This window comes from Methylobacterium sp. Leaf465 (assembly GCF_001424705.1).
In the GTDB taxonomy this organism is placed as follows: Bacteria; Pseudomonadota; Alphaproteobacteria; order Rhizobiales; family Beijerinckiaceae; genus Methylobacterium.
In genome coordinates, this window is record NZ_LMRA01000007.1 from 1 (window position 1) to 222786 (window position 222786).

The window sequence follows — 222786 nt, forward strand, 5'->3', positions numbered from 1 at the left end:
CAGACCGTCCAGGATCGCCGTCGCCTCCGACGCGGTCACCGCGGTCGCTTGCGCCCGCTCCGGCGCGATCTTGTCTTGCGAGGTCTTCTCTTGCGAGGTCTTCTCTTGCGAGGTTTCTTGCCGTGACACCGAACCAACCTCACGCCCGGAGGGAAAACATGCGCGCAATCACTTGGCGCCAATGAAGAATTTCGATCGGAAGCGGAACCGCCCCCTACTCGACGTCGAGGGGCGCGACGCCCGCCGCCTTGCCGTCGGTACCCAGGGTGATCTTCTGGATGCGTGCCTCGGCCTTCTGCAGCAGCCCTTCGCAGTGGCGCTTCAGCGCCTCGCCGCGCTCGTAGATCGCCACCGATTCGTCGAGGGGGACATCCCCCTTCTCCAGGCGTCGCACGATGTCCTCGAGTTGCTCCAACGCCTTCTCGAAGGGCAGGTCGAGGCCCGGCTCGTCCGTACCGGACGTCGACGCAACAGCGGGTCGCGTGACACTCATTCTAAACTACCCCATGATTCTGACGGTCTAAGCCGCGGGCCCGGAAGCCGACAACCCGATCCGGCCGGTGGATCGTCGTTTCGTTGTCCGGGGCGGCGTTTGCGCCACACCTCGCCCCCCGGTTTCTGCGCGACGACAGGCGGGACGCCCGAAGCCGGATCGCTTTCTCTTCGAAGTGCTTACGCGACGACTTGGAGGTCGGAGCTGAAGTCCAGCCGAAACGGCTCACCCTCGAAGGCCTCCGCGCCGCGACCGATCTCCGCGATCGCCGCGATCATGCGGCCATCGCGGTTCAGCATGCGGTCGGCGAGGGCCACGAACAGGGCGTTGGGCGTCGCCGACGGGGCGGCCGCCCGGAGCGCCTGGGCGATCTCGGCCTCGTCGCGGTCCGGGGCCAGGGCGCAGGCGACGATGTAGGCCGCCGCCGTCGAGCGGCTGATGCCCGCATAGCAGTGGATCAGCAGGGGCTGGGCCCGGTCCCAGGTTCGCGCGAAGTCGAGGATCTGCGCGATGTGGGGCTCCCCCGGCGTGACGTGTCCGTCCATCGGCGCGACGATGTCGCTGACCTCCACGACGCAGTGGCGTCCCTCCGGGATCCCCACCGGACGGGCGATCGCGGTGCCGACCTTCATCAGGGTCATCAGGTGGGTCGCACCGGACCCGTCGAGGGTCTCGGGCAGCCGGGACAGGGGGCAGACCTGGAGATGCGGCATCAGGCGGACTCCGGGCGCGCGAGACCATGGAAACGGGCGAGAAAGCGTGCCTGCGCCACCGCGGTGGGCCAGGGGACCAGCAGCGCCTCGGCCTCGGGACCGAGGGGACCGCAGGCGCCGAAGATCGCATCGGCCTCCGCCCCGGAAAATCCGGCCAGACGCGTCGCCTCGTGATAGGCGGCGATGCCGTCGGCCCGCTTGACCAGGGCGGACAGGGCCGCGCCCGGTTCGGGAAGCCCGAAGCGCTGGCGGATGGCGGTGAGGAGCCGGCGCTCCACCGCCTTGTAGGAATCGCCGATCGCCGCCTTGAAGGGCGAGATGATGTCGCCGATGACGTATTCGGGGGCATCGTGCAGCAGCAGTTCGAGGCCGTGGCCGACGCCGAGGCCCGGCGCCTCTCCGCGGCCGATGGCCTCCACCAGCAGGGCGTGCTGGGCCACGGAGAAGACGTGCGGCCCGGCCGTCTGCCCGTTCCAGCGGGCGACGCGGGCGAGCCCATGGGCGATGTCGGCGATCTCGATGTCGCGGGGGGCCGGGTCGAGGAGGTCGAGGCGCCGGCCCGACAGCATCCGCTGCCAGGCGCGGCCGGGATCGCCGCTCATGCCGAGCCCCCGGCGGGCCGAGGCCCGAGGGCGGCGCAGGGCCCGTGCCGGTGGCAGCCGAGGAGGTGATCGTTGGCGAGGCCGACCGCCTGCATGAAGGCGTGGACGATGGTCGGCCCGCAGAACGCGAACCCCTCCGCCTTCAGGGCCTTGGACAGCTTTCGCGAGATGTCGGTTTCGGTGGCGATGCCCGCCCGATCCCGCGCCGTCCCCTGGATCGGCGCGCCGTCGACGAAGTCCCAGAGAAAGGCCGAGAAGCCTCGCCCACGCGCCTCGATGGCGAGGTAGGCCCGGGCACCCGCGATCGTGCCGACGATCTTGGCCCGGTTCCGGATGATGCCGGTATCCTGCATGAGACGGGCGACGTCCGTGTCCGTGAACCGCGCGATCGCCTCCGGGTCGAAGCCCGCGAAGGCGCGGCGGAAGCCCTCGCGCCGGCGCAGGATGGTGATCCAGGACAGGCCGGCCTGGAAGCCGTCGAGGATCAGCTTCTCGTAGAGGGCACGGCCGTCCCGCTCCGGCACGCCCCATTCGGTGTCGTGATAGGCGACGTAGACGGGGTCGAGGCCGGCCCACCAGCAGCGGGCGCAGCCGTCGGGATGGTGGATCAGGCCGGAGGCGTCGGTGAGCATCGCCGAGGGTTTAGCCGGGCGGGGCGGCGGCGTCGATGTTGGGGCTGCGTCAGCCGGCCAGCGCGGTCTCGGGAAAAGCGAAGGTCGCGAAGGACGGCTTCTCGACCCCGACCGGAACCGTACCCGCCCGCAGGGGCTCACCGGCCGCCAGGGCGTCGGCGAGGCGGTCGAGGCGCACGGTGCCGAGGGCCCGGCCGCCCGCGACGCTGCCGACGGTGCCGAGCGCACGCTGCCCGGCGGTGATCTCGGCCCCGGTCTGCAGCACCTCGTCCGAGACCGCGACCAGGGGGACGATCCGGGTCCGGGCCGTGCCGCGATGTTGCATGCGCGAGACCACCTCCTGCCCGACATAGCAGCCCTTGCGGAAGTCGACGCCGCCGAGCTGGTCCATCAGAGCCTCGTGCGGGAAGGCGTCGGACCAGGGAAAGTCGCGCCCGCCCTCCGGGATGCCGAGGGCGATGCGGTAAGCGTGGTAATCGGCCTCGGTCGCATCCGCCGAGAAGGCGCCGAGCGCGAAGATCAGGCGCTCGCCCAGCGCCCCGAGGCGGCCGTCGCACCGGCGGGTCACCGCGGCGGCGGTCTCGGCCCCGTCCCAGGCGGCGGCCACGCCGAAGGTGGGATCGAGAGCGATCGTCACCCGGGCGCGCAGGCGGTAGAGCCCGAGGCGCTTGGCGAGGTCGGGCGCGCGCTCGGCGGCGGCGTCGAGCTGGAAGCCCTCCGGCGTGCGACCGACGAGGAAGTCGAACAGGATCTTGCCCTGCGGCGTCAGGAGCGCACCGAGGCGGGCCTCGCCGGGCTCGAGAGTCTCGACGTTGCAGGTCACCACGCCCTGCAGGAAGCTCGTCGCGTCCTCGCCCGAGACGGTGACGACGGTGCGGTCCGGCAGCAGGGCGATCGGCATGGCGGCTCCTTGGCACAAGCGGCGGCGGCATTGCGCCCCGTCCGGGCCTGACATAAGCCGCCCGCGACCCCGTCTCAATGTGCGTCCGGAACGCGGACGGCCCCAGGAGATTCGGAATGGACCAGCCCTTCGACCTCCTCCTCACCGGCGGCACCGTGGTGAACCAGGACGGCGCGCACCGCGCCGACCTCGGCATCCGCGCCGGACGCATCGCGGCGATCGGCGACCTCGCGGCGGCGCAAGCCGCCGAGCGGCGCGACTGCACCGGCCTGCACCTGCTGCCCGGCGTCATCGACAGCCAGGTGCATTTCCGCGAGCCGGGACTCGATCACAAGGAAGACCTCGAATCGGGCTCGCGCGCCGCCGTCATGGGCGGCGTGACCACGGTGTTCGAGATGCCGAACACCAACCCGCTCACCACCAGCGCCGAGGCCCTGGCCGACAAGGTCGCCCGGGCGCACCATCGGATGCATTGCGACTTCGCGTTCTGGGTCGGCGGCACCCACGAGAACGCGCATCGGGTTCCCGAACTCGAGCGCCTGCCGGGCGCCGCCGGCATCAAGGTGTTCGTCGGCTCCTCCACGGGCTCGCTGCTGGTCGAGGATGATGCGGGCGTCACCGAGATCCTGAAGCGGACCCGCCGGCGCGCGGCCTTCCACGCTGAGGACGAGCCGATGCTGCGGGCGCAGAAGGACCGGCGCGTGCCGGGCGATCCGTCCTCGCACCCGGTCTGGCGCTCGCCGGAGGCCGCCCTGACAGCGACCCGGCGCCTCGTGCGCATCGCCCGGGCCACGGGTGCCCGCATCCACATCCTGCACATCTCGACGAAGGAGGAGATGGCGTACCTGGCTGACGCCAAGGACGTGGCGACCTGCGAGGTCACGCCCCACCACCTCACCCTCGACGGCGACGAGGCCTATGCCCGCCTCGGCACCCTGGTGCAGATGAACCCCCCGGTGCGCGGGGCCGACCACCGCGACGGCCTCTGGCACGGCCTGTCCCAGGGCGTCGCCGACATCCTCGGCTCAGACCACGCGCCGCACCTCCTCGAGGAGAAGGCCAAGCCCTACCCGGATTCGCCCTCGGGCATGACCGGCGTGCAGACCCTGGTGCCGATCATGCTCGACCACGTCGCCGCCGGCCGGCTGTCGCTCGCCCGCTTCGTCGACCTCACCAGCGCCGGCCCCAAGCGCCTGTTCGGCATCGCCCGGAAAGGGCGGCTCGCGGTCGGCTACGACGCCGACGTGACGGTGGTGGACCTCAAGCGCCGCGAGACCATTCGCAACGCCTGGATCGCCTCGAAATGCGGCTGGACGCCCTATGACGGCGTCACCGTGACGGGCTGGCCGGTGGGCACCCTGGTGCGCGGCCACGGCGTGATGTGGGAGGGGGCCCTGACCGCGCCGTCCCGCGGCGAGGCGGTGCTGTTCGAAGAGGCCCTGCCTCGGGCCTGAGTCCGGCGCAGCAAAAAGGGCAGGCGCCCGGCGCCTGCCCTTCGGTCGTCCGCGCCGGTGAAGCACCGCGGCGCCCGGCTTCGTTAATGCTGCGGACTGGTGGTGAAGGCGCCGCCGCGGATGCGGTCCGGGAAGCCCTCGGCGTAGCGGGCCGTGGCCTCCTCGCCATAGGTCGTGACGAGTTCCTGGAAGGCCGCGAACAGGGCGGCCTGGGCCATGCAGTCGCCGTCGAGCCCGTCGAGACAGCCCTCGGCGAACGCTTCCGAGACGTAGCTCAAGGCGACGCGCTTGTCGTCGAGATCCGCCTCGAAGGGCGCGGAGACCGTATCCATGTGCATGGGCCACATCATCGTTTGCGCCGGTGAACGACCCGGCGAGTAACCACGAGGATAGGGCGATCGGAGGAGTTCGCAAAGCCAGGAATTGCGAAGCGGTTAACGCGGGCACTCAAATTCTTCGTTTCCGCCCGCGGCCCGCACCCTGTGGCCAACCGGCATCACTACCCGCCGAACCGGCTCGCCAGGGCGTGCGACAGGCGCTCGCCCTCGGCCACGTAGCGGGCGGCCGCCTCGTTGGCCGCGGGGGTGCAGACCCGGTAGGTCAGGCTGTAGCCGCGATAGCCGCGATTGTAGGCGCCGGCGAGCCGGTCGCGCCGGCTCGGGGTCACGCCCTCGGCCTCCATCAAGGCCTTCATCCGGGCCGGCCACTCGGCGGCATCGGGCGCGGTGCAGAGGTCGCGCAGGAAGGCGAGGGAGCCGATGACCTCCGAGAGACGGAGCAGGTCCCGGTCGTAGGGCGCGGGCGGCGGTTCGGGCGCGGGCGGCGGCTCCTTCTCCTTCTCGGACGGCTTCGGCGCAGGCCGGGACGAGCCGCCGCGGGATTGCTGGGCGAACCCGGCCTCCGGCCCGGCCATCAGCACGGCGAGGCCGCACAGGATCACGATCCCCGCACCACGAACCGTCACGCCGCGGGCTCCGCGCGTGGGGCGGCCCGGACGAAGGCCTCGCGAACGGTCGCGGCGAGGCCGGGGGTCGTCGCCAGGGTCTCGAGTTCGGCGAGGGTGGCCCAGCGCACGCCCAGGGCTTCCGAGCCGGCCGCCGGCTCGCCGCCGGTCCAGAGGGCCGCGTGGGGATGGACGACGTAGTGGTGGCGCACGCGGCCCTCGGGGTCGCGCAGGATGATCTCTGTGGGGCTGAGCACGCCCACGACCTCGGCCGACAGCCCGACCTCCTCCTGCAATTCGCGCAGGGCCGCCTCGGCGAGAGGCTCGCCCGCCTCGACGAGGCCGCCGGGAAGGGTCCAGACGCCGCGCATCGGCTCGTTGGCCCGGGCGGCGAGGAGCACACGGTCGTCGCGCAGGACCGCGATCGAGGTGCCGACGAAGGGCCGCGTCGGGAACAGGCGCGACGCGGCCGCCTCCGGATCGGTCCCGCTCACGGCGTCACCACGGCGATGCGCCCGTCGGAGAGGCCGACGAGGAGGCGGGTGGCGGGGCCACGGCCGAGGCTAGCCAGCCCGAAGGCGGCGAGGCCGGGCAGGGGGGCACGCGACCGCTCGCGGACGCCCTCCTTCAGGGAGAGGATCGCCACGGCGCTCCGGTCCGCAATCGGCAGGGCCAGCTCGGGCGCGCCCTCGCGCTCCGGCTCGACCAGGGCCGCGAGGTCGACCTCGCCCTCGCCCGGGGAGACGTTGGTGTAGCCCGGCGCCTCCCGGGCCAGGCGGAGGGCGCCGGCCTCCAGGGCCCAGAGCTGCAGCTGGCCGGCGCCGTCGGGGGCCGCCACGGCCGCGATCTGGGGCCGGCCGGTGCCGGAGAAATCCGCGATGGCGGCCGGCTTCAGGGGCTGGCCTCCTGGGCCGGTGGCCTGCTCCGGACTGCGGGCCAGCAGGGTCCAAGCCGCTCCGGGCGTCGCCGCGGCACCGGGCTCGGCCTTGGCGAACAGGGCGAGGGCGGCCCCGCCGGCGGGCGCGACCGTGACCGCGAGGACGATGGGCTTGCCGTCCAGCCGGGCGATCCGCGGCCGGCGCAGGGCGAAGGCCGCGTCGGGGGCGGCCGAGAGAGGGGTGGTCACGACCGGCACGGGCTTCGGGTCGCCGCCCATCGCCACGGGCTGACGCTCGCGGATCACGAGGGTGCCGGCCTGCTCGGGGCCGCCGGCCAGGGCCGGCCGGGGATCCGCCAGATGGGCGCTCAAGGCGCCGGAGACCGCGCGCCGGGAGCCGGGCAGGGCGCCGCGCGGGGTCTCGGTGGCCGCCAGCCCCTCCACCGCCTCGGCGCCTAGCAGGGTGGTGGTCACCTGCCCGTCGACGAGGCTGAGGGCCGCGCCGCCGGCATCGCCCCAGACCACGGCGATCGGCGCCTCGGGCTCGACGACCGCCGGATTGGCGCTGCGGGAGCGGGCGAGGGGCAGCAGGCCGGAGGTCGCCACCGCGATCGCGACCTCGCTGCCGGGCCCCCGCAGGGCACGGGCTCGGAACGGCAGGTCGAGGATCGCCACCGACGGCTCCGCGCCGGCGGGGGATGCGGCAATCAGGAGCCCGACGAGAAGCGCGCGGCGCGCCCCCCGTTCAGACATGCTGGCCGCCGTTGATGTGCAGTTCGGCACCGTTCACGTAGGAGGAGGCTTCGGTGCACAGGAAGTAGATCGCCTTGGCGACCTCGTCGGGCGTGCCGAGGCGGCGCTGCGGGATGCCGGCGACGATCTTGTCGGTGCCCGGCGACAGGATCGCGGTGTCGATCTCTCCGGGCGAGATGGCGTTCACGCGGACGCCGAGGGGGCCGAAGTCGCTCGCCATCTCACGGGTCAGGCCGGCCAGGGCCGCCTTGGAGGTACCGTAGGCAGCGCCCGCGAAGGGATGTACGCGGGAGCCCGCGATGGACGTGACGTTGACGATGGAGCCCTTGGCCCGGGTCAGCTCCTCGCAGAGGCCGCGGGCCAGGAGGAGGGGGGCGAAGAGGTTGACCTGAAACACCCGCTGCCAGTCGCCGAACTCGGTGGCGATGGCACCCAGGCGCTCGCCCTGCGGGCCCTTCGGCGAGATGCCGGCATTGTTGACCAGCGCGTGCAGGAGGCCGCCCTCGGCGGCCAGGCGCCCGGCCACCTCCTCGATGCCCCGCACCGTATCCTGGGGGTCGGACAGATCGACCTGGAGGTGATCCTCCGGGCCCATCTCCCAGGGACAGTTCTCCGGGAAGGGATGGCGCGAGCAGGTGATCACCCGCCAGCCGGCGGCCGAGAACCGTTTGACGGTGGCGTGGCCGATCCCACGGCTCGCCCCCGTGAGCAGCATGATGCGCCGGCGTTCGTTGGATGAGGCCAAGACCGTTCCTTCAGGATCGGGAGGCGTCCGGCCGGCGGAACCGCCGTGCCGCCGAGAAACCCCCACGCCACCCCCAGGTCTAAGGGGCGCGGGGGCTAAAATCCAGGGTCATCCCGCGACGCACCAAGGGGCCGGCGCGCCGACGGCCGAGGGCCGTCGATCTCGTACAGGAATCCGGCCGAGGGCCGTCGATCCGCCTCAGGGATAGAGACGCGCCCCGCGCCAGGCCCCGCCATCGGAAGCCTCGCCGTCGCGGGTGAAGCGAACGCGATCATGCAGGCGGAAGGGGCCGTTCTGCCAGAACTCGATCGAGACCGGCGCGATGCGAAAGCCCGTCCAGTTCTCCGGACGCGGCACCGGGCCCTCGCCGTAGCGCTCGGCCAGGGCCTCGACCGCGCGCTCGAGGGTCGCCCGGTCGGCCAGGGGGCGCGACTGGCGGCTCGCATGGGCCCCGAGGCGGCTGTTGCGGGCGCGGCTGGCGAAGTAGGCATCCGCCTCCTCGGCCGTGACCCGGGTCACGGGGCCGCGGGCGCGGACCTGACGGCCCAGGCTCTTCCAATGCAGCACCAGGGCGGCCTGCGGGTTCTCGCGCAGCTCGTCGCCCTTGGCGGAATCGACGTTGGTGTAGAACACGAATCCGCGCGCATCGACGCCCTTCAGCAGGACCACGCGCACGTCCGGCAGGCCGTCGGCACCGGCCGTGGCCAGCGCCATGGCGTTGGGATCATTGGGCTCCGAGGCTTCGGCCTCGGCCATCCAGGCCGCGAACAGGGCCCAGGGATCGGTGGCGCGGGTGAAGTCGCCCTCTGGCCCCGAGGCGTTTTCGGCCGCGCTGCGGGAAGCGGGATCATCGATCCTTAACCGTTCCAAGGCGTAATCCTGTGGTGAGATCCGGGTCGGGGGCACCGACGTGGGACACGAACGTTTCGGCCCAACACGTCGTTTGAGATCAGGTGTAATGCGTCGGCGCGACTGTAAAGCCCAAGCCGTCCCGGAAATTCGTGTCCGCCGCCGGTCGCGGACCGTGCCGCAACGGACCACGCGGGCCATCGGCCTCAGCGTGCTGCTTGGCTTGAGCGGTTGCGGCCTGCCGATCATCACCTTCCAGGCGGAGGAGACGGCGGCCGGCGCCGTGGCCGTGGCGGCCAAGCGCGGCGACAAAACGAGCGCGGCGCTGCCGGACGAGCCGACGATCACGGGCAGCATCGACAAGCACCCGCTGGGCTTCGGCAACGACCTCGGCGCCGAGGATTGGCGCCGCGCCAACGCGGCGCTCGCCGTCGCCCTCGATCCGCAGGGCAACGGCCGTCCGGTGAAGTGGGACAACCCGGAAACGACCCTGCGCGGCTCGGTGAATCCCACCGGTCTGCCCTACGTCGCCAACGACCTCGTCTGCCGCGACTTCCTGGCCTCCGTCATCTCGCCGGCGGGCAGCCGCTTCGTGCGCGGGACCGGCTGCAAGCCCTCCGGCGGCGATTGGACCCTGACCAAGGTGCGGGCGGCGAAGGCGTCGTCCTGAGGGCGGTCTCGGCGCGCCATGGCGGGTCCGTTCGGATCACAGTGCGAACAGAAGCGTTGACGCCGCGCCAATCGCAGCGAATTCTCGCGCGAGACCGTTGCAGAGAAGCAACAGGCCGTCCACATGACAGACGAATCCGAAGGCGCCGGGCCCATGCCCGGCCCCAGGCGGCACCGAGAATCCTGAAGACCGATGCGAAATCCCTACGACGTGCTGGGTGTCTCCAAGGGCGCCAGCGAAGCCGACATCAAGAAGGCCTACCGCAAGCTGGCGAAGGCCTACCATCCCGACCGCAACCAGGACGACGCCAAGGCCAAGGACCGCTTCGCGGAGGCCAACAGCGCGTACGAGATCCTGGGTGATGCGGGCAAGCGCGCGCAGTTCGACCGCGGCGAGATCGACGGGGACGGCAAGCCGCGCGCCACGGGCTTCGAGGGCTTCGGCGGATTCGGAGGCGGGCGCGGCGGCGGCGGGGGCGGCTTCGACTTCGAGAGCGCCGCGCGGGGCCGCGCCCCCGGCGGCGGGGGCGGCGGGGGCGGCATCGGCGAGGACATCTTCTCTCACCTCTTCGGAGACGCCTTCCGGTCCGCCGGCGCCGGCCCCGGCGGACCGCAGCGCGGCCCCGTGAAGGGCGAGGACGTGGCGGCCGAGCTCAGCGTCAGCCTGGAGCAGGTGGCCAGCGAAGAGAAGCTGCGCCTCTCCCTGCCGGGCGGGCGCGACGTGGACGTGGTGGTGCCGAAAGGCGTGGTCGACGGCCAGACCATCCGCCTGCGCGGCCTCGGCAATCCGGGCGGCCTGCGGGGCGCGCCGGGAGATGCGCTGCTGACGATCCGCATCCTGCCCCATCCCCGCTTCACCGTGGACGGTGCGGACCTGCGCGGCAGCGTGGAGGTGCCCCTGGAGGACGCGATCCTGGGCGGCCCGATCCGGGTGCCGACGCTCACCGGCGCCGTCGAGATGAAGATCCCGCCGATGACCGGCTCGGGCCGGACCTTCCGCCTCCGGGGCAAGGGCCTGCCGAAGAAGGACGGGACCCGGGGCGACCTCCTGGCGGTCACGGCCGTGATGCTGCCCAGCGGCGAGGATGCGGCGCTCACCGAGTTCGCCCGGGCCCGGCGCGCGGCCAAGGCCGACTGAAGGAGCGTCGCCTCGCGCGGTTCGTCGACCAGGGGCCCGAGCCTCCTGGCCGTTCCGCGACGGCCTCCCGGCGCTGTCAGGCCCCGGACTTCCGTCCCAGGCGCGCCTCCGCTAAGGATGCCCGGCGCGAACACGCCGAACCGTCGCCCGACGGGCCCGTCGGCACGCGCCACGGCTCTCGCTCAGGTGACACATGGCGGACACGCACCCGGTTCACGATCACGTCGGCGGCCTTCTCGCCGGCAAGCGCGGCCTGGTGCTCGGTGTCGCCAACAACCGCTCGATCGCCTGGGGCATCGCCAAGAGCGCGGCCGCCCACGGCGCCAAGCTCGCCTTCACCTACCAGGGTGACGCCCTCAAGAAGCGCGTCGAGCCCCTGGCGCGGGAACTCGACGCCCATGTGGTCGGGCATTGCGACGTCACCGATCCGGCCTCGATCGACGCGGTCTTCGCCGCCACCGCCGAGGTATTTCCCGAGGGGATCGACTTCGTCGTCCACTGCATCGCCTTCTCGGACAAGGACGAGCTGACGGGCCGCTACGTCGAGACCTCGGAGGCGAACTTCACGAAGTCGCTCCTGATCTCGTGCTACTCGTTCACGGCAGTGGCCCAGCGCGCCGAGAAGCTGATGCCGAACGGCGGCTCGCTCCTCACGCTGACCTATTACGGCGCCGAGAAGTGGATGCCGCACTACAACGTCATGGGCGTCGCCAAGGCCGCCCTCGAGGCCTCCGTGCGCTACCTCGCCGCCGATCTCGGCCCCTCCAAGATCCGCGTCAACGCGATCTCGGCGGGCCCGATCAAGACGCTGGCCGCCTCCGGCATCGGCGACTTCCGCTACATCCTGAAGTGGAACGAGTACAACGCTCCCCTGCGGCGCACCGTGACCATTGAGGAGGTCGGCGAGACCGCCACCTACCTCGTCTCGGACATGAGCAAGGGGATGACCGGCGAGATCCTCCACGTGGATGCCGGCTACCACGTCGTCGGCATGAAGAACCCGGAAGCCCCGGACCTCAGCCTCGACAAGGACTGACGGCTGGCGGTCTCCCGCCTTCAGTCCTCCTCGGCGAAGGCGCCGAAGAGCTTGAGGCCTTCGATCCAGGTCGCACCCTCGCGCTTGATCACCCGGTGGGCGTGCGCCCCGCCCTCCGCCAGAATGGCGTCGGCCAGCCGCTCGGAATGGGTCACCAGCCAGACCTGCGTGCGCCCGGACGCCTTGACGATCATGCGGGCGAGGGGGGCCAGCAGATCCGGATGGAGGCTGGTCTCGGGCTCGTTGAGGGCCATGAAGGGCGGCAACCGATAGGCGAGCAGGGCGCCAGCCAGAGCCAGGAACCGCAGCGTCCCGTCGGAGAGTTCGGCCGCCTCGAAGACCCGCTTCGGATAATTGGGAAACACCATCCCGCACCACAACTTTTGATTGCGTCCGGGACCCGGGTCAATCCGGCACGGTCATCCCGGCGATGTCGCCCTGCGCCTTCGGAAACCGCGGGTCCATCGCCTCCAGGGTGTCGGCGATGGTGCGGGCGATGAGGAGGTTGCGGTACCATTTCCGGTTGGCCGGAACCACGTGCCAGGGCGCTTGCGGCGTGGAGCACGCGGTCAGCGCGTCCGCGAAGGCCGCCTGGTAGGCGTCCCAGGACCGGCGCTCCACGAGGTCGGCCGGATCGAACTTCCAGTGTTTGTCCGGATTCGCGAGGCGGGCCTCCAGGCGCTCCTTCTGCTCGTCCTTCGAGATGTGGAGGAAGAACTTGAGCACGGTGGTGCCGGCGGCGGCGAGCATCCGCTCGAAATCGTTGATCTGGTCGTAGCGGGCCCGCCAGACCGGCTCCGGCACGAGGTCCTTCACCCGCACCACGAGGACGTCCTCGTAATGGCTCCGGTTGAACACGTTGATCATGCCGCGCGCCGGCGCCTTGGCGTGGTAGCGCCAGAGGAAATCGTGGTCGCCCTCCTCGGCGCTCGGCACCTTGAACGACCACACCCGGCAGCCCTGGGGGTTCACGCCCTCGAACACCGCCCGGATGGTGCCGTCCTTGCCGCCCGTGTCGATGGCCTGGAACACCACGAGGAGGCTGCGCTTGTGCTCGGCGTAGAGCCGCTCCTGCAGGGCGGCGATGCGGGCGCGCTCGGCCACGAGCGCCGCCTTGGCCTCCTCCTTGTCGAGGCCGCCATCGGCATTCGCGTCGATCGCGTCGAGGTCACAGCGGGTCCCCGGCCGGACGGTGACGATGCCGGGGGCGGCGGGGGCGAGGCGGGGATCGATGGTTTCGCCGGCCGCGCTCGCCCGGCTCTCGGCCTCGCGGGCCCAGTGCGCCGATGAGGGCGGCCGGTGCCCGGACCGGCGGGCTTCACCCGTCTGCTCCGCCCTGCCGCGCGCGGCGTCCTTGCGGTGCGAAACGTCACGCTGCGACGCGGCAGCTCCGGTTTCTGCCGGACTCTGGCCCCGCCGATGCTTGCCGTGATGCTTCGACATGATGAGACTCGCTTGCTTGGGTGACGGCGGACCGGGGCGACTGCCGATGGGCAGGGCCAGGATATGCAGGGCCAGGATGTGAGTGCGAAAACGATAGCCCGGCTCGGCCGTTCCGCCGAGCGGCAGGCGTGAGGCCGTGAAGCCGATCTACTTCATCCGCCACGGCCAGACCGATTGGAACGCGGAGGGACGCCTGCAGGGCCAGCGGGACATCGACCTGAACGCCGAAGGCCTGCGTCAGGCCGGCGCCGTGGCCGACCGTCTCGCCGCCGCGGCCGACGGTGCCGACCTCGCCGCCATGGACTTCGTCGCCAGCCCGCTCACCCGGACCCGCCGGACCATGGAAACGCTGCGGGCGGCCCTCGCCCTCGACCCAGAGGGCTATCGCCGGGATCCGCGCCTGGCCGAGATCAGCTTCGGCGCCTGGGAGGGCTCGACCTGGGCCGAGATCCGGCGCTGGGATCCGGCCGGTGCCCTGGCCCGCGACCGCGACCGCTGGGGCTATCGTCCGCCCGGCGGCACCGGCGAGAGCTATGCCATGCTGGTGGAGCGGGTCACGCCCGCCATCGTCGAACTGACGCGGCCCACCGTGATCGTCGCCCATGGCGGCGTCGCCCGGGCGATCCTGGTGATCCGGGGCCATCTCGGCATCCGCGACGCGCCCCGCATCGGCATCCGCCAGGGCAGCGTCCTCATCCTCGACCGGGCCGGCTGGCGCTGGGCCTGACCGGCCGCGGCCTGCGCGTTCAACCCCGGTTCAAGCCGACCGCCCAAACGTGCTAGACGCGCCGTGATTTCGGCGCGATCCGGGCGCCTACCCGGCCAAAAGGACGGCTCCCGATCGGGCGCCGGCAGCGGAGCAGCGGATGACCAGTCTCGCCGAGACGACTCGGCCCCGGGCGGCAGCGCGCGGGCCTCAGGACACGCGTCCGTCGACGGACGCGGCCGGTCCGCGGGCGGTCCTGCGCGGCGCGGTCCGCCCCGACCTCATCCGCGACGAGACCCTGGGCGAGATCTTTCGCGCGAGCGCCGCGGCACGCCCGGATCATCCGGCTCTCGTCGACGGCGCCCGGACCGGTCCCGACGGCGCCCATCCGGCCTTCTCCTATGCGGAGGTCGAGGCGCGGGCCGGTACGATCGCCCGCGGCCTCGCCCACCGGGGCATCGGCCCGGGCGACGTGGTGGGCCTCTGGATGGCGCGGGGCCCCGACCTGCTCATCGCCCAGATCGGCATCACCCTGTCGGGCGCGGCCTGGCTGCCCTTCGACGCCGAGGCTCCGGCCGACCGCGTCGCGGTCTGCCTGGAGGATGCCCAGGCCAAGGCACTCCTGGTCTCGCCCGCCCTGGAGCTGCAGGCCCCCGCCGGGACGCCGAGCCTCACGGTCGCGGGCCTCGCGTCCGCGACGCCGGAGCGCGCTGCGCTCCCCGACCTGCGCGCGGCGGGCCTGACGCCGGAACACCCGGCCTACCTCATCTACACCTCGGGCTCGACCGGCGTGCCGAAGGGCATCGTCATCAGCCACGCCAACATCTGCCATTTCCTGCGCTCGGGGAACGTCCTCTACGGGATGCGGCCGGACGACGTGGTGTTCCAGGGCGCCTCCGTGGCCTTCGATCTCTCGATGGAGGAGATCTGGGTGCCCTACCTCGTGGGCGCGACGCTGTTCGTGGCTTCGCCGGCCATGATGGGCGACGTCGAGAGCCTGCCGGACATCATCGCCCGGGCCGGCGTCACCGTCCTCGACACGGTGCCCACGCTGCTGGCGATGATCTCCCGGGACCTGCCCACGGTGCGCCTCGTGCTGCTCGGCGGCGAGGCCCTGCCCGAGCCCCTGGTCGCCCGCTGGGCGAGCGGCGCGCGCCAGCTCTTCAACACCTACGGTCCGACCGAGGCCACGGTGGTGGCCACCGCCGCCGAGATGCAGTCCGGCGTGCCCGTGACCATCGGCGGCCCGATCCCGAATTATTCGGTGTATGTCGCGGGCGAGGCGCTCGAGCTTCTCGCGCGGGGGCAGCCCGGCGAACTCCTGATCGGCGGTCCGGGCGTCGCCAAGGGCTACCTGAAGCGCCCCGAGCTGACGGCGGAAAAATTCATCGCCAACCCCTACGCCTCGGATGGGACCGACCCGGTCCTGTACCGCTCCGGCGACGCGGTCTCACTGGATGCCGCCGGCAACATCCTGTTCCACGGCCGCATCGACGATCAGGTGAAGATCCGCGGCTTCCGGGTGGAGCTCGGCGAGATCGAGTCGCGCATCCAGGTCCTGCCCGGCATCAACCAGGCGGCGGTGGTACTGCGCCAGGACGACGGGGTCGACCGCCTCGTCGCCTTCCTGGTGCCAGACCGCGGCACCGAGCTCGACCGGGTCGCCCTGCGTCACACGCTCGCCGAGCAGATGCCGCCCTACATGGTGCCGGGGCATTTCGAGACCGTGGAGGTGCTGCCCCGCCTGACCTCGGGCAAGGTCGACCGCAAGGCCCTGCGCATCGCCACCCTCACGGTGGCCGACACGTCGGGCGAGCAGGAGCCGCCGCGCAACGAGACCGAAGCCGCGCTGCTCGCCGCCGCCAACCGCATCTTCGGCAACCAGGCGATCCCCTTCGAGGGCGACTTCTTCGCCGATCTCGGCGGCCACTCGCTGCTGGCCGCCCGCTTCGTCGGCGCGGTGCGCGAGGTGCCGGCGCTGGCCGCCATCACCCTGCAGGACGTCTACGGCCAGCGCACCCTGCGGGCCATGGCCGACACCCTCATCGCCCGCACCGGCGGGGCCGGCACCGAGATGGCGATCCGCGATCTCAGCTTCCCGGCGCCCTCCCTGAAGCGGCGCTTCCTGTGCGGCCTCGCGCAGGCGGCGGCCCTGCCCTTCGTCATCGCGCTGGCCACGGCGCAGTGGCTCGGCATCTTCGTGACCTACCTGCTGCTCACCGGCGGCGGGCTCGGCTTCTTCGGCGAACTCGCCGTGCTGCTCCTGGTCTATATCGGCATCAACGCCGTCACGGCCGCCATCGCGGTGGCGGCCAAGTGGCTGATCCTCGGGCGCACCAAACCGGGGCGCTACCCGCTCTGGGGCGTGTACTATTACCGCTGGTGGCTGGCGCAGCGCCTGACGCCGCTGGTCCACGTCAAGTGGCTCCAGGGCTCGCCCGCCATCGTGTTCTACCTGCGGCTGCTGGGCGCCGACATCGGCCGGGACGCGCTGATCTCCGACGCGGAGATCGGGGCGCCGGACCTGCTCAGCGTCGGCCCTGGCGCCTCGCTGGGCGGCCGCCTCGTCATCGCCAACGCGGAGGTGGTGGGCGACGCGCTGATCATCGGTCGCGTGGCGATCGGCGCCGACGTGGCCATCGGCGCCTCCTGCGTCATCGGGCCCGACACGGTCATCGGCGACCATGCCGAGATCGGCGACCTCACCACCATCCCCACCGGCACGCGGGTGTGGAGCGCCGAGATCTGGGACGGCTCACCCGGGCGCAAGGTCGGCGACGCCGACCCGGAGGCGCTGCCCGCTCCCGCCACGGCCTCGCCCGGGCGGCGCTTCGCCTTCGCGGCCCTCTACACCTTCCTGCTGGCGGCGATCCCCGCCATCGGCCTGCTGCCGATCTTCCCGGCCTTCTACATCTTCGACCAGCTCAGCGATTCCCTCGGGGACATCACCGACATCGACTACCACTGGTACCTGCCGCTGCTGACCTGGCCCACCGCCATGCTGATGACGGCGGGCACGGTGCTGCTGATCGCCGCGATCCGCTGGCTGGTGCTGCCCCGCGTCTCCTCGGGCACCCACTCGATCTACAGCGGTTTCTACCTGCGCAAATGGGCCGTGGCGCTCGCCGCGGAGGTGACGCTGGAGACGCTCTCCTCCCTGTTCGCCACCGTCTACATGCGGGCCTGGTACCGCCTGATGGGCGCCCGGATGGGGCAGGGGGCCGAGATCTCCACCAACCTCGCCGGGCGCTACGACCTCGCCGATATCGGCGCGCGCAACTTCATCGCCGACGAGGTGGTGTTCGGCGAGGAGGAGATCCGGCGCGGCTGGATGTCGATGCACGAGGTCCATACCGGCCCGCGCGTCTTCGTCGGCAACGACGCCGTGGTGCCGCCGGGCGCGGTGATCCCGGAGGATGTGCTCATCGGCATCAAGTCGAAGCCGCCGGCGAACGAACTGATGAGCCCGGGCGACACCTGGTTCGGCTCGCCGCCGATCAAGCTGCCCTCGCGCCAGCGGGTCGATCTCGGCTCGAACACCCAGACCTACGAGCCCGGCATCGGGCCCAAGCTCCGGCGCGGCATCTTCGAGGCGTTCTCGACCTCGTTCTCGCCGATGCTGTTCATCACCCTCGCGATCTCGGCGATCGATTTCTACTTTTACCCGGCGATCCTGGCCCAGGACTGGACCGGCCTCGCGGTCAGCTTCGTGGCGGTCTCCGTCGCCATCGCCTTCATCCAGTCCTTCACGGTGATCGCGGTGAAGTGGCTGCTGATGGGCGTCTACAAGCCCGGCATGCAGCCGATGTGGTCGTGGTGGGCCATGCGCACCGAGGCCGTCGCAGTGCTCTACTGGGGCCTGGCCGGCAAGGTGCTGCTGGAGCACCTCGTCGGCACCCCGTTCCTGCCCTGGATGCTGCGGCTCCTCGGCGTGAAGGTCGGCCAGGGCGTGTGCATGCTCACCACCGACATCACCGAGTTCGACTGCGTCACCATCGGCGACTACGCCACCATCAACCGCACCTCCGCCCTGCAGACGCACCTCTACGAGGACCGCATCATGAAGGTCGGCCGGGTCGAGGTCGGCCGGGGCGTGTCGGTGGGCGCCTTCTCGACGGTGCTCTACGACACCAAGGTCGGCGACTACGCCCGCCTGCGGCCGCTCACCATCGTGATGAAGGGCGAATCGATTCCGGCCCATTCGGAATGGGAGGGGGCGCCCGCCGTACCGGTGGTGCACGCCAAGGCGTGAGGGGCGGCCCAGGATCGGCGGCGACCTGCTGATCTGGTCCGTATGACCAGATCGTCGAAATCACCCGGGTTGTCGCATCCGCAAGGGGTCTGGCCGCTGCAGGACGCCGCGGCGCGCTTCAGCGGACTCGTGCGCCGCGTCCGCAGCGAGGGCCCTCAGCACGTGACGGTGCGCGGGCGCGACGAGGTGGTGGTGATCTCCGCCGACGACTTCCGGCGACTCCAGGGCGCTCGCGAAGACCTGACGCGCGATCTGTACGAACCGGCCGGTGGCCGATGGTGCCGGGCGGAAGGACATCGTCGGCGGAGGGATTGAGGGGCGCCCGCCGTGCCGGTCGGGCACGCACAGGCGTAAGACACAGACAGTGACGACAAAAAACGGCGGCGCTCCATCATGGAGCGCCGCCGCATGTCATTGAGCCCGGCGACCGTTATGGATCCGCCGCGAGCCCGTTACGGCCACCGCTTTCCAAGGCACTGCGCGACCTTCGCCGTTCCGTTTCCGACGCGATCGACACCGGCTCGGAGTTGGTCTTCCGTGACACCGAACCGCTTCGTCCAGTAGCGCACCTCCCAAGCCTCGGTCAGGCTGATCTTGCTGGGATCTTCCGGACCACGGCGTTCCAAATCATCATTCATAGCGCTTCCTCAAGTTGCGCAACGAATGATATCCATCCGAAAGTAAACTTCGAGTAGCCCTGCGATCACGCCGCCTCGGGCTTCGGGCCGAGGCGCTTGTCGAGGTAGGTGTCGACGGTCTGGGTCAGCTCGTCGACCTTGCCGTCGAAGAAGTGGTTGGCGCCCTCCACCATCTGGTGCTCGATGATGACGCCCTTCTGGGTCTTCACCTTCTCGATCACCGGCATGACCTCGCGGGCCGGGGCGACCCGGTCCTCGGAACCGTGCACGAACAGGCCCGAGGACGGGCAGGGGGCCAGGAAGGTGAAGTCGTAGCGGTTGGCCATCGCGGCGATCGAGATGAAGCCCTCGATCTCGGGGCGGCGCATCAGCAGCTGCATGCCGATCCACGAGCCGAACGAGACGCCGGCAATCCAGCAGGCGCGGGCCTCCGGGTTCACCGACTGCACCCAGTCGAGGGCGGAGGCCGCGTCGGAAAGCTCGCCCGTGCCGTGATCGAACGCGCCCTGGCTGCGGCCGACGCCGCGGAAGTTGAAGCGCAGCGCCGCGAAGCCGCGATTGGCGAAGGTGTAGAAAAGATTGTACACGATTTGATTGTTCATCGTGCCCCCGAATTGCGGGTGCGGGTGCAGCACGATCGCGATCGGGGCGCCCTTCTTCTTGGGCGCCTGGTAGCGCCCCTCGAGACGGCCGGCGGGACCGGTGAAGATGACTTCGGGCATGGAAACCAACACTCCTGAGCGGATGCCCGGGCGGGCATCGCACGGTGGATCGCCGACGCGAGGGAAACACGCGCGCGTCCGACGCCTGGGCAAAGCCGTGAGGCGTGCCTTGACTCGCCCGGCCACGAACCTAAAAGCACTCTTAGAATAATTCTAGCGAACTAGAATCGTTCTAAACAAGCGCCGGTCGAGCCAGCTTCGGATCGGCGCGTTCCCCGCACGATGGGCGATCGGAACACGGATCGTGTCCGCGCCTTAGCATGATCGTGGGGGGCCAAAGCAAGGATTTGTCGTTTTCGACCTTGACGCCGCCAGTGGTTTTTCCCGGATGACTTCGCCCCGCGCCTACCTCGACCACAACGCGACCTCACCGGTTCGGCCGGAGGTGGCGGCTGCCGTGGCGCGGGCGCTCACCCTGCCCGGCAACCCCTCGTCGATCCACGCGGAGGGCCGGGCGGCCCGGGCCGCCCTGGAGACCGCCCGCGAGGCGGTGGCCCGGCGGGTCGGCGCCGGCCCGGGCCGCGTGGTGTTCACGAGCGGCGGCACCGAGGCCGCCAACGCGGTCCTGTCCGGCGCCCTGGCGCGGACGGGACAGTCCGCACCCACGCGCCTCGTCCTCGGCGCCACCGAGCACCCCTGCGTCTCGGCCGGCCACCGCTTCCCGGCGGAGGCGGTTGACCGCGTGCCCGTGGATGGCGCGGGCCTGATCGACCTCGGCGCGCTGGAGACCCTGCTGCGCCGGCATGCCGCGGCGGACGTGCTGATCTCGGTCCATGCCGCTAACAACGAGACCGGCGTGATCCAGCCGCTGGCGGCGATCGTGGCCCTGGCCCGGGCGCATGGCCGCGCCCTGGTGCATACGGATGCGGTCCAGGCGATCGGCAAGATCCCCCTGGACATGTCGGCCCTCGGCCTCGACGCCCTCAGCCTCTCGGGCCACAAGTTCGGCGCCCCGAAGGGCATCGGCGCCCTGGTGCTCGCTGAGGGCGTGACCCTCGGTGCGGGCTTCCTGCGCGGGGGCGGCCAGGAGGCGCGCCTGCGCGGCGGCACCGAGAACCTGCCCGGCATCGTCGGGCTGGGGGTCGCCGCGGACCTCGCCGATCCCGCCTCCGCGGACCGCCTCGCGGATCTGCGCGACGGCATCGAGGCGGGGCTGCGCGCCTGCGCACCCGACCTCGTCGTGTTCGGCGCCGGCGCCCCGCGCCTGCCCAACACCCTGTGCTTCGCCGTTCCGGGGCTCAATGCCCCGACGGCGCTGATGACGCTGGATCTCGCCGGCGTCGCGATCTCGTCCGGCTCGGCCTGCGCCTCCGGAAAGGTCGCCCGCTCGCCCGTTCTCGCGGCCATGGGCGTCACCCCCGCGCTCGCCGCAGGGGCCCTGCGCGTGAGCCTCGGGTGGAACAGCACCGAAAGCGACGCAGCGCGGTGTCGCGCCGCCTGCGAACGCCTGGTGGAGACCCTATATCGACGGCAGGGGCACGCGGCGTGAGTGCCGCCTTCCCAAGCCATCCGACCCACACCCGGCCCTTGACGCCGGGCATGTCAGGAGACGTGTAATGCCTGCAGTGCAGGAAACCATCGACCGGGTCCGCTCGATCGACCTCGACCAGTACAAGTACGGGTTCGAGACCACGATCGAGATGGAGAAGTCCGCCAAGGGCATCTCCGAGGACGTGATCCGCTTCATCTCGGCCAAGAAGGACGAGCCCGCGTGGATGCTGGACTGGCGCCTCGACGCCTACAAGCGCTGGCAGACCATGCAGGAGCCCGATTGGGCCCGGGTGTCCTATGACAAGGTGGACTACAAGGACATCTACTACTACGCGGCGCCCAAGCGCCCGGCGGCGATGTCGCTCGACGAGATCGACCCGGAGATCCTGAAGACCTACGAGAAGCTGGGCATCCCGCTGCGCGAAGTCGAGGTGCTGGAGGGCATCGCCCCCGAGCGCCGGGTCGCGGTCGACGCCGTGTTCGATTCGGTCTCGGTGGCCACCACCTTCAAGGCCGAGCTGTCCAAGGCCGGTGTGATCTTCATGCCGATCTCGGAGGCGATCCGCGAGTACCCGGACCTGGTGCGCAAGTATCTCGGCTCGGTCGTGCCCGTGACCGACAACTTCTTCGCGACCCTGAACTCGGCGGTCTTCTCCGACGGCTCGTTCGTCTACATCCCGCCGGGCGTGCGCTGCCCGATGGAGCTGTCGACCTATTTCCGCATCAACGAGCGCGATACCGGCCAGTTCGAGCGCACGCTGATCATCGCCGACAAGGGCTCCTACGTCTCGTACCTGGAGGGCTGCACCGCCCCGAAGCGCGACGACAACCAGCTCCACGCCGCCGTGGTCGAGCTCGTCGCCCTCGATGATGCCGAGATCAAGTACTCGACCGTCCAGAACTGGTACCCGGGCGACAACGAGGGCAAGGGTGGCATCTACAACTTCGTCACCAAGCGCGGCGATTGCCGCGGCGCCAACTCGAAGATCTCCTGGACGCAGGTCGAGACCGGCTCGGCGATCACTTGGAAGTACCCGTCCTGCATCCTCCGCGGCGACAATTCCCGCGGCGAGTTCTACTCGATCGCGGTGTCGAACGGCATGCAGCAGGTCGATTCCGGCACCAAGATGATCCATCTGGGCAAGAACACCACCAGCCGGATCATCTCGAAGGGCATCTCGGCCGGGCGTTCGCAGAACACCTATCGGGGCCTCGTCTCGGCGCACCGCAAGGCGACGGGCGCGCGCAACTTCACCAACTGCGACTCGCTCCTGATCGGCGACCAGTGCGGCGCACACACCGTGCCATACATCGAGTCGAAGAATTCCTCCGCGCAGTTCGAGCACGAGGCCACCACCTCGAAGATCTCGGAAGACCAGATGTTCTACTGCCAGCAGCGCGGCCTCTCTAACGAGGAGGCGACCGCGCTCATCGTCAACGGCTTCGTCCGCGACGTGCTGCAGCAGTTGCCGATGGAGTTCGCCGTCGAGGCCCAGAAGCTGATCTCGATCAGCCTCGAAGGCTCGGTGGGCTGAGGACAAGGGACGCCGCGAGCCGTCGCGACGCGGCGCCGGCGCTCTGGTTCCCCATGGGGGGACCGGAACGCCCGGCGCCCTGCCGTCCGGGCCGGCAGCCGCACATCAGAGCTTTCCGACGCCAGGGACCGTTTCGGTTCCGCGCCGGGTATTCAACCTAGAACGGACTATGCTGCAATGATCGAAATCAAGAACCTCGTGGTCGCCATCGAGGACAAGCAGATCCTCAACGGCCTCAACCTCACCGTGAACGACGGCGAGGTCGCCGCCATCATGGGCCCGAACGGCTCGGGCAAGTCGACCCTGTCCTACGTCATCGCGGGCAAGGAAGATTATGAAGTCCTCGACGGCGAGATCCTGCTCGACGGCGTCAACATCCTCGAGATGAGCCCCGACGAGCGCGCCGCCTCGGGCGTGTTCCTGGCCTTTCAGTACCCGCTGGAGATCCCGGGCGTCGGCACCATGACCTTCCTCAAGGCGACCCTGAACGCCCAGCGCCGGGCGCGGGGCGAGGGCGAGCTCTCGACCCCCGACTTCATCCGCCGGGTGAACGGGGCGGCCGAGAAGCTCGAGATCAACAAGGACATGCTCAAGCGCGCCCTCAACGTCGGGTTCTCCGGCGGCGAGAAGAAGCGCATGGAGATCCTGCAGATGGCGCTCCTGGAGCCGAAGTTCTGCGTCCTCGACGAGACCGATTCCGGGCTGGACATCGATGCGCTCCGCATCGTCTCCGAGGGCGTCAACGCGCTGCGCGCCCAGGGTCGCTCGTTCCTCGTCATCACCCACTACCAGCGCCTGCTCGACTACATCGTGCCGGACGTGGTCCATGTCATGTCGCAGGGCCAGATCGTGAAGTCGGGCGACAAGGACCTCGCCAAGGCCCTCGAAGCCTCCGGCTACGCCGAGTACCGCACGGGCGAGGCCGCCTGACCATGGCCGACATCACCCCCCTCCGCACCGCGGCCGAGACCGGGCTGTCCAAGCTCTTCGAAGCCACCAGGATGAAGTACCCGACGGGCGTCTCGATCGCCCGCGAGGAGGCGTTCCGCTACTTCGAGGCGGTGGGCCTGCCGACCCGCCGGGTCGAGGCCTTCAAGTACACCGACCTGCGCTCGGCCTTTCGCGATGCCGCGCACCCGGCGGAGATGCCGGCGGCCGAGGTCGCTGCGCGCGCCGTCGCCGATGCGAAGGGCTTCGCCGGGATCGAGGCGGTGCGCCTCACCTTCGTCAACGGCCACATGATCGCGGATCTGTCCGACCTCGGCCGCATCCCGGCCGGCATCACGGTCACGCCGCTGACCCAGGCGCTCACCGACGGGCACGCCCTCCTCGAGAAGCTGGCGCCGGTGCGCCAGGCGTCCGAGAATCCGATCTATCAGCTCAACACGGCCTTCCTGGCCGATGGCGTGCTGATCGCCGTGGAGCCCGGCGCCAAGGTCGAGACCCCGCTGCACCTGCGCTTCATCGCCACCGGATCGGAGACGTTCTCGACCGCCACCCGCGCGCTCGTGGTGCTGGGGGAGGGCGCGGAGGCGCTGGTCCTGGAGAGCCATGAGGGGCCGGACGGCGTCGCCTACCAGCCCAACGACGCCCTCGACGTGACGGTGGCCGACAACGCCACCTTCCGGCACGCCCGCCTGAACGCGGAAGGCCGCGAGGCCGTGGCCCTGTCGACCTTGTCGGTCAAGCTCGGCGCCGCGTCGGCGGTCGAGACCGTCAACGTGGTCGTCGGCGGCGTACTCTCGCGTCACCAGGTCTACCTGAACTTCGCCGGAGCCAACGGCCGCGCGGTGGTGAACGGGGCGGCCATGCTCAACGGCCGGCAGCTCGCCGACACCACCTTCCTGGCCGATCATGCCGCCACCGGCGGCGTGAGCCGCGAGCTGTTCAAGACCGTGGTGGATGATGCGGCCACGGGCGTGTTCCAAGGCAAGATCATCGTCCAGCAGGCGGCTCAGCAGACCGACGGCAAGATGATGTCGGCCTGCCTCATCCTGTCCGACGAGGGGCAGATGATGAACAAGCCCGAGCTGGAGATCTTCGCCGACGACGTCGCCTGCGGCCACGGCGCCACCTGCGGCGCCCTCGACGAGGACCTGCTGTTCTACCTGATGCAGCGCGGGCTTCCGAAGGCCCAGGCCGAGAGCCTGCTGGTCCAGGCCTTCCTGGGCGCAGCCATCGAGTCGGTCAGCCACGACGGCGCCCGCGAGGCGCTGATCGGCACCATCGAGGCGTGGCTCGCGGCGCGGGGCTGATCGCACCCCGCCGACGGCCCTCTCCCGCGACGGGGGAGGGCCGCGCGCGTCCGACACCACACAGGTCCACCCATGAACGCACCCGTCCCGAACATTCCCTACGACGTCGAAGCGATCCGGGCCCAGTTCCCGATACTCGGCGAGAAGGTCTATGGCCGGCCGCTGGTCTATCTCGACAATGCGGCCTCCGCGCACAAGCCGCGCGCGGTCATCGACGCGATGGTGGCCTGCATGGAGACGGGGTACGCCAACGTCCATCGCGGGCTGCACTTCATGGCGAACGCCGCCACGGAGGGCTTCGAGGGCGCGCGCGAGACCACCCGGCAGTTCCTGAACGCCGACTCCACCGACGAGATCATCTTCACCCGCAACGCCACCGAGGCCTACAACCTCGTGGCCTCCTCGATGGGTCTGCTCGGCCAGATCGGGGAGGGCGACGAGATCATCCTGTCGATCATGGAGCACCACTCCAACATCGTGCCCTGGCACTTCCTGCGCGAACGGCGTGGCGCGGTGATCAAGTGGGCCCCGGTGGACGACGCGGGCAACTTCCTCGTCGAGGCGTACGAAAAACTCTTCACGCCGCGCACCCGGATGGTGGCGATCACCCACATGTCGAACGTCCTCGGCACGGTGACGCCGGCGGCCGAGATCGTGCGCATCGCCCATGCGCACGGCGTTCCCGTACTCCTCGACGGGGCCCAGAGCGCGGTGCACACGCCGATCGACGTGAAGGCGCTGGATTGCGACTTCTTCGTCTTCACCGGCCACAAGGTCTACGGTCCCACCGGCATCGGCGTGCTCTACGGCAAGAAGGAATGGCTGGAGCGGCTTCCCCCCTACCAGGGCGGCGGCGAGATGATCCGGACGGTGAGCCAGGACAGCATCACCTACAACGATCCGCCCCACCGCTTCGAAGCGGGCACGCCCGCCATCATCGAGGCGGTCGGCCTCGGGGCCGCGCTGGAGTTCATGATGGGCGTCGGGCGCGATCGGATCGCCGCCCACGAGGCGTCCCTGCTCGCCTACGCGCAGGAGCGCCTGGGCGCCATGAATTCCCTGCGGATGATCGGCACGGCGAAGGGCAAGGGCGGCGTCATCGCCTTCGAGATGAAGGGCGCGCACGCCCACGACATCGCCACCGTGATCGACCGCTACGGCGTCGCGATCCGGGCGGGGACGCATTGCGCGATGCCGCTGCTCACCCGCTTCGGCGCCACCTCCAGCTGCCGCGCCTCCTTCGGCCTGTATAACACCACGCAGGAGGTGGACGCCCTGGCCGAGGCGCTGGCCAAGGCCGAGATGATGTTCGCCTGAACGATTTTCGAGCGGGGCCCGGCCACTCCGCGCCATCGCGAGACCAGGACAGAGACCCATGAGCGATTCAGCCATCACCGGGGGGGCCAACACCCCCACCATCGCGAGCGACTCGGCGATCCCGCCCGAGGAGCTCGACCGCCTGACCGACGACATCGTGGTCGCCCTGAAGAGCGTCTACGATCCGGAGATCCCGGCCGACATCTACGAGCTCGGACTGATCTACAAGGTCGACATCGCCGACGACCGAAAGGTCGCCATCGACATGACCCTGACCGCGCCGGGCTGCCCCGTGGCCGGCGAGATGCCGGGCTGGGTCGAGACCGCCGTGGCCGCCGTGCCGGGGGTCCAGTCCTGCAGCGTCACGATGGTGTTCGATCCGCCGTGGGATCAGAGCCGGATGTCCGACGAGGCCCGCGTCGCGCTGGACATGTGGTAGCGGACCGTCAGGCGATGGGGGCCTCGCGCAGTCCGACGAAGGTCATGCCGTCGTAGATGTCGGCCAACGACAGGGTCGCACCGATGGCGGGCAGATCGACCTCCGCGTCCATGGTCTCGAAAGCCTGCGTATCCCAGGTTTCTCCATCGCGCCGATAGAGCGTGGCGCTGGGCCAGCGTGTTTCCCCGAGCTGGATGTAGGCGATCGTCGGATGTCGCTTGTATTCTTCCAGCTTCCGGAAGCGATCGAGGGTGCTCGTCGAGGGCGACAACACCTCCACGACGAGGCGCGGCGTCCGACTCTCGTAGCTGTCCAGGATCAGGGCTCCGCATTCCACGGTGACGTCCGGACGGCGCAGGGGCGCGATCCCGGTGCGCGCAGCTGGCCATGAAGAGCGGCGATGATGTTGACGGTGCCCCGGTCCTGCCGGGCGCTGGCCCCCGTCATCATCTTCACAAGGGGGTACCGGCACGCCCTCGACGAGTTCGTGGAGACGATCCTGGCGCTGCTGCCAGGCGACAAACGCCTCGACGCTCATCGCGCGCCGCGCCCTTCGTGCCATGAAAGCCTCCATCGGCCGTCGCCGAGGATAACGCGGTTCAGGTCGGCTTCCGCCGGCCATGGACCGCAGGCTCCGCAATCCTTATCTTAACCGGGTTCAAGCACCCTCACCCGCCCGGGCCTTGAACCCGGCCGTCGGAGAGACATCATGGCATCGAAGTTCAAGGTCCTGTCGCTGACCGACGCGGCGGCAGCCCGCATCAAGGCGATCATCGCCGATGCGGACCAGCCCATCGCGGGCGTCCGGGTCGGCGTGAAGAACGGCGGCTGCGCCGGCATGTCCTACACCATGGAATATGCCGAGGGGCAGAAGCCCGGCGAGGACAAGGTCGAGGATCGCGGCGTCACCGTCTTCGTCGATCCGAAGGCGCTGCTGTTCCTGCTCGGCACGCAGATGGACTTTCAGACCAGCAAGCTCTCGTCCCAGTTCGTGTTCAACAACCCGAACCAGACCTCGGCCTGCGGCTGCGGCGAGTCCGTGGCGATCACCCCGGTGAACCCCGAGGCGGTCCACGCCGGCGCCTGAGGCGCCGGGCCGGACGCAGGATCAGGCGACGCTCGACAGGTCCGCGACGCGCGACAGGTCCATGTCGGCGTCGTCGACCGTCCGGTTGCGGCCGTCGCGCTTGGCCCTGAACATGCACTGGTCGGCCCGCTCGAGCAGCGACACCGCGGTGTCGCCCGGGCGGTGCATCGCCACGCCGAGGGAGATCGTGATCTTGCCGAGCGACTCCCCGGTGGACCGCTTCACCAGTTCGCGCGCCATCACGCTGGTCCGCACCGTCTCGGCGAGGGCGTAGGCCGCCGCCCGGTTCGTGGCAGGCAGCAGCATGGCGAATTCCTCGCCGCCGAAGCGGGCGAGGACCGCGCGGGCCTTCACGGGCTCGCGCATCACCATGGCCACGAGGCGCAGCACCTGGTCGCCCGTGATGTGGCCGTAGACGTCGTTGAAGCGCTTGAACGAATCGACGTCGATGACGATCAGGCAGGCCGGGGCGGCCGGGGAGGCCCCCTGGACCAGCCGGCACAGGCTGTCCTCGAAGTGCTTGCGGTTCGACAGGCCGGTGAGCGGATCGGTGAGGCTCTCCAGGCGCGTCGCCTCCAGGGTCTCGCGCAGGGTCTCGATCTCGCGCCGGCTCTCGCGCATCCGCGCCTCAAGGGTGCGGTTGTTGGCCGTGACCTCCCGCGTCGTCGCCACGAGGGCGGCCACCACCTTGTGCACTCCGGCCGCCGTCGGGACCGTCCCGTCGAGGTCTCGCGCCAGGGTCCGCAACGACGCGTCGTACTGCGCCGTGGAGCCGAGGGAGAGGTCCAGCACCTCCATCACGCCCGCGATCTCCGACAGGACGCTGCTGCTCGCCCGCTCGGTGGCGGTCGAGAGGCGCGAGGGATCGAGATAGCTTTCGTAGAGGCCGTCGATGTCCGCGTGGCTCAGGCGCCCCGATGCGGCCGTGAGGCGCTTCACCGCGTCGTTCATCTGCGGCTGCGTGCCCGAGACGTAGGCGTACCAGACGGCGTAGGCGCGCGGTTCCGCCGACGGACCGTAATCGCGGATCAGCGCATTGGCACGCTCGGCCAGCGCAAAGCTCCGTTCGCGGTCGCCCTGACTGCCGCCCATCGTTCGTCCAACCGTCCCATCCACCCGGCCCGATCCCGGAGCGGAGCGTTTCCGCAGGATCGCATCATGCGGACGCGATGGTGGAGATGCGGTTAAGGTTCGACAGGATGAACGACTGGCGGTGTCACGTTACTTCGAAGATTTGACCACGGCCGGACGTAGCAGAAAGGCCGGCACATGCGAGCCGAGACCGACGGGTGTCTCGCCCTCGTCTTCGTCGCTGCGCCGCCGCGGCGAACGACGCTCGTCGCGGGACCGCTCGGCCGTGCGCTCGGGACGGGGCGCCCGCTGCGGGGCCGGGGCCGCGGGGGCGGCAAGGTCCTGCGCGACCTCCGCCTCCGGGGCCGCACGCTCGGACGAACCCCGGCGGGACGACCGCCCGCCCCGTCCGTCCCGGCGTCCCTCCCGCTTGGGGGCGCGCTCCTCGACGGACGCCTCGGGCCGATCGCCGGCCTCGGGCCTGGCATCGGATCGGGCGCTCTCGGCCCTCGGCTCCGAGCGGCCGGCCGATGCGGCGCGCCCCTCGGGATTCCGGCCCTCGGGATTCCGGGCCTCGGACTTGCGCCCTTCGGATCGGCGAGCCTCGCCGCCGCGGACCTGCCGGCCGGTCTTGCCGCGGTAGCGCGTGCGGGTCGCCTCGCCCTCCGCGGAAGGGGCGGATTCAGGCACCGAGGCGAGGTCGCCCTCGGCCCAGGGGATCGGCTGGCCGATCAGCGCCTCGATGGCGTGGAGCGAGCGCTCGTCGGACCGGCTCACCAGGGTGAAGGCGTGCCCGGCGCGACCGGCGCGGCCGGTGCGGCCGATCCGGTGCACGTAGTCTTCCGGGTGATGCGGCACGTCGAAGTTGAAGACGTGGCTCACGGCCGGGATGTCGAGGCCGCGGGCCGCCACGTCGCTCGCCACCAGGAGCGGGACCTCGCCCGAGCGGAAGGCGTCGAGGGCGATGGTGCGGGCGCGCTGGTCCATGTCGCCGTGCAGGGCGGCCACGTTGAAGCCGTGGCTGGCAAGCGACTTCTGCAGCAGCGCCACGTCGCGCTTGCGGTTGCAGAAGATGATGCCGTTGTTCAGCTCGGCCTCGCCCCGGATGAGGCGCCGCAGGAGGTCGCGCTTCTCGTGCCCCTCGGAACTCGTGGCCACGAGCTTCTGCACGATGGTCGAGGCGGTGGAGGCGGGCCGGGCCACCTCGATCCGCTGCGGGGTGTGCAGGAACATGTCCGCCAGCCGCTCGATCTCCGGCGGCATGGTGGCGGAGAAGAACAGGGTCTGGCGCGTGAAGGGCACCATCTTCACGATGCGCTCGATGTCGGGAATGAACCCCATGTCGAGCATGCGGTCGGCCTCGTCGATGACGAGGAGCTCCACGCCGGTGAGCAGCAGCTTGCCGCGCTCGAAATGGTCGAGGAGCCGGCCCGGCGTCGCGATCAGCACATCGGTGCCGCGCATCAGCTTGGCGTCCTGCTCCGCGAAGGAGACGCCGCCGATGATGAGGGCGACGTTGAGCTTGTGGTTGATGCCGTAGCGGTCGAAATTCTCCACCACCTGGGCGGCGAGCTCGCGGGTCGGCTCCAGGATCAGGGTGCGCGGCATGCGCGCCCGGGCACGGCCGTTCTCCAGCAGGGTCAGCATCGGCAGCGTGAAGGCCGCCGTCTTGCCGGTGCCGGTCTGGGCGATGCCGAGGACGTCGCGGCGCGCGAGCACGTGGGGGATGGCCTGGGCCTGGATCGGCGTGGGCTCGGAATAACCGGCCGCCGTGACGGCCTGGAGGACTTTGTCGCTCAATCCGAGGTCGGCAAAAGACATATTCTATGAGAACCGTTGCGCGCGGGAATGGACCAACCGGCGCGGAGGACATCGACACGGCGACGGCTGGCATCAGGGGCGGCTTCGACACTCGACCCGCCGCGCACACGCGTTGCGGGGACACTTAGGGCCTTGCACGGCCTTGTCAATCGAGGGGAGCCCAAGCAGGACGGCTTATCCGCAGGCCCGTGGTCCGGCGTCCCCCGTGGCCGAGCTCTTGCTCGGGCCCTTGCTCAGGCCTGCACCATCCCCACCCTGGACGAGGTCCGGACCCCCTTGCGCATCCTCCTCATCAACCCGAACACCACCGCGTCGGTCACCGACCTCGTGGCCGGCCATGTCCGGGCGATCGCCGGGGCCGGCGTCACCCTGGTGCCCGCCACCGGGCGATTCGGGGCCCGCTACATCGCCAGCCGCGCGGCGGCGGCGATCGCCGGGCACGCCGCCCTCGACGCCTTCGCCGCACACGGGGCCGGCTGCGATGCGGTCTACCTCGCCTGCTTCGGTGATCCTGGCCTCGCCGCCCTGCGCGAGGTCTCCCCGGTGCCCGTGGTCGGGATGGCGGAGGCCGCCTGCCGGGCCGCGCAGGCGGGCGGGCGGCGCTTCGCCATCGTCACGGGCGGCGTCCTGTGGGGACCGATGCTGACGGAGTTCGTGGCCGGCCTGGGCCTCGGCGAGCGCCTCACCGGCGTGCGCACCGTCGCGCCTACGGGGGGCGAGATCGCCGCCGACCCGGAGGCGGCCCTCGGCCTCCTGGCGGCGGCCTGCACCGCCTGCGTCCGGGAGGACGGCGCCGAGGCCGTGATCCTCGGCGGTGCGGCCCTGGCCGGCCTCGCCGCACGGATCCAACCCGCCGTCCCGGCGCCGGTGCTCTGCTCGGTGGAGGCCGGGACCCGCGCCGTCCTGGCCGCCGCGGCCGGGGCAAGGGCCGGGCGACAGGCCGAGGCTCCGCCCCTCGCGAGCCTCGGCCTGTCGCCGGCGCTCACGGCCCTGTTGGCGGGCGACTGACGGCCTCTCCGCCACGCGGCGATGATTCCTTGCAGGGCAGGGCGCAGGGAAAGCCCCTGCGTCGGTTCTGCAGGCCCATGTCGCTTGCGGCGCAAGGCATCCACGCCGTGCGTCGGCTCGGCGGTTCGGGCGGGACAACGCCTCCCGGATCTTCGTGCACGAGAGCGACGGGCTAGGCTTGCGCACCGGTGTCCGCGCAGGGCTCGCCCCCACGGCGGCGCGCCCCCTCGCCCGAGAGGGGAGGATCTGACAGGCGAGAATCCAATAGGCAGGGATCCGACAGGCAGGGATCCGACAGGCAAGAAAACGCCGAGACGGACCAGCGCTCGGCAGAATTCTGCCGGCCCCGCACATCTCAACAAAGTGTTCAGCCGCGCCTTGATTTCAACACGGCTTGCACAAACCGAAGATCACCTGTTTCTCGTGGATGTGCGTGATGGCACCCCCACGCAAAGGTCAGGATGACCGATCGCTAACCTTTACCCTTCTTTGACATCTGGGGGCCTAATAGGTGGCCTTGTTGCAGGAAAGCGACAGACCTCGCGTCGGCCAGGGACTACAAGCGCGCCGGCTCTCGCCAACCAGGACCAGGTAAACCAATGAAAAGACTGCTTCTCGCCTCCACCGTGCTCGCCGGCCTGACTGCCGTCGCTTCGGCCGCCGACCTTCCGCGCCGCGCGGCTCCCCCGGTGTTCGTGCCGGTGCCGGTGTTCACCTGGACCGGCTTCTACGCCGGTTTCAACGCCGGTTACGGCTTCGACGCCGACCGTCATCGGCGTGAACGGCGCCAGCACCCTGGTCCTGCCGGGCACCACCGCTGCCATCGCCTTCGGCAACGGCCGCAGCAACGACGGCTTCGTCGGCGGTGGCCAGATCGGCTACAACTACCAGTTCACCCCGGGTTCGGGCGTGGTCGTCGGTATCGAGGCCGATGCTCAGTACGTCGACTTCGGTCGTGAGCGGAACCGCTTCTCGGCCACCGGCCCGCTGGCCGCCCAGCAGGTCTTCAACCCGGCCGGCGTCTCGGGCCTCGACTACTTCGGTACCGTCCGCGGTCGCCTCGGCTACGCCTTCGACCGCACCCTCGTGTACGGCACCGGCGGCTTCGCCTACGGTTCGGGCGGCGGTCGTGACTTCGGTCTGACCAACTCCAGCCGTGACGACTTCCAGACCGGCTGGGCTGCCGGCGGCGGTATCGAGTACGCGCTCCCCACCGACTCGTTCCTGAACTTCTTCAAGTCCTCGGCCGTGACTGTACGTGAACCTCGACCAGGGCAACCGCAACAACGGCGCCTTCGCGGTCAACAACGTCGGCACCGTCATCACCACCACCAGCCCGGGCGTCGTGCTCGTCAGCGGCGGCCGCCAGGTGCGCGACACCGAGTTCGCCGTCGTCCGCGCCGGCCTGAACTACAAGTTCGGCTCCTACTAGGATCGACGGGACTTTTCGGTTCGGCCTGAGCGTCCCCAGCCCCGATCATCTGGCCGCTTTCGTCGTCACGCGCCTCGAGGAGAGATCCTCGGGGCGCTTTCGTTTGGCTGCATCGCGAGCCTTGGCACGTGGACGAAGTGCCGGACGTGTCGACTCCCTGCCGACGGATCACCGTGACCGCGGCGCGGCCCAGCGCGTCGTCCGGAAGCTGAGCGCCGAGCCGCCGCTGCTCGCGCCTGACCGGATCGGCCCGGATGGTGCCAGCCCCCATCCGCCCGCCATCGTCGCCACCAAGCGAGCCGGTCTCTTGGCCGGTGCCCCACCGCCTGTGGGATCGCGCACCTGCAGCCGGGGATCGAAAACGAACAGGTCCGGGTCGCGGCGACCAAGCGCCGCTTCGGCGGCTTTCCGCCCTTCCGCACGGCCAGGCGGACCATCGCGGGCTTCGAGCCCGGGTGCGGCTGCGCAAGAGTTCCGGGTGTGCGAGAGTTCCGGGTGTGCGAGAGATCCGGCTGTGCAAGAGCTTCGGCTGGGCAAAAGCTTCGGTCTCGTCGGCGCCCCGTCGCGCGCCGGACCCGCCGTTCGCCGTCTGCGATCTCCCCCATGAAGTGCGACACGCCCCTTCGCGGTCCTGACGCCCCTTCGTGGTCCTGGAGAACGGCGCAGACCCGCCGTCCTCGCGGACGGAGTCCCGCGCCTAGGGGCTCGATGTCGCGAGGGCGGGCAGGTCCGCCCCGGCCTCGATCTCGGCCGCCGAGGGCAGGCGCCCGAGGCCGAGCAGATGCAGGAAGGCGGTGAAGGCCTTGTTGCGGCCGATGCTGCAGGCGGCGGTCACCCGGTCGCCCGTGACGTAGTAGGCAATGAAATCGAGGGCGGCGGGGTCGCCCTGCAGGACGATCCGGTCGAAACCCTTGGCATAGCCGCCGTAATCGAGCCGCTTGTCGCCCTGGTTGCTCCAGAAGAACGGCACGCCCGTGAACGCGCCACCCCGGCCGAGGATGGCATGGGCCACATGCGTGCCGTGTTGCTGCGCGAGGCGCCAATGCTCGATCCGAGCGGTCTCGCCGCTCGCCGTCTCCGGGAACGCGGCGATGTCGCCCGCGATCCAGGCGCCCTCCGCGAGCCTGAGGTCGCCGCCGACCGTGAGGCCGCCATCCTCGTCGGGGGTGACGCCCCCGATCAGGCCGGTCTCCGGCCTGGCGCCCGCGCCGACGAGGACGATGTCGGCCGGAAGGCGTCGTCCGTCCTCCGTCTCGACCGCTTCGACGCGGTCGGTGCCGGTGATCCTGGCGACGGAGCCGGTCTCGAAGGTGACGCCGTTGCCGGCATGGTACCGCTTCAGCGCCGCGCCCACCGCCTCGCCGAAGCGCTTGGCGAAGGGGATGTCCTCGCGCGCCAGCACGGTGACGGACAGCCCGCGCTTGGTGAGAAACGCGGCGGCCTCCAGGCCGATGAACCCGGCGCCCACGACGACGACGGATTTGGCCTCGCCCGCCGCCTCGCTCACCCGGACCGCGTCGTCGAGGCTGCGCAGGGTGAAGACCCCGCCGAGGTCCTTGCCGGGGAAGTCCGGCATCACCGCCCGGCTCCCGGTAGCGACCAGGATCGCGTCGGCCTCAAAGGTCCGGCCATCCGCCAGGGTGACGGCGCGCCGGGCGGGATCGACCCCGGTGACGTCCCCGGTGACACGCTCGACCCTATTGGCCTGCGCGAAGTCGGGCTCGATCAGCACCTTCTCCGGCGGGGTCGGCTTGGCCAGGAACTGCTTCGAGAGCTTGGTCCGGTCGTAGGGCGGGTGGGCCTCGCGGCCGACCAGGGTGATGTGGCCGTCATAGCCTTCGCGGCGCAGGGTCTTCACGCAGGCGACGGCCGCCGCGCCCGCGCCCACGATGAGCACGCGCGCCACGGGCGTGTGCGCCGTCTGCATCGGCGCCGGCTCCGGCGTCAGGGTCGCGACGGCGTCGGACCCCTCGATGCGGACGGGGTAGCGCGTCAGGGACTCGAGGGCCGGCGGCTCCTCCAGGCTCCCGTCGGCCAGCGCGAAGGCGGCCTTGTGCCAGGGGCAGTAGAGGCGTCCGCCGCAGATCTCGCCCTTGGCGAGCGGCGCCCCGAGATGCGGGCACTTGGCCTGGAACGCCCGCACGCCGGAGGCGTCGCGCACGAACAGCACCTTCTCGTCCCCGGCCGCGCCCTCCGTCATGCCTCCCATCGGGATCGCGTCGAGGGCGAGGCGGATCTCGGTTCCGGGCATGGCTGGCGTCTCTCCTGGCAGGCGTCGTCGCGCCCGGCCGGACAAGTCGCCGAACCCGTTCCGGTTGCAGCGTGCGACATCGCGGGCTTGGGCTTCGTCGGCCGGCGCGTCGCCCGTCACGCCGCGCGGGGCCGGACGGGGCGTGGACCCCGCGAAGAGATCGCGGCCAGGGGATCGCGGCCAGGGGATCGCGGCCATCGGGGCTAACGCGATCCGGCCGATCTGTCCGGGTCTCCGACCGGCGCGTCCCGCCGAGCGGCGCTTCCGGACGCCGCTCGGCGGGGCCTCAGATCGGCTTGAGAAACTTGCACTTCCCCCCTTGGGCCCAGGGACCCTGCACCCGTGCCTCGGCGCAGAACGCGTCGACCGCGCGGGTCACACCGGGGAAGCGGCCTCCCAGGCTGTCGTAATCGTCGGCGATGAGGAGGCCGCCCGGGCGCAGGACCGGCCACCAGGCCCGGAGATCCGCCGCCACGGAGGCCTCCTCGTGACCCGCGTCGAGATGGATGACATCCGCGGTCACGCCGCGCAGGCGCAACAGTTCGGCGGCGTTCACCGAGTCCAGCGGAAGGGGCAGGACCCGGTCCGCGAGCCCCTCGCGCAGCACGTTGGCCAGGAAGGTGCGGTACAGGCTCGGGTAGCCGTGCTCGGTGGCGAGTTCGGCGAACAGGTCCGCGTCGGCCCAATGGTCGACGGCACCGAGCCAGGTATCGACCGCGATGACGGTCCCGTCGACGCCGTGCGCCGCCAGGGATCGGGCCAGGTGCAGGGTGCTGGCGCCCTTCCAGGCGCCGATCTCCACGACCACCTCGGGGCGGAACGCCCTGACGGCGTCGTCGAGATAGGGGTGGACGCTGCGCCAGCCCTGGAGGTCCAGGGGACGCAGGGTGGCCGGCGGGTTCGCGAAGGGATCGCGGCCGTGCCAGAGGGCCTCGAGGAGGGCGCGGCGGGTCGTCGGGGGACGGCTCATGGTGTCGGCTCGCGCTGCGGGTCGCGCCCGCCCGGGGATCGGGTGCGTCTGGGGACGTCAGTCATGGGCGGCGCGGTGCGCATGCGCGTAGAGCTCCTCGCAGCGCGTCAGCCAGCGATCGCGGGTGAACAGGCGCAGGACCCGCGCGTGCGGGACCGTGCGCGGAATCGCGAGGGCCTCGCCGATCGCCCGGGCGAGGGCCGGCCCGTCGTCCGGCGGCGCGAGATGTCCGGCCTCGCCGACCACCTCCGCGGCCGCCCCCCTGGCAAGGCCCGCCACCGGCACGCCGCAGGCCATCGCCTCGATGGCCACGAGGCCGAAGGGCTCGTCCCAGCAGGGCGTGAACAGGAAGACGGAGGCGCGGCCGATCTCGTCCGCCAGGGCCTCGCCGGAGAGATGGCCGCCGTAGCGGATCGCCCCGCCGAGCTGCGGGGCGATCCGTGCCTCCCAGTAGGCCCGGTCCTCGATCGGGCCGAAGAGGGTGAGGGGAAGCCCGGCCTGCCGGGCTGCCGCGACGGCGCAATGCGTGCCCTTGATGGGCGCGATGCGCCCGGACCAGACGGCGCCGCCGTCGCCCCGGTCCCGAAAGGGCCAGGCCGCGGGATCGACGCCGTTGTGGAGCACGGACACCTCCGGCGGCGCGCCCTCGGGCCACCAGGTTCCGCGCTGGGCCTCCGAGGTCACGGTGATCCGGTGCCCGGGCACGAGGCTGTCCGCCACGAACCAGCGCAGGGCGTCGTAGGGCGGGACGTGCAGCGACGTGACGGTGGGCACCTCCGCGAGACGCCGGCGCTTCAGGGGCAGGCGGCTCAGGGAATTGTTGTGCAGCACGTCGAAGCCCCCGGCCGCGATCCGGTCGCAGGCGGCGGCGTATCCGCCATCCACGTGGGCCTTGAGCCCGGCATCGCCCCGATGTTCCAGGCCCGGGAAGCTACGCTCGTGGTGGACCGGGATCACCGGATCGACGGGGAAGCGCGGGTCGCTGTCCCCGGCGGCGAAGAGGACGACCTCGTGTCCCCGCGCCGTCAACCCATCGGCCAGCGCCCAGCACTGGGCCTCCATGCCGCCCGCGAAGGGCCGCGCCACCGGATGGCGCAGATGGGCGAGGAGCGCGATCCTCACGCCGTCGCCGCCGCGGCGGCCGCCTGGGCCTCGAGGTGGCGGATGACGGAGGCCGAATTGCTGTAGGGCTGGTGGCTCTGCTGGCCGGTGAGCGCGAAGTCGCCGGCCTCCGGGCGACGCAGGATGCGGATCGGCCGGTCGGGGGTGTCGTCGATCAGCCCCATCACCTTGAAGGCGTAGAGCCAGTGGCCCATCGTGCGGTAGCCCCACTTGGCCTCGAACAGCTCGGCGTTGCGCACCACGCTGTCGAGGTGGTGGACCGGCGGCATGTGATGGGGATGGTACTGGTGATAGGCCAGCCCGCCCTTCATCCAGGCGATGGGGATGCCGGCCTGGTCGAGGACCTTGCCGAAATCCGTGTCCTCGCCGCCATAGCCGGTGTAGCGCTCGTCGAAGCCGCCCGTGGCCAGGAAGGTGGCGCGCCGGATGGCGAAGTTCAGGGACCAGAAGCAGCGGTAATCCGGGCAGATCTCGAGACCGGAGGCCGGGGGACCGCGGCGGTCGGAATGGCGCTCGGCGACCTTCGCGAAGTCCTCGCAGGTCCAGTCCCCCGCGGTGGCGCGCTCGGGCAGGTGGAGGACCTCGCCCATCAGCAGGCCGTCGAGTGCGTCGAGGCCGCGCGCGTAGTCGGCCACGAGGTCGGGGGCCGGGATGCAGTCGACGTCGAGGAAGACGACGGCGTCGCCGCCGGCCGCCGCCACCCCGCGGTTCCGCGCCGCCGCCAGCGGCAAGTCGGTGCCCGGCACCCGGATCTGGCGGACCGGGAAGGCGACCTCGGGCAGGTCGTAGGGCGCGTCCTGCATCACCGCCACGATGAACTCGGCGGGGACCTGCGTCTGGCGCTCCAGGCCGAGGAGAACGTTGCGCAGGTGCGCCGGCCGTCCCTTGGCCAGGGTCACGACGGAAACGGTGGACATGGGGCGGTCTGGCTCCGGGGGGTTCGAGCGTGGGGGAAGCGGGCGGTCAGCCGGCGGCGGCGACCGTGCGGGCGGCGGGCGTGAGGGGGACGGGCTCCGCCGCGCCGTGCCAGAGTTCGTCGGTCAGGCCCTCGAGCCAGCCCGCGGCGCGGGCGGCGGCGTCCGGCGCGTAGAGGCTGCGCAGGGGGGCGGTGTCGAGGGCGCGGGCCCGGGCGAGGAGGTCGCGCCAGCCCTGGAGATCGCCGGGCCAGACGGGGGCCTGGACGGCGGCGCCGAGGCGGACCAGGGCCTCGGCCTTGCGGGTCTGCTCGCCGAAATAGCGCCATTCGGGCATCACGATCAGGCGTCCGCCCACGCGGGCGACCTCGTGGACGGTGTTGTCGCCGGCGGAGGCCACCACGATGTCGGCGGCGGCGAGGTAGTCGGTCACCGAGGGCACCCAGCCGAGTTCGCGCAGGTTGGAAAAATCGGTCTCGTGGCCCTCGCGATGGGTCGGCCCCAGGGTCAGCCACAGGGCCTCGGGGGCGGCCCGGGCGGCCACCGTCAGGGGCGCGTAGGGCGTGCCGCTGCCCCCGCCCCCGGTCACCGCGACGACGATCTCGCGGTCCGGGTCGAGGCCGAGCCGCTCACGGGCCTCGGCCCGATCCGGCACCCGGTCGACGCTGGTGCAGAGGCCGCCGCTGTAGAAGGTCTTGGCCCGCAGGGCGGCCGGGTAGTCGTCCTGCTCCAGGCGGGCGTCGAAGGGGGCCAGCATGCCGACGCAGGCCTCGTAGGCGCCCACATGGCCGATGTCGGCGCGGTCGCCATGCATCCGGATCTGCACCGCCGGCACGCTGGCGATGCGCGCCAGCAGCGCGATCTCCGCCGAGACGTCGACCACGAACAGGCCGACGTCGCGCTCGTCGAGATGGTCGAGGATGCGCCGCATGGTCCGGCGCATCGGGGTGAGGCCCAGCGGCACGCAGTGCATGACCTGGGGCGTCGGCTCCGCGTAGAGGCGCGGCGTCGGCACCTCGGCGCCGATCATGTCGGGCAGCGGCACGATCTCGATGTCGCGGGAGAACCCGTCGAAGAGCTGCGGGCCCGCGGTGAGCACGGAGACGGGCCGGTCCCGGGCGAACGCGGCGGCCACCGCCATCGTGCGGTTGGCGTGGCCCCGTCCCTGGTGATGGACGAAGAACGCAATGGGTTTCGTCATGGCTGTCGGGTTCGCGATCCGTCAGGAGAACAGGGCGTCGGGCTTCAGGGCGGCGGCGATCTCGGGAACCCCCGGCCGGCGCAGGACCCGGATCGCGGGGGCGTCGTCGGCCCAGTCGATCAGCCCGGCGTCCCGGAACTGGCCGAGCCAGTAGGTCATGCACCAGCGCCCGTGCGTGTTCCGGAAGCGGGCGGCGTTGGCCAGGATGGCGTCGAAGTGCTGCAGCGGCGGCACGTGGACGGGATGATGCTGGTGGTAGGCCCGGGCGCCCCCGACCCAGTAGGTCGGCAGCCCGGAGGCGGCCAGGCGCGCGGCGAAGTCCGTCTCCTCGCCGCCATAGCCGCGATAGGCCTCGTCCATGCCGCCGACGGCGCGCCAGGACCGGGCCGGGAGCGCGAAGGACAGCCCCCAGAGCTGGCCGGGATCGGCCTCCCGGCGCAAGGCGTCCGGCGGGATCGCGGGGCGGGCCGGATGGGCCCGGCCGAGCCGGGCGAGGGCCGCTTCGTCGGCGGCCGCCTCCGGGCTCAGCCCCGTGGGCAGGTACAGGACCTCGCCGAGGAACAGGCCGTCGGTTTCCCGGGCCGCATGCCGGTAGGCCTCCACGACGGTGGGGGAGGGGATGCAGTCCACGTCGAGGAAGATCAGGAGATCGCCCGTGGCGGCCTCGGCCGCGCGGTTGCGGGCGGCGGCGAGGGGCATCGGTTCCCCCGCCACGTGGCGGTGGCGCACGGGACAGCCCGGATCCGGCAGGTCGGGCGCGCGGTCCGGTTGCATCCAGGCGATCACCAGTTCGCGCGGGCGCACGGACTGGCGCGCCAGCCCGGCCATGAGGTTGCGCAGGCGGTCGGCCCGGCCGCGCACCAGGGTGAGGACGCTGGCGCCAGGATCTGCGGAGGGTCCGGCGGAGGACCCGGCGGACGGATCAGCCGGCATCGGCCAGCATCCGGCGGAAATGGCCGACGCCCTCGATGATGCCGCGGGCGTGCGAGGCCCGGGCCACGTAGGAGTGCTGCAGGGCGGCGTTGCTGGCGAGATCGTCGGAGTAGTTGGCCACGATGATCGCCTGCGCCTGGGCGCGCAGCATCTCGACGTCGTTGCCCGAATCGCCGGCCACGAACACGGCCCGCTCCGGCAGGCCGTAGAGGGCCCGGACATGGCCCACCGCCGTGCCCTTCGAGGCTGCCTCCGGCAGGACGTCGAGGTAGAGGCCGTGGCTGTGGATCACGTTCGCGGCGAGTCCCGCCCGCACGAGGGCCGCGCGGACCCTCTGGGCGGTCGCCGCATCCCCGAAATAGCTGAGCTTGTGCCCGCGCTGCTCCAGGGGCCCCTGGGGCACCAGACCGTCGAGATCGGAGAGCGCCGCGTGCACACCCGCCCGGTCCCAGCCCGCCGACACGGTGGCGCGCCAGGCGGCATCGGCCGTGTAGGTCACGCCGTTGGGGTCGAGGTGGTAGATTTCCGATCCCACCGAGGTGATCATCACCTGCGGGCGCGGGCTGGCCTGCTGCTCCAGGATCGCCATGGCGCTGTGGAACGAGCGGCCGGTGGCGACTCCGAAGGCCAGACCCGCCTGCCGGCTGCGCCAGCGCCGGAAGATGCCGAGGGCCGCCTCGCAGCCCACCAGCGTGTTGTCGATGTCGCAGACGAGGAGTTGCCGCGCATCCGCCAGCGGCGGGGTCGGGACGCACAGCGCCCGCAGCAGGTCGTGGTAGCGCGCGGCGTGCCGGTCCCAGTCATAGGCGGCGGCCGCGCGGGCGCCCCCCGCCACGCAGCGGGCATAGAGGGTGGGATCGTCCAGGATGCGCAGGCACGCCGCCGCGATGGCGTCGGGGGTGCGCGGATCGACGAGGAGCCCGTTGCCGCAGGTCTCCACGATGTCGTTGGGGCCGCCGCTGTCGGTGGCCACCAGCGGCAGGCCCGCGGCCGAGGCCTCCAGGAGGGTCAGGCCGAAGGGCTCGTTGAGGGCGGGATTGACGAAGAGGCCGCCCCGCGTGCGGGCATAGGCGTAGAGCGCCGGCACATCCTCCGGTCCGTGGGTCTTGGGGTAGGCCACCCGCCCGTAGAGGTCGTAGCGGTCGATCAGCACCAGGATCTCCCGCATGGTGCCGGCCATGTCGCCGTCGAGGGCGTCGATGTCCTCGCGGGTCCCGGCCATCAGGACGAGGTTGGCCCGCGCCTGCAGGGCGGGGCTCTCGCCGTAGGCCCGCACCAGGGCGCCGAGGTTCTTGCGCGCCACCGGGCGGGCGAGGGCCAGCAGCGCCGGCTTGCCCGGCTCGTGCAGGAAGCGGTCGATGGTGGCGTCCACGCGCGGCAGGGGTTCGGCCGCCGCGAACCGGGCCAGGTCGCTGCCCGGCGGCAGGACGCGGATGCGTCCCGGATCGTAGGCCGCATACCCGGCATACTGCACCTCCGCCTCGTCGCGGGACGAGGCGACGACGAGACGCGCGCGCGCGAGTGCGCCCTCCTCGGCGGCGATGCGGCGCGCGAGATCAGGGCAGGCTTCGGCGCCGTGGCCGAGCATCGCGGCCTTGACCCGCCCGAGGGAATGGGCCGTGAACACGAAGGGGATGCCGAGGGCATCCTCGATGAGCGTCGCCACCGAGGCGGCATCGGCGTAGTGGGCGTGGATGAGGTCGGGCGGCTGAGGCTGCGCCGCGATCCAGTCCATGAGGTTGCGCGCGAAGCTGTCGACCTCCGCGTGCATCGCCTCCTTGGCGCGGTAATCCGGTGACGCGCTCGGGAGCCGCACGAGCGTGACCTTGTCGGAGATGCGCTCTTCGGGCACGGCGTAATCCGGGCCGAGCGCGCCGTGAAACAGGCGCGTCGCGATCACGATCCGCGCGATCCCGGCATCCTGGGACGAGGCAGCCACCAGATCGAGCAGGTAGCGGATGTGGCCACCCGTATCGGCGGTGAGCCCGAACACGACCCCGCCGCCGCGCAGGCAGCCTTGCAGGGCGACATGCAAGACGAACATCAGGCCGCTTGCAACTCAAGCGTCTTCCGACAAACAGAATTCAGGCAAAGAAACGTTACCGGGGAGGTACATACCGTGATTCGTGTCGCCCAAATCGCCCCCAACATATTCCCCGTTCCCCCTGAGCACCACGGCGGTACGGAGAGGGTCATACATGACCTCAGCACGGCACTGGTTAACCTAGGTGTGGAGGTAACGCTCTTCGCGCCTTCGGACAGTGCGACAGACTTGCCGCGCATCGGCGACCAGCCGAGCCTCGCGGCCCTGGAGCGGCGCCACGGGCGGGTCGCGCCGGGGGTCCCGGCAGCCCTGGACGCCCTGCAGCTGGAAGCGCTGCGCTGCCGGCTGGACCAGTTCGACATCGTGCATGGCCACGGGGAGTTCGCCCATGCGGCGCTCCTCGGCGCGCGCCGGCGCCACAGCCTCACGACGGTGCACTGGCGGGTGGACGAACTCGACCGGGCGCTGTTCTTCGCGGGCTTCCCCGACCTGCCGGTGGCGGCGATCTCGGCGGCGCAGGCGGCCGGCATCCCGCCGGCGAACCGGGCCGGGATCGTGCATCACGGCCTCGCGCGGGACCGCTACGCCCTGAGCCCGCAGCCCGGCCCGCACGTCGCCTTCGTGGGCCGGATGACCGACCAGAAGCGGCCGGACACCGCGATCCGGGTCGCGCGCGCCGCCGGCCTGCCGATCCGCCTCGGCGGCACGATCGATGTCGGCAATCCCGATTATTTCGAGCACCGGGTGCGCCCGCTCCTGGGGGCGGACGCCGTCTATCTCGGCCCCGTGGACGATGCCCGCAAGGCCGACCTCCTGGGAAGCGCGCGGGCGCTCCTCTTCCCCATCGACTGGCCGGAGCCCTTCGGCCTGGTGATGATCGAGGCGATGGCCTGCGGCACGCCCGTGGTGGCCTGGAACCGCGGCTCCGTGCCGGAGATCGTCGAGGAGGGCGTGACCGGCTTCATCGTCGCCTCCGAGGCCGACGCGGTGGCGGCCCTGGCACGGATCGATCAGCTCGACCGGGCCCTGATCCGCCGGCGCTTCGAGGCGCGCTTCACCGCCGCGCGCATGGCGGCCGACTACCTCGCCCTCTACCAGCGCCTGCTGGCCGCCTGATGCGCGTCGCCCTCCTCGCCTGGGACTACCCGCCGGCCCCGAGCGGCCTCTCGACGGCGGCCCGCGAGATCGCCGAGAGCCTCGCCGAGGGCGGCGCCGACGTCACGGTCTTCAGCCTCGACCGGACGGGGCGCGAGCGCCGCGGCGGCGTCACGGTGGCGGGCTTCGCCCTGCCGCCCGGCGGCGGGCTCGCGCGCCTGCGCCGCTGGGGGACGGCGGGGCACCTCGCCGCGCCGCTCGCCTTCCGGCGCGCCGTCCTGGCGGCCCATGCCCGCCAGCCCTTCGACGTTGCGGAAGCCACGAACTGGTACGCCCCCGGCGCCCTGCTGGCCGGGCGCCGGGATCTCCCGCTGGTCACGCGCAGCTCGACGCCCGCGGCCTTCACCCGGGACACCCCCGAAACCCTGCGCGACCGCCTCGACGGGTGGGCCGCCGACGCCCTGGAGCGCGCCCAGGCCCGGGGCAGCGCCGGGCTCATCGCCAACACCGCCGCGCACGGGGCGGTGATCGCCCGGGCCTACGGCCTGTCCGGCCGGCAGCCGGAGGCGGTGATCGGCCTCAGCCTTCCGCCGGAGATCACGGCGGCGGCCCGCGGCGCCGCCTACCCGGACGCGGCCGGGCCGGTGCGCCTGCTCTTCGTGGGCCGGGCGGAGGCGCGCAAGGGCTTCGACGCGCTCCTCGGCGCGGTCGCGATCCTGGCCGACGCGGCGGAGCGGGGCGCCGGTCCCGCCTTCCGCCTGGACCTGATCGGCGTGCCCCCGGAGGACCTGCCGGGGGACCTGCCCGAGGCGGCCCGCGCCCGCATCCACGCCCGCGGCCGGGTGCCGGCCGAGGCCCTGGCGCAGGCCTACGGGTCGTCCCACGCGGTGCTCGCCCCCTCGCGCTACGAGAGCTTCGGGCTCGTCTACCAGGAGGCCCTCGCCTATGGCCGGCCGGTGGTGGCCTGCGCCGAGGACGCCAGCGCCCGCGCCTTCGTGGGGGCGCCGGATGCGGGGCCCCTGGCGCGGGAGGCCACCGGCGCGGCCCTGGCGGAGGCCCTGCGCCCGCTGCTGGCCGATCCGGCGCTGCGCGAAGCTTACCGGAGCCGGGCGCTGGCGGCGTCCGGCCGCTTCACCCGGGCGGTCCTGGGGCGCGAGACGCTCGCCCTCTACGCCCGGGCCATCGCGGCGGCCCGGACCCGTCCGAAGCGGCGCGCGTCCGCGCCTCAGTCCCGGTAGGGGCGCAGCAAAGCGGCCTCTTCCTCGGGTCGCCCGTGCCCGGGCGCGAGGCGCTCGTAGTGCCGGGAGCGCGCCAGGACGTGGGCCCGGTCGAGATGGTGCTCGATCGCCCCGTGCAGGGCGATGAGGCTGCGCGGCCAGCCGCCGTCGAGCATCGGCCGCTCGTGCACGCGGCCGGCATAGCGCACGGACCGGCGGTTCAGGCGGTACTGGACGTCCGGGTAGACGTCCGAGCGGATGCCGTCGACGTGGTTCCGGCGCGCCAATCCGATCGAGACGACGTCCCCCGCTTCCGCCAGGGCCGCCAGGGACGGCAGCCGCCGGCCGGCGTCCACGGCCAGGGTCTCGTCGGCGTCGAGCTGCAGCATCCAGGGATGGCGGGCGAGGTCCTGGAGGGCGTTGCGCTGGGCGGCGAAGTCCTGTCCCAGATCCCGCTCGCGATCCTGCCCCAGGGGCCGGGCCCCCACCCGCAGGGTCCCGCGCGGAAAGCCGGCGGCCGGCACCGCAGCGGCCGGTCGTGTCTCGGCATCGAGGAGGATCACGACGTCGTCGGTCCAGGCCGCATGGACCGCGAGCCCCGCCAGGACCGCCTCCAGCGCGGCGGGGCGGCAGAGCAGGCCGAGGGAGACGGGCCGCCCCGCCGCCCCGTCGAGCGCGTAGAGTTCCCCGCGCGCGGCATGCCGGTCGTGGGGTCGGCGCAGGGCCGTATGCCCGGCGGCGTCGCAGGGCCGGACGCCGAGGGCGTGGCCGGTGGCGGCGCTGCGCAGGGTGTAGAGGTCGAGGCCGTAGGGCGCGTCCGGGTCGGGGTCGAAGACCGGGCCGGCGAGCTGTTCGGCCAGGTGCGCCCGGCAGGCCGCCGGATCGGCCCCCGCCTCCAGCAGGAGGCCGCAGGCGCCGCAGGCGATCGGGAACGCCCTGACCCGCCCGTTCGGATAGGCGAGGTGACGGCGGCTCGGCCCGAGCATGTCGGCCGCGCAGACGAAGCATCGGCGGATCATCGGTCCCGGCCCTCGTTTCCCCTCGCCGCAGAAATCCCCCCGGCATCGCAAGGATCCGAACGGACCTTGCCGCGCCGGGCCGGCGCCATACCTCTGCTGCTCCGCGAACCCCTGCCGCAGTTGGACATCGAGGTCGACTCCCCGCGTATGCTCGACCTGTTCCCCTCCGCATCGGGACCCCTCGCCCTCGTCGGCAACGCCCCGGGGCTCGATGCCGCCGCCGCGATCGACGCGGCATCCTCGATCGTGCGCTTCAACAACGCGCCGGGCTTCGGCGGCCGCGCCGGCGCGCGGGTCACCCATCTCGCCCTGGTCAATCGGGGCGGGCAGATGCGCGAATGGCTCGCCGACCCCCGCTTCCTCGAGCGCCCGGTGGTCCGGTGCGCGCAGGCCTTCATCCTGCCGTTCCCGATGCTGCCGGCCGAGCAGAACCGGCCCGAACCAGTGTGCTGGACCCGCGAGGCGATGGATTTGCTGGCCCCCCTCGGCAAGCCCGTCCACATCCTGCCCGAGGACCTGCACCGGGCGGCGCGGCTCCGTCTCGCCGCCGTCATGGCCGACACCGGCACGGACGAACCCGGCACGGATGAATCCGGCCCGAGCGGGCGGCCGAACCCGAGCACCGGCTTCCTCGTGACGCTGGCCTTCCTCCTCGGCCGTCCCCTCCGGTGCGGCCCGGTCGAGGCGCACGGCTTCGGCTTCGACGGCTGGCCCGGGCATCCCTGGGCGGCGGAGCGGGCCTGGTTCCGGCAGGCCGAGGCGGCCGGGCAGCTCCGCCTCCATCCGTGCCGCCCGTGACCCTTTCGACCGGAATCAGGCCCCGCCAATGACGACTCTCATCACCGTCCTGAAGAGCGGCGGGCGCTACGACGCGGCCTGGGTCGAGCGCCTCGCCCGGGGCGTGCGCCGCCACGCTCCGGCCTTCGATCGGATGCTCTGCCTCACGGACCTTCCCCTCGCGGTGGCGGGCGTCGAGCGCGTGCCGCTCCGGCACGGCTGGCCGGCCTGGTGGTCGAAGATGGAGGCCTTCCGCCCCGGGCTCACGCGCGGACCGACGCTGCTCTGCGACCTCGACACCGTCCTGACCGGGCCGGCGGACGCCCTGGCCGAGCCGGGCCTCGCCGCCATGGAGGATTACTTCCACAAGGGCCGCCTCTCCAGCGCCCTGCTGCGCTGGCAGGGCGGCGAACTGGATGCCCTCTACGCCGCCTTCGCGGCCGAGCCGGAGCGCTGGATGGCGCCCGGCTCCTGCGGGCCCGTGCCGAACGCCGTGCACGGGGACCAGGTCGTCATCGACCACCTGCTGCGCCGGGAGGGCCTGGCTCCGGATGTCCTCCAGCACCGCTATCCCGCCCTGCTCGATTTCTACGACCCCCGGCGGGCCGAGCATGGCCCGGTGGTCGTCTTCATCGGCGCGTCGAAGCCCGACACCGCCACCGGTCCGGTCCGGACGGCGTGGGACGGGGCGTGGCCGCAGAGGGACGACGATGGCGCGCAGGGACGCGACCGCCGCTGACGGGGGGGCACCGCGCGTCCGCGCGACGGTGCCGGAACCGGGCCGGCCCCTGCGGCTTCCGCGTCGGCTTCGTCCGGGCCGCAGCCCTAGCCGACCACCAGGGTCAGGGTCCGGTCCGCGGGCCCGAGGTCGACCCGGCGGCCCCAGTCGAAGGCGAGGAAGTCCTGCTCGATCCCGTCGGCGAAGACCACGCCGCCCTCGTTCATCCGTGAGGTGACCGCCAGGGCGGCCCCGGCGAGCCGGCCCGCCCGAAGGGTCGTTCCGGTGGCCACGCTTGGAAACGGCTCGCGCACCCAGTAGCCCACCGCCGCTTCCTCCGCGCCGATCCCGACGGTGAGATGCGTCGCCTCGCCGATCGAGCGGGCCCAGCCGGTCAGGCCGGTGCCCGAGGCGACGATGAGGCCGCTCGACGACTGGTCCTCGGCGGTGCCGTCGACCGCGATGCGGTAGCGTGCGGATTGATGGCTGCGGTGGCCGACGAAGATCTCGTTCAGGGCCACGAGCCGCTGGCCGCCGTCGAGGGCGGCCTGCACCATGGTGCGCCGCTCCACCGGAGCCGCTCCCGCGGCGCTGGCCGGGAGCAGGGCGCGCAGGCCCGCCACCGCGACCCGCGCGAGGGCGCCGTCGTAGAGGTCGGGGGCCGGATTGACGCCGATCACCGGCTGCGCGCGCAGGTACTTCGCCACGTTGGCGACGAGGCCGTCCGGGCCCACCGTGACGACGACGTCCTCGGGGGCGAACAGGAAGCGGTCGAGGTCGACGCGCCGGGCCAGCGCCTGCCGCCAGTCCCCCGGCACCGCGGCCCGCGCCTGGCCGAGCACGGCGTGGAAGCGGGCGTGCCGGTCCTCGACCTCCGCGAGGCTCTGGCCGCGGCTCTCCAGGAAGAACCGGGCCTGGCCGCGGGTGGCGTGCCGGGCGAGCAGGGCCTCGTAATCGGTCTCGCGGACGACGAACACGGCGCGCGGGGTGATGACCGCCATGGCCCGTCCTTCAGCGCAGCGGGCCGGGGGGAGCGACCGGCGGGGCCGCCCCGCGGAACGCGCCGAGGGCACTCGCCAGCAGGTCCGGCGTGACGTTGACGTGCTCGATGGTCTCGAGCTTGCCCGCGAGCTCGCGGGCGGCGAGACCCAGGAGCACGGCCGGCGGAAGGTCGCGGTAGATGGCGGCGCGGCGCTGCTCGGCCTCGGCCTGGGCGCCCTCCACGAGGCGGATGCGCTCGGCCTCCGCCGCCGCCTCCAGCCCGCTTGCCGCGGCGAGGCCCACCGCGCGGTCGCGGGCGTTCTCCGCCTCCCGCGCGATGAGCAGCGCCTCCTGGCGGGCCAGCTCCGTCCGCGTCTCCAGCTCGTTCTCCGCGATGGCCCGCTCCTTCTCCACCGCCAGGGCGCGCCGGGCGAAGGTCGCCGCATCCGCCTTCTGCTGCAGGGCCTCGAAGGTGGGCGTCTGCAGGGCGCGCTCCAGCTCGCTCGACGGCGCGAGGTTGGTGAGTCGCACCGAGACCACCGCGAGGCCGATCTCCGCCAGGGCCGGGGCCGCCCCCAGCGCGGCGTCGAGGCTCAGGCGCAGGGGCTCGGGCCCGGCATCGAGGAGCGCGCCCACCGGGCTGGCGCCGATTACCTCCAGGACGGCCTGGCCGGCGATGCCGCCGAGACGCGCCTCGATCCGCTCGATCGGTTCGCCCTGCGGCCGGCCGGTGCGAAGCCCGAGCGAGAAGTCGACGCGGCTGGCCAGCAGCTCCGGGTCGACGACGCGCCAGCCGATCGTCCCCTGCACCACCACGGTCTGGAAGTCCCGGCTGCGGCCGCGCACGAACAGGGTCATCTCCCGGTCGTCCATCGGCACCTCGCTGATGCTCGCGGTTTCCGGCCGGAACCAGAAGACGAGGCCCCGTCCGCTTTGCCGGATGCGACCGTTGCGGTAGCGGATGACGTGGCTGCTCGCCTCGCTCCTGAGCTGGGCGAGCGGACCGAGGTTGCGGATCGTAGCCATGGGACCCTCCTGTTGGGGGCGCGCTGGGATTCAGAGCGGCTTCTGGAAACGGTAGAGCTCGGCGGGACGGAACGACGTGCCGGCCTCGCGCGCGCCCGTGGGGGCGAGCCAGCCGCGGTCGAGCATCCGGCGGCGGAAGGCGGGCTTGTTGAGGGACGTGCCCAGGATCGCCTCGTGCACGTCCTGCAGCTGGCGCAGGGTGAAGGCCTCGGGCAGCAGCGCGAAGGCGACGTCGGAATAGTCGAGCTTTCCCCGCAGCCGCTGCACCGCCAGGGCGAGGATCGCGGCGTGGTCGAAGGCGAGGCGCAGCGGCGTCCTCCGGTCGGGGTCGCCCGGCGCGAAGGCCGCGACCGGCCCCCCCGCCTCGCCGGACCAGGGCACGTCGAGGAGCGCGGCCGACGGCCCCGCCGCCACCGCCGCCGCGCGCGCCACCGCCGCCGCGCGCGCAAGCGCCGCCGCGAAGGCGGCCTCCGGCATCAGCGCGAGGTAGGCCACGGTGACGATGCGCATGCGCGGGTCCCGGTCGAGGGCGCCGAAGGTGTAGAGCTGCTCCCGATGGGTCTCCGCCACCTCCGCCGGGGCGAAGCCCGCCTTGTCGCGCAGCACGCGCTCGGCCGCGCCGTCCAGGGTTTCGTCGAGGCGCACGAAGCTGCCGGGCAGCGCCCAGCGGCCGGCATGGGGATGCTGGGTCCGCTGCACCAAGAGCACGGCCGGACGGCCCGCGCGCAGCCCCATCAGGACGAGATCGACGGTGAGCGCCGGCCGCGCGAAGGCGGCGGGGTCGTAGGCGCGGAGAAAGTCGTCCTCGGTCACGGCGCAGCCTTATATCCAACTTGCATCTAACTAAGACGCGGGATGGATATAAGTCAAGCGCCCGATGCCGGGGCCGGGCGTGGCCGGCCGCACCGGGTCGCAACGTCGCCCCCGTGGTCGTCGGTCCCCTGGATCGGTTGGTCCCGGGTTGCCCGCGTCCGCTCGTGCCGGCGATCCGTCCGGAGGATCTTGTCTGCGCCCGTACCTTCGGCGGTCGCAGGTCTTGCCGGTTCGTGCTCCTGCCGGGCCCGTACTCCTGCCGACCCGTACTCTTGCCAGCCCGCACGGATTCGTGCGGATCTTGGCGGAGACGAGGAACGAGCCCCCGATCGCGCTCGGGGCCAAGCAGCCCCCAGGCTCCCTCCGACGGGACGGCGCCGGCCGCGCCGTCGTCCGAGGAGGTCCGCGCGTCGGGAGGGAACGATCATGAGCCTGGATCGACCGGACGGCGCGGGACCGCGCCGCGTGCTCCTCCTGGGGGCGACCGGCACGATCGGGCGGGCCACCGCGCGGGCGCTTGCTGCCGCCGGGCACGCGGTCGTCTGCCTCGTCCGGCGCCCGGCCGGCCCCGCGCCCCCGGCCGGTGCGGGGGACCCGCCCGGAGCGCCCCCGGGCGTCACCGAACGGATCGTGGACTTCACGGATCCCGCGTCGCTGGCGCGCGACGGGATCCGCGGCGAACCGTTCGACGTCCTGGTCTCGTGCCTCGCCTCGCGGACCGGACTGCCCGACGACGCCTGGACGATCGATTACGGCGTGTCGGTGCGCGCCCTGCAGGCGAGCCGGGCGGCCGGCGTGACCCATGTGGTCCTGCTCTCGGCGATCTGCGTCCAGAAGCCGATCCTCGCCTTCCAGCAGGCCAAACTGGCCTTCGAAGCGGTCCTGACCGCCTCGGGGCTCGACTACACGATCGTTCGGCCGACGGCCTTCTTCAAATCCCTCTCGGGCCAGGTGGAGCGCCTGAAGCGCGGCAAGCCGTTCCTGGTCTTCGGCGACGGAACCCTGACGGCCTGCAAGCCGATCAGCGACGGGGACCTCGGCCGCTACCTCGCCGCATGCCTCGATGACCCGGCGCGGCGCAATCGCGTGCTGCCGATCGGCGGACCGGGCGAGGCCATCACGCCCCTGGCGCAGGGCGAGCGCCTCTTCGCGCTGCTCGGGCGCGAGCCGCGTTTCCGGCACGTCCCGGTCGTCCTGCTCGACGGGATCGTCGCCGTCCTGGCGACCCTCGGGCGGTGGGTGCCGGGGCTGGTGGCCAAGGCCGAGCTCGCGCGGATCGGCCGCTACTACGCCACCGAGTCGATGCTCGTGCGCGACCCCGCGACCGGCCGATACGAGGCCGCCATGACCCCCTCGACGGGGTCGGAGACGCTGTTCGACTATTACGCCCAGCTGATCCGCGGCGAGGCGGTCGCCGAGCGCGGCGACCACGCGGTGTTCTGAGGCGTCGCGAATCCGCGGGGCGGGCCAACGCGCAGCGCCATCTCCCGCGGGGCAGCCGTCCGTGGAGCGTCGGTGAGACGCGCCCGGATGGCCTCCGTGCGGCCGCGAACGACAGGGCGGTGCGGGGTCGCCCGGCGTTGCGGGCGCGCGGCCCGGAACCAGCACAGGCCGGCCCGTTCTGTTGAAGAATAGTACCGTATCGTGGCATCGACGTCGCGCAGCATAATGCAGGGGCGCGCGGCGTCAGTCTCGCCGAGACGGTCATCCATGCAAGACTGGTATATCTGGCATATCGTATCTGGCATACCAAAGGGCGGCGGGACGGGTCATATGCGTTGCAACGCAACAATCACTCGGGACCGCCCCACATGACCGTTCTGCTTCTCGTCGCTCTCGCCGGTGCCGCCAACGTGGCGCTCGTGGCCTTCATGGCCGACCGGCTGACCCCGCAGGACGCGGCCCCCGTCATCTCGGCGGGCGAGCTCGCCATCGTGAACGACAACGCCCCGGCTTCGGCGGTGAAGCTGGCCGCCTGACGGCCCCTCAGCCCCCTCGGACGTCCGAACCCATCGGCCCCGCCTCATCGAGGCGGGGCTTTTCCGTGTCCGGGTCCGGCGCTGCCGCGGGCGCCGCGGATCAGCCGCCGAGGACGTCCACCTCGGCCCGACCCACGGCGGCGGCCTGCTGCTGCGCGATCGCCCGGTCGGACCGGCGCTTGAGCGCGAAGCCCAGGCCGACGACGAGGGCGGCGCCGAGGGCGCCCATCGCGTGCGGGACGGCGCCCTGCAGGGTCGCGGGCAGCACCTCGACCATCTGCTGGTGAACCAGCCGGTCCGTGGCGATCATCTCGCCGGCCACCCAGCCCAGCAGCCCGCCGCCGAACCAGATCAGGATCGGGAACCGGTCGATCAGCCGGGTGATCAGGCTGGCGCCGACCACGAGGAGCGGCACCGACAGGGCGAGGCCGATGATGAAGAGTTCGTCGTGTCCCTTGGCGGCCCCCGCCACCGCCACGACGTTGTCGAAGCTCATGACGGCATCCGCCACCACGATGGTCCAGATCGCCTTGGGCAGGCTGGAATGCTCCTTGATGGCGCTCTCGTCCTCCTCCTCGCCGCAGACGAGCTTGACGGCGATGTGCAGCAGGATGAGGCCGCCGGCGACCTTCAGGAGCGGCACCGCCAGCAGTTGCGAGACGATGACGGCGAAGAGGATCCGCAGCAGGGCCGCCGCGAGGGCGCCCGCGAAGACGCCGATCCGCCGCTGCCGCTCGGGCAGGCCCCGGCAGGCCATGGCGATGACCACCGCGTTGTCGCCCGACAGGATGATGTCGATCCAGACGATCTGGAGGAGCGACAGCAGGAAGGAGGAGGTGAGGTAGGAATCCACGCGGAAGACGCCTCTGCTGCTCCGACACAGCGAAGCGATGGAGTACCCGGCAACGGGTCGGGATGGGGAAGGGACCGGCCCGCCCTCGCGGGACGGGCCGTCCCCGGACAGGACCTAGGGATTGGCTTCGACGGCGGAGCGGAGCACGGGCGTCCACCGTGCGACCTCGCGCTCGACGAGGGCCTGCAGGGCGGCCGGACCGGCTTCGGCCTCCTTGGGCACTGTACCACCCAATTCCAGGATGCGCTTGGTCGTGCCCGGATCCTTGAGCGCCGCGTCGAGGGCGGCCACGAGCCGGGCCCGGACCTCCGGCGGCAGGCCCTTGGGCGCGAACACCGCGTTCCAGGCGCTGACCTCGTAGCCGGGCAGGCCGGCCTCCTTCGTGGTCGGCACGTCGGGCAGGCTCGGGGAGCGCTCGGGCGTCGCGATGGCGTAGGCCTTGATCGTGCCGCCGGCGATCTGCGGCGCCACGTTGACGATCTGGTCCGTCATGAAGTCGACCTGGTCGGCCATCAGGTCGTTCAGCGCAGGCCCCGTGCCGCGATAGACGACGAGCGTCGGCTTGGCGCCGGTCAGCGCATCGAACAGCACGCCGGTGGAATGCGAGACGGAGCCGACGCCCGCATGGGCCTGGTTGATCGCCGGTCCGCGCGCCTTCAGGACCTCGACGAACCCCTTGAGGTCCTGGGCCGGGAAGCCCTTCTTGGCGACGATGACGATCGGCGTGCCGGCGGCGAGGCCGATCGGATCGAAGCTCTTGGCCGGATCGTATTTCAGGCCCTTGAACAGGGCCGGGGCGGCGCCGTGCGTGCCCATGTGGCCCATCATGATGGTGTAGCCGTCGGGCGCGGCCTGGGACGCGCGCGTGATGCCGGTGGTGCCGCCGGCGCCGGTGACGTTCTCGATGACGACCTGCTGGCCGAGCGCCCGCGACATCGGCTCGGCGACGATCCGCGCCACCACGTCGGTGGGTCCGCCGGCCGCGAAGGGCACCACCAGGGTGATCGGGCGCTGGGGGTAGGTGTCGGCCGCGGCGCCGAAGGCGGCGAGCGCCGACAGGAGGCCGATGGCGAGTGCCGTTCTCATGGTCCGCATCCTTCTCGTTGTGGGTTGTCGTGTCCGTCCCCGGAGGGCGCCCGGGCGCCCCCGCCGTCAGGCTTCCGTGAACACCGCGTCGCGGCCGCGCCGCAGCGACGGCAGCAGCGCCGCCGCCAGGATGGTGACGGCGACGAGGAACAGCACCGCGCAGACCGGACGCTCGAGGAACACCAGGACGTCGCCCCGCGACAGGGTCAGGGCGCGGCGCAGGTATTCCTCCATCAGCTTGCCCAGCACGAAGCCGAGCAGCAGCGGCGCGGGCTCGAAGCCGAACTTGATCAGCCCGTATCCGAACACCCCGAAGGCCGCGATCAGCATGACGTCGGTGGGCAGCGCGTTGATGGAGTAGATGCCGATCGCGCAGAACATCAGGATCGCGGGGAACATCAGCCGGTAGGGCACCTGCAGCAGGCGCACCCAGAGGCCCACGAGCGGCAGGTTGATGACGAGCAGCATGAGGTTGCCGATCCACATCGACGCGATCATGCCCCAGAACAGGTTGGGGTTCTTGGTCATCACGCCGGGGCCCGGAACGATGCCGTGGATCGTCATGGCGCCGACCATCAGCGCCATCACGGCGTTCGGCGGGATGCCGAGGGTGAGGAGCGGGATGAAGGCCGTCTGCGCGCCGGCATTGTTGGCGCTCTCCGGGCCGGCGACCCCCTCGATGGCCCCGCGGCCGAAGCGGCTCGGATCGCGCGCGAGGCGCTTCTCCACCGTGTAGGCGGCGAAGGGGCCGAGCACGGCGCCGTTGCCGGGCAGGATGCCCAGGATCGCCCCGATCGCGGTCCCGCGCAGCGTCGCGGGCGCCACCTGGCGCAGATCCGCGAGGCTGGGCAGGAGGCGGCCGATCCGGGCCCGGGCGATCTCGCGGGTCTCGGTCTGGTCGAGGTTGCGCAGGATCTCGGCCACCCCGAACAGGCCCATCGCCAGGACGGAGAAGTCGACGCCGTCGGTGAGGAACGCGAGGCCGAAGGTCATCCGCTCCTGGCCGGTCTCGAGGTCCGTGCCCACCGCGGCGAGCAGGACGCCCACGAGGATCATCGCCACGGCCTTGAGCACCGAGCCGTGCGCGAGGACGACCGCGAAGGCGAGCCCCATCACCATCAGGGCGAAGTACTCCGCCGGTCCGAAGATCAGCGCGAGGCGGGTCAGCGGCGCGCCGAGGGCCGCGATCAGCAGGGTGGCGACGGTGCCGGCGAAGAAGGAGCCGATGGCGGCGATGCCGAGCGCGACCCCGGCCCGGCCCTGGCGCGCCATCTGGTGGCCGTCGAGGGTGGTGACGACCGAGGTCGCCTCGCCGGGGATGTTCACCAGGATGGCGGTGGTGGAGCCGCCGTACTGCGCCCCGTAATAGATCCCCGCGAGCATGATGAGGGCGCCCACGGGATCGAGCCCGAAGGTGATCGGCAGGAGCATGGCGATGGTGGCGATCGGCCCGACGCCGGGCAGCACGCCGATCAGGGTGCCGACGAGGCAGCCCAGGAAGCAGAGCGTCACGTTCTGCAGGCTCAGGGCGACGGCGAAGCCGAGGCCGAGATTGGCGAGGAGATCCGTCACGTGCGCGCTCCCGATCAGGTCGTCATGGCGTGCGGGGCGACGTCGGTCCGGGTCCGGCGGGTGGCGCGGCGTTCCAGGGCGAGCAGGCCGAGGCCCGCCAGGGCGAGGGCGCCGGCCGCGAGCCGCAGCAGCACCCGCGACGGAATCCGGCCGCTCGCCGCCTCGATGACGGCGGTGGGGAAGATGGGGATGGGCAGGTTCAGGAGGTCCCCGAACAGCAGCATGCAGCCGGCGGTGAGGAGCAGGGCCAGGATCAGGAGTTCGCGGAAGCGCGCCTCCGGTGTGGCGTAGCCCCCGACGATCACCGCCAGCGGGCCCGCGACGATGAGGCCGAGGCCCGGGCCGGCGACGGGGCCGAGGGCGAAGGGCCGGATCGTGACCGCGAAGGCGAGGATGGCCAGCACGACGACGAGGGGGCCGCGCAGGCCGAAGGTCTGGAGGCCCGCCCCCGCGCGGACCAGACCCGTCGCGGCGAGCACGCCGCCGCAGAGGGCGACGCCGATCGCCACCCAGTGCGGCAGCATGCCCGGTCCCATGGCGCCGAGGGTGCCCCGCGGCAGGTCGCTCGCGGCCCAGACGCCGAACATCCCGAGCAGGACCAGCACGAGGCCGGCCACGAAGCTCTGCGGCGCGCGGACCACGGACCCCGCCCGCCGCACACCGTCGGATGCGTCGCTCATCGTTTCTCCCCTACGAGCCCCGCCTTCGTGTCTCGGGCGGGTGGCACGGCGATCGTCGGATGTCCGTTCGTCCCCCGGGCCGTGGTCGGGAGGACGCCCGCGGCGGTCGGCGCGTCCCCTGACGCTGGACGCTGCGCCCTGAAGGAGCGGGGTCGCCCGAGATGGTTCTGATAAGAACCTATGCCGTAAATCCAAGTCTCCACAAGAGCCCGTGACGGCGTCATCAACCGATTCGAAGGTCTCGTCGCATGAGACCTGATTACGTTGCCGGCCTCTTTTTAATCCTTCGCCGATGACGGATCCTGTCCGGGCGGGCTGTGCTGCGGGGCGACCGCGTTCCGGCATGAGGATCGGGCCGGTGACGCGCCGCCCGCGGAGAGCGCCCCGATGGGGCGGGCCGGGACCGAGGCCACCCCCGGGCCGCCCCCGGCCCAAGCCGAAAAGGCCCGCCAAACAAGAATAAAAACCTGTCTTATAATAGATAGCTATTATATTTACAGGAAGGATCGTGCTTGGTATCCAGGGGTCGGACGAACGATTGTGCCAGGGCCGACGGATCGGGGCTCGGGCGGCCGGTCGTCCGAAGGCAAAGCGGCTCCAGACCGCCCCTGAAAACCAGCAGTGCCGCCATGCGCGTGGCCAAAGGGAGGATGCGATGAGCTTGGCGACAGGCTTGCCCTCGAACGTCACGGGGCCGCTGCTCGAGGTCGACGGCGTCACGCTGCAGTACAAGACCCCCGACCACCTCGTCACGGCGACCTACCGGGTCGGCTTCCAGGTCTTCCCGAGCGATCGGTTCGTCCTGCTCGGACCCTCGGGCTGCGGGAAATCCACCCTCCTGAAGTCGGTGGGCGGCTACATGGCGCCGACGGAGGGCCAGATCCGCCTGAAGGGCCAGGCCATCACCGAGCCCGGCCCGGACCGGATGATGGTGTTCCAGGAATTCGACCAGCTGCTGCCCTGGAAGACCGTCCGCCAGAACGTCGCCTTCGCCCTCGAGGCCTCGGGGCGCCTGTCGGGCCGGGCCGCCGACGAACGGGCCATGCACTATATCGACAAGGTCAACCTCTCGGCCTTCGCCGACAGCTATCCGCACATGCTGTCGGGCGGCATGAAGCAGCGGGTGGCCATCGCCCGCGGCATGGCGATGGAGCCCGACATCCTGCTCATGGACGAGCCCTTCGCGGCCCTGGACGCGCTCACCCGCCGGCGGATGCAGGACGAACTCCTGGCCCTGTGGGAGGAGACGCGCTTCACGGTGCTGTTCGTCACGCACTCGATTCCGGAGGCGATCAAGATCGGCTCGCGCATCCTGCTGCTCTCGCCGCATCCCGGCGAGGTCAAGGCCGAGCTCAACACGGCCGGCTCGCCGCAGGAGACCCTGCTCCTGGAGCAGCGCATCCATCGGATGCTGTTTTCCGAAGAGATCAAGGAGGCGGAGAATGTCTAGGACCGCGAAGGCGCTCGTGTCACCCGTCCTCCTCCGGCCCGCCCGTCCCGAGATCGTCCGCGAGACCGGCGGCGCCTATGGGGGCGCCGTCGTCGAGAAGCCGCTCTCGGCCGTCGAGCGCCTCTACAACCAGGGCTGGCTGCGCAAGCTCGTGATCCTGGCGGTGCTGGCCCTGATCTGGGAGGCCTACGGGCGCTACCTCGACAACGACCTCCTGTTCCCGACCTTCTCCGCCACCGTGACGGCCTTCGCCCGGGGCGTGGCGGACGGCACCCTGGTGATGCGGGCCTGGGGCTCGATCAAGGTCCTGCTGATCGGCTACGGCCTCGGGATTCTGCTGGCGACCCTGCTCACCGGCATCGCGATCAGCTCGCGCATCGGCACCGACTTCCTCGAGACGATGACGTCGATGTTCAATCCCCTGCCGGCCATCGCGCTTCTGCCCCTGGCGCTGATCTGGTTCGGGCTGGGCAACGGCAGCCTGATCTTCGTGCTGGTCCATTCGGTGACCTGGGCCATCGCCCTCAACACCCATTCGGGCTTCCTCTCGGTCAGCCGGACCCTGAAGATGGTCGGGCGCAACTACGGCCTGCGCGGCAGCCGGCTGATCACCAAGATCCTGATCCCGGCGGCCTTCCCCAGCATCCTCACCGGCCTCAAGGTCGGCTGGGCCTTCGCCTGGCGCACCCTGATCGCGGCGGAGCTCGTCTTCGGCGTCAGCTCGGGCTCGGGGGGGCTGGGCTGGTTCATCTTCGAGAACAAGAACATGCTCGACATCCCCAACGTCTTCGCGGGGCTCTTGACGGTGATCCTCATCGGCCTCTGCGTCGAGAACCTGATCTTCCAGACCATCGAGCGCCACACCCTGCAGCGTTGGGGCATGCAGGCCTGAGGCGGGTCAGCCCGAAGGACCTCCGCTCCGTCAGTCGAGGTCGGAGCGGTAGTGAAGCATGGCCGTCCAGCTCTGGCGATACTCGATGGGGTCGCCCGTGAGGGCGACGGCGACCCGGCGCACCAGCAGCAGGGGCGCCCCCGGCGCACAGCCGAGGGCGTCCGCCATGGCCGGGCTCGCCCGGTCGGTGGCGATCGTGTCCCGGGCCCGCGCCACGGTCTGGCCGCAGCGCGACTGGTAGAGCACGTAGATCTCCTCCAGCATCTCGGCGCCGGGCTCCGGCTTCAGCGCGGCGAAGGGCTCGGCCGGCAGCGCGATGCGCTCGTAGATCAGCGGCACGCCGTCCTCGCTGCGGGTCCGCAGCAGGACCAGCACCTTGGCGCCCGCCCCCAGCCCGAGGGCGGCCCGGTCCTGCGCGTCGGCCCGCGCGGTCCCGGCGGCGAGGACGCGGGCCACGGGGCGGAACGGCCGCCCGTCGCCGTGGACGAAGCGCAGGAAGCGGAAGCGGGACCGGTCGCTCGAATGGGGCACCACCTGCGTGCCGCGCCCGTGCTGGCGCTCCAGCAGGCCCTGCCCGACGAGGTCCTCCATGGCCTTGCGGATCGTCCCGATGGAGACGCCGAGGTCGAGGGCCAGCTGCGGCTCGCTCGGCAGGTAGCCGCCCGGCTTCCAGGTGCCGTCCACGATCCGGCGCAGCAGCAGGTCGCGGGCCTGCAGGTAGAGCGGACGGCTCGCCAGAGGGGCGGTCGAGGGGGCCGCCAAGGGGGCCGTCATGGGGGCCGTCATCGCCGACTCTCCGGGCGCGGACACGGACTCGCCCGGCGGCGGGACGTGCGGATGCGCCTGAGGTTCGGCGGCGCCGGGCATGCGGTTCGACATCGGCAACTCATGTATATGACATATGACCGTTGACAGGGGTCGATGCGAGGCTATCGTGGCCCTCGGCACCGGACCAGAGAATTCGGGCTCGACGCAGGAGGAACACATGGCACGTGGCCGTCTCGTGGCTTTTGGCCGTCTCATCCGGCTCTGCGGCGCCGCGGCCCTGGTCTCGGCAGCGGTCTCGGCGACCCTGTCGGCCGGCGCCGGATCCGCCCGGGCGGAGGCCTCCGTGGTGCGCCTCGCCAAGCAGTTCGGCATCTCCTACCTGCCGCTCACCGTGATGGAGGAGGAGAAGCTCCTCGAGAAGCAGGCCCGCCAGCAGGGCCTGGAGCTCCAGACGGAGTGGCTGCGCTTCACCGGCGGCTCGGGCATGAACGAGGCCCTGCTCTCGGGGAACCTCGACTTCGCCGCCGGCGGCGTCGGGCCGATGCTGACGATCTGGGGCCGCACCCGCGGCAACCTGATGATCAAGGGCGTGGCGGCCCTCAACGCGATGCCGCTCTGGCTGGTGACCGTGAATCCGGCCGTGTCCTCGATCAAGGACTTCACCGAGAAGGACAAGATCGCCCTGCCCACGGTGAAGAGCTCGATCCAGGCGATCACCCTGCAGATGGCCGCCGAGAAGGCCTTCGGGCCGGGCCAGCAGGGCAAGCTCGACCCCCTCACGGTCTCGATGGGCCATCCCGACGCGCAGACGGCGATGCTCGGCGGCCGCTCCGAGATCACCGCGCATTTCGGCTCGCCTCCGTTCCAGGAGCTGGAGCTGAAGGACCCCAAGGCCCGCAAGGTGCTCGACAGCTACGACGTCCTCGGCGGGCCGCACACCTTCAACCTCGTCTGGGCGAGCAATCGCTTCGTCACCGCCAACCCGAAGATCGTGGCCGCCTTCCGGGCCGCCCTGGAGGAGAGCCTGGCGCTCATCAAGGCCGAGCCCGCCCGGGTCGCCGCCCTCTGGATCAAGGCGGAGAACGCCCGGCTCACCGCGGCGGAGGCGGTGGAGATCATCCGCGCGCCGCAGACCCAGTGGACCAGCGCGCCCCTGAACATGCTGGCCTATCTCGATTACATGAACCGCGCCGGCCTCGTGGCCGCCAAGGCCGCCGACCAGAGCGAGCTGTTCTTTCCCGGCGCCGCCGCCAAGGCGGAGCGCTGAGGCATGAGCGTGTCCGTTCCCGTCCCCGCCCCGGCCGATCCCACGGTCGAGGCCGTGCCCGGCGCGACGCTGAGAGTGCGCATCCGGCGGGACGGCGGCTTCCAGGCCTTCACCGTGGCGCGGCGCCCGGCCCAGACCATCCTCGACGTGGTCACCGAGATCCAGCGCGAGCAGGACCCCACGCTCGCCTACCGCTTCGCCTGCCGGGTCGGCATGTGCGGCTCCTGCGCCATGACGGTGAACGGGCGCCCGCGCTGGACCTGCCGCACGCGGGTCGCGGCGGTGGCGGAGGACGACGGCCTGACCCTCGAGCCCCTGCGCAACCTGCCGGTGGTCAAGGACCTGGCCGTCGGCATGGAGCCGTTCTTCGAGAAGTGGACGGCCGCCCACGGGGCCTTCGAGCCCGGCGACGCGCCGCCCGCGGACTTCGCCGCGGTGGCGCCGGATTCGCCCGCGCGCCGGGCGGTGGATGCCGGCATCGAGTGCATCAATTGCGGCGTCTGCTACGCCGCCTGCGACGTGGTCGCCTGGAACCCGGACTATCTCGGTCCGGCCGCCCTCAACCGGGCCTGGACCCTGGTGAACGACGTGCGCGACCGGGGCCAGGCGGCGCGGCTGGAGGCCGTGTCCGGGGATGCCGGCTGCCAGTCCTGCCACACCCACATGAGCTGCACCGAGCACTGCCCCAAGGCCCTGGCGCCGACCTTCGCCATCGCGGGGCTGAAGCGCGCCACCGCCCGGTCGGCCCTGAAGCGGCTCAGCGCCCGGCATTTCCGGAGGTCGGCATGAGCCCGCTCCTCTACGTGGCGCAGCGCGGCACCGCCGGGATCCTGGCGGTGGCGGTGGCGGTCCATCTCGGCACGATCCTGTACGCCGTGCGCGGCGGCCTCACCGCCGGGGAGATCCTGGGCCGGACGCAGGGCAACCTGGCCTTCCTCGTGTTCTACGGCGTCTTCGTGGTGGCGGCGGCGATCCACGCGCCCATCGGCCTGCGCAGCATCCTGCGGGAGTGGACGCCCTGGCGCGGACGCTCCCTCGACGGGGCGATGCTCGCCGTCGCGGCGCTCCTCGTCGTCCTCGGCCTGCGCGCGGCGCTCGCGGTCTACGTCGCATGAGCGCCGGGACGCAGACCGCCGCCCCGCGGCCAAGGAGCCTCCGCGCCGCCCGTCCGCGCGCGGGCTTCGCCGCCGCCCTGCTGCACCGCCTCTCGGGGATCGCCCTGGCGCTGTTCCTGCCGATGCACTTCATCGCCCTCGGCACCGCCCTGCAGGGGGCCGACCGCCTCGAGAGCTTCCTCGGGCTGACCCACAACGGCTTCGTGCGCGCGGCCGAATGGGGCCTCGTCAGCGCGCTGGCCCTGCACATGGTCCTGGGCCTGCGCGTGCTGGCCCTCGAGTGGTTCGTCACCCGGGAGCGGACGGCGCTCGTCGTCTCCGCCTGCGTGGCGGCGGGGCTCGCGGTGGGGCTCCTGTTCCTGCTCGGCGGCGCCTGAGCCAACCCTTCGAAGGAGACCGGCATGGATCTCGACCTCACCGAAGTCGAAGCGGTGTGCAAGGACCTCTACGTCCGCGCCCTGAAGCTGCTGCCGCCGGACATCAAGGCGGGCTTCGCGGATCTCGCCCGCGAGGAGACCAGCGCCACCGGCCGGGCGATCCTCGGCACCATGGTGGAGAACATCGCGGTGGCCGAGCGCACCAAGAACATCCTCTGCCAGGACACCGGCATCCCGATCTACAACGTGGTGATCGGGCGCGACGTGCATTTCGAGGGCGCCGACCTCAAGGCCGCGATCCGGCGCGGCTGCGAACGCGCGACCACCGAGCATTCCTTACGCTCCTCCGTGGTCCACCCGATCACCCGCGTGAACGAGCAGACCTCCTGCGGCATCCGCGTGCCGATCATCCATGTGGATTTCGACGACCGGCCCGAGACCGTCTCGGTGGAGATGATCCCGAAGGGCTCGGGCTCGGAGAACGGCTCGTTCCTGCAGATGCTGCTGCCCTCGGACGGCATCAACGCGGTCAAGCGCTTCGTCATCGACCGCGTGATCGAGCTCGGCGGCCGCGTCTGCCCGCCCACCATCGTGGGCGTCGGCATCGGCGGCACCTCGGACCTGTGCATGCATCTGGCCAAGGTGGCGGCCACCCGCAAGCTGCGGACCGCCTGTTCCGATCCCGACGGCGCCCGGATCGAGGCGGAGCTGTCGCGCGCCGTCAACGAGCTCGGCATCGGCCCCCAGGGGCTCGGCGGGCGCTCCACCAGCTTCGCCGTGCATGTGGAAATCGCCGCCACCCACATCACCCAGAACCCGGTGGCGGTGAACATTCAGTGCCACTCGGCCCGCCGGGCGAGGGCGACCTTCACGCCGGGCGGTATCGCCTTCGACTGAAATCGCCGCCTCCGGGAGGGCCTGCGCCATGCACCACGTTCTCGACATGCCGGTCGACGCGGCCCAGGTCCGCGCCCTGAAGGTCGGCGACACCGTCACCCTGCGAAAGACCCTGTTCGGCATCCGGGACGCCACCCTGATCCACATGTTCGACCGGGGGCGCCGGACCCATCTCGATCTCACCGGCCACGCGGTGATCCACACCGCGCCCAACGTCCACCGCGTACCGGTCTCCCCCGAGGCGCCGGTGGGCTACGCGCCGTTCTGCATCGGCACCACCACCTCCATGCGGATGGAGCGCTTCACCGACGCCCTGATGCGGCGCGAGGGCGTGCGCCTCATCGTCGGCAAGGGCGGCATGGGCCCCCAGACCCTCGCGGCCTTCGCCGAACACGGCGGCGCCTACCTCGCCATCGTCGGGGGCGCCGCCGCCCTGGAGACGACCTGGATCGAGCGGATCGACGACATCGACCTCGACGACCTCCACCCCGAGAGCCTGTGGAAGTTCGCGATCCGCGACTTCGGCCCCCTCCTGGTCGGCATGGATTCCCACGGCGGCTCGCTCTTCGCCGACGTCCAGCGCGACGTCGCCAGCCGGCGGGATGCCGTCATCGAGAGCCTGGGAGCCGCCTGATGCACGCCGTGCCGACCACCGTCGAGACCGACATCCTCATCCTGGGCTCGGGGGGCGCCGGCCTGTTCGCCGCCCTCCACGCCAAGAAGGCCGCCCCCGACCTCCAGGTCACCGTCGCGGTGAAGGGCCTGCTCGGCAAGTGCGGCTGCACCCGCATGGTCCAGGGCGGCTACAACGTCGCCCTCGCCCCGGGCGATTCGGTCGAGCGCCACTTCATGGACACGATCGAGGGCGGCAAGTGGCTCAACAACCAGGAGCTGGCCTGGACCCTGGTCACGGAGGCGCAGGTCCGCATCCGCGAACTGGAGACCGAGCTCGGCTGCTTCTTCGACCGCAACCCCGACGGCAGCGTCCACCAGAAGGCCTTCGCCGGTCAGACCTTCGACCGCACCGTGCACAAGGGCGACCTCACCGGCATCGAGATCATCAACCGCCTGTCCGAGCAGGTCTGGCGCCGGGACGTCCAGCGCCTGGAGGATCACCGCGCCCTCGAGCTGATCCCGGCCGCCGACGGCTCCGGCCTCGCCGGCGTGCTGATGCTCGACATGCGGACCGGAATCCCGGTCCTGGTCCGCGCCCGGGCGACCCTGCTCGCCACGGGCGGCGGCCCGACCATGTACAAGTTCCACACGCCCTCCGGCGACAAGACCTGCGACGGCCTCGCCATGGCGCTCCGCGCCGGCCTGCCCTTACGCGACATGGAGATGGTCCAGTTCCATCCCACCGGCCTGCTGGCGGGCGCGGGCACGCGGATGACCGGCACGGTGCTGGAGGAGGGGCTGCGGGGCGCGGGCGGCTACCTGCTCGACGCCTCCCGCGAGCGCTTCATGCAGCACTACGACCCGCGGGCGGAGCGGGCGACCCGCGACGTCGTCAGCCGCTCGATCATGCGGCGCATCCGCGACGGCCACGCCACCCCCCATGGCGGCGTCTACCTCCAGATGAGCCATCTCGGCCCCGCGGACGTGGCCGCCAAGTTCAAGGGCATGGTGGAGCGCTGCGCCGATTGCGGCTTCGACCTCGCCGGGGGCCTGGTCGAGGTCATCCCCACCGCCCATTACATGATGGGCGGGGTCGCTTTCCGCCCCGGCTGCGGCACCGAGCTGCCGCGCCTCTACGCGGCCGGAGAGGATACCGGCGGGGTGCACGGGGCCAACCGCCTCGGCGGCAACGGCGTCGCCAACTCGACGGTGTTCGGGGGCCTGGCCGGCTCCGCCATGGCCCGCGACGTCCGGGGCGTGCGACGCCTCGCCGAGCCCGATCCTCACGCGATCGAGGCGGGGCTCGCCCGCGCCTACGGCCCTCTCGGGCGCCCGGCCGGCGACCTGGAGGCGATCCGGGAGGCCCTCTACGCCACCATGTGGGACGATGTCGGCATCCTGCGCGACGCGGCCGGGCTGGCCCGGGCCGGGGAGCGCCTCGACGCCCTCGCGGCCGCGGTGGCGGAGGCCGGCATCCCCGACGGCGACCGCCGCTACAACCTGACCTGGATGGACCGGCTCAACCTCGAGAACCTCGTCCGCGTCAGCCAGGCGATCCGGGCCGCGGCCCTGGCCCGCACCGACAGCCGCGGGGCGCACTTTCGCGAGGACTTCCCCGACGCCTCCGATCTCGCCACCTCGCACTACACCGTGGTGCGCCAGGCCGGGGAGGGGCTCGACGTCACCCTGGAGCCCGTCGCCTTCACCCATGTGCGCCCGGGGGCCTCCCTCCTCGATGCGGCGGCCTGAGGCCGCGCCCCCACCCGACGGATCGCCGAGAGAGACGCCATGGACCAGTCCCGGGGCCGGCCGCGCGGAGCCGACATCGTCGTCGAGACGCTGGAGCGCCTCGGCGTCCGCCGCATCTTCACCCTGTCGGGCAACCACATCATGCCGATCTTCGATGCCCTGCTGGGCACGGATATCGCGGTGGTGCATGTCCGCCAGGAGGCCGCCTGCGTGCACATGGCCGATGCCTGGGGCCGCCTGACCGGGGAGGTCGGGGTCGCCCTGGTCACCGGCGGCCAGGGGCAGACCAACGGCGCCGCCGCCCTGTTCACGGCGCTGGCGGCGGAGAGCCCCGTCCTCCTGCTCTCGGGCCATGCCGGCCTGTCGGAGCTCGGGCGCGGCGCCTTCCAGGAACTCGCCCAGGCCGACATCGCCCGGCCGATGACCAAGGCCTCGTGGACGGCGGCTGCCGTCGACACCCTGGCCGACGACGTCGCCCGGGCCCTGCGGATCGCCCGCGCGGGCCGGCCGGGGCCCGTGCATCTCAGCCTGCCGGTCGACCTCCTGGAAGCGCAGGCCCCGGCCGCTCTCTCGGCCGCTCCCCCGGCACCCGCCGAGGCCGCGATCCGGGTCGGCGCGCCCGGCGCCGACCTCGTCGCGGCGGTGGCGGCGGAGCTCGGCCGGGCGCAGCGCCCCCTGATCCTGTGCGGCCCGGTCGCCTGCGGCGCCGAGGGGCGCGCCCGGATGGCGGCGCTGGAGGCGGCCTCGGGCGTGCCCGTCCTCGGGATGGAGAGCCCGCGCGGCCTCAACGATCCGAGTCTGGGCGCCTTCGCCGAGGTGCTGGCCCAGGCCGACTGCCTCGTGCTCGTGGGCAAGCCCCTCGACTTCACCCTGAAGTTCGGCGAGGCGCCCGCGGTGGCGCCGGACTGCCGCTTCGTCGTCGTCGACCCCGACCCCGCCCTCGTCGCGCGGGTCGATCCGGCCCGCCTCGCCGTCTCGGGCACGGCCGATGCGCTGCCGACCCTCGCGGCCCTGGCCGGCTCCTGCGCCGGGGGGCGCCCGCGCGCGGGGACGGACTGGCCGGCCACCGTGCGGGCGGCTGTGGCGTACCGGCCCCCGGACTGGGACGACCGGCGCGGCCCCGAGGGCCGCCTCCATCCGGTGGAGCTGTGCCGCGGCGTCGCCGCCTTCCTCGACCGGCATCCCGGCGGCACCCTGATCTGCGACGGGGGCGAGATCGGGCAATGGCCCCAGGCCCTGATGCAGGCCCCCCGGCGCCTCATCAACGGGGTCTCGGGCACCATCGGCGCGTCGCTGCCCTTCGCCCTGGCGGCCCGCCTCCACGACCCGGCGGGGCCCGTGGTGGCGGTCCTGGGGGACGGCACCTTCGGCTTCCACATGGCCGAGTTCGACACCGCCGTGCGCTACGGCCTGCCCTTCATCGCCGTGGTGGGCAACGATGCCCGCTGGAACGCCGAGTACCAGATCCAGCTGCGCCAGTACGGCGCGGCGCGGGCGCGCCACTGCGACCTCCTGAGTTCCCGTTACGACCGGGTCGTGACGGCTCTGGGCGGCCACGGGGCCCTCGTCACCCGGGCCGAGGACCTGTCCGGGGCCCTGGAGGAGGCGCAGGCCAGCGGCCTGCCGGCCTGCCTCAACGTGCTGATCGAGAGCGTGCCCGCCCCGGTGATCCGCAGGCCGAAGATTTCCGTTCCGTAAGGCGGGCCGACCGCATCGCCCATCGCGAGTCCGGTCCAGGGAGGTTCACATGCGCCGACGCGACGTACTGGCCCGGGGACTGCTCGGCGCGGGACTGCCCCTCCTCGGGGGCCTGCGCCCGGCCCGGGCCGAAGTGCAGGCGGTCACCATCGCGCGCCAGCCGAGCCTGGGACACCTGCCGCTGATGCTCATGGAGGAGCAGGGGCTGCTCCAGACCCACGCCGCGGCCCGGGGCCTGTCGGGGCTCGGGGTCCGCTACGTCACCCTGGCGGGCGGGGCCGCGATGAACGACGCGCTCCTGTCCGGCTCGATCCAGTTCGTGGCCGGCGGCGTGCCGCCCCTCGTCCTGCTCTGGTCCAAGACCGAGGGCACCGCCATGGCGGTGAAGGGCGTGGCGGCGATGAACGCCATGCCGCTCCTCATGAACACCAATGCGGAGCGCATCCGCTCGCTCGCCGACTTCACTGACCGGGACAAGATCGCCCTGCCGGCCGTGAAGGTCTCGGTTCAGGCCATGTTCCTGCAGATGGCGGCCGAGAAGGCGCTCGGGGAGGCGCGGCGCAACGACCTCGACCGCCTGACCGTGACCCTGTCGCACCCGGACGGCATGGCCGCCCTCCTGGCCGGCCAGGAGGTGACCGCGCATTTCACCGCCGCGCCGATCCAGGAGCTGGAGCTGCGCAGGCCCGGCATCCGGACGATCCTCAACTCCTTCGACGTGCTCGGCGGACCCTCGACCTTCAACGTGGTCTGGGCCTCCGCCGCCTTCGTGGAGGCCAATCCCACCCTCCACGCCGCGTTCACGGCGGCCCTGGAGGAGGTGGTCGCCTCCATCGCGGGCGACCCCCGGGCCGCCGCCCAGGCCTATGTGCGCCTCGCCCGCGACGGCTCCGACGTCGGCCTCATCGCGTCGATCCTGGCCTCGCCCCAGGTCAGCTTCACGACCACGCCCCAGGCGATCCTGCCCGTCGTCACCTTCATGGCCCGCACGAAAACGATCCGCCGCGGCGCCCGGGACTGGCGGGAGCTGTTCTTCGCCAACGTCCACGCCAAACCCGGCAGTTGAGTCCAGCTTGGCAGCCGAGGCCTCGTCCACCGCGCCTCAGGGCACGTCGGGGCGCGGATCCGGCACGAAGCCGTCGCGGTTGGGCATCCGCACGGCGGCGAGGCTCCTCGCCTTTAGGACGGCGTCGTCCGGCAGGAGGCCGTTCAGGTTCAGCAGGTAGCCGACGACGGCGTAGACCTCGTCGTCCGTGAGCGATTGCGGCGCGTCCATCGGCATGGCGCGGCGAACGTAGTCGAACAGCGTCGGGGCATAGGGCCAGAAGCTGCCCACCGTCTTCACTGGCTGGGCCGAGGCGAGGGTGCCCTGGCCGCCCACGAGCCGGTCGCCGAGGCCGCCCTCGCCCTTCGCGCCGTGGCAGGACGCGCAGCGCTCGGCGAAGAGCGCGCCGCCCTGGGCGACGCTGCCGCGGCCGGCGGGAAGCTTCCGGCCGTCCCGGTCGATGTCGATGTTCCAGGCGGCGACCTCCGCCGCGGTGGCGGGGCGCCCGATCCCGTAGCGGGTCTCGGCCGAGGCCGGGCCGGCCGAAGCGATCGCGGCCAACCCTGTCGCCGCTATGGCGATGGCGGCCAGGGCGGTCGCGGCCAAGCCGATCGCGGCCCTGGGGGCCATCCGGAGGGCGGTGCCGTCACGCCTTGGGATAGCCATTCGACACCTCTCCGCTCTCCGCGATGCGCCAGGGGATGACGGCGTTGTTGTGGTAGAACGAGTTCAGGCCCCGGGCCCCGGCCAGTTCGGAGAAGAGCGGCTGCACGTAGCCGGTCTCGTCGGTGGCCCGGCTCTGGATCACGGCGGGCTCTCCGTTCCAGGTCCAGGCCAGGCGGAACCGGGTCAGCGCCTTGTCGAGGACGGGCGCCTGGAGCTGCGCCGCCTGCCAGCTCCGGCCGTCGTCCACCGAGACCTCGACACGGGCGATCGTGCCCCGCCCGCTCCAGGCGATCCCGGTGATCTCGTTGAAGCCGGGGCCGATCCGCTGCGTCCCCGACGGCCGCGTGATCACCGACTTCGCCTCCATGGTGAAGGTGAACTGCCGCGCGGTCCCGTCCGGCATCAGGTCGGTGTACTTGGCCGTCTCCTCGCGGGAATAGGCCGGCGCGTCCGTCACGTTGAGCCGGCGCAGCCACTTCACGCTCATGTTGCCCTCGTAGCCGGGCAGGAGCACGCGCAGGGGGTAGCCCTGCTGCGGGCGCAGGCGCTCGCCGTTCTGGCTGTAGACGAGCAGCGCGTCGTCGAGACACTTCCCGATCGGGAGGCTGCGGGTCAGCGCGGCCGCATCCGCGCCCTCGGCGATCACCCACTTGGCGCCCGGCTGGAGGCCGGCCTCCTCCAGCACCGTCCTGAGGCGCACGCCCGTCCATTCGGCGCAGCTCACCAGCCCCACCAGGTCGGAGGCGGTGCGGCCCGCCCGGATCGCCTTGAAGTCGGGGTTGCCCGAGCACTCGATGAAGTGGATCTGCGACACGCTCGGGAAGCGCCGGACGTCGTCCATGGTCAGGACCAAGGGCCGCTCCACCAGGCCGTGGATCATCAGGCGGTGCTGGGCCGGGTCGATCGCGGGGACGCCGCCATGGTGGCGCTCGTAGAACAGCCCGTTGGGCGTGATGATCCCGTCGAGCTCCTGCAGCGGCGTGCGCACCGATGCTGAGGTGTATTGCTTGAGGGTCTTCGGAATGTTCTTGACGACGGTCTTCTCGAACGGCGACGGCGTCCCGTAGGGCTGCGCCCCGGTCTCCGCGCCGGGAGTCGTCATCCAGGGCGGCACGCCCGGCGGACCGCCGGCCGGGGACGCCGCCGCGGCCGGTTCCGCCGCGCGTGCGGCGACGAGGCCGCCGCCGACGAGGGCAGTGCCCCGCGCGAGGAAGGACCGGCGCGACCTCGACGCGACCTCCGTGGTATTCCGGACGCGGTCTTCGTCGGATTCTGGTCCGCTCACGCTGCGTCTCCTTCACCGGGTCGGGGCCGTCCTCGGCAGCGCGGAGTGTAGGACCGCTCACCCGATTCCGTCATCCCCTTTCGGGTCTCCGCCCGCACAGCGTCGCGACGGGCAGGCCTCGCCGGCGGCGGAAGCGGAATTTTGCATGTCAGATCAAAAGGTATGCATTAAGGTTCTGGACAGGGATCGGGTGCGTGCCGCATGATCTCGCTCCCGGATCTCAGGCGGAGGTGCGCGCCATGGGTGGTTGTTGGCTCTGTGATACGCCTCAGGGAGCATTCCGCATCCAGCGAACGCTCCTGGGGCAGAAGGATTGTTACGTGGTTCTGCTGGACCACGACGTTCTCGGAACCTGCGAGACGGCGGAGCAGGGGCTCCGGATGCTGACCGAGGAGCACGCCTACAAAGCCGCGTGCGGGCTGGACCTGGCGCGCTTGCCGATCCCCCGCTCCCTGAACGGGTGGACCTTCGCGCCGGCCGCGTCGCATCGGACGGCCAACTGAGCGATCCGTCCGGGGCGGCCCGATCCCGTCGCCCCGCGATGCTCACGCCTCGCGGACGCCCGGCTTCTTCCCCGCCTCGAAGATGAACTCGACGCCGACCCCCTCGAGAGCCCGGCGCACGGCCAGGATCGTGTCGGGTCGCGGCTGGATGGCGGAATTAGAATCCTCCAGGCGGTTCAAGGTCGAGACGGAGACGTTGGCCAGCTTGGCCAGTTCCTCCTTCGACAGGCCGGTCAGGCCGCGGGCGGCCCGCACCTGTCCCGAGGTCAGTCCGGCCTCGGCCGAAGCCGTGGCCGTCGCCTGCGGGGAGGGCGGCGGCGACGCCTCGGTGCCGGAGGCGCCGTATCGATTCCGGCCCGGGACGTTGAGGCAGACGCCGACCCACTCCCGCACCGAGCCGTCGCGGTTCAGGACCGGAGCGCCGCGGGCGTTGAACCAGCGGTAGATGCCGTCCGCGCACAGCACCCGGTAGTCGGTGTTGTAGGGCGCCGTGTGCTCGACCGCCGTCATCCAGGCCGCCTGGGTCCGGGCGCGATCATCGGGATGGACGGCGTTCAGCCAGCCCATGCCCTCCATCTCCGCGTGGCTCTGACCGGTCAGGGCCATCCATTGCGGCATCTCGCTGGGTTCGCCGTTCGCCTTGTTGAGCCAGAAGACCGCGGCGGTCGCGGCGATCAGGGCGTTGAGGCGGTCGTGGCGCTGCATGACCGCATTCATGGCATCGTGACGCGCCGTCACGTCGAACACCACGCCCATGCCCTGGTTCGGCTTGCCGTCCTGCCCCAGGATCACCTCGGCATGGTGCAACAGCCAGCGCTGGGTGCGGTCCGGGCGGATGATCCGGAACTCGCGGCTGATCGGCTGGCCATTCCGCAGCACCGCGATCTGATCCGCGTGGGCGGCCTTGTCGTCGGGGTGGATCATGTCCAGGCCGAACCCGAAGGTTACGCGGGAGGCCGGGTCCAGGCCGAGAATACGGTAGAGTCCCGGCGACGCGTCGACCTCTTCTCTGCGAAGATCCGCGGACCAGAAGCCCACCTTGCCGGTGTCTTCGATGAGCTTGAGAAAGTGCCGGGAGGAGAACGCCCGCAGGGTTCCATTGCCATCGGATGCCGTCTGGGGGCGCATGAGAACTCTCGTGGGCACAGGCTTCCCCTTCGGCTCCAGCGATTCGACCTGCCTGCTGTCCTTATAGTTCCGAAGCGACTTGCCAATGGGTGAAAAGACACCTGGCTTGGCATTCGTACCGTGATGCCCCCCGGGATGCGCTGCGGGGAGGGGCGCACGGCTCATTCGACGGCATGCGCGTCTTCGTCTCCGCGTGGACGAAAACAGGCGCGAAAACAAACGATTGAATCGCGCCTCGACGGTGAAGAGCCCGCCTTCCCACCCGAAGACCGGCTTCAACGCCTCGGTCATCAGTTCCGGCTCGTTGGCCGCACTTGAGGATGAGCATGACAGAATTCGTTTCAGCTGGGTGCGAGCCTTGGTAGTTAGACCGCGGATGACAGAAAATGCGACGCGAAAATTTGGAGATACCCCCGAGTTTCGGGGATTTGCCTGTGTTTGCGTTATGTCCGCATGCCTAGTTTGCACCAGTAACGGCAGCCTGTCCGTTGCATGGGGATGGCGATGTTCTGGGGTGGCGATGAACTGAAATCGAAGCTCGGTGCGCTTGATGCTTCCCAAAAGTCGATCGAGTTCGACCTCGACGGCCTCGCTGCCTCCGTCGGCGAGATCGCCCGCCGGACCAGCCGCCTGGCACGGAACCCCACCATCGAGGCGGCGCCGGCCCGGGAGCCGGGGCAGCACTTCGCCATCGGCGCCGCTGAGGTGAAGAGCCTGGCCGCCCAGACGGCGAAGGCGACCCCGAGCGTCGGAAGCCAGATCACCGGCACCCAATCCGCCGCCCGGGGGGCCGCCACCGTGATCGCCCGCATCGGGGAGACCATCGGGCCGACGAACGACATCGCGGCCTCCTCGACCGCCGTCGAGCAGCAGGCTGCGGTGGCCCAGGAGATGTCGGCCAGCATGCAGGTGATGACGGTCGCCGTCACCGAGTTCAGCCAGAACGGGGGTCTGATCAAGGTCTCCACCCGCGAGGTCGACGCCTCGACCCGGCAAGGCCGCGCAGCCTCTCGCAGCATGGCCGCCTGATGCCGCCCGTCTCCGCACACCCTGGCCTATCCGGTCGACGGGACGGATCCCCGGACGGATCCCGGGATCGCTTCGCGGTCCTGGACGATGGGCGCACCACCGGTGCGATCGGCGATGCCGGCCCGGAAGGGGTCGAGACCGCTCCGGGGCAGGCCGATACCCCGGCCTCCCCCTCCCAAGACGAAGCACGGCTGGGTGCGGCGGTCCGCGCGGCGATGCTCGGCGAGACGCTGCAACTCGGCCGCTATTCCGCTTTCACCCAGGCGACCGTGGCGCTTTCGCTCGCCGCCATCTTCTGGGACATCGCCGCGAAGACCTACCTCGCCGTGCTGGCCGCGGCGGTGACGACGCTCTGCGGTGCCGCCATCGTCGCCACGCACCGTTACCGGGGTGTCATCGGCGGGGGCGCGTCCTGCCCCTCCACCCGCGGGGCCTTCCGGGTCCTGCACCTGCTCGCGTTCGGGCGCGGCCTCGCCTGGGCGACGATGCCGGCCGTCCTGCTCCCGACCCTCGACAATGCCTATCGGGTCGTCGTCGGCGCCGTCTGCGCCGCCCTGATCTCGCACGCCTACGTCGCCGGCCCCGTCTTCTCCCTCGCCCTTCTGGCGGTGGTCCCGGTGGTCGCCGGCATCTTCATCGGCCTGGCGGGGTGCGAGGGACCGGTCGGCCACTCCGTTGCCCTGCTGCTGACCCTCTACGCGACCTTCGTCTTCGTCAGCGCGCGTCGCTTGTGCGGGCACGCCTACCAGCGCATCCGGGACCGCGTCGTGGTGCAGGCCCAGAGCGAGACGATCGAGCTCCTGCTCAAGGACTTCGCCGAGGGGACGAGCGACTGGCTGTGGGAGATCGACACCGTCGGCCGCCTAAGGCCCTCCCTCGAGCCGATCGCCGGCCTGCTGGGCGTCGATCCGGTTGCCCTTCGCCACCGCACGCTCCAGGCTGTCCTGAGGGACTTCGCCGACGAGGCCGGGGGCGCGACCGGGATCGATGCCGTCTTGACCGCCATCGCGGCGCGGAGTCCGTTCCGCGATCACACTGTGCGGCTCCGGACGCGGGACGGCAGGCGCTGGCTGACCCTAAACGGCCGGCCCGTCTTCGATGCCCTCGGGACCTTCGTCGGATATCGCGGCGTGGGATCGGACGTGACGGCCAGCCGGGAGGCGCAGGCGCGCATCGCCTTTCTCGCCGGCCACGACAATCTGACCGGCTTGCCCAACCGGGCGGCGCTCCAGGCGGCCCTTCAGGATCTCTGCGGCGAGGCGTCCTCGGGAGCGGGCCGGGGCGTACTGCTCTACCTCGATCTCGACGGGTTCAAGGCGGTGAACGACGGCCGCGGGCATCTCATCGGCGACCGTCTTCTCGGGCAGGTCGCCCAGCGCCTGACGGACCTCTGCGGGTCGGAGGCCACGGCGTACCGCCTCGGCGGCGACGAGTTCGCCGTGGTCGCCCCACAGGCCGGCAAGGCTGCGGCCGAGCTTCTGGCCAAAGGCATCGTATCCACCCTTCGACAGTCCTTCCGGATCGATGAGGCGCATGTGGAGATCGGCGTGAGCGTCGGCATCGCCTGCGTGCCGGACGACGCCATCGATCCGTCGAGCCTCCTGTCCCGTGCAGACCTCGCGCTCTACAGCGCCAAATCGGCCGGGAAGGGGCGCTGGCACAGCTTCGACCCGTCCCTCGAGGAGCGCGCTCATCGTCAGCGTCAGCTGGACACGGACATGCGCGAAGCGCTCGCCGCCGACGCGATGGAACTGCACTACCAGCCGCTGGTCGACATGCGCAGCGGGCGGGTCACGGGCTTCGAGGCGCTCCTGCGCTGGAACAAGCCCGGGCACGGCTGGGTCTCGCCGGGCGAGATCATCCCCATCGCGGAAGCCACCGGCTTCATCGTCGAGATCGGCGGCTGGGCCCTGCGCCGCGCCTGCACCGACGCGCGCCGATGGCCGGACCTGTGCGTCGCGGTGAATATCTCCTCCATCCACATGCGCAGGCCGAGCTTCCACGAGGAGGTCGCCGCCATCCTGCGGGAGACGGGGCTGGCGCCCGAACGCCTGGAGATCGAGATCACCGAATCGGTCCTGCTCGACCACGGCGACGAGGTCCTGGAGAACCTGAAGCGGCTGCGTGCCCAGGGGGTGCGTATCGCCCTCGACGATTTCGGCACGGGCTATTCCAGCCTGAGCTACCTCACGGAATTTCCCTTCGACAAGGTGAAGGTCGACCGCTCCTTCGTGCGCGACCTTCAGGGGCGGCCCGAGAAGGTCGCCGTCGTCGAGGCGATCGCCCGGATGGCGCGCGCCCTCTCGATGAACGTGACGGTGGAGGGCGTGGAGACCCAGGCGCAGCTCGACGTCCTCCGCGCCAAGCGCTGCGACGTCGCACAGGGCTTCCTCTACAGCCCCGCGCGGCCCGCTTCCGAGGTGATGGCCTTGATCGATCGCATCGAGGCGACGTCCTCGCCGGTGCCGGATCAGGCACGGATGCGGACCGCGCTGGCAATCGTCTGAGGCTCGCGGCGGATCACCGCGGTCGCCCCGTGGGCCGCCCATGATGCGTGGGCGCCGACCGACCCGGAACGCGGCCGCTGCGCGCCCTGAGCGACCTGACCTGGTGCGGATGAGGGATGCTTCGGTCCCGAACCTCCTTCGGTCGTCCCGCCGGACCCAGCCAGGCCGGGCCGGAGCGGGTCGGACCGCCCTTCTGCCGGGGTGACGGTGGCTCGCAGACGCCCTTCGCACAGGCCTGATCCAAGAGCCAAGAAGGCGCAAGAATGGCAGAAAATCCGTCACGATCGTCGGTCTCACGACGAAAGAATGGTTTTTTTAGCCGTCCGGGCCGCGGAAAGACAATTTTCCAGTGCCGGGCTAAATATCTGATTCAGATATCGTCAAGTGGTGCGGTCTCACAATGATGTGATGTTCTGGATCGGTCATCGCGAAGATTCGAACAGCAAGTCAGCATAAGGGGAGAAATATCTGATGTTCGATTTCATGGGAGCGTCACGTAAGTCGAGGTCCGGCGCCGCAGTGTTTGGCGGCTTGCGTATGCCGGTTCTTGGGATCGACGCATTGTCGGTCGTCACGACGATGAATCCTGCCATGGAAGACTTGCTCGGGCCGGGCGGAGCCGACCATAAGGGTCGCCGCCTCGACGACCTCTGCCGCGACCTGTCCGGCCAGTCCATCGTCGCCGTCGGGCTGCGCCATCGGCACGACGCCCTGGTCCGCCTGGGCGGCAGACCCTTCGACGTCGCCGTCACGCCGCTGATGGAGGACCACAGGATCTCGGGCTACGTCCTGGAATGGACCGACGCCACCCCCCGCCTCGAGCGGGAGGACCAGGCGCGCCGCCTCGCCGCGATCGAGGCGTCCCAGGCCGTCATCGAGTTCACCCCGGATGGCACCATCGTGTCGGCCAACGCGGCCTTCCTCGCGGTCATGGGGTACACCCTCGACGAGGTTCGGGGACGCCATCACAGCCTGTTCGTGGAGGCGGCCTACCGGGACAGCCGCGCCTACGCCGCCTTCTGGGACGGCCTCCGGGCGGGCCACGCGGAGGTCGCCGAATTCAAGCGGGTCGCCAAGGACGGCAAGGCCGTGTGGATCAAGGGCTCGTACAATCCGATCCGCGACGGCGCCGGCCAGGTTGCGCGGGTGGTGAAGTACGCCACCGACATCACGGCGCAGACCGTCGAGACCAACGCACTTCGCGGGCAGGTCGACGCCATCCGCAGGTCGCAGGCCGTGATCAGCTTCGACCTCGACGGCCGCGTCCTCGAGGCGAATGCCAACTTCCTCGCCGCCGTCGGCTATACGGCGGCCGAGGTCGTCGGCCAGCATCACGGCCTGTTCGTCGACGCTGCCCACCGCGCGAGTGCCGAGTACGCCCGGTTCTGGGAAGCCCTGCGCCGCGGCGAGTCCCAGGCCGGGCAGTTCCGCCGCATCGGCAAGGCGGGGCGCGAGGTCTGGATCGAGGCCAGCTACAACCCGGTGCTCGACGCCGACGGACGACCTGTGCAGATCACCAAGTTCGCCATCGACGTGACGGCCCAGGTCGAGCAGCGGGAACAGGTCCGGCGCCTCGAGGAGGCCTCTGCGCGCGAGCGGGTCGAGGCCGAGGCCCGCCACCGGGCCGAGCGCGTACAACTGGCCGACGCCTTCGAGCAGACGGTGGGAGCCGTCCTGGCCTCCGTCGCCTCCGCGGCGACCGAGCTGCAGGCGACCGCCTCCGGCATGTCGGGCATCGCGGCGGAGACCGCACAGCAATCGACCGCCGTAGCTGCCGCCGCGAGCCAGGCGGCCGCCAATGTCGGCACCGTCGCGGCGGCCGCGGAGGAGCTCGGGGCCTCGGTCGACGAGATCAGCCGGCAGGTCGCGGGCTCGGAGGACTTGGCGGGCCAGGCGGTCGCCGAGGCGGAACAGACGGCGACCCTGGTCCAGGAACTCAGCGAGGCCGTGCGCAGGATCGGCGACGTCGTCGCCATGATCTCGGCCATCGCGAGCCAGACCAACCTCCTGGCCCTGAACGCGACCATTGAGGCGGCCCGGGCCGGCGAGGCCGGACGCGGCTTCGCGGTGGTCGCGGCCGAGGTCAAGGAACTCGCCAACCAGACGGCCCGGGCGACCGATGAGATCACCGGGCAGATCGGGCGGATCCAGGGGGCGACGGGAGGCGCCGTGAGCGCCATCGATGGCATCCGTCGGCGCATCAAGGAGATCGACGCGGTCGCGGGGTCCATCGCGGCCGCCGTGCAGCAGCAGGGGGCGGCGACCCAGGAGATCGTGCGCAACGTGACCGAGGCCGCCACCGGGACCGGCGAGGTCACCAGCAACATGTCCGGTGTCGCCCGGGCGGCCGAGGAGACCGGAAGCGCGGCGACCCAGGTCCTCACCGCCGCGTCGGACCTCTCGCGCCAGTCCGAGCACCTCGACGGCGAGGTCTCCCGCTTCCTCGCCAAGATCCGGGCGGCGTGAGGCGGCCATGCGCGAAACCTCCGGCCTTCCGTTCGACCGGTCCGCCCACCGCTTCGGCCCGGCGGAGAACCGCGCCGGCCTGGCGGATCTCGAGGCCGGCGGGTGCCGCCATCGGCTCGCCGGCACCTCCGCGTCGATCACGCGCTCGCTGCAGGGCCTTCAGGACGCACTCGTCCTGCTGGTCGCCGCGCTACCGGCCGACGATCCGATGGTCCCCCGGCTCAACGCGGCCGCGCAGAACATGACGCGCCTCGCACGGGCCGTCCTGACCTACGGGGCGGTCCTCGACCCTCACGCCGTGCCGGAGCTCTGAGCCGGGGCCGCCGATCCTTGTCGACGCGCCCCGCCCCTGGGCGGCAGGATTGTCGCCCGAACCCGGGACGCATCCTCGGGAACACCGATCCGCTGGGCGGTGCGACCCGCATTCCGGCGGGGCGCGTGAGCCTGTCGAGCCAAGTCCGTCCGGGCCGGTTCGGTTCGTCCCGGCCGGGCGCTGGCCGGCGCGAGCGTCAGATCTCCGGCGGCGCTTCGGGCGTGCCCTCGTGGCGGTCGCGATGTGCCGCGGCCCGCGCGAGGAGCAGGAGCGTGACGGGCGTCGACACGGTAAGGAACACGCCGATCAGGGCGTCGCGCAGGACGAGCCGGCCCTCGAGCAGCGAAAGGAGCAGCATGGAACTGATGAGGATCAGGGCCATGCCCAGCGTCGCCCCGAGGGTCGGCGCGTGGACGCGCTCGTAGAAGGTCCGCAGGCGGATGAGGCCGAGGGCTCCGGTCAGCGAGAAGGCGGCTCCGACGACCGCCAGCGCGACCACCAGCCAGGCGGCCCAGAGCGGCAGCTCCGCGCCGCTCATTGGATCACCTCGCCCTGCATCAGGAACTTGGCCAGCGCCACGGTGGCGGTGAAGCCGATCATGCCGAGGATCAGCGCCGCCTCGAAGTAGAGGCCGCTGCCGGTGCGCATGCCGTGGACCACGATCGCCAGCATGCCGTTGAGGTAGAGGGTGTCGAGGCCGAGGATGCGGTCCTGCGCGCGTGGACCGCGCAACATCCGCCACGCGGCGAGCGCCATCGCCAGCACGAGCATTCCCTGGGCCAGGCCGAGCCCCCAGTCGAGAACGGCGGTGGCGCTCATGCGAAGACCTCCATCAGGGGACGCTCGTAGCGGTCCTTCACCCGCCGCACCCATTCGTCCCCGCCCGTATAGTCGAGCACGTGCAGGAGCAGGCAGCCGGTCTGCGAATCGTACTGCACCCAGAGCGTGCCGGGGGTGCCGGTGAGGATGATCGACAGGACCGTGATGCCGAAGGGCTCGCGCAGGTCGAGGGGGATCGTCACGAACCCGGTGCGCCGCTCCCCGCGGCGCAGGCCCAGGATGATCCGGGCGACGTCGACGTTCGACCGGACCATGTCGTAGAGCACGACGACGGCGAGGCGCGCGAGGGTGCCCGGCGCGCGCACGAGGACGGCGCGGGGCTGCAGCGCCCGCATCACGGCGGGAACCGACACCCCGACGAGGAGCGCCAGCGCGGCGCTTCCCGGTGTGATCGGGGCGTTCAGCAGGAGCCAGGTCAGGGCGAGGGCGACCGTCAGCAGCGGGTAGGGCAGGAACCGGCTCATGCGCCCGCTCCTCCATGGGCGGCGCCGAGGACGGCCCGGACGTAATCCTGCGGTTGCGCCAGCCACTGGACGGTGGCGTCCGCGTAGGCGAGGGCCGGGCCGCCCCAGAGGGCGAGGGCCAGGCAGGCCGCGAGCAATCCGGCCAGAGCCAGGAACTCGGGCGGGCGGAGCACCGGGGGCGGGTCGTCGCTCGGAACCCAGAGGTTCTGGATGCCGAGACGGACCAGCGGCGCCAGGGTGCCGAAGCTGGAGAGCGTCAGGGCGGCGATCAGCCACCAGGCCGAGGCCGTGATCGGGCCCGTGGCCAATCCGGTGAACATCGCGAGCTTGCCGACGAACCCGGCCAGCGGCGGAATGCCGGCGAGCATCAGCGTGCAGAGGAGAAAGCCGCTTCCCAGGAGCGCGACCGCCGCCGGAAACGTCCGGCCGATCTCGATCGCGTCGGCGTCGTCGAAGGGGTCGCGGTACTCGTCGGCGAAGACCGCCTGCTGGGTCTGCCCCGGAGCGCGGCCCCGCTGCAGGATCTCGGCGAGGAGGAACAGGGCGCCGGCGGCCAGCGTCGATCCCACGAGGTAGTACAGGGCGCCCGCGAGCGCTGCGGCGCTGCCGGTGCCCAGGACCGCCAGCATCGTGCCGGACGAGATCATCACGGCGTAGCCCGCCGCCCGGGTGAGCTCGCGCGCGGCCAGGATCCCGATGGTGCCGTAGGCCATGGTCGCGAGCCCGGCCGCGAGGATCCAGGTCTGGCCGAAGCTGGCGGACAGGCCCGAACCGAACAGGAGCTGACTGAGGCGGATCACCACGTAGATGCCGACCTTGCTCAGAATGGCGAGGATCGCCGCCGCGGGCGCGCTCGCCGCCGCGTAGGTCGTCGGCAGCCAGAAGCCGAGGGGCCAGGCACTGCACTTGATCAGGAAGGCGATGCCGAGCACGGCGCAGCCGATCTCGAACAGGGCCGGTTCGGCGGCCGCCGGTGCCGCGAGCCGCCGCGCGAGGTCCGCCATGTTGAGCGTCCCCATGGTTCCGTAGATCAGGCTGACGCCGACGAGGAAGAACAGCGAGGCGACCAGGTTCACGGCGATGTAGCCAAGGCCGGCCCGGATCCGCATCTCGCCCGAGCCGTGCAGGACGAGGCCGTAGGAGGCGGCCAGCATCACCTCGAAGAAGACGAACAGGTTGAACAGGTCGCCGGTGAGGAAGGCCCCGTTCACGCCCATCAGGAGCAGTAGGAACAGGCCGTGGAAGCGGGGTCCCGCCCGGCCCCAGCGGGCGAAGGAGAAGACGAGGGCGCACAGGCCGAGCACGCTCGCCAGCACCAGCATCAGCGCCGAGAGCCGGTCGGCCACCAGGACGATGCCGTAGGGCGCGTCCCAATTTCCGAGGCGATAGACCTGGGCCGCCGCCTCGGCGCGCAGGGCCAGCACCAGGGCGATGCCGAGGAGGAGAAGCACGGTGACGAGGCTGAGCCCCGATTTCAGCCGGCGCCGCCGCTCGTCCAACAGGAACATCACCCCGGCCACGGCGATCGGCAGCACGATCGGCAGCACCACGAGGTGGTCCGACCAGGTGGTCTCGGCGGTGGCAGTCAGGACGGATGGGGTCATCGGCAACGGGTCATCGCGGAGGAACGCCTCATGCTGGGGGAGCGCGTCCGGCCGGGGAAGGGCGTCACGCTGAGGAAGCGTCTCATGGGTGCGGATTCCCGGGCTGCGGTTCGCCCTGGCCAGGCTCGCGGCCATCCACGTGATCGCTGCCGGTGATGCCGCGGGCGGCCAGCAGGACGACGAGGAAGAGCGCCGTCAGCGCGAAGCCGATCACCAGGGCGGTGAGGACCAGGGCCTGCGGGACCGGATCGTCGACGGAGACCACCTCGGCGCCGGCCCCGAGCACCGGCGGCGCCCCGACCGTCAGACGGCCCATGGCGAAGATGAAGAGGTTCACGGCGTAGCTCAGCAGCGAGATGCCGAGGGCGACCTGGAAGGTGCGCGGGCGCAGCATCAGCCAGATGCCCGAGGCGGCGAAGACGCCGATGCCCAGCGACAGGACGAGTTCCATCAGGCCGGCTCCCTCTCGGCGGCGCGCTCCGCCTCGGCTTCGGCCGCCCGCGTCCGGCGCACGGACTGGTGCGCCAGGGCGACGAGCATCAGCGCGCTCGCGCCCACCACCAGGACCATGATCCCGAGATCGAACACCAGTGCGCTCGCGACCGGCACCTTTCCGAGCAGCGGCGGCTCCCAGTAGGCGAAGGAGGCGGTGAGGAACGGGCGCCCGAACAGCCAGGATCCCGCGCCCGCCAGGACGGCGACCAGCAGGCCGACGCCGATCCAGGCGATCGGCCGGATGCGCAGGCGCTCCTCCACCCACTCGGCCCCCTGGGCCATGTATTGCAGCACGAAGGCGATGGTCAGCGCGATGCCGCCCGCGAAGCCCCCGCCGGGCAGGTCGTGTCCCCGCAGGAACAGGTGCAGGGCGAGAAGGACGATGAAGGGGAACAGCCACGTCATCACCACGCGGGGAACCAGCAGGGCATCGGCGGCGGTGTCGCCGGGGCTGCGGCCGGCCCGTGCCGCGTCGTAGGCATCGTGGCTGACCTGCTGCTTGGGACGTCCGAGGCTGTCCGAGGCCGGGCGGAAGCGGCGCAGCAGCGCGAACACCGTGAGCCCGACGATGCCGAGCACGCAGATCTCGCCCAGGGTGTCGAACGCACGGAAATCGACCAGCAGGACGTTGACCACGTTGCGCCCGCCCGCCTGCGGGTAGGCCTCCTCGACGAACCAGCGCGCGATACCGTCGACCGCCGGCCGGGTCATCACCGCGTAGGCCAGGCCGGCGAGGCCGAGGCCCGCGAAGGCCGCGATGCAGAGGTCGACGATGCGCCGCCGCCGGGCCCGCGCCGCCTCGGAGGCCGGAGCCGGAATCGCGGCGTCGCGCTTGGGCAGCCAGCGCAAGCCCAGCAGCAGCATCACCGTGGTGACGATCTCCACCAGGATCTGCGTGACCGCGAGGTCGGGCGCCGAGAGCCAGAGGAAGGTCAGGCTGCTGACGAGTCCGGCTCCGCCGACGAAGATGGCGGCCGAGAGGCGATGATACTTCGCCCGTTCGGCCGCCCCCACGGCGCAGGCCGCACCGACCAGCCACATCAGGGCGAAGGCGGGGTCGAACGTCGTGGCGCGTCCCGGTGCGAAGAGGTCGAGCCCCCGCACGGCTCCGGCCAGCATGGCGGCCAGGAGCACGGTCAGGAAGAGGATGCGCAATTGCACCTGGAGGCGCTCGCTGCCCAGGTGCCCCTCCAACCGGCGGGCACCGGTCACGAGCCCGGTCATCGCCCGTTCGAACAGCCGGCCGCCGTCGAGCCGGTCCATCAGCCAGGGGCCGCCGCGGGGATTGGCGTTGATCCGCCGCCCGAACACGCCGTAGAGCGCGACGCCCCCTACCAGCGCCACGACGCTCAGGGCCAGCGGCGCGTTGAAGCCGTGCCAGATCGCGAGGTCGTAGTCCGGCGTCCGCGCCCCGAGGACCGACCGGACCGCGCCCGCGAGGGCGGGCCCGATGGTGAGATTCGGCACGAGGCCGATCGCGATGCAGACCAGGACGAGCAGTTCGATCGGGATGCGCATCCAGCGGACCGGCTCATGGGGCACCTGCGGCAGGTCGTGGGGGGCGGGCCCGAAGAAGGTCTGGCGGATGAAGCGCACCGAGTAGAGCATGGTGAAGGCGCTCGCGAGCGTCGCCAGGATCGGCAGGGCGAGGTTCAGCCCGTGCTCGCCCGCATTGTCGACCGCCTCGGCCAGGAACATCTCCTTCGAGAGGAAGCCGTTGAGGAGGGGCACGCCCGCCATCGCGGCGGCGGCCACCATCGCCAGCGTCGCCGTGTAGGGCATCGCCCGCCACAGCCCGCTGAGGCGGCGCATGTCCCGCGTGCCCGTCTCGTGGTCGATGATCCCAGCCGCCATGAAGAGCGAGGCCTTGAAGGTCGCGTGGTTCACGGTGTGGAAGATCGCCGCCACGACGGCGAGGGGCGAGTCGAGACCGAGCAGGAGGGTGATCAGCCCGAGATGGCTGATCGTGGAGTAGGCGAGCAGGCCCTTGAGGTCGTGCTGGAAGATCGCGCTCCAGGCGCCCACCAGCATCGTCGCCATGCCGGCGGTGCCGACGATCCAGTACCAGGTCTCGGTGCCGGCCAGCACGGGCCAGAACCGGATCATCAGGAAGATGCCGGCCTTCACCATGGTGGCGGAATGCAGGTACGCGCTGATCGGCGTCGGTGCCGCCATCGCGCGCGGCAGCCAGATATGGAAGGGGAACTGCGCCGACTTGGTGAGGGCACCCGCGAGCACGAGCACCAGGGCCGGGAGGTAGAGCGGGCTGGAGCGGATCGTGTCACCCGAGGCCAGGACCACCGCCAGGTCGTAGCTCCCGACGATCTGTCCGATCAGCACCATGCCGACGAACAGGCAGAGACCGCCGCCCGCCGTGATGGTGAGGGCCATCCGGGCCCCGTCGCGGGCGGACGCATTGTCGGTCCAGTAGCCGATCAGCAGGAAGGACACGATGCTCGTCAGTTCCCAGAACACGACCAGCTGGATCAGGTTGCCCGAGAGCACGATCCCCAGCATCGCGCCGACGAAAGCGAGGAGATAGCTGAACAGGCGCGGGACCGGATCTTCGGCGGCCATGTAATAGCGCGCGTACAGGACGACGAGCGCGCCGATCCCGAGCACGAGGACTGCGAACAGCCAGGCCAGGCCATCGAGCCGCAGGACGAACTGGACGCCGAGCGTCGGAAGCCAGTCCACCGCCCAGACCAGGCTGCCGCCGGGCGCGGACACCATTGGGTAGAGAACCCCGATGCAGGCGAGGCACGCCACCAGGGTCGACCCGGCCAGGATCGCGGCGGCATTGCGCGCATGTCCGGGCAGGCTGATCACGGCCGCGCTGCCGAGAAAAGGAAGGATCGCCGCGATGGCAAGGAGAAGTTGAGGCGGCATCAGCTCGGGCGATGAGAGGAACGGGCGGACACGGGCAGCCTCGCGATCGGCCGGAGGCGCCCCTCCGCGAGCGGGGACGCGCCGACGCACGCCACACGGCTATAGCCTCCGGGAGACCGGGTGGCGAGCGCCGCCCGGCGGGAGCTTCCCGAACCCACGACGCGACCCGCCACGGCGGAGGCCGGGCGGGTCGGTGTGAGATCTGGTCGGTCGGGAACGGCTCAGAGGTTGAGGAAGGTCTGGGCCGAGCCGACGAGGGTGAAGACGAGTCCACCGGCGAAGGCGGCGATCATGGCGTAGGAGAAGCCTTTCAGCAGCATGGGGGTCTCCTCGGGGTGTCCGGTCGGGTTGGGGTGTCCGATCAGCAGCGGNTGGCGGACGAGATCGGAGCAACGCCGAGGACGAGGGCGGCGGCGAGGGCGGCGATACGGGTCTTCATTGTGGCTATCGGGCTCCTATACAGTGCGAACTGGTTTTCTTGGTTCGCTTCATCTGTCTGAACCCAATATGGGGCCTCGATCTCAGCCATGACGTGCGGCCAGGCACGTAGAAGACAGGATTAAACGGTGGGACCTGAGATGAGTGGTCGCCCCGTCTCGATGCATCATGAATACATCTTGGACAAAGGTGCCGTAAGTCTCGGGCCAAGGATGCCCTGGACGCCGACTTTCGCCGAAGCGACGCGCGCATCCGGCGTCGGTCGCGCGGCACCCTGCCCACCGGCCAGACGGTGCCGCGGGGACGCTTCAACGGCCGATCCGGACGTCCGCACCGAACGCCAGCGGGACCTCGACCGCGTGCTGAACGGGATCCGCGGTGACGGCGGCTGAGAGCCGTACTCCGTAGCGCCGGGGCGGGGCGACGGACGCAGCCCCAGGGTGCCGAACCACCCCCGCATCACGCCGCCGCACCTTCGTCCCTGCGCCGTCGAATGGATTGACACGGCAACGCACGGGCGTCGTCCTGCGGGCCCGAATGTCCGAGTGCGGCCGTGATCGATGAAGACCATTCTGTATGCCCGGGTCTCGACCGGAGACCAGACCATCGCCCATCAGGAGGCGCAGGCTGCCGCCGTGGGCTTCGTCGTCGACGAGGTCGTGGCGGATGACGGCGTGTCGGGCCTGAGCACCTGCCTGCGCGAGCGGCCGCAGGGGCGCCGGCTGTTCGACCTGCTGCGGCGGGGCGACGTCCTGGTGGTGCGCTGGGTCGACCGCCTCGGCCGCAACTACGCCGACGTCTGCGACACCCTGCGGGAGATGATGCGCCGGGGCGTCGTGGTGCGCACGGTCATCCACCGGCTGACCTTCGACGGCGCCACGGCGGATCCGATGCAGCAGGCCGTGCGCGATGCCCTCATCGGTTTCATGGCGGCGACGGCCCAGGCCCAGGCGGAGGCCATGCGAGAGGCGCAGAAGGCCGGCATCGCCCAGGCGCGGGCGCGCAGCGACGTCTATCGCGGACGCAAGCCGAGCTTCAGCCGGGCGCAGTACGAGGCGGTGCGCTCCGCCCTCGTCGAGGGGCGGGGGATCTCGGCGATCGCCGTCGCGACCGGCCTCAGCCGGCAGACCGTCTACCGTATCCGCGACAACGCCGCGGAAGCGGAGGCGGCCCTGGCGCGCTGGGCCTGAGGCTCGGGCCGACGGGAGGTCTGGGCCGGCGGAAGCCCTGGGCTCGGCCGGGGGCGCTGCTTCGTATGGTCGCCTCCCCCGGGCGCCCGCATCGGCTTAGTCTGGGGCGCCTGACCGATGCGGGATGACCATGGGCGCCGCCACTCTCCTCGGGCTCACCACGCTGGCGTTCCTCGCGCCGCTGCCGCCGGAGCGCTACCATCCGCCGGAGCCGCCGCCCCGCGGGGTCGGCTGGGCGGTCTGTGCCGTGGTCGCGCTGCTGCTGGTGGTCACGGTCGTCCCGCTCAGCCTCGCCCTCGCCGACAAGTGGGCCATGGACGCGCATGTCGCCGAATGCCGGGCGGCGGGCGGCCGGTTCGTGCCGGTCGCGTCGGTCAACGGGCGGGCCTATCGCTGCGACCAGCCGGAGCGGCCGCGCTCCTGACGCCGGACCGACGCCCCGGGGGTCAGAAATCCGCGTGGATGCGGGTGCCGAAGAAGTCCGCCGGCCCGCGGTCCCGGTTGTAGGCCGGGTTCTCCACGTGCTGGTAATTGACCGACAGGGTCAGGGTCCTGTTCAGGGCGAAGGCGTAGTAGGCCTCCACCGCGCGCTCGGGGGCATAGTTGAGCCGGCCGTCGCCGATGAGGAGGCCGACGCCCCCATTGGCGAAGAAGGCGCGATGGCTCGGCGAGATCGCGTTCATCGAGGTGCCGAGGCCCACCGTGTCGCCGGGCCGGCCCCAGGCGGTGCCCTTGAGGGACACGCCGCCGGACACCGACCGGTCGATGTCGGTGAAGGACAGGCTCTCGGTGCGGCCGTCATTGGCGCTGAACCGGGCGAAGACGCCGAGGTCCGCCGTCACCGCTTGCTCGAGATTCAGGTAGAAGCCGGTCTTGCGCCGCGCGGCCCGCGTGGCGGCGGCCGCATCGTTGATGTCGCCGAAGAGCCCGGCCTGGGTCAGCGACACCACCTCCCGGAAGTCGGCCGAGTTGCCCACATTGGTGAAGAACCCGAGGCGCAGCTTGCCGGGCTGATCGAGGACCGGCAGCACATGGCGCTCCTCGAACTCGATGGTGGTGCCGGCCCGGCGGAAGACGCGCGGGTCGAGGACGTCGCTGGAGGGCTCCTTGGGCACCTGGGTGTAGGCGGCCCGGATCGCGAACGCCGCGCGGTTGTACTCGACCATCACGCCCTGGGTGAAGCCGGGGAGGTTGGCGGGGAAATCGTAGGCGCCGGAGGCCCAGATGCCCCAGTTCATGAAGTCCACCCGCGGGTCGTGGGCGTAGACGTTGCCGTCGAAGTAGTCGCCGAGGGCGAACTTGCCCGCCACCACGGTGATCCGCTCGATGTCGCGCCGGGTGGCGACCTGGTTCGGGCCGTCCGGCACGTCCTCGGTTTCGCCGCCGAGGCCGAAGGTCTGGCGCACGAAGTAGCGGTTGGAGCGCAGCTTCGGGAACGGCGCGCCCGCCTTCTGCGCCTCGCCGTTGACGAAGCCGGCCACGCCCAGGGTCCGGCTCAGGCCGAAGCCCTGGGAGAATTCCGGATTGTAGTAGAGTTCCGTGCCTTCGAAGAGCTTGAGCCCCAGGAAGGCGGTGGCGGTGGTGGTCGACTGGACCTGATGGCCGATCAGGCTCGCCGGACCGGTATAGGGCGCGCGGAAGCCTGGCACGCCCTGGGCGATGAAGGTGGTCTGGCCGTGGAGCGAGAACCGATCGCCGGAGCCGTCGCCGGGATCGTGCGGCGCGGCGTCGTCGACCTCCGGCGGCAGCACGAAGCCGCTCGGATGCCAGGACAGGCGCGCCATCATCTGGTGCGAGGTGAAGGAATCCTGCCGCGTCGCCACCGGGCCGAGGCCCGGGACGGCGCCGAGATCGAAACGGCCGCTGCCGCCGAGGTCGAGATAGCGGTAGTCGATCCCGAGGGCGAGGCTCTCGGTCACGGCGAACTGCACGCCGGCTCCCAGGGTGAAGCCGAGCGAGGAGAGGTCGCGCCGCGCGGTGGTGACGCGGCCGGTGCCGGGGTCGGGATAGCTCGCCAGGATGCGGGCATTGGCGCCGGCGAGCCCGAAGCTCGCATAGACCAGCGACCGCTCGAAGGCGTAGCCGAAGCGCCCGCGCAGGGTGCCGTAGACGTCGGTCTTGGCGCGGATCAGGCCGAGGCCCGGATCGCCGTCGCCGACGAAGCCGGGGGTGGGCAGGAGCACCGGCCGCTTCAGGTTCGCGCCCGCGACATCGGCCTCGATCCCGTACAGCCAGGGGCCGGTCTGCCAGTTGTAGCCGCCGAACAGGCCGCCGACGGCGGTGGTGGCGTCGCGGCCGAGGTCGGACCGACCGGTGGCGTCGCCCGTCTTGAACGGACGGACCGGGCGACCGCCGACCGTGGTGTCGCGAAAGGTGTAGGCACCGTAGGAATTGCCGGCGCTGCCCTCGATTCCGAGATAGGGGCCCGACCAGTCGACGAAGGCCGGTGCCGTGGCCAGGGGGCGTGGCGCGCCGAGATCGGCGGCGTGGACGCCGGAAGCGGCCGTCAGGGTGAGCAGGGCGAGGCCGGCGGCTCCCGCGCGGTCAGGGCCGCCGCGTCCATAGCGATCCGCTCTCGTCATACCGCCCCCGCGCCGTTTGTCCGAGGACGGGGTATAGACGGTGCTATAACTATGACAATATGGTTTAATCCAAGCCGGGACGGGATAAGGGCCACTGTTGCGCAAACAGCGCAGGGGTGATCCGCGCGGGATCTCGCGTCCCTGCGATCGACCGTCCGGAGCGCGGCCCGTCGGGACGATCCCTTAGCCGTTTTCTGCGAAGATCGGATGACCGGCTCGGCACCCTCCATTTGGGGGATGTCAGGCACCGGGGCTGCGGTCTAGCCTGGGCGTCTCCAAGGTTTCGGACCGTCTCGGCCCGCAGGGCATCGCCCCTGCGGGCTTCTTTTTCGGTCGCGGCGGCCGATCCACTCTCCGTCAGGCGGTGCCGGTCTCGATCTTCTCGATGAGCGCCGTCAATTCACCGATGCGCAGGCGGAGGCCTTCCCGGGTGCTCTCGTCCATGTCGCGCAGGGCGTACCCGTCCTCGAACTGGCGCTCCTCCGTATGCGCCTCCTGCCCGCGTGCGGCGAGTTCCGCCATCAGACGATCGCGCTCGGCGCGGTACTGGGACTTTCGGTCGTCGGTGACGGGCATGGTCATTCCCTGGCGGATGGCGCGCAACGCGTCCGGCTCGCCTGACGGGCGGGCCTTGGGCGGGAAACGCGGACCTTCGCCCCCGGGTTCAGACGGCGCGGACCGGAACCATAGCGCCGGCCGGCCGTTGCACCCACGACCCAAGCTCGAAGACCTCATCCCCGCCCGGCTCACGCCGAGGCGGGTTTTTTCGGGCCTGTGTCCGCGCTCCGATCCGGCCACCGCCCCCGGCGGCCCGCGTTCGTCGAGGTATTGCCACCGGTCCGGTTCGGATAAGGCCCGGATCAAGTCCGTAATCGGAGACGTTCAGATACGATCCGGAAAGTAAATATAATTCAATAACTTCGTAATCCAGCGCAAACGATGAGCAGTCACGATGCTTTAGCGGTGCCTTAAGTTTCCCGCTGCTAGCTCTGGCACCGATACCGGTCCGGAGATATCTCGTGGCTTTGCTCGCGCGCTTCAGCATCATCACCAAACTGATCGCGGTGGTCAGTCTGATCGGGGTCATCGTCAGTGGCTGCCTCTGGTACGCCACCACCCAGATGACGCAGATCGACGAGGCCTACAGCCGCTTCGTCTCCCATGACACGAAGGCGATCGCCGACCTGCGGACGGTCAACCGGCTGGTCTTCACGATGAGCTACTTCAACTTCCGCAACATCGCCGAGGGCAGCCCCGACGAGATGCAGAAGACCGACAAGGGATTCGACGAGGCGAGCGAGCGCCTGAACAAGGTGCTGGCGGAACTGCGGGATGCCGCTCCCAGCTTCGCGCCGCGCATCGACGGTCTGAAACAGAAGGTCAACCGCTTCATGGCCGACAGCTCCGAGGCGCGCACCCTGGCGAGCAGCGGCCTGAAGACGGAGGCCCTCGTCCTGCTGCACCAGACCGTCGACCCGACCTTCGACGCGATGGTGTCGGAGGGAAGCGCCCTCGGCCGGGACATCCGGACCTTCGTCGACGCGGGCGCCCGCGATCTCGCGGCGATGACGGACCGGACCCGGACCAACACCCTGCTCCTCGGCGGCCTCGGCCTGCTCGCGGGCCTCTTCGCGGCCGGGCTCGTCGCCGTGTTCGGTATCACCCGTCCGATCGGCCAGCTGGTTGAGGCCCTGCGCCGGATGGCGCGGGGGGACAGCGACGCGGTGATCCTCGGGCGCGACCGGCGCGACGAGGTCGGCGCCGTGGGCCGCGCGGTGGAGGAGATCCGTTCCCTGGTCGCCCGCAAGGCCTCGGAGGAGGCCGAGCGCCGGCAGATCGCCGATGCGGCGGCGGCGGCCGAGCGCCAGCGCACCATGCATGAGCTCGCCGACGGCTTCGAGGTGGCGGTCGGCTCGATCATCGCCACGGTGTCGGCCTCGGCCGGCGCGCTGCAGGAGACCGCCGCGGCGATGAGCACCAACGCGGCCCGGACCACCGATCAATCGGTGACGGTGGCGGCCGCCGCCGAGGAGGCGGCCTCCAACGTCAACACCGTGGCGGCCGCAGCCGAGGAGCTCGGTTCGTCGGTGCAGGAGATCGGCCGCCAGGTCGACGGCTCGGCCAACCTCGCCCTGCGGGCGGTGGAGGAGGCGGCCCAGACCGCCGGGCTCGTCCAGGACCTCAGCAGCGCCGCCGCGCGGATCGGCGACGTCGTCGCGCTGATCACCACCATCGCGGGCCAGACCAACCTGCTGGCGCTGAACGCGACGATCGAGGCGGCGCGGGCTGGCGAGGCGGGGCGCGGCTTCGCGGTGGTCGCCGCCGAGGTCAAGGAACTCGCCAACCAGACCACGCGGGCGACCCACGAGATCGAGGAGCAGATCGGCCGCATCCAAGCCTCGACGGAGCAGGCGGTCGGGGCCATCCGCACCATCAGCGGCCGGATCGGCGAGATCAGCCAGGTGACGACCTCGATCGCGGCGGCGGTGGAGGAGCAGGGGTCGGCGACCCAGGAGATCGTGCGCAACGTTGGCCAGGCCGCCAGCGGCACCAGCGAGGTCACCGAGAACATCTCGGGCGTCGCCCACGCGGCCGAGGAGACCGGCGCCGCCGCCCGTCAGGTGCTCGTCTCGGCCTCCGACCTGACCGCCCAGTCGGAGCACCTGACCGTGCAGGTCACGCGCTTCCTGGAGACGGTCCGGGCGGCGTGAGGGGGCCGCCCGGCGTCGCGTGGCGCGAGGGCGGCCGGCTCACGGCCCGCGAGCCGGCGAGCAGGAAGCGCCAGGGCGTCTCCACCGCGCGGGAGATGCCGATCCGGCGATCCGCGATCCAGGCCGGCGCCGTCTCGGGGGCGGCCAGCGCGAAGGGGGGCGCGTCGAGGGCCAGGCCGTCCATCGCGAGGCTGACGGCCAGCGCCTGGCAGAGGCGGCCGGGCCCGGCGCAGAACAGGCGCGGATCGGACAGCCCCCGCCGCGCCGCCATCGCGTCGAGCCCGTGGCGGGGCTCCAGCGCCCGGATCAGGACCGCGCTGCCCGGCTCGCAGACGAGGTTCAGGCACCAGTGCAGGCCGTAGGAGCGGTAGACGTAGGCGTGCCCCGGCGGCCCGAACATGCTGGCATTGCGCCGGGTCGGGCCGTTGACGCTGTGCGAGGCCGGGTCGCTCCGGTCATAGGCCTCCGTCTCGACGACCATCCCGCCGATCCCGTCCACCCGCAGGTCGCAGCCGATGAGGGACGCGGCCACGTCCGCCGCCGGGCGGGCGAAGAAGCCGGCCGGGAGGCGTGCGCCGAGGGGATCGCCCGCTGGACTCAAGGGGTGGAGACGCCCTTGCCCGCGTTGGCAGCCTTGGCGCCGCGCAGGTCGGCGCGGGCCCGCTCCAGCCCCTCGGGGCCGAGGTCGAGGGCGAGCCGCACCGCCCGTTCCACGTAGGCCTGCGGCGTCAGGCCGGAGGCTTTCGCGGCGCGCGAGACCTCCAAGCCGAGGCCGAGATCGAGGGGGATCGCGCTCGTGCGCGCCGGGGCGGGCTCGGACGCGGCGGGCGCCGTGGCCAAGGCTGCCTGCGAGACCGCCTGTGAGACAGCTGGGGCAACCGCCGCGCGCAGGGCGGCCGTTCCGGTGAGCGGTGCCGGTCCGCTCTCCGGGCGCAGCGGCAGGCCGAGGGCCTCGCGCCGGCCCTGCGCCGCGAGCCGGTCTGCGCGTTCGTTGCCGGCCTCGCCCGCATGGCCCCGGACCCAGGTCCAGCGCACGTCGCGGCGGGCCGCCAGGCCATCGAGCTCCTGCATCAGCTCGACGTTCTTCACCGGGCCGGTGGCGGTGCGCCAGCCCTTGGCCTTCCAGCCGCGCATCCACTCGGTCACCGACTTGATGACGTACTGGCTGTCGCAGCGCATCTCGATCTGCGCGCCCTCGGGGAAGTGACGCAGGGCGTTGATCGCCGCGGTCAGCTCCATGCGGTTGTTGGTGGTGGCCCGATCGCCGCCGCAGAGCTCGATGCGGCCGTTCTCGGCCTCGATGACGACGCCCCAGCCACCGGGGCCGGGATTGGGATCGCATCCGCCGTCGGCATAGACGATGGTTCGCATGGGACTCGCTTCGACCTGTTCACGACGGGGCCCCCCGGGAGAGGGGGCGCCGGGCGCCGCCCATAGCACGGGCGCGGCCCCGTCGGGCACCCGCTTCAGAGGCGGGCCGGGTCGATGCGGTAGCGGATCGGCTTGAAGCTGTTGTTGTTCGATTGCAGGGCCGAACAGGCGGTGAGCCCGATCACGAGGTCGCATTCCGCCTCGAAGGTGACGTGGTCGCCCGCCCGGCTCAGGGGCGGCTCGACCTTCAAGTCGCCCGTGCCGCCATCGACGGTGACGTTCATGAACACGTTGAAGGCCACCGGGATCCGGTCCGGCACGACGCCGTAGGGCGCCAGCGCCGCCGCGAGATTGCCGAAGCAGCCCCGGTGCGGGTGGGTGTCGCCGTAGATGATCCGGAAGGTGTCGGCCGAGCACGGGGTCAGCAGGAAGTCGTGGCGGCCCACCGTGTCCGCGACGATGCGCAGGAGCACATTCGAGCGGTTGGAATAGATCGGGTCGCCGGTGGTGAGGTAGATCCGGCTGGCATAGTCGAGTGTCCGGCCCGAGGAGATCACCTCGTCGAGGTCGCCGCGGACGAAGGCGAGGAGGTCGGCCACCTGCTCGCCCTGCGGGTCGATCACGGTGAGGCGTTCGCCCTTGTCGAGGGTGAAGGCGACGCCGGAGCGCGGCGCGATCTCGTGCATGGTCGATGGGTGCGGGCGGGGCTCAGGCGGCATCGCGGGCCTCCGCGTCGCGGCCGCGGAACGGGCAGACCCAGTCGGCGTCGACGGCGCGACCGCTGTACTGGCGCGCCTCCGAGGCGTCGCCATGCCGGGCGAGCATCGGGTTGATCGAGCCGGCCAGCGCCTCGTCGCGCGAGAGGATCGCGCTGCGCAGCTTCTCGTAGCGCCCCTCGGCGCGCAGCTGCTCGAACTGGGCGCGCAGGTTGAACACCAGGACCGGATGCGGGAAGCGCCGGGCCGGCCGGCTGGCGCCGGGATGCATGCCGACCACGAAGAACGCCTCGCCGCCGAAGGAGAGGGAGAAGTGCGGGTCGTTCGGATCGGCATCGACGCGGGTGTCGTAGCGCTGGCCGAGGAACGCGTCCTTGTCCGACAGGGACTGCACGCGGTCCCAGAGGTGGCCCTCGAAGGCCTCCTCGCCGAGGTCCGTCGGACCTTCGAAGATCACGGCGAAGCTCTGGAACAGGTCGGGCTTGGCCCGGTAGCGGCAGATGAAGGCGAGAAGCGCGGGATAGAGCCGGGGATCGTCCCAGCTCGAGGCGATGCTGCGCGCCACGACGATCTTCATCTGGCCCTTCGACAGGGCCGATTTCGCGCCGACGCAGGGGAAGGGCTGGCTTCGGATGAAATCCTGGAACTCCACGGCCAGGGGATGGCCGCTGTCGTCGGTGGGGAGATGCATGGAGACTCGACGCTGACATCACCCGGAACGCAGGGTGCATGGGGTGAACCGGAGGGACATGGCCGAGTTCCGTTCGCGCGACGGCATGGCACGCATGCTCCACAGCCCTCCCGGCGACGGCGGCGATGCCCCGCGGCGAACCTTTGCCGGCGCCGGGCATTGAACCGACGATGTCGAGACGGGGCCCCACGACGATGACGACGCAACCATGACCGGCCGACAGGGGGCTGCCCGGTTCGCGAAAGGCACCCTGCGGGCGTTGCGCCTGCTGGCCAAGCCGGTTCGACGGTCTCAAGGCCGCGCCGGGACGGTGGTGGAAACTTATCGGGGCTACGGCTCCCGCGACGAGGTCTTCCTCATCGGCCGGGTCTTTCGGCAGTCGAGCCGGGCGGCCGACGCGCCGGACGAGGGCTGGGCCGCCGAGCTGCGCGACATCCGGCGCCGCATCACCCGCCGCACGGTGGCGGGTGCCGCGCTCACCGCGCGCTTCTTCGGTTGCGAGGAGCAGGTCGTCACCGACCGGGACGGCTACTTCCGCGTCCACCTGCGCCCGAACCTGCCCGCGCCGCCGCAGGCCTCCTGGCACAGCCTGGAGCTCGATCTGGCCGGCCCCGAGCCCGTGCGGGCGAAGGCGCAGGTGTTCATCCCCTCGGTCGATTGCCGGCGGGTGGTGATCAGCGACATCGACGACACGATCATGCACACGGGCGTGGCCAACAAGGTCAAGATGCTCTGGCGGCTGTTCGTGGAGGATGCCGAGAACCGGGTCGCCTTCCCGGGGGCCGCCGCCCTGTACCGGGCGCTCTATGCCGGGCCGTGCGGGGCGGAGGGCAATCCCATGCTCTACGTCTCCCGGGCGCCGTGGGGCATCTACGACATGCTCAGCGAATTCTTCGTCATGCACCGGATCCCGGTCGGGCCGGTGCTCTTCTTGCGCGAATGGGGTCTGTCCTGGACGAGCCCGCTGCCGCGCCGGGCCGAGGATCACAAGCGCCACCTCATCGACCACATGCTGACGCTCTACCACGACCTGCCCTTCGTGCTCATCGGCGACAGCGGCCAGCACGATCCCGAGGTCTACGCGGGCATCGTCGCGGCCTATCCCGGCCGGGTGGCCGCGGTCTATATCCGCAACGTCTCGCGGGATGCGGGCCGGCTGGAAGAGATCGCCAAGCTCGCCGAGGCGGTGGAGGCGGCCGGCAGCAGCCTGGTTCTGGCCGCCGACAGCCTCGCCATGGCCGAGCATGCCGCCGAGCACGGCCTGATCGCCCACGCGGACGTGGCCGATGTGGCGCGGGAACACGGGACCGTGCCGGAAACCCGCCGTCGCGCCGGCCGCACCCGCGCCCGCGGCCTGCGCAAGATCCTGGGCGGGGCCGGGCCGACGCCGCCCAACGTCATCGTCGAGCCCGGCCGGTCCGATCCGCCGGCCTGAACCCGCCATCGGAGTGCCGGCTCGCGCCGATCCGGGCCGGTCTCCGGGAAACCTCTCGCCGCCCTGCGCAGGGCTCTGCCGTCGAGGTGGGCAATCTGCCCGAACCGTTTGCAATTCTGACCTCGCCCTGTAAGGTCGTACTGGTATACCAGAGACGTCGGCCTGCATTTTCAGCGTTCGCTCGTGCAGCGTGCGCATCGCGAGCGAGGGGGAGAGGATGTCAGACCCTACCGGTCCCGACCGCCCGGCCGGTGCGCTGCTCGGCGCCCGTCTGTTCCGGCCGATCCTGGCCGGCGCCACCCTGCGCGAGCGCCTGATCGGCTGCCTTGGCGCCCTCATCGGCATCGCCCTGACGGGACTCGTGACCGGCTGGATGGTCGGGCAGGGCCCATACATTCCCCTCATCGTGGCGCCCATGGGGGCCACGGCGGTGCTGCTCTTCGCCGTGCCGGCGAGCCCCTTGGCCCAGCCCTGGCCGATCATCGGCGGCAACACGATCTCGGCCCTGATCGGCGTGACCGCCGCCCACTTCATCCCCAATCCGGTGCTGGCCATCGGGGTCGGCGTCTCGCTGGCCATCGCGGCGATGTCGTTCACGCGCAGCCTGCATCCGCCGGGCGGGGCCGCGGCGCTCACCGCGCTCATCGGCGGCCCGGCCATCGCCTCCTCGGGCTTCCTGTTCCCCTTCGTGCCGGTCTGCCTGAACTCCATCATCCTGGTCAGCCTCGGCATCGCCTTCCACCGGATTTCCGGGCGCACCTATCCGCACGTCCCGTCGGGCCCCCCGGCCAACCTGCACGGCACGACCGACCTGCCGGCCCCCATCCGGGTCGGCTTCAACGCCCGCGACGTCGACGCCGCGCTCCTCAACCTCAACGAGACCCTCGACATCGACCGCAGCGACCTCGACCGGCTGCTGCGGGAGGTCGAGAGCCAGGCCCTGGTGCGGGCGCACGGGGCCCTGGACTGCGGCGCGGTGATGTCCCGCGACGTGGTGACGATCGGCCTGCACGAGTCGCTCGCCCGGGCACGCGACCTCCTGCTCCGGCACAACATCCGGACCCTGCCGGTGGTGGACGAGGCGGGCCGCCTCGCCGGAACCCTGGGCCTGCGCGAACTGGCCCTGCGCGGGGAGGGCAGCCTCGCGCAGGTGATGTCCGAGGCGCACACGGCCCGGGCGGCCGAGCCCGTGCTGAGCCTGGTGGAGCCCCTGACCAACGGGCACGCGCATGCGGTGGTGGTGACGGGCGAAGACCGCCGGATCCACGGGATCATCACCCAGACCGACCTGCTCGCTGTGCTGACGCGCCTCGCCTCCGCCAAGGCCTTCGACGCGAGCCCGGCCGCGGCGGCCTGAGCGGGGCAGGGGCCGGCGGCGCTTGGTCCGACACTTCGCCCCGGGCGCTTGGCCCGGCGCTTGGTCCCGGGCGCGTGGCGCGGTTGTTGCGAGGTGACGTGCTCCCTCGCACCGAAGCCCACGGGTTCGAGCCGATGCACGACGCGCCGCTTCTCCTCCACCTCCTGTACGCCACCCTGATGGTGGCCAGCATGATGCTGACCTGGCAGGTCCATCGGCTCCTCGGCCGGGCCTGACGGATGATGGCCGGCAGGCGTACCGGCCGGCTGCGTGGTCCATTACAACGGCAGGGGGGCCCGCCGTCGCCGGTCGACGCACGCCCCGCACCGTGCACCTGTCTTAGGGAGCCAATCGGAAACTGGCGCTCTCGATCGTCTCTGGGTCGTTCATGGTGAGCCGCCATTCGCTGTGCGCGGCAGAGAACATGACGGTGAAGACATCGCTGTCGCCGACGCGGGAGATGCCCTTGGAGGCGATCGACACGAGGTCGCCCCAGGACCTCACCGTCCTCATGTTGTCCGGCAACTGCTCCTTGAACGCCCGTGCGAGCGGCTTGCTCATGCGCGCGAGTTCCGGGCTGCCCCGCTGAGTCGCCTCGATGATCCGACGCAGAGCCGCTTCACTTCCAGGGGCCGGCGTATTCGCAGCCTGCCGCGCCTCCCGCCGTGCCTCGGTGGCGTTCGCCCGGTCTTCCCTGATCCGCGGAGAGGTCTGTTCAAGCCCGTTCTGATGAAGGATGGCGGCGGTCGCGGTGCCATCTGGACCGACCATGAAGCTGATCTGTGCCTGGATATTGCGATTTCGATAGAAAATTTTCGACTGCTTTCCGGGATGATCGAGTAAAACGACTGTCCCGTGAGGCGAACGATGAGATCGTTCGCGTCCCGCTGTACAACGATGATGGTCTTGGGAGTTAGTTCGTAGAAGCCGACGTATCCGTCCACGACCTTTGGATCGATCCGGACTTCCGTTCGTGGACGCGCCTGCCCGATCTTGAGCCGCTCCATGCGGTCTTTGTCGGTCTCCGTCCGCCCCTCGGTCAACCGCCGGACCTCCGCCCGGAGCCGGCGCCAACTGGGGAAACCGTAGTCACGGGCGAGATCGCGTTGCACCATCGCGAGCTGCGCTGTCGGATCGGCGGCACGCATCTGCTTCAACCGAGACTTGGCTTCATTTCGCAGGTGTTCGAGGTTGGGGCGGTCGGGGAGTGCGCGGGGGCAAGCGCCGCTCGACGGAAGCGTAGCCGTCATCGAATCCTTCCTTCCTCAGCGCCCTTTGTCCGCGTTCTCGGGCAGGAAGTCGGGGAATGATCAGACGACGACGAATGGGCTGAGCCCTTCACGCGGACTGTTGGCCTATCCTGAGGCCGAGGCGATGTTAGGATCAGGTCCGCAAAACGACGAAAGGGGCCGACACCTGTCCATGGCGGACCCTCACGGGCCAGTCGGGCAAATCCGGTTCCGGCCGCTCATGTCGGAACCCTTCTTCAGTCGCCCAAACGATCAGGATCCGCCGCATGACCCGCCTCGCCCACGCGGGCAACCTGCTCGCGAACCTGCCCGACGCCGCGGCGGGCGAGGTCTTCACCGAACTTCTCGCGCGGCCGGGCTGCCGGATCGAGCGCATCGTCTCGCAGGGCCAGGTCACGCCGCCGGACGAGCCCTATCGCCAAGCCCACGACGAGTGGGTGCTGCTCCTCGCGGGTGCGGCCCGCGTCGCGCTGGCGGACGCAGAGGTCGCGCTCGGGCCGGGCGATACTCTGTTCATCCCGGCCGGGTGCGTGCACCGCGTCACCTTCACGGATCCCGACCGGCCGACGGTCTGGCTCGCCGTCCATCTCGGCGAGAAAGATTGCCCGGCCGGGGCCTAGGGCCTCAGATCGCCGCGGCCGGGTCGCCGCCGAGGGGATTGCCCGCATCCTCGTTGCGGTCGTCCGCCGCGTGCCGTTCCCGGCGCGCACGGCCGCCGCGGTCGAGCAGCGAGCGGCCGAGCGCCCGGAAGGGGGCCGTGAGGCGGCGGGCATCGTCGGCGCGCTCCATGAAGCGCTCGCCGTTGCGGATCTCCTTGTCGAGGCGCGCCATAGTGCGCGCCAGGGCCGGATCGTCGTCGTCCAGCCAGACCTCCACCGTGCGGGCGAAGGCAATGACCACGCCCTGGAGCTTGAGGCGGCCGAGCGGACCCTCAGTGTTGATGCCGGCGGCGGCCAGCATGAAGCGGTGCGAGTTCAGCGCGACGCCGTTCAACGCCAGCATCGAGAGCGGATCGCCGCGCAGGGCGTAGGAGATCCGGCGCAGGGCGTCCTTGTAGGGCGTCATCGCGTCGAGGCGGCGCATCAGCACGTCGAACAGGCGCTCGCGGGTCGGCTCGTCGGCGAGATCGGCGGTGTCGCCCTCCAGCACCGCGCGGTCGATGAGGCGCGACAGGCCGCCGAGTACGGCGCCCTTCGAGGGGAACAGGTCGCGGAACTCTGCCAGCGTCAGGCCGGCCTCCCGGGCGATGTCGCCGATCTCGATGTCGTTCCACGGCTGCTCGGCGGCGAGCCGCATCAGCGCCTCGACGGCCGCCTCGCGTGGGGGCAGCGCCTTCTCGGGCGCTGCGGCCGCCACCGGCAGGGTGTCGGCGGAGTCCGTCTCGGTCGTCTGGGTCTCGGGCCTGGGAGAGCCGGGGCGTTTGGCCATGGTCGTGCGATCCTCGTCCAATCAGGCCTTCATGTAGGGTCCCGCGGCCGGATCGTCAGGTCCGGCTCAGCCCGCGAGGGCCCCGGCGCGGCGCCGCGCCGCGTCCACGGCCTCGCGCATCAGGTCCGGCAGGCCGCCGCTGCGCATCAGCACCGCGAGGGCTTCGGCGGTGGTGCCGCCCGGCGAGGTCACATCCTGGCGCAGACGCGCGGCGTCCCGGGGATCGGCCGCGAGGAGCGCGGCGGCCCCCGAGACGGTTTCGCGGGCGAGGCGCGTGGCCATGTCCGCGGGCAGGCCGACGGCGATGCCCGCCTCGGCCATCGCCTCGGCCAGGAGGAAGACGTAGGCGGGCCCGGAGCCCGACACGGCCGTCAGGGCGTCGATCAGCCCCTCGTCGTCGAGCCACTCCACCAAGCCGACGCTGGCGAGGAGCGCGTGCGCCTGCGTCCGCTGCCCGTCATCGACCTCCGGGCTGGCCACCGCGCCGGTGGCCCCCCGTCCGATGCTGGCGGGCAGGTTCGGCATCGCCCGCACGATGGCGCGGGCGCCGGGCAGGCGGTCGCGCAGGTTGGCGATGGTCTTGCCCGCCAGCACCGACACCACCAGGGTTCCGGGACCGATCAGCGGCGCCAGCGCGGGCGCCGCGGCCTCCAGCCCCTGGGGCTTCATGGCGAGCACCAGGGCCTCCGCGACCGGGGGCGCGGCGGGGTTCAGGGCGAGCCCGCGCGCGGCGCAGAGCGCCTGCAGTTCGGGGGAGGCCTGCGGATCCAGGATCGTGGTCCGGGCGGGGTCGAGCCCCCCCGCCAGCCAGCCGGAGAGCATGGCGCCCCCCATCTTGCCGGCCCCCACCAGGGTGAGGGAGGCGGGGAGGGCGGCGTCGACGGGCGCGCTCACGCCTCGCCTTCGGTCTCGAACAGCACCGCGTCGAGGGCCTCGCGGGCGGACTTGCCGGCCCAGAGCACGAACTGGAAGGCCTGGTAGTAGCGCTCGCAGGCATCGACCGCCGACTTCAGCATCATGGTGCACTGGCCCTGGGTCGGGGCCGCGCCGCCGGTCAGCAGCAGCGAGTGGCGGAACATCACGACGTTGTCGGTGGACCACAGGTCGAAATGCCCGACCCACAGCTGCTCGTTGACCAGGGAGACCAGCGTCAGGATCTCGGTGCGCCGGCGCTCCGGCACCTTGAGGTCGAAGGCTGAGGCAACATGGAGCGCCTCCACGTCCTCGATCCAGGTGAAGGCCACGTGGTAGTCGGCCCAGCGCCCGGCGACGGAGACGGACATCTCGTCGGTCTCGGCCCGGTCGAAGATCCAGTCGCGCAGCGACGCGAGGCGCTCGACGATGTCGAGGGGATGCTCGTGCCGATCGTGATCTTCGATGTGGAGTTGGGTCATGGCGGTCCAGTGTGTCGATCTCGTCGAAGATCGGCGAAGTCGTTGTGAAACGCGCTCCGGTGACCGTCGGCCCTCTGTTCCGGACTTGCTCCAAGCCCACCCGGACGGGTGTGGCAGGGAACGATTCTGTTCGGTTCAGGGCGTTTCGGGGCAGGAGCGAATCAGGTCATGACCCACTATAGACCGTGCTGGACTCGCGTTTCAAAGCGGCCCGGGAAGCCGGTGAACAGGAAAGCGACCGTCCACCGTTCCTTCCTGTGCACAAGCGTGGCGGGGCCGGAGCCCCCGCGAATCAACCTGGAATCAGATCGCCTCGCTGGCTCCGGCCACGGGCTCGGGGCCGACTTTCGCCTCGAGCGCGGTGATCCGGGCGGCCAGGGCGTCGTTCTGGCTGCGCAGCGCCGAGACGAGGTCGCGCAGCACGTCGAGCTCCTCGCGGGAGGCGATGTCCATGTCGCGGATCAGGCGCTCGACCTGGGCCTTGAACACCGTCTCCGCCTCGCGGCGCACGCCCTGCGCGGCGCCGGCGGCATCGGTCATCAGGCGGGCGAAATCGTCGAACAGCCGGTTCGAGCCTTGCATCGTCGTCTCCCGGAGCAATGAGGCCGCCATCCGTCCGTGACGGCCACGAGACCGGCGCCTGTGCGGCACGACATAAGAATCCCCGCGCGTCCCGGCAATCCGCGCCGGTGCTTCGAGAGCCCCGACGGGAATGTTTCCGCCGTTGTCCGATGGGGCCGCGCGAAACAGGCGTTTACAAAATCCTGCCCCGCCGGCCCTTCGAACTCCGGGCGTGCCGGCGCATAGTCGCGCGTTGACAGATCCGCAGGAGAGCCGGGCACCGGCCCCGGATGCGGAGGGAGCCGCGATGCTCGGGACCATGACGCAGACGACCACGACCCATCCGCACATCCTCCTCGTGGAGGACGACCGCGAGATCAGCGCCCTCGTCGCCCGCTACCTGCGCGCCAACGAGTGCCGGGTCAGCCTCGCCGGGGACGGGGCAGCCATGGACAAGGTCCTGGCCGATGCCCGCGTCGACCTCGTCGTGCTCGACCTGATGCTCCCGGGCGAGGACGGCCTGAGCCTGTGCCGACGCCTGCGCGCCACCTCGCGCATTCCCATCCTGATGCTCACCGCCAAGGCCGAGGAGATCGACCGCATCATCGGCCTCGAGATCGGCGCCGACGACTATCTCGGCAAGCCCTTCAACCCGCGCGAGCTCCTGGCACGCATCCGCGCCATCCTGCGGCGGGGCTCGGGCACGGAGGCCGAGGCGGAGGAGGGCGTACGCCGCCTCCACTTCCTGGGCTGGACCCTCGACGTCTCCCTGCGCCAGCTCCTCAGCCCGGAGGACGCGCGCATCGCCATCACGGGGGCGGAGTTCGACCTGCTGCACGCCCTCTGCCTGCGTCCCGGCCGGGTGCTTTCCCGCGACCAGCTTCTCGACCTGACGCAGGGGCGCGCCGCCGGCCCGTTCGAGCGCAGCATCGACGTCCTGATCAGCCGCATCCGCCAGAAGATCGAGCCGGATCCGCGCAACCCGGAGATCATCCGCACCATCCGCTCCGGCGGCTATCTGTTCACGCCCGAGGTCACCCGCACATGAGGCCCCCCTGGAGCCGCCTGCGCGCCCTCGTGCCGTCGAGCGTCGCCGGGCAGATCGCCCTGCTCATCGTCGCCGCCGTGGTCCTGGCCCACGCCATGGCGACGCTGGCCTTCTTCACCCTGCGCGAGCCCTGGCGGCCCGACGACCATCCCGGCGTCGCCGCGAACCGCCTCGCCACCGTCGCCCGCCTCCTCGACGGTGCGAGCCCGGCCGATCGCCCGGCGCTCCTGGCCAACGCCGCCCGGATGCTGCCGACCCTGCGGATCGAGCCCTGGGACGCGACCGATGCCGGGGCCGCCGCCACGGAGCCGGCCGGCGGCGATCGGATCGGCGATCATTTCGTGGTCCAGCGCCTGCGCGACGGCTTCGGACGCCCCCTCGCCATCACCGACCTGTCGGCGGCCAAGCGACCGGCGGAGGCGCCCACGGGCGTGCGCGTGGGCCTCGCGACGCCGGGCGGCGCCCGGCTCTCCGCCCTGGTGCCGGACGACGACCGCCCGCCCATGCGGCAGGGCGCGATCATCTTCACCTTCGTGTTCCTGGGCGTGGCCGTCTCGCTGATCTGCCTCTGGGCCACGCGGGCGCTGACGGCGCCCCTGGCGCGCCTCGCCGAGGCCGCGGACGTGTTCGGCACCCGCATGAACCTGGTGGATCTGCCCGAGAACGGCCCGCGCGAGGTCGTCGCCCTGTCCCGCGCCCTCGACCGGATGCGGGCCCGCGTGCGGCGCCTGATCGACGACCGCACCCAGATGCTCGCGGCCATCAGCCACGACCTGCGCACCCCGATCACCCGCCTGCGCCTGCGCGCCGAGTTCATCGAGGACGATCACGCGCGGACCATGACCCTGCGGGACCTCGACCAGATGAACGGCCTCGTGGAGGCGGCCCTGTCCTTCGTGCGGGACGGCCACGGCCCGGAGGGGGGCGCGAAGATGCTGATCGACCTCGCCTCCATCGTCCAGACCGTCGCCGACGAGTTCGCTGATATCGGCGCCGACGTCCGGGTGGCCGAGACCCGCCACGTGCTGGTCCAGGGCCGACCGGAGGAGCTTCAGCGCGCGATCATGAACCTCGTGGACAACGCGGTGAAGTATGGCGGCGCGGCGCGGCTGACGGTGACCCAGACCGAGCGCGGCGTCGCCGTAGAGGTCAGCGACGACGGCCCCGGCATCCCGGAGGCGGAGCGGGACGCGATGCTCCAGCCCTTCGTGCGCGGCGACCGGGCGCGCAACCTCGACACCGCCAGCGGCTTCGGCCTCGGCCTGTCCATCGTGCTCGCCATCGCGGATTCGCACGAGGGTCGCTTCACCCTGCGCAACCGGACCCCGCGGGGCCTCACGGCGCGGATCGAATTGCCGCGCGCCGCCACCGCCCAGGCGACCCCAGCGGGCGTCACGGTCGATGCGGACCACCGCGCCGCCGCCGCCTGATTGCGCCGGAGGGGCGCAGAAGCAAAGAAGACCCGCCCCTCCCGGGGCGGGCCTTACCGCGAGGCCGGGCGCTCCGCGCCGGCTTGCGTCACCCCGTCAGGGCGTCAGCAGCGCGGGCCGCCCGAGGTCTGGCCGTATTGCTGGACCGGGAAGTTCTGCTGGTTGGCGTTGCCCTGGCTCGCCGAATTGTCCGCACAACGGCCGGTCACCGGGACGTCGTAGGAGCGGATCGACCCCGTCGTGATGTCGTCGTAGCGCGAGGCCGGCACATCGCCGTAGGTCGGCGCGACGCGATCGAGCGCGAAGCTGCCGGTCGCCGGGGCCGCAACGGCAAGAACAGTCGCGGCGGCGAGGGCGAAAAGACGATGTTTCATCGAAAGAATATCACTCTTGTGTGAGACGAGGACCGTATGTCCCTGCGTCTCGACTGCGGTGAGCGTGATATGGGACGCGTCCGACCGGGACGACGTGCCACCGCGCACGTAGGCGCGGCGGGGCGCCGACGCTGTGCCCCGGACCCTTGTGGCCCCGACGTCGCGGCGCTTCGGAACGCGGAGGTTCGGAACCCGGAGTTTCGGACCTCGGAGTTTCGGACCTCGGGGCCTCAGAGCTCGGGACCTTAGAACTCCATGTCGAGTTCCTCGATCTCGTCGGGCTCCCGCGCCGCGTCCGCCGCCCATTCCGTCATCAGCGGCCAGGCCAGGATGGTGTCGCGATAGGCCTCGGTCCTGCGCGGCAGGCTCACGTCGTAGGTGCGGAACCGCGTGCACACGGGGGCGTACATGGCATCGGCGAGGCTCGGCGTCTCGCCGAACAGGAACGGGCCGTCGTAGCGCCCCAGGCATTCGTCGACGATCGTGATGATGCGCTCGATATCGCCGCGCGCGCCGTTGAAGATCCTGAAGTTGGCGTGGCGCGCCTTGAGGTTCATCGGAAGCGCGGAACGCAGGTTGATGAAGCCGCCATGCATCTCGCCCGAGATCGAGCGGCAATGGGCGCGCGCCACCGCATTGGGCGGCAGGAACCCCGCCTCGGGACGGATCTCGTTGAGATACTGGGCGATGGCGAGAGTGTCCCAGACGATGATCTCGCCGTGGACCAGGCGGGGCACGAGGAACGACGGCGACAGGTGCAGCAGCTCCGCCCGGGTGGAGGCGTCGTTCCCCGACAGAAGCTCCGTCTCGAAGTCGAGGCCGGCCATGCGGCAGACCAGCCAACCCCGCAGCGACCACGACGAGTAGTTCCGGCTTGAAATCGTCAGCGTTGCCGCGGGCATCGATCCGTCCCCCCTGTTGGTCCCTCGCCGACACGTGATCCAAGACTTGTGCCGCCCGAGGCCCCGACACGCAGGATGTTTCCGGTTCACCCGCCGCATGCTCGGCGGACACGGGAGCTTTTTCCCACCGTGACGGTTGACCTTTCACAGTCACGACCACCGGCGATGCGTTGTTCACCTGTTATTCCGATGCGACGTGCGACATGTCTCCGGTGATGCATACGCACAACAACCGCAGGATATCACACGTTAAGGCCGTTGCGTCCGGGCCCAGCCTGCCGCAGCCTAGCGCCCCATCGTCGGCGGCTCTGCCGTCGCGCCCGCTTGCCGCGGACGATCTGCGATTTGACCGTTCGCGTAGGAGTTCGGGCTGCATGCTCTATCGTGCCTTCGATGCCCAGTCGGATCTGGCGGAGCAGACGCGCGCCTGGGGACGGCTCGTCCACGACGCCGTTTCGCCCTGGACCGCGGCCGGCTTCAAGGAGCCGTTGAGCTGGTGGTCGGCCGGCGCCCGGATGATGATGCGGGCCGGCTTGACCTTCTCGCGCCCCGCCTACGGCATCGACAGCGTGACGGTGGGCAACCGCGAGGTGCCGGTGACCGAGGAGACGGCGTTCGCGACGCCGTTCGGGACCCTGCTGCGGTTCAAGAAGGACATCGACACTGATCAGCCCCGCGTCCTCGTGGTGGCGCCCCTGTCGGGCCATTTCGCCACGCTGCTGCGCGGCACGGTGCGCACCCTGCTGCCCGATCACGACGTCTACATCACCGACTGGCACAATGCCCGCGACGTGCCCCTCGAGGCCGGCCCCTTCGGCTTCGACGACTATGTCGACCACCTCGTGCAGTTCCTCGGGGTGATCGGGGAGGGGGCCCATCTCGTCGCCGTGTGCCAGCCGGCCGTGCAGGCTTTGGCCGCCGCGGCCGTGATGGCGCATTCGAAGGACGTGGCGCATCCCCGCAGCATGACGCTGATGGCCGGCCCGGTGGATTGCCGGATCTCGCCGACCTCGGTGAACCACCTCGCCACCTCGAAGCCGATCGCGTGGTTCGAGAAGAACCTGATCGCCACCGTGCCCGAGCGGCACAAGGGCGCCGGGCGGCGGGTCTATCCGGGCTTCATGCAGGTCTCGGCCTTCGTCTCGATGAACGCCAAGCGCCACGTCCAGGGCCATGCCGACCTGTTCTGGCATCTCGCCAACGGGGAGACCGAGAAGGCGCGCCAGATCGAGGGCTTCTACGACGAGTATTTCGCCGTCCTCGACCTCGCGGCGGAGTTCTACATCGAGACGGTCAAGACCGTGTTCCAGGATTACACCCTGGCCAAGAACGAACTGACCTATCGTGGCAATCCGATCGACATGGGCGCCATTCGCAAGACCGCGCTCATGACGGTCGAGGGGGAGCGCGACGACATCTGCGCCGTGGGCCAGACCATGGCGGCGCACGACCTCTGCTCCAGCCTGCCGCACCACATGAAGAGCCATCACCTCCAGGCCGGCGTCGGCCATTACGGCGTCTTCTCGGGCCGCAAGTGGGAGAGCCAGACCTACCCGCTGGTGCGCAACTTCATCCAGTCGCACAACTGAGCCGACGGCGTCCCGCCGGACCATCCCGACGGCGCGGGCGACCGCGTCGAACGGTTTCCGGTGCGGCCGAACCGCTCGGATCGCGGTGCGCGCCCAGGAGACCGCCCAGCGGGGCCGGCTTCGCATCCCAACGGCAAAACGCCCTCCCCGCGGGGGGGGGAGGGCGCCGGTCGGTGTCGACGGGTCGGGTGCGTCGTCCCGCGCGCCTCAGGCGGCGGCGAGCGCCATCGACATGGATTCCTTCTTCATCAGCTCGCGGTAGAAGCCGTCGAGATGGGTCAGCTTGTCGGGCGACCCGTCCTGGATGATGCGGCCACCTTCCAGCACCACGATCCGGTCGAAGTCCCTCAGGGTCGAGAGGCGGTGCGCGATCGCGATGACCGTGCGGCCCTTCATCAGATTGGCGAGGGCATGGCGGATCGCCTCCTCGGACTCGGCGTCAAGGGCCGAGGTCGCTTCGTCGAGGAGCAGGATCGGCGAGTCCTTGAGGATGGCCCGCGCGATGGCGATGCGCTGGCGCTGGCCGCCGGAGAGCTTCACGCCGCGGTCGCCCACGATGGTGTCGAAGCCCTCGGGCAGCGCGTCGATGAAGTCGGTGCAGTGGGCGGCGGCCGCGGCCTTCCAGACGTCCTCGTCCGACGCATCGGGCCGGCCGTAGCGGATGTTCTCGCGTAGGGTCCGGTGGAACATCGAGACGTCCTGCGGCACCACCGTGATGGCCTCGCGCAGGGATTCCTGGGTGATGCGCTGGATGTCCTGGCCGTTGATCAGGAGACGGCCGCCCTGCGCGTCGTAGAAGCGCTGCAGCAGGGAGAACAGGGTCGACTTTCCGCCGCCCGACTTGCCGACGAGGCCGACCCGCTGGCCCGGCTGGATCACGAGGTCGAAGTCGGTGAAGACGCCGCGCCCGTCCGGGTAGGAGAAGGCGACGTGGTCGAAGGTGATCTCGGCCCCGGTGCCGGTGAGGGGCTCGGCCTCCGGGTGATCGATCAGGTCGTGGGGCTGCAGCAGCGTGTGGAGCGCCTCCGAGAGACGGGCGGTGTGCTGCGTCGCGTCCACCAGCGCCACGGCGAGGTCGCGGGTCGCGGCGAGAATGCGGATGCCCAGGGTGCAGACGAGCACGACCTGGCCGTTGGTCGCCTGGCCCGCTTCCCACATGGTGATCGCCCAGTAGAGCAGGCCGAGCACCGCCAGCACCGTCAGGATCGCGTGCACGATGCGCAGCTTCTCGAGGTAGAGCAGCGACGAGCGGCGCGAGCGCATCTCCTGGCCGATGGTCCCGTCGAAGCGGGTATACTCGCGCTTGAAGGCCGAGAAGGCCCGGACCAGCGGCATGTTGCCGACGAGATCGACCATCTCGCCATCCACCGAGGCGGCCTTGGCGGCGAAGTCGTGGTGCAGCGGCTTTCCGGCCGCCGCCATCTTGAACATCAGCAGCACCACGGCGGCGAAGATGCCGGCCAGCACCAGGGCCATCGTGAGGTTGACGGTGGCGATGTAGAGGATCGAGCCGAAGGCCGCGACGCAGGGCGGCATCACGTTGAACACGAACATGTTCTCGACCGTGAAGATCGCGTTCGAGGTGGCGGTGATGCGCGAGGCCAGGGTGCCGGGCTGCCGGTCGGCGAAGAAGGTCGGCGAGTGCCCGGTCATGTGCCGGAACAGGTCGCGCCGGATGTCGCCGGTGACGCCCACGAAGGTGAACGAGCCGACGAGGCTCGCCACGCGCCAGAGCATGTTGTCGGCCGCGATGAAGGCGATGAGAAGGGCGAGGGCGCCCCAGATCAGGCCGGCCTGCGGGCCCTTGCTCAGCGCATCCACGACGCCCTTCAGGGCATAGTCCGTGCTGACGGAGAAGCCCACGGCGCCGAGCACGGCGCACAGGATGACGAGGTGCGGCAGGGCGCGCCGGCGCAGATAGCGTCCCACGAAGGCGAACGGCCTATCGGCATAAACGCAGAGGTCTTCCATCGCGGTGACCGTCCCGATTTCGAGGCCCGCCCGGACGTAGGGTGGACCGGCTACTGTTAAGGCGTCCTCGCGGACCCTGGTTTCCCGCGCGTGCCCCACACAGGTTTCGGAGCCCCCCGGACTCGCAACGCGAAGCGGACGCAAGCGTTGCAGTGTCTGGCGGAGGTTTGCGCGTTTTAGCGTGCAAACCTGAACGTCGCTTGAGCGGCAAGCGAATTCGATGCCGCCCGGATCCGTCCGCGGACCCGCCCGAGGTTACACCGCGGGGTCGCGGCGCGTCTCGGGCATGATGAGCGCCACGAGGGCGAAGGCCGCGAAGCCCACGATCGCGAGGCCCAGGAACGCGGTGTGGCTGCCGAGCCGATCCGCCATCACGCCGGCGAGCGAGGTGGACAGGGCGGCGCCGATGCCCATGGCGGTGCCGACCGCGCCGAGGGCGAGGTTGAAGTGGCCGGTCTTGCGGGTGGCGTCCGAGACCACGAGGGGCACCATCACGCCGAACACCGCCGCCGAGATGCCGTCGAAGACCTGCACCGCCACGAGGAGTTCCGGGCTGTCGACGTAGGCGAAGAGCAGCCCGCGGATCGGCAGGGCGGCGAAGCCGAGGAGCAGCAGCGGGCGGCGGCCCCAGCGCTCGGCCAGCCGCCCGATGGTGGGCGCCGACACCGCAAGGACGACCTGGGGCACCACGATGCAGGCGGCGATCAGCGCCGTGGCGGTCTCGCTGGCCCGCAGGGTCAGCATGCTGCCCACGAGCGGCAGCATCGCCGCGTTGGCGAGGAAGAACAGGGTCATGCAGGCGCCGAAGCACAGGAGCGCGCGGTTGGTGAGGAGGGCGCGCAGGCCGGCCTCGCCCCGGCCCGCGCCGGCGGTCCCGCTCGCCTTGACGTGGGCCGGCCCGTCGATCTCCTCCGGCCGGATCCGCGACAGCGCGATCAGGGTCGGCACCATCAGGGCGGCGGTCAGGTAGAACACCGCGTCGTTCGAGAGGTAGTAGCCGCAGGCGCCCATGCCGGCGGCGGCCACGGCATTGCCGAGGGCCGAGAAGCTGGCATTGCGGCCCAGCCGCTCGCCCGCCCGGGCATGCCCGACGAGGCCGATGCTGATCGCCGCGATGGCGGGGGTGAGGATGCAGCTCGCCGCCGAGTGGGCGGCCATGGCCAGGAGCACGACGAGGAAGTTCGGCCACATCGCCAGCGCGAAGGCGCTCAGCGCGATGGCCACGACCGAGAAGCCGGCGGCGAACCGGCGCGCGTGCACCGCGTCCACGAAGGCGCCGCCGGGCACCTGGCCGAGCAGGCTCACGAGGCTCCCGACGGTCAGCGCGAAGCCGATATCGGACTGCGTCCACTTCGCCTGGGTGAAGTAGACGGCCAGGAACGGGCCGAAGCCGGTCTGGAGGTTCGCCACGAAGAACGCGAACCCGTCGAGGCCGCGCGTGCTCCGGCGCGAGATCACCTTCATGTCGGCCGGGTTCTCCGCTGCCGTCGCCGACGGGGCGTCGTCCGTGAGGGCGTCGCGGCGCGGGAGCGACCGCGGCCGGAACTCCGGACGCGCCACCTCCCGCGGCTTGAGGGCCCGGCGATCCTTCGGAAGCGGGACCGTCATCGATCCGGCGACTTCTCGGCCGGTTTGTCCGGCGCTTTCTCAGGCGCCGGCGCGGCGACCGGGGCGGGCGGCATCGTGGCGGCGGGCGCGGTCGTCGGGGCGGGACCGGCGGCCGGAGGCGACGCGACGGGCGCCGGCGGCGCGACCGGACCCTGGACCGGGGCCGCCGCCTGCTCGCCCTCGGCCGGAGCGGCCGGGCTCGCCGGGCCGAGCACCACGATCGGCTCGCCCGGCTTGTATTCCGGCGAGACGCGGACCTGGTTGCGGCTGAGCTGGAGCACCGGCCGGCTCGCCTTGCCGTCGGTGGTGAAGCGCATGGCGCGCCAGTCCACCGCGATCTTGCGGGAGCCGACGCCGAGGAAGCCGCCGAAATCGATGATGGCCGCGCGCGGACGCCCGTCCTTGTCGAGGATGATGTCGATGATCCGCCCCATATCCTCGCCGGTGGAGCTGCGCACGGCCTTGCCGAGGACGCCCTCGTAATCCTGGGTGTCGAGAACGGTGGCGGGCGTGCCCGTCGCGGGCGCCCCGGCGGCGGGCGCGCTCGGCGCGGGCGGGCCGGCCACGGGCGGCGTCCCGGGCGCCGCCGGCTGGGCGGGCGCCGGGGCAGGAACCGGAGCGGGTTGCGCGGGCGCTTGAGCCGGCTGCGCTTGGGTTGGCGGCGCCGGCGTCGGGACCGGGGCGGACGCCGGCGGCGTGGACGAGCCCGTCGTCACCTCGCCGGAGCTCGGCGCGGCGTCCTTGCCCGGCGCGGCCGGGGTCTCGGCGGCCGCGGAGGCGGCCAACAGGGTGATCGTCGCAGTGGCGATCATCCGGACAGTTCTGAACACGCGCGTTCCCCGAATGGTGCGTCTCGCCGGCCTGACACAATGGAAGCTTGGGCGGCGGGTTCCGCCTGACGGGCGGTTCCGGCCTCATTGCGCGTGGACCAAGGCGAAGTTGTGGATGGGCGGCAGGAAGGGACGCGCGAGCGGCGTCCCTTCCTGCCGATCCCCGGGGAGGGATGACACGGACCCCGGGGACAGCAGGACGAAGCGATCGCGCGCAAGAAACGGACCGGGCTGCGACCGATCTGGGTTCCGAGACCAGCACTCTGGCACCGGGCCAAGCGTGGCCGCAATCCTCTTGCGCACCGGAGCGTGTCTGGTTTTCGACAAATCTGCGTCGTACAGAGGCGAATAGCTTGCGTGGGCGTCCGAATGCGGTCGCCGGTGTTACCGAGGACCAGACCCGATGTCCCTTCCGTCCAGAGCCTGCGCCGTCGCGCTCGTTGCCGCCGCGCTCGCCGGGTGCCAAGCGCTCGGCGGCGGCGGCGGCGTGATGCCCGAGACGGAGGTCGGGCCGCCGCCCTCCATGCGCGGCGCGGTGCCGGGTCCCCAGCGCAGCCGCTCCGCCGAGGTCGACCCCGACGGGGGCCCGCTGCAGACCGCGCCGACGCGCCGCCTCAACCTGCCGAGCTCCGCCGGCGGCCAGAGCCGCGCTGCCGCGAACGAGGAGCGCCGGATCCGCCGCGAGGACATCGAGGGCGAGACCACGAGCCGGTCGAGCTCCGGCGGCCTCGCCCCCCAGATGGGGCAGGGCGGCAGCGTCGGTCTCGGCGGCAAGTTCTGACGACCGGGTTCGTTCTGACGGCCGAGACCTGAGGGCCGAGGTCGGAACGTCCGCGTCCGAAGGTCCGGCCCCGCGACGCCGCCCAGCCTCGCGGGGGCCGGCCTCGCGCGGGTGTCGCGCCGCGTCGGGGCGCGCCTCCTGACCCCGAACCGAAACCCGCGGAGGCTCCGGCCCTTACCCGACGGGAGTGCGAGGAGATCCGCGCGGCGTCCGAACAATGCGGACCCGACGCCGTGACTGATGGACGTCACCCCGTGGGGGATGGCCCGCGCGCCGGCCTTCCCCCGATCCTGTTCAGTCTTCGGTCCGGTTCGTGGTCGCCGACAACTGCAACACGAAAGGTTTCGGCCCTGGGCGGATGCGTGACAATTTGATTGTCCGGCGCCGTTGCTGTCGTCCTGCGACTGTGTAATCCTGAGATCGTGCGCCGCTCGCGCGGCGGCGGAGGAGATTCGGTCTCGCGTCGTGCCGGCGATGGCGGCGAACCCGCCATGGGACGAGTGCCTCGCGACCCTGCGAGCGGGAGGCATCGTCATGGATCACGATACGATGCGGCGGGCGACCGCCGAGTTCTTCGGAACGTTCTGGCTGACCTTCGGCGGCTGCGGCGCCGCGATCCTGTCGGCGGCCTTCCCCGAACTCGGGATCGGCTTCCTCGGGGTCGCCCTGGCCTTCGGACTGACGGTGCTGACGATGGCCTACGCGGTGGGGCACATCTCCGGCGGGCACTTCAATCCGGCCGTGACCCTCGGGCTGTGGTCGGCCCATCGCTGCGCCAACCGGCACGTCCTGCCCTACATCGTCGCCCAGGTGACGGGTGCGCTCCTGGCGGCGGGCGTTCTCTATTCCATCGCCTCGGGCAAGGCCGGCTGGGTCCCGAACGGGTTCGCGGCGAACGGCTACGGAGATCTCAGCCCGGGCAGATACAACCTCGCGGCCTGCCTCGTCACCGAGGTCCTGACGACGTTCTTCTTCCTCGTCATCATCGTCGGCACCACCTCGAAGGGGGCTGCGACGGGCTTTGCCGGCATCCCGATCGGGTTCGCCCTGGTGCTGATCCACCTGATCTCGATCCCGGTGACCAACACGTCGGTCAATCCGGCGCGCAGCACCGGTCCGGCCCTGATCGCGGGCGGCGAATACGTGGCGCAGCTCTGGCTGTTCTGGCTCGCGCCGATCGTCGGTGCGATGGCGGCGGGCGCCATGACGCGCTGGCTCTATGAGCCCGCGGACGTCGTGGACACGACGGTGGTCGAGAAGGGCAGCGCGATCTGACCCCGGCCACCGGCGCCGGGCGCTGCGGGCGACGGAAGGCTCCCGCGTCACGCAGGGCTCCCGTGCCGAGCCCGGCGGTTCCACGCGGGGCGCAGACGCCCTAGATCGCGGAGGTACGGCGGGCCTGCGCCCGCCGGGAGTCCCCCTCGTCCGCGATGCCCTCGTCTTCCGCCCGGTCCGCTCCCGGCCCGTCCGATCCCGCCCCGACCGGTCCCGCGGCCGGCCGACGCCGGCGGATGCGCGCGGCCGCCTTCCTGCGGGGGCGCGGGACGCTGACCAATCCGGGGCTCGACCTCACGCGCCTGCCGATCGGCCTCGACCCCCGCGGCCTCAGCCTCGTCGACGGGGTGCGGGCGGCCCTGGCCTTCGGCCTCGTCATCCTGCTGCACGAATGGTTTCCCTGGCCGCCGCTCCTCACCGTGGCGCTCGCCGCGAATCTCGCGTGCTTCGCCGATGCGGGCGGGCCGATGCGCTCGCGCCTCCTCGTGCTCACGGTCTTCTCCCTCCTCGGCGGAATGATCTGGGGGCTGTTCGGCCTGATGCAGCCGCTGGGGCCGGTGCCGGTGGTGCCGCTCGCCGGCATCGTCATCTTCGGCTGCACCTATGCCCGGGTCTGGGGGGTGCAGGCCCAGGCCGCCGGCAACGTCCTGGTCCTCGTCCTGTGCTTCGCCCTGGACCGGCCGCTCACGCCCGACCAGGCCCTGGTGGCCGGGCTGGTCTTCACCGCTGGAGGCCTCTGGGCGACGCTGCTGGCGCTCCTCCTGTGGCGGCTTCACCCTTATCGCCCGACGCATCGCGCGGTGGCCGAGGTCTGGCGCCGCCTGACCCGCCTCTGCGACGATCTCGAGGACCTCGCCTCCCTGGCCTGGCCGGAGACGCTCGAGACCAGGACCGCCCCCCGGGGCGGCGCCCGCCAGATCTTCGACCGCCAGACCTTCGACCTGCAGGCCTTCGACCGCCACGCCCGGGCCCATCGCCGGGGCGTGCGCGAGGCGATCGAGCAGGCCCGCACGGTGATCGTCGACCTCGCCCGCAGCCGCGAGCGCATCTCCGACCGCACGGCCCAGGCCCTGATCCGCCTCGAGGCGGCCGAGCAGATCTTCGCCGCCCTGATCGCGGTCTCGGACCTGATCGAGGGCGAGCCGGACCCGCGCCGGCGCCGCATGGTCCGCCGCTTCCTGCGCCGCCTGCGTCCGCTCCTCGGGGTGATCGCGCGGGCCATCCGCGACGACAGCGTGATCGACCTCGCCCGCCTGGACCGGGCGATCGACCGCAGCACCCGGCGCCTCGCCCATGACCGCGGGCTGCACGATCTCGCCACCCGCATCCTCGACCGCGTCCGCATCGGCGCCAAGCTCTCGACGCCGGACGGCTACCGGCCCGGCGGCGCCCTGCTGGGCCGGGCGAGCCTCCCCCTCGGGACCCGGCTCCTCGGGCCGCTCAGCACCAACTTCACCGTCGCCTCCGCCAACCTGCGCCACGCCGTGCGCGCCACCGTGGTGGCGGCCCCCGCCCTCTGGGCGACCCTGGTCTGGGCCGGACCGTTCGCCCACTGGCTCACCATGACGGTGGTGCTGACGATGCAGCCGTTCTACGCCGCCACCTGGCAGCGGGCCCTGGAGCGGATCGGCGGCACGGTGCTCGGCGGCCTGATCGGGGCCATTCTCGCGAGCTTCGCCACCTCGCCCCTGGTCCTGGCCGCCCTGGTCTTTCCCTTGAGCATCATCGGCTTTGCCGCCCGGCAGGTCAGCTACGGCGTCTTCATCGCCTGCCTGACCCCGCTCGTGGTCCTCCTCGTCGAGGTGGTGGAGCCCGGGCACGGCTCCTGGGAGGTGGCGGGCATGCGCGCCCTCCTCACCCTCCTCGGCGGTCTGATCGCGGTGGCGAGCGCCCTCGTGCTCTGGCCGATCTGGGAGCCCGACCAGGTGCGCCTCGAGCTGCGCAGGGCGGTGCGGGCCCATGCGGCCTTCGCCCGGGCGGTTCTCTGCGCCGGACCCGAGGCGGAGGCCAGCGGCCTGCGGGCCCAGGCCGCCCGGGGTGCCGGCCTCGCCCTCAACGACCTCGAAGCCGCGCTCGCCCGCGCCCTGCAGCAGCCCTGGGCCGGGCGACACCCGCAGGTGGAATCCGCCATGGTGGCGGACGCCACCCTGCGGCGGATCTCGGCCCGCCTCACGGCCCTGCGCTACGCCGTCGAGGTGGCCGACCCCGAGGCCCTCGCGGCCTGGAGCGGCTGGATCACCGCGACCCTGGCGAGCCTCGGGGGCGAAGGCGAGGAGACGCCACCGCCCATGCCCGCCGTGCCTCGCAGCGAAGGCCTGACCCGCCTCGTCGCTCAGATCGAACTGCTGGGCGAGACCCTGGCGCCCGCCGCGGCGCGGAGCGCCCGCGGGTAGGCGCCGGCCCATCGTCCGGCGCCCCCGACCAGGCCCGCCGGCCGGCCGCACGATTCGTGCGGTGCGGCGCGCGTGCCGGGCCGCTCGCGAAACCGTGATCGATTTGCCACATCCGGCCCGTCCGAGGCCGTCCCTGGTATCCCAGAGGCCCGAAAATCGGACCGGGATCACAGGACGCCGAACCACTTAATCCAAAATTAACCATTTCCTTAAAGAAACATTTCCAACGCAAGGCGACGGACGGCAGCGAATAGATCCTCTTCAAGAGAGGCCGCTGCGAAGTCATCATCAAGTAAAACCTGGATGCCAAGGGCGAACAACGAAGTCGCTCCGCTTCCAAGGTGATCGTCCGGTGGGCTTGCAGAACAGTTCGTTTTCGGCGGGGCGCTGAAATGTATATCGTTGTCGATGAGAGGCACTCGGTGGCCGCCGAGTACGTGGCGGGCTTCAACGCGCAGGCGGTTCCGGCACGCAGCACGAATGCGGACGACTTCCTGGCCTGGCTCGCCGGAAACCCGGCCGATGCTCTCCAGGGGATCGTGCTCGGCGAATGCGCCGATCGCGCCAGCCGGACCGCCAGGATCCGCAGCTTTTCCCAGGCGCCCATCATCGCCCTCAACGAGACCCGCTCCCTGGAGCAGACCCTCGACCTCTTCACCGCCGGCATCGACGACGTCGTGCGCCGCCCGGTCCATGTCCGCGAGATCCTGGCGCGGGCCGAGGCGATCCGCCGGCGCGGCATCCGCGGCGAGATCCAGGCGCCCGCCGCCCAGGATCGCAGCGGCCGCCTCAAGGTGTTCTCCGACGGCCGCGACCCCGAGATCGACGGGATCAGCCTGATCCTGCCGCGCCGCGAGCGGCACATCCTCGAGTATTTCGCCGGCCATCGCGGCCGGCAGCTCAGCCGGGCGCAGATCTTCACCGCGGTCTATGCCGACCACGGCACCGACGTCGAGGAGAGCGTGGTCGAGGGCCACATCAGCAAGCTGCGCAAGAAGCTGCGGATGCGCCTCGGCTACGACCCGATCGAGGCCAAGCGGCTGGCCGGCTACACCTTCGTGGGCTGATCCGCGCCTGGGTCCCGCCGCGGTCGCGCACCCTCCGGAATGCAAAAGGCCACGCCTCCTCGCGGAGGCGTGGCCTGTCTTGCATGGAGCGCCCCGGAGTTCCGGGGCGCCGTTCGGCTCAGCGGAAGAGCGAGAGGACGTTCTGGCTCGCGGCGTTGGCGATGCTGAGGGCCTGCACGCCGAGCTGCTGCTGGGTCTGCAGGGCCTTGAGCTTCGTGGACTCCTCCTCGATGTCGGCATCGACGAGGGTGCCGATCGTCCGGTCGTTGGCCTTCATCAGGGTGTCGATGAACGACTTCTGGCCGTCGATCTGGGTCTTGTTGGCACCGAGCTTGGTGCCGGCATCGGTGACCTTGGCGATCGCCTTGTCGACCATGTTGATGATGCTGCTGAGGTCGGCGTCGCCGGCGGTCCCGACCAGTTTCGAGATGTCGAAATCGGCGACGGTGTAGTTACCCGTGACCCCTGGGGTGGTGTAGGTGCCGCCGGCCGTGTCCAGGATACCCTTGCTCACCACCGTGGTCGCATCCGTGCCGGTTGCCAGCTTTCCGGTGGCCGTCGCGCCACCGTAGCCGAGGTCGACGGTGTTGGCTGCGGTGGTGTTCACCTGGAGGGACTCCGGCGAACCGACCGTGCTCCGGGTAAACGTGAGGCGGCCCTGGGTGTCGAGACCGGCGGTGACCTTGCCGGCCAGATCGACTGAGCCGGCGATCTGGTTGTTGATCGCCGAGAGCAGCTCATCGGTGGTCACGCGGGCCAGGTTCGAGACCGCCGAGGTGAGGCTGGCCTTGTTGAGCGTGATCACGGCCGCGGTGGCGGAGCCGTCCACGCGGATGTCCAGCGCGACCGTGGCGGCGCCCGAGAAATCGGCCGTGCCCCGGTTCGCGGGCGTTGCGTCCGCCGGACGGAAGGCCGCCAGACCGGTCATCGTCTGGGAGCCGAACACCTGGGCGGCCGTGCCCGGCACGTCCACGCTGGTGCCCGCGTTGGCGTCGTAGAGCTTGATCTCGTTGACGTTGATCTTGACCGTCGAGAACGCGATGTCGCCGTCGGCCTCACGCGAGAACCCGGCGATGACCAGGCGATCCTTCTGATAGGTCGATGCGGAGGAATCGACCGAGAGCCAGTTCTGGCCGCTCGACACCGACGACTTGGCGGTGCTGTCCATCTTGTTCTGGATGGCGTCGATTTCGACCTGCACCTTGGCGCGGTCGACGCCGGGCTGCAGGGCCGTCTGCAGCTTGGCGCGCATGTTCTGCAGATCGGAGATCGCGGAGTTCAGGCCGTTGTAGGCGGTGTCCACCGCCGAGGAGCCGAGGCCGAGGGAGTCCTTCACGGCACCGAGCGAGGCGTTGTCGGTGCGGACCGTGGTGGCGATCGACCAGTAGGCGGCGTTGTCCGCGGCGCTCGAGACGCGCTGGCCGGTCGAGACCCGGTTGCTGGTCATGTCGAGCTGGGTGTTGATGCTTTTCAGAGTCGTCAACGCCGTCATGGCGGCGTTGTTGGTCAGCAGGCTGGTCATTGCGAGGATGTCCGGTTGGCAGGAATTGCAAGGAATTCGTGTGCGTAGCCGAGCAATACGCCCCGAGGGCTAAAGATCTCTCTCAGGAGAGGTCAAGTATTGCTTCATACATCCCGGAGTTTCACCGGACCGGTGGGACGACATCATGTCTATAGGTCCACGAAACCTATCCACCGCGTTCGTATCGAGGGGCTTCCGTCCCGATCCGGGACAGTCGCTTGCCGATGAGGCGACTATGCCCGGTCCGGCTTAGCAGGAGCTTAAGGCCGATCGCCCGGGCCTGTGCCCGGATGTGCCGCAGGCCCGCGGGACGCACCCCCGAGGGGGACGGTTTCAGTCCTGGGCCAGGAAGGTCACGCCGGCGAAGTCGGCGCGCTGCCAGCGCAGCCGGACCGCGACGGTCCGGAGTTCGTGGCCGGCGATGACGAGATCGAAGCACTCGGGCAGGGGGGTCGGGCGCGGCAGGCGCAGGCTCGCGCCCTTCGGCGAGAGGTCCCGGACGATGCAGGGCACCAGGCTCTCCGGGCCGAGGACGATGCGGCCCTGCTGCATCACGCGGAAGCGCTTCGGCGAGGGCGTGCGCGCGGGCCGGTCTCCCCGGGCAACCGCCTCCTGCCAATCCGCCATCGTCCCGCCGTCCCGTCCGCGACCTGCGGGCAGGCTTAACAGCGGGTTTCCGGACTGTCGATCCGGGCCGGATCTTAACGGCTTGGTAACTATAACATGTGAGTGTTTTGGCTCGTCCGCCGGCTCCCCTTGCGATGGCCATGACCCCGACCTTCTCCCGTCGCGCCGCCACCCCGCTCTCGCCGCGTCCCGGCTACACCCGTCCCTCCGCCGGGGCCGAGATCCTGCGCCGGTCCCGGGCGGCCGCCGTGGAGCGCGCCGCCGTCGGACTCTGCCTCGGCCTCGCCGTGGTTTCGGGCACCTTCGCGGCCTTCGCGATCACGGGCGCCTCGAACACCTATTCGGTCCAGCCGTTCCTGCCGGCGGTGGGCGGCGGCTTCGCCTGGAAGCGGACGGCGACCCCCGTCCGCGAGGCGGCCCTCGACCTCGATCCGACCACCACCGGCGCGCTGCCCGATCCCGTCCCGCCGCGCGCCGACGAGCCGCAGGGCGACTCCGCCGCGAAGGCACGGGGCTACGTCCTGCGCCGGGTGACGGAGGGCGCGGCCCTGGTGGAAGGCCCCGAGGGCCTGCGCCAAGTGGTGCCGGGCGCCGTCCTGCCGGGCGCGGGCCGCATCCTCTCCATCCGCGCCACCGGGTCCGGCTGGGTCGTGATCACCTCGGAGACGATCATCGGGCCGACCCCGCTGTGACGGCCGCCCGCGGCCCGGTCTCGGCGCCAGCCTCCGGCAAGCCCCGCGGCCTAGGCCGGACGGGGGCCGCCCCGGCTCCGTTCCGCGACGCCTCGGGCGCCCGGCCGTCCCGCCCCTCTCTTTGCAATCCGGCGATGCCACCGCGCCGCACGAGCGATCGCGCCCTGCCATGACGAGCACCTTCACGAGCTACCGCCTGATCGCCCGCGACCTCGACGGCACCCTGGCGCGCAAGGCCGCGCAGCCCGACGTCGCCCGCGAGACCGCCTACTACAAGGCGAAAATCGGCGACGTGAAATCCATCGACGATTTTCTCGGCGACCGGCGCCTCTACGCCTACGCGATGAAGGCCTACGGCCTGGAGGACATGACCTACGCCAAGGCCTTCATGCGCAAGGTGCTGACCGAAGGGGTCTCGGATTCGAAAGCCTTCGCCAACCGCCTCGCCGACGACCGCTACGTCGCCTTCGCCAAGGCCTTCGACTTCAACACCTACGGCGCCTTCACGACGACGCTGCCCGCCGCCACCACGGACACCACCGCCGCCTACCTGCGCCAGAGCCTGGAGACCGATGCGGGCAGCGAGGATGCCGGCGTGCGTCTCGCCCTGTACTTCGCCCGCATGGCGCCCACCGTCTCCTCGGGCTACGGCGTTCTGGGCGATCCGGCCCTGTCGCAGGTGGTCAAGACCGTCCTGGGCCTGCCCGACAGTTCCAGCGCGGACGGCATCGCCGGCCAGGCGGCGATCATCGAGAAGCGGGTGGATCTCGCGAGCTTCAAGGACCCGGACAAGCTGCAGCGCTTCGTGCAGCGCTTCACCGCGATCTGGGATGCCCAGAACAACGCCGCGTCGGCCCCCGTCCTCAACCTGTTCGCCGATTCCACCGCGCAGGGCCTCGACGCGAGTCTGCTCCTCAGCCTCCAGCGCATTCGTTTCGGGAGCTGAGGCGCCATGCAGAACGCCCTCTACGTCTCGCTCTCGGCGCAGATCGCCCTCGACAAGCGGCTGAACGCGGTCGCCAACAACGTCGCCAACCTGTCCACCAGCGGCTACCGCGCCGAGGACACCAAGTTCACCGCGCTCCTCGCCCAGGCCACCAAGGGCGCCGTCGCCTTCGCCTCCTCCGGCGACACCTACATCTCCCAGCGGGCCGGGCCGACGATCAAGACGGACAGCCCCCTCGACGTGGCGGTCCAGGGCGAGGCTTGGTTCGCGGTGCGGGGCGCCAAGGGCCCCGTCTATACCCGCGACGGCCGCATGACGATGGACGCGCTGGGCCAGCTGCGCAGCCTCACCGGCCAGCCGATGCTGGATCCCGGCGGCGCGCCGATCCTGCTCGATCCGCAGGCCGGCCCGCCCACCATCGGGCGCGACGGCAGCGTCTCGCAGGGCATCAACCAGGTCGGGGCCATCGGCCTCTTCACCCTCGACCCGAAGACCACGCTCACCCGCGCCGAGCCGAACGGCGTCAGCACCAGCCTGCCGGCGGTCCCGGTGCAGGACTTCACCCGCATGGGCATGGTCCAGGGCTATGTCGAGGGCGCCAACGTCAACCCGGTGCTGGAGATGACGAAGCTCATCACCATCCAGCGCGCCTTCGAGAGCGCGGCGACGCTCAGCGCCGAGACCGAGACCACCTTCTCCGGGGCGATCCGCTCCCTGAGCCCCCAGGGCTGAGCCGATGCCCGATCTCCTCGACCGCCTCGGCGCGGCCCTGGCGAGGGGCCGCGAGGCCCTGCCCCTGGTGCGCGTCGGCGGGCCGATCCAGGAGGTCACCGCCAGCGCGGCCCGCGTCGCCGGCGTGGCGCCGTTCATGACCCTCGGCGACCGCATGGGCTTCCTGGCCAACGGCCGCGAGCAGATCGGCGAGGTCGTGCGCGTGGATGCGGGCGGCGTGACCGTGAAGCCGTTCGATTCCCGGATCGAGGCCGGGATCGGAACCCTGGCGTATCGCCTCGGCGACCCGACCCTGCGCCCGGACCCGAGCTGGAAGGGCCGGGTGATCGATGCCCTCGGGCGCCCCATCGACGGCCTCGGCGACCTCGTCCCGGGCGCCCGCGCCGTGCCGCTGGAAGCCGCCCCGCCCCCCGCCATGGAGCGGGCGCGGGTGACGCAGCCCCTGCGCACCGGGGTTCGCGCCCTCGACCTGTTCACCCCCCTCTGCCTCGGCCAGCGCATCGGCATCTTCGCCGGCTCCGGCGTCGGCAAGTCGACCCTGCTGGCGATGCTGGCCGGGGCCACCGGCTTCGACAGCGTCGTCGTCGCCCTGGTGGGCGAGCGCGGCCGCGAGGTGCGCGAATTCCTGGACGGCGCGATGGCGCCCAACCGGGCCCGGTCCGTCATCGTCGTCTCCACCGGGGACGAGAGCCCGATGATGCGCCGTCAGGCGCCCAAGATGGCGCTCGCCATCGCGGAATCGTTTCGCGACGCCGGCGAATCCGTGCTGCTCATCGTGGATTCCGTCACGCGCTACGCCCACGCGGCCCGCGACGTCGCCCTGGCGGCCGGCGAGCCCGCGGTGGCGCGGGGCTATCCGCCGAGCGTGTTCTCCGACCTGCCCCGCCTCCTCGAGCGGGCCGGCCCCGGCCTCGACGGCGCCGGCACCATCACGGGCGTGTTCTCGGTGCTCGTCGACGGCGACGACCACAACGATCCCGTGGCGGATTCGATCCGCGGCACCCTCGACGGGCACGTGGTCCTCGACCGGGCCATCGCCGAGCAGGGCCGCTATCCGGCCGTGCACCTCCTCGGATCGATCTCGCGCCTGGCCTCCGAAGTCTGGACGCCCGAGCAGCGCGAGCTCGTCCGGCGCCTCAAGGCCATGATGGCCCGGTTCGAGGAGACCCGCGACCTGCGCCTGATGGGCGGCTACCGCACCGGCGAGGATGCCGAGCTCGACCAGGCCATCCTCCTTGTGCCGCGGATCTACGAGGCCCTGCGTCAGGAACCCGGCATGGCGGCGAGCCAGGACGCGTTCCTGGAGCTCGCGCAGTTCCTGCGGACGTGAGGCCGATCATGCCGCCCGCTGCCCCATCCGCCCCGTTCCGTCCCCCGCGCGCGCGGCCACCCAGCCCCGCGCAAGCCTGCCTTCCTTTAGTGCCCGCCACACCGTCGCGCCGCGCCGCGATCCCCCTCTTCGAGGTGACGTCATGAGTCTCATCAGCGTTTTGCGCACCGGCGTCTCCGGCATGAATGCGCAGTCGAACCGCATCTCCACCGTCGCCGAGAACGTCCAGAACTCGAGCACCACGGGCTACAAGCGCTCGGCGGCCGAGTTCTCGTCCCTGCTGATCGATGGCGGCTCCACGGCGAACTACACCTCCGGCGCGGTCGAGACCACGATCCGCCGGTCGATCGGCACCCAGGGCCCGGTCACCTTCACGTCCTCGAAGACCGACCTCGCCATCCAGGGCAACGGCTTCTTCGTGGTGCAGGACGACAACAAGGCGTCCTACCTGACCCGCGCCGGCAACTTCGTGGTGGACGGGCCGACGGGCAACCTCGTCAACGCCGGCGGCTTCACGCTGATGGGCTACAGCCTCGTCGACGGCCAGGCGCCGACCCCCGCCCTCAACAGCACCGACGGGCTGGTGCCCGTGAACATGGCGAGCCTCGGCCTCCGGGCGTCGCCCTCCACCAAGGCGACGATGGGCGGCAACCTCGCGGCCGACACGCCGACGCTCGGCGGAACCGTGTCGCCGACGAACTACTCGAAGAAGACCTCGCTCGTCACCTACGACAAGCTCGGCAACAGCGTCACCCTCGACATCTACCTGAAGCACACGCCCGCGGACGCGACCGCCACTCCGCCGGTCCTCCCCAACACCTGGACCGCCTCGGTCTATGGACCGGACCAGACGGCCCTGACCGCGCCGATCCAGTTCGTCTTCAACGCCGACGGCAAGCTGTCCGGCCCGACCACCGCGAGCTTCACGATTCCCGGGGGCGAGCCCTTCACCCTCGACATGAGCGGCATGACGCAGCTCGCCGGCGCCGACGCCCTCAAGGGCACCGCCAACGGCAAGGCGCCCTCGGCCGTGACCGGCACCGAATTCGGCCCGGACGGCCTCGTCTACGCGACCTACGCCGACGGCACCCGCCTCGAGGCCTTCAAGATCCCGATCGCCGAAGTGAAGAGCCCCGACAATCTCGATCCGCGCGCCGGCAACGTCTACCTGCCGTCGCTGAACTCCGGCGACCTCCAGATCGGCTTCGCCGGTCTCGGCGGCCTCGGCACCCTCAAGGCGAGCGCCCTGGAGCAGTCCAACGTCGACGTCAGCACCGAGCTGACCTCGATGATCGAGTCGCAGACCGTCTACACCGCCAACTCGAAGGTGTTCATGACCGGCAACGAGCTGCTCGAGACCCTGATGAACCTCAAGCGCTGAGGCCACGCCGGAGCCCGGCGCCGGACTCCGGCACCGGGCTCAGGGCCTCGAAGCCCCGTCCGCCGCGCCCCCCGGTGCGGCGGCGCCCGCCGCCCACCACCCGCCCGCTTTCCAGGACACACCCGATGGGCCTCGCCCTCGCCCTCAACTCCGCCCGGACCTCGCTGCTCGCGACCTCGACGCAGATCGCCGTCGCCGCGCGCAACACGGCCGGGGCGAGCGATCCGTTCTACACCCGCAAGATCGCCAACCTGGTGGCGGCCGGCGGGGGCAGCGCGGTCTCGATCCAGCGGGCCACCGACGTCGCCCTGTTCGACCGCAAGCTCGCCGGGACCTCCTCCGTGGCCGCGAGCGAGGCCGTGCTCGACGGTCTCGCCACCCTTCAGGGGACCATCGGCGACACCGGCGACGGCACCTCTCCGGCCGCGCGCCTCGGGGCCCTCAACGCGGCCCTGAAGGCCGCGGCCAACCAGCCCGACGACGTGGCGCTGGCGCGCGACGCGGTCGACCGGGCGCGTGACCTCGCGACGAGCCTGAACAGCAGCGCGGCGGCCGTCGAGACCGTGCGCGCGCAGGCCGATGCCGGCCTCGCCGAGTCGGTCGTGCGCATCAACGACCTCCTGTCCCAGTTCGAGGCCGCCAACCGGGTCGTGACCCGCGGCACCGCGAACGGCAGCGACGTGACCGACGCCCTCGACGACCGCGACCGCATCCTCGCCGGCCTGTCCCAGGAGATCGGCATCTCCACGGTCGTGCGCGCCGGCAACGACGTCGCGATCTACACCGACAGCGGCGTCCCCCTGTTCGAGCGCAGCGCCCGGCGCGTCGCCTTCACGCCCACCGCCGCCTTCCCGGCCGGCACCACCGGGGCCGCCGTCATCGTCGACGGCGTGCCGGTGACGGGCGCCGATTCCCCGATGCCGGTGCAGTCCGGCCGCATCGCCGGCCTGGCGGAGCTGCGCGACGGCGTGGCGACCCGCTACGAATCCCAGCTCGACGGGATCGCCGCCAGCCTCATCGACGCCTTCGCCGAGACCGGGACCCGCGTCCTGAACCAAGCGACGCGCCAGGTGAGCGCCCTCGGCGCCCTCGCCACGACGGAGGCGTTCCGCCCGGGGGCCGCCGCGGGCACGGCCGGGACGGCGGATCTCGGCGGCGCCAACGAAGTGGCGTTCGCCCTTAGCCTCGCCGACGGCTCCGCCGTCAAGATCGTGCTGAACGCGAGCACGATGGCGGGTGCGGCCGCCGACCCGTCCCGGGTGACCCCGGCCGAGCTCGTCGCCGCGATCAACGGCCGGATCGCCGCCGACACCGCGACGCCGTCGCTCTCCGGCAAGGTCACCGCCGCCCTCGACGGCGCCGGGCGCCTCACCTTCACCGCCGCGGCGGCCTCGGGGGCCGCCGCGCAGCTCACGGTCCAGAACCTGGACGCCACGGCCGGCCGGACGCTGGTCGATGTCGGCTTCGGCGTCACGGGCGGGGTCCCGCCGCGGGCGGCCGGCCTGTTCGCGGCGGATGCCGGCGGGTCGGTGCCGAGCGGTCCCTTCGCCGCCACCGGGCTGGCCGCCCGGCTCCGGGTCAACGCCTCGGTCGATCCGCAGCGCGGCGGCGACGTCGCGCTGCTGCGGGACGGCGGCATCGCGGGGGCCGATTACCGGTCGAACCCGGCGGCCAGCGGCGGCACCGCCTTCGCGGGCCGCCTGCGGACGCTGGCCTCGGTCCTGACGGCCGACCGCGCCTTCGACGCCTCGGCGGACCTTCCCAGCCGCGGCAGCCTCCAGGATTTCGCCACGGCGTCCGTGGGCTGGCTCGCGGGCAAGCGGCAGGCCGCCACCGCGGAGTCGAACTACCAGTCGACGCTGCTCGCCCGCGCCTCCGACGCCTATTCGAACGCCACCGGCGTCAACACCGACGACGAGACGGCGACGACCCTCGCGCTCGAACGGTCCTACACCGCCTCGGCCAAGCTGCTGACCCTGGTGAACGATCTCCTGAAAACCCTGATGGACGCGGTGCGATAGACCCCATGCGGACCAACGCCCTCTCCACCCTGAGCTTCTGGAACACGCCGCGCATCGGCGTGGCCCGCATGCAGTCCGACATGGCGCAGGCCAACCAGGAGATCGTCACCGGCCGTTATGCCGATGTCGGCCTGGCGCTCGGCAGCCGCACCGGCCTCGCCGTCGGGCTGCGCCAGAAGAGCGCCGAGCTCGCCGCCCTGCGCGACAGCAACAACGCCGCGAGCCTCCGGCTCGGCACCTCGCAGGCCGTCCTGAAGCAGATCCAGGACGGGGCCGACGCCACCCTGACGGCGCTGACGGGCGTCCCCGAGGACAAGCGGGCCGGCGTCCTCAAGGACATGGCGGCGAACCGTCTCGGCACCCTGACCGCGCTCCTCAACACCTCCGCGGGCGGCCAGTACGTCTTCGGCGGCACCCGGACCGCCGCGGCGCCGATGTCCACCTACGCGACGAGTCCGGCCTCCCCGGCGAAGACCGCCGTCGACGCGGCCTTCCGCGCGGCCTTCGGGCTGTCGCAGGACAGCGCCGGCGTGAGCGCGATCACGGAGGGCGACATGGCGGCCTTCCTCGACGGGCCGGCCTTCCAGGGCCTGTTCGCCGAAGCGTCGTGGGGGACGACCTGGTCCGCGGCCGGCACCGCGCCCCTGACCAACCAGATCTCGCTCAGCGAGACGGTGGAGACGTCGGCGAGCGCCAACGCACCGGCCCTGCGCAAGCTCGCCATGGCCTACGTGATGGCCTCCGAACTCGGGTCCGCGAACCTCTCGGCGGCCGCCCAGGGCGTCCTGACCACGCGGGTCGCCGGGCTGCTGGGCGAGGCGAGCAAGGGCCTGATCACGCTCCAGGCCGATCTCGGCCGCTCGCAGGCCGCGATCGCGGCGGCCAACACCCGGCTCGGGTCGCAGACCTCGCTGCTCGACGCCCAGATCATGGACATGGAGGGCGTGGACCGGGCCGAGGCCAAGACCCGGGTCGACCGCCTGTCGACGCAGGTGCAGATCTCCTACGCCCTGACCGCGCAGCTGCGGCAGCTCTCCCTCGTCAACTACCTCTAGCGCGGCGCGGGGCCCGGACGACCGAGCCCCGTCACGACCCGGCGGCGGGCGCCTTCCCGGAAGGCCCCGTCGGCCCCAACGGCTCATCGGTCCGATCCGCGCCCGGGCGCGGCGGGCCGCGGATACACGGGACAGGACCGATATGTACCAGTTTTCCTACGCCGAGATCCTGGAGGAGGCCCCGGCCATCGCGCGCGAGCGCGAGCGCGCCGCCTTCGACCGGGCGCTCGACCTGCTGCGCATCGCCGACCGGCCCGATGCCCAGCAGCCGGATCGCGCCATGGCGGCCGGCTTCCTGCAGAGCCTCTGGGGCGTGCTCATCGAGGACCTCCAGAGCGAGGAGAACGGCCTGCCGCCGGACCTGCGCGCCGACCTCGTCTCCATCGGCCTGTGGAGCATGCACGAGGCCAACGCCGTCATCGCCGAGCCCGACCGCGCCCTGTCGGCGCTCATCGCGGTGAACACCTCGATCCGGGACGGCCTGCGGTGAGCCGGACCATGCGCCTGTCCCTGCGCGCCGGCGAGCGCGTCTACGTGAACGGCGCGGTCCTGCGCGTCGATCGGAAGGTCTCCCTGGAGCTTCTGAACGACGCCACCTTCCTGCTCGAGACCCACGTGCTGCAGGCGGAGGCGGCGACCACGCCCCTGCGCCAGCTCTACTTCGCGGTCCAGGCGCTGGTGATCGATCCGGCCAACGCGGACGGCGCCCGCGAGCTCTGCCGCACCCTGCAGGCGGGTCTCCTCGCCGTCGTCGCCGATCCGGAGATCCGCGAGGGCGTCCTCGGCGCCGGCCGGCTCGTCGAGGCGGGCCGGCTGATCGAGGCGCTCAAGCTGATCCGCGGGCTCTACGCGGCGGAAGCCGCCCTCATGGCCGCCCCCTCGGCCGCCCCCTCGGCCGCCCCCGCTCCGGTAGGGGCCGCCGCACCGGTGCTGCGGGCCGCGCCCGTCGTATCCCCCGTCCACTCGGCCTGACCGGGCCATCGAACCAGGAGGCCCGCCGATGAGCGTCGCCAGCGTCCCCAGCACGGCCACATCCCAGACGGCCGCCACCGCCGCCGCCACCAAGTCCGCGACCGGCATCGCCGCCTCGATGAACGCCGACACCTTCCTCACCCTGCTGATGACGCAGCTGAAGAACCAGGATCCGACGAAGCCGATGGATTCCACGGCCTATGTCAGCGAGCTGGCGACCTTCTCGCAGGTGGAGCAGGCGACCAAGACCAACACCAAGCTCGACTCGCTGCTCTCCTCGAGCTTCCTGTCGCAGGCCGACCAGATCATCGGCCGCACCATCACGTCCTCGGACGGCACGGTCACGGGCGAGGTCCAGTCCGTGAAGATCACCAGCGAGGGCGCCCTGGCCCGCCTCACAAACGGCCAGGACGTGCTCCTGGCGCAGGGCATTTCCCTGTCGCAGTGACGGCGTTCCGGCGTAGAGTGGACGCGAAACCCCACAGGACAAGGCCGCTCCCCGGATGAACGAGGTCGACGCCCTCGAACTCGTGCGCGCCGCGATCTGGACCGTGATCGTCGCGGCGGGACCCGCGATCGGCGCCGCGATGCTGATCGGCATCCTGGTGGCGCTGCTCCAGGCGCTGACGCAGATCCAGGAGGTGACGCTCACCTTCGTGCCCAAGATCGTGGTGATCCTGCTGGTGCTCCTCGTGACCAGCTCCTTCATCGGGGCGCAGATCTACACCTTCGCCGAGGCCACCTACGGGCGCATCGTCACCGGGTTCTGACCGAGGCCCCGCAGGACGATCCCGGCCGTCTCCAGCCGCGCCCGCACCGCCCGCGCCAGGCCTACCGCATGCGCGCTGTCGCCGTGCACGCAGACCGAGTCGATCCGCGTCGGCAGCAGGGAGCCCTCCGCCGTGAGGAGACCGCCGGCCTGCACCATCGCCAGGACCCGGTCCGCCGCCGCCTCGGCCTGCGTGATGAGCGCGCCGGGCTGGCCGCGCGGGATCAGCTGGCCCGCCTCTGTGTAGCCGCGGTCGGCGAAGATCTCCGCATGGACGGCCAGGCCCGCCGCCTCGCCGGCCGCGACCTGCTCGGTCCGGGCGACGGCCAGGAGGCCGAGGGCGGGATCGACCGCGCGCACCGCCCGCGCGATCGCATCCGCCACGTCCCGCTCCGCCGCCGCGCGGTTGGCCAGCGCCCCGTGCGCCTTGACGTAGGTCAGGCGATGGCCCGCCAGGGCGGCCAGCGCCTGCGCGGCGCCGACCTGGTAGGCGACCTGCCGCTCGATCTCGGCCGGGCCGAACGGCATCGGCCGGCGCCCGAAGCCGGCGAGGTCGGGAAAGCCCGGATGCGCCCCCACGGCGACGCCCCGCGCCCGCGCCAGGGCGAAGGTCTCGGCCATGATCTCGGGGTCGCCGGCATGGAAGCCGCAGGCGACGTTGGCCGAGGTCACCAGGGCGAGCATCGCCGCATCGTCGCCGCAGCGATAGGCGCCGAAGCCTTCCCCCAGATCGGCATTCAGGTCGATGGTCGGCATCTGGCGCATCCCCGGCTCGGCGCGACCCCCGGCCGCTGGCGGCGCGATCCTAACCGACGACGCCGTCGATGAGGTTGGTCCCGAGCAGGAATTCGGACGGGAAGTCGGTGCGCAGGACGGGCTGGCGCGGGATGTCGGGGATCAGGGCGTCGCGCTCCGCCCGCCGCGCCGCCACCGCCTGCGCGCGGTCGACGGCGGCGAAGCGCAACGCCGTGCCCGCCTGGGCCTGGGCCAGGCGGCCGAGATCGGCGCCGATCACCGTGGCGATCTTCGGGTAGCCGCCGGTGGGCTGGCGGTCGGCCATGAGCACCAGGGGCTGGCCCGAGCCCGGGACCTGGATCGCCCCCATGGCGATGCCGTCGGAGACGATGTCGTGGGTCCGAGCCCGGAGGGACGGGCCCTCGAGGAAGCTGGCCATGCGGTCCCCGCGCGGGCCGATCCGCCAGGGACCCGCCAGGAAGGTCTCGATGGCGGACGCCTCGAACAGATCGTCCTGCGGTCCGAGGACGACGCGGATCACGTCCGGCGGCCGATGCAGCCAGGGCGCCGCGAGGCGGCACGGGTCGCCGACCGAGGCGCGCGCAGCCCGGACCGCGAGGGCGTCGCCCGCCCGCAGGCCGCGACCGTGCAGGCCGCCGAGCCCGGAGCGGGTGTGGGTCGCCGTCGAGCCCAGCACCGGCGCCACGGCGATCTCGCCCGCCACCGCCAGGCTGCACCAGGCCCCGGCCCGGCCCGCCCGCAGGGTGAGCCGCGCGCCCGGCCGCAGGGTGAGGGCGACGGCACCGGGCAGGGGGCGCCCGTCGAGGTCGATGCGCAGGTCGCCGCCCGCCAGGGCGACGTCGAGGGCGGCCGCCTCCGCCGTGAGCGACAATCCGCCGAGGGAGACCTCGATGGCGGTGGCGCCCGGGGAATTGTCGAGGGCGCGGTTGGCGGTGGCGTGGGCGAGGGGATCCATCGGCCCGGCCGGCGTGATGCCGTAGCGGAGATAGCCGTGCCGGCCGGCATCCTGCAGGGTGACGCCCGCCCCGGCCGAGAGGATCCGAAGCGTGGCCTGCGCCGTCACGGATCCGTCCATCACGGGTCCCTCCGCGCGAGGATCTCCCCGCGCGCCGCGCGGGCCTCGAGAGCGGCGAAGGTGGCCGCGTCGATCGGCTCGAAGCGCAAGCCGTCGCCGGGCTCGACGAGGAAGCTCTGCGGGCGGGCCTCGGAATAGAGCCGCTCCGGGGTCCGGCCGACGACGTACCAGCCCGTGGGCATCGGGACGGTCGCCACCGCCGCGAGGCCGCCGCCCACCAGGAGGGCGTTGGCGGGATGGGGCGGGCGCGGCGTCCGGCGGCGGGGAATCGCGAGGGCGTCCGGCAGGCCGCCCAGATAGGCGAAGCCCGGCGCGAAGCCGTACATGTAGACCCGGTAGGTGCCGCTTGCGTGACGCGCGGCCACATCCGCGGGCGCCAGGCCGGCCCAGTCGGCGACCGCCCCGAGATCCTCCGCCAAATCCTCCGCCAAGGCCGGGTCGTAGCAGCAGGGCAGCGTCCAGGTGCGGCCGGGGCGCGATCCTGCCGGGGGCCGGTCGAGGAGACCGCCCACCCGGGCCGCGAGGGCGTCGCGATCGAGCACCAGCGGGTCGTAGTGGATCATCAGCGAGCGATAGGTCGGCACCGTCTCCAGCATGCCGGCGACCGGGTCCTGCGCCAGGGCCGCGTCCAGGGCGAGCACCCGCGCGTTCAGGGCCGGATCGACCCGCGCCCCGAACTCGACGACGAGCGCCGCCTCGCCGGCATCGCGGAACCGGACGGCGTCCGGATCGGTCGGCGTGCTGGCCTCGGCCTGCGACACGGGGTGATCCTGAGACGGTTGCGGCGGGGGGCCCAGCGCGGGCGGCCCTCAGCGGGTGGACTTCTTCTCGCGCTGGTAGGACCGGATCGCCCGGGCGCAGTCCGGCGAGAGCTTGCGCAGGTTCTGCCGGAAGCAGGCCTCGACCTCCGGTCCGCCGGGGGGATGCATGCTGCAGTGCTCGAGGTAGTCCCCGGTGCAGGAGAGCTTGAGCAGCTCGCGGATCGGCGTGGGTTCGGCCGACGCGGTGCCCGAAACCAGGACGGCACCGAGGAGGGGGAGGACGAGGCGTAGATCAGGCATGGGGCGATCGGGACTTTCCAGGGACACGGGACGGGCGACGCCCGCTGGGTTCGAAATCCCAACGCGCGGCGCCGATGCAGACAATGATCTTAGCACGCGCGCACCCGCGCGGCGGAATCGACGTCCCCTCAACGCGCGTCGCGCCCGTTCGGTCGCGTCTCCGAGGCCGTGCCCGATGCCAGGCGACCCTCGCGCAAGCTTGCGGCGCGACAAGCCCGTGTTGATTCACGGGGGTTGAGGATCCGCCATGGCGGCAAGCGCCACGATCGCAGGAGAGCGCCGGTCCCAGAGGGACATCGGGTTCGCGGCGGGCATCGTCGCCATCCTGGCGATCCTGTTCCTGCCGGTGCCGGCGATCCTGCTTGACATCGGGCTCGCCTTCTCGATCGCCCTGTCGGTGCTGATCCTGATGGTGGCCCTCTGGATCAAGAAGCCGCTGGAATTCTCGGCCTTCCCCACCGTCCTGCTGATCGCGACCCTGCTGCGCCTGGCCCTCGGCATCGCCACCACCCGGTTGATCCTGGCCAACGGCCAGCACGGCGTGTCGGCGGCCGGCCACGTCATCCAGGGCTTCTCGCAGTTCGTGATGAGCGGCGACTTCGTCATCGGAATCGTGGTCTTCCTGATCCTGATCACGGTGAACTTCCTCGTCATCACCAAGGGCGCCACCCGCATCGCCGAAGTGGGCGCGCGCTTCACCCTCGACGCGATCCCCGGCAAGCAGATGGCGATCGACGCCGACCTGAACGCGGGCCTGATCGACGACAAGGAGGCCCAGCACCGCCGGCGCGAGCTGGAGGAGGAGAGCGCCTTCTTCGGCTCCATGGACGGCGCCTCCAAGTTCGTGCGCGGCGAGGCCATCGCCTCCCTCATCACCATCGCCGTCAACGTGTTCGGCGGCATCATCATCGGCACCACCCGCCACGGCATGCCGCTGGGCCAGGCGGCCGACGTGTTCACCAAGCTCTCGGTGGGCGACGGCCTCGTCTCGCAGATCCCCGCCCTGATCGTCTCGCTGGCCGCCGGCCTCCTGGTCTCGAAGGGCGGCACGCGGGGCACCGCCGAGCAGGCGGTGATGGGCCAGCTCGGGGCCTACCCGCGCGCCCTCTCGGTGGCCGCGGCCCTCATGTTCCTGTTCGCCCTGGTGCCGGGCCTGCCCTTCGTGCCCTTCATGGCGCTCTCCGGGCTGATGGCCTTCACCGCCTACGCGATCCCGAAGAAGCTCGCCGCCCAGAAGGCGATCGTCGATGCCAAGGCGGAGGCCGAGGAGGAGAAGAAGCAGGTCGCGCTGCGCGAATCCGTCAAGGAGTCGCTGAAGACCCCGGAGATCGAGCTCTGCCTCGGGCGCCAGATCGCGGCCCAGGTCCAGGGGACGCAGTCCGAGCTGTCGCACCGGGTCGCCAAGATGCGCCGCAAGTTCGCGCGCCAGTACGGCTTCGTCGTGCCCGACATCAAGCTCACCGACAGCCTGGCCGTGCCGCCGAAATGCTACCAGATCCTCATCCACGGCACCGTGGTGGCGACCCAGGAACTGCGCCCGGGCGAGCTCCTCGTGGTCACCGGCGACGGGCCCGTGCCGGACGTGCCGAGCGACGAGGTCCGCGAGCCCGCCTTCGGCATGAAGGCGCGCTGGGTCCTCGACGCCTATGCGGGCGAAGTGCGGCGCGGCGGCTTCGAGCCCATCGACGGCTCCTCCGTGCTGCTGACCCACCTCTCCGAGGTCATCCGCAACAACCTGCCCACGCTCCTGTCCTACAAGGACATGCGCAACCTGCTCGACCGGCTCGACCCCGAGTACAAGCGCCTGCTCGACGAGATCTGCCCCTCGCAGATCTCCTATTCGGGCCTGCAGGCGGTGCTCAAGCTCCTGCTCTCCGAGCGGGTCTCGATCCGCAACCTGCACCTCATCCTGGAGGCCGTGGCGGAGATCACGCCCCATGCCCGCCGGGCCGAGCAGATCGCCGAGCACGTCCGCATGCGCATCGCCCAGCAGATCTGCGGCGACCTCGCCGAGAACGGCGTGCTCGCGGTGCTGCGCCTCGGCAGCGCCTGGGACCTCTCCTTCCACCAGAGCCTGAAGCGCGACGGCAAGGGCGAGGTCATCGAGTTCGACATCGACCCGCGCCTCGTGGAGCAGTTCGGCACCGAGGCGTCGGAGGCGATCCGCAAGCAGATGCGCGAGACCCGCAACTTCGCCCTCGTGACCGCGCCGGACGCCCGCCCCTACGTGCGCATGATCATCGAGCGGCTCTATCCGACGCTCGCCGTCCTCTCGCACCTGGAGATCGCGCGCGGGGTCGAGATCCGATCCCTCGGGACGATTTCGTGACGGCGCCGCTCCTGGCGGTGCTGGGCCCCGAGAGCTTTCTCGGGGTGTTCCTGATCTTCTGCCGGGTCGGCGCCTGCCTCCTCATCGTGCCGGGCTTCTCCAGCCCCCGCGTGCCCGCGCAGGTCCGCCTCCTGATCGCGCTGGCGGTCTCGCTCGCCCTGACCCCGATGCTGCTGCCCCTGTTCCAGGGCAAGCTCGCCGCGCAGGATCCCGGCGCCACCCTGGGCTGGATCGTCACCGAGAGCCTGACCGGCCTCGTCCTCGGCTTCCTCGGCCGGATCTACTACGTGGTCCTCGAGACCGTGGTGAACGCCGCCGCCACCATGGTGGGCTTCGGCGGCATGCCGGGGTCTGTGGCCGAGGGCATGGACCCGGTGCCGGCGGTGGAGGCGATGATCATGATGGCCGCCGCCGCCCTGCTGTTCGCCGCCGACCTGCACTGGGAGCTGTTCCGCGGCCTCGTCGATTCCTACGGCCGGATCCCGCCCGGCGAGGGCATCGGCTCGCAGGTCGCCCTGGTGCGCATCGTCGACCAGGTGACCACCGCCTTCGTGCTGGGCCTGCGCATCACCGCGCCGTTCCTCGTCTATGCAGTGGCGGTGAACCTGGCCGCCGGCTTCATCAACAAGCTCGTGCCGCAGATCCCGGTCTACTTCATCGCCACGCCGTTCATCATGGCCGGCGGCCTGATGCTGCTGTACCTCATCAGCAACGAGTTCATGATGCAGTTCGTCATGGGCTACTTCGACTACCTGCGCCGGGGCTGAGACCATGACCACCCGCCTCCGGCTCCTGCGCGCTCAGCGCCTGCTCAAGGTCCAGGAGCAGATGCGGGGCCTCGCCGAGCGCGACCTCGCCGCCAACCGCGCTCAGACCGCCCGCGTCGAGGCCGACCGGGCGGCCATGCTGGCCACCCTGGCCGGCGAGACCATGCACGGCCTGTTCCTCGACGCCGCCGCGCGGCGCCTGCGCGCCCTCGCCACGGAGGCGAGCGAACTCGGCGCGACCTCGACACGACTGTCTGAAATACTGAAGGCCCGCGGCCTCGCCGAAAAGCGCGCCGAGCGCCAGGCCGACAGCCTCCTGAAGCTGCGCGACCACGAGCGCGAGCAGCACGCCCTGCTCGAGCAGCTCGACCTCATGACCGCACGCGGGGCAAGGCCGCTCGACTGATCCCCAGGCCACGATGCAAGCCTGCCGAAAGCCAGGGCGCCTATGCCTTCCGGGGACCGGCTCCCCGAACCCGCTGAAGCGCCTGCCATGAGCATCTCGCCTCCCTCCGACATCGTCCTCGATGTGGCCCGCGCCGCCGATCCCGGCCGCGTGCAGGAGGCCGCCGCGAAGCTGTCGGCCCCCGGGACCGATCCGGCGGCGTTCGGCGATGCCTACCGCATGGCCGGCGTCTCGGTGCACATGCCCCTCGACGCTCGCGGGACGTTGACCGCCCTGCAGACCGACAACGCGGTCTCGGGCGCCGGCAAGGCGGGCGATCCCTACAAGCAGTTCGAGGCCTTCGTCCTGCGCCAGTTCGTCGAGACCATGATGCCCTCGAAGGCCAGCGCCGTCTTCGGCAAGGGCAATGCCGGCGGGATCTGGAAGTCGATGCTCGCCGATCAGGTCGGAACGCAGGTCGCCCGGGCCGGCGGCGTCGGCATCGCCCGGATGCTCGAGGCGGCGCGTCCGCTGAACCCGCCCGCGGCGGCCGTCGCGCCGTCGACCAAGACCGCGTCGACCAAGACTTCGGAGAGCTGAAACCCCATGCTGCTCGCATCCCTGAAGCGCCTGGAAGCCACCGTGACGGCGGAGACCGAGGCCCTGCTGGCGCATCACCCCGTCGACCAGGAAGCGGTAAACCGTCGCAAGAGCCAGAGCCTCCTCGAACTGACCCGCCTGACCCGCGACCTCGATCCCGCCGAACTCGACACGCCGGTGCTCGACCAGCTGCTGCGTCTGCGCGGCGCCCTCGAGCGCAATCAGGACGCCGTCGGCCTGCACCTGCGGGCCGTCGAGGAGATCTCCGGCATCGTCGCGGAGTCCCTGCGCGCGGCGGAATCCGACGGCACCTATTCCGGCCACGTCCGGCGCTGAGGTCCGCTCCCCGCCATGCGCATCCTCGTCACCGGCCTGTGGATCTGCGGCCTCACCATCCTGTCCTGCTACGCCGCGGTGACCTGGGGGGCGGGGCTGTTCGCCAAGAAAACCGAGCCTTACCTCGAAGGTCTCCAGTACCAGAAACTGCCACCCATCAATGTGCCGATGGTCGTTGATGGCAAAGTACAGGGCTACATCGTCGCCGTCCTGGTCTTTACTGCCGATGCGCGGCTGATGCACACGCTCTCTGTGCCGCCGAATGCCTTCGTCGTCGATGAGACGTTCCGGCAGATCTATACGGACCCGGCGATCGATTTCAAACGCCTGTCCCGCTACAACGTCACTCAGCGCCTTGCCGAGATCCGCAAGCAGGTGAACGCCCGCCTCGGCTCCGACGTGGTCAAGGACGTGCTGGTCGAAGAATTCAACTTCGTCGCCAAGCGCGAAGTCCGTTCCTGAAGGGATGTCCGATCCCGAAGGGACCTCCCTTCCTCATGCGAAGTCCGTGCCCGAGGATGGGCCTCACGCCTCCGCCAGCAGGCGCTCGAAGGCGGGCTCGTCCAGGAGGGCGGTGAGCCGCCGGTCGGCATCGGCATCGGCCGCGAGGGCGAGACCGCCGCAGACCGTGCCGGCACCGGCGAAGGCGTAGCCGAGCACGCTCGTCGGCTGAAGGCCGCCGGCGGCCGCGGCGACGAAGCCCCGCAGGGCCCCCGGATGGGCGTTGCAGCCGTTGCGGAGAGTCAGGCCGGCGCAGCGCCCGGCGACCGCCACGGGGGAGAGCGAGAGCCGGTGGCGCCCGGCCTGGGCCATGGCCCGGCGCGGACCCGCCAGGGCCAGCAGGATCTCCGGCGATAGGTGGACCGCGCCCTCGAAGCTGAGGCTGCCCGACCCGCTGAAGCGGTCGAACACCGCCAGTCCGGAGAGGTCGTCGAGAACGAGGAAAACGCGCCGGTGCGCGACGTCGGGACCGTGGACCTGCGTGGCGAGGCGGTGGGCGGTGGCGCCGATGAGGCGCTCGGCCCCGAGGTAGAGGGCGGGGCCCGCCATCGGTTCGCGCTGGTCGAGGGCCGCCACGTTGTGGCCGGCCCCCGAGAGGAGGTGGTGGCGGGCGGCGCCGCTTTCGACCTGGCTCGACCCGCCGGCCTCGACGATCCAGCGCACCCCTTCGCAGGCGTAGACGAAGGAGCCGACGTCCCGGTGGCCGGGTCCGGGACCCTGGCCCTGGCTGGCGAAGGTGCAGGCGAAGTGGCCCCAGCCGCGGCCGGGGGCGTCGTGGCGCTGCGCGATCATGCCCGAGGACGGGTCGACGCGGCCCGCGGCGGGCTCCAGGGTGACGCGTGGTATACCGGGACGGTCGCGTCGCGGTCGCGCGTCTCCGGACCAGCGCGTCGCACTGAGTGCGCGACCCGCCTGCGCACCGAGGCGCCCGATCCAGCCGGCGGCATCCTCGCCGGCGGGCGCGTCCCCGAACGGGGGCAGGCGCCCGGTCGGATCGAGGAGACCGGCGACCGCCGGGAGCCCGGCCGCCACGAGCCGGTCGAGGCGGCCCCTGAGCGCCGACTCGGCGGGGTCGTCGGCGTCGAGGCCGAGCCCGAGGGCGCGCAGGAGGGTCAGGAGCTCGAGGCGCGGGTGCAGGGCGGGGTCGGAGAACCGCCCCTCCGCGTCGAGGAGCGGCGCGAGGCCGGTCTCGAGGGCGGCCTCGGCCAGGGCGAGCCAGTGTGCCGCGAGCGGCAGCAGTGGCAGGGCGCGGGCGACGATGCGCAGGGCCGCCGCCGCCTGGAGCTGGTGGATCGAGCGGCCGAAGGTGTTCTGGCCCAGAATCTCGGCGAGGGCGAAGCCGTGCCGCACCGCCTCGCCCGTGAGGGTGAGGGAGGCCGGGCCGCCGGGCTTGCCGGCCCGGGCGAGGAGCCGCACCAAGGTCTCGGTGCGGGCGGCGAGGGCCGCCGGGTGCAGGGCGAGGCCGTCGGTGGGCGCCCCCCAGGGGTTGGCCCGCGACCAGGACAGGGCGAGGCCGACGGCGGTGGCGCCGCCGCCCGGTGCCTCGGCCAGCGCCGCGAGCCAGGCCAGGGACTGGTACTCCAGGCGCCAGGGCACCGAGCGGAAGGGATCCTCGGTCCAGTCCGGCGCCTCCGGCAGGGTCCAGGCGGGCTGGCCGGCGAGGCGCAGGGCCCGGTCGAGGCCGGCGGCGCGGTGGCCCTCGCCGCGCTGGATCGCCCGGGCGCGGGCGAGCACCGCCGGCACGGTGGCCACTGCCTCGGGCTGCGGACACCAGCCCGCGAAGGCGGCCCCGGGCAGGGACAGGCGCTCGGCCAGGCGGGCAAGGAAATCCGGGGCCGCGAGGAGGTCGTCGGCGCAGAGGCTCTCCAGCCGCATCCGGTCCTCCAGGGCCACCTCCGGCGAAGCGAGGAGCTCGGCTTCCGGCCCGTCCGCCTCCCAGGTGGCGAAGCCCACCGCCACCCGCGCCGCCCCGGCGGGGGGCTGGAGCTCCAGGGTGAAGCGGCGGGCCTGCTGGTGGGCGGAGAGGTCGACGAGGGCCCCGAGCCCCGGCACCGAGAGGGTCCCGGGATAGGGGGGGGCGAGCTCCGCCCCGGACCGGTCGCGGTAGACGATGCGGGCAAGCGCCGCGTGGGTGCCGGGCTGCGGCGTGTGGAGCTGGCCGCGCAGCACGAGGCCGCAGCCCGGCACCAGGGCGTGGTCGCGCCAGGCCGGCTCCGGCCCGAGGCGGTGCCGGGCGCGGGGGATCAGGGCCGGCGACGGTGCCAGATCCGTCCCCTGGGCGAGACGCGCTTCCGAGACTGCGAACGGCGCGCTGTTGCGCCAGGAGCGGACCGTCACCGTGATCCGGGTGGCCGGGGCCGGGACCCGGAAGGCGAGCTGGAGGCGCCCGGCCCGCGCCCCGTGCGTCTCCGGCGGCAGGGCGGCCGGCCCGGCGATCCAGGTTCCGTGCGGGTCGAGGAGCGTCCGGTCGAGACCGGGCACGTGGTCGAAGTCGAGGCTCGAGCCGTCCTCGGCCAGGAAGTCGATCCCCACCAGGGCGAAGTCGAGGGCGGACCCGGCGGCCTCCTCCGCCGCCCAGGCGAGGCGGAAGCCGAGGCAGCACCACGCCTCCGGCATCAGCCCCCCGAAGGGCAGCACCACCCGTGACCAGCGGTTCTTGGCCGGAACCCAATGCTCGTTCTCCCCCGGCCCGACGCGCGCGCCCCCGGCATAGCGGGCGGCCTCGGGCAGCAGGACCCGAAGGCCGGGCGCGCTCGGTTCGCTCACGAGGCGGACCGGGCGGAGGCGGGGGGAGGGGACATCGGCAAGGCGGGGTGCGGCGCGGGGGTAAGTCGGTCTGGCCGATGTGGTGGTCCAGGGCGCCCCGGTGTCGGCGCGATGCCGCCACTGAGGCGGTTGGGTCGCTCCGTGTCAAGCATCCGCCGGCCTTCAGGGGGCAGCATGCCCGACAGCCGGTGCCCAGTTCCGACCGGCGGTTTCGGTCAGGCCGGTATGGCCCGGATGCGGATTTTGGTGGTGGTCCTGCGCGAGAGCGGAAAGGCTCTGGGAAACCGGACCGTTGCCGTCGGCTTCGCGATACGCGATCGCGGACTGGAACATTCTGATCGGTCGGATCCGCGATCCAATTTCGATCGCGCCTGCCTGCTGGAACGGTGCGCCGGCGCGGAGCCGGGATGCGGGATCAGTCGCGATCCGCATCCTCGGGGGCTCGGTGCCGGATGCCCGACCGGACGTTCCGGGAATCCCGGCCGTCCCAGGAATGGGTGCAGGGCGTTAGAGAACGCCCTCGCAAGGCGCCTGGCCGGACCATGTCGCAGGTCCGGCCCGTGCCGGGAAACGGGGTGCGATGAGGAGGGCGACGTGCTGTCGACCGGAGGAGTAGAGACCGGCACGAGTACAAAATGCACGTTCGTCGGGACGGTAGGGGGCGCGGGGTCCCGCCAGCGCTCCCCTGTTCTCGCCTTGTGAACGGCTCCCTGATCTCGCGGTCACGCAGCCAGTGGTGCGCCCATCACCCGGGCGACGCGGGTGCCGATGAGGAACAGCAGGGCGACGCCGAGGGCGACGAGGCTCGGGGGAACCGCCGCGGCGAGGCCGCTGGCGAGCGCCGAGCCCGCGACGTCGCCGAGGTTCATCGCCGCCATGTAGATCTGGAACTGCGTGGCCGAGGCCCGTCCGGTCCGACTCGCCAGGAGGACGGTCGGCAGCAGGGCGACGTAGAGGAGGGCCGGCACGACGTTGGCGAGGCCCAGGATGACGGGCCCCGTGGCCGCTTCCAGCCCGGCCGCGATCAACCCGCCCGCGATCCCGAAGGCCGCCGCGCAGGCGACCAGGAGGGCGCGCAGGGCCGGCCCCGGGCCGAGGCGGTCGACGGAGGCGCCGATGCCCGCTGCCCCGAGGGTTCCGCCCAGGAGGGCGAGCAGGGCCTGCAGGCGCGAGAGTCCGCCCGCGTCCCAGCCATGCACCTGCACCAGGGCGACGGCGAAGGGCACCTGGAACAGCGCCAGGGCGAAGTCGATGGCGAAGCACAGCGCCAGCAGGCGCGCGGCGTCGCGGCTCCGGAAGCCGTCGGCGAGCCCGCGCGCGAAGGCGGCCGCCGCGGCGATCCGGCCCGGTCCGGCCGCACGGGCCGGCCCGCGCCGCGGCCAGGCGAGGAGCCGGTCCCCCGGGGCCTCGCGCACGAGCGCGGCTGCCAGGGCGATGGGGGTGGTCAGACCGAGGAGGGCGCCCGCCGCCGCGGCGAACCCCCCGGCTTCCAGCACCCAGGCGAAGAGGGCGGTCCCGGCCGCGCTGCCGAGGACGAAGCCCGCCCGCGTGGCCGCGCTGGTGCGCCCCAGTTCGCCGGCCGGCACGCTGTCGGCGATCAGGCGGTCGGTGGCGGTGTCCGCCAGGGAGGCGGCCAGGCTGTGCAGGAGGAGGACGAGGCTGACGGCCGTGAGGCTCGGGACGCCGCCGAGGAGGAGCAGGCCGGCGAGGCTCGCCTGTGCGGCGGCCAAGGCCAGAACGAGCCAGCGGCGGCGCGGCCCCATGCGGTCGGGGGTCGCCCGGTCGATCACCGGCCCCCAGAGCAGGGGCTGCAGCACCCAGGGCAGGCCGACCACGGCGAGGTGCCGGCCGACCTCCGCGGTGGAGGCGCCCACGGCGGCGAAGTGGTTGGCCAGCGCCGTCAGGGCGAAGCCGGCGACGAGCCCCTGGTAGAGGTAGAGCAGGGTGAAGAGGCCGACCCGCCAGCGCGCGTCCTGCAGGCTCGGCGGCCACGGCGGCATCGGGTCCGGTCCTCGCTCACGCCGGCCAGGCGCCGCCGTCCGGGCCGCGCGGACCCCGTGCTTAGCCGACGCGGCCGGCCGGCGTCACCCCATCCGATGGGATGCGCCGGCCGGGCCGGACGGGTCATCGGCGCGGCGCGGGGCCGCCCCGGACACTCCGCGCAAGGCGACGAACGGCGCCTCGGGGCTTTGCCCCGCGCGGGCGGCCTCAGTAGCGCGGGCCGCCCGAGGTGCTGCCGCGCTGCTGGGCGTAGCCGGGCAGCATCGGATTGCGGGCGTTCGGATCGCCGTGCATCAGGCGGTTGCGGGTGTGGTGCAGGCGATGGGCGCGCGAATGGTGGATCGCGTCGTGGCGATGGCCGCGATGGCGCATGTGGTACTTGCGCGCCTTGTAGTTGCCCGCGTGGCCGATCGACGAGCTGGCGCGCATCCGCTCGGCCGGGGTCAGGCCCGGAGCGGCCGAGGCTGAGCCGAGGGAAAAGCTGGCGAACATCAGGCCGGAGGCCAGAACCATGGCGAGGGTTTTCATGTGAGACTTCCAGTCATGTGCTCACGAGCGGCACAGTGCGGCTGTAAGTCTGTTCCGAACTTGACGTTCCGCGGTGTTGCTTGACATTAATGTCATGGATTATCCGGCCTGGCCTGCACGTGGACTTGAGGAATTCATAGAGAATTCAATAAACCACGCGCAGGCAGCGGCTACCGGCCTGCGATCCGGCCCGGGCCCGCGACCGGCAGGGTGGGCGCGGCGGCGTTGGTGTCCTCCTTGTAGATCGGCACGATGACCCGGAGCCAGCCTCGGGTCTCGCGGCCTCCGTAATTGCGCTCGACCACGTCCTGGGTGACGTAGGCCTGCAGGTTCACCGGGCCGAAATTGTACCCGACGAGGCCACCCACCGCGATCTGGCCCTGGCGGCGATAGCCCGGGAACCGGGTCGGCAGGTCGGTGGAGGCGAAGGCCACGGGGCCGACCTCCCATTTGCCGAACTTCTTAGCTGACGCCGAAATTGTTGCCGAGGTTCCAGGCGAGCTGGCCGGCCAGCAGCGGCTGGCCGATGCCGCTCTGGTAGGGCGTGCCGCGGGGGCTCGAGGCGACGACGGGCTGGATCGCGATGAGGTTCAGGCGTGCGCCGAACAGGGTCCAGGGCGTCGCCCAGACGAAGGCCGGCAGGTTGACGTTCGATTCCGAGTCCAGCGGGCGCGTGTCGCGCACCCCGAAGCTGGACGTGTTGACGAAGTAGAGACCCACCGGGAGCTGGGCGCCGGCCGGGAGGCCGATGGTCTGGCCCGGCTGGGCCGCGGACCCCGCCAGGGCCGGGGCCGGGGACAGGAGTGGGAGGGGCAGGAGCGGGAGGGCGAGAAGGATCTTGCCGCCGCGCCGGCGGCGGATGGTCGGACGGAGGGCCTTGGCAATGGTGCGGATCACGCATGTCTCCCTGGCTCGGCTGCCCGGGGACAGGTGCCGCCGGTCGGCGGCCGGCAACCCAGCGTCTTCCTGTCAGACGATTGCCCGCCACGCTTTAGTCCGGTGGCCCGCGCCCGCGCCGGGCGGAGGGGCGCGGGCCGACCGTCCTCAGAGACTTACGGCACCTTTGTCCAAGATGTATTCATGATGCATCGAGACGGGGTGACCCCTCATCTCAGGCCCCGCCGTTTAATCCTGTCTTCTACGTGCCTGGCCGCACGTCATGGCTGAGATCGAGGCCCCATATTGGGTTCAGACAGATGAAGCGAACCAAGAAAAMCRGTTCGCACTGTATAGGAGCCCGATAGCCACAATGAAGACCCGTATCGCCGCCCTCGCCGCCGCCCTCGTCCTCGGCGTTGCTCCGATCTCGTCCGCCATNGTTCGCACTGTATAGGAGCCCGATAGCCACAATGAAGACCCGTATCGCCGCCCTCGCCGCCGCCCTCGTCCTCGGCGTTGCTCCGATCTCGTCCGCCATGGCTTTCGAAAGGCCGTCCCGTTACACCGCCTTCTCGCCCTCCGACGTCGAAACGACCGGTTCGCTCGAGTTTCGCAGCGTCGCCCCCCTGCGAAACCCCTACAGCTGTCCGATGAGCTCGGCCGCCGAGGGCAACGCCAACCAGCAGAACTTCCCCACCCAGCAGTACGGCCAGACCTCGGGCGGAAACCGCTGCTGATCGGACACCCCAACCCGACCGGACACCCCGAGGAGACCCCCATGCTGCTGAAAGGCTTCTCCTACGCCATGATCGCCGCCTTCGCCGGNCCGCTGCTGATCGGACACCCCAACCCGACCGGACACCCCGAGGAGACCCCCATGCTGCTGAAAGGCTTCTCCTACGCCATGATCGCCGCCTTCGCCGGCGGACTCGTCTTCACCCTCGTCGGCTCGGCCCAGACCTTTCTCAACCTCTGAGCCGTTCCCGACCGACAAGATCTCACACCGACCCGCCCGGCCTCCGCCGTGGCGGGTCGCGCCATGCGCGCCCGGGGGCGACCATGCCCGACCCCCTCGTCGTCCTCCCGATGCCGCCCGCCCGGGAACACAACGACCGCCGGGACGTCACATCCGGTCACAGCGGGACCGGAACGGGCAACACAGAGCGATGGCGCACAGGGCGGAACAAGACGGCGGCCAAGATGAGGGACAAGACGAGGCGGGCACCGCGAAGGACCTGCATCCGCGCAAGTTTGACCTGCTCAACCTCACCCTGGTCGACGTGAATGGCGGGCTGCGGCCCTATCTCAACGTCTTCCTGCTGGTGCACCGCGAATGGAGCGCGACCACGGTCGGCCTCGTGACGACCCTGGCGGGGCTCGTCGGCGTCGGCCTGCAGGCCCCCCTCGGGGCCGTCATCGACCGCGCGCGCGACAAGCGCTGGGCCATCGTGGCCGCTCTGATGGCGGCCTCCGCCGGGGCGGTGGTCATTGCGCTCTGGCCGCAATTCTGGCCGGTGCTCCTCGCCTTCACGGTCCTGACCGCGGCGGGCAGCAGCTTCACCCCGACCATCGCGGGCCTCACCCTCGGCATCTTCCCGAAGGCGCGCCTGTCGCGCCGGATGGGCCGCAACAGCGCCTGGTACCGGGCCGGCAACGTCGTCATCGCCGTCCTGATCGCGCTGGTCGGTTACGGCTTTCCCGACCGGGCGGTGTTCTTCCTCGTGCCGGCCCTGTCGTTCGCGGCCGCCGCGGCGGTCCTGTCAATTCCCCGGGACATCGTCGGGCGGGAACTCGCCGAGGGGGTGAAGCCGAAGCCGCGCTCGGGGGCCGCCTTCAAGGTGCTCCTCGGCAATCGCCCGCTCCTCGTCTTCGCCGCCGCGATCTTCCTGTTCCAGCTCGCCAACGGGCCGATGGCTTCCCTGGTCGCGCAGAAGATCTCCCTGGCCCACGAGACCTGGTCGGCCGCCATCACCTCGACGACCATCGTGGCGGCGCAGGCGGTGATGCTGCCCATGGCCATCCTGGTCGGGCGCTTCGCCGACGGCTGGGGCCGGAAACCGATCCTCCTGTTCGCCTTCGCGATGCTGCCGGTGCGCGCGCTGCTCTACACCCTGTCGGACGACGCGATCTGGCTCTTCGCGGTGCAGGGCCTGGAGGGCGTCAGCACCGGCCTCTACAGCGCCATCAAGCCCCTGGTGATCGCCGACCTCATGGAGGACAAGGCCCGCTACAACCTCGCCTCGGGGGTGATCGCCACGGTCCAGGGCGTCGCCATCGCCCTCTCGAACGTGCTGGCCGGGAGCATCGTCGATTGGAGCGGCTTCACTGCGGCGTTCCTCGTCTCGGCGGCCATCGGCATCGGTTCGGCGCTCCTCCTCACGCGCATGCCGGAGCCTTCGGCGGAGCGGGCCTGAGAAGGTCCCGGCCGCCGCAGGCGATGCGCAGGCCCACGGGACCCCATCCCCGGAGCCGCCGCGTCAGTACGCCCCGGGTCCTGTGGCGAGGCCCGCGAGGGTGAAGAGGTCGACGGAGAGCTTGGCGCCGACGACGAGGGCATCGGGGATGTTCTTTGGGTAGGCGGGGAAGCGGGTCTGGTCGGGGTTGATGATGTACTGGAGGTTGGGGGTGAGGCGGACGGCGGGGGTGACCTGGATGCCGTAGTTGAGCTCCATCATGATCTGCTGGCGGGGCAGGGCGCGGTCGAGGCCGAGGGTGCCCTGGACGGCGGCGATGTTGGACAGGGCCAGGGGCGAGAAGCGCTGGGTGTTGACGACGAAGCCTAGGGTGTCGAAGGGCCGGTCCGCGAAGGTGCCGGTCTGGAGGGCGCCGATCTCGAGGAAGTAGTCCTCGACGAGGCGCCCGGAGGTGCCCGCCATGGCCACGCCGAACAGGGTCAGGCCCTGGACGGCGCCGGGATCGGGACGCCAGACCATCTGGTCGAAGCGCGCATAGACGCCCGAGCGTCCGAAGCGGGTGGCGGGGGCCAGGCCGGTGAGGACGGCGCGCTGGCCGGTGATGTCGCGCACGGGGTCGGCGTAGTCGGAGGCGTCGTACCATCCGCCGATGCCGTAGTTGCGGGGCAGGGGGTCGTTGGCGAAGGTGGTGGAGTAGCCGAGCTCGAAGGGCAGGACCGCGCCGGTGGCGCCGCGGGTGGAGAGGTCGAGGCCGTTGTCGCCGGGCTGCTGGTGGCGGGGATTGACCTCGTAGACGCCGGCATGGACGAAGATGCGGTCGGTGAGCCAGGCCTTGGCGTGGGCCCCCCAGCTGGAGACGGGCCAGAAGGTGAAGTTCGAGGTCTTGAAGACGAAGGTCGGGTTTCCGCAGGCGGAATTGGACTGGAAGTTGCAGTAGATCGGCGAGTTGAGGAAGGCGATGTTGGCCACGAGGCGGCCGAACTCGACCACGAGGCGGTCGTCGAACAGCTTCTGCTCGTAGCTGAGCAGGGTGAGGCGGGTGGTCTGTCCGCCGCCGTAGATCTCCTGGACGGAGGTGTTGTTGCCGATGAAGTCGCCCGCGAGGTTGTCGCCGTGGCGGTTGGTGACGGCGACGTGGAGGGCGCCTCCGGCGAGGCCGGCGATGCGGTCGAGGTCGGCATCGATGCCGAAGAACAGCTGCCCGGCATAGGCGCGGCCCTGGCGGATGCCGCCGATGGGGTTGGCGGCGGCCTGGCCGGTGTAGTTGGCGCTGAGGGTGAGGCCGTGGCCGAGATCGAACACGCCGGTGGGCAGGGTGGCGGGCGTCGCGCTCTGGCCCAGGGTGTCCGCCGCCCCGGCCGCGCTCTGCGCTCCGGTGATGTCCTGGCCGTCGGGACGGGGCGGCAATCGGCCCGGAGAGCGCAGCGCCGGGCGCTGAGCCGTGTCGGGAACGCCGAACCCGGCGGTGGCCGCATCCTGCGCCTGTGCCTGCGATCCGAGCGTCAGCGTTACCAGTCCCAGGCCGATGGCAGCCGTCTTCAATCCCGTGCCCATCTGTCGTCCCCTCATGGTCCGTGGTGTTCGCGTGGCCGGTCTTGGTGCCGGGTTGGGTGGTCGTAGTCCGATCGTTCGCAGCCCCGGCGCGGGTTCCTCCCCCACGGAGGGGGGACGGCCGGGCTCAGGCGGCGCGCGTCTTGAGTAGGCCGACGAGCAGCCCGGTGACGAAGGTGCCGACCACCAGGGCGATCAGGGCGCCGGGGACGTTGGTCACCGCGTTGGGGATCGGCAGGACGAAGAGGCCGCCATGGGGCACCTTCAGTTCGACCCCGAGGCTGAGCGCCACGGCGCCGGCCAGCGCCGAGCCCGCCACCATCGCGGGGATCACCCGCAGGGGATCGGCCGCCGCGAAGGGAATCGCCCCCTCGGTGATGAAGGCGGCGCCGAGCACCGCGGCCGCGCCGCCGGCTTCGCGCTCGGCCTGCGAGAAGCGTCCGGGGAACAGGCGGGTGGCGAGCGCGATCCCCAGGGGGGGCGTCATGCCGCCGATCATCACGGCGGCCATGGGCGCGGTGATGCCCGATGCGATCAGCGCGGCGGCGGAGGCATAGGCGGCCTTGTTGACCGGGCCGCCCATATCCACCGCCATCATGCCGCCGAGCACCAGACCGAGCACGACGGCGCTCGCCCCCTGCATGCTGCGCAGCCAGTCCGTGAGCGCCGCCAGGATCGCCGCCACGGGCACGCCGACGACGTAGACCATGAGCAAGCCGGTGACGGCGGTGGCCAGCAGCGGCAGGATCAGGACCGGCTTCAGGCCCTCCAGGTTCCGGTGCAGGCGGATGTGCCGATTGAGGAAGGCGGTGGTGGTGCCGGCGATGAAGCCCGCCGCGATGCCGCCGAGGAAGCCGGCCTGCAGGTTGGCGGCGAGCATGCCGCCGATCATCCCCGGCGCGATGCCGGGCCGGTCGGCCATGGAGAAGGCGATGTAGCCGGCCAGCACCGGAACGATGAGCGCGAAGGCCGCCTTGGCGCCGATCTCCCCCAGGGCGAAGCCCAGGGTGCCGGCGTGGTCGGGCTTCATCGCGTCGATGCCGCCGACGGCGAAGGCCAGGGCGATGAGCAGGCCGCCCGCCACCACGAAGGGCAGCATGAACGAGACGCCGGTCATCAGGTGCTTGTAGGCGCCCGCCTTCTTCTCCTCCGCCGCCGCCGGACGGGCCGACCCGTCCGCCGCGGTGGTCCCCGCGTCGGGCTGGCGCTGCGCCTCGGCGAAGGCCGTGGCCAGCAAGCCCTTGCCGTCGCGGATCGCCGCCTTGGTGTTGGTGGCGTAGAGCCGCTTGCCGGCGAAGCGCGTCCGGTCGACCCCGGTATCGGCGGCGATCAGCACGAGGTCGGCCGCCGCGATCTCCTCGGCGGTCAGGGCGTCGCGGGCGCCCACCGACCCCTGCGTCTCGACCCGGACGGCGTAGCCGAGGGCCTCGGCCGCCGCCTGGATGCCCTCGGCGGCCATGAAGGTATGGGCGATGCCGGTGGGGCAGGAGGTGATGGCGACGATCCGCCGGCGTCCGCTCGGCGCCCCGTCCGTCGCCGCGGCCGCCTCGCCCGCCCCCCCGAGGAACCGGTCGAGCACCGCGTGGGCGTCGGTGAGCACGTCCTCGATGCGGATCCGGGCCCGGCGCATGGCCCCGAAGCGCCCCTCGTCGAGGTCGCCCTCGCCCACCAGCAGCACCGCGTCGGCCCGGGCGATGGCGCCGGCGCTCAGGGCGGTGCCGGGCACGCCCTTGCCGCGCAGTTCCAGGTCCAGGGGCTGGTTGCGCCGGCCCGCCGCCTCGCGCAGGGCCTCGCCGGCCAGCACCGCGTGCAGGCCGAGATCCCCACCGCCCACCACTGCGAGCACCTGCGTCATGGCTTCCTCCCCATGGTTTCCTCACCTTGCGGCGCGTCCCGGCCCGCCGGTGCGTCGTCGTGCTGCGTCGAAGGTCCGTGCCTCAGGCCGAGGCCGTGAGGGGCTCCACCCGTACCGCCGCGGCGAGGGCCAGGACCGTGTCGCGGGCGGGCAGGTTGGCGCCCGCCAGCCCGAGCTTGCCGGCCGCGAAGGCCAGGGCGAGCCGGGCGGTGGCGGTCCGGTCCAGGCCCGCCTGCAGGCCCGCCACGAGGCCGGCCACGAGGGCGTCGCCCGCGCCCACCGTGCTGGTCACCCGGGTCGCGGGCGGATGGGCCAGGTCCGTGCCGTCGGCGCTGGCGAACAGCGCCCCCTCGGCACCGAGCGAGACCACCACCAGGGGGATGCCGCGGGCCACCAGGCCCCGGGCCGCCGCCCCCACCCCGGCCAGATCCGGCAGGGACCGCCCGGCCCACTCCTCGAGCTCGTGCCGGTTGGGCTTGACCGCGAAGGGCAGGGCCGCGGCCGGGGCGGCTAGGGCCGCCGCCAGGGCGGGGCCGGAGGCGTCGAGGACGAGGCGGGCGCCCAGCGGCCGCAGCTCGGCGGCGATCTCCGCGTAGATCGTCGGGGCCACGCCGCCCGGCAGGCTGCCGGCCAGCACCACCAGGGTGCCGGGCTCCACGGCCTCGCGCAGCATCGCCCGGACGGCGGCGAGGCTGCCGGCCTCGACGGCGAGGCCCGGCAGGTTGATGTCGGTGGTGTCGCCGCCGGTGCCGTCGACCAGCTTCAGGTTGGTCCGGGTCTCGCCCGGGATCCGGACGAAGCGATCCGCGATGCCCTTGGCCGCGAGCAGGGCCTCGAACGGCCCGGCATTGTCCTGGCCGAGCAGGCCGGCGGCGGCCACCGGCACGCCCCAGTCGGCGAGGCAGGCGGCGACGTTGACGCCCTTGCCGCCCGCATCCGAGCGGGTGCTGCGCGCCCGGTGGACGTGGCCGGGCCGGAGGACGTCGAGGATCACGGTCCGGTCGAGGGCCGGGTTGAGGGTGAGGGTGACCACGCGGGTCATGCGGGCTCTCCGTCGAGGAGGACGGCCAGGGCCCGGACCGCGGCCGCGTCCTCCTGGGCGCAGGCCCGGGCGGCCAGGGCCCGCAGCGCGCCCATCTCGCTCGCCCGCAGGCGCGCCTTCACGGAGGCCACGTCGCGCGGGGTCATCGACAATTCGTCGACCCCGAGGCCGGCGAGCAGGCAGGCGCCGAACGGATCGCCGGCGATGCCGCCGCAGACGCCGACCCAACGCTTGTGCCGGGCGGCGCCCTCGCAGGTCAGGTGGATCAGGCGCAGGACCGCCGGATGCAGGGAATCGGCCTCCGGCGCGAGCTCGGTGTTCTGGCGGTCGATGGCCAGGGCGTACTGCGTCAGGTCGTTGGTGCCGATCGAGAAGAAATCGCAGTGCCGGGCCAGGGCGTCGGCCTGGATCGCGGCGGCCGGCACCTCGATCATGATGCCGAGCGGCAGTTCCGGCGCGTCGAGTTCGGCCCGGATGCGGTCGCAATGGGCCCGGAGCGCGAGCACCTCCGGCACCGAGGTGATCATCGGGAACATGATCGACAGGGGGGCCTCCTTGCCGGTGGCCGCATCGGCGGGAATTCCATCCCTCGCCGCCCGGTAGAGGGCCCGCAGCTGCGGCTCCATCAGGTCGGGCCGGCGCAGGAGCAGCCGGGCGCCGCGCACGCCCAGGAAGGGGTTCTCCTCCCGGGGCAGGTGCAGGTGGGCCACCTGCTTGTCGCCGCCGATGTCGAGGGCGCGCACGATGAGGGGACGGCTGGCGAGGGCGTCCAGCATTGCCCGGTAGGTGGCGTACTGGTCGTCCTCGGTGGGCGTGTCGCCACGCTCGAGGAACAGGAACTCGGTGCGCATCAGGCCCACGCCCTCCGCGCCCTGGTCCAGGGCGAAGGGCACCTGCTCGGGATTGTTGACGTTGGCCCCGATGGCGACCGCGTGCCCGTCCCGGGTGCGGGCGGGCAGAGCGCGCGCGCGGGCCTCCTCCTCGGCCTTGTCGCGCTGGCGCGCGCTCCAGTCCCGGGCGGAGGCGAGGTCGGCGGCGCTCGGATCGAGGTAGAGCCGGCCGGTGCCGCCGTCGAGGATCGCGGGGGTGTGGTTCTCCAGGGCGAGCAGGGTGGCGCCGCCCGCCACCAGGGCGGGAATGCCGAGGGTGCGGGCGAGGATCGCGGTGTGCGAGGTCGGGCCGCCCTGGGCCGTGGCGAGGCCGATCACCCGGGTGGGATCGAGGCCCGCGGTGTCGGACGGGGCGAGATCGGGGGCGATGAGGATGCAGGGTACGTCCGGCAGGTCGTGGCCGCTCTTGAGCGACGGGTCGATCTGCGCCAGCACCCGCCGGCCGACGTCGCGCAGGTCCGCCGCGCGGGCGGCCAGCACGGGATTGCCCAGGGCCGAGAGCCGGCCGGCCATCCGCTCCACCGCCTGGTTCCAGGCGAAGGCGACCCCGTGGCCCTCCACCATCAGCTGGCAGGCCAGGGTGATCAGGTCCGTGTCCGCGATGAGCTCGCCCTGGGCCCGGAAGATGCCCGCATCGGTCCTGCCGAGGCGGCGTTCGGTGTCGTCCGCCAGCGCCCGGAGCTGGCCCTCGGTAGCGGCGAGGGCGGCGTGCAGGCGGTCGCCGCCCGACGTCAGGGGCTCGGGCTCGTCCCGGACCGTGACCTCCGTCTGGCTCAGCACGTGGATGGGGCCGATGGTGAGGCCGGGGCTCGCGCCGAGGCCCGCCAGCACCCGCGGCGCATCGGCGGGATTCCAGCCGGCCACCGGGCCGGCCGCCCGGGCGGCGGCGTCCGCCGCGGCCTTGGCGGCGGCCTTCTCCCCCGCGCTCAGGCCCGTCACCGCCGCGCAGATCCGGGCGAGGGCGCCGGCCTCGTCGTCGCCCTCCGCTGAGATCGTCACCCCGTCGCCGCAGCGCAGGCCGAGCTGGAGCAGGGCGATCAGATTCTTGGCGTCGGCCACCTCGGCGCCGTGGCGTACCTGGATCCGGGCGGGACAGGTGCGGGCCGTCTCGACCCAGTGGGCGGCCGGGCGGGCGTGGAGGCCGGTGGGATAGTCGACGGTCCAGTCGAAGCGCTGCCTGAGGTCGCCGGCCGGGCCGGCCGCGCCGGGGGCGGGCGCGTCCTCGGTGAGGGCCGCGGCGATCTCCTCCTTGCGGGTGGTAATGCGCAGGGCGGCGAGGCGCGCCTCGTCCTGGATGAGCCGGGTGAGGCGGCGCAGGATGGTGATGTGGGTGTCCGACTGCGCCGCGATGGCGACCACCAGGTGGGCGACCTGGCCGTCGTGCCATTCGATCCCGCCCGGAACCTGCAGGACCGCCAGCCCGCTGGCGCGGACGTGGTGACGGTCGTCGACCATGCCGTGCGGGATGACCACGCCGTGGCCCAGATAGGTGTTCGCTACGCCCTCGCGCCGCAGCATGCTGGCCTCGTAGGGCGCATCGATGCAGCCGGACGCGACGAGGAGCTGGGCCGCCGCGCGGATCGCCGCTTCCTTGCTGGCCGGGGCCGCGCCCAGCTGGATCAGCAGGCGCGGAGGTAGGATCGGCGTCGGCGCGAGCATGGCGTGCTCCTCCCGGAAAAACGGTTGTTGAAATGCTCGTTGGCACTATGAAAACGTTTTCACAATCGGTGTCAACGCGATTCGGCGCAATAATGCCGTATCGCCGCTTGCCGATGGTGGGACGGGATGCCAGAACGACGTCATGACGCTGAAAACGTTCTCCGCCAGATGAGTGCCAGTATTCGTGACGTGGCGCGCGCCGCCGGTGTCTCGACGGCCACGGTCTCCCGAGCTCTCGGTCGAGGGCCGGTCAGCGACGTCCTGCGCCAGCAGGTCGAGGCAGCGGTTCGGGCGACTGGATATCGCCCGAATCTGTCCGCGCGCCGCCTGCGCTCGCAATCGACGCAGACCATCGGCTTGATCGTCGCCGATATCCGCAATCCGTTCTTCACGGCGGTGAGCCGGGCGGTGGAGGACGCGGCCTACGCCGCCGGCATGCGGGTGATCCTGTGCAACACCGACGAGGATCCGGAGCGCGAGCGCCTGTACCTCCGGCTGATGGAGGAGGAGCGCGTCACCGGCGTGATCTTCGCGCCCACGCGCGGAACGGCGGAATCGCTCAAAGCCGACAGCCTCGACGTGCCGGTGGTCTTCATCGACCGCACCGGCCCGGCGGGGACCTACGACAGCGTCGTCCTCGACAACGCGGCGGCCACCGGCGCCCTGGTCGATCATCTCTGGGAGCGCGGCTATCGCCGGATCGGGGGGCTGTTCGGCTCGACCAGTTCCACCGCGCAGGAGCGGCAGGCCGCCTACGAGGCGGCGCTCCGGCATCGCGGCGCCGAGCCCCTGGCCCGCGTGGCGCCGCCCACCGCGGAGGCGGCCGAGGCCACGCTCACCCGCTGGCTGGCCGAGCCGGACCGGCCCGACGCGCTGATCCTGTCGAACGGCCTGACGCTGATGGGCGCGGTGCGCGCCGCGCGCACGCTCGCCCTCGCGGTCCCGGACCAGCTCGGCCTCGCGGGCTTCGACAACGACCCCTGGACCGACCTGGTGGAGCCCGGTCTCACGGTGATCGAGCAGCCGGTGGCGCAGATCGGCGCCCAGGCGATGGCCCTGCTGTTCGACCGGCTGAAGGCGCCGGGCGAGGCCGTCCGCAAGGTCACCCTGAGTGGCCGGCTGGTGGTCCGGGGGTCGTCGGGGCGCGGCTAGCTCCGCGCCCGCCGCAGGGGGCCCGAGGCGTCGCCGGCCCGGTCTCGCCCCGGCGCCGGATCCGTCGCGGGGCGGACTCAGCGCAGGGTCGGCGACTCGCCGGGCTGCAGGGGCCGGTCCTCGTCCGGCCCGCTGACGGCGTTCAGGCGCTCGAGATGCTCGAAGACATGCGCGAAGGCGTCCGTGACGGCCTTCTCGAAGGCGCCGTCGGACCGACCCTGGGCGGCCTTGAGGGCGCTGAGCAGGGCTTGATGCGTTTCGGTGTCATGCGACATGGCTGTCCTCCCGACCGGACGGATGGCCCGCCCGGGGGAGCAAGCGCCCGCAGGGATCGCCGGTTCCGAGGGGCCGGACCCCGTGCGGTCCCGCAGACCCGATCGGCGCGGCGCGGCCCCTCGCGCATCCGTCATCGAACCTTGGCCGTCGGCACTCGTTGTCCGCCGGCCCCTGCAGGCCGGAGACACACCCTCGGCATGCGTTCCCGTTCCCTTCTCGTCGGCTCCTTCGTCCTCCTCGCCGCCGGGGCCGGCCTCGCCGGCTTCGGCCGCTTCAGCTACGCGCCGACGCCGTCGCGGGAGGCCCTCGCGAACCCCGACCGCTACCCGATCTCGACGGCCTACGACGTGCTCGGGCGCCGCATCGGCCGGGAGGAGGCCGCGACCCTGCGCACCACCGAGGCGGGGCGTCGGACCCTGTCGCCCGAGGCCGGCGCCTTCGCCATCGACGAAGCCGTCATCGCGCGCGGGCGGGAGGCCTTCTACACCGAGACCTTCGGGAACGAGGTCTTCCTCACCGACGTGATGGGGATGCTCGACGGCGCCCTGACGCCCTACGAGGTCGCCCGCGCCGTGCTGCTGCTGGGCGGGACGGCCACCCACAACCTCCAGGTCCGCGTCGCCCAGGACGTGCGGATCGGCGAACGCCAGTGGCGCAAGGGCGACTTGGTCTCGACCGGCCTCGACGTCGAAAAGGGCGGCCTCGGCATCATCGGTCTGAAGACCTTCTACGACCGGGGCCACCTGCGCCTCGGCATCACCTGCGCCCTCTGCCACGCGGCGGTCGATCCCCGCTCCGGCAAGGTCGTGGAGGGGGCGCCGAACGCCGACCTCAATGCCGGGCTGCTCCTCGCCCTCTCGGCCAACGCCTCCGCCTACTTCATGCACGGCAGCGTCGACCTCGCGGCCGTCGCGGGCGATCCGTCCCGCACGATCCCGACCGCCGGGGGAGGGACCGCGGTGCTGCCGGACCGGGACAGGCTGGAGGCGGCGGCCAAGGTCGAGGTCGCGAGCTGGCCGCCGGGCAGCTTCGATTCCTCCGCCGACCGGGTGACGAACCCGACCTCGATCCCGTCGAGCTTCTCGGCCTACGGCGAGCCCTACAGCTGGAGCGGGCGCGAGGCGGTCGGGCCCTTCCACGGGCTGTCGTCCCTGAACAACAACGTGCACGCGGCCAATTCCGACACGACCCAGCTCGCCGCCGCCGCGCCCTGGCTGTTCGGCCTCGATCCGGACCTCTACCTCGGCATCCTGTTCCAGGGGGCGGTGAACCCGGCCCTGCGCTACGACCCGACGAAAGCCACGCGGCCGAGTGCGATCCTGGCCGCCTTCGACCCGACGCCGGGCTCGCCCGGCCTCAACCGCTACGCCGTCCTGCCGAGCTTTCCGGCGACCAACTACATGACCGACAACGGGCTGTTCGCCTCCGCGGCCGGGGAGCCGGCGAACTTCGCCAACAACGCCATGTCGGCCTTCCAGAACCTCCTGCGTCCGCCGGCCGCCCCGAAGGCTGGGGCCGAGGCCGGCCGCGCGGTGTTCGCGCGGGCCGGCTGTGCCGGCTGCCATGCCGGCCCGGCGCTGACCAACAACCGGATCGTGCCCGTGGGCGAGATCGGCACCGAGCCGACCCGGGCCCGCGCCGGGGCCAAGATGGAGGCGCACCTCGCACCGCCGTCGATGTTCGCGACCGACACGCCGTTCCCCCTGCCGGCCGATCCCAGGATCGTGCCGATCCCCCTGGAGGGCGAGGCCCTGAAGCAGGTCCGGCTCGGCTGGGCCCATGCCGGCACCGAGGGCGGCTACAAGGTCCCGAACCTCGTCGGCCTCGCCTGGTCGGCGCCCTACCTGCACGATGGCGGCGTGGCGGTGGGGACCGACCCCGCCGGCCAGCTCGGCGTGCCCGGCACCCTGGAAAGCGGCCTCGCGCCGGACCCGCGCAACAGCCTGCGGGCCCTGGTGGACCGGGACCTGCGCGGGCGGGTCGTGGCCGCCAACCGCGCCTCCGCCACCGCACGCACGGCGCGCGTGACGGGCGAGGGGCACCCCTACTGGGTCGATGCCGCGGCCGGCTTCGGCCCCGCCGACCAGGAGGCGCTGCTGGGCTACCTGCTCTCCATCGATGCCCTGACGCAGGACGTGCCGGTGCCATGAGCCCGGCCGCGGACACCCACGAGGACACGACGATGCCCACGACCGGAACCACCGAGGGGCCCCCGCGCCTCGAACGCAAGGCGGTCGCCGCCGTGGTGCTCGGCAACGCCCTCGAGTTCTACGACTTCACCATCTACGCCTTCTTCGCCAAACCCATCGGGGAGGCGTTCTTCCCCTCGCAGAACGCCACCGACAGCCTGCTCGCCTCCCTGGCCCTGTTCGGCATCGGCTACGTCATGCGGCCCATCGGCGGCATCCTCATCGGGGCCTTCGCGGACCGGGCGGGACGCAAGCCCGCCATGCTGATCACCATCGCGCTGATGGCCATCGGCATGGTGATGCTGGCGGCCGCCCCCGGCTACGCCACCCTGGGGGGCTGGTCGCAGGTCATCGTCATCGTGGGCCGGCTCATCCAGGGGCTCGCGCTGGGGGGCGAGGTCGGCCCCTCCACCGCCTACCTCCTGGAGGCCGCGCCGGGGCAGCAGCGCGGCTTCGTGGCGAGCTGGCAGATCGCCAGCCAGGGCTGCGCCGCGCTGATCGCCGGCCTGGTGGCCTCGGCCCTGACCTACGCGGTTGGCGACGACGCCATGGCCAGCTGGGGCTGGCGGGTGATGTTCGCGCTGGGCATCGGCGTCGTCCCCGTCGGCCTGATCATCCGCAGCCACCTGCCCGAGACCGCCGGCGAGCGCGCCGACCCGGCCGCGGCCGAGTCCACGCGCGCGGTGGTCCGGCGCCTGGTGCGCGAGCACGGCCGGATGCTGGTCCTGACCTTCCTCGTCATCGCGGCCTCCACCGTCTCCAACGCGGTGGGCACCAACATGCCGGTCTACGCCCAGGCCACCCTCGGGCTCACCGAGACGGTCTCCACCGCCGTGCCGATCGCCCTCGGCCTCGCCTCCATCGTCTTCCCGCTCCTCGGCGGCTGGCTGGCCGACCGGTTCGGCCGGCGCCCGGTGATGATCTGGCCCCGCGCGCTCATCGTGGTGCTGACCGTGCCGGCCTTCGCCTGGCTCGTGCGCGACCCGACCGGCCCGTCGGTCTACGCCGTGACCTTCCTGCTCTCGGCCCTGTCCTCCATCAACGCGGCGGCAATCATCGTGGCGATTCCCGAAGCCCTGCCGCGCGCGGTGCGCAGCGCCGGCCTCTCCATCGTGTACGCCTTCTCGGTCTCGATCTTCGGGGGGAGCACGAACTACCTCGTGAACAAGCTCATCGCCGTCTCGGGCGACAAGCTGGCCCCGGCCTACTACCTCGTGGCCTTCAGCATCGTGGGCACGATCGCGGCCCTCCTCATGCCCGAGACCCGCGGCCGGGACCTCGAGGCGAACGCGGAGGCGCGCTGAGCGGCGGCCGGCGCGCGCCGCCCCCGTCAGCCTCGGACAAGATAGGCTCCCTAAAGCTTCGGTCATGAATGATCGGGACCGGAGCCGGCCGTGACAGGCGTCTACCTCTTCGACTTGGCCTCGCAGCAGGCGCGCTACCTCGCGGTGCGTCAGTCGACCATCGCGAGCAACGTCGCGAACGCCAACACGCCCGACTACAAGGCGCGCGACGTGGTGCCGTTCTCCGAGGTGATGGCGCGCACGGCCTCCGCCGGCATGGCCTTGACGGAGAGCGCCCACGTCACCTCCGTCGAGGGCCGCATCCCGACGAAGCCGGTCTCGGCCGCCGAGGCCTGGGACGCGCTCTCGACCTCGAGCTCGGTGAGCCTGGAGCAGGAGATGCTCAAGGCCGGCGAGGTCAGCCGCGAGCACAACCTCAACATGGGCATCGTCAAGGCCTTCGACCGGATGCTCAAGGCGGCGGTGAAGAGCTGATGATCGACCCCCTCGCCGCCTCCACCCGCCTCGCCAGCGCCGGCATGGAGGCGCAGTCCCTGCGCCTGCGCATCGCCGCCGAGAACGTCGCCAACGCACAATCCGTCGGCGATGGCCCCGGGGCGGACCCCTATGCCCGCAAGACCGTGACCTTCCGGTCCGCCCTGGACCGGGCCGCGGGCGGCCCCACCGTGGCCCTGCGGCGGATCGGCACCGACGACGCGCCGTTCCGCATCGAGCGCGACCCCGGCAACCCGGCGGCCGATGCCGAGGGCAACGTGAAGATGCCCAACGTCAACGTGCTGGTGGAGATGGCCGACATCCGTGAGGCCAACCGCTCCTACGAAGCCAACGTCCAGGTGATCAAGCAGGCCCGCGCCATGGTCGCCAGCGTCATCGACCTCCTGAGAACCTGAGACCCGCGATGATCGAAGCCCTCACCTCGCTCGCCGCCTTCGACCGGGCCGCCGGCATCACCCGCACCGACTCGGCCGCGCCGCTGGCGCGCACGAGCTTCCCCGTGATCCCGGCGGCCGCCACGGCCGGTCCCGCCACCGATTTCGGGGACGTCATGGCGCAGCTCGCCGGGGGGCTGCGCACCTCCCTGCGCACCGGCGAGGCCACCGCCATCTCGGGCATCCAGGGCAAGGCCTCGACGCAGCAGGTGGTCGAGGCGGTGATGTCGGCCGAGCAGAGCCTACAGACCGCCATCGCCGTCCGGGACAAGGTGGTCGCCGCCTATCTCGAGCTCAGCCGCATGCCGATCTGACGATGGATCGCGTGGACAACCCTGCCAAACGCTTCGACGGGACCGGGACACCATGAGAGCGCTCGCCATCGCGGCCACGGGCATGAACGCCCAGCAGATGAACCTCGAGGTCATCGCCAACAACATCGCCAACCTGAACACCACCGGGTTCAAGGGGGCGCGGGCCGAGTTCACCGACCTGCTCTACCAGGCCGAGCGCCAGCAGGGCGTGCCCAACCAGGCCGGCCAGGAGCCGGTGCCGGAGGGCGCGATGCTCGGCCTCGGCGTGCGCACCGCCGCCATCCGCAACCTGCACCGCCAGGGGCCGCTCGCCAACACCGCCAACCAGCTCGACCTCGCGGTGAACGGCCGGGGCTACTTCCAGATCACCAACCCCAACGGCGAGATCAACTACACCCGCGCCGGGGCCTTCAACCGCAACAACACCGGCCAGATCGTCACCCTGGAGGGCTACGCCCTCGACCCGGCGGTCCTCATCCCCAACGGCGCCGTCGACGTGGTGATCAACCAGTCGGGCCAGGTCTTCGCCAAGGTGGACGGGCAGGTGCAGGCGCAGAACCTGGGCCAGATCACCCTGGCGAACTTCGCCAACGATGCCGGCCTGGAGCCCCTCGGCAACGGCCTCTACCGCGAGACCGCGGCCTCCGGTGCCCCCGTCACCGGCGTGCCCGGCGACCCGAGCTTCGGCAAGCTGCAGCAGGGCTACCTGGAGAGCTCGAACGTCGATCCCGTCAAGGAGATCACCAACATGATCACGGCCCAGCGCGCCTTCGAGATGAACTCGAAGGTGATCCAGGCCGCCGACGAGATGGCCGGCACGATCTCCAAGGGCATCCGCTAAGCGCGTCGGGCGGCGCCGCCGCCTGAGCCCCATACCCCCACCTCCGCGCGGCGGCGACGGGCGGCACCGGCTCTCCGCCGGGGCCGTGGCCGCCCGTTCGGGCATTCTCCAAGGGCGCGACCACGTCATGGGTATTCACCTTCCGGGCCTTTCCCCGCGCAGCCGGTGCCGCCTCGCCGCCGTCGGGCTCGCGCTGCTGGCCGGGCCGGCCGCGGCCGAGGACCTGATGCTGCCGGTGCCGACGGTGACGATCTATCCCGGCGACACCATCAAGCCGTCGATGCTGCGGATGCAGGCCTATCCGGAAAGCTTCAAGGCCCGCACCGCCGTGGTCGACGCCGCCCTGGCGATCTCCGGGCGCGTCGCCAAGCGGATGCTGCTCCCGGGCGAGCCGGTGCCGGTCAACGCCATCGACGATCCCCGCCTCGTCAGCCGGGGCACCCCGACGCAGATCGTGTTCGAGGAGCAGGGCCTGCTCATCACCGCCGTCGGCGCGCCGCTCCAGAACGGCGGCCTCGGCGACGTCATCCGCGTGCGCAACACCGACACCAACCGCATCGTGCTCGGCACCGTGATGGCCGACGGCCGAATCCGGACCGGGGACCATTGATGCGCCGCCTCCTGGCCAAAATCCTCACCAAGCTCCCGGCTCTCGCCGCGGCCCTCCTCCTGGCCCTGCCCGCGCCCGCCCTGGCCGGCACCCGGATCAAGGACATCGCCACCCTCAAGGGCGTGCGCGACAACCAGCTCGTGGGCTACGGCCTCGTCACCGGCCTGCAGGGCACCGGCGACACCCTGCGCAACGCCCAGTTCACCGAGCAATCCCTGCAGTCGATGCTCGATCGCATGGGCATCAACGTCCGCGACGCCCGCCTGCGCACCCGCAACGTCGCCGCCGTGATGGTGACCGCCGACCTGCCGCCCTACACCGGCACCGGCTCGCGCATCGACGTCACCGTGACCTCGCTGGGCGACGCCACTTCCCTCAAGGGCGGCACCCTGCTGATGACGCCGCTGATGGGCGGCGACAGCCTGACCTACGCCGCCGCGCAGGGGCCCCTCGCGGTCTCGGGCTTCAGCGTCGGCGGCCAGGCCGAGACGGTGACCCAGGGCGTGCCGACGGCCGGGCGCATCCCCAACGGCGCCCTGATCGAGCGCGAGGTGCCGGGCACCTTCCGGGATCTGCCGGAACTCGTGTTCGAGCTGAAGAACCCCGACTTCAAGACCGCCACCATGGTGGCCGACGCCATCAACGCCTACGCGCTGGCGCGCTTCAACCGCCGGGTCGCGGCCCCGCGGGATCAGCGCGCCATCGCCCTGATGCGGCCGAGCAACATCGCCCAGACCCGGTTCGTGGCCGAGATCGGCGACCTCACCGTCAACCCCGACACCCCGGCCCGCGTCGTCGTCGACCAGCGCACCGGCACGGTGGTGATCGGCCGCAACGTCCAGATCTCCACCGTGGCGGTGACGCACGGCAACCTCACGGTGCGGGTGACGGAGGCCCCCGAAGTCTCGCAGCCGGCGCCGTTCTCCAACGGGCAGACGGCGGTGGTGCCGCGCACGGAGGTGGCGGTCAACGAGCAGTCCGGCCGGATGGCGATCATCGGCGGCTCGGACCTCCAGACCCTGGTGCGCGGCCTCAACAACGTCGGCCTCAAGCCCAGCGACATCATCTCGATCCTCCAGGCGGTGAAGACCTCCGGGGCGCTTCAGGCGGAGCTCGTGGTGCAATGAGCGCGGCCAACGGCCATCCCCTGCCGGGCGCGGCGGCCCGCCTCGTCGTGCGCCCGGCCGGCCTGACCCGGCCCGCCCGCTGGCTCGCCCTGATGGCGCTGCGGGTCCTGCTGTTCGTCGGCCTCCTGTTCGTCGGCGTCCTGGCGCTCGCCGCCTTCGGCCTCGGCCCGGCCGGCGCCGTCGAGGGCGGCCGACCGGCGATCTCGGGGATGAACCCGGGCCCGCTCCCGAAGGCCGCGGCGAAGTCGGCCGCGCCCCGCCTCGCCGTCGCGGCCAAGCCCGTGGCAGACAAGCCCGTCGCCGGCGTCATCCCACTGGTCGGCCCGGCCGAGCCCGTCGCGGTGGTGTCCCAGCCGATCGAGACCACGGGGGCGATCGAGGCCAAGGCGTCCGATGCCAAGGGGTCCGATGCCAAGGCGTCCGAGGTGAAGCCCGCCGAACCGGCGCAGGTCGCCGAGGTCCGGGCCCCCGAGCCGGAGCCGGTCAAGCCCGCGCCGAAGCCACCGGCCTATTGCGCCAGCATCGCGGACGCCGCCGCCGACGCCCGCTTCGCCTGGCAGAAGGAGCAGCTGGCGACCCTGGAGAGGCAGGTCGAGGAGCGGATCGCCGCCCTGGAGGCCAAGCGCGCCGAGTACGAGACCTGGCTCGCCCGCCGCGACGCCTTCCTGGCCAAGGCCGACGAGGGCGTGGTGGCGATCTACACCAAGATGCGGGCGGATGCCGCCGCGCTCCAGCTCGCCAACATGCCCGACGAGGGCGCCGCTGCGATCCTGACCAAGCTCAACGCCCGGAACGCGAGCGCGATCCTGAGCGAGATGGAGGCCGCGCGCGCCGCGCAGCTGGCCCGCATGATGACCGAGATGGGCAAGACCGGCGCGGGTAAGACCGAGCCGGGCAAGAAGCCCCGCACGAGCGAGAAATCCTGATGCTTCCCAACACGTTCCGGGCCGGCCTGATCCTGGTGCTGGCGGCGCCCGCCCTCGGCGCCTGCAACACGCCGGTGGACCGGATCGGCCAGGCGCCGCTGCTGACGCCGATCGGCACCGGCCTGCAGCCGCCACGCGAGGCCTTGCCGACCACCTACGGCTCCCTCGGGCGCCGGACCTACCACTCGACCTGGGCGCCGGGCAGCGCCGAGATGTTCCAGGATCCGCGCGCCCGCAACATCGGCGACGTGATCACGGTCTCGATCCTCATCGACGACAAGGCGCAGTTCGGCAATTCGAGCGACCGCTCGCGAAGCCAGAAGTCGGGCCTCGGCTTCGATTTCGGCTACGGCGTCTCGGCCCTGAAGGACACGGCCACCGCGGATGCCGGCATCCGCTCCTCCACCGAGACCAAGGGCGCCGGCAACATCGACCGCTCGGAGGTGCTGCGCCTCCAGGTCGCCGCCATCGTCACCGAGCAGATGCCCAACGGCAACGTCGTCATCAGCGGCTCGCAGGAGGTGCGGGTGAACAACGAGGTCCGCGTGCTGACCGTGGCGGGCATCGTCCGGCCGCGGGACATCTCGCGCAAGAACACCATCGACTACGACAAGATCGCCGAGGCGCGCATCTCCTATGGCGGGCGCGGCCGCATCTCGGACGTGCAGGCGCCGACCTTCGGTCAGCAGGTCTTCGAGACCCTGGCGCCGTTCTGAGACCTGGGGGCGGGAGCGGAACCATGGCGGCCAAGGACGACAAGACGGCGGCGAAGAAGGGCGGCGGCAAGGGCTGGATCCTGGCCCTCGCCCTGACCAGCCTCGTCGCCATCGGCACGGGCGGCGGTCTCGGCCTCTACCTCCTGTCTACCGTCGAGAAGGCGGTGGACGGCAAGAAGAAGGACGAGGAGGACAAGGCGGTCAAGGTCCTGAAATACACCGGCGACCTCGCCCTGCGCAGCGTCGGCTCGGTGGTCACCAACCTCGCCGACACCAACGACGCCTGGGTCCGCCTCGAATCCTCGGTCGTGTTCAAGACCGGCGCCGTGCCGAACCCGGACGTGGCGCTCGCCGAGATCCGCTCCGACATCGTCGCCTACCTGCGCACCGTCTCCCTGAAGCAGATCGAGGGTGCCAGCGGGCTCCTGCACCTGCGCGAGGACCTCAACGAGCGGGTGGCCCTGCGCACGAAGGGGCAGGTCCGCGAGCTGATCGTCGAGATGCTGGTGGTGCAGTAGGGCCCGATGACCGTGCCGACCCTCTCAAGATCCGTCACCGCCGGCCTCGCCCTCGCCGCCGGACTCGGCGCCGGCCTCGCCCTCGCCGGGCCGGCGCTGGCCCAGTCGGCCACGGGCCTGCCCGCCCTCGATGCGCTGCTGCCGGCCGGGAACGGGGCGGCGAGCGGGCGCATCCTGCAGCTCGTGGCGCTGCTCACCGTGCTGTCGCTGGCCCCCGGCCTCCTCGTCATGGTGACGAGCTTCACCCGGTTCGCCATCGCGTTCTCGTTCCTGCGCTCGGGCCTCGGCCTCCAGAGCACGCCGGCCAACATCTTCCTCGTCAGCCTGTCGCTGTTCATGACCTTCTACGTCATGGCGCCGACCTTCGACCGGGCCTGGGAGGAGGGCCTGAAGCCGCTCACGGAGAACCGGATCTCCGAGGTGGAGGCGATCCCGAAGCTCGTCGAGCCGTTCCGGGAGTTCATGACCCAGCATGTCCGCCCGAAGGACCTCCAGACCTTCACGGATCTGGCCAGCCGCAGCATCCCGAAGGCCGAGGGGGGGGAGAAGATCGACCTGCGCATCCTGATCCCGGCCTTCATGATCTCGGAGCTGCGCCGCGGCTTCGAGATCGGCTTCCTGATCGCCCTGCCGTTCCTGGTGATCGACATGATCGTCTCCACCATCGTCATGTCGATGGGCATGATGATGCTGCCGCCCACGGTGATCTCGCTGCCGTTCAAGGTGCTGTTCTTCATCCTCATCGACGGCTGGAACATGCTGGTGGGAGGCCTGGTCCGGTCGTTCTTCTAGCGCTTCGGCGGCGCGGGCCGCCCGGCGCGTCGCGACGCAATCTCCGCGCAAGGCTGGCGGGCGACAGGACGGGATCGGATCGCGGATCCGAAGCGGAGCAGCCCACCGAATGTCCGGTCTTCAGCACGCCGAACGGCTCTGGAACAACATCCTCGCCCTCGGCGGACGGCGCATCGCCGCCCTGTCGCTCATCGGCGTGGTGGTGTTCCTCGCCGTCGGCCTCGGCGCCTATTACCTGAGCCGCCCGGCCCAGGAGCCGCTCTACACGGGCCTGAGCCGCGAGGATGTCGGGCGCATCGGCAGCGTCCTGAAGGACGCCAACATCCCCTTCGACGTCAGCGCCGACGGCGCGGCGGTGCTCGTCGCCTACGGCCACACCGCCCAGGCCCGGATGCTGCTCGCCGAGAAGGGCCTGCCGCAGAGCGCCAAGTCCGGCTACGAGCTGTTCAACGACCTCGGCTCGCTGGGCATGACCTCGTTCATGCAGGAGGTGACCCGCGTGCGCGCCCTGGAGGGCGAGATCGCCCGCACCATCCAGGGCATGAAGGGCGTGAAGGCCGCCCGGGTCCACATCGTGCTGCCCGACCGGGGCTCGTTCCGCCGCGACCAGCAGCCCCCCTCCGCCTCCGTGGTGGTGCGGACCGAGCCCGCCGACGACGTCAGCGGCGCCCAGTCGATCCGCCACCTCGTCGCCTCCGCGGTGCCCGGCATGAAGCCGGACCGCGTCACCGTGATCGGCTCGGACGGTTCGCTCCTGCTCTCCGGGGACGATGCCAACGCGGCGCCCACCGGCAAGATGGCGACCCTGGAGAAGACCATCGGCCACGAGGTCCAGGACAACATCCGCCGGACGCTGACCCCCTATCTCGGCGTCGGCAACTTCGAGGTCAGCGTCGCGGCGCGCCTGAACACCGACAAGACGGTGCAGAACGAGACGATCTTCAATCCCGATCAGCGTGTCGAGCGCTCGACCCGGGCCGTGCGCGAGACCGAGAACTCGCAGAACCGCAACGCCGGCCAGCGGCCCACCACCGCGCAAGCGAACCTGCCCGACCAGCGCGCCCGCTCGGATGGCGGCGACACCGCCAGCAACGAGACGCAGAAGCGCGAGGATCTGACGAACTACGAGATCTCCTCGAAGACGATCCAGACGGTGAGCGACGGCTACAACATCAAGCACATCTCGGTGGCGGTCCTCGTCAACCGCGCCCGCCTCGCCGCCTTGGCCGGGCCGGATGCCAGCAAGGCCGCCATCGACGCGCAGGTCGCCGAGATCGAGCAGCTCGTCGGCTCGGCCGCGGGCTTCAACAAGGAGCGCGGCGACAACGTCAAGGTCGCCGCCGTCGGCTTCGTCAATGACGGGCAGCCCCTGGAGCCGGTGGCCCCCCTCAGCCTCACCGACGTGCTGATGCGCCAGTCGGCGACCCTCATCAACGCCGGCACCATCCTGCTGGTCGCCGGCCTGCTGATCTGGTTCGGCCTGCGCCCCGCCATGCGGGCCATCCTGGAGATCCCGGCCGCCCAGCAGGAGGAGGCCCGCGCCCTGGCCGCGGCGGCGGAGGCCCAGGCCCTCGCGGCGGCCGCGCCGAACGCGGCGCTCGCGGGCCCCAACCCCGCCCTCGGTGCCGATCCGGACGCCGTCCCGAGCCTCGCGGCCCCCGGCCAGAGCCCGGTCGCCAGCATGATCGAGGACCTCACCGAGAAGCTGAACCGTTCGCCGCAGAAGAGACTTGAGCAGATGATCGAGGCCGACGAGGCGCAGGCCGCCGAGATCCTGAAGCGCTGGCTGCTGCGTGAGGCCGCGTGATGGCCCCCGTGATCGCCCGCCTCCTGCCCGACTTCTCCGACGCCGTGGTGCCGGTGCGCGGCGCCCCCGCGCCCCACACCGCCGCGCCCCGTCCCTCCGAAGGGCTCGCGGCCCTCCTGCGCAAGCCCGTGGAACCGCCCGAGGACCGCGAGGCCCTGCTCCGCGCCGCCGAGGCCCGGGGCCTGGAGCGCGGACGCGAACTCGGTCGGGCGGAGGCTGCGGCCGAGTCCGCCTCGGTGATCGCCTGCCTGCAGGCCGATCACGCGGCCCGCCTCATCGAAATGCGCCAGGCCTGGTGCGTGGAAGAGGGCGATCGCCTCGCGGCCGGCTTCGCCGACGCGCTCCAGGCCCTCGGCGCCGGACTCACCGACCGGGTGGGGCATCTCCTCGTGCCCGTGCTCACCGAGGCCCTGCGCCGCCAGGCCGTCGACGAGTTGGCCCAGAGCCTCGCCCGCATCCTCGGCGAGGCCCGCGCGCCCGTGCGGGTGAGCGGACCGGCCGACCTCCTCGACGCGGTGGCGGGCAAGCTCGGCCCCTTCGAGGCCACCCTCGCGTTCCAGCCCTCCGAGGCCGTGGACGTCACGGTGCAGGCCGACCAGACCGTGATCGAGACCCAGCTCGGCGCCTGGGGCCGCCTCATGACCGCCGCGGTCCAGGGAGCCTGACCCGATGGCGGACGAGGGCCACCACGAGATCATCATCATCCGGCGCCACGGCGACCACGAGGACGGTCACCACGGCGGTGCCTGGAAGATCGCGCTCGCCGACTTCATGACCGCCATGATGGCGCTGTTCCTGGTGCTGTGGCTGATCGGCTCCACCACCAAGGAGACGAAGTCGGCCATCGCCGAGTACTTCAACCCGGTGAAGCTCGCCGACGTGAGCTTCGATCGCAAGGGCCTGCGCGATCCCCAGAACAAGCCCGGCGAGCCCACGCCGGAGGAGGGCAAGCCCGACGGCGGAACCGGCGACAGCAGCGCCGACGGCAAGGGCGGCCAGTCCGACGCGAAGTCGGATGCCAAGACCGACGGCAAGAGCGCCTCCGGGCCGCCGGGCAGCCGCGCCCGCGAGGCGGCCCTGTTCCAGGACCCCTACGCGGTCCTGGCCAAGCTCGCCGCCGAGCTCGAGCCCGGCCCGGAGACGGCCTCGGCCGACGCGGTCGTCACCGAGACCGGCGAGCCCGGCATCAAGGGCGGCGAGGCCGCCCGCGATCCCTTCGATCCGCTCTACTGGCAGGTGGCGCCCCTCGCCAAGACACGCACCGAGCAGGCCGGGTCCACCGGGACGGTGACCCCCCTGCCGCAGGAGGCGCGCCCCGACGTGCGCGCGGCCGCCCCCGGGGCGAAGCCGGCCGCGATCAAGGTCGCCTCGGCCCTGCCGGGCGAGACGGACGCCAGGGTAATGGCGCTCCTGGCCAAGGCCGAGGCGCCCAAGACCGAGGCGTCCAAGACCGAGGTGCCCAAGACCGAGGCGCCCAAGGACGCGAACAAGGACGCGAAGGCTGCGGCCGAGGCCAAGTCGGCCGCCGAGAAGTCCGCCGCCGAGAAGGCGGCCGCGGAAGCCAGGTCCGCGGAAGCCAGGTCCGCGGAAGCCAGGTCCGCGGAAGCCAGGTCCGCGGAAGCCAGGTCCGCGGAGGCCCGGGCGGCCGAGGAGGCCCGGCAGGCGGCCGATGCCGCCGAGACCGCGACGCTGGCCGAGATCAGGGCCGAGATCGCCAAGGTGCTGCCGATGCAGGGCGGCGCGCCGGCGCCCCGCACGGAGGTCCGCCGCACCGGCGAGGGCATCCTCATCAGCCTCACCGACGAGGTGAACTTCGCGATGTTCAGCGTCGGTTCGGCCGAGCCGCAGGCCAAGGTGGTGCGGGCCCTGGAGCAGGTCGCCCGCCTCCTCAAGGACCGGCCCGGCCGGATCGTCGTGCGCGGCCACACCGATGCGCGCCCCTTCCGCTCGGAGGTCTACGACAACTGGCGGCTGTCCTCGGCCCGGGCACAGATGGCCTCCTACATGCTCGTGCGCGGCGGCGTGCCCGACGCACGCCTGGAACGCATCGAGGGCTATGCCGACCGTCAGCCGCGCAACCCCGCCGATCCGAAGGCGGCCGAGAACCGGCGCATCGAGATCCTGCTGCGGGCGCGGCCCGAGTGATGCGGGTTGCCGGGATGCGCCGCGCGCGGATCGCCTGCGTCCTGCTCGCCGGCCTGGGCTTCGTCCCGGCCGCCTGGGGAGCGGACTCCCACGGCGCGGGGGATCACGGCGGAAGCGATCACGGCGCCGCCCCGGCCGCCCCGATCGAGCCCCTGCCCGTGGCCCCGCGCCCGGTTCCGGTGGAGCTGGTGCGCACGCTGCAGCTGCTCCAGGACCGGATCGCCCAGGGCTCGGCCCAGGCCCATCAGGGCCAGCGCGCCTTCCTGTCCCTGGCCGAATCGCGCATGCTCGGCCTCGATCCCGAGACCTGGGCCGACCCCGTCAGCGTGCACGCGGCGGTGACCTTCGGGCTCGGCGGCGGCGGCCCGGGGCTGCTGCGCCACCTCGTCGCCTCGGGCAAGGTGCCGGAGGCCGAGCGGCCGGTGGTGTTCGGCGCGCTCGCCTATCTCGAGGGACGCGAGAAGGAGGCCCGCGCCCTCCTGGTGAAGATCGACCCGCTGGTCGTGCCGGTGAGTCTCGGCGCGCAGCTCGCCCTGGCGCAATCCGCCCTGGTGGTGCGCGACGATCCCACCCAGTCGATCCGCCTCCTCGACCTCGCGCGCCTGCTCGCCCCCGGCACCCTGGTGGAGGAGGGGGCGCTGCGCCGCGAGATCTTCGTGCTGGCCCAGGCCAACGACCTGGCGAAATTCGAGACCCTGGCGGTGCAGTACCTGCGGCGCTTCCGCCACTCGGTCTATGCCGGCAACTTCCGCCAGCGCTTCGCCGCCGCGCTCACCCGACTCGACTTTGCCGGCGACGACGTCCGCTTCGCCCGCCTCCAGGCCATGCTCGACGAGATCGAGATCGAGGGGCGGCGCGAGCTCTACCTCCTTCTCGCCCGGGCCGCCCTCGATCAGGGCAAGACCACCACGGCGGTGTTCTCCGCCGAGCGCGGCGTCACCCTGGCGGAGCCCGGCTCGCCGGAGGCGGTGCGCGCGCGCCTCTATCGCGCGGCGGCCCTCCTCGTCGGGGAGGGGCGCTTCGACGAATCCGTCGAGACCCTGCGCATGACCGACCGCACCGTGCTGGACTCCGCCGACCGCGACCTCCTGGACGCCGCGCTCTCGACCGCCCGGGAGATCCGGGCCGGGCCGCCCGCCCCGATCCCGGTCCAGGCGGACCCCACGGGTCCCCGCGTCCTGCCGGTCGCGCCATCCATTGCCCGGGCGCAGGACGCCATCGGGCGCATCGACGAGATCATGCGCAGGAGCGAGCGTTGAACACCCTCGGTGCCACCAGTCCCGGCCCCCGCGCCCTGTCGGACGCGCCCGGCCCCCGCGGCGCAGGCTCGGAGACGCCGGAGGTGCCCCGCGATGCCTTCGGGGCCGTGCTGGGCGCCCTCGGGGGAGGACGCAACGCGGACGAGACGCCCACGCCGGAAGCCGACCGGCCGGGCCGCCGCCGCGACGACGAGGCGGCCCCGGCCCCGTCCGGTGAGGAGACCGATCCGCTGGCCCTGCTCGCCCTCGTGGTTCCGACGGCCGCCCCCGGCGCCGGCGCCCCGGCGCCGAAGCCGCAGGCGATCACCCTCGAGACCCTGGTGGCCCGCGCCTTGCCGGCCCAGGCCCCGGGGCAGGCCGTGGCCAGCGGCCCGGCGACCCGGCCCGGCGGATCGGACGGTCCGGCCGGGACGGACCCGCGAGCCGGGGCGGACCTGCTGGCCGGGGCGGACCTGCTGGCCGGGGCGGACCTGCTGGCCGGGACGGACCCGGTCGCCGCCGGCCGCGTGCCGCAGGCCGCGGGCGCCGAGGCGCGGACCCGCATCGCCGTGCTCCAGCGCGAGACCCACTTCGCGCCGGTGCTTCCGAGCCTCCTCGGCGGATCGCGGGCGGCCGTCCCGGCGCCGGGCGCGCCCGGCCTGCCCGATGCTGCCGCGCTCCTGCCCGCCGCCGCTGGGGGGCTGCCCGCCGCCGCGGGGGGCTTGGCCGCCGCCGCGGGGGGCCTGGCCGCCGCCGCGGGGGGCCTGGCTCCCGGCGAAGCCGCCGCTGCGGTCGGCCCGACCCCGGCCGCGCCGCCCACCGGCCCGGCAAACCTGCCCGCATCGGGCGCCCCCGTCCTTCCGGCGCAGCCCCCGACGCAGGGCGCCCTCGTCTCCGCGACCGCGGCGGCCGCCCCCGCGCGCGCGCCGGGATCGCTCTCGGGCGACGCCGTCATGCCCGCGCGCGATCCCGTCCGTGGCGGCGCAGGACCGGGCGCGATCGAGCGGCCCCCCGCGACACCCTCTCCGATCCTGCGCGTCGATCCGGTGGCGGCGTCCGCCGAGACCGGCACCGCGGCCGCGCGCGCGGCCCGGAGCAGCCTCGCGCCGGCCCTGCCGGGCGTTGCCGACGCGAACCTGTCTACCCCCCTGACCTTGCCGGCCGGGTCCCTGTCCGGCCCGGCCGCCGCGCCGGCCCAGCAGGTGGCCGCCGCCGTCCTGGCGGAGCTGCCGCGCGGACCGGCCGGGGCCGTCCCCGGCGCGCTGCCCGGGGCTCCGACGGGGGAGGGCCCCCTGAAGCTTCTCACGCTGCAGCTTCATCCGGCGGACCTCGGCACCGTTCTGGTGCGGATGCGCCTGCGCGACGGCCAGCTCGAGATGAGTCTTCAGGCCAGCCGCGAGGACTCGGCGCGCCTGCTCCGCGAGGGCGGCGAGGTCCTCAACGATCTCCTGCGCCAGGGCGGCTACCGGCCCGAGAGCGTCACCGTCACCGTCGCGTCGCCCCCGGCCGACGGCCGGGGCGCATCGGGGAATCCAGGCTCGCAACAGGGACAGGGCGCACAGGGCTTCCCGGGCCAGGGCGAGTCCGGTGCGAACCAGGGCCGCCCCACCCCGGACCAGGCCGGGCGCCGGTCCTCCCCGGGCGGCGATCCGGCCGCCTCCGACCTCCACGAGCGGATGCATGAGAGCGTTTCGAGCAGCCCTGATCGCAGCGGCGTTTACCTCTAGCCCCGGCCTGGCCGTCTCCGGTCTGGGCGGGGCGCTGGCCAACAGCGCCCCGCCGGTGCCGGGAAAGGCCGCGGCGCTGCCGGCCTCGGCCAATATCTGCGAGCGGGAGATGGCGGGGGCCTCGGCCAAGCACGGGGTGCCGCTCGGCGTCCTCTACGCGGTCGGCTTGACGGAGAGCGGCCGGCGCGGCTCGCTGCAGCCCTATGCCATGAACATCCAGGGCCGGGCCTATTTCGGCACCAGCGCCGCCGACGTGATGAGCCAGCTCGCCCAGGCGCGGGCGAGCGGAATCAAGCTCGTCGACCTCGGCTGCATGCAGATCAACCACCACTATCACCGCGAGAAGTTCGCCAGCCTGGAGGCGATGATCGATCCGCGCCAGAACGTCGAGTACGCGACCCTGTTCCTGAAGCAGCTGAAGGCGCGCGAGGGCAGCTGGACCCTGGCGGTGGCGCGCTATCATGCGGGTCCGAACAACAATCCGGCCCAGAAGCAGTATGTCTGCCGGGTCATCACCAACATGGTGGCCACGGGCTTCGGCGCCTGGACGCCGGGGGCGCGCAGCTTCTGCCAGTAAGGCGCGCGCGCATTGGGGACTCCGTCGGAGCCTCCTCTCGCGCCACGCCCCGTCCGAGCCCCCTTGTGGCCTGGACGGCCTCCGGGGCCCGCCAGGTGGCGCCGACTTTGCGAGCGTCCCGGCTCAGGAAGGAACGCCCATGGCCTTTGCCTGCACCATCCCCGCGGTCGCCACCCTCCAGCAGGACGACGCGACCGTGCGCATCACGCGGTGGGATTTCGCGCCCGGCGCGGTCACTGGCTGGCACGAGCACGGATGGCCCTACTTCGTCGTGATGCTGGTGGCCGGGACCCTCAGGGTCCACGACGGCGACCGGGTCACCGACAGCATCCTGGAGGCCGGACAGGCCTATGCCCGCCCGGCCGGCATCCGGCACGACGTGATGAACGGCTCCGACCACCCGATCGCCTTCGTCGAGATCGAGGTCAAACGCCCGGAGGCCCTGGTCACGACGGCGGAGCCCGGCGACGGGCCGTCCCCGCCGGCAGGGTCCTGAGCCGTCCCGGGGCTCGGGCGCGTCCTCACGCGGAGGCCGCCCATCGCTCCTGCATCAGCTGCATCGACGGCGGCAGGCCGAGGACACGGCGATAGACGGCGATGCGCCGCAAGGCCTTCTGCTGTTCCCGACCCGATTGGGCGCGACACATCCGTTCCGCGGACCCCAGCAGCATATCGGCGTCACGGGCTGGCAGGGCCGCCAGGGTCTGTAGCGCGGGGAGAGCCGACCGGGACATGTGCATGAACACGGAACGTCCGGCGCGCCGGCTTTCGGCCGTCACGGCTGCGTGAGCGGGCGAATGTGGTAAATAGATTCCTCCGCCCCTCGGCGTTTGGGGAGGACGATGCGCAAGGAGCGGGCCGCTGAATCACGGCGACGGCCGCGCCCGATCAGGGATCGGCCGGCGAGCCGCTCTTGCAAGCACAGGCGCGCGATCGGTGGGGCGGATGCTGATGAACCGCGGCGCATGTGCTGTTTCTCACCTGAGAACATCAAAATACGATTGAGAGACGCGAAAATTAAATTTGGGCGACCAAATCTTCCATTTCAGGCCTATGCTCTGAAGACATGGCTCTTGGCGTCAAAGCCTCCGAACCCTCCTCTGGAGCATGCGCTATAGTGGTCGGACGCTGAGGCCTTCGCATTATGGTGCGTTGCAAAATGAGCAAGTCGCAGCGCACAAAAATGTGGTTTCATCTCCTCAACGGCCGGCACGTCGCCAGCCAAACCGGAGATTTCAGATGCGCGCGACCCGCCTCTTCGCCCTGACCGTCCTCGCGTCGGCCACCGTCGCCACCGGCGCGGCCCAGGCGGGCGAGGCCCTCTACCTGACGCCCCCGCTGTTCCGTGAGCAGGCGCGCGAGACCCAGCAGGTGCGGACTCTCAGCGACCTGACCACCACCCCTCAGCCCGTCGCCCCCGCGAAGGCCGCCACCGCCCCGCAGAGCACGCTGGCCGGCAGCGAAGTCGAAACGACGGGCTCCTTCTGAGGAAGAGACCGACCGCCGCGACCCTGCGGTCCATCCGCCGAGGTCGTCGAACCCGGGCTCATCGGGCGATCCCCTGAAGGATCCGCCCCGGTGGGCCCGTTTCGTTGTGCATCGGCGTCGCGGCAGGCGGGGCTCAGCCGACGAAGGTGTAGCCCATGAAGCGCTTGGCCTCGATCGGGTCGTAGCCGAGGCGCTGGCTGAGCTTCTTGCGCAGCTTGCTGACGTGGCCCTCGATGACGCTCTCCTCGACGCCGTTGCTGTAGACGCCGTAGACGATGTTGTAGATCTGCGACTTGGTCATCCGCCGGCCCCGGTTGCGCACCAGGCACTCCAGGATGTGGCGCTCGCGCCGCGGCAGGGGCAGCACCGCGCCGTCCACCTCGGGATCGCGGCCATCGAAATGCACCTTCAGGCGCTCGGGCTCGGGCGGCGCCTCGCGGACCGGGCCGGCCTGCGCGTTCACCCGGCGCCAGATCGCCTCGGAGCGTGCCAGGATCTCCCGGATATGGACGGGCTTGGGCAGTACGTCGTCGATGCCGGCCTCGAAGAGCTGCAGGGTCTGGTCGAGGGAGCGCACGTCGCTCAGGGCGATGATGGGGGCGCGCGACAGCTTGCGGATCAGCGTGGCGCACTTCGCCCGGCCCTCGAAATCGCCCAGGAGGAAGCCCTGGATCGCCTCGCGGTCGACCCGGGAGGAAGACTGGAACCAGTGGGTGAATTCCTGCGGGTCGAGGCCGAGGGAGGAGATGCCCTCGCGGTCGAAGCTCGCCTTGTAGCCGGAATTCACCGAAGGCCGCTCGTCGACCAGGACATACATCGGCAATCTCCGGATGATCTTGCGACGGTCGGGGGTATGCTGGGTTACAACTGGACAGCGAAACAATCAGGGGTCGGTACGGAGCCTTGCACGTCGCTCCTCAAGTCCAGCCTGGCTGAGGGAATCGCCTATCATTTAGCAATGTCGGGCATCGCCGGCGCCGTCAATGAGGTTCGGGTCACACGCGGATGTGATCGCGCGATCGACGCGTCGACAAACGGTCGCGGTGCGGGCGAGGAGCTGCGAGGACGCGGCCGGGCCGGATGGATCGGGCCGGTGCGCCCGGCCTCCGCTCAGGCGGCGGCGCGGGTCAGGCGGGCCCCGGCGAGGGCCGTCTCGAAGCCGTCGAGGCAGAAGGTCGGGCCCTGGTCGGCCAGGATCCGCTGGATCGCGACGCCCACGTAGACGCCGTCGAGGATGAGCTTGAAGAACACCGTCACGGGTTCGGTGACGAACTCCATGTCGAGCACCACGGTGAGCGAGCGGCCCCAGTCGAACCGGACGTCGGCCCCGTCCGCGTACGCGATGGTCGCTTCCTTGAAGAACGGCTCGGCGGAGGAGGCGACGAGGTCGGCGATGTTCCCGTGCCGGGCGGCCTGCACCCAGCCGATCAGGATGCCGCCGTCGAGGAGGCAGAGTTCCGCGATGAAGTCCCGGATCGCGTTGGCGAAGACGCGCTCGGCATCGGCGAGCACGTCCGGGACGTCCACGCACAGGGCTCCGGGGGAGGAAGACGCCTCGGTCATCAGCGAGCCTTCGAGAACAGGAAGAACAGGATCTGAGCCACTGCGCTGTAGAACTCCGCGGGAATCATCTGGTCCACCTCGACACTGTCGTACAGGGACCTTGCGAGAGGCTTGTCTTCCACGACCGCAATGCCGTTCGCCTCGGCGATTTCTCGGATGTGGAGCGCCACGAGGTCCTTTCCCTTGGCGAGAACGAGAGGCGCGGGCTGTTCGTCGCGCGCATACCGGAGCGCGATCGCGTAGTGCGTCGGATTGGCGATGACCACGGTGGCCTGCTTCACATTGGCGAGCATGCGCTTGCGGGAGCGGTCCTGGGCCAGGGAGCGCAGGCGGCTCTTCACCAGGGGATCGCCCTCGGTCTGCTTGTGCTCGTCCTTGAGGTCCTGCTTCGACATCCGCAGGGAGCGCTGCCAGCGCAGGCGCGACCAGACCAGGTCGGCGGCCACGATGACGATGGTGGCGATGCAGACGACGGAAACGAGCCGGATCGAGACGGTGAGGATGAGGTCCGGGATCTGGCTCGGGTCGGTGAACATGGCACTCACGGCTTTGCTGCCCTCCGAGCGCAGGAGCAGCAGGCAGACGAGACTGATGCTTAAAAATTTAAGGACCGATTTCAGGAACTCGAGCTGACCCGCTTTTCCGAAGATTCGTCCCCAGCCCGCCGCCGGCGAGATGCGCGACCATTGCGGGCGGATGCGTTCGCCCACGAGGCTCGGCACGTTCTGGATCAGGGCGGAGACGAGGCCGCAGAGGCCGAGGATCAGCACGACCGGGATCAGGAAGCGTGCGGCCGCCACCGCGGTTCCTTCGAGAATCCGGGCGACGTCCTGATTGTTCTCCAGGGCGAAATCGCGGGGATGGTCGAAGAAGGGCGCGAGCGCCTGCATCAGGGGCGTGACCGCGTCGCGCACGACGAAGCTGAGGGCGATGAGCAGGCCAAGGATCGAGGCGAAGATGGGGGCCTCCCGGGAGAACGGGACGTTGCCCTTCTCGACGGCCTCCCGGATCTTCCGCTCGGTGGCGGCTTCGGTCTTGCTCTCCTGATCCTCGTCGGACATCGCTCACGCCGGGTCGGGCCACCGTCCCTAGCGGACGAGGGCCTCGACCTCGTCCCCGGAATTGATCTCCAGCTCGCCGCGCCCGGCCATCTCGAGGGCGAGGTCGGTGATGCTGCGGCGGGCCTCGGTCACGTCCTTCTGCGCGGCCGGCTCGCCGCCGTTCAGCTCGTGCTCGACCATGCGGCGGACGCGGGCGGAGAGGGCGCCGAGGATGACGCCGCGGAACTCCGCGTCGGTGCCCTTGAGCGCCAGGACCAGGCGGTCGTTGGGCACGGCGTCGAACAGCGTGGTCCGGGCACGGGGCTGGAGCTTCACGATGTCGTCGAAGGTGAAGAGCAGGCCTTTGAGGATCTCCACGGATTTCGGGCGCGACTCGGACAGGCTGGTGAGCACCTCGTCGATCTGGGTCCGCTCCATCTTGTTGATGATGTCGGCCATCTTCGCGTGGGTGTCGGCCCCGCCGTTGCGGGCGCCGCTGGCGAGGAGGTCCTCGTGCAGGGCGCGCTCGACGGTGGCGATCACCGCGTCGCAGACCGGCTTGAAGCTCAGCATCCGCCGCATCACCGTGTTGCGGGTGGGCTGGGGCAGGTGGGCCATCACCTTGGCGGCCGCCGCGGGCTTCAGGCGGGACAGCACGAGGGCCGCGGTCTGGGGATGCTCCTTGATCAGGTAGCTCGCGATCACGCCCTCGGAGACCGTGGTCAGGCGCTCCCAGACCGAGCGCGTGGCGTCCCCCCGGACGTCGGCCAGGATCTCGGCCACCTGGTCGGCGGGGAGCAGGCCGGTGAGGAGCTTCTCCACCTCCGACGCGGTGCCGACGAGGCGCCCGTCGGCGGCGAATTCGTGCGAGAACATCTCCACGATGTCGTCGAGCTGATGGGCGCTGACGGTGCCGAGCTGCGTCGCCGAGCGCGTGATGCGCCGGATCTCCTCGGGATCGAAGTACTTCAGCAGGCGACCGGCCGCCGGCTTGCCCATGGCGAGCAGCAGCGCCGCGACCTCGTCCACGGGGTTGAGGTGCCGGTGGACGCCCTGCGTCCGGTGGGGGATCGGCACGCTCGCCACGGGTTCGTCCTCAGCCGTTCTGGCCGGCATCGGCCGGGCCGACGATCTCGGTGAGGGAGACCCCGAAGCGGGAATTGTCCTCCTCGACCACGACGATCTCGCCCCGGGCGACGACGCGGCCGTTGACCGTGACGTCCACGGGCTCTCCGACCCGGTGGTCGAGGGGCACGATGGCGCCGCGCCCGAGCTTCATCAGGTTGGCCACCGGCATCGTCGCCGAGCCGAGGACCACCTGGATCAGCACCGGGATGCGCAGGATCGAATCGAGGTTGCGGCCATCGCCGATCCGCGCGTCGCCGGTCGCCGACCCCTCGGGCGCGACGCTGGGCGAGACGGTCGGAAAGACCGGGGCGGTGCCGGTGGACGCGAGGTCCGCATCGTCGAAGGGGCTGTTGCTCATCGTCCGCTCGTCAGGGGCTGCAATCGAACGTCAGGGGAAGAGTCGTCTGGCAGCGGAAGGGAAAGGATCGGGTAAACGCGGCCGGGGCGCAAGCGGATCGGCCGGCCTCAGCCCAGTTGGGGGGCGCGTGTGGCCGCAAGATCGCGTCGGCTCGCCTCTAATTCGGCGAGGGTCTGGCGCGCCTCGCCGATGCGCTGGTCGAGGGCCTCCAGGATCTCGCGTCCCTCGGTGCTGAAGTTGCGGACCGCGTCGCCCGCCTGGGCGAGGGCCTGGCCCGACTGCGTCAGGATGCGGCCGTACTCGGCCTGGGTCCGGTCGAGGCGCTTCAGCTTGAGGTACATCGGCACCACGCAGGCACTCGTCGCCACGAGGGCCACGAGGAGAATGGTGTCAACCCACGGTGTCATCGGGTGTGCCTTCCTTGTCCTGTGCGATGGCCTCGTCGACCCGCAGCACGTAGGAGCCCTGCGCCTGGCCCATGTGGCACCAGAACAGCGGGCGGTCGTTGCCCTCGAGCTTCACCCGGGTCGAGGGCGTGGCGTCGAGGCCGATGATCTGGCCGACCTTGAGGTCGGCGATCTCGCCCAGCGTCAGCAGGCGCTCCTCGAGCACCGCCCGGAGGGTGACTTCCGCCTTCTGCACCTCGGCGGCGATCTGCTGCGTCCATTTCGGGTCGCGGGCGGCCGTGTCGCCGGTGAGCACCTTGGACAGGGCGGGCCGCATCGGGTTGATGACCGATTGGGGCAGGATGAGGAACATCTCGCCGCCGCGGTTGAGCGCCTGGATGGTGAACTTGGCCTCCACCGCCTTGTTGTTGCGCCCCCCGATCACGGCGAACTCCATCCGGGTCTCGGTCCGCTCCAGGCGGAACGGCGTCGCGGAGACCAGGGAGAACGACGATTCGAGCGCGCGGCCGACCTGTTCCAGGATGGTCTGGGCGAGCCGGATCTCGAGGCTGGAGAAGGCGCGCTCGTCCTCCACCGGCGGCTCGGCCCCGTCGCTGCCGAACAGGGCCTCCACCATGGTGAAGAGGAAGTCCCGGTCGAGGCCGATGAGGATGTGGCTGTCCCATTCGGGGGCGTGGAAGATGCCCGCCACCGCGTTGTTCTCGTAGGCGTCGAGCATCTCGCCGAAGCGGCCGCTCGCGAAGCCGCTGAAGGCGAAGTAGACCGGCGAGGCGACGAGGGGCTTCAGGTTGTCCGAGCAGCCCGAGGTGAGCCGGTCGAACACCACGTTCAGCATCGGCATGCGGTCGAGGGACAGGCCCCCGGCCTCGATCAGGCGGGCGCGGATGTCGGTGGCGTTCCCGGTGGGGCCGTCCATGCTCAGGCGGCCTCCCGCTGGGCGCCGCCGGTGACGGTGGCGTTCTCGACCTCGTCGATGGTGGGACGATCGCCGAGCGAGATGCCCTTGCGCCCGTGCTCGACGGCGATCTGCGGCACCGCTCCGCTCATGTGGGCGATCAGGCTCTGCTTCACGATGATGTAGACGTGGTTCTGCTTCTCGCGGATGGTCTTGATCTTGATCGCGAAGGGGGCCAGCACGCCGTAGGACATGAACACCCCGAAGAATGTCCCCACGAGTGCGGCGCCGATGAGGCCGCCGAGGATCTGCGGCGACTGGTCGAGGGCGCCCATCGCCTTGACGATGCCGAGCACCGCCGCCACGATGCCCAGCGCCGGCATCGCCTCGGCCACCGTGGTCACGGCGCCGTAGGGCTTGAGGCGGTCCTTGCGGTAGCCGCTGATCTCCTCGTCCATCAGCGCCTCGATCTCGTGGGCGCGGGCGTTGCCGATCAGGATCAGGCGGGCATAGTCGCAGATGAACAGCACGAGGTCGGCGTTCTTGGCCACGTCCGGGTAGGCCTTGAAAATCTCGGAATTGGCCGGGTCGTCGAGATGCGGCTCGACCTCGTTGCGGGGCTTGGTCTTCAGCTCGCGGATCAGGGCGTGCATCAGGCCGAGGAGGGCGAGGTAGTCCTTGCGCTTGGGCACCTTGCCCGTGAGCGCGTCGAGGCTGGCCTTGCCCGTATCGACCACCGTCTTCATCGGGTTGGCCATGACGAAGGTGCCGGCGCCCATGCCGCCGATGATGACGAACTCCCAGGGCTGCCAGAGCACGACGAGGTGGCCGCCCATGGCGACGAAGCCGCCGAGCATGCAGCCGATTGCGATGACGAGGCCGATCAGAACGCCCAAGGCTCAACGCCTCCGATGGGAATGTGGAATCCGATGCAGCGGACCTACGCAGGATGGCTTGCGCGGGGCTGGGTGGGTGGGGCGCGGGGGCGGGTGAGCCGCGAAAACGCACCGGCGGCCCGGCCGCGCGTTAGGGAGGAACCCGATACAGCAGCGAGACACGCCATGAGCAGCAGCGCGACCCCCGACAACGACCACGAGCCCGCCACCGTCAACGTCTCGGAGCCCTGGACCCTGGCCTACTGGGCCCGCCGCTTCGAGGTGCCGCGCGAGGACGTCGAGGCCGCCGTCGCCGCGGTCGGCCACGAGCCCGCGAAGGTCGCCGCTGAGCTCGGCCGGCCCTGGCCCTTCGCGGGCAGCGGCATCGTCTGAGGCGCGCGCCCTAGCGCCGCCCGGTCGAACCGAACCCGCCGGTGCCCCGCGCACCGGCCTCCCCGGAGGGCGGCACCGCGTCCGAGGCGACGCGGAGCGTGAGCGCCGGCCGGGCCACGCGGGTGAAGACGAGCTGGGCGATGCGGTCGCCGGGCTCGATGCGCAGGTCGGTCCCGCCGGGATTGCGGTTCCAGGCCGAGATCATCAGCGGCCCCTCGTAATCGGCGTCGATCACGCCGGTGCCGTTGCCGAGGACGAGGCCCTCGCGATGGCCGAGGCCGGAGCGCGGAAAGACGAGGCCGCACCAGCCCGGGTCGCCGATGGCCAGGCTGAAGCCCGCCGGAATCAGGGCCGGCGGCCCCTGGGGCGCCAGCGCCAGCGGCGCGTCGAGGCAGGCATGCAGGTCGAGGCCCGCGGCGGCCGCCGAACCCCAGCGCGGAAAGCCCCAGCCGGAGAGGCGGCCGTCCAGGAGGCGGATCTCGACGGCGAGGGCCGCGCTCACGCCGTCCGGGCCGCGATGGCGTCGGCCAGGGCCACGGTGCGGGCGGCTTCGGCCGCGTGCAGGCGCTCCACCATCTGGCCGTCGAGGCCGATGACGCCGCGGGTGCGGTTCTCCGGTTCGGCGAAGGCGGCGAGGATGCGCCGGGCCCAGGCGATCTCGGCCTCGTCGGGGCCGAAGGCGGCGTTGGCCGGGGCGATCTGGTCGGGATGGATCAGCATCTTGCCGTCGAAGCCGCAATCGCGGCCCTGTGCGCACTCGGCCGCGAAACCGGGCGCATCGCGAAACGCGTTGTAGATGCCGTCGATGACGTCGATCTCGTAGGCGCGCGCGGCCGCGATCACGCTCATCAGCCAGGGCATCAGGGCGGGGCGGCCCGGCACGCCGAGGCGCAGCCGGCTGGCCTTGGCCAGATCGTTCGGCCCCACCATGAGGCAGGCGAGCCGGGTGTCGACGTCCCGAGCCGAGCTGGCGATCTCGGCGAGGTGCAGGATCGCCATCGGGCTCTCGATCATGGCCCAGGTCCGGGTCCGGTCCGGGGCGCCGAGGCGGCGCAGGCGCGAGCCCACCGCCACCAGGGCGTCGGCCCCCGTCACCTTCGGCACCACGATCGCGTCCGGCCCGGCCGGCGCGATGGCGGCGAGGTCGTCCGCGCCGTCGGGCGTGTCGAGGGCGTTGATCCGCACCACCACCTCGCGCGGGCCGAAGCCGCCCTCGGCCACGGCGCGGGCCACGGCCTCGCGCGTCGCGGCGCGGGTCTCGGGGGCCACCCCGTCCTCGAGGTCGATCATCACCACGTCGGTGGGGAGGGTGCGGGCCTTCACGAGCAGGCGCTGATTCGACCCCGGCATGGCCAGGACGCTGCGGCGCGGGCGGATCTCGGTCATGGCGCATCCCTCGAGGCACGGTCGGGAATCGGGCGCCGCACGTCCGCACCCGGCGGCGCGCCGTTCCGGTCGAGGCCTCGACCGGCAGCGACTCGCCCTCGGCCCCGGCGATAGCCTCCCGCGAATCCCGATTCAAGGCGGCGGCGCGGACCGAGCGCCGGCCCGTCCTCCCCGGAAAAGCGCGTCGGCCGCGGCCGGTCCGCCCCTGTCCGGGGCCCGTGTCATCGAACTGTCGCGCAATCGTCATACCGCCTTAGCCCAACCGACCGTATGGCGCGGTGCACAACGGCGCACGGGCGCCGCGCCCGGGCCGATGCGCGCTCCTCAAGGAGACCACAGATGAAATTCACGACCCTCGCCGCCCTCGTGGGCCTCGGCCTCGCCACTCTCGCCCCCGCTCAAGCGGCCGAGATCACCGGCGCCGGCGCCACCTTCCCGTTCCCGGTCTACTCCAAGTGGGCCGAAGCCTATCGCAAGGAGAGCGGCCTCGGACTGAACTACCAGTCCATCGGCTCGGGTGGCGGCATCAAGCAGATCCAGGCCAAGACCGTCGATTTCGGCGCCACCGACGCGCCGCTGAAGGGCCCCGCCCTGGAGAAGGACGGCCTCGTCCAGTTCCCGACCGTCATGGGCGGCGTGGTCACCGTGGTGAATATCCCGGGTGTCGAGCCGGGCAAGCTGAAGCTCACCGGGGAGGTCATCGCCGAGATCTACGCCGGCAAGATCGCCAAGTGGTCGGACGCCAAGATCGCCAAGCTGAACGAGGGGCTGAAGCTCCCCGACGCCAACATCACCCCGGTCTACCGGTCCGATGCCTCGGGCACGACCAACATCTTCACCACCTACCTCTCCCAGGTCTCCGAGCCCTGGAAGAAGGAGTACGGCGCGGCCACCACGATCAGCTGGCCGGTGGGCCAGGGCGGCAAGGGCAACGAGGGCGTCACCGCCACCGTCAAGCAGGTCCCGAACGCCATCGGCTACGTCGAGTCGGCCTACGCCAAGCAGAACAAGCTGAGCTACGCCCTGATTCAGAACAAGGCCGGCAAGTTCCCGCAGCCCGACGACAAGGCCTTCCAGGCCGCCGCTGCCAGCGCCGACTGGAAAGCCGCCCCCGGCTTCGGCATCTCGCTGACCAACGAGGGCGGCGAGGGCGCCTGGCCGATCACCGCCGCCACCTTCATCCTGGTCCACAAGGACCCGGCCGACGCGGCCCGCACCGCCGAGGTGCTGAAGTTCTTCGACTGGGCCTACAAGAACGGTGACAAGCTCGCCGTCGACCTCGACTACGTGCCGCTGCCCGACACCGTGGTCAGCCAGATCCACGACGCGTGGAAGGAGATCAAGGGCAAGGACGGCAAACCCGTCTTCAACATGTAGGCCCGTCCTCACCCGGGAAGCCGAACCTCGCGGGCGCTCCGCCCGCGGGGCCAGGGGGCGAGCCACCGCGCCCCAATGACTGCGACCGACGGGCCCGGCGTCGCGATGCCGGGCTCCCCCTTCGCCACCCCCTATCGCCACCCCTTGGCAACGATCCGGTGATCCCCCCTCGCGCCGACGACCGGCGCAGGGTAGGACGCCGCCCGGTGAAGAGAAGACATTCGGATGGCCGCCTTGACTGACCAGATCGCCCTGACGCGGGGCCGCGCCGCGGCCCGCAAGACGCCCGGCGGCCTCGGCGACAGCCTGTTCCGCGCGGCCTCCTACGGCGCGGCGATCCTGGTGCTCCTGTTTCTGGCCGGCATCCTGGCCTCCATCGCGTACGGCGCCTGGCCGGCCTTCCAGGAATTCGGCCTCGGCTTCATCACCTCCAGCGTCTGGAACATCGGGCAGGAGCAGTACGGCGGCCTCGTGGCCATCGTCGGGACCCTGGCCTCGGCCGTCCTCGCCCTGCTGATCGGCGTGCCGCTCTCCCTCGGCATCGCCGTCTACCTGACGCAGCTCTGCCCCGGCTGGGCCCGCAAGCCCGTCTCGATGACCATCGAGCTCCTCGCCTCGGTGCCGAGCATCATCTACGGCATGTGGGGCCTGTTCGTGTTCGCCCCGCTCTTCGCCCGCTTCGTGCAGGTGCCGGTGTCGAACCTCGTCGAGGGCATGCCGATCGTCGGCACCCTGTTCTATGCCCGCGTCCCCTCGGGCGTCGGCATCCTCACCGCGGGCATCATCCTGGCCATCATGATCGTGCCCTTCGTGGCCTCGATCACCCGCGACATGCTCGACCAGATCCCGACGGTGCTGCGGGAGAGCGCCTACGGCATCGGCTGCACCACCTGGGAGGTGGTGCGCCACGTGCTGGTGCCCCAGGCCTCGGTCTCCATCATCGGGGCCATCATGCTGGGCCTCGGCCGGGCGCTCGGCGAGACCATGGCGGTGACCTTCGTCATCGGCAACGCCAACCGGCTCTCGGGCTCGGTCTTCGACCCGGGCTCCACCATCGCCTCGCGCATCGCCAACGAGTTCAACGAGGCCGACGGCATGCAGCTGAACGCCCTGATGGCCCTCGGCTGCATCCTCTTCGTCATCACCTTCTTCGTCCTGATCGTCGCGCGCCTCCTCACCCGCCGCGCGAAGGTCGCCTGAGGCCAGCCTCACCGAGTCGTCAGGAGCCGCATCATGGACGCCGCGAACCCCCTCACCACCGCCGCCCCGGCCCGGATCAGCCGGGTCCGGCCCGGCCGCCGGGTCGCCGACCGGATCCTGATCCTGGCGAGCACGATCGCCACGCTGGTGGGCATCGTCGTGCTCGGCTCGATCCTGTTCATGCTGGTGGTCGAGGGCATCAAGGGCGTCTCGCCGACCCTCTTCACCGCCCCGACGCCGGGGCCCGGTTCCGAGGGCGGCGGCATCGCCAACGCGATCCTCGGCAGCCTGGTGATGACCCTCCTGGCCATCCTGGTGGCGACGCCCGTCGGCGTGATGGCGGGGACGTTCCTGGCCGAGTACGGCCGCAACTCGAAGATCGCCGACGTCATCCGCTTCCTCAACGACATCCTGCTCTCGGCGCCCTCGATCCTCATCGGCCTGTTCGTCTACACGCTGATGGTGCGCCCCATGGGCTCCTATTCCGGCTGGGCCGGCGCGGTGGCGCTGGCCATCATCGCCACCCCGGTGATCGTGCGCACCACCGAGGACATGCTGCGACTCGTGCCCTCGACCCTGCGCGAGGCCGGCGCCGCGCTGGGCGCCCCGCCCTCCATCGTCATCCGGAGCATCACCTGGCGCGGCGCCAGCGCCGGCATCGTCACCGGCATCATCCTGGCCCTGGCCCGCATCGCCGGCGAGACCGCGCCGCTGCTCTTCACCGCGCTCAACAACAACAGCTGGTTCGCCCCCAATCTGATGGGCGGCGTGCCGAACCTGCCCGTGATGATTTACCAGTTCGCCCTCTCGCCCTATCCGAACTGGCAGCAGCTCGCCTGGGCCGGCGCCCTCCTCATCACCGTCACGATCCTCGCCCTGTCGATCGTGGCCCGCTTCGTCATCAAGACCGAGCGGTCGCGCTGACCACCCGCGCGCCGCCTGTCCCCGCCGCTTCGCCCGATAGGATCTTGAACCGATGAACGCCGCCCCCGGGATCACGTCCGCGCAGCTCACCGGACGCCACAAGGCCGACGAGTCCTCACCGGTCCGCATCGCCGTCAAGGACCTGAACTTCTACTACGGCAGCTTCCACGGCCTGAAGTCGGTCAACCTCAACTTCCACGACCGCCAGGTCACGGCGCTGATCGGCCCGTCGGGCTGCGGGAAGTCCACCCTGTTGCGCACCTTCAACCGGATCTACAGCCTGTATCCGGACCAGCGCGCGGAAGGGGAGATCCTCCTCGACGGCCAGAACGTCCTGGATTCCGGGGTCGACCTGAACGAGCTGCGCTCGCGCATCGGCATGGTGTTCCAGAAGCCGACCCCGTTCCCGATGTCGATCTACGACAACGTCGCCTTCGGCCTGCGCCTCTACGAGAAGCTGCCCAAGGCCGACCTCGACATGCGCGTCGAGGAATCCCTGCGCAAGGCCGCCCTCTGGGACGAGGTGAAGGACAAGCTCAAGCAATCCGGCATGGGCCTCTCGGGCGGCCAGCAGCAGCGCCTCTGCATCGCCCGCACGGTGGCCCAGCGCCCCGAGGTGATCCTGTTCGACGAGCCGACCTCGGCCCTCGACCCGATCTCGACGGGCCGCATCGAGGAGCTGATCGAGCAGCTGCGTTCGGAATTCACCATCGTCATCGTCACGCACAACATGCAGCAGGCGGCGCGCATCTCGCAGTTCACCGCCTTCATGTATCTCGGCGAACTGGTGGAGTTCGGGCCCACCACGCGCATCTTCATGAATCCGGAGAAGCGCCAGACGCAGGACTACATCACCGGCCGCTTCGGCTGATCCTCCGCCGGCCGGTCTCGGCCCGCGTCCCCCATCACCGCCAGGGCGGGCCCCGGACAGGCGGGCCCGATCGAGGAGCGAACCCCATGCCCGACCACATCGTCAAATCCTACGATACGGACCTCGAGGACCTGCGCCGCTCGATCTCCGAGATGGGCGGCATCGCCGAGAAGATGATGACCGAGGCCGGCGAGGCCCTGGTGCGCCGGGACGCGCCCCTGGCCCAGGCGGTGATCGCCGCCGACGCCCGCCTCGACACCCTCCAGCGCGAGATCGAGGAGCGGGCGATCCTGCTCATCGCCCGGCGCCAGCCCCTGGCCATCGACCTGCGCGAGACCGTGACGGCGATCCGCGTGTCGAACGATCTCGAACGCATCGGCGACCTCGCCAAGAACGTCGCCAAGCGCGTCGTGGCGATCGCCGACCAGATCCAGCCGCAGAAGATCGTCATCGGCGTCCAGCACATGAGCGACCTGGTGCAGGAGCAGCTCAAGGACGTCCTCGACGCCTATGCCAGCCGCGACACCAAGGCGGCCCTCGACGTCTGGGAGCGCGACGACGCCATCGACGCCCTCTACAATTCCCTGTTCCGCGAGCTCCTGACCTACATGATGGAGGACCCGCGCAACATCTCGTTCTGCACGCATCTCCTGTTCGTGGCCAAGAACATCGAGCGCATCGGCGACCACACCACCAACATCGCCGAGACGATCCACTACCTCGTCACCGGCGAGAATCTCCTGGCCGAGCGCGAGCGCCCGAAGAACGACGCGTCCAACTACGCCACCGTGGACATGCCCGGCGCGGCCTGACCCCCGTGCCGCTCTGATCGAAAGCGCACGATGAGTACGCGTATCCTGATCGTCGAGGACGAGGAGGCCCTGACCCTCCTCCTCCGCTACAACCTCGAGGCCGAGGGGTTCATCGTCGACTCGGCCGCCCGCGGCGACGAGGCGGACCTGCGCCTGCAGGAGCAGGTGCCCGACCTCGTCCTGCTCGACTGGATGCTGCCGGCCCTGTCGGGGATCGAGCTCTGCCGCCGCATCCGCGCCCGGCGCGAGACCGAGCGGCTGCCGGTCATCATGCTCACGGCGCGGGGCGAGGAGGGCGACCGCATCCGGGGCCTCGGAACGGGCGCCGACGACTACATCGTGAAGCCGTTCTCGGTGCCGGAGCTCCTCGCCCGGGTCCGCGCCCTGCTGCGCCGGGCCAAGCCGGCCCACGTCGCCAACCTGCTGGTGGCCGGCGACATTGAGCTCGACCGGGTCAGCCACCGCATCCGCCGGGAAGGCCGCGAGATCCATCTCGGGCCGACCGAGTTCAAGCTCCTCGAATTCCTGATGCAGAGCCCCGGCCGGGTGTTCTCGCGCGAGCAGCTCCTCGACGGCGTCTGGGGCCACGACGTCTACATCGACGAGCGCACGGTCGACGTCCATGTCGGGCGCCTGCGCAAGGCCCTGAACCGCCCGCGCCAGAGCGACCCGATCCGCACGGTCCGCGGCTCGGGCTACTCCTTCGACGAGATGTTCGAGGCCGAGGCCGAGTAGCCGATCCCGAGGCGCGCCGGCCCAGCCGTCAGGCGGACAGCCGAGCCCGCCGCCTAGGCGAAAATCATCGCGTCGGTGGGCAGGTGGACGGTGAAGGCCTTGCCCTCGTCGACCCAGCCCGGACCGGCGGCGCCGTGGTTGATGCCGTTGGCTTCCTCGGCACTGCCGGCGAAGTGATGCTGGCCGGTCTGGGTGTTGTAGAAGCGCTCCAGGGTCAGGCCGCCGGGGGCGCCCGCATCCGCGTAGGCCTCGAAGGCCACGCCCTCGTACGTGTAGGTCGGCGCCGTCTTGAGGACCTGGTCCCGCTCGGCGACGCTCGTCGTGAAGAAGTGGGCGTTCGAGGCCGTGTCGAAGAACCGGAACACGTCCACCGTGTCGGCGCCCTGGGCCGGGGCCGCCCACGGGGTGCCCTCGTAGGTGAACCACGGCAGCGTCTTTTCGATCTGCGCCTTCTCGGCCGTGCTCGTGGTGTAGAAGTGATCCCCCGTATGGGTGTCGTAGAACCGATAGACCGCCGTGACGGCGGTGCCGGCGACCGGGCTCGTCTGTGCCGCCGCGGCCACCACCGGGGCGGGCGGCGCACCGTACAGGGCCTGGATCCCGGCGATGTCGCCGGCCGCCAGGGTCGTGATGCCCCTGTCGAGGATGGCGTTCATCACCTCGGGCTTGGCGTCGTAATGGTCGAGGCCGAGCGCGTGGCCGATCTCGTGCAGCGCCACCAGGGAGAGATCCACGTTCTGGGTGCCGACGATGCGGGCGCCGGAGGCGTGCCAGCCCTCGCCGCTGTCGAAGGTCACCTCCGCGGACTGCATGCGCTGGCCGCTGTAGGAATAGGTGGCGTAGCCCAGGGTCTTGCCGAGCCCGTCGATCCCCCCGAGGGTGAAGTCGATCTGGGCGTTGGCCGTCGCGGCCACCTGCTGGAAGGCGATGTCGGCGGCGGCGGCCCAGGTGGCGAAGGCGGCCTGGAGGAGGCTCACGAAGCCGGTGGGGATCGTGCCATCGACGGCCCAGGTGACGGTGCCGCCGCCCGTGCCTGCCGCGCCCGTCCCCCAGCGCGGACCTTCCAGCGCATAATCCCCCATCGACCGCCCTCCCGTGCGTTCGGGCCAGGGTCGGCGGCAGAGGTTGCGAAATCCTTACCGGACCGGCCGCCACGCGTCGGGGCGGCACGTTCTCACACGATGCTGCGCACCACGCCGCCATCGACGCGCAGCGCCGCCCCGCTGGTGGCGCTGGCGGCCGGGCTGCAGATGTAGGCGACCATGCTGGCGACCTCCTCGACGGTGGCGAGGCGGCCGATCAGCGAGGTCGGGCGGTGCTCGGCCACGAAGGCGCGGCCGGCGGCGTCGAGGTCGACGGCGCCCCCGGTTCCGCCGTCCTGCCCCTGCGCCATGCTCTTCATGAAATCGGCGACCCCCTCGGACAGGGTCGGCCCCGGCAGCACGCTGTTCACGGTGACGCCGCTGCCCGACACGGTCTCGGCGAGCCCCCGGGCCACGGCGAGCTGGGCGGTCTTCGTCATCCCGTAATGGACCATCTCCACCGGGATGTTCACGCCGGATTCGCTGGAGATGAAGACCACCCGGCCCCAGCCGCGCGCGACCATGCCGGGAGTGTAGGCCCGCGCCAGGCGCACGCCGCTCATCACGTTGGTCTCGAAGAACCGCTGCCAGTCCTCGTCCGGGATCTCGAAGAACGGCTTCGGCTCGAAGATGCCGGTGTTGTTCACCAGGATGTCGACGTCCGGCAGGCCGGCGACCACGCGGGCCGCCCCGTCCGGACTGGCGACGTCCCCGGGCGCCCCGATGAAGCCGGCACGGCCGGTCTCGCGCTTCAGGCGGTCGACGGCGTCGCGGACGCGGTCCTGCGTCCGCCCGTTGATCGCCACGTTGGCGCCGAGCTCGCCCAGGGCCTTGGCGATGGCGTAGCCGATGCCGCTGGTGGAGCCGCTGACGAGGGCGCGCTTGCCGGACAGGTCGAGGTTCATGGGATCGTCCTTCGGAGAGGCACTGATCCGGGTCAACGCACAGGTCGGGCCCTGGTGCGATCGCGGCGGATGCGTCAGGCGCGGGGCTGGCGCCGCAGGACGCTGGTCACCGCCCCGAGGCTCGCCAGCGCGACGGCGCACCACAGGGTCGCGGTCACCGGCCCGGCCGGCGGGCCGCCCTGGTGCAGGCCGAAGATCACCGCCACCAGGGCCGCGCCGAAGGATTGCCCGGTGAGGCGGGCGGTGGACTGCATCCCGCTCGCCCCGCCGCTGCGGTCCCGCGGGGCGCTGGTGATGATGACCTTGTTGTTGGGCGACTGGAACAACCCGAAGCCGAGGCCGCACAGGGTCAGGCGCCAGGCGATGTCGGGATGCGACGCGCCCGCGGGGAGGAGGGCCGTCGCCGTCAGGCCGGTGGCCATCAGGGCGAGGCCGAGGCCGCCGAGCAGTCCCGGGGCGTAGCGGTCGGCGAGGCGCCCCGAGATCGGGGCCATCAGGGCGATGGCCAGGGGCCACGGCGTCATCAGGAAGCCGGTCTGGGTCTCGGAGAGGTGCAGGACGTCCTGGAAGTAGAAGGGCAGGGCGACGTAGGCCATCATCTGGGCCGCGAAGGAGGCGACCGAGCTCGCCATCGACAGGGCGAAGGCGGGAATCCGCAGGAGGTCGACGGGCAGGAGCGGGCGCGCCAGCCGGGTCTGGGTCCGGACGAACACCGCGCCGATCGCCAGGGCCGCCCCGATCTCGGCCAGCGCCACGCCGCGGGTCGCCGGGTCGCCGAGGCCGTCGACCCCGATGATGAGGAGCCCGAAGGTCACGGCGTTGAGGAGGGCGCTGCGGAGGTCGAAGCGCCCGCCGCTCCGGGGCGTCACCGGGAGGGTGCGGGCCCCCACCGTCAGGGCGATCAGCCCCACCGGCAGGTTGACCAGGAACAGCCAGGGCCAGCTCGCCACCGACAGGATGGCGGCCGCCACCGTCGGACCGGCGGCGGAGGCCATGGCCACCACCAGGGCGATGTTGCCGACGCCGCGCCCGATCATCCGCTGCGGGTAGATGAAGCGCACCAGGGCGGTGTTCACGCTCATGATGCCGGCGGCCCCGAGCCCCTGCGCGATCCGCGCGGCCACCAGGGCTTCGAAGCTGGGGGCGAAGGCGCAGGCGACGGACGCCGCCGTGAACACGGCGAGACCGGCGAGGTAGATCCGGCGATAGCCCAGGATGTCGCCCAGGGCGGCCAGGGGCAGCAGGGCGGCCGTCACCGCGATCTGGAAGCTGTTGGTCACGAAGATCGCCGCGGAGGGCGCGACCCCGAGGTCCTTGGCCATCACCGGCAGGGCGACGTTGACGATGGCGCCGTCGAGGACCGCCATGGTCATGGCGAGGCCGATCGCGAGGAGCGCCAGCATGCGTTCGCGCACCGGAATGCCGTCCAGTCCGGGCTCGGGCGGTGTCCGGGGCGAGAGATCCTGGTGCGGGAGATCTTGACCCTGGGAGGGATCCTGATCCCGGGACGTCGTCCGGTCCGGGGAGGAAGGTCGGCCGCGCGGATCCGGGCCGGGAACGTCGGTGGTCATGGCCGAGCCCTGGGACGCCGGGCCGGAAACCGCAAGGGCCGGGGAAACGCGGCGTGTCGTTTGTCACCGGGATCGGGCGACGCTGGTGCGGAACCTGCGCTATGTCAGCCCAGTGCGTAGGATTGCGCGCCGTTGCCGGGACCCCACATGGACGCGCTCCTCAAACTCTCCGCCCTGCTGCTGGCGGCCCTGCTGTCCGTGGCGCCCGCCGCCGCCCAGCCGACCGCCAACGACACGGCGCCCCTCGGCATCGCCCTGGAGGGCTTCGCCTACCCGTACCCGGTCTTCTATCTCGAGCGGATGCGCGACGGCGAGCGCCAGCGCCTCGCCTACATGGACGTGCCCGCGGAGGGACAGGCCAACGGCCGGACCGTCCTGCTGCTGCACGGGCGCAACTTCCCGTCGAGCTACTGGCAGCCGGTGATCCAGGCCCTGACCCGCGCGGGCTACCGGGTGCTGGCCCCGGACCAGCTCGGCTTCGGCAAGTCGGCCAAGCCCGTGGGGCCCTACACCTTCGACGCCATGGCGGCCGACACCGTGGCGCTGCTCGACTCCCTCGGCCTGGCGCGGGTCGACGTGGTGGCCCATTCCATGGGGGGGATGCTGGCGGTGCGCCTCGCGCGCAATGCCCCGACCCGGGTCAACAGCCTCGTCCTCGAAGCGCCGATCGGCCTGGAGGATTACCGGTTCACGGTGCCGCCGGTCTCCGACGCCACCCTGCTGCGCCTGGAGGGCGACGCCACGGCGGAGTCCTACCGCCGCCAGCTGATGACGAACTACGCCCTGTCGCTGCCGGCCTCCGCCATCGAACCCTTCGTGTCGCTGCGCGAGCGGGTGAAGGGCTCGGGCGAGTATCCGCGCTGGCTGCAGTCCTTCGTCAATGCCTACCAGGCGATCTGGGGGCAGCCGGTGGTGCACGAGATCCCGCTGCTCCCGGTCCCGACCCTCTTCATCATGGGCGAGAACGACCACAACGCCCCCGGCAAGCCCTTCGCGCCGGAAGCCCTCCGGGCCGGGATGGGGCGCAATGCCGAGCACGCGCGGACGCTGGCCGGCCGGATGCCGAACGGCCGCGCCGTGGTGCTGCCCGGCATCGGGCACCTCGTCCACATGGAGGCGACGGACCAGTTCAACAGCCTGACGCTCGAATTCCTCGACGGCCACTGAGTGCCGGGCCACCACGACGGGAGAGACGACATGAGCGTGCGCATGGATGTCGGCGTGATCGGCCTCGGACGGATGGGCCGCGGCATGGCGGCGAGCCTGGTCCGGGCCGGGCACAGGGTCCGGGTCTGGAACCGCTCAGCCGGCGCGGCCGACGGGCTCGACGGGGTGGTCCCGGTGGCGAGCGCCGCCGAGGCCTTCGCCGGGGATGCGGCCATCACCATGCTGGCCGACGACGCGGCCCTGCGGGCGGTGATCGTGGAGGGCGGCCTCCTCGACGGCCCCGGGCGCCCGGGCCTGCATCTCTCGATGAGCACGATCTCGGTGGTCCTGGCGCAGGAGCTCGCCGCCATCCACGCCCGCGCCGGCGTGCCCTACATCGCCGCTCCGGTCTTCGGACGTCCGGACGTCGCCGAGGCCGGAGCCCTGAACATCGTGGCGGCCGGAGATCCGGACGCGATTGCGCGGGCCCAGCCGCTCCTCGACGCCCTGGGCGCCCGGACCTGGGGCTTCGGGACCGAGCCGCACCGGGCCAACGCGGTGAAGCTTGCGGGCAACTTCATGCTGATCGCGGCGATCGAGGCCATGGGCGAGGCGTCCGCCCTGGCCGAGGGCCACGGGGTGACGGGGGCCGACCTCCTCGACCTCCTGACGAACACCCTGTTCGCTTCCCCCGTCTACAAGAACTACGGCGCGCTCATCGCGGCCCGGCGCTACGAGCCGCCGGGGTTCAACCTCAAGCTCGGCGCCAAGGATGTCGGCCTGGCGCTCTCCGCGGCCGGGGCCGCCGGGGTGCCGATGCCCTTCGCCAGCGTGCTGCGCGACAACCTCATCGAGGCGATGGGCCACGGCGACGCCGAGAAGGACCTCGCGGCCCTCGCCGAGGTCGCCCGCCGGCGGGGCCGGACGGCCTGAGGGCGGTTTCCGCCTTCAGCGGAAGACGAAGAGCGACACGCCGACCACCACCGGCACCAGGGCGGCGAGGCCGATGAACAGCGGCATGACCCAGCCGCCGCCGGTCTCCGGCCTCGCGGCCTCCCGCGCCTTCGGCGGCGCGGCCTCGGTCTTCCGGGCGAGCGCCACGCGGGCATGCGAGGGGGCGTTGCCGGCCGCCTCGTCGTCGGTGCCAAGCTGCGACAGGCCGGGGTCGTACTGGGCGATCTTGTCCCCGGTCCGGCCGCTGTCGATGTCCGCCTTCAGCATGGCGGTGGTGGGCCGGTCGGATTCGGGCGGCGTCGCGACCGCGAGGTTGCCCGGGGACGGGGGTGTTTCGGATCGTAAGGTCATGGGGGGCTCCGTGTCCGGGGGCGGACCTGTGGGGAGGCAACGCGCCATGGCCTCGCCCGTTCGTCGCCCGCTCTGACGCAGCACCGCGCCACGCCTCGGGGGCCCAAGCCGCGCCACGGGCGAAAATCGCGTCCCCGTCCGGGGTGACCGGGGTCCGGCCCCTGTGCTTTCGGCGGGAGAGCGCGGCATCGGCCCGGGTCACGAGCCTGTCGCCGGACTCGCCCGCCCGGAGGGCCGCGATCCCGCAGGAACAGGCCCGGGCGCCGACGACGGGCAGGGGCGTCCAGCGCGCCGTCGGGGCGCAACCGGTTGTCGAGGCCGGTGAGCAGACCGGTGCGGGCCAGGCGCTCGACGGGAAGGACGCACCGGAGACGGCCCGCAGCGTGGCGCGGTCCTCCAGTGCGGACCACGCTTCGACGATTTCCCGGAACGCCTCCGTCGCGCGGACGTCCGGCAGGATCGCGTCGATCCGGTCGATGACGGCCCGCCCCCAGGGCGTGCGCGCGCCCAACACCCGGCTGAAGCGTGGGGCCGGATTCTCTGTCATGGGCCACCCGATCTAGGGCCGGGGCTCGCCCAGCGCCCGGGCGGAGGAGGCCGCGATGTCGGCGTGACCGATCACGTCGTCGAGGCGTCCGTTCTGGAACATCCGGAAGGCCTCGTCGAACGCGGAATGCCCCTGCGGCGCGCCCGCGCCCTGCGGGATCGGGGCGATGGCGGGCCCCATGGACCGGTTGCGCAGGACGCTGGTGCGCAGCTCCGGATGCTCCGTGAGCAGGCTTCGCAGCCAGAGGGCCCCTCAGCGCCGAAGATGGCCGAGGGGCAGGGCGGTCGTGTACTTCACCTGTCCCAGGGCGAAGCTGGAGCGGATGCTCGCGACGCCGGGAATTCGGGTGAGGTAATCGAGCACGAGCTTCTGGAACTGGCCCAGATCCTCCACCACGACGCGCAGCATGTAATCGGCCTCGCCGCTCATCAGGTAGCACTCCATCACCTCGGGACGGTGGCGCACCGCCTCGTCGAAGGCCGTGAGCGCGGTCTGGGTCTGTTTCTCCAGCGTGACGTGGACGAAGACGTTGACCGGCAGCCCGAGGGCGATCGGATCGGCCACCGCGACGGAGCGCTGGATGACGCCGCTGGCCTTCAGGTCGTTGACCCGGCGCCAGCACGGCGAGGTCGAGAGCCCGACCTCCTGCGCCAGCTCGGCGACGCTGATCTCGCTGTCCCGTTGCAGGCGTTCGAGGATGCGCAGGGAGGCGTCATCCAGCATGATCGACCGCGGCGGCATGATCTGTCCCCAAACCGGATGCATGCGGCATCTTTTGCCGATTGTACCGGTCTAACCGGAGAATCGGAACGAACATACCGCCGAGCGGGACATAAACATCCTGGGCCGCGGCCTCGTCCGCGATCTGTCCGCGGACCCCCTCATGGTCAATTCCTTCTCCCCACCCTTGGCCTCGCCACCCTTGGTCTCGCCACCCTTGGTCTCGCCACCCTTGGCGCCGGCCCATCCCCGCATCCGGGTTCCGACGGGGGCCTGGCTCGGCCTGATGGTGCTGCTCTGGGGCCTGAGCTGGCCGGCGATGAAGCTCTGCCTCGACGCCGCGCCGCCCCTCTGGCTCGCGGCCCTGCGCTTTTCCAGCGCCGGGGCGGTCCTGTTCGGGCTCCTCGGCCTCGCCGGCCGCCTGCGCTGGCCGCCCCGGGCCGACTGGCCGGTGCTCGCCAGCGTCGGGCTCCTGCAGATGATGGCCTTCACGGCCCTCGGCCTGATCGCGATGCGCCACACCGATGCGGGCCGGGCGGCGCTGCTGGCCTACACGACGCCGATCTGGGTCCTGCTCGGCGCCGGCTTGGTGCTGCGCGAGCGCCCGTCGCGCCGGCAGGGCGTCGCGATCCTGCTCGGCCTCGTGGGCGTCGCCGTGGTTTGCTCGCCGATGGGCATGGATTGGACCGATCCCGACGTGCTCCTCGGCAACGGCCTGCTGCTCGTCTGCGCCCTCTGCTGGGCCGGGGTCATCCTGCATGTCCGCCGCCACCGCTGGCGCGCGCATCCCCTCGACCTCGCGCCCTGGCAGATGCTGCTGGCGGCGGTCCCGCTCGCCGTCGCCGCCTTCGCGGTGGAGGGGCCGCTCGCCGTCGCGTGGTCGCCACGCCTCGTCGGGCTCCTGGTCTTCATCGGGCCTGTGGCGACGTCGCTCTGCTTCGTGATCTTCGCGACGATCGGCCGGCGCATCGACAGCTTCACCATGGCGAACGCCACCCTCGGGGTTCCGGCGGTGGGTCTCCTGTCCTCCGCCCTGCTGCTGGGCGAGCGCCTCGGCCCTGCCCTGCTCGTCGGCCTCGGCTGTCTCGCCGCCGCCCTGGTCACAGCGGCGCAGGATGCGCGCCGCGCCTGACCCGGACCGGTCGAGTCCATCCCGGACCCTCGCCCGCGCGGCCCCTCGGCCGGAGGCAGGGGCCGGATCTGGTCCCACTCGTGCTTCCGGAGCCGCGACGGGCACGGGATGGATCGACGCGACATGCAGGACGACGAGACGCGGGTGGAGAGCCGAGACCGGGTGGGCTCGATCTGCCGCTCCCTGCGCCGGGCGATCGTCGAGCGGGCGATCATGCCCGGCGACCGCCTGCCCGAAGATGCGCTGGGCGAGCGCTTCGGCGTCAGCCGTACCATCGCCCGCCAGGCCCTCGGGCAACTGGCGGGGGAGGGGCTGGTGGAACTGCGGCGCAACCGCATCGCCGTGGTGGCGACTCCGAGCTGGGCGGAGGCGCGCGACACCTTCGACGTGCGCATCAGCCTGGAGCGCCTCGTGGTCGCGCGCCTCGCCGGGCAGCTGACGCCCGCGCAGCAGGCGGCGCTCCACGCGCACATCGCCCGGGAGGAGGCGGCGCAGGGCGGGGCCGACGGCGCCTCGATCCGCCTCGCCACCGAGTTCCACCTGCTGCTCGCCCAGATGACCGGCAGCCCGGTGCTGGAGCGCTACGTGGCCGAGCTCGGCTACCGCTGCGCCCTGGTGCTCTCGCTCTACAGCCGGCCGCATTCCGCCGAATGCGGGGTCGCTGAGCACCGCGCCCTCGCCGCCGCCCTGATCGCGGGCGACCCCGCGCGGGCCGTGGCGCTGATGGACCACCACCTCGACGCGGTGGCCGAGCGGGCGCGCATCGTCGCCGCCCCGCCGCGCGAGCGCGACCTCGGCCGCCTGCTCGCCCCCTATATCGAGCCCGTGGGCGGCTGAGCGCCCCTCGCGTCGAATCCGTCTGATCCCTTCGGCCTGGCGGAACGGGGCTTCGCGCGAGCGCCGCGCCGGCTCGGCGATCCGGGCGCCGCTTCGCTCGCGCGCAGCCTGCTTCAGGTGTTCAGGTCGTGCCGGCTGAGGAGGCGCTCGGCGCTGTCGTTCCAGACCTCCATGGTCACGATCAGGCCGTCCCGCACCGTGAAGCGGTCGACGTAGCGGTTGCCCTCGAACGGCGTCCCGTCCGGCCATGCGCCGTAGAGGGTCCCGAGGCTGTAGACCGTGGTGACGCCGTCCCCCGGCACCACATCGAGGCGCTCCATCCGCTTCTTCACCCAGGCGTAGCGCCCGGCATTGAAGGCCGTGACCTCGCGGGGATGCCCGAAGGTGCGCCCGCCCGTGAACACGATGGTGATGCCCGGCGCCATGTAGGTCGCCGCCCGCTCGGGGTCGGGCACCATCGAGGCTTCGAGATAGGCGGTGACGTTGGCCGCGTCGCGGGCGGTGGTGTCGGTCATGGTCGGGCCTCCGGGGACACGCCCCTCCCTGCCGCAAACGCCGCCAAAGTGCATGCAACAAGTGTATGCACTTTGGCGCATCCGCAGGCACTGAGCGGGGTCTGGCGAGAATCCCCTTGCAAATTCAAGGCCGAAGCGGCTGGCATGGGGGTTGCGGGGTGGGGCAAGACGCAGCCGCCGGAGAGACCCCATGCCCCGCCGACCCCTGTCCAGCCGACCCCTGTCCGGCCGATCGACGCCCCTGACCCGCCGCCTCGCCCTGGGGGCCTGCGGCGCTCTGGGCGCCTGCCTCGTCCTCGGGCTCTCCGCCGCCGGCGCGGCCCGGGCCGCGGAGCCGATCCGGATCGGCCTCGTCACGGCGCTGAGCGGGCAGTCGGCGAAATCCGGCGAGGCGATCTCCCGCGGCATCGGGCTCGCCATCGACGAGGTCAACGCCCGCGGCGGCGTGCTCGGGCGGCCCCTGGAGCTGGTGGCGCGGGACGACGAGGCCAACCCGTCGAAGGGCGTGCTCGCCGCCCGCGAGCTGATCCAGCGGGTCGGCGTGGTGGCGCTGGTCGGCGGCCTCGACACGCCGGTCTCGATGGCGCTGGTGCCCATCGCCAACCAGATGAAGGTGCCCTTCCTCGGGCCCTGGGCCGCCGGCACCGGGATCACCCGCAACGGGGCGGCCGACAACTACGCCTTCCGGGTCTCGGCCGTGGACGCCCTGGTGGACGAGGCCCTGGTCGCCTACGCGGTGAAGACCCATCGCGCGAAGAAGCCCGGGATGATCCTGGTCAACAACGCCTGGGGCGAGTCGAACCAGCAGGGCTTGACCGCGGCGCTGAAGGCCGCCGACCTGCCGGCCGCCGGCATCGAGAAGTACGAGGCCGCCGACCTCGACATGGTGCCCCAGCTCACCCGCCTGCGGGAGGCCGGCGCCGACACCCTGTTCCTCGTCGGCAATGTCGGGCCCTCGGCCCAGGTGGTGAAGTCCCTCGACCGGATGGGCTGGAGCGTGCCGGTGGTCTCGCACTGGGGCCCGGCCGGCGGGCGTTTCGACGAGCTCGCCGGGCCGAGCGCGGCAAGAGTCCACTTCATCCAGACCTTCACCTTCGCGGGCAACACCAGCCCGAAGGCCCTCGCGGTCCTCGACGCCCTCAAGGCGAAGTATCCGGCGATCAAGACGATGGCCGACGTCACCCCGGCGGTGGGCATCGCCAACGCCTACGACGCCACCCACCTGCTCGCCCTGGCGATCCAGGCCGCCGGCTCGACCAAGGGACCGGAGGTGCGGGACGGCTTCTACAAGGTCGCGACCTATCCGGGCCTGATCAAGACCTACGACAAGCCCTTCGCGCCGGGCCAGCACGACGCCCTTGGGCCGCAGGACTACGTCTTCACCCGCTTCCAGAACGGCGAGATCGTCGCCGTTACCAATTGAAGGGACGGGGCCGATGCTCACGGGAACGCTCATCACCGGCCTCGGCCTCGGCAGCATGTACGGGCTCGTGGCGCTCGGCTTCCACGTCACCTACGCGGTCTCGGGCACGGTGAACTTCGCGCAGGGCAGCGCCGTCACCCTCGGGGCGGTGCTGGGCTACACCCTGGCGGTGACGCTGGGCTGGCCGATGCCGGCGGCGATCCTCGGGGCGCTCCTGGGCTGCGCGCTCCTCGGGGTCACGGTGGAGCGGCTGCTGGTGCGGCCCTTCGTCGAGAAGGGCTCGGACGCCTGGCTCCTCGCCACGGTCGCGGGCGGCATCGTCCTCGACAACGCGATGCTGTTCACCTTCGGCAAGGAGCCGCGCAGCCTGCCCTCGTCCCTGGCGGTGACGCCGGTGGAGATCCTCGGCACCGGCCTCTACCCGCTCCAGCTCCTCATCCCGGTGGTCGGCCTCTCGGTGGCGGTGGCGATCCGGACCCTGTTCCGGCGCACCGACCTCGGCCGGGTGCTCCTGGCGGTGGCGCAGAACGCCGACGCGGCGCGGCTGATGGGCATCGACGTCCGGCGCACGGTGGCCTGCGCCTTCGCGCTCTCGGCGCTGCTGGCCGGGGCCGCCGGCCTCCTCATCGCGCCGCTGTTCTCGGTCTCGGCCGAGATGGGGGCGCTGTTCGGGATCAAGGCCTTCGCGGTGGCGATCCTGGGCGGCATCGGCTCGGCCACCGGCGTGGTGCTGGCGGGCCTGCTCTACGGCCTCGTCGAGGCCGGCGTCACCGCGACCCTCGGCTCCACCTACACCCAGCTCGTGGTCTTCTCGGTGATCATCCTGGCCCTGGCGCTGCGCCCCGACGGGCTCCTCGGCCGCGCCGCCATCAACAAGGTCTGAGCCGATGCACCGCCTGCGCGCCCCCGCCGCGATGCCCCTCACGATCCTGGCCCTGACCCTGGCGGGGCTGGCCCTGGTGGGGCTGACCGGCGGCTACAGCCACTTCGTCATCGCCCTGGTGGCCCTGACCACGGTCGCCGGAACGGGGCTCAACGTCCTCCTCGGGCTGACCGGGCTGATCTCCTTCGGCCATGCCGGCTTCTACGCCATCGGCGCCTATGCCAGCGCGATCCTCACCGGGGCCGGGCTGAGCTTCTGGCTCGCGCTGCCGGCGGCCGGCCTGCTCTCGGGCCTGGTCGGAGCGGGGCTCGCGGTGCCGGCCATGCGGGTGAAGGGCCCCTACCTCGCCATGGTCACCATCGCGTTCGGCTTCATCATCGAGCACGCCCTGATCGAGGGCGGGGCGCTCACCGGCGGCCAGAACGGCCTCGTGGTCACCGCCGGGCCGAGCCTGTTCGGCACCCCCTTCGCCGAGCGCGAGCTGGCCCTCCTCGCCGTGCTGGGCGCGGGCCTCGCCCTCTACGGCTTCCATCGCCTCGCCCGCAGCCGCCTCGGCCGGGCGATGCGGGCGGTGCGCGACGCCGATGTGGCGGCCGCCTCCCTGGGCTTCGACCCGGTGCGGGTGAAGACGCTCGCCTTCGCGATCTCGGCGGCGCTGACGGGCCTCGCCGGGGCGGTGCTGCCGCCCCTGATGCTGTTCATCGCCCCGAGCTCGTTCCCGTTCTCGCAGTCGATCCTGTTCGTGCTCTCCGTGGTGGTCGGCGGGGCCGGCACCGTGCTCGGGCCGCTCTTCGGCGCCCTCGTCACCGTGCTCCTGCCCGAGACCCTGGCGGGGCTCGCCGAGTACCGGCTGCTGTTCTTCGGCCTCGCCACCCTGGTGGTGCTCTGGCTGGTGCCCGCGGGGATCGTCGGCAGCGCGGCCCGGCTGCTGCCGCGGCCCCGCACCGGCGCCCGGCCGCCGGCGCTGGATTTCGCCCGGCTCATCGGGCAGCGCGGGGGCGAGCCCCTGGTGGTCGAGGGCATCGGCATCCGCTTCGGCGGCATCCGCGCGGCCGAGGGCGTCTCGGTCCGGGCCGAGGCCGGGGCGGTGACGAGCCTGATCGGCCCCAACGGCGCCGGCAAGACCACGGTGCTCAACATGATCTCGGGCTTCTACCGGCCGCAGGCCGGGGCGATCCGCTTAGGGGACCGGGACCTCGCCGGGGCCCCGGCCCACGCCATCGCCCGGGCCGGCATCGCCCGCACCTACCAGACCACGCGCCTGTTCGGCTCGCTCGGCGTCCTCGACAACGTCGCCCTGGCCTTCGAGCCGGGCCGCCTCTGGCGCCCCTCCGGCAAGGGCGACCGCGTTGCCGCCGCGTCCCTGCTGGACTTCGTGGGCTACGCGGGCGACCTCGACCGGCCCGCCGGGGAGCTGCCCCATGTGGACCGCCGCCTGGTGGAGATCGCCCGGGCGCTCGCCGGCCGGCCGCGCATCCTCCTCCTCGACGAGCCCGCCGCCGGCCTGACCCGGGCCGACACCGACGCCCTGGGCGGTCTCCTGCGCCGGATCGCCGGGCAGGGCATCGCCGTGGTGCTGGTCGAGCACGACATGCCCCTGGTGATGGGCGTCTCCGACGCGATCCTGGTCATGGATGCCGGGCGTCCGATCGCCCACGGGACGCCGGCCGCGATCCGGCACGACCCGGCGGTGATCCGCGCCTATCTGGGCGGGGCCGACACGCCGGCCCGGCCCCGCGCCGTCGCCTGGAAGCCGCCGGCCGACGCGGTGCTCTCCACCCAGGGCCTCACCGCCGGCTACGGCGCCGCCCCGGTCCTCGACCGCGTCGCCCTCGAGGTCCGCCCCGGCGAGACCGTGGCGCTGCTCGGCGCCAACGGCGCCGGCAAGTCGACGACCCTGCGGGCCCTCGCCGGCCTGCTCCGGCCGGTCTCCGGCGGGATCGTGCTGGAGGACCGGGCCATCGCGCAGCTGCCCGCCCACACCATCGCCCGCCTCGGCCTCGCCCTGGTGCCGGAGGGCCGGCAGGTGTTTCCCGAATTGACCGTGATCGAGAACATCCGCCTCGGGGCCCATGGCCGCAAGGCGCCCATCGACCCGGCCGAGATCGAGGCGCTGCTCACCCGCTTTCCCCGCCTGCGCGACCGGGCGACGAGCCGGGCGGGCCTGCTCTCGGGGGGCGAGCAGCAGATGCTGGCGATCGCCCGCGGGATGATGGCGCAGCCGCGCATCCTGCTCCTCGACGAGCCCTCCCTCGGCCTGGCCCCGGCGATGATCAACGCCCTCTACGCCGTGGTGGCGGACCTGCGCGACCAGGGCGTCACCATCCTGATCGTCGACCAGATGGCGGCCCTGGCCCTGACGGTGGCCGATCGCGGCTACGTGCTGGAGCAGGGCCGCGTCGTCACCGCCGGCACCGCCGCCGAACTCAGTGCCGATGCCGGCCTGGAGGCCGCCTATCTCGGCGCCGCCTGACAGGGCGGCCGGTCCGACCGGTGGCCGCGGCCAGCGCGCCCCGGGGCGGTGGTGACGGGGCCGGCGACGCGCGCCGACGCCGGAGGCCGCGCCCCGTCGGGCCGGGCTCCATTCCGTTCGAAGAAGCGAGGGCCGGCGTCCGATCCCAAGGGGAAATTCGAAGCTTCTAGCGCTTGCGTGCTTTCAGAGGCTCGGGTTTCTGACCGTCCGGCAGGATCATGTCGAGGTGGTCGTGAACGATCTGAGCGCTGAAGGGCTTGCCCAGGAAGACAGCCCCCTCGGGAAGATCCCCCACCCCCGGTTTGACGCCGCCGGATGCAACGACGATCGAGATGTCGGGCCAGCGCCTCGCGGTCGTTCGTGCCAACTCGAAGCCATCGGGGCCGCCCGGCATCTCCACATCGGTGAACAGCAGCACGATCAGGTCTGCGTGGTCCTCAAGCAGCTTGATCGCTTCAACGCCATTTGCTGCCGACAGGGCGTGGAAGCCGGCATCCTCCAAGATCGTTTCCGCATCCATCCGAACGAGGAAATCGTCGTCCACGACGAGGGCATACGGCGCGTTCGGGGGGTGAGGCATGTCCATCAAGCCGAGGGGACGGACAAAAGTTCAGATTGGCGGGAGCATGGGTCTGGATCGCCACGGCTGGCGCGCCTGATGGATCGGGGTTCGGAGGGGGAGCCAAGAGGGTCGAAGCGTCCGCAAGCCACCTGACGCGGACGTTCGCCAGCTCGTCGCGCGTGATACGATCCGGCATGGATGCTTTCTCAGATCCGCAGGCCGTTGCCCGCTACGCCGAAAACCCGCCGCGCATGGTGCCCGGCTATGCCGACATGCAACGTATGGCGAGGCTTCTCCTCGCGGAACGCGCCCCGGACAAGGCACAGGTGCTCGTTCTCGGCGCGGGCGGCGGCCTCGAACTCAAGGTGTTCGCCGAGGGGCAGCCCGGGTGGACGTTCGTCGGCGTCGATCCGTCTGCCGCAATGCTCGACCTTGCCCGGAAAACCCTGGGCCACCTCTCCGACCGTGCGCATCTTCATGAGGGGCTGATCGATGGCGCGCCGGAGGGGCCGTTCGACGCTGCCGCCTGCATCCTGACCCTGCACTTCATCGAGCGTCAGGAGCGGTCACGCACCCTCCGGGAAATTCGGCGTCGTCTAAAGCCCGGTGCACCCTTCGTCGCCGCGCACTTCAGCATTCCGCAGGATGAACGCGACCTCTGGCTTTCACGGTATGCCGCTTTCGCGACGGCCTCCGGCATCGAACGCTCATACGCCGAGCGTGCAAAGACCGGGATCGTAGAACGCTTGCCGATCCTTTCGCCCGAGGAGGACGAGACGCTGTTGCGCGAGGCTGGGTTTCGCGGAGTCCGCCTCTTCTACGCCGGGTTTGCCTTCCGGGGCTGGGTCGCCTGGGCCTGACGCCAAAGAGCCGCAAACCACCCCCGGTGGTCGTTCACACGGTCGAACGGATCGGCGCCCGATCCTCCGGATCAGGGGCTCGGCGCCGACCGGTTACGGTCGGGAAACGCCGCCCCGAAGCGGCCCGTTTCGCCCTCGGCCTCCGCGATCACCAGCCAGACCGAGCGGATCCAAGGCCTGCGGCCCGAGGGTGTCCCCAGGGGACCGACGCAGGTCAGCATGTCAGCTCCGTATTCGGAGGGCTGGCGGGCGACGAGGGCAGCGCCCTGGGCTTCGGCAAAGAGGGCGTCCGCGAACGCCAAGGACTCGGTCGGCGCGAAGCCGAACCCGCGGAAGAAGCGTGCTTTCGGCCCGCCATGCGGGTGGGTCACGTCCAGCAGATCATTGCAGATCTTGCGGGTATCGATGCCGAGCCGGTGCGGGACGACCGCGTTCCCGCTCACCGCTCCGCTGGGACGGCGAGCGTCGGGAGCGCGGCCGGGACCGCCGCAAGGGCCTCGGCGGGCTCGGCGAACGCGACCGGATAGCCGCGGCCTCCCGGCTGGACCGCGACGATCGTCCCCTCGGTCCCTGCTTCGATCCGCGCGCCCGACTCGGCGTTCACCGCACCGATCAGCACGACGCGGTCCAGGTCTCGCAGGCCTGGCTGGTCGTTCCTCGGCAGGAACTGCGTTTCGATCGACAGGCAGGAGAGGATACGCTGCCCGCCGAATGGGACACCTGGCACCGATCCGCGACGGCCGCGGGCGGGTGACGAAACCTCGCCGGCCTCACCGGACGCAGGGTTCGGGCGCTGGGCAAAGGCTCGCCCCATCTCCACCCGAGACCGCTCACTCCACCCCGCCTCCGCCCTCCTCGCGGAGCAGCGCCGCGGCGCGGCTTCGGGCGCGGGCCCAGCGCCGGCACTCGCGCCGGGCATCCGACAGGGCGCGATGCTCCGCCGCCGGATCGTCGCGCGCCTCCAGGCGCAGGGTCGCCAGGAGCTTGCCCGCCAGGGCGTCGCGCGCGGTCGGCGCCACGCCGCCCGCCGCGAGCACGTCCAGGACGACGCGGCGCTGCGCCTCCGCCGTGGCCTTCAGCCGGAGGGCGTGGCGCGGCAGGCCGGCGGCGCGCAGGAGCCGGCTCAGCCAGTGCCCGTCCCAGGAGGGCGCCGAGGCGTAGAGCGCCACGTCGCGCAGGGCCGTGAGCATGTGCAGCGCCACCCAGTCGTGGGCGACGCCCTCCCGCACCAGGCGTTCCCGGGCGAGCCCGTGCACCGCCTCGGCCTCGGGCGCCCAGTCGGTCCAGCCCGGGGCCGGGCGGATGAGGAAGCTCTCCGACTTACCGTCGGGAAACACCCACGCGACCTCGATCGGGTAGCTGGTCTTCGCGAGGGAGGACGCCTCGAAATCCAGGAAGGCGATGCGGCTCAACGGGGGACCATCGGGGCTGGGAACCGGAACGGGATGGGGAAAAGGAACGCCGCCGGGCAACAAACCGGCGCAAAGCCGAGTTCCGGCTGCGACGAACCACGAAGGATGCCGGGTGAGCGACGCAACTCCGATTTCGATGCCCGCGCGCGGGACGCGCCGCGGACTCGCCGAGGCCGCCTCCCTCGCAAGATCCCCCCTTTCAGGATCCCCCCTTTCAGGATCCGCCCTCGCCAAACCCATCGCCCGCATCGGCCGGGTCTCGGCCGCCCTGGCCGCGCCGCATCCGGCGCTCTGGGGCCTCGCCCTGGCGGTCGCCCTCCTCGATGCGGTGTGGCTGCGCCGGACCGGGGTCGCCCTGGCGCCGTTCGGCTTCGGCGTGGCGGCGGGCCTCGTGGCGGCGCTCCTCGCCCTCGCGGTCCTGTTCGGCCCGATCCTGTCCGAGCCCAAGCTGCGGGCGATGGCCCTGGCGAGCGCCGGCCTCATCGCCGTGACCGTGCCGATCGCGGTGCTGCACTACCTCACCGCCACCTGGGCCCTGCCGCTGGCCGATGCGCGGCTGGCCCGGGCGGAGGCGGCGCTCGGCCTCGACTGGCCCGCCTACTACGCTGCCCTGCAGGCGCAGCCGCGCCTCGCCTGGTGGCTGGCGCTCGCCTACCACACCAGCGGGCCGCAGGTCGGGCTCACGGTGATCGCGCTCAGCGCCACCCTCCGGGTCGGCCGGCTCTGGGCCTATGTGCGGATGTTCGCCGTGCTGCTCCTCACGGTCGTGCTCATCGCCGCCCTGGTGCCGGCGGCCGGCCCCTTTGTGCAGTACGGTCTCGCCACCGTGCCGGACGGCTCCATCGAGACCCTGGGCGCCCTCTGGCACCTCGACGCCCTGGAGCACCTGCGCGCCGGGACCCTGCGCACCCTGGCCCTGGAGGACATCCGCGGCCTCGTGACCTTTCCGTCCTTCCACGTCTGCCTTGCGGTGCTGACCGCCTGGGCGCTGGCGCCGATCCCGGTCCTCGGCCCCCTGGCGATCGCCCTCAACGCCGTCATCGTGGTGGCGACCCTCGGGGCCGGTGGGCACTACCTGCCCGACCTGCTGGCCGGCTTCGTGCTCTCGATCACGGTCATCGGCGGACGCGCGATCCTGCGCGGACGCCGCACCCGCGCGCCGGGCCTCCTGTCCGAACCCGCCCCGCACGGGTCGCGTTGTCCGGGGTGAACGCGCGCGGCCGGCCCCCTCGGCCCCCTCGGCGCCCCCGCGCCGTCCGCCATTACCCGAGCCGGGGCCAGGGCCGATACGCCCATCGCCGGGGCCGTCGCCTCCGGACAGGACGGCCCCGCGCGCGACGTTCGGGATCGCCATGATGTGCCTTGGCCTCTTCCCTTGGGATTTGCCTTGGCGCATGCGGCGCCCCACCTCGTGGGCAGCACCGCGCGCCGCGCCGCACACGGGACCCATGCCCTCGATGACAGCCGCCATTCCCTTCGCCAACACCTATGCCCGCCTGCCGGAGCACTTCTTCGCTGCGGTGAACCCCACCCCCGTGGCGGCGCCCCGCCTGATCCGGATCAACCGAGAACTCGCCGCGGACCTCGGGATCGAGGCCGCCTGGCTCGAGAGCCCGGAGGGCGTCGCGGTGCTGGCTGGCAACCGGGTGCCGGAGGGCGCCGAGCCCCTGGCCATGGCCTATGCCGGCCACCAGTTCGGCAACCGCGTGCCCCAGCTCGGCGACGGCCGGGCGATCCTGCTCGGCGAGGTCGTCGGGCGCGACGGGGTCCGGCGCGACATTCAGCTCAAGGGCTCGGGCCCGACGCCGTTCTCCCGGCGGGGCGACGGTCGCGCCGCCCTCGGGCCGGTGCTGCGCGAGTACGTGGTCAGCGAGGCCATGACGGCTCTGGGCATCCCCAGCACCCGCGCCCTGGCGGCGGTGCTCACGGGCGATTCCGTGAGGCGCGAGACGGTCCTGCCCGGCGGCGTCCTGACCCGGGTCGCCACCAGCCACATCCGCGTCGGCACCTTCCAGTACTTCGCCATGCGGGGCGACGTCGACGGCGTGCGGGCGCTGGCCGACCACGTCATCGGCCGGCACTATCCGGAGCTGGCGGAAGACGCCAACCCCTACGGCGCCCTGCTGACCCGGGTGGTGGAGCGCCAGGCCGACCTCGTCGCGCGCTGGCTCCTCGTCGGCTTCATCCACGGGGTGATGAACACCGACAACTGCGCCGTCTCCGGCGAGACCATCGATTTCGGACCCTGTGCCTTCCTCGACGCCTACGACCCCTCCGCCGTGTTCAGCGCCATCGACGAGAATGGCCGCTACGCCTACGGCAACCAGCCGGGTATCCTGCACTGGAACCTGACCCGGTTCGCCGAGGCGCTGCTGCCCCTGCTGGCGCCCGAGACCGAGGACGGCATCGCCGTGGCGCAGGACCGCCTCGCCGCCTTCGGCCCCCGGTTCGAGGCGGCCTATTACGGCGGCCTGCGGGCCAAGCTCGGCCTCACCACGGACCGGGACGAGGACCGCGAGCTCGGCCGCACCCTGCTGGAGGCGATGCAGGCCGGGCGCGCCGACTTCACCCTGACCTTCCGGCGCCTCGGCGCGGCGGCCCTCGGCCCCGAGGGCGACGGTCCGGTGCGCGACCTCTTCGACGACTCCACCGTATACGAGGCCTGGGCGACCCGCTGGCGCGCGCGTCTCGCCGCCGAGCCGGGGGACCCGGCCGCGCGCCGGGCGGCGATGGACCGGGTCAACCCGGCCTTCATCCCGCGCAACCATCGGGTCGAGGCGGTGATCGAGGCGGCGGTCGCGCGCGACGACTTCGCGCCGTTCCACGAGCTCGTGGCGGTGCTGGCCCGCCCCTACGACGACCAGCCCGCCTTCGCGGCCTATGCCGCGCCGCCGCAGCCGCACGAGCGCGTGCTCCAGACCTTCTGCGGCACCTGAACCGAACCGGCTCCGCGCGGGCGGTGTTCTCCGACGGAACGAACCCCGCCCACGACGGAGACGCGCCGGATGCCGAAAGACCCCTTCGCCGAAGCCGGCACCGATCCGTCGGGCGGTCTTGCCACCGGCCCGCGGGACACCGTCACCGGGCAGGTCATGGACGCGCCCGGAGACCCTCTGGATCGGCCCGGCACCGAGGCCGCGGAGGCGGGCGCCAGCGACACCACGCCACCGCCCCTACGCGCGGTGTAAAGACCGACCGGGCGGACAAGGCCGAGGGCTGAGCGGGCTCGGGCGACGCACCGGATCTTCCCCGGTTCGGAGGGAACACGGATAGCCTTGCGCTATTTCTGGTATATTGTATTTCGTAATCGCTCGTCAGCGCATGCCAGGAGTGTTCCGATGACCCAGACAGTGAAGCCGGACCGTCCGATCTGGCCCTCCGTCCCGGACGACCGTCCGCCGCCCCGGACCACCCGACCGGAGACCCCGGCCCCCGAGATCGATCCGGCTCTCCTCGAGCGGCCCAAGGCCGACGAGGCGGCCCGCCAGCGTGTCGGGTTCGAGGGGTTCGGCTCGTTCTCGGGCTGACCGTCTTGGCTCACGCGACGGAGGCGAACGGATGCTCCGGCGCCGCGGCATCCGCCGCGGTGTCCTCGGCCCAGCCCACCGCGAACAGCAGCATGTCGCGGGTGTCTCGGCACTCCGACGGGGGCATGCCGGAGAGCCGGAGCGATGTCCGGGTAGCCGGCTCGAGGAGGCGGATCACCTCGTCCGAGGCCGCCAGGGTCAGGTCGGCGGCCTTGGCCCGGGCCTCGATCCTGGCGAGTCGGTTCATCGCCGTGCCCAGCACCGTGAACTCGGCCCGGTGCCCGTCGTCGAAGACCCCCACCAGCACCTCGCCGGCATGCAGCGCCATGGTGATGCGCAGCTCCGGCCGCTCTTCCCGGCGGCGATCCTCGTTCAGCGCCGCGAGACGCGCGACGATGGTCCGGGCGCATGCCAGCACTGCCTCGGCCTGGGCCTGCGGACGCCCGACGATGAACTGCGCCAGGACGCCGTCGCCGACATATTTATCGACGATGCCGCCGTGCTCGCTTACCGCCACGTGGGTCAGGGCGCGGACGTCGAGCAGGGCGCGCACCACCTCCTCCTGGGTCTGGTCGCGCGAGAAGGCCGAGAAGCCGCGCAGGTCGAGGCCGAACAGGCAGGCGTGACGGGACTGAACCGCACCGACGCCGCCGCCGCTCTGGGCAAGCTCTCCCGCCACCCGGCGCGGCACGAAGCGCGCGAGACTCGTCCGCTCCTGCTCCATCCGCAAAGCCGTCGTCACTGCCATCTGCAGGCGGCGCACCCCATCGATCACCACGAGGCTCGCGGCGAGGAAGGTGAGCAGGCCGGGCACCTCCTCTTCCAGGGTCACGTGCGGACCGAGAAGGGCGCTCTCGGGCGCAAGATAGGCGAGGAGGATGGTGCCGCCCCAGGCGAGACTCACCAGACCCGAGAACACGACGGTGTGCCAGACCCGCATGCTGAGTCCGGTCTGGAGCAGGAGCAGGAAGGCCGGCAGGCGGCTCACCGCGGTGGCCGTCTCCTCTGTTTCCACCGCACCGAGCAGGATGTGCTCGACGATGAGGAACAGGGCCACGCCGGCGTTCAGCAGGGTCGCTGTCCAGGCCAGCCACTCCATGCCGGGCTCCGCCCCGCCGTCCCGCTGCGAGGCGCGCCAATCGGCGATCCCGAGGCCGAGGGAGAAGATCGCGTAGACCCCGAGGCCGATCCAGTGATGGGTGGAATGGGCCGAGCCGTCGTAGCCCTGGGCGGTGGCCACGAGCACCAGGACGATGACGAGGTAGAGCAGCAGGGACCGACGGCCCGAGGCGGCCTGGAGCCGTCGCAGGATGGCGGGATCGCCGTCGTGTGGACGGCGACGGGAGGGCAGGCGCATGCAGTTGGCAATCGATGAGTGGCGCGTGGTTCCTTACCACGTCGGGCCGCCCGTGCATCGGCGGCGATTCGCCGTGCCTCAGAGGGCGCCTTCGCGGATGGCGCCGGGATCGGCCAGAGCGTGCAGCAGGCGCGCGGCGCTATGGGCGAAGCGCAGGGTCACGGCCTTGCGCCGGGGACCGCTGAGGGAATGGTCCGCCGGGTCGCGCAGGATCGCGGCGCCGAAGGCATCGGCGACGATGAGGCCGGCGTCCTCCGGGGTCAGGGTGGTGGAGAGCGTCTCGGGGATCGCGAAATAGAAGCGGTCGCAGTAGTCCCGATAATCCGGCCATTTCCGGTCGGCCCGGAAGTCGGCGACGCTGGACTTGATCTCCACGATCGTCAGGCGCCCGGCCGGGCAGAGGGCGATGACGTCGGCGCGGCGGCCGTTCGCCAGGGAGAATTCCGGAATGGTGACGTGACCGAGCTCGGCGAACAGACGCCGGACGCCGCGCTGGACCTGGAGCGCGGTGGCCGACTGACGCCGGTCGGGCGGAAGGATCACGGACGCGAGGGCTGCTGACATACGGCTCTGATGCTTCGGAACGACGTCCCGAATCGGGACTGGTCCCAGGAAATCAGCCGCCGCGCGGCTTGTCACCTGCGACCCCGTTGCGCCGGTCGGGCTGGAGCACGGGCCCGGACCATGGCACCCCTCGCGGTGGATCGGGTGCGGAGGAGGCAGGTCTGCCGAAGAACGAAGACCGGGACGCCGAGACGGCGCGGGTGGCGCGCGAACTCGATCGCCTCGAGGCGCTGGCCGCCCGGCGACGCCTGCGGGTGGGCTTGCTGAGAGCGGCGCGCGGTACCCTGGGCGCCGGCGCGACCCTGGCGACGCTCATCAAGCTGAAGCTGGCGGGCTCCCTGGCGCTCAAGCTCGGCATCGCCGTGCTGGTCGGGCTGGGGCTGGCCTGGCCCGTCGTCGTCCTGGCGGTGGTGGTGCTGATCGGCTTCGTGCTCGCCCTGGTGAGCCTGTTCGACGGAGGGGCCGCCGATTGTCCCGACACCGCCTGCGGCGACGGCTGCGAGCGCCGGGAGAAGCGGGCGGCCCGTCTGCGCCACCTCATCGCCCGGCGCCAAGCCTGGCTCGCAGCCCCGTCGGGACCGGCTCCCAGCGCGCGCCGGCGCGAGGCCGATCCGCTGTCGGCCGCGTGAAACCGCTCAGCCTACGTCCCGGAGGGCGGCGCGGATCGCGTCGAAACCGTCCGTGAGGGCGGCAGGGCCCGGCTGGAGGATCAGCGGCGACTTGATCTCGTGGATGCGCCCGGCGGCCACCGCCGGAATCGCGTCCCATCCCGGGCGGGCGCGGATGTGCGCGCGGTTCACACGCTTGCCGCACCATGAGGCGAGGATCACGTCGGGCCGGGCCGCGATCACCGCCTCCGGGCTCACGATTCGGTCCCGGGCCGCAGCCTGCCGGCTGAGTTCGGGGAAGACGTCGTCGCCGCCCGCCGCCGCGATGAGGTCCGAGACCCATCCGATGCCGGAGATCATCGGGGCATCCCATTCTTCGAAATAGACGCGCGGACGCCGCCGGCCGACGCTTCCCGCGGCGGCGGCGGCGATGCGGTCTGCCAACCGCGCCGCAAGGGTCTCGGCCTCTGCCGACACGCCGGTCAGGGCGCCCACGGTGCGGATCATCGCCAGGCAGCCGGCCAGGTCGCGCTGGTTGAAGAGGTGCACGGCGATGCCGGCCCGGGCAAGGTCGGCGACGATCTCGGCCTGCAGATCGGAGAAGGCCAGGACGAGATCGGGAGCGAGGGCCAGGATCTTGGGCAGGTCGGCGCTGGTGAAGGCCGAGACCCGAGGCTTCTCCCGCCGGACCCGGGCCGGCCGGACCGCGTAGCCCGAGACCCCGACGATGCGGTCTTCCTGGCCGAGGAGGTAGAGCGTCTCGACGGTCTCCTCCGTCAGACAGACGATGCGCTCGGGCGGGAACCGGCGCACGGCGCCTCAGCCCTTCAGGTAGCCGAGGAGGCCGGCCCCCGGCGCCAGCATGAGGAAGGCCCAGGCCAGGGCCGAGGTGACGTTGGCGATCTGGAACGGCAGGCGCTTCACACCGAATACCCCTGCGACCAGGGGCACCACGGCCCGCGCCGGCCCAATGAACCGCCCGATCAGAATGCCGCCGGCTCCCCATTTGCGGCAGAACTCCTCGCCGCGGGCGACGATGGCGGGATAGCGCCGCATCGGCCACATCTGCTTGGCGCCGTCCTTGTAATAGTGCCCGAACTCGTAGGAGACCCAGTCGCCGAGAGCGGCCCCGAGCGCACCGGCGAGCATCACCGGCCAGAACGGGATACCGACCGAGCCCATCAGCGCTCCGATGCCGAGGAGCAGGAAGGTGGCGGGCACCAGCAGCGAGAGAAAGGCCAGGGACTCGCAGAACGCGAGCACGCCGACGATCAGCGGCGTCCAGCCCTGGTTCGCCTCCACGAAGGCGAGGGTGCTGGTGCGGATTGAATCGAAGTCCATGGGGCTCGCTTGAGGTTCGGCGCCTTCCTGTGACCGAGGGCGCGGATCGGGGCAAGCGCGTGGGGCGCCGGCAGGGGTGCGTTGGGAAGGAAAACCGGGTTAAGGGCTGGCGCCACAACTCCTCGGCCGCGGGATTTCGGGAGATTCCGGCATGAACATCCTCTCGATCCAGTCCCACGTTGCCTTCGGCCACGTGGGCAACGCCTCGGCGGTGTTTCCGATGCAACGCCTCGGCGTCGAGGTTTGGCCGATCCATACGGTGCAGTTCTCCAACCACACCGGCTACGGCGCCTGGCGCGGCCGGGTGTTCGATGGCCCGGCGATCGAGGACCTCGTCGCCGGCATTGCCGAGCGGGGCGTGCTCGGGACCTGCGACGGAGTCCTCTCGGGCTACATGGGTTCGGCCGATATCGGGACCGCCATCGTGCGGGCCGTGGCCTCGGTGCGGGCGCTGAACCCGCAGGCCCTCTACGCCTGCGACCCCGTGATGGGCGACACCGACCGCGGCATCTACGTACGGCCCGGCATCCCCGAATTCATGCGCGAGCAGGCGGTGCCCGCGGCCGACATCGTCACCCCGAACCAGTTCGAGCTGAACCACCTCTCGGGCCTGCTGACCGGCACCCTCGCGGAGGCCAAGCGCGCGGTGGCCTCGGTTCAGGCGCTGGGACCCCGCGTTGTCCTCGTCACCTCGCTGGTCACCGACGATACGCCGGACGACGCCATCGACCTTCTGGCGGGGGAGGGCGGCCATTTCTGGCGCCTGCGCACGCCGCGCCTTCACCTCGACGTGAATGGCGCGGGCGACGCCATCGCGGCTCTGTTCCTAGTGCACTACGCCCGGACGTGCTCGGCCGCGCTGGCCCTGGGTATGGCCGGCGGCTCGGTCTACGGTCTCCTGCGCCGCACGGCCGAGGCGGGCTCACGCGAGATCCTCACGGTGGCGGCGCAGGACGAGTTCGTCACGCCGAGCGAGACGTTTCCGGTGCACACCGTCTAAGGTTGATTCTCAGAGAGCCTGGAGACCCCGCCATGCCCCGCCGCTTCGTGACCCTCGACGTGTTCACCGACACGGCGCTGACCGGCAATCCCCTGGCCGTCGTGCTCGATGCCGAGGACCTCGACACCGCCGCGATGCAGGCCCTGGCCGCCGAGTTCAATCTGTCCGAGACGGTGTTCGTTCTCCCGCCCGAGACACCCCGGCACCGCGCCCGGATGCGCATCTTCACGCCCACGTCGGAACTGCCCTTCGCCGGGCACCCCACCCTCGGCACCGCCATCCTCCTTGCCCTGCGCGACCAGCGGGCGGGGCTCACCGACGCGATGGCCTTCGGGCTCGAGGCCCCCCTCGGAACCCTGGCCTGCGTGGTCGAGCCCGGGGAGGGGCGCGGTACCGGGCGCTTCAAGATGCCGGGGCTCCCGGAATATCTGGGGGAGGGGCCCGAGACGAACCTGGTCGCGGCCGCCCTGGGCCTGGAGCCGGGTGAGATCGGCTTCGCCCGCCACGTCCCGAGCCGGCACCGGACCGGCCCTTCCTTCCTGTTCGTGCCCCTCGCCAGCCGAGCGGCCCTCGACCGGGCTCGCGTCGTGCCGGCAGCCCTCGATGATCTCGGCACTCCGGCCGCGCTCTACTGCTACACCCTCAACCCCGAACAGGTCGGCCACCGCTATCAGGCCCGGATGTTCGCGCCCCATCTCGGCGTGCCGGAAGACCCGGCCACCGGCTCGGCCGCAGCGGCCTTCGCCGGAGTGATGATGCAGTTCGAGCCCCTGGGCGACGGGGAGCACGACATCGTCCTACGCCAAGGCGTCGCCATGGGCCGACCGAGTACGATCGGGGTCCAGCTCGTCATCGAGGCCGGTGCCCTGCGCTCCGTGGAGATCAGCGGGGCGGCGGTGCTGGTGAGTGAGGGCACCCTGCTTGTCTGACGGTTTCACGCTGACGCCGCTCCGGCACATCGAGGCCCGGCTGGTCCCCTCCGACTGGTCCTGGGCCCGCGACCATGCCGGGGCGATCGCCGAGACCTGGGCGCGGCGACGCGCCGAGCGGCCGGACCTGTTCGACGGACGGGTGCTCCTTGCCCGCGATTGCCGCATCGACGGATCGACCTGCGTGATCGACCTGTTCGAGGTCGCGTATTCTCAGTTCCTCGCCTTCCGCCTGGCCGGCTCCCCGGATCCGGCGGTGACCAACGCCTTCGCGGCGGTGGTGCCGTGGAGCGCCGACGGCGCGGCCCTCTTGGGCATCATGGGCGGACACACAGCCAATGCCGGGCAGATTTACTTCGCCTGCGGAACCCCGGATCGAACCGACACCCGCGAGGGCGGTCGCGTCGATCTCGCCGGCAGCGCCGGGCGGGAGTTCCTGGAGGAAACGGGTCTTGCCCTTCCGGCCGATGCGCCGGAAGCGTGGGTTTTGGTCTCGGGCCAGAGCCAGCACGCCTTCCTGCTCCCGGTCCGCTTTGCGGAAACGGCCGAGGTGCTGCATGGCCGGATGGAGGCACACCGCCAAAGCGAGGCCGCGCCAGAACTCGCCGGCTTCGCCATCGCGCGCGGGTTGGACGACCTCGACGCCGCTCGGATGCCCGGCTTCGTGCGCGCCTATCTCACCGACGCCTTCGCGGGCGCTCAGCGGTAGCCGTAGCGTGCCTTGGCGGCGCCGAGCAGACTCAGGGCCTCACGCTCGCGGCCGCCCGCGCAGGCATCGGCGGCGTGGCGCAGGTCGGCCCCGAAGCGCTCGCCGACGGGCGGGTTGAGGTTGCCGGTAGCGACATCGCTCTCGACCACCGCCTGGGTGCGGGCGATGGACGGGCCGCAGCCGGTGCCCTGTGGCAGGGGCGCGGCGACCACGGGGGCTGCGGCGACGGCGACCGCGGGGGGCGCCGAGGCGGTCGGCTTGCAGGCGCCGAGTAGGGCGGCGGAGAGAAGGACGGCGACGGCGAGGCTGACCCGGGACACGGCGGCTCCTGACGGTACCCGTGCCGGGACACGGCACAGCTTGATCCGGGCCGGTTTTGCGCCGAGTGCTCTGGCTGGTCAATCGGGCGCGGGTCCGAATGAACCTGCAGGCGAGGGCGGCCTCGGGTGAGCCGCCCTCGATCTTGGTCCGCTTACTCCGATCCGCTTACTTGGACTTGTCGGCGATAGCCTTCAGGCCGGAATCGTAGATGCCGGAGATCGCATCGATTGCCACCGCATCCGGCGCGCCCTTCGCCTTGAAGCTGCCGGTCCAGTTCACGGTCGAGCCCGAGCCCTTGGGCATCACCGAGAGGGTCGAGGAATAGTCGCTCACCGGCAACGGACCGGAAACGATGGCATAGGTGTAGCTCATGGCCTTGTCGTCGCGCTTGGTCTGCGACTCGACGATGGTGCCGCCACCCTTCAGGCTCAGGGTTCGCAAAGCCTTGCCGCCGTCCTGCGACAGCACGCATTTCTCGATGGCCGGATGCCACTGACCGATGCCGCAGAAATCGCCGATGGTCGCCCAGACCTTGGCGGGAGGGGCGGCGACATCGATGGTCTTGGCAGCATCCAGCGCCAGCGCCGGCGCCGCTCCGGCGATCAGGGCGAGGGCAGGCAGGGCCAGGGTGCGCGACAGCATCCGCGACATAATGGGGATTCCTTCCAGATTTTTTCTTGCGTGGACGGACTGATTTCGCCGCCGAATCGTATTCGATCCACCAGCGAAGCTAGGCGGAGCAGACCGCACGGCAATGCATCCGGCCGAAACGATTGCGAATTCCATCGAGACCTTGTGGGGAACTGGGCTCTGAGACCGAATTCCTCCCTGTCCGGCGGTCGCGCGCATCGCTGGCGGGCGCGGCGCTGAAACTTGTCAAGCGGGCCCTCAGCGGCTAGGTAAACCGCCTTCGCAAGCGTTCGCGCGCCGCCGCGGTGCGCCCTTGCCTCTCGGGAGAGACGAGCCTTGGCCAGCGCCGGCTCCACGCGCAGCACGACCGACGCCGCCTTCGCGGCCGTCCGGTCGCGCGCGTCTCTCGCCGCCCTGCTTCTCCTTATCCGCCCCTGAGGGCCGTCCGGGCGCGTGCGCCTGGGCTCTCAGGGGAGTGCAGTTTGCGAAGGTCGGCGCCCGTCCACCGGCGCTTGCCCGGACCCCTCGATTTCCCGATGCCGCGTCCCCGGTTCTGGACCGCGTTCCGACAGGATACCCAGCATGACGACCTCCCCGACTCCGGCGCCCGAAGCCCGCGCGAAGGACCGCGTTCTCATCTTCGACACCACCCTGCGCGACGGCGAGCAGTGCCCCGGTGCCACCATGACCCTCGACGAGAAGCTCGCGGTCGCCGAACTCCTCGATACCATGGGCGTCGACATCATTGAGGCGGGTTTCCCCATCGCGTCGAACGGCGATTTCGCGGCGGTCTCCGAGATTGCCCGGCGCGTCAAGCGCGCCACCGTCGCGGGTCTCGCCCGCGCGATTCCCGCCGACATCGCCCGGGCCGGCGAGGCGGTGCGCCAGGCCAGGCGCGGCCGTATCCACACCTTCGTGTCGACCTCGCCGATCCACCTCGCGCACCAGATGCGCAAGTCCGAGGATGAGGTGGTGGAGATCATCCTGAAGACGGTGTCCCAGGCCCGCGACCTCGTCGAGGACGTGGAATGGTCGGCCATGGACGCCACCCGCACGCCGATCGACTATCTCTGCCGCTGCGTCGAGGCGGCGATCCGTTCGGGCGCCACCACCATCAACCTGCCCGACACCGTGGGCTACGCCACACCGGACGAGTACCGCCGGATGTTCCAGGACGTCCGGAACCGGGTGCCGAACGCCGACAAAGCGATCTTCTCGGTGCATTGCCACGACGATCTGGGTCTCGCCATCGCCAATTCCCTGGCCGGCATCGAGGGCGGCGCGCGGCAGGTGGAGTGCACCATCAACGGCATCGGCGAGCGGGCCGGCAACGCTGCTTTGGAGGAGATCGTCATGGCGATCCGTACCCGCGGCGACGTCATGCCCTTTGAGACCGGCATCGAGACCACGATGCTCACCCGCGCCTCGAAGCTCGTTAGCCATGCGACGAACTTTCCCGTGCAGTACAACAAGGCGATTGTCGGTCGGAACGCCTTCGCGCACGAGAGTGGCATCCACCAGGACGGCATGCTCAAGCACACGGAGACCTACGAGATCATGACTCCGGCTTCGGTCGGCGTTGCCAAGACCTCGCTCGTCATGGGCAAGCATTCGGGCCGGGCCGCCTTCCGCGCGAAGCTGGACGAACTCGGCCTCGTGCTGAGCGATAACCAGATGCAGGACGTATTCGAGCGCTTCAAGGCGTTGGCCGACCGCAAGAAGCACGTCTACGACGAGGACATCGAGGCCCTGGTCGACGAGAACCTCGCCACGGCGCATGACCGGATCCGCCTCGTCTCCCTGTCGGTGATCGCGGGCACCCGCGGCCCGCAGCGGGCGACCCTGAAGCTCGATATCGCAGGCCGGATGGTCACCGAGGAGGCCGTCGGAAACGGCCCGGTCGACGCCGTATTCAACGCGATTCAGGCTCTCGTGCCGCATCAGGCCGACCTCGAACTCTATCAGGTCCACGCGGTCACCGAGGGCACGGATGCCCAGGCCGAGGTCTCGGTGCGCCTCAAGAGCGGCGAGCGCAGTGTGACCGCTCGCGGCGCCGACCCCGACACCCTCGTCGCTTCGGCTCGTGCTTACCTCTCGGCCCTCAATAAGCTCGAAGCCTGGGCGGAGCGCCTGCATGCCCAGAGCCCGGCCGCGGTTTAGCCGAGAAAATAACGCCCCGGGGGTGGACACCCCCCGGGGCGTTTGCTATCAGCCCCCTCGTCGCAGCGGACTTGGTGGGCCGCAGCGATCGCCGCAAGGCGTTGGGTGCATAGCTCAGTTGGTAGAGCAGCTGACTCTTAATCAGCGGGTCCAAGGTTCGAACCCTTGTGCACCCACCAATCATCTCAGGCACTTAGCAGCAGATCTCAGATAAGACGCTTCCCGGCAAACAGCATTGGGAAGCGCATGGGAAGCGCGAGTGTACCTGCCACTCGATCTCCGTTCTAGACGCGGTCGCGATCCTGGTCGTTTCGGTTAAGCCGGACGACACAGCCAACGTCCTCTGCGCGGGCGCTGCGGTCGGGCTCATCAAGCATCGCCACGATCCGGTCGACTACATCGAGAGCGAGCTCGGCCAAGCGCTCGAACTCCTCACGGGGGATCTGCCGAGCGGGCGCCTGACGGCTGGGAGGGAATTGAAAGACGTTGCTCATGCTGAAGCCGGTTCCTTGACGTCAATGCGCCCTCGAACAAGATCAACGCCGTAAAAAAGCACTGCGATCTCATGCACTAATTCGTCGGGATCGATCAGTTCCAGATCGAAGAGTATTGTCTTAGCTGCCGCGCCTTCCAGTGTTCTAGCTGGCCTTTTCCTAAGTGGGCCAAGGATGCGCCAAATCTCTTTGTGGTTACGATCTAGCTTTTGGCTTGCTGCGTGGAAGCCTGTCTCAATAACAATCTTCCTCCGCTTTTTATCGTATGCTTTCGCCATGCTCATATCGATCGTCCAATCAGGACGATCTCCTATTTGCCGTTCAATGATGGAGGTACTTAGTTTCCGCAGCCTGTGAAACTCTGATTCAAGCTTCACGGTTTCCGCTAACATTGGACGAACTTGATCAGCGGCAGCAATCAACACAGCGTCGGGATGATGCTTTGCGATCTTGGAACGGATCACGCGAGATGCCGAGGCTTTCGTGGCTGCGGTACGCTCGGCCAACGAAAGGCTAGCTTCCGATCCCCGCGGGGGAGGACGGCGAACTGCGTTCATAGCAATGCTCCTGACGGTTGAGGCTCAAAGGGGGAGGATGCCGTAGGCAGCGACGCCGCCGACGATCAGGATGAAGGCCGCCAGCAACTCGCCGGCTGAGTTCAAGACGTGAAGGGTGGTAGGCATACTGCGCGTTCCACGTTTTTCGTTGATGCATAACGATATCCGTGGAAACCAAGGCTTGTCAACGGTTATCGTGGATGCGAAACGATATCCGTGGAGAACTGGCCGATGGCACTTACACCTGAGCAGTCGCGCGCGGCGCGGGGTCTCTTGGACTGGCCGCAAACTGAACTCGCGAAGGCAGCAGACCTGAGCGAGAGCACCGTGCGCGATTTTGAGAAGGGCCGGCGTGTGCCCAGCGTGAACAACCTCAAGGCGCTGAGAGCCGCGCTTGAGGAGGCCGGGATCATCTTCATCCCATCCAATGGCGAAGGCGCAGGCGTGCGCCTCCGGAAGCAGCCGGTATGATCGTCAGCGCGACTCGCTGAAAGGATCTCGAATGCCCGCCAAGGCCGTCATTTCGTTTGATAAGCTGCCGCTGTTCGTCCGGAACGATAATCACCTGGCCGAGGCCATCGTCGGGCCCGACGCGGAGCTCAAGCAGACCTGGCTCGCCAGCCTGCCGACCCTGGAAGCCCACGGCTTCCCGAAGAAGGTAGGCTATGGGCGATACCGCCCAGCTGTGAAAGAGTTCTACGATCGGTTCTGCTTGTTCGGCACTCCACCGCTGCCTGGAACTGGGGCGAAGTTCGAGGATTCTGAATCCTGGACCCGTCCTAAGCGCAGAGGGTTCAAGCGGCCGACCGACAAGCGGTAGGCTTTAGGCTGCAGCCAGGATATTTGGCGCGCCTGCCACTGAATTCGACGCTGAGGAATCCGAGCTGTGCCATATTATTCAGTGCGAATTACCGGTGACGATTGTGAAGCTCAGGCCATGGAGGCCAGTCAAATATTCAATGGACGAGCTGCTGATTATACGGGAAGCGTACATTTCTTCTATGTTCAAAGAGGTCACAGTCTCGAAATGCTCAAGATGAATGTTGAGAGTGTTGTTGGCGATGAATGCGAAGTAGAAGTAAAGAAAATTACTAAGAGCGAGTACAACTGGAAAAGTCGGTAGGTATTCGATCGTTGTGCGTATGGTGCGCCGTTCAGGCTAACGCATCGCTTCGGTTATGGCTTCCTGCAAGCGTCGTAGTCCTAGCTCAGCATGCGCGGCGCGCTCCTCTGCGCGCTTCGCCCGGTCCTCCGCGGCACGGACGCGGGCCTCACTGTCCTGCTCGCGGGCTGACAAGCGGCGGATCCCGTCGAGGGTCGCTTTCCAATCAAGGTGCCCCGCGTCCTCCTCCTGTGCGTCGGCTTCCTCGTCGAGCATGTCGGCAAGGGTGCGGCGCTCGTCGCCATCGTGCTCGATGATCTGGTCTTCGTGAACGTGCAGAGTCATTGCAGTCTCCGGGGACGGAATTCGGGACAGGAGCAGGGCGGTCTCGGCGTGGGTCGGGATTCCGAGGCGTCCGTCGTCGACGAGCACAAGGCGGGCGTGCAGGGTGCCGGCGATCAAGGGCAGGCTCTCCCAGCCGATGCGCCGGGCGTTTTTGGCGTTGGGGCTGGTCAGGGAGGCTTCGAGTTTTCCTTGATAACCTTCGGCCCATCCTGCCTTGAGATCGACGGCGAGCTGCGAGAGCCCGAGCTGCTGGCGCCGAGCGACGAAGTTCGCCATCAAATCCGGGAAGGTCTCGATTAGGGCTGGGGCCGGAGCCGGGAGGCGCGGGTTTCCCGTCACGGGCGGGGCTCCATGCCCCGTTCCATCGGCTCGACGCCAATTGAGCGGTTCAGGCCGTCCTCCACCTCGTTGAACAGCCGGCGGATGTAGACGAGGTTCTGGGCCGGGATCAGCCTGCGAGCCGACTGCGTGTCGCGTGCGCTCCAGCCTTCCTCCGACATCGGCGCCCCGAGGATGCCCTGTAGGGACTGGATTTTGCCGGCGGTCGGGCCTGCCAGCATGTCGGTGATCGAATTGGCCGAGAACTTCGACAGCGGCTTGTCCGCGCCGATCAGCCGGTACATATCGGCCTGCCCGCGTGTCGCCTTCGCCGCCATGGTGTTCGCCTCATCCAGCCATCCGAGGATGCCAGACCTGGCGATGCTCTCCTTCATCCATTCGGAAGGCGTGCCAGGAAGCGGTCGATCGGCTGCAAGAGCGTAGGCCGCGGCCGAGATGCTGCCGGCGGAGATGGCGGTGACCAGGCCCGCGAGGGTGTTGGCATCACGCCGCTGCAGGTTCGCCCGCATGATCCGCTGCGTCGAGGCGAAGACGAAGCTCTTGTGCTGGCCGAACAGCCCGAGGAGAGGGCGGGAGAGCCATAGGGGCTTTTCCTGGCCCGGGGTCACAACGGCGATGTTCACCTCCCGGCGCACGGCCTGTTCGAAGGCAAGGCGGGCGTCTCGGTCGATCCAATCGGCCGTGTTCGGCAGGTGCACCTCGTCGATGATCCGGCCGCCCCGATCGAACTGGTCTCGGATGCGGACAGCCATGCTCGCTTCGATGTTTGAGGCGGCCAGATCCGACAGATCCTTGGCCGTAGCCCTGCCCAGCCGCACTCGCTCCGCCGCCTGCAGGATGGCGTTCATCGAGGAGATGCCGGCGACCGTCTTCGTGAAGTCGGTCCACGGCGCCTGCAGGTTCAACACCTGGAATTTCTCGGCGAACATGTGCACGCCACGCTCGAGGCGGGACGTCGGCTGCCACCCCGCGGAAAGCTCGTCGAGCGCAACGGATCGTGTCGCCAGCGCCATCTCGGACGCGAGGCCGAGTGCCTTCAACTCAGCCTTGGCTCCCGCCCAGGCTTTGCTCTGCCCAGCCAGCCCCTTCAGCCACGGCGCATAGGCTCCTCCCAGCACGTTGCCGAAGCCCCACCGGAAGACGGCGCCGGCCACGTCGGGAATGCTGCTCAGCACGGACCCGCCGAGGTCGAGGATGGAGTTCGCATCCCGAACCATGGCGCCGACCCGCGCGGCGTTGCGTGAACCGGTGTCCCCCTGCAGCGCGAAGGTGCCTTTGATCCGGTCACGGATGCCGCCCACGTCCCGGATATCGTCCCGGCTCTGGTTGATGACGCGGGCCTGCTCCTCGGGTGTGAGAACCGGCGAGCCGTCCGGCCGGCGTTGCGCCACCGCGGCCTGCGCTTCGTCCTGGATCGCCCGAACCCGCTCCGTCAGCATGGGATCGCCGAAGCGCTCGGCGAGCACAACATCGGGCACCGTCTGGCGCAGGTACTTGCGGACAACGCGCTCAGAGGATCGCTCCAAATAGGGGGCGATGATGTCGTTCGGGATATTGAAGTTCCGGGAATGCAGCGCGCCGCGCGCAGTGTTGCCGCCCCCCGGGCCCGCCGCGGGCGAGGCATCGGCGTAGGGCAGGCGGCCGTCCGGCGAGGAGATGATCCGATCCGCGATCTCGCGCGCTCGGTCTGCCAACTCTTCGCGGGTGAACTGCTTGTCCGCCCCCAAAATACGGCGGACGGCGGTCTGCACGGCATCGTCGGCGGACGCGAGGCGCGCGGTCGGGTGAGGCTTGCCGGCAGCCTCCGCGGCAGCTGCACGCCGGGCCTCCAGTCTCTCGCGAGATTTTAGGGCGGACACCGCCTCGGCGGCGCTGTTGCCGCCCCAGGCTCGCACTTGGTCCTCGATGTCGGTGAGGACGCGGGCGTGCATCTGCTCGTTGATATCTTTCGCCTGCCGAAGCAGGTCGCGCTCCCATTCCGCGAGGCTCTGGCGCCCTTCGAGTGTTCCGAAGCGCCGAGCGTTGGCGTCGGCGGCGCTGCCGGCCTCTACTGCCCGGATACGGTTGCGTCCCGTTGCGCGGTCCACCTGGGCCTTGCGTGCCCGTGCCGATGCGACCACGTCGCGATAGCCGTGGACCACGTCGCGGGCCGCCTGCAGCTGGTTCTCGGCGTCCTCCAGGCCGATCGACGGCGCGCCGCCGCCATCGTCAGCGAAGCGCTCCGGCCCGGCGGCCTCGGGTCCGGCCATGTCCCGCTGAAACCGGGCGACGTCGACCCGCTTGTTCGCGTCGTACCCCAGTCGCGCCATCTCCGCGCGCAGGTCCGCCGCGACCTTGCCCATCTCCCAGGTCTTGAACTCGGCGTCCGGCAGGTGCTCGCGTGCGTACCAGGCCGGCGAGCGCCCGCGCACCGCCTCGTCCAGGATCCTCTCGACATCGACGGCGCTCGGCCGCTCCGGGAAGATGCCCGGGAAATCCTGCGTGAAGCGCTCGCCCCATTCGTCGAGGGAGCGGCCCTGCGGGTTGATCAGCCCGGGCCGGCCCTTGCCGCCCGTCATCGTGCGGACCTCGCCGCCCGTGTCGTTCACGCCGCCGTTCTCGACGATGTACGAGACGAAGTT

222 protein-coding genes, 1 tRNA gene and 3 pseudogenes (1 of these 226 only partly in view) are annotated in these 222786 nt (G+C 71.4%); 119 read left to right on the plus strand and 107 right to left on the minus strand.

Features of this window, described 5'->3' with window-relative positions; translation table 11 throughout:
* Positions 1-214 precede the first annotated feature (214 nt).
* From ASG51_RS06220 to ASG51_RS06240, 5 genes are all read right to left on the minus strand, one after another.
* Positions 215-493 (minus strand): exodeoxyribonuclease VII small subunit, encoded by a 279-nt coding sequence (locus tag ASG51_RS06220; protein ID WP_056276840.1) that lies wholly within the window; start codon positions 491-493, stop codon positions 215-217.
* 179 nt (positions 494-672) lie between these two features.
* On the minus strand, positions 673-1206 hold the full coding sequence (locus ASG51_RS06225; RefSeq protein WP_056379762.1) for a hypothetical protein: 534 nt from the start codon (positions 1204-1206) through the stop codon (positions 673-675).
* Positions 1206-1808: an HD family hydrolase gene (locus ASG51_RS06230; protein WP_056217774.1), complete on the minus strand. Its 603-nt coding sequence runs from the start codon at positions 1806-1808 to the stop codon at positions 1206-1208. The genes ASG51_RS06225 and ASG51_RS06230 overlap by 1 nt, the downstream gene beginning before the upstream one ends.
* Positions 1805-2440: a DNA-3-methyladenine glycosylase I gene (locus ASG51_RS06235; RefSeq protein WP_056348294.1), complete on the minus strand. Its 636-nt coding sequence runs from the start codon at positions 2438-2440 to the stop codon at positions 1805-1807. Before ASG51_RS06235 ends, ASG51_RS06230 begins: the two co-directional genes overlap by 4 nt.
* A 49-nt stretch (positions 2441-2489) precedes the next feature.
* Complete coding sequence (locus ASG51_RS06240; RefSeq protein WP_056379764.1) at positions 2490-3341, minus strand: folate-binding protein YgfZ; 852 nt, start codon at positions 3339-3341, stop codon at positions 2490-2492.
* Positions 3342-3457: 116 nt separating this feature from the next.
* Between ASG51_RS06240 and ASG51_RS06245 the strand changes: the two genes are divergently transcribed.
* Complete coding sequence (locus tag ASG51_RS06245) at positions 3458-4795, plus strand: dihydroorotase (protein WP_056217765.1); 1338 nt, start codon at positions 3458-3460, stop codon at positions 4793-4795.
* 83 nt (positions 4796-4878) lie between these two features.
* Here the strand turns inward: ASG51_RS06245 and ASG51_RS06250 are convergent, their stop codons facing one another.
* From ASG51_RS06250 to pdxH, 6 genes are all read right to left on the minus strand, one after another.
* Positions 4879-5142 carry a hypothetical protein gene (locus tag ASG51_RS06250; protein ID WP_244472504.1) on the minus strand — a complete coding sequence of 88 codons (264 nt, stop codon included), beginning with the start codon at positions 5140-5142 and terminating at the stop codon, positions 4879-4881.
* A 152-nt stretch (positions 5143-5294) separates the two neighbouring features.
* Entirely contained in the window at positions 5295-5708 is a 414-nt protein-coding gene (locus tag ASG51_RS06255; protein WP_056348310.1) for a TIGR02301 family protein, read from the minus strand.
* A gap of 47 nt (positions 5709-5755) precedes the next feature.
* Complete coding sequence (locus ASG51_RS06260) at positions 5756-6232, minus strand: NUDIX hydrolase (RefSeq protein WP_056379765.1); 477 nt, start codon at positions 6230-6232, stop codon at positions 5756-5758.
* The gene (locus tag ASG51_RS06265) at positions 6229-7368 is read right to left on the minus strand and encodes a hypothetical protein (RefSeq protein WP_056379768.1); all 1140 of its coding nucleotides are present in this window, start codon (positions 7366-7368) and stop codon (positions 6229-6231) included. Before ASG51_RS06265 ends, ASG51_RS06260 begins: the two co-directional genes overlap by 4 nt.
* On the minus strand, positions 7361-8083 hold the full coding sequence (locus ASG51_RS06270) for an SDR family oxidoreductase (protein ID WP_055954102.1): 723 nt from the start codon (positions 8081-8083) through the stop codon (positions 7361-7363). Before ASG51_RS06270 ends, ASG51_RS06265 begins: the two co-directional genes overlap by 8 nt.
* A 228-nt stretch (positions 8084-8311) precedes the next feature.
* Complete coding sequence (gene pdxH / locus ASG51_RS06275) at positions 8312-8968, minus strand: pyridoxamine 5'-phosphate oxidase (protein WP_274534739.1); 657 nt, start codon at positions 8966-8968, stop codon at positions 8312-8314.
* 169 nt (positions 8969-9137) lie between these two features.
* On the opposite strand from pdxH, the gene ASG51_RS06280 reads away from it, so the two are divergent.
* The 3 genes from ASG51_RS06280 to fabI all read left to right on the plus strand — a co-directional run bounded on the left by ASG51_RS06280 (position 9138) and on the right by fabI (position 11805).
* Positions 9138-9632, plus strand: a complete 495-nt coding sequence (locus ASG51_RS06280) for an RT0821/Lpp0805 family surface protein (RefSeq protein WP_244472502.1) — start codon at positions 9138-9140, stop codon at positions 9630-9632.
* A gap of 192 nt (positions 9633-9824) precedes the next feature.
* Positions 9825-10769, plus strand: coding sequence for a DnaJ C-terminal domain-containing protein (locus tag ASG51_RS06285; RefSeq protein ID WP_056276868.1), 945 nt, complete (start codon positions 9825-9827; stop codon positions 10767-10769).
* Positions 10770-10962: 193 nt separating this feature from the next.
* Complete coding sequence (gene fabI / locus ASG51_RS06290; protein ID WP_056217750.1) at positions 10963-11805, plus strand: enoyl-ACP reductase FabI; 843 nt, start codon at positions 10963-10965, stop codon at positions 11803-11805.
* 20 nt (positions 11806-11825) lie between these two features.
* Here the strand turns inward: fabI and ASG51_RS06295 are convergent.
* Together ASG51_RS06295 and ASG51_RS06300 are read right to left on the minus strand one after the other, a co-directional pair.
* Positions 11826-12176: pseudogene (locus ASG51_RS06295) on the minus strand (AAA family ATPase); the annotation flags it as partial.
* 34 nt (positions 12177-12210) lie between these two features.
* On the minus strand, positions 12211-13248 hold the full coding sequence (locus tag ASG51_RS06300; protein ID WP_056379770.1) for a polyphosphate kinase 2 family protein: 1038 nt from the start codon (positions 13246-13248) through the stop codon (positions 12211-12213).
* Between the two features lie 136 nt (positions 13249-13384).
* On the opposite strand from ASG51_RS06300, the gene ASG51_RS06305 reads away from it, so the two are divergent.
* From ASG51_RS06305 to ASG51_RS06315, 3 genes are all read left to right on the plus strand, one after another.
* Entirely contained in the window at positions 13385-13975 is a 591-nt protein-coding gene (locus tag ASG51_RS06305; RefSeq protein WP_056379771.1) for a histidine phosphatase family protein, read from the plus strand.
* Between the two features lie 139 nt (positions 13976-14114).
* Positions 14115-18206, plus strand: coding sequence for a Pls/PosA family non-ribosomal peptide synthetase (locus ASG51_RS06310; protein ID WP_056379773.1), 4092 nt, complete (start codon positions 14115-14117; stop codon positions 18204-18206).
* Between the two features lie 42 nt (positions 18207-18248).
* The gene (locus tag ASG51_RS06315) at positions 18249-18521 is read left to right on the plus strand and encodes a type II toxin-antitoxin system Phd/YefM family antitoxin (RefSeq protein WP_082513898.1); all 273 of its coding nucleotides are present in this window, start codon (positions 18249-18251) and stop codon (positions 18519-18521) included.
* Between the two features lie 137 nt (positions 18522-18658).
* Here the strand turns inward: ASG51_RS06315 and ASG51_RS23210 are convergent, their stop codons facing one another.
* Positions 18659-18844, minus strand: a complete 186-nt coding sequence (locus tag ASG51_RS23210; RefSeq protein ID WP_082513899.1) for a DUF3606 domain-containing protein — start codon at positions 18842-18844, stop codon at positions 18659-18661.
* A gap of 65 nt (positions 18845-18909) precedes the next feature.
* A complete protein-coding gene (locus ASG51_RS06320; RefSeq protein ID WP_056186925.1) occupies positions 18910-19566 on the minus strand; it encodes an alpha/beta hydrolase in 657 nt (218 codons plus the stop codon).
* 328 nt (positions 19567-19894) lie between these two features.
* Here ASG51_RS06320 and ASG51_RS06325 point away from each other — a divergent pair, with 328 nt between their 5' ends.
* The 6 genes from ASG51_RS06325 to ASG51_RS06350 all read left to right on the plus strand — a co-directional run bounded on the left by ASG51_RS06325 (position 19895) and on the right by ASG51_RS06350 (position 26603).
* Positions 19895-21055: a cysteine desulfurase family protein gene (locus ASG51_RS06325; protein ID WP_056379776.1), complete on the plus strand. Its 1161-nt coding sequence runs from the start codon at positions 19895-19897 to the stop codon at positions 21053-21055.
* 67 nt (positions 21056-21122) lie between these two features.
* Positions 21123-22592 (plus strand): Fe-S cluster assembly protein SufB, encoded by a 1470-nt coding sequence (gene sufB, locus ASG51_RS06330; RefSeq protein ID WP_056217733.1) that lies wholly within the window; start codon positions 21123-21125, stop codon positions 22590-22592.
* A gap of 177 nt (positions 22593-22769) precedes the next feature.
* Positions 22770-23522, plus strand: a complete 753-nt coding sequence (sufC, locus tag ASG51_RS06335) for a Fe-S cluster assembly ATPase SufC (RefSeq protein WP_056217730.1) — start codon at positions 22770-22772, stop codon at positions 23520-23522.
* 2 nt (positions 23523-23524) lie between these two features.
* Entirely contained in the window at positions 23525-24847 is a 1323-nt protein-coding gene (gene sufD, locus ASG51_RS06340) for a Fe-S cluster assembly protein SufD (protein WP_056379777.1), read from the plus strand.
* A gap of 72 nt (positions 24848-24919) precedes the next feature.
* On the plus strand, positions 24920-26164 hold the full coding sequence (locus ASG51_RS06345) for a cysteine desulfurase (protein WP_056379779.1): 1245 nt from the start codon (positions 24920-24922) through the stop codon (positions 26162-26164).
* Positions 26165-26222: 58 nt separating this feature from the next.
* The gene (locus ASG51_RS06350) at positions 26223-26603 is read left to right on the plus strand and encodes an SUF system Fe-S cluster assembly protein (RefSeq protein ID WP_056217719.1); all 381 of its coding nucleotides are present in this window, start codon (positions 26223-26225) and stop codon (positions 26601-26603) included.
* Between the two features lie 7 nt (positions 26604-26610).
* Here the strand turns inward: ASG51_RS06350 and ASG51_RS06355 are convergent, their stop codons facing one another.
* Positions 26611-27141: a Uma2 family endonuclease gene (locus ASG51_RS06355; RefSeq protein ID WP_244480073.1), complete on the minus strand. Its 531-nt coding sequence runs from the start codon at positions 27139-27141 to the stop codon at positions 26611-26613.
* 171 nt (positions 27142-27312) lie between these two features.
* Between ASG51_RS06355 and ASG51_RS06360 the strand changes: the two genes are divergently transcribed.
* Positions 27313-27690, plus strand: a complete 378-nt coding sequence (locus ASG51_RS06360) for an iron-sulfur cluster assembly accessory protein (RefSeq protein ID WP_056217716.1) — start codon at positions 27313-27315, stop codon at positions 27688-27690.
* Positions 27691-27711: 21 nt separating this feature from the next.
* On the opposite strand, the gene ASG51_RS06365 is transcribed toward ASG51_RS06360, so the two are convergent.
* Positions 27712-28782 carry a GGDEF domain-containing protein gene (locus ASG51_RS06365; protein WP_056276914.1) on the minus strand — a complete coding sequence of 357 codons (1071 nt, stop codon included), beginning with the start codon at positions 28780-28782 and terminating at the stop codon, positions 27712-27714.
* A gap of 129 nt (positions 28783-28911) precedes the next feature.
* Complete coding sequence (locus ASG51_RS06370; RefSeq protein WP_056379781.1) at positions 28912-30582, minus strand: DEAD/DEAH box helicase; 1671 nt, start codon at positions 30580-30582, stop codon at positions 28912-28914.
* Between the two features lie 276 nt (positions 30583-30858).
* Between ASG51_RS06370 and ASG51_RS06375 the strand changes: the two genes are divergently transcribed.
* Entirely contained in the window at positions 30859-31590 is a 732-nt protein-coding gene (locus ASG51_RS06375; protein ID WP_056276920.1) for an aspartate/glutamate racemase family protein, read from the plus strand.
* 599 nt (positions 31591-32189) lie between these two features.
* Positions 32190-33022: pseudogene (locus ASG51_RS06380) on the plus strand (porin family protein).
* 697 nt (positions 33023-33719) lie between these two features.
* On the opposite strand, the gene ASG51_RS06385 reads toward ASG51_RS06380, so the two are convergent.
* The 7 genes from ASG51_RS06385 to ASG51_RS06415 form a co-directional block, all read right to left on the minus strand.
* Positions 33720-35273: an FAD-dependent oxidoreductase gene (locus ASG51_RS06385; RefSeq protein ID WP_056379786.1), complete on the minus strand. Its 1554-nt coding sequence runs from the start codon at positions 35271-35273 to the stop codon at positions 33720-33722.
* 286 nt (positions 35274-35559) lie between these two features.
* On the minus strand, positions 35560-36243 hold the full coding sequence (locus tag ASG51_RS06390; RefSeq protein ID WP_056277067.1) for a class I SAM-dependent methyltransferase: 684 nt from the start codon (positions 36241-36243) through the stop codon (positions 35560-35562).
* Positions 36244-36300: 57 nt separating this feature from the next.
* Positions 36301-37365 carry a glycosyltransferase gene (locus tag ASG51_RS06395; RefSeq protein WP_056379788.1) on the minus strand — a complete coding sequence of 355 codons (1065 nt, stop codon included), beginning with the start codon at positions 37363-37365 and terminating at the stop codon, positions 36301-36303.
* Positions 37362-38282: a galactosyltransferase-related protein gene (locus ASG51_RS06400; RefSeq protein ID WP_056277062.1), complete on the minus strand. Its 921-nt coding sequence runs from the start codon at positions 38280-38282 to the stop codon at positions 37362-37364. Before ASG51_RS06400 ends, ASG51_RS06395 begins: the two co-directional genes overlap by 4 nt.
* Before the next feature lie 46 nt (positions 38283-38328).
* On the minus strand, positions 38329-39480 hold the full coding sequence (locus ASG51_RS06405; RefSeq protein WP_056277059.1) for a glycosyltransferase: 1152 nt from the start codon (positions 39478-39480) through the stop codon (positions 38329-38331).
* Between the two features lie 21 nt (positions 39481-39501).
* Positions 39502-40413, minus strand: a complete 912-nt coding sequence (locus ASG51_RS06410; RefSeq protein WP_056379790.1) for a galactosyltransferase-related protein — start codon at positions 40411-40413, stop codon at positions 39502-39504.
* Positions 40403-42457, minus strand: a complete 2055-nt coding sequence (locus ASG51_RS06415) for an HAD-IIB family hydrolase (RefSeq protein ID WP_056379792.1) — start codon at positions 42455-42457, stop codon at positions 40403-40405. Before ASG51_RS06415 ends, ASG51_RS06410 begins: the two co-directional genes overlap by 11 nt.
* Positions 42458-42532: 75 nt before the next feature.
* On the opposite strand from ASG51_RS06415, the gene ASG51_RS06420 reads away from it, so the two are divergent.
* The gene (locus ASG51_RS06420) at positions 42533-43573 is read left to right on the plus strand and encodes a glycosyltransferase family 4 protein (protein ID WP_056379794.1); all 1041 of its coding nucleotides are present in this window, start codon (positions 42533-42535) and stop codon (positions 43571-43573) included.
* The gene (locus tag ASG51_RS06425; RefSeq protein WP_056379796.1) at positions 43573-44790 is read left to right on the plus strand and encodes a glycosyltransferase family 4 protein; all 1218 of its coding nucleotides are present in this window, start codon (positions 43573-43575) and stop codon (positions 44788-44790) included. Before ASG51_RS06420 ends, ASG51_RS06425 begins: the two co-directional genes overlap by 1 nt.
* On the opposite strand, the gene ASG51_RS06430 is transcribed toward ASG51_RS06425, so the two are convergent.
* Positions 44778-45788: a hypothetical protein gene (locus ASG51_RS06430; protein ID WP_244480074.1), complete on the minus strand. Its 1011-nt coding sequence runs from the start codon at positions 45786-45788 to the stop codon at positions 44778-44780. The two genes, ASG51_RS06425 and ASG51_RS06430, sit on opposite strands and share 13 nt — an antisense overlap.
* A gap of 147 nt (positions 45789-45935) precedes the next feature.
* On the opposite strand from ASG51_RS06430, the gene ASG51_RS06435 reads away from it, so the two are divergent.
* Together ASG51_RS06435 and ASG51_RS06440 are read left to right on the plus strand one after the other, a co-directional pair.
* Complete coding sequence (locus ASG51_RS06435) at positions 45936-46586, plus strand: hypothetical protein (RefSeq protein WP_156389607.1); 651 nt, start codon at positions 45936-45938, stop codon at positions 46584-46586.
* A gap of 28 nt (positions 46587-46614) precedes the next feature.
* Positions 46615-47304 carry a hypothetical protein gene (locus ASG51_RS06440; protein WP_056379798.1) on the plus strand — a complete coding sequence of 230 codons (690 nt, stop codon included), beginning with the start codon at positions 46615-46617 and terminating at the stop codon, positions 47302-47304.
* Positions 47305-47390: 86 nt separating this feature from the next.
* Here ASG51_RS06440 and ASG51_RS06445 read toward each other — a convergent pair whose 3' ends face one another.
* From ASG51_RS06445 to ASG51_RS06455, 3 genes are read right to left on the minus strand one after another with little or no spacing between them, the layout of a single operon-like run.
* On the minus strand, positions 47391-48284 hold the full coding sequence (locus ASG51_RS06445) for an NAD(+)/NADH kinase (protein WP_056379800.1): 894 nt from the start codon (positions 48282-48284) through the stop codon (positions 47391-47393).
* Between the two features lie 10 nt (positions 48285-48294).
* Positions 48295-49290, minus strand: a complete 996-nt coding sequence (locus ASG51_RS06450) for an SPFH domain-containing protein (RefSeq protein WP_056277039.1) — start codon at positions 49288-49290, stop codon at positions 48295-48297.
* A 30-nt stretch (positions 49291-49320) separates the two neighbouring features.
* Positions 49321-50103: an NUDIX domain-containing protein gene (locus tag ASG51_RS06455; protein ID WP_056379802.1), complete on the minus strand. Its 783-nt coding sequence runs from the start codon at positions 50101-50103 to the stop codon at positions 49321-49323.
* Positions 50104-50529: 426 nt separating this feature from the next.
* Between ASG51_RS06455 and ASG51_RS06460 the strand changes: the two genes are divergently transcribed.
* Together ASG51_RS06460 and ASG51_RS24575 are read left to right on the plus strand one after the other, a co-directional pair.
* Positions 50530-51546 (plus strand): NAD(P)H-binding protein, encoded by a 1017-nt coding sequence (locus ASG51_RS06460; RefSeq protein ID WP_056379804.1) that lies wholly within the window; start codon positions 50530-50532, stop codon positions 51544-51546.
* 368 nt (positions 51547-51914) lie between these two features.
* Complete coding sequence (locus ASG51_RS24575) at positions 51915-52082, plus strand: hypothetical protein (protein ID WP_200917676.1); 168 nt, start codon at positions 51915-51917, stop codon at positions 52080-52082.
* Between the two features lie 100 nt (positions 52083-52182).
* Here the strand turns inward: ASG51_RS24575 and ASG51_RS06465 are convergent, their stop codons facing one another.
* The 4 genes from ASG51_RS06465 to ASG51_RS06480 all read right to left on the minus strand — a co-directional run bounded on the left by ASG51_RS06465 (position 52183) and on the right by ASG51_RS06480 (position 56273).
* Complete coding sequence (locus tag ASG51_RS06465; protein ID WP_056216287.1) at positions 52183-52935, minus strand: TerC family protein; 753 nt, start codon at positions 52933-52935, stop codon at positions 52183-52185.
* Positions 52936-53049: 114 nt separating this feature from the next.
* Positions 53050-54021, minus strand: a complete 972-nt coding sequence (locus ASG51_RS06470; protein WP_082501458.1) for a tripartite tricarboxylate transporter substrate-binding protein — start codon at positions 54019-54021, stop codon at positions 53050-53052.
* A gap of 66 nt (positions 54022-54087) precedes the next feature.
* Entirely contained in the window at positions 54088-55593 is a 1506-nt protein-coding gene (locus ASG51_RS06475) for a tripartite tricarboxylate transporter permease (protein WP_056379806.1), read from the minus strand.
* Positions 55594-55607: 14 nt separating this feature from the next.
* Complete coding sequence (locus ASG51_RS06480) at positions 55608-56273, minus strand: tripartite tricarboxylate transporter TctB family protein (protein ID WP_056379808.1); 666 nt, start codon at positions 56271-56273, stop codon at positions 55608-55610.
* A 655-nt stretch (positions 56274-56928) separates the two neighbouring features.
* Between ASG51_RS06480 and ASG51_RS06485 the strand changes: the two genes are divergently transcribed.
* Entirely contained in the window at positions 56929-57723 is a 795-nt protein-coding gene (locus ASG51_RS06485) for an ABC transporter ATP-binding protein (protein WP_056216294.1), read from the plus strand.
* The gene (locus ASG51_RS06490) at positions 57716-58615 is read left to right on the plus strand and encodes an ABC transporter permease (RefSeq protein WP_056379810.1); all 900 of its coding nucleotides are present in this window, start codon (positions 57716-57718) and stop codon (positions 58613-58615) included. The genes ASG51_RS06485 and ASG51_RS06490 overlap by 8 nt, the downstream gene beginning before the upstream one ends.
* 30 nt (positions 58616-58645) lie before the next feature.
* Here the strand turns inward: ASG51_RS06490 and ASG51_RS06495 are convergent, their stop codons facing one another.
* A complete protein-coding gene (locus ASG51_RS06495; protein WP_162245236.1) occupies positions 58646-59401 on the minus strand; it encodes a GntR family transcriptional regulator in 756 nt (251 codons plus the stop codon).
* 199 nt (positions 59402-59600) lie between these two features.
* Between ASG51_RS06495 and ASG51_RS06500 the strand changes: the two genes are divergently transcribed.
* The 9 genes from ASG51_RS06500 to ASG51_RS06540 are packed head-to-tail and all read left to right on the plus strand — an operon-like array spanning position 59601 to position 68167.
* The gene (locus ASG51_RS06500; protein WP_082513901.1) at positions 59601-60650 is read left to right on the plus strand and encodes an ABC transporter substrate-binding protein; all 1050 of its coding nucleotides are present in this window, start codon (positions 59601-59603) and stop codon (positions 60648-60650) included.
* Between the two features lie 3 nt (positions 60651-60653).
* Positions 60654-61439 carry a succinate dehydrogenase/fumarate reductase iron-sulfur subunit gene (locus tag ASG51_RS06505; protein ID WP_156389597.1) on the plus strand — a complete coding sequence of 262 codons (786 nt, stop codon included), beginning with the start codon at positions 60654-60656 and terminating at the stop codon, positions 61437-61439.
* Positions 61436-61765 (plus strand): succinate dehydrogenase, encoded by a 330-nt coding sequence (locus ASG51_RS06510; protein WP_056216303.1) that lies wholly within the window; start codon positions 61436-61438, stop codon positions 61763-61765. The genes ASG51_RS06505 and ASG51_RS06510 overlap by 4 nt, the downstream gene beginning before the upstream one ends.
* Positions 61762-62142 (plus strand): succinate dehydrogenase, cytochrome b556 subunit, encoded by a 381-nt coding sequence (sdhC, locus tag ASG51_RS06515; RefSeq protein ID WP_056216305.1) that lies wholly within the window; start codon positions 61762-61764, stop codon positions 62140-62142. The genes ASG51_RS06510 and sdhC overlap by 4 nt, the downstream gene beginning before the upstream one ends.
* 24 nt (positions 62143-62166) lie before the next feature.
* The gene (locus ASG51_RS06520; RefSeq protein WP_056379813.1) at positions 62167-63039 is read left to right on the plus strand and encodes a fumarate hydratase; all 873 of its coding nucleotides are present in this window, start codon (positions 62167-62169) and stop codon (positions 63037-63039) included.
* Between the two features lie 28 nt (positions 63040-63067).
* The gene (locus tag ASG51_RS06525) at positions 63068-63673 is read left to right on the plus strand and encodes a fumarate hydratase C-terminal domain-containing protein (RefSeq protein ID WP_056216309.1); all 606 of its coding nucleotides are present in this window, start codon (positions 63068-63070) and stop codon (positions 63671-63673) included.
* The gene (locus ASG51_RS06530; protein ID WP_056379815.1) at positions 63673-65403 is read left to right on the plus strand and encodes an FAD-binding protein; all 1731 of its coding nucleotides are present in this window, start codon (positions 63673-63675) and stop codon (positions 65401-65403) included. The genes ASG51_RS06525 and ASG51_RS06530 overlap by 1 nt, the downstream gene beginning before the upstream one ends.
* A 39-nt stretch (positions 65404-65442) precedes the next feature.
* Entirely contained in the window at positions 65443-67101 is a 1659-nt protein-coding gene (locus tag ASG51_RS06535; RefSeq protein WP_056379816.1) for a thiamine pyrophosphate-binding protein, read from the plus strand.
* Between the two features lie 49 nt (positions 67102-67150).
* Positions 67151-68167, plus strand: coding sequence for an ABC transporter substrate-binding protein (locus ASG51_RS06540; RefSeq protein ID WP_056379818.1), 1017 nt, complete (start codon positions 67151-67153; stop codon positions 68165-68167).
* 36 nt (positions 68168-68203) lie between these two features.
* Here ASG51_RS06540 and ASG51_RS06545 read toward each other — a convergent pair whose 3' ends face one another.
* Both ASG51_RS06545 and soxC read right to left on the minus strand, forming a co-directional pair.
* Positions 68204-68776, minus strand: coding sequence for a cytochrome c (locus ASG51_RS06545; RefSeq protein WP_082513902.1), 573 nt, complete (start codon positions 68774-68776; stop codon positions 68204-68206).
* Positions 68777-68792: 16 nt separating this feature from the next.
* Positions 68793-70097, minus strand: coding sequence for a sulfite dehydrogenase (gene soxC, locus ASG51_RS06550; protein WP_056379820.1), 1305 nt, complete (start codon positions 70095-70097; stop codon positions 68793-68795).
* Positions 70098-70417: 320 nt separating this feature from the next.
* On the opposite strand from soxC, the gene ASG51_RS06555 reads away from it, so the two are divergent.
* Positions 70418-70600, plus strand: a complete 183-nt coding sequence (locus ASG51_RS06555; RefSeq protein ID WP_056216322.1) for a hypothetical protein — start codon at positions 70418-70420, stop codon at positions 70598-70600.
* A 42-nt stretch (positions 70601-70642) separates the two neighbouring features.
* On the opposite strand, the gene ASG51_RS06560 is transcribed toward ASG51_RS06555, so the two are convergent.
* Entirely contained in the window at positions 70643-71728 is a 1086-nt protein-coding gene (locus ASG51_RS06560) for a PAS domain-containing protein (RefSeq protein ID WP_056379821.1), read from the minus strand.
* A 504-nt stretch (positions 71729-72232) separates the two neighbouring features.
* On the opposite strand from ASG51_RS06560, the gene ASG51_RS06565 reads away from it, so the two are divergent.
* The 4 genes from ASG51_RS06565 (at position 72233) to ASG51_RS06580 (ending at position 78043) form a co-directional block, all read left to right on the plus strand.
* A complete protein-coding gene (locus ASG51_RS06565) occupies positions 72233-72757 on the plus strand; it encodes a methyl-accepting chemotaxis protein (RefSeq protein ID WP_056379823.1) in 525 nt (174 codons plus the stop codon).
* Between the two features lie 215 nt (positions 72758-72972).
* Entirely contained in the window at positions 72973-75264 is a 2292-nt protein-coding gene (locus tag ASG51_RS06570) for an EAL domain-containing protein (RefSeq protein ID WP_156389608.1), read from the plus strand.
* A gap of 591 nt (positions 75265-75855) precedes the next feature.
* Positions 75856-77730, plus strand: coding sequence for a PAS domain-containing methyl-accepting chemotaxis protein (locus ASG51_RS06575; protein ID WP_244480075.1), 1875 nt, complete (start codon positions 75856-75858; stop codon positions 77728-77730).
* A gap of 7 nt (positions 77731-77737) precedes the next feature.
* Entirely contained in the window at positions 77738-78043 is a 306-nt protein-coding gene (locus ASG51_RS06580) for a hypothetical protein (RefSeq protein WP_056277000.1), read from the plus strand.
* A gap of 196 nt (positions 78044-78239) precedes the next feature.
* On the opposite strand, the gene mnhG is transcribed toward ASG51_RS06580, so the two are convergent.
* The 6 genes from mnhG to ASG51_RS06610 all read right to left on the minus strand — a co-directional run bounded on the left by mnhG (position 78240) and on the right by ASG51_RS06610 (position 84335).
* Positions 78240-78581, minus strand: a complete 342-nt coding sequence (gene mnhG / locus ASG51_RS06585) for a monovalent cation/H(+) antiporter subunit G (RefSeq protein ID WP_056355404.1) — start codon at positions 78579-78581, stop codon at positions 78240-78242.
* Positions 78578-78862, minus strand: a complete 285-nt coding sequence (locus tag ASG51_RS06590) for a K+/H+ antiporter subunit F (protein ID WP_056216335.1) — start codon at positions 78860-78862, stop codon at positions 78578-78580. Before ASG51_RS06590 ends, mnhG begins: the two co-directional genes overlap by 4 nt.
* Positions 78859-79347: a Na+/H+ antiporter subunit E gene (locus tag ASG51_RS06595; protein ID WP_056216337.1), complete on the minus strand. Its 489-nt coding sequence runs from the start codon at positions 79345-79347 to the stop codon at positions 78859-78861. The genes ASG51_RS06590 and ASG51_RS06595 overlap by 4 nt, the downstream gene beginning before the upstream one ends.
* Positions 79344-80951, minus strand: a complete 1608-nt coding sequence (locus ASG51_RS06600; protein ID WP_056379825.1) for a monovalent cation/H+ antiporter subunit D — start codon at positions 80949-80951, stop codon at positions 79344-79346. Before ASG51_RS06600 ends, ASG51_RS06595 begins: the two co-directional genes overlap by 4 nt.
* 82 nt (positions 80952-81033) lie before the next feature.
* Positions 81034-81402, minus strand: coding sequence for a Na+/H+ antiporter subunit C (locus tag ASG51_RS06605; protein ID WP_056379827.1), 369 nt, complete (start codon positions 81400-81402; stop codon positions 81034-81036).
* Complete coding sequence (locus tag ASG51_RS06610; protein ID WP_056379830.1) at positions 81402-84335, minus strand: monovalent cation/H+ antiporter subunit A; 2934 nt, start codon at positions 84333-84335, stop codon at positions 81402-81404. Before ASG51_RS06610 ends, ASG51_RS06605 begins: the two co-directional genes overlap by 1 nt.
* A gap of 998 nt (positions 84336-85333) precedes the next feature.
* Between ASG51_RS06610 and ASG51_RS06615 the strand changes: the two genes are divergently transcribed.
* Together ASG51_RS06615 and ASG51_RS06620 are read left to right on the plus strand one after the other, a co-directional pair.
* Complete coding sequence (locus ASG51_RS06615) at positions 85334-85963, plus strand: recombinase family protein (protein ID WP_056379832.1); 630 nt, start codon at positions 85334-85336, stop codon at positions 85961-85963.
* A gap of 130 nt (positions 85964-86093) precedes the next feature.
* A complete protein-coding gene (locus ASG51_RS06620) occupies positions 86094-86387 on the plus strand; it encodes a hypothetical protein (RefSeq protein WP_156389599.1) in 294 nt (97 codons plus the stop codon).
* 22 nt (positions 86388-86409) lie between these two features.
* Here ASG51_RS06620 and ASG51_RS06625 read toward each other — a convergent pair whose 3' ends face one another.
* Both ASG51_RS06625 and ASG51_RS06630 read right to left on the minus strand, forming a co-directional pair.
* On the minus strand, positions 86410-88545 hold the full coding sequence (locus tag ASG51_RS06625) for a carbohydrate porin (protein WP_082513905.1): 2136 nt from the start codon (positions 88543-88545) through the stop codon (positions 86410-86412).
* Positions 88546-88902: 357 nt separating this feature from the next.
* Positions 88903-89121, minus strand: coding sequence for a hypothetical protein (locus ASG51_RS06630; protein WP_156389600.1), 219 nt, complete (start codon positions 89119-89121; stop codon positions 88903-88905).
* A 443-nt stretch (positions 89122-89564) separates the two neighbouring features.
* Here ASG51_RS06630 and ASG51_RS06635 point away from each other — a divergent pair, with 443 nt between their 5' ends.
* Complete coding sequence (locus ASG51_RS06635; RefSeq protein ID WP_056379835.1) at positions 89565-91256, plus strand: methyl-accepting chemotaxis protein; 1692 nt, start codon at positions 89565-89567, stop codon at positions 91254-91256.
* On the opposite strand, the gene ASG51_RS06640 is transcribed toward ASG51_RS06635, so the two are convergent.
* The 4 genes from ASG51_RS06640 to gntA form a co-directional block, all read right to left on the minus strand.
* Positions 91222-91857, minus strand: a complete 636-nt coding sequence (locus tag ASG51_RS06640) for a DNA-3-methyladenine glycosylase (RefSeq protein ID WP_056213130.1) — start codon at positions 91855-91857, stop codon at positions 91222-91224. The two genes, ASG51_RS06635 and ASG51_RS06640, sit on opposite strands and share 35 nt — an antisense overlap.
* Positions 91854-92627, minus strand: coding sequence for a ribonuclease HI (gene rnhA / locus ASG51_RS06645; protein ID WP_056379837.1), 774 nt, complete (start codon positions 92625-92627; stop codon positions 91854-91856). The genes ASG51_RS06640 and rnhA overlap by 4 nt, the downstream gene beginning before the upstream one ends.
* Positions 92628-92722: 95 nt before the next feature.
* Entirely contained in the window at positions 92723-93346 is a 624-nt protein-coding gene (locus tag ASG51_RS06650) for an urea carboxylase-associated family protein (RefSeq protein ID WP_244476400.1), read from the minus strand.
* The gene (gntA, locus tag ASG51_RS06655) at positions 93336-94034 is read right to left on the minus strand and encodes a guanitoxin biosynthesis heme-dependent pre-guanitoxin N-hydroxylase GntA (RefSeq protein WP_056379838.1); all 699 of its coding nucleotides are present in this window, start codon (positions 94032-94034) and stop codon (positions 93336-93338) included. Before gntA ends, ASG51_RS06650 begins: the two co-directional genes overlap by 11 nt.
* A 208-nt stretch (positions 94035-94242) precedes the next feature.
* On the opposite strand from gntA, the gene ASG51_RS06660 reads away from it, so the two are divergent.
* The 3 genes from ASG51_RS06660 (at position 94243) to ASG51_RS23930 (ending at position 97062) form a co-directional block, all read left to right on the plus strand.
* Positions 94243-95469: a phosphatase domain-containing protein gene (locus ASG51_RS06660; protein ID WP_056355373.1), complete on the plus strand. Its 1227-nt coding sequence runs from the start codon at positions 94243-94245 to the stop codon at positions 95467-95469.
* A gap of 217 nt (positions 95470-95686) precedes the next feature.
* On the plus strand, positions 95687-96826 hold the full coding sequence (locus tag ASG51_RS06665; protein ID WP_056379840.1) for an HPP family protein: 1140 nt from the start codon (positions 95687-95689) through the stop codon (positions 96824-96826).
* A 98-nt stretch (positions 96827-96924) separates the two neighbouring features.
* Positions 96925-97062, plus strand: coding sequence for a hypothetical protein (locus ASG51_RS23930; protein ID WP_156389601.1), 138 nt, complete (start codon positions 96925-96927; stop codon positions 97060-97062).
* Between the two features lie 103 nt (positions 97063-97165).
* Here ASG51_RS23930 and ASG51_RS06670 read toward each other — a convergent pair whose 3' ends face one another.
* On the minus strand, positions 97166-97597 hold the full coding sequence (locus ASG51_RS06670) for a hypothetical protein (RefSeq protein ID WP_056379841.1): 432 nt from the start codon (positions 97595-97597) through the stop codon (positions 97166-97168).
* Positions 97598-98342: 745 nt separating this feature from the next.
* Between ASG51_RS06670 and ASG51_RS06675 the strand changes: the two genes are divergently transcribed.
* Positions 98343-98696 carry a cupin domain-containing protein gene (locus tag ASG51_RS06675; RefSeq protein ID WP_056379843.1) on the plus strand — a complete coding sequence of 118 codons (354 nt, stop codon included), beginning with the start codon at positions 98343-98345 and terminating at the stop codon, positions 98694-98696.
* A gap of 4 nt (positions 98697-98700) precedes the next feature.
* Here the strand turns inward: ASG51_RS06675 and ASG51_RS06680 are convergent, their stop codons facing one another.
* From ASG51_RS06680 to ASG51_RS06695, 4 genes are all read right to left on the minus strand, one after another.
* The gene (locus tag ASG51_RS06680; protein WP_244480076.1) at positions 98701-99504 is read right to left on the minus strand and encodes a TetR/AcrR family transcriptional regulator; all 804 of its coding nucleotides are present in this window, start codon (positions 99502-99504) and stop codon (positions 98701-98703) included.
* A 66-nt stretch (positions 99505-99570) separates the two neighbouring features.
* A complete protein-coding gene (gene proC / locus ASG51_RS06685) occupies positions 99571-100398 on the minus strand; it encodes a pyrroline-5-carboxylate reductase (protein ID WP_056379844.1) in 828 nt (275 codons plus the stop codon).
* Positions 100395-100898 carry a YbjN domain-containing protein gene (locus tag ASG51_RS06690; RefSeq protein WP_055957499.1) on the minus strand — a complete coding sequence of 168 codons (504 nt, stop codon included), beginning with the start codon at positions 100896-100898 and terminating at the stop codon, positions 100395-100397. Before ASG51_RS06690 ends, proC begins: the two co-directional genes overlap by 4 nt.
* 303 nt (positions 100899-101201) lie before the next feature.
* Positions 101202-101480: an accessory factor UbiK family protein gene (locus tag ASG51_RS06695; protein ID WP_056379972.1), complete on the minus strand. Its 279-nt coding sequence runs from the start codon at positions 101478-101480 to the stop codon at positions 101202-101204.
* Positions 101481-101778: 298 nt separating this feature from the next.
* Between ASG51_RS06695 and ASG51_RS06700 the strand changes: the two genes are divergently transcribed.
* Positions 101779-102507, plus strand: a complete 729-nt coding sequence (locus ASG51_RS06700) for a response regulator (protein WP_056213417.1) — start codon at positions 101779-101781, stop codon at positions 102505-102507.
* On the plus strand, positions 102504-103937 hold the full coding sequence (locus ASG51_RS06705) for an ATP-binding protein (protein WP_056379846.1): 1434 nt from the start codon (positions 102504-102506) through the stop codon (positions 103935-103937). The genes ASG51_RS06700 and ASG51_RS06705 overlap by 4 nt, the downstream gene beginning before the upstream one ends.
* Positions 103938-104041: 104 nt before the next feature.
* On the opposite strand, the gene ASG51_RS06710 is transcribed toward ASG51_RS06705, so the two are convergent.
* Both ASG51_RS06710 and ASG51_RS06715 read right to left on the minus strand, forming a co-directional pair.
* On the minus strand, positions 104042-104311 hold the full coding sequence (locus tag ASG51_RS06710; RefSeq protein WP_056213152.1) for a hypothetical protein: 270 nt from the start codon (positions 104309-104311) through the stop codon (positions 104042-104044).
* Positions 104312-104556: 245 nt separating this feature from the next.
* Positions 104557-105213 carry a glutathione S-transferase family protein gene (locus ASG51_RS06715; RefSeq protein WP_056379850.1) on the minus strand — a complete coding sequence of 219 codons (657 nt, stop codon included), beginning with the start codon at positions 105211-105213 and terminating at the stop codon, positions 104557-104559.
* 374 nt (positions 105214-105587) lie between these two features.
* Between ASG51_RS06715 and phaZ the strand changes: the two genes are divergently transcribed.
* Positions 105588-106802 carry a polyhydroxyalkanoate depolymerase gene (phaZ, locus tag ASG51_RS06720; RefSeq protein WP_056274239.1) on the plus strand — a complete coding sequence of 405 codons (1215 nt, stop codon included), beginning with the start codon at positions 105588-105590 and terminating at the stop codon, positions 106800-106802.
* A 207-nt stretch (positions 106803-107009) separates the two neighbouring features.
* Here the strand turns inward: phaZ and ASG51_RS06725 are convergent, their stop codons facing one another.
* From ASG51_RS06725 to ASG51_RS06735, 3 genes are all read right to left on the minus strand, one after another.
* The gene (locus ASG51_RS06725; RefSeq protein WP_056213159.1) at positions 107010-108773 is read right to left on the minus strand and encodes an ABC transporter ATP-binding protein; all 1764 of its coding nucleotides are present in this window, start codon (positions 108771-108773) and stop codon (positions 107010-107012) included.
* Positions 108774-109028: 255 nt separating this feature from the next.
* Entirely contained in the window at positions 109029-110237 is a 1209-nt protein-coding gene (locus ASG51_RS06730; RefSeq protein ID WP_244480083.1) for an MFS transporter, read from the minus strand.
* 140 nt (positions 110238-110377) lie between these two features.
* A complete protein-coding gene (locus tag ASG51_RS06735; RefSeq protein WP_056274231.1) occupies positions 110378-111193 on the minus strand; it encodes a PRC-barrel domain-containing protein in 816 nt (271 codons plus the stop codon).
* Positions 111194-111614: 421 nt separating this feature from the next.
* Here ASG51_RS06735 and ASG51_RS06740 point away from each other — a divergent pair, with 421 nt between their 5' ends.
* The 4 genes from ASG51_RS06740 (at position 111615) to ASG51_RS06755 (ending at position 116727) form a co-directional block, all read left to right on the plus strand.
* Entirely contained in the window at positions 111615-111992 is a 378-nt protein-coding gene (locus tag ASG51_RS06740; protein ID WP_056213166.1) for a hypothetical protein, read from the plus strand.
* A 534-nt stretch (positions 111993-112526) separates the two neighbouring features.
* Positions 112527-113267 carry an aquaporin Z gene (aqpZ, locus tag ASG51_RS06745; RefSeq protein ID WP_056213419.1) on the plus strand — a complete coding sequence of 247 codons (741 nt, stop codon included), beginning with the start codon at positions 112527-112529 and terminating at the stop codon, positions 113265-113267.
* Between the two features lie 236 nt (positions 113268-113503).
* The gene (locus tag ASG51_RS06750) at positions 113504-115660 is read left to right on the plus strand and encodes an FUSC family protein (RefSeq protein WP_056379854.1); all 2157 of its coding nucleotides are present in this window, start codon (positions 113504-113506) and stop codon (positions 115658-115660) included.
* A gap of 392 nt (positions 115661-116052) precedes the next feature.
* Positions 116053-116727 carry a response regulator transcription factor gene (locus ASG51_RS06755; RefSeq protein WP_056213171.1) on the plus strand — a complete coding sequence of 225 codons (675 nt, stop codon included), beginning with the start codon at positions 116053-116055 and terminating at the stop codon, positions 116725-116727.
* A 118-nt stretch (positions 116728-116845) separates the two neighbouring features.
* Here ASG51_RS06755 and ASG51_RS06760 read toward each other — a convergent pair whose 3' ends face one another.
* Both ASG51_RS06760 and ASG51_RS06765 read right to left on the minus strand, forming a co-directional pair.
* The gene (locus ASG51_RS06760) at positions 116846-118249 is read right to left on the minus strand and encodes a flagellin (RefSeq protein ID WP_056274226.1); all 1404 of its coding nucleotides are present in this window, start codon (positions 118247-118249) and stop codon (positions 116846-116848) included.
* 333 nt (positions 118250-118582) lie between these two features.
* Positions 118583-118876 (minus strand): PilZ domain-containing protein, encoded by a 294-nt coding sequence (locus ASG51_RS06765; RefSeq protein WP_056274220.1) that lies wholly within the window; start codon positions 118874-118876, stop codon positions 118583-118585.
* 140 nt (positions 118877-119016) lie between these two features.
* Here ASG51_RS06765 and ASG51_RS06770 point away from each other — a divergent pair, with 140 nt between their 5' ends.
* The 11 genes from ASG51_RS06770 (at position 119017) to ASG51_RS06820 (ending at position 128775) form a co-directional block, all read left to right on the plus strand.
* On the plus strand, positions 119017-119568 hold the full coding sequence (locus ASG51_RS06770; protein ID WP_056379856.1) for a hypothetical protein: 552 nt from the start codon (positions 119017-119019) through the stop codon (positions 119566-119568).
* 169 nt (positions 119569-119737) lie between these two features.
* Complete coding sequence (locus ASG51_RS06775) at positions 119738-120514, plus strand: DUF1217 domain-containing protein (protein ID WP_056213182.1); 777 nt, start codon at positions 119738-119740, stop codon at positions 120512-120514.
* A 6-nt stretch (positions 120515-120520) separates the two neighbouring features.
* Positions 120521-121246: a flagellar basal-body rod protein FlgF gene (gene flgF, locus ASG51_RS06780; protein WP_056274212.1), complete on the plus strand. Its 726-nt coding sequence runs from the start codon at positions 120521-120523 to the stop codon at positions 121244-121246.
* 4 nt (positions 121247-121250) lie between these two features.
* Positions 121251-122576 carry a flagellar protein export ATPase FliI gene (gene fliI / locus ASG51_RS06785; RefSeq protein ID WP_056213188.1) on the plus strand — a complete coding sequence of 442 codons (1326 nt, stop codon included), beginning with the start codon at positions 121251-121253 and terminating at the stop codon, positions 122574-122576.
* 142 nt (positions 122577-122718) lie between these two features.
* A complete protein-coding gene (locus ASG51_RS06790) occupies positions 122719-123957 on the plus strand; it encodes a flagellar hook protein FlgE (protein WP_056274209.1) in 1239 nt (412 codons plus the stop codon).
* A gap of 125 nt (positions 123958-124082) precedes the next feature.
* Positions 124083-125978, plus strand: a complete 1896-nt coding sequence (flgK, locus tag ASG51_RS24945) for a flagellar hook-associated protein FlgK (protein WP_056213191.1) — start codon at positions 124083-124085, stop codon at positions 125976-125978.
* 5 nt (positions 125979-125983) lie between these two features.
* Positions 125984-127033, plus strand: a complete 1050-nt coding sequence (locus tag ASG51_RS06800) for a flagellar hook-associated family protein (protein WP_056379858.1) — start codon at positions 125984-125986, stop codon at positions 127031-127033.
* A 142-nt stretch (positions 127034-127175) separates the two neighbouring features.
* Positions 127176-127523, plus strand: a complete 348-nt coding sequence (gene flaF, locus ASG51_RS06805; protein ID WP_056213195.1) for a flagellar biosynthesis regulator FlaF — start codon at positions 127176-127178, stop codon at positions 127521-127523.
* Positions 127520-128005, plus strand: a complete 486-nt coding sequence (gene flbT, locus ASG51_RS06810; protein ID WP_244480077.1) for a flagellar biosynthesis repressor FlbT — start codon at positions 127520-127522, stop codon at positions 128003-128005. Before flaF ends, flbT begins: the two co-directional genes overlap by 4 nt.
* A gap of 28 nt (positions 128006-128033) precedes the next feature.
* A complete protein-coding gene (gene flgD / locus ASG51_RS06815; protein WP_056213421.1) occupies positions 128034-128453 on the plus strand; it encodes a flagellar hook assembly protein FlgD in 420 nt (139 codons plus the stop codon).
* A gap of 55 nt (positions 128454-128508) precedes the next feature.
* Positions 128509-128775, plus strand: a complete 267-nt coding sequence (locus tag ASG51_RS06820) for a flagellar biosynthetic protein FliQ (RefSeq protein ID WP_056181443.1) — start codon at positions 128509-128511, stop codon at positions 128773-128775.
* On the opposite strand, the gene ASG51_RS06825 is transcribed toward ASG51_RS06820, so the two are convergent.
* Genes ASG51_RS06825 through ASG51_RS06840 form a run of 4 tightly spaced genes read right to left on the minus strand, consistent with a single transcriptional unit; the run spans position 128748 to position 131666 of the window.
* Positions 128748-129530: a 5-oxoprolinase subunit PxpA gene (locus ASG51_RS06825; RefSeq protein WP_082513914.1), complete on the minus strand. Its 783-nt coding sequence runs from the start codon at positions 129528-129530 to the stop codon at positions 128748-128750. The genes ASG51_RS06820 and ASG51_RS06825 overlap by 28 nt on opposite strands.
* 49 nt (positions 129531-129579) lie before the next feature.
* Positions 129580-130605 carry a biotin-dependent carboxyltransferase family protein gene (locus ASG51_RS06830; RefSeq protein ID WP_056379861.1) on the minus strand — a complete coding sequence of 342 codons (1026 nt, stop codon included), beginning with the start codon at positions 130603-130605 and terminating at the stop codon, positions 129580-129582.
* Positions 130605-131366: an allophanate hydrolase subunit 1 gene (locus tag ASG51_RS06835; RefSeq protein WP_056379863.1), complete on the minus strand. Its 762-nt coding sequence runs from the start codon at positions 131364-131366 to the stop codon at positions 130605-130607. The genes ASG51_RS06830 and ASG51_RS06835 overlap by 1 nt, the downstream gene beginning before the upstream one ends.
* A gap of 48 nt (positions 131367-131414) precedes the next feature.
* Complete coding sequence (locus tag ASG51_RS06840; RefSeq protein ID WP_056213202.1) at positions 131415-131666, minus strand: hypothetical protein; 252 nt, start codon at positions 131664-131666, stop codon at positions 131415-131417.
* Positions 131667-131913: 247 nt separating this feature from the next.
* Between ASG51_RS06840 and flhA the strand changes: the two genes are divergently transcribed.
* The 6 genes from flhA to ASG51_RS06870 all read left to right on the plus strand — a co-directional run bounded on the left by flhA (position 131914) and on the right by ASG51_RS06870 (position 136545).
* Positions 131914-133995, plus strand: a complete 2082-nt coding sequence (gene flhA, locus ASG51_RS06845; RefSeq protein ID WP_056213205.1) for a flagellar biosynthesis protein FlhA — start codon at positions 131914-131916, stop codon at positions 133993-133995.
* Positions 133992-134762, plus strand: a complete 771-nt coding sequence (fliR, locus tag ASG51_RS06850; RefSeq protein ID WP_056213207.1) for a flagellar biosynthesis protein FliR — start codon at positions 133992-133994, stop codon at positions 134760-134762. Before flhA ends, fliR begins: the two co-directional genes overlap by 4 nt.
* A 4-nt stretch (positions 134763-134766) precedes the next feature.
* Positions 134767-135168 (plus strand): hypothetical protein, encoded by a 402-nt coding sequence (locus ASG51_RS06855; RefSeq protein ID WP_056379866.1) that lies wholly within the window; start codon positions 134767-134769, stop codon positions 135166-135168.
* An 87-nt stretch (positions 135169-135255) separates the two neighbouring features.
* Positions 135256-135747 (plus strand): rod-binding protein, encoded by a 492-nt coding sequence (locus tag ASG51_RS06860; RefSeq protein ID WP_056213211.1) that lies wholly within the window; start codon positions 135256-135258, stop codon positions 135745-135747.
* 6 nt (positions 135748-135753) lie between these two features.
* The gene (locus ASG51_RS06865; RefSeq protein ID WP_056213212.1) at positions 135754-136083 is read left to right on the plus strand and encodes a hypothetical protein; all 330 of its coding nucleotides are present in this window, start codon (positions 135754-135756) and stop codon (positions 136081-136083) included.
* A 15-nt stretch (positions 136084-136098) separates the two neighbouring features.
* Positions 136099-136545, plus strand: a complete 447-nt coding sequence (locus tag ASG51_RS06870) for a hypothetical protein (RefSeq protein WP_056213214.1) — start codon at positions 136099-136101, stop codon at positions 136543-136545.
* Between the two features lie 63 nt (positions 136546-136608).
* Here ASG51_RS06870 and ASG51_RS06875 read toward each other — a convergent pair whose 3' ends face one another.
* The 5 genes and pseudogenes from ASG51_RS06875 to ASG51_RS23215 all read right to left on the minus strand — a co-directional run bounded on the left by ASG51_RS06875 (position 136609) and on the right by ASG51_RS23215 (position 142716).
* On the minus strand, positions 136609-139350 hold the full coding sequence (locus tag ASG51_RS06875) for a heparinase II/III family protein (protein ID WP_056379868.1): 2742 nt from the start codon (positions 139348-139350) through the stop codon (positions 136609-136611).
* A 162-nt stretch (positions 139351-139512) separates the two neighbouring features.
* Positions 139513-139782 carry a hypothetical protein gene (locus tag ASG51_RS23945; RefSeq protein WP_156389602.1) on the minus strand — a complete coding sequence of 90 codons (270 nt, stop codon included), beginning with the start codon at positions 139780-139782 and terminating at the stop codon, positions 139513-139515.
* Between the two features lie 290 nt (positions 139783-140072).
* Positions 140073-141350: an MFS transporter gene (locus tag ASG51_RS06880; protein ID WP_056379870.1), complete on the minus strand. Its 1278-nt coding sequence runs from the start codon at positions 141348-141350 to the stop codon at positions 140073-140075.
* Positions 141351-141558: 208 nt separating this feature from the next.
* Positions 141559-141879, minus strand: coding sequence for a hypothetical protein (locus ASG51_RS06885; RefSeq protein ID WP_056379872.1), 321 nt, complete (start codon positions 141877-141879; stop codon positions 141559-141561).
* Positions 141880-142049: 170 nt separating this feature from the next.
* A pseudogene (locus tag ASG51_RS23215) lies at positions 142050-142716 on the minus strand (transporter).
* A gap of 512 nt (positions 142717-143228) precedes the next feature.
* On the opposite strand from ASG51_RS23215, the gene ASG51_RS06900 reads away from it, so the two are divergent.
* Together ASG51_RS06900 and ASG51_RS06910 are read left to right on the plus strand one after the other, a co-directional pair.
* Positions 143229-143495 carry a hypothetical protein gene (locus tag ASG51_RS06900; RefSeq protein ID WP_056379880.1) on the plus strand — a complete coding sequence of 89 codons (267 nt, stop codon included), beginning with the start codon at positions 143229-143231 and terminating at the stop codon, positions 143493-143495.
* Between the two features lie 429 nt (positions 143496-143924).
* A complete protein-coding gene (locus ASG51_RS06910; RefSeq protein WP_056349642.1) occupies positions 143925-145172 on the plus strand; it encodes an MFS transporter in 1248 nt (415 codons plus the stop codon).
* A gap of 63 nt (positions 145173-145235) precedes the next feature.
* Here ASG51_RS06910 and ASG51_RS06915 read toward each other — a convergent pair whose 3' ends face one another.
* From ASG51_RS06915 to ptsP, 4 genes are all read right to left on the minus strand, one after another.
* Positions 145236-146741: a carbohydrate porin gene (locus ASG51_RS06915; RefSeq protein ID WP_244480078.1), complete on the minus strand. Its 1506-nt coding sequence runs from the start codon at positions 146739-146741 to the stop codon at positions 145236-145238.
* Between the two features lie 109 nt (positions 146742-146850).
* Positions 146851-148578 carry a fructose-specific PTS transporter subunit EIIC gene (locus ASG51_RS06920; protein WP_056379886.1) on the minus strand — a complete coding sequence of 576 codons (1728 nt, stop codon included), beginning with the start codon at positions 148576-148578 and terminating at the stop codon, positions 146851-146853.
* An 82-nt stretch (positions 148579-148660) separates the two neighbouring features.
* A complete protein-coding gene (gene pfkB / locus ASG51_RS06925; protein WP_056379888.1) occupies positions 148661-149620 on the minus strand; it encodes a 1-phosphofructokinase in 960 nt (319 codons plus the stop codon).
* Positions 149617-152169: a phosphoenolpyruvate--protein phosphotransferase gene (gene ptsP, locus ASG51_RS06930; protein ID WP_056379890.1), complete on the minus strand. Its 2553-nt coding sequence runs from the start codon at positions 152167-152169 to the stop codon at positions 149617-149619. Before ptsP ends, pfkB begins: the two co-directional genes overlap by 4 nt.
* Positions 152170-152337: 168 nt before the next feature.
* Here ptsP and ASG51_RS06935 point away from each other — a divergent pair, with 168 nt between their 5' ends.
* On the plus strand, positions 152338-153321 hold the full coding sequence (locus ASG51_RS06935) for a LacI family DNA-binding transcriptional regulator (protein WP_056213236.1): 984 nt from the start codon (positions 152338-152340) through the stop codon (positions 153319-153321).
* 77 nt (positions 153322-153398) lie between these two features.
* Here ASG51_RS06935 and ASG51_RS06940 read toward each other — a convergent pair whose 3' ends face one another.
* A complete protein-coding gene (locus ASG51_RS06940; protein ID WP_056379892.1) occupies positions 153399-153596 on the minus strand; it encodes a hypothetical protein in 198 nt (65 codons plus the stop codon).
* Between the two features lie 198 nt (positions 153597-153794).
* Between ASG51_RS06940 and ASG51_RS06945 the strand changes: the two genes are divergently transcribed.
* The 19 genes from ASG51_RS06945 (at position 153795) to ASG51_RS07035 (ending at position 171853) form a co-directional block, all read left to right on the plus strand.
* Positions 153795-155747, plus strand: a complete 1953-nt coding sequence (locus ASG51_RS06945; RefSeq protein WP_056379895.1) for a hypothetical protein — start codon at positions 153795-153797, stop codon at positions 155745-155747.
* 32 nt (positions 155748-155779) lie between these two features.
* Positions 155780-157090 (plus strand): MFS transporter, encoded by a 1311-nt coding sequence (locus ASG51_RS06950; RefSeq protein ID WP_056277303.1) that lies wholly within the window; start codon positions 155780-155782, stop codon positions 157088-157090.
* Between the two features lie 90 nt (positions 157091-157180).
* Positions 157181-157564: a flagellar basal body rod protein FlgB gene (gene flgB, locus ASG51_RS06955; protein WP_056213241.1), complete on the plus strand. Its 384-nt coding sequence runs from the start codon at positions 157181-157183 to the stop codon at positions 157562-157564.
* A complete protein-coding gene (flgC, locus tag ASG51_RS06960; protein ID WP_056213243.1) occupies positions 157564-157980 on the plus strand; it encodes a flagellar basal body rod protein FlgC in 417 nt (138 codons plus the stop codon). The genes flgB and flgC overlap by 1 nt, the downstream gene beginning before the upstream one ends.
* A gap of 8 nt (positions 157981-157988) precedes the next feature.
* Positions 157989-158333, plus strand: coding sequence for a flagellar hook-basal body complex protein FliE (locus ASG51_RS06965; RefSeq protein ID WP_056213245.1), 345 nt, complete (start codon positions 157989-157991; stop codon positions 158331-158333).
* A 52-nt stretch (positions 158334-158385) separates the two neighbouring features.
* Positions 158386-159174 carry a flagellar basal-body rod protein FlgG gene (gene flgG / locus ASG51_RS06970; RefSeq protein WP_056213247.1) on the plus strand — a complete coding sequence of 263 codons (789 nt, stop codon included), beginning with the start codon at positions 158386-158388 and terminating at the stop codon, positions 159172-159174.
* Between the two features lie 226 nt (positions 159175-159400).
* Positions 159401-159784, plus strand: coding sequence for a flagellar basal body P-ring formation chaperone FlgA (gene flgA / locus ASG51_RS06975; protein WP_244472565.1), 384 nt, complete (start codon positions 159401-159403; stop codon positions 159782-159784).
* A complete protein-coding gene (flgI, locus tag ASG51_RS06980; protein WP_056349625.1) occupies positions 159784-160911 on the plus strand; it encodes a flagellar basal body P-ring protein FlgI in 1128 nt (375 codons plus the stop codon). The genes flgA and flgI overlap by 1 nt, the downstream gene beginning before the upstream one ends.
* 356 nt (positions 160912-161267) lie before the next feature.
* The gene (locus ASG51_RS25445) at positions 161268-161837 is read left to right on the plus strand and encodes a MotE family protein (RefSeq protein WP_347379730.1); all 570 of its coding nucleotides are present in this window, start codon (positions 161268-161270) and stop codon (positions 161835-161837) included.
* Entirely contained in the window at positions 161837-162553 is a 717-nt protein-coding gene (flgH, locus tag ASG51_RS06990; RefSeq protein ID WP_055957344.1) for a flagellar basal body L-ring protein FlgH, read from the plus strand. Before ASG51_RS25445 ends, flgH begins: the two co-directional genes overlap by 1 nt.
* 23 nt (positions 162554-162576) lie before the next feature.
* Positions 162577-163071: a flagellar basal body-associated FliL family protein gene (locus ASG51_RS06995; protein ID WP_056213255.1), complete on the plus strand. Its 495-nt coding sequence runs from the start codon at positions 162577-162579 to the stop codon at positions 163069-163071.
* A 6-nt stretch (positions 163072-163077) separates the two neighbouring features.
* Positions 163078-163863 (plus strand): flagellar type III secretion system pore protein FliP, encoded by a 786-nt coding sequence (gene fliP, locus ASG51_RS07000; protein WP_056379897.1) that lies wholly within the window; start codon positions 163078-163080, stop codon positions 163861-163863.
* Positions 163864-163972: 109 nt separating this feature from the next.
* Positions 163973-165670 carry a flagellar basal-body MS-ring/collar protein FliF gene (gene fliF, locus ASG51_RS07005; protein WP_056379899.1) on the plus strand — a complete coding sequence of 566 codons (1698 nt, stop codon included), beginning with the start codon at positions 163973-163975 and terminating at the stop codon, positions 165668-165670.
* Positions 165670-166335, plus strand: coding sequence for a hypothetical protein (locus ASG51_RS07010; RefSeq protein WP_056379902.1), 666 nt, complete (start codon positions 165670-165672; stop codon positions 166333-166335). Before fliF ends, ASG51_RS07010 begins: the two co-directional genes overlap by 1 nt.
* 4 nt (positions 166336-166339) lie before the next feature.
* On the plus strand, positions 166340-167815 hold the full coding sequence (locus ASG51_RS07015; RefSeq protein WP_056379904.1) for a MotB family protein: 1476 nt from the start codon (positions 166340-166342) through the stop codon (positions 167813-167815).
* A gap of 14 nt (positions 167816-167829) precedes the next feature.
* Positions 167830-169074, plus strand: a complete 1245-nt coding sequence (locus ASG51_RS07020; RefSeq protein WP_244479829.1) for a chemotaxis protein MotC — start codon at positions 167830-167832, stop codon at positions 169072-169074.
* Complete coding sequence (locus ASG51_RS07025) at positions 169071-170780, plus strand: flagellar hook-length control protein FliK (RefSeq protein WP_056379908.1); 1710 nt, start codon at positions 169071-169073, stop codon at positions 170778-170780. Before ASG51_RS07020 ends, ASG51_RS07025 begins: the two co-directional genes overlap by 4 nt.
* On the plus strand, positions 170734-171357 hold the full coding sequence (locus ASG51_RS07030; protein ID WP_082487038.1) for a transglycosylase SLT domain-containing protein: 624 nt from the start codon (positions 170734-170736) through the stop codon (positions 171355-171357). The genes ASG51_RS07025 and ASG51_RS07030 overlap by 47 nt, the downstream gene beginning before the upstream one ends.
* A gap of 139 nt (positions 171358-171496) precedes the next feature.
* Positions 171497-171853 carry a cupin domain-containing protein gene (locus ASG51_RS07035; protein ID WP_056277227.1) on the plus strand — a complete coding sequence of 119 codons (357 nt, stop codon included), beginning with the start codon at positions 171497-171499 and terminating at the stop codon, positions 171851-171853.
* Positions 171854-171878: 25 nt separating this feature from the next.
* On the opposite strand, the gene ASG51_RS07040 is transcribed toward ASG51_RS07035, so the two are convergent.
* Positions 171879-172103 (minus strand): hypothetical protein, encoded by a 225-nt coding sequence (locus tag ASG51_RS07040; protein WP_056349604.1) that lies wholly within the window; start codon positions 172101-172103, stop codon positions 171879-171881.
* Between the two features lie 493 nt (positions 172104-172596).
* Here ASG51_RS07040 and ASG51_RS07045 point away from each other — a divergent pair, with 493 nt between their 5' ends.
* Complete coding sequence (locus ASG51_RS07045; protein WP_056379910.1) at positions 172597-172845, plus strand: hypothetical protein; 249 nt, start codon at positions 172597-172599, stop codon at positions 172843-172845.
* Positions 172846-172978: 133 nt separating this feature from the next.
* Here ASG51_RS07045 and ASG51_RS07050 read toward each other — a convergent pair whose 3' ends face one another.
* The 8 genes from ASG51_RS07050 to motA all read right to left on the minus strand — a co-directional run bounded on the left by ASG51_RS07050 (position 172979) and on the right by motA (position 179132).
* Positions 172979-173662: a response regulator transcription factor gene (locus ASG51_RS07050; protein WP_056349601.1), complete on the minus strand. Its 684-nt coding sequence runs from the start codon at positions 173660-173662 to the stop codon at positions 172979-172981.
* Positions 173663-173955: 293 nt separating this feature from the next.
* Positions 173956-174408: a hypothetical protein gene (locus ASG51_RS07055; RefSeq protein WP_056213276.1), complete on the minus strand. Its 453-nt coding sequence runs from the start codon at positions 174406-174408 to the stop codon at positions 173956-173958.
* Positions 174408-175469 (minus strand): flagellar biosynthesis protein FlhB, encoded by a 1062-nt coding sequence (gene flhB / locus ASG51_RS07060; RefSeq protein WP_056379912.1) that lies wholly within the window; start codon positions 175467-175469, stop codon positions 174408-174410. Before flhB ends, ASG51_RS07055 begins: the two co-directional genes overlap by 1 nt.
* Before the next feature lie 27 nt (positions 175470-175496).
* Positions 175497-176534 (minus strand): flagellar motor switch protein FliG, encoded by a 1038-nt coding sequence (locus ASG51_RS07065; protein ID WP_056277313.1) that lies wholly within the window; start codon positions 176532-176534, stop codon positions 175497-175499.
* A 10-nt stretch (positions 176535-176544) separates the two neighbouring features.
* Positions 176545-176934, minus strand: coding sequence for a flagellar motor switch protein FliN (gene fliN / locus ASG51_RS07070; RefSeq protein ID WP_056213280.1), 390 nt, complete (start codon positions 176932-176934; stop codon positions 176545-176547).
* Positions 176935-177041: 107 nt separating this feature from the next.
* On the minus strand, positions 177042-177341 hold the full coding sequence (locus ASG51_RS07075; protein ID WP_056213282.1) for a hypothetical protein: 300 nt from the start codon (positions 177339-177341) through the stop codon (positions 177042-177044).
* Positions 177325-178257: a FliM/FliN family flagellar motor switch protein gene (locus ASG51_RS07080; RefSeq protein ID WP_056213285.1), complete on the minus strand. Its 933-nt coding sequence runs from the start codon at positions 178255-178257 to the stop codon at positions 177325-177327. The genes ASG51_RS07075 and ASG51_RS07080 overlap by 17 nt, the downstream gene beginning before the upstream one ends.
* A gap of 2 nt (positions 178258-178259) precedes the next feature.
* The gene (gene motA / locus ASG51_RS07085; protein ID WP_056213286.1) at positions 178260-179132 is read right to left on the minus strand and encodes a flagellar motor stator protein MotA; all 873 of its coding nucleotides are present in this window, start codon (positions 179130-179132) and stop codon (positions 178260-178262) included.
* A gap of 165 nt (positions 179133-179297) precedes the next feature.
* Here motA and ASG51_RS07090 point away from each other — a divergent pair, with 165 nt between their 5' ends.
* The gene (locus ASG51_RS07090; RefSeq protein ID WP_056213289.1) at positions 179298-179504 is read left to right on the plus strand and encodes a DUF3606 domain-containing protein; all 207 of its coding nucleotides are present in this window, start codon (positions 179298-179300) and stop codon (positions 179502-179504) included.
* Positions 179505-179514: 10 nt separating this feature from the next.
* Here the strand turns inward: ASG51_RS07090 and dut are convergent, their stop codons facing one another.
* Together dut and ASG51_RS23955 are read right to left on the minus strand one after the other, a co-directional pair.
* Positions 179515-180006, minus strand: coding sequence for a dUTP diphosphatase (gene dut, locus ASG51_RS23950; RefSeq protein WP_056379914.1), 492 nt, complete (start codon positions 180004-180006; stop codon positions 179515-179517).
* Positions 180003-180890, minus strand: a complete 888-nt coding sequence (locus ASG51_RS23955; RefSeq protein WP_056379916.1) for a CoA ester lyase — start codon at positions 180888-180890, stop codon at positions 180003-180005. The genes dut and ASG51_RS23955 overlap by 4 nt, the downstream gene beginning before the upstream one ends.
* Positions 180891-181229: 339 nt before the next feature.
* Here ASG51_RS23955 and pstS point away from each other — a divergent pair, with 339 nt between their 5' ends.
* The 6 genes from pstS to phoB all read left to right on the plus strand — a co-directional run bounded on the left by pstS (position 181230) and on the right by phoB (position 186809).
* Positions 181230-182267, plus strand: a complete 1038-nt coding sequence (pstS, locus tag ASG51_RS07105; protein WP_056213297.1) for a phosphate ABC transporter substrate-binding protein PstS — start codon at positions 181230-181232, stop codon at positions 182265-182267.
* A gap of 225 nt (positions 182268-182492) precedes the next feature.
* Positions 182493-183467, plus strand: a complete 975-nt coding sequence (gene pstC, locus ASG51_RS07110) for a phosphate ABC transporter permease subunit PstC (protein ID WP_056213299.1) — start codon at positions 182493-182495, stop codon at positions 183465-183467.
* 33 nt (positions 183468-183500) lie between these two features.
* Positions 183501-184391: a phosphate ABC transporter permease PstA gene (gene pstA, locus ASG51_RS07115; protein ID WP_056213301.1), complete on the plus strand. Its 891-nt coding sequence runs from the start codon at positions 183501-183503 to the stop codon at positions 184389-184391.
* Between the two features lie 52 nt (positions 184392-184443).
* Entirely contained in the window at positions 184444-185262 is an 819-nt protein-coding gene (gene pstB, locus ASG51_RS07120) for a phosphate ABC transporter ATP-binding protein PstB (protein ID WP_056213304.1), read from the plus strand.
* A gap of 86 nt (positions 185263-185348) precedes the next feature.
* Complete coding sequence (phoU, locus tag ASG51_RS07125) at positions 185349-186074, plus strand: phosphate signaling complex protein PhoU (RefSeq protein ID WP_056213306.1); 726 nt, start codon at positions 185349-185351, stop codon at positions 186072-186074.
* Between the two features lie 30 nt (positions 186075-186104).
* The gene (gene phoB, locus ASG51_RS07130) at positions 186105-186809 is read left to right on the plus strand and encodes a phosphate regulon transcriptional regulator PhoB (protein WP_056213308.1); all 705 of its coding nucleotides are present in this window, start codon (positions 186105-186107) and stop codon (positions 186807-186809) included.
* 53 nt (positions 186810-186862) lie between these two features.
* Here the strand turns inward: phoB and ASG51_RS07135 are convergent, their stop codons facing one another.
* From ASG51_RS07135 to ASG51_RS07145, 3 genes are all read right to left on the minus strand, one after another.
* Complete coding sequence (locus ASG51_RS07135; protein WP_056349582.1) at positions 186863-187891, minus strand: matrixin family metalloprotease; 1029 nt, start codon at positions 187889-187891, stop codon at positions 186863-186865.
* 92 nt (positions 187892-187983) lie between these two features.
* Positions 187984-188796 carry an SDR family oxidoreductase gene (locus ASG51_RS07140; RefSeq protein WP_056379918.1) on the minus strand — a complete coding sequence of 271 codons (813 nt, stop codon included), beginning with the start codon at positions 188794-188796 and terminating at the stop codon, positions 187984-187986.
* Between the two features lie 74 nt (positions 188797-188870).
* A complete protein-coding gene (locus ASG51_RS07145) occupies positions 188871-190199 on the minus strand; it encodes an MFS transporter (RefSeq protein ID WP_056379920.1) in 1329 nt (442 codons plus the stop codon).
* 315 nt (positions 190200-190514) lie between these two features.
* On the opposite strand from ASG51_RS07145, the gene ASG51_RS07150 reads away from it, so the two are divergent.
* Positions 190515-191534 (plus strand): alpha/beta fold hydrolase, encoded by a 1020-nt coding sequence (locus tag ASG51_RS07150; RefSeq protein ID WP_056277245.1) that lies wholly within the window; start codon positions 190515-190517, stop codon positions 191532-191534.
* 42 nt (positions 191535-191576) lie between these two features.
* Positions 191577-192446 carry an NAD(P)-dependent oxidoreductase gene (locus tag ASG51_RS07155; protein ID WP_056277316.1) on the plus strand — a complete coding sequence of 290 codons (870 nt, stop codon included), beginning with the start codon at positions 191577-191579 and terminating at the stop codon, positions 192444-192446.
* A 15-nt stretch (positions 192447-192461) separates the two neighbouring features.
* Here the strand turns inward: ASG51_RS07155 and ASG51_RS07160 are convergent, their stop codons facing one another.
* From ASG51_RS07160 to ASG51_RS07170, 3 genes are all read right to left on the minus strand, one after another.
* A complete protein-coding gene (locus tag ASG51_RS07160; protein ID WP_056213320.1) occupies positions 192462-192818 on the minus strand; it encodes a hypothetical protein in 357 nt (118 codons plus the stop codon).
* A 559-nt stretch (positions 192819-193377) separates the two neighbouring features.
* Positions 193378-193545 (minus strand): hypothetical protein, encoded by a 168-nt coding sequence (locus ASG51_RS23960; protein ID WP_156389604.1) that lies wholly within the window; start codon positions 193543-193545, stop codon positions 193378-193380.
* Between the two features lie 72 nt (positions 193546-193617).
* Positions 193618-194106 carry an Lrp/AsnC family transcriptional regulator gene (locus tag ASG51_RS07170; RefSeq protein ID WP_056277320.1) on the minus strand — a complete coding sequence of 163 codons (489 nt, stop codon included), beginning with the start codon at positions 194104-194106 and terminating at the stop codon, positions 193618-193620.
* A gap of 142 nt (positions 194107-194248) precedes the next feature.
* Between ASG51_RS07170 and ASG51_RS07175 the strand changes: the two genes are divergently transcribed.
* Positions 194249-195217, plus strand: a complete 969-nt coding sequence (locus tag ASG51_RS07175; protein ID WP_056277251.1) for a DMT family transporter — start codon at positions 194249-194251, stop codon at positions 195215-195217.
* A 123-nt stretch (positions 195218-195340) separates the two neighbouring features.
* Positions 195341-196054 (plus strand): GntR family transcriptional regulator, encoded by a 714-nt coding sequence (locus ASG51_RS07180; protein WP_056213328.1) that lies wholly within the window; start codon positions 195341-195343, stop codon positions 196052-196054.
* A gap of 113 nt (positions 196055-196167) precedes the next feature.
* On the opposite strand, the gene ASG51_RS07185 is transcribed toward ASG51_RS07180, so the two are convergent.
* Positions 196168-196569 carry a nuclear transport factor 2 family protein gene (locus ASG51_RS07185; RefSeq protein WP_056213332.1) on the minus strand — a complete coding sequence of 134 codons (402 nt, stop codon included), beginning with the start codon at positions 196567-196569 and terminating at the stop codon, positions 196168-196170.
* Between the two features lie 190 nt (positions 196570-196759).
* Between ASG51_RS07185 and ASG51_RS07190 the strand changes: the two genes are divergently transcribed.
* The 3 genes from ASG51_RS07190 to ASG51_RS07200 are packed head-to-tail and all read left to right on the plus strand — an operon-like array spanning position 196760 to position 201348.
* Positions 196760-197992 carry an ABC transporter substrate-binding protein gene (locus ASG51_RS07190; RefSeq protein WP_056379922.1) on the plus strand — a complete coding sequence of 411 codons (1233 nt, stop codon included), beginning with the start codon at positions 196760-196762 and terminating at the stop codon, positions 197990-197992.
* 13 nt (positions 197993-198005) lie between these two features.
* Positions 198006-198875, plus strand: a complete 870-nt coding sequence (locus tag ASG51_RS07195) for a branched-chain amino acid ABC transporter permease (protein ID WP_056213336.1) — start codon at positions 198006-198008, stop codon at positions 198873-198875.
* Between the two features lie 4 nt (positions 198876-198879).
* The gene (locus ASG51_RS07200; protein ID WP_056379924.1) at positions 198880-201348 is read left to right on the plus strand and encodes a branched-chain amino acid ABC transporter ATP-binding protein/permease; all 2469 of its coding nucleotides are present in this window, start codon (positions 198880-198882) and stop codon (positions 201346-201348) included.
* 166 nt (positions 201349-201514) lie between these two features.
* On the opposite strand, the gene ASG51_RS07205 is transcribed toward ASG51_RS07200, so the two are convergent.
* The gene (locus ASG51_RS07205; protein WP_347379729.1) at positions 201515-201892 is read right to left on the minus strand and encodes a response regulator; all 378 of its coding nucleotides are present in this window, start codon (positions 201890-201892) and stop codon (positions 201515-201517) included.
* Between the two features lie 212 nt (positions 201893-202104).
* On the opposite strand from ASG51_RS07205, the gene ASG51_RS07210 reads away from it, so the two are divergent.
* The gene (locus tag ASG51_RS07210; RefSeq protein WP_056379927.1) at positions 202105-202770 is read left to right on the plus strand and encodes a class I SAM-dependent methyltransferase; all 666 of its coding nucleotides are present in this window, start codon (positions 202105-202107) and stop codon (positions 202768-202770) included.
* A gap of 71 nt (positions 202771-202841) precedes the next feature.
* Here the strand turns inward: ASG51_RS07210 and ASG51_RS07215 are convergent, their stop codons facing one another.
* The 3 genes from ASG51_RS07215 to ASG51_RS07225 form a co-directional block, all read right to left on the minus strand.
* Positions 202842-203213 (minus strand): DUF6883 domain-containing protein, encoded by a 372-nt coding sequence (locus ASG51_RS07215; RefSeq protein ID WP_056213344.1) that lies wholly within the window; start codon positions 203211-203213, stop codon positions 202842-202844.
* Positions 203210-203389 carry a hypothetical protein gene (locus tag ASG51_RS24485; RefSeq protein WP_056349548.1) on the minus strand — a complete coding sequence of 60 codons (180 nt, stop codon included), beginning with the start codon at positions 203387-203389 and terminating at the stop codon, positions 203210-203212. Before ASG51_RS24485 ends, ASG51_RS07215 begins: the two co-directional genes overlap by 4 nt.
* A gap of 211 nt (positions 203390-203600) precedes the next feature.
* Positions 203601-204182 carry a transcriptional regulator gene (locus tag ASG51_RS07225; protein WP_200941331.1) on the minus strand — a complete coding sequence of 194 codons (582 nt, stop codon included), beginning with the start codon at positions 204180-204182 and terminating at the stop codon, positions 203601-203603.
* Between the two features lie 112 nt (positions 204183-204294).
* Between ASG51_RS07225 and ASG51_RS07230 the strand changes: the two genes are divergently transcribed.
* From ASG51_RS07230 to ASG51_RS07245, 4 genes are all read left to right on the plus strand, one after another.
* Complete coding sequence (locus ASG51_RS07230; protein WP_244480080.1) at positions 204295-205392, plus strand: phosphatase PAP2 family protein; 1098 nt, start codon at positions 204295-204297, stop codon at positions 205390-205392.
* A gap of 247 nt (positions 205393-205639) precedes the next feature.
* Positions 205640-207118 carry a protein adenylyltransferase SelO gene (locus ASG51_RS07235; protein ID WP_056213438.1) on the plus strand — a complete coding sequence of 493 codons (1479 nt, stop codon included), beginning with the start codon at positions 205640-205642 and terminating at the stop codon, positions 207116-207118.
* 69 nt (positions 207119-207187) lie between these two features.
* Entirely contained in the window at positions 207188-207370 is a 183-nt protein-coding gene (locus ASG51_RS07240; RefSeq protein ID WP_056379934.1) for a hypothetical protein, read from the plus strand.
* A gap of 150 nt (positions 207371-207520) precedes the next feature.
* Positions 207521-207709 carry a hypothetical protein gene (locus ASG51_RS07245; RefSeq protein WP_056379935.1) on the plus strand — a complete coding sequence of 63 codons (189 nt, stop codon included), beginning with the start codon at positions 207521-207523 and terminating at the stop codon, positions 207707-207709.
* 10 nt (positions 207710-207719) lie between these two features.
* On the opposite strand, the gene ASG51_RS07250 is transcribed toward ASG51_RS07245, so the two are convergent.
* Both ASG51_RS07250 and ASG51_RS07255 read right to left on the minus strand, forming a co-directional pair.
* Positions 207720-209066 (minus strand): adenylate/guanylate cyclase domain-containing protein, encoded by a 1347-nt coding sequence (locus tag ASG51_RS07250; protein WP_082513909.1) that lies wholly within the window; start codon positions 209064-209066, stop codon positions 207720-207722.
* A gap of 78 nt (positions 209067-209144) precedes the next feature.
* A complete protein-coding gene (locus tag ASG51_RS07255) occupies positions 209145-209630 on the minus strand; it encodes an MmcB family DNA repair protein (RefSeq protein WP_056213359.1) in 486 nt (161 codons plus the stop codon).
* A gap of 200 nt (positions 209631-209830) precedes the next feature.
* Here ASG51_RS07255 and ASG51_RS07260 point away from each other — a divergent pair, with 200 nt between their 5' ends.
* On the plus strand, positions 209831-210259 hold the full coding sequence (locus tag ASG51_RS07260) for a hypothetical protein (protein WP_244480081.1): 429 nt from the start codon (positions 209831-209833) through the stop codon (positions 210257-210259).
* Between the two features lie 6 nt (positions 210260-210265).
* Here ASG51_RS07260 and ASG51_RS07265 read toward each other — a convergent pair whose 3' ends face one another.
* Both ASG51_RS07265 and ASG51_RS07270 read right to left on the minus strand, forming a co-directional pair.
* Entirely contained in the window at positions 210266-211051 is a 786-nt protein-coding gene (locus ASG51_RS07265) for a cobalamin-binding protein (RefSeq protein ID WP_056379937.1), read from the minus strand.
* 6 nt (positions 211052-211057) lie between these two features.
* Entirely contained in the window at positions 211058-211579 is a 522-nt protein-coding gene (locus ASG51_RS07270; protein ID WP_056379938.1) for a DedA family protein, read from the minus strand.
* Positions 211580-211730: 151 nt separating this feature from the next.
* Here ASG51_RS07270 and pdxY point away from each other — a divergent pair, with 151 nt between their 5' ends.
* The 3 genes from pdxY to ASG51_RS07285 are packed head-to-tail and all read left to right on the plus strand — an operon-like array spanning position 211731 to position 214217.
* Complete coding sequence (gene pdxY, locus ASG51_RS07275) at positions 211731-212579, plus strand: pyridoxal kinase PdxY (RefSeq protein ID WP_056379941.1); 849 nt, start codon at positions 211731-211733, stop codon at positions 212577-212579.
* 32 nt (positions 212580-212611) lie between these two features.
* A complete protein-coding gene (locus ASG51_RS07280; protein WP_056379943.1) occupies positions 212612-213508 on the plus strand; it encodes a PhzF family phenazine biosynthesis protein in 897 nt (298 codons plus the stop codon).
* Positions 213501-214217 carry a hypothetical protein gene (locus ASG51_RS07285; RefSeq protein ID WP_056379945.1) on the plus strand — a complete coding sequence of 239 codons (717 nt, stop codon included), beginning with the start codon at positions 213501-213503 and terminating at the stop codon, positions 214215-214217. The genes ASG51_RS07280 and ASG51_RS07285 overlap by 8 nt, the downstream gene beginning before the upstream one ends.
* On the opposite strand, the gene ASG51_RS07290 is transcribed toward ASG51_RS07285, so the two are convergent.
* Positions 214208-214537 (minus strand): hypothetical protein, encoded by a 330-nt coding sequence (locus ASG51_RS07290; RefSeq protein WP_056213371.1) that lies wholly within the window; start codon positions 214535-214537, stop codon positions 214208-214210. The two genes, ASG51_RS07285 and ASG51_RS07290, sit on opposite strands and share 10 nt — an antisense overlap.
* 166 nt (positions 214538-214703) lie before the next feature.
* Positions 214704-215180 carry an SRPBCC family protein gene (locus tag ASG51_RS07295; protein ID WP_244472563.1) on the minus strand — a complete coding sequence of 159 codons (477 nt, stop codon included), beginning with the start codon at positions 215178-215180 and terminating at the stop codon, positions 214704-214706.
* Between the two features lie 570 nt (positions 215181-215750).
* Here ASG51_RS07295 and ASG51_RS07300 point away from each other — a divergent pair.
* Complete coding sequence (locus ASG51_RS07300) at positions 215751-217328, plus strand: 2-isopropylmalate synthase (RefSeq protein WP_056277297.1); 1578 nt, start codon at positions 215751-215753, stop codon at positions 217326-217328.
* A 103-nt stretch (positions 217329-217431) separates the two neighbouring features.
* Positions 217432-217507 (plus strand) — tRNA-Lys (locus ASG51_RS07305).
* Positions 217508-217612: 105 nt separating this feature from the next.
* On the opposite strand, the gene ASG51_RS07310 is transcribed toward ASG51_RS07305, so the two are convergent.
* Both ASG51_RS07310 and ASG51_RS23965 read right to left on the minus strand, forming a co-directional pair.
* Positions 217613-217822, minus strand: a complete 210-nt coding sequence (locus ASG51_RS07310; RefSeq protein ID WP_056379946.1) for a hypothetical protein — start codon at positions 217820-217822, stop codon at positions 217613-217615.
* Positions 217819-218328, minus strand: a complete 510-nt coding sequence (locus tag ASG51_RS23965; RefSeq protein WP_156389606.1) for a hypothetical protein — start codon at positions 218326-218328, stop codon at positions 217819-217821. The genes ASG51_RS07310 and ASG51_RS23965 overlap by 4 nt, the downstream gene beginning before the upstream one ends.
* A 282-nt stretch (positions 218329-218610) precedes the next feature.
* On the opposite strand from ASG51_RS23965, the gene ASG51_RS07315 reads away from it, so the two are divergent.
* Together ASG51_RS07315 and ASG51_RS07320 are read left to right on the plus strand one after the other, a co-directional pair.
* The gene (locus ASG51_RS07315) at positions 218611-218850 is read left to right on the plus strand and encodes a helix-turn-helix transcriptional regulator (RefSeq protein ID WP_056379948.1); all 240 of its coding nucleotides are present in this window, start codon (positions 218611-218613) and stop codon (positions 218848-218850) included.
* Positions 218851-218881: 31 nt separating this feature from the next.
* Positions 218882-219199, plus strand: a complete 318-nt coding sequence (locus ASG51_RS07320) for a hypothetical protein (RefSeq protein ID WP_056379951.1) — start codon at positions 218882-218884, stop codon at positions 219197-219199.
* Positions 219200-219538: 339 nt separating this feature from the next.
* Here the strand turns inward: ASG51_RS07320 and ASG51_RS07325 are convergent, their stop codons facing one another.
* Both ASG51_RS07325 and ASG51_RS07330 read right to left on the minus strand, forming a co-directional pair.
* Positions 219539-220102 carry a hypothetical protein gene (locus tag ASG51_RS07325; protein WP_056379953.1) on the minus strand — a complete coding sequence of 188 codons (564 nt, stop codon included), beginning with the start codon at positions 220100-220102 and terminating at the stop codon, positions 219539-219541.
* A gap of 59 nt (positions 220103-220161) precedes the next feature.
* Positions 220162-222786: the 3' portion of a hypothetical protein gene (locus ASG51_RS07330; RefSeq protein WP_056379955.1), read on the minus strand. Its footprint extends 2115 nt past the window's final position; only the last 2625 of its 4740 coding nucleotides appear in the window; the start codon falls outside the window, past its right edge — the gene reads right to left on this strand; the stop codon is at positions 220162-220164.

Coding starts and splice junctions, on each gene's coding strand:
- ASG51_RS07160 (WP_056213320.1), bottom strand. CDS start 192,818: ATGACCTTACGATCCGAAACACCCCCGTCCCCGGGCAACCTCGCGGTC.
- ASG51_RS06610 (WP_056379830.1), bottom strand. CDS start 84,335: ATGCCGCCTCAACTTCTCCTTGCCATCGCGGCGATCCTTCCTTTTCTC.
- ASG51_RS23960 (WP_156389604.1), bottom strand. CDS start 193,545: ATGGGGCCCGCCATCGCCCCGATCCCGCAGGGCGCGGGCGCGCCGCAG.
- ASG51_RS07195 (WP_056213336.1), top strand. CDS start 198,006: ATGCTCACGGGAACGCTCATCACCGGCCTCGGCCTCGGCAGCATGTAC.
- pstS (WP_056213297.1), top strand. CDS start 181,230: ATGAAATTCACGACCCTCGCCGCCCTCGTGGGCCTCGGCCTCGCCACT.
- ASG51_RS07175 (WP_056277251.1), top strand. CDS start 194,249: ATGGTCAATTCCTTCTCCCCACCCTTGGCCTCGCCACCCTTGGTCTCG.
- ASG51_RS07075 (WP_056213282.1), bottom strand. CDS start 177,341: ATGACACCGTGGGTTGACACCATTCTCCTCGTGGCCCTCGTGGCGACG.
- ASG51_RS06715 (WP_056379850.1), bottom strand. CDS start 105,213: ATGCCCGCGGCAACGCTGACGATTTCAAGCCGGAACTACTCGTCGTGG.
- ASG51_RS06825 (WP_082513914.1), bottom strand. CDS start 129,530: ATGCCGACCATCGACCTGAATGCCGATCTGGGGGAAGGCTTCGGCGCC.
- ASG51_RS06630 (WP_156389600.1), bottom strand. CDS start 89,121: ATGCCCGTCACCGACGACCGAAAGTCCCAGTACCGCGCCGAGCGCGAT.
- ASG51_RS06250 (WP_244472504.1), bottom strand. CDS start 5,142: ATGTGGCCCATGCACATGGATACGGTCTCCGCGCCCTTCGAGGCGGAT.
- ASG51_RS06480 (WP_056379808.1), bottom strand. CDS start 56,273: ATGAGCGACGCATCCGACGGTGTGCGGCGGGCGGGGTCCGTGGTCCGC.
- phoU (WP_056213306.1), top strand. CDS start 185,349: ATGCCCGACCACATCGTCAAATCCTACGATACGGACCTCGAGGACCTG.
- ASG51_RS06225 (WP_056379762.1), bottom strand. CDS start 1,206: ATGCCGCATCTCCAGGTCTGCCCCCTGTCCCGGCTGCCCGAGACCCTC.
- ASG51_RS06530 (WP_056379815.1), top strand. CDS start 63,673: ATGCACGCCGTGCCGACCACCGTCGAGACCGACATCCTCATCCTGGGC.
- flgK (WP_056213191.1), top strand. CDS start 124,083: ATGGGCCTCGCCCTCGCCCTCAACTCCGCCCGGACCTCGCTGCTCGCG.
- ASG51_RS06690 (WP_055957499.1), bottom strand. CDS start 100,898: ATGACCCAACTCCACATCGAAGATCACGATCGGCACGAGCATCCCCTC.
- ASG51_RS06680 (WP_244480076.1), bottom strand. CDS start 99,504: ATGGCCAAACGCCCCGGCTCTCCCAGGCCCGAGACCCAGACGACCGAG.
- ASG51_RS06385 (WP_056379786.1), bottom strand. CDS start 35,273: ATGCCCGGAACCGAGATCCGCCTCGCCCTCGACGCGATCCCGATGGGA.
- ASG51_RS07320 (WP_056379951.1), top strand. CDS start 218,882: ATGCCCGCCAAGGCCGTCATTTCGTTTGATAAGCTGCCGCTGTTCGTC.
- ASG51_RS06235 (WP_056348294.1), bottom strand. CDS start 2,440: ATGCTCACCGACGCCTCCGGCCTGATCCACCATCCCGACGGCTGCGCC.
- flgF (WP_056274212.1), top strand. CDS start 120,521: ATGCAGAACGCCCTCTACGTCTCGCTCTCGGCGCAGATCGCCCTCGAC.
- ASG51_RS06310 (WP_056379773.1), top strand. CDS start 14,115: ATGACCAGTCTCGCCGAGACGACTCGGCCCCGGGCGGCAGCGCGCGGG.
- ASG51_RS06440 (WP_056379798.1), top strand. CDS start 46,615: ATGACGACTCTCATCACCGTCCTGAAGAGCGGCGGGCGCTACGACGCG.
- flgD (WP_056213421.1), top strand. CDS start 128,034: ATGAGCGTCGCCAGCGTCCCCAGCACGGCCACATCCCAGACGGCCGCC.
- ASG51_RS06915 (WP_244480078.1), bottom strand. CDS start 146,741: ATGAGGGGACGACAGATGGGCACGGGATTGAAGACGGCTGCCATCGGC.
- ASG51_RS07090 (WP_056213289.1), top strand. CDS start 179,298: ATGAGCAGCAGCGCGACCCCCGACAACGACCACGAGCCCGCCACCGTC.
- ASG51_RS06415 (WP_056379792.1), bottom strand. CDS start 42,457: ATGTTCGTCTTGCATGTCGCCCTGCAAGGCTGCCTGCGCGGCGGCGGG.
- ASG51_RS06285 (WP_056276868.1), top strand. CDS start 9,825: ATGCGAAATCCCTACGACGTGCTGGGTGTCTCCAAGGGCGCCAGCGAA.
- ASG51_RS06885 (WP_056379872.1), bottom strand. CDS start 141,879: ATGAAAACCCTCGCCATGGTTCTGGCCTCCGGCCTGATGTTCGCCAGC.
- ASG51_RS06830 (WP_056379861.1), bottom strand. CDS start 130,605: ATGGACGGATCCGTGACGGCGCAGGCCACGCTTCGGATCCTCTCGGCC.
- ASG51_RS06350 (WP_056217719.1), top strand. CDS start 26,223: ATGAGCGATTCAGCCATCACCGGGGGGGCCAACACCCCCACCATCGCG.
- ASG51_RS06735 (WP_056274231.1), bottom strand. CDS start 111,193: ATGATCGCCACTGCGACGATCACCCTGTTGGCCGCCTCCGCGGCCGCC.
- ASG51_RS24575 (WP_200917676.1), top strand. CDS start 51,915: ATGACCGTTCTGCTTCTCGTCGCTCTCGCCGGTGCCGCCAACGTGGCG.
- ASG51_RS06965 (WP_056213245.1), top strand. CDS start 157,989: ATGATCGAAGCCCTCACCTCGCTCGCCGCCTTCGACCGGGCCGCCGGC.
- ASG51_RS06230 (WP_056217774.1), bottom strand. CDS start 1,808: ATGAGCGGCGATCCCGGCCGCGCCTGGCAGCGGATGCTGTCGGGCCGG.
- ASG51_RS07310 (WP_056379946.1), bottom strand. CDS start 217,822: ATGAGCAACGTCTTTCAATTCCCTCCCAGCCGTCAGGCGCCCGCTCGG.
- ASG51_RS06315 (WP_082513898.1), top strand. CDS start 18,249: ATGACCAGATCGTCGAAATCACCCGGGTTGTCGCATCCGCAAGGGGTC.
- ASG51_RS06545 (WP_082513902.1), bottom strand. CDS start 68,776: ATGGCCCCCAGGGCCGCGATCGGCTTGGCCGCGACCGCCCTGGCCGCC.
- ASG51_RS07155 (WP_056277316.1), top strand. CDS start 191,577: ATGGATGTCGGCGTGATCGGCCTCGGACGGATGGGCCGCGGCATGGCG.
- ASG51_RS06675 (WP_056379843.1), top strand. CDS start 98,343: ATGACCCGCCTCGCCCACGCGGGCAACCTGCTCGCGAACCTGCCCGAC.
- ASG51_RS06580 (WP_056277000.1), top strand. CDS start 77,738: ATGCGCGAAACCTCCGGCCTTCCGTTCGACCGGTCCGCCCACCGCTTC.
- ASG51_RS06410 (WP_056379790.1), bottom strand. CDS start 40,413: ATGCCGGCTGATCCGTCCGCCGGGTCCTCCGCCGGACCCTCCGCAGAT.
- ASG51_RS06605 (WP_056379827.1), bottom strand. CDS start 81,402: ATGGAACTCGTCCTGTCGCTGGGCATCGGCGTCTTCGCCGCCTCGGGC.
- ASG51_RS06505 (WP_156389597.1), top strand. CDS start 60,654: ATGAGCGTGTCCGTTCCCGTCCCCGCCCCGGCCGATCCCACGGTCGAG.
- ASG51_RS07300 (WP_056277297.1), top strand. CDS start 215,751: ATGACGACCTCCCCGACTCCGGCGCCCGAAGCCCGCGCGAAGGACCGC.
- phaZ (WP_056274239.1), top strand. CDS start 105,588: ATGCTCTATCGTGCCTTCGATGCCCAGTCGGATCTGGCGGAGCAGACG.
- pfkB (WP_056379888.1), bottom strand. CDS start 149,620: ATGACCCGCGTGGTCACCCTCACCCTCAACCCGGCCCTCGACCGGACC.
- ASG51_RS23210 (WP_082513899.1), bottom strand. CDS start 18,844: ATGAATGATGATTTGGAACGCCGTGGTCCGGAAGATCCCAGCAAGATC.
- ASG51_RS06700 (WP_056213417.1), top strand. CDS start 101,779: ATGACGCAGACGACCACGACCCATCCGCACATCCTCCTCGTGGAGGAC.
- ASG51_RS07280 (WP_056379943.1), top strand. CDS start 212,612: ATGCCCCGCCGCTTCGTGACCCTCGACGTGTTCACCGACACGGCGCTG.
- flaF (WP_056213195.1), top strand. CDS start 127,176: ATGTACCAGTTTTCCTACGCCGAGATCCTGGAGGAGGCCCCGGCCATC.
- ASG51_RS07015 (WP_056379904.1), top strand. CDS start 166,340: ATGGCGGACGAGGGCCACCACGAGATCATCATCATCCGGCGCCACGGC.
- ASG51_RS07240 (WP_056379934.1), top strand. CDS start 207,188: ATGCCGAAAGACCCCTTCGCCGAAGCCGGCACCGATCCGTCGGGCGGT.
- ASG51_RS06525 (WP_056216309.1), top strand. CDS start 63,068: ATGCACCACGTTCTCGACATGCCGGTCGACGCGGCCCAGGTCCGCGCC.
- ASG51_RS07035 (WP_056277227.1), top strand. CDS start 171,497: ATGGCCTTTGCCTGCACCATCCCCGCGGTCGCCACCCTCCAGCAGGAC.
- ASG51_RS07270 (WP_056379938.1), bottom strand. CDS start 211,579: ATGGACTTCGATTCAATCCGCACCAGCACCCTCGCCTTCGTGGAGGCG.
- ASG51_RS06470 (WP_082501458.1), bottom strand. CDS start 54,021: ATGAGAACGGCACTCGCCATCGGCCTCCTGTCGGCGCTCGCCGCCTTC.
- ASG51_RS06360 (WP_056217716.1), top strand. CDS start 27,313: ATGGCATCGAAGTTCAAGGTCCTGTCGCTGACCGACGCGGCGGCAGCC.
- ASG51_RS07250 (WP_082513909.1), bottom strand. CDS start 209,066: ATGCGCCTGCCCTCCCGTCGCCGTCCACACGACGGCGATCCCGCCATC.
- ASG51_RS07135 (WP_056349582.1), bottom strand. CDS start 187,891: ATGGGGGATTATGCGCTGGAAGGTCCGCGCTGGGGGACGGGCGCGGCA.
- ASG51_RS06765 (WP_056274220.1), bottom strand. CDS start 118,876: ATGGCGGATTGGCAGGAGGCGGTTGCCCGGGGAGACCGGCCCGCGCGC.
- ASG51_RS06400 (WP_056277062.1), bottom strand. CDS start 38,282: ATGTCCACCGTTTCCGTCGTGACCCTGGCCAAGGGACGGCCGGCGCAC.
- mnhG (WP_056355404.1), bottom strand. CDS start 78,581: ATGAGCGGCGCGGAGCTGCCGCTCTGGGCCGCCTGGCTGGTGGTCGCG.
- ASG51_RS06575 (WP_244480075.1), top strand. CDS start 75,856: ATGGAAGACTTGCTCGGGCCGGGCGGAGCCGACCATAAGGGTCGCCGC.
- ASG51_RS06900 (WP_056379880.1), top strand. CDS start 143,229: ATGAAGACCCGTATCGCCGCCCTCGCCGCCGCCCTCGTCCTCGGCGTT.
- ASG51_RS07030 (WP_082487038.1), top strand. CDS start 170,734: ATGAGAGCGTTTCGAGCAGCCCTGATCGCAGCGGCGTTTACCTCTAGC.
- ASG51_RS06245 (WP_056217765.1), top strand. CDS start 3,458: ATGGACCAGCCCTTCGACCTCCTCCTCACCGGCGGCACCGTGGTGAAC.
- flgI (WP_056349625.1), top strand. CDS start 159,784: ATGCGCCGCCTCCTGGCCAAAATCCTCACCAAGCTCCCGGCTCTCGCC.
- ASG51_RS06255 (WP_056348310.1), bottom strand. CDS start 5,708: ATGGCCGGGCCGGAGGCCGGGTTCGCCCAGCAATCCCGCGGCGGCTCG.
- ASG51_RS06770 (WP_056379856.1), top strand. CDS start 119,017: ATGACCCCGACCTTCTCCCGTCGCGCCGCCACCCCGCTCTCGCCGCGT.
- ASG51_RS06540 (WP_056379818.1), top strand. CDS start 67,151: ATGCGCCGACGCGACGTACTGGCCCGGGGACTGCTCGGCGCGGGACTG.
- fliF (WP_056379899.1), top strand. CDS start 163,973: ATGTCCGGTCTTCAGCACGCCGAACGGCTCTGGAACAACATCCTCGCC.
- ASG51_RS06865 (WP_056213212.1), top strand. CDS start 135,754: ATGCTGCTCGCATCCCTGAAGCGCCTGGAAGCCACCGTGACGGCGGAG.
- ASG51_RS06935 (WP_056213236.1), top strand. CDS start 152,338: ATGAGTGCCAGTATTCGTGACGTGGCGCGCGCCGCCGGTGTCTCGACG.
- sdhC (WP_056216305.1), top strand. CDS start 61,762: ATGAGCGCCGGGACGCAGACCGCCGCCCCGCGGCCAAGGAGCCTCCGC.
- sufB (WP_056217733.1), top strand. CDS start 21,123: ATGCCTGCAGTGCAGGAAACCATCGACCGGGTCCGCTCGATCGACCTC.
- fliN (WP_056213280.1), bottom strand. CDS start 176,934: ATGAGCAACAGCCCCTTCGACGATGCGGACCTCGCGTCCACCGGCACC.
- ASG51_RS06910 (WP_056349642.1), top strand. CDS start 143,925: ATGGCGCACAGGGCGGAACAAGACGGCGGCCAAGATGAGGGACAAGAC.
- ASG51_RS07010 (WP_056379902.1), top strand. CDS start 165,670: ATGGCCCCCGTGATCGCCCGCCTCCTGCCCGACTTCTCCGACGCCGTG.
- ASG51_RS06560 (WP_056379821.1), bottom strand. CDS start 71,728: ATGCGCCCCCAGACGGCATCCGATGGCAATGGAACCCTGCGGGCGTTC.
- ASG51_RS06840 (WP_056213202.1), bottom strand. CDS start 131,666: ATGCCTGATCTACGCCTCGTCCTCCCCCTCCTCGGTGCCGTCCTGGTT.
- ptsP (WP_056379890.1), bottom strand. CDS start 152,169: ATGCTCGCGCCGACGCCGATCCTACCTCCGCGCCTGCTGATCCAGCTG.
- ASG51_RS07255 (WP_056213359.1), bottom strand. CDS start 209,630: ATGTCAGCAGCCCTCGCGTCCGTGATCCTTCCGCCCGACCGGCGTCAG.
- ASG51_RS06510 (WP_056216303.1), top strand. CDS start 61,436: ATGAGCCCGCTCCTCTACGTGGCGCAGCGCGGCACCGCCGGGATCCTG.
- ASG51_RS06320 (WP_056186925.1), bottom strand. CDS start 19,566: ATGCCCGAAGTCATCTTCACCGGTCCCGCCGGCCGTCTCGAGGGGCGC.
- ASG51_RS07325 (WP_056379953.1), bottom strand. CDS start 220,102: ATGGCGAACTTCGTCGCTCGGCGCCAGCAGCTCGGGCTCTCGCAGCTC.
- ASG51_RS06445 (WP_056379800.1), bottom strand. CDS start 48,284: ATGGCGGTCATCACCCCGCGCGCCGTGTTCGTCGTCCGCGAGACCGAT.
- ASG51_RS06355 (WP_244480073.1), bottom strand. CDS start 27,141: ATGAGCGTCGAGGCGTTTGTCGCCTGGCAGCAGCGCCAGGATCGTCTC.
- ASG51_RS06590 (WP_056216335.1), bottom strand. CDS start 78,862: ATGAGCGCCACCGCCGTTCTCGACTGGGGGCTCGGCCTGGCCCAGGGA.
- ASG51_RS06220 (WP_056276840.1), bottom strand. CDS start 493: ATGAGTGTCACGCGACCCGCTGTTGCGTCGACGTCCGGTACGGACGAG.
- ASG51_RS06710 (WP_056213152.1), bottom strand. CDS start 104,311: ATGAAACATCGTCTTTTCGCCCTCGCCGCCGCGACTGTTCTTGCCGTT.
- ASG51_RS07055 (WP_056213276.1), bottom strand. CDS start 174,408: ATGACCGAGGCGTCTTCCTCCCCCGGAGCCCTGTGCGTGGACGTCCCG.
- ASG51_RS06425 (WP_056379796.1), top strand. CDS start 43,573: ATGCGCGTCGCCCTCCTCGCCTGGGACTACCCGCCGGCCCCGAGCGGC.
- aqpZ (WP_056213419.1), top strand. CDS start 112,527: ATGGATCACGATACGATGCGGCGGGCGACCGCCGAGTTCTTCGGAACG.
- ASG51_RS06520 (WP_056379813.1), top strand. CDS start 62,167: ATGGATCTCGACCTCACCGAAGTCGAAGCGGTGTGCAAGGACCTCTAC.
- ASG51_RS06870 (WP_056213214.1), top strand. CDS start 136,099: ATGCGCATCCTCGTCACCGGCCTGTGGATCTGCGGCCTCACCATCCTG.
- ASG51_RS06625 (WP_082513905.1), bottom strand. CDS start 88,545: ATGACGAGAGCGGATCGCTATGGACGCGGCGGCCCTGACCGCGCGGGA.
- ASG51_RS06725 (WP_056213159.1), bottom strand. CDS start 108,773: ATGGAAGACCTCTGCGTTTATGCCGATAGGCCGTTCGCCTTCGTGGGA.
- ASG51_RS06760 (WP_056274226.1), bottom strand. CDS start 118,249: ATGACCAGCCTGCTGACCAACAACGCCGCCATGACGGCGTTGACGACT.
- ASG51_RS06370 (WP_056379781.1), bottom strand. CDS start 30,582: ATGTCTTTTGCCGACCTCGGATTGAGCGACAAAGTCCTCCAGGCCGTC.
- ASG51_RS07045 (WP_056379910.1), top strand. CDS start 172,597: ATGCGCGCGACCCGCCTCTTCGCCCTGACCGTCCTCGCGTCGGCCACC.
- ASG51_RS06695 (WP_056379972.1), bottom strand. CDS start 101,480: ATGCAAGGCTCGAACCGGCTGTTCGACGATTTCGCCCGCCTGATGACC.
- ASG51_RS07185 (WP_056213332.1), bottom strand. CDS start 196,569: ATGACCGACACCACCGCCCGCGACGCGGCCAACGTCACCGCCTATCTC.
- ASG51_RS06460 (WP_056379804.1), top strand. CDS start 50,530: ATGAGCCTGGATCGACCGGACGGCGCGGGACCGCGCCGCGTGCTCCTC.
- ASG51_RS06750 (WP_056379854.1), top strand. CDS start 113,504: ATGCGCGCGGCCGCCTTCCTGCGGGGGCGCGGGACGCTGACCAATCCG.
- ASG51_RS06240 (WP_056379764.1), bottom strand. CDS start 3,341: ATGCCGATCGCCCTGCTGCCGGACCGCACCGTCGTCACCGTCTCGGGC.
- ASG51_RS07210 (WP_056379927.1), top strand. CDS start 202,105: ATGGATGCTTTCTCAGATCCGCAGGCCGTTGCCCGCTACGCCGAAAAC.
- ASG51_RS06940 (WP_056379892.1), bottom strand. CDS start 153,596: ATGTCGCATGACACCGAAACGCATCAAGCCCTGCTCAGCGCCCTCAAG.
- ASG51_RS06860 (WP_056213211.1), top strand. CDS start 135,256: ATGAGCATCTCGCCTCCCTCCGACATCGTCCTCGATGTGGCCCGCGCC.
- ASG51_RS07050 (WP_056349601.1), bottom strand. CDS start 173,662: ATGTATGTCCTGGTCGACGAGCGGCCTTCGGTGAATTCCGGCTACAAG.
- ASG51_RS06945 (WP_056379895.1), top strand. CDS start 153,795: ATGCGTTCCCGTTCCCTTCTCGTCGGCTCCTTCGTCCTCCTCGCCGCC.
- ASG51_RS06660 (WP_056355373.1), top strand. CDS start 94,243: ATGACCGGCCGACAGGGGGCTGCCCGGTTCGCGAAAGGCACCCTGCGG.
- ASG51_RS07235 (WP_056213438.1), top strand. CDS start 205,640: ATGACAGCCGCCATTCCCTTCGCCAACACCTATGCCCGCCTGCCGGAG.
- ASG51_RS07080 (WP_056213285.1), bottom strand. CDS start 178,257: ATGGACGGCCCCACCGGGAACGCCACCGACATCCGCGCCCGCCTGATC.
- ASG51_RS23945 (WP_156389602.1), bottom strand. CDS start 139,782: ATGCGGATCGCGACTGATCCCGCATCCCGGCTCCGCGCCGGCGCACCG.
- ASG51_RS06500 (WP_082513901.1), top strand. CDS start 59,601: ATGGCACGTGGCCGTCTCGTGGCTTTTGGCCGTCTCATCCGGCTCTGC.
- pstA (WP_056213301.1), top strand. CDS start 183,501: ATGGACGCCGCGAACCCCCTCACCACCGCCGCCCCGGCCCGGATCAGC.
- ASG51_RS06995 (WP_056213255.1), top strand. CDS start 162,577: ATGGCGGCCAAGGACGACAAGACGGCGGCGAAGAAGGGCGGCGGCAAG.
- ASG51_RS06345 (WP_056379779.1), top strand. CDS start 24,920: ATGAACGCACCCGTCCCGAACATTCCCTACGACGTCGAAGCGATCCGG.
- ASG51_RS06270 (WP_055954102.1), bottom strand. CDS start 8,083: ATGCTGCTCACGGGGGCGAGCCGTGGGATCGGCCACGCCACCGTCAAA.
- ASG51_RS06405 (WP_056277059.1), bottom strand. CDS start 39,480: ATGACGAAACCCATTGCGTTCTTCGTCCATCACCAGGGACGGGGCCAC.
- ASG51_RS06740 (WP_056213166.1), top strand. CDS start 111,615: ATGTCCCTTCCGTCCAGAGCCTGCGCCGTCGCGCTCGTTGCCGCCGCG.
- ASG51_RS06730 (WP_244480083.1), bottom strand. CDS start 110,237: ATGAAGGTGATCTCGCGCCGGAGCACGCGCGGCCTCGACGGGTTCGCG.
- ASG51_RS07315 (WP_056379948.1), top strand. CDS start 218,611: ATGGCACTTACACCTGAGCAGTCGCGCGCGGCGCGGGGTCTCTTGGAC.
- ASG51_RS07140 (WP_056379918.1), bottom strand. CDS start 188,796: ATGAACCTCGACCTGTCCGGCAAGCGCGCCCTCGTCAGCGGCTCCACC.
- ASG51_RS07245 (WP_056379935.1), top strand. CDS start 207,521: ATGACCCAGACAGTGAAGCCGGACCGTCCGATCTGGCCCTCCGTCCCG.
- fliI (WP_056213188.1), top strand. CDS start 121,251: ATGCCCGATCTCCTCGACCGCCTCGGCGCGGCCCTGGCGAGGGGCCGC.
- flgC (WP_056213243.1), top strand. CDS start 157,564: ATGATCGACCCCCTCGCCGCCTCCACCCGCCTCGCCAGCGCCGGCATG.
- rnhA (WP_056379837.1), bottom strand. CDS start 92,627: ATGCGAACCATCGTCTATGCCGACGGCGGATGCGATCCCAATCCCGGC.
- ASG51_RS06650 (WP_244476400.1), bottom strand. CDS start 93,346: ATGCCGCCTGAGCCCCGCCCGCACCCATCGACCATGCACGAGATCGCG.
- ASG51_RS06265 (WP_056379768.1), bottom strand. CDS start 7,368: ATGTCTGAACGGGGGGCGCGCCGCGCGCTTCTCGTCGGGCTCCTGATT.
- ASG51_RS07200 (WP_056379924.1), top strand. CDS start 198,880: ATGCACCGCCTGCGCGCCCCCGCCGCGATGCCCCTCACGATCCTGGCC.
- ASG51_RS07170 (WP_056277320.1), bottom strand. CDS start 194,106: ATGCCGCCGCGGTCGATCATGCTGGATGACGCCTCCCTGCGCATCCTC.
- ASG51_RS06950 (WP_056277303.1), top strand. CDS start 155,780: ATGCCCACGACCGGAACCACCGAGGGGCCCCCGCGCCTCGAACGCAAG.
- gntA (WP_056379838.1), bottom strand. CDS start 94,034: ATGCATCTCCCCACCGACGACAGCGGCCATCCCCTGGCCGTGGAGTTC.
- ASG51_RS06790 (WP_056274209.1), top strand. CDS start 122,719: ATGAGTCTCATCAGCGTTTTGCGCACCGGCGTCTCCGGCATGAATGCG.
- phoB (WP_056213308.1), top strand. CDS start 186,105: ATGAGTACGCGTATCCTGATCGTCGAGGACGAGGAGGCCCTGACCCTC.
- ASG51_RS07180 (WP_056213328.1), top strand. CDS start 195,341: ATGCAGGACGACGAGACGCGGGTGGAGAGCCGAGACCGGGTGGGCTCG.
- pstB (WP_056213304.1), top strand. CDS start 184,444: ATGAACGCCGCCCCCGGGATCACGTCCGCGCAGCTCACCGGACGCCAC.
- ASG51_RS07145 (WP_056379920.1), bottom strand. CDS start 190,199: ATGCTGGCGCTCCTCGCGATCGGCCTCGCCATGACCATGGCGGTCCTC.
- ASG51_RS06535 (WP_056379816.1), top strand. CDS start 65,443: ATGGACCAGTCCCGGGGCCGGCCGCGCGGAGCCGACATCGTCGTCGAG.
- ASG51_RS23955 (WP_056379916.1), bottom strand. CDS start 180,890: ATGACCGAGATCCGCCCGCGCCGCAGCGTCCTGGCCATGCCGGGGTCG.
- ASG51_RS06430 (WP_244480074.1), bottom strand. CDS start 45,788: ATGATCCGCCGATGCTTCGTCTGCGCGGCCGACATGCTCGGGCCGAGC.
- ASG51_RS07020 (WP_244479829.1), top strand. CDS start 167,830: ATGCGCCGCGCGCGGATCGCCTGCGTCCTGCTCGCCGGCCTGGGCTTC.
- ASG51_RS06620 (WP_156389599.1), top strand. CDS start 86,094: ATGGGCGCCGCCACTCTCCTCGGGCTCACCACGCTGGCGTTCCTCGCG.
- fliP (WP_056379897.1), top strand. CDS start 163,078: ATGACCGTGCCGACCCTCTCAAGATCCGTCACCGCCGGCCTCGCCCTC.
- ASG51_RS06570 (WP_156389608.1), top strand. CDS start 72,973: ATGCTCGGCGAGACGCTGCAACTCGGCCGCTATTCCGCTTTCACCCAG.
- ASG51_RS06490 (WP_056379810.1), top strand. CDS start 57,716: ATGTCTAGGACCGCGAAGGCGCTCGTGTCACCCGTCCTCCTCCGGCCC.
- ASG51_RS06435 (WP_156389607.1), top strand. CDS start 45,936: ATGCTCGACCTGTTCCCCTCCGCATCGGGACCCCTCGCCCTCGTCGGC.
- ASG51_RS07150 (WP_056277245.1), top strand. CDS start 190,515: ATGGACGCGCTCCTCAAACTCTCCGCCCTGCTGCTGGCGGCCCTGCTG.
- sufD (WP_056379777.1), top strand. CDS start 23,525: ATGGCCGACATCACCCCCCTCCGCACCGCGGCCGAGACCGGGCTGTCC.
- ASG51_RS06600 (WP_056379825.1), bottom strand. CDS start 80,951: ATGACCCCATCCGTCCTGACTGCCACCGCCGAGACCACCTGGTCGGAC.
- flhB (WP_056379912.1), bottom strand. CDS start 175,469: ATGTCCGACGAGGATCAGGAGAGCAAGACCGAAGCCGCCACCGAGCGG.
- ASG51_RS06855 (WP_056379866.1), top strand. CDS start 134,767: ATGACCACCCGCCTCCGGCTCCTGCGCGCTCAGCGCCTGCTCAAGGTC.
- ASG51_RS06755 (WP_056213171.1), top strand. CDS start 116,053: ATGTATATCGTTGTCGATGAGAGGCACTCGGTGGCCGCCGAGTACGTG.
- ASG51_RS06325 (WP_056379776.1), top strand. CDS start 19,895: ATGACTTCGCCCCGCGCCTACCTCGACCACAACGCGACCTCACCGGTT.
- ASG51_RS06300 (WP_056379770.1), bottom strand. CDS start 13,248: ATGTCGAAGCATCACGGCAAGCATCGGCGGGGCCAGAGTCCGGCAGAA.
- ASG51_RS07190 (WP_056379922.1), top strand. CDS start 196,760: ATGCCCCGCCGACCCCTGTCCAGCCGACCCCTGTCCGGCCGATCGACG.
- ASG51_RS06705 (WP_056379846.1), top strand. CDS start 102,504: ATGAGGCCCCCCTGGAGCCGCCTGCGCGCCCTCGTGCCGTCGAGCGTC.
- ASG51_RS06670 (WP_056379841.1), bottom strand. CDS start 97,597: ATGGTCGGTCCAGATGGCACCGCGACCGCCGCCATCCTTCATCAGAAC.
- flgA (WP_244472565.1), top strand. CDS start 159,401: ATGCTGCCGGTGCCGACGGTGACGATCTATCCCGGCGACACCATCAAG.
- ASG51_RS06365 (WP_056276914.1), bottom strand. CDS start 28,782: ATGGGCGGCAGTCAGGGCGACCGCGAACGGAGCTTTGCGCTGGCCGAG.
- ASG51_RS06775 (WP_056213182.1), top strand. CDS start 119,738: ATGACGAGCACCTTCACGAGCTACCGCCTGATCGCCCGCGACCTCGAC.
- ASG51_RS06820 (WP_056181443.1), top strand. CDS start 128,509: ATGAACGAGGTCGACGCCCTCGAACTCGTGCGCGCCGCGATCTGGACC.
- ASG51_RS06485 (WP_056216294.1), top strand. CDS start 56,929: ATGAGCTTGGCGACAGGCTTGCCCTCGAACGTCACGGGGCCGCTGCTC.
- flgH (WP_055957344.1), top strand. CDS start 161,837: ATGCTTCCCAACACGTTCCGGGCCGGCCTGATCCTGGTGCTGGCGGCG.
- pstC (WP_056213299.1), top strand. CDS start 182,493: ATGGCCGCCTTGACTGACCAGATCGCCCTGACGCGGGGCCGCGCCGCG.
- ASG51_RS06800 (WP_056379858.1), top strand. CDS start 125,984: ATGCGGACCAACGCCCTCTCCACCCTGAGCTTCTGGAACACGCCGCGC.
- ASG51_RS06920 (WP_056379886.1), bottom strand. CDS start 148,578: ATGACGCAGGTGCTCGCAGTGGTGGGCGGTGGGGATCTCGGCCTGCAC.
- ASG51_RS06565 (WP_056379823.1), top strand. CDS start 72,233: ATGTTCTGGGGTGGCGATGAACTGAAATCGAAGCTCGGTGCGCTTGAT.
- flhA (WP_056213205.1), top strand. CDS start 131,914: ATGGCGGCAAGCGCCACGATCGCAGGAGAGCGCCGGTCCCAGAGGGAC.
- ASG51_RS06390 (WP_056277067.1), bottom strand. CDS start 36,243: ATGAGCCGTCCCCCGACGACCCGCCGCGCCCTCCTCGAGGCCCTCTGG.
- ASG51_RS06450 (WP_056277039.1), bottom strand. CDS start 49,290: ATGGCTACGATCCGCAACCTCGGTCCGCTCGCCCAGCTCAGGAGCGAG.
- ASG51_RS06665 (WP_056379840.1), top strand. CDS start 95,687: ATGTCAGACCCTACCGGTCCCGACCGCCCGGCCGGTGCGCTGCTCGGC.
- fabI (WP_056217750.1), top strand. CDS start 10,963: ATGGCGGACACGCACCCGGTTCACGATCACGTCGGCGGCCTTCTCGCC.
- ASG51_RS06615 (WP_056379832.1), top strand. CDS start 85,334: ATGAAGACCATTCTGTATGCCCGGGTCTCGACCGGAGACCAGACCATC.
- pdxY (WP_056379941.1), top strand. CDS start 211,731: ATGAACATCCTCTCGATCCAGTCCCACGTTGCCTTCGGCCACGTGGGC.
- ASG51_RS07295 (WP_244472563.1), bottom strand. CDS start 215,180: ATGCTGTCGCGCACCCTGGCCCTGCCTGCCCTCGCCCTGATCGCCGGA.
- flgG (WP_056213247.1), top strand. CDS start 158,386: ATGAGAGCGCTCGCCATCGCGGCCACGGGCATGAACGCCCAGCAGATG.
- ASG51_RS06595 (WP_056216337.1), bottom strand. CDS start 79,347: ATGAGCCGGTTCCTGCCCTACCCGCTGCTGACGGTCGCCCTCGCCCTG.
- sufC (WP_056217730.1), top strand. CDS start 22,770: ATGATCGAAATCAAGAACCTCGTGGTCGCCATCGAGGACAAGCAGATC.
- ASG51_RS06880 (WP_056379870.1), bottom strand. CDS start 141,350: ATGCCGCCGTGGCCGCCGAGCCTGCAGGACGCGCGCTGGCGGGTCGGC.
- ASG51_RS06495 (WP_162245236.1), bottom strand. CDS start 59,401: ATGACGGCCCCCATGACGGCCCCCTTGGCGGCCCCCTCGACCGCCCCT.